Origin of the sequence: Glaciihabitans sp. dw_435, from assembly GCF_018449675.1 — a bacterium.
GTDB lineage: Bacteria > Actinomycetota > Actinomycetes > Actinomycetales > Microbacteriaceae > Glaciihabitans.
Genome location: NZ_JAAVUZ010000001.1, coordinates 57,672 through 285,728, shown reverse-complemented (window position 1 = coordinate 285,728; position 228,057 = coordinate 57,672). Strand labels below are relative to the sequence as shown.

Genomic DNA, 228,057 nt, shown 5'->3' with positions numbered 1-228,057 from the left:
CCCCCTGCGCGTAGGCGAGCTGGTAGGCGCCGAGTTGCGGATGCTCCGCGAGGTCGTCTGCACGCGTGATCGGGCTACCGGTCTTCAGGTCAACGATCGACACCGAGCCATCCGCCGACCGTTCGATACGGTCGATCGACCCGTTGACCGTGGCGCGCCCGATCTCGAGCACGAAGCGGCGCTCGGCGGCGGCGAGGGTCTTGCCCTCGCGCCGGAAGTCGTTCAGGTATTCGGCGATGCCCGCGGCGAGCGCCCGCGCCGAACGTTTCTGGCTCTCGGCGAGCCACGGAGACTCGAAGAGCAGCTCATTCCAGCGCGACTCGACGGCCGTCCAGATGGCGTCAATGCTGGGATCGGTCGCGGTCTCCATCGCCCAATGCAGGATCGTGCCAAGCCCCATGGCGTTGGACGACGTGGACCCGGCGATGGTCTCGACGAACCAGTCGAGCGGGGACTCCTCGAACCGCTTGAGTCGCGAGGGCGACACGGGAATGGTCTCGTCGTCGAGGTAGAGCGGCTCGGTGGTCGACGGGTCGAGCATGCCGTGCCACTCGGCGGGGTCGGCTCCGGGAACGCTGGCGCCGGCCAGCTGCGCCAGCGCGGAGGCGGCAGCGGAGCGGTCGGACGACGAGCGGCCCTGCTGCACCAGCTCGCGGCGCAGGCGCCCGGTGAGTCCGCGCAGCGACAGCGGCGGAAGAGAGGACGTGTCGATGATGGGGGTGTCGACCGGCGCGAGCGACAGGAACGGGCTCGGCGCTTCGTCTTCGTTGGCGACAGCGGAGAGGATGACCCGGCCGCGCGATCGGGAGACCGCGAGTGCGAACATCCGCAGCTCATCGCCCAGCACGAGCCGCCGCTCGTCGAGCGTGGCCGTGGCAACGCCGGTCACGGCGCGCACGAGATCCTGCGGCCCGAGCAGCGACCCGCGCAGGCGGAGGTTCGGCCACGCGCCATCCTGCACGCTGGCCACCACCACGACGTCGAACTCGAGGCCGACGATGCCGGACGGAGTTGTGACGAGCAGCGCGTCGTCGTTGGGCTGCGGCGCGAGGGTGTCTTCCGGCACCTCCGCGTCGAGGACGTTCTCGAGGAACACCTCCGGTGCTCCTCCGGGGTCGCGCTCGACGTAGCGCTTGGCCGCCGTGAACAGCGCGAGGATGCCGTCGAGGTTGGCATTGGCTTCGGCCGCCGATATGCCAGCGCTCAGCGCCTGGTCGAACCAGAGGGGAGCCAGTCCGCTGCGCTCCCAGGCGAGCCAGAACAGCTCCTCGATCGTGCCCGAGTTCGCGTGAGCCTCCCGCAGCGCGGCGAAGGTCGCGGCCAGGCGATCGGCGTTGCGACCGACCCGGTGGTCGATGGTGGCGAACCGGCCGGGCGAACCGAGCGCCTCGACGAGCAGCTCGTCGCTCGAGCGGTTGTTGCCGCCCGCCAGCTCCTCCGCGCGCAGGGCGAGACGGAGGCGGCGCAGCGCGAGACGGTCGAGACCCCCGAAGGGACCAACCAACAACTCCGCGGCCAAGTGCGGCGTGAGCGGAGTGCGTCCGATACCGACGTCGACGAGGGTGAGCAGGGCTCGCGCCGCCCGGTCGTCCCGAAGCGCCGTGCCTCCGACAGTGGTGCGCGCGGGCACCTCGGCGAGCGCGAGCGCCCGACGGATCGCGGCAATCTGCGCGCCGCTGCGCACGACGACCGCCATGGTGTTCCAGGCGACACCCCGCACGAGGTGCAGTTCGCGCAGCTGCCGGGCGACGGCGGACCACTGGCGGCCGGGCGACGCGGCAAGGATCTTGACGATGGGGGTTTCGGCATCGGCGGCACCCGCGACGGCGGCCCGCTGCGCTCCCGCGGCCGCCGTGCCGATGCGCTCGGTGACGGCGGAGGTCAGGGCGCGCAGTGCCGGTCCCTGCCGGTGCGAGGTGCCGAGGGTGAGGGTCTGCAACCCGTCGACACCCAGCTGCGTTGCGAGACGACCGAGCGCGTCGGGCTCGCCACCGCGGAATGCGTTTGCCGCGACATCCGGATCCCCAAACGCGACGATCGCGACGCCGCGACGCGCGAGTGCCCGCAGGATGGACAAGGTCGACTCGGTGGCCTCCTGCAGGTCGTCGATGACGACGAGCCGCAACCGCTCGACGCGCTCCCCCGGCTGGGTGGACGCGATAGCGGATGCCGCGAACCGCGCAAGCTCGGTCGAGTCGAGCTGGCTCTCACGGAAGCTGCCGAGGATCTCGAGGTATTCCTCGATGAAGTCGCCGGCAGCCGCCCACTCCGGCCGGCCGTGCGTGAGGGCGAGCACCCGCAGACGCTGCGGCGAGACGTCATATTCCGTCGCGCGCATCATGAGCTCCCGCAACTCGGTACGGAAACCGCGCAGGCGACGCACGTCGGGGCCGAGCATGTCGGGCCATTCCGGACCGCCGCCCTCCTCGGCGTGGCCCTCGAGAAGCTGGGCGATGTCGCTATCCTGCTCACCTCCAGTGACCAGTCGCGGGGGTTGGGCACCGGCGGCCCGCGCGGCCGTGCCGACGATCTCGTAGGCAAGGGAGTTGACGGTGCGGGCGAGCGGCCCGTTCGTGGCGATGCCGAGCCGCAGGGCAAGCGCGTCCCGAAGCCGGGTCGCCGACGCGCGGCTCGGGGTGAGCGCGATCACCTCGTCGGGCTGCCACCCGAGGCGCAGCACGCGGTCGGCGACGAGTTCGATCAGTGTCGTGGTCTTGCCGGTGCCCGGGGCACCCAGGATTGCCGCGGACGCGTCGGCCGGAAGGGCGAGTACCGCGGCCTGGGTAACGTCGAGCGAGAGGGGCGTCGACACCGGGTCATCCGACCCTCGTCTCTCAAACCCACGGATGCTCACGTACGCCAAAGTAACCGAGGCCGCCGACATCTCCGGGCACGCGCGGCCGGTGTTGCCCGAGCCCGCAGTTCCGCCGCAGGCGAACGACGCCGAGTGGCCCTGACGAACTGTCGTAATCTTTAGCCGTGGACATTCGAATCGGCATTGCAAACAGCCCCCGTGAAATCAACTTCGAGACCTCGCAGACCGCTGCGGACATCGAGAAGGTGATTGCGGACACGCTGGCTTCTGACAGCAAGTTCATCAAGCTCAGCGACAACAAGGGAAAGATCTACATCGTTCCCGTCGCGTCCTTCTCCTACATCGAGATCGGCTCGGAGATCTCGCGCCGCGTCGGCTTCATCGCCTAATCATGGAACTGCTGTTCTCGACCATCATCGGTGCCATCATCGGCCTCGCCGTGCGCTACATCGTCAAGGGGCACCGCTCCTACGGCGTTGTGCTGCTGCCGGCGATCGCCGCGGCGGTCACCTCGGTGGTCTGGGTCGCGCTCCTCTGGGCCGGCTGGACGTTCGACGGCGGATGGATCTGGCTCGTCAGCTTCGTCGTGGCCGCGGCCGTCTCGCTGATCGTCGCCATCCAGTTGCCGAAGCACCGCGCCGTCGCGGACGAAGCACTGATGCAGAAGATCGCCCGCGCCGCGTAAGCAGCATTCGCGTTCGACTCGGTCCCGGTACCACCCGCTCGCGGGTGTGCCGGGATCGATCGCGTTAACGCGGCACTTACGCCGTGAGGCCGAGGGCGTCCATGCGGCGGGTGTGCGAGGCGATCAGTTCGGTGAAGACCGGCTCGATGCGCGCTTCGTCCGAGTCGCGATTGTCGGATGACACGAGCGCACTGCGCGCGACAAGCATGGTGTCTCCCACCAGCCGCCGGCCCCACATGGCAAGGCGAGAGGACAGGCGCGGGTTGGCCGCGATGGCCGAGAGCAGCTCGGCGCCGAGCAGCTTTTCACCGGACGGGGACTCGTAGACCGCGGCCACGTGCTTCGCCGTCTCGGCGGGAAGCCCCGCGGACAGGCGCAGGAAGAAGTCATCCAGGAAGCCGGCGGTGACGTAGCAGCTGGCGACAGTCTCGTACCAGTCGGAACCCTGGGTCATGCGCTGGAAGCGGTCGATGGCAACCCGGTTCGGCTCCATGACCTCGGCGGGAGTCATCCCGAGTCGCACTATCTCGGCGGTGAGACCATGGTGTTTGGCGAGGGACAGCGATGCCGCCTGGCTGATTGTTGCCTTCGCCTCGGTGGTCGGGGCCGTGGCGACGGCGCGGCTGAGGTTTTCGAACAGCGTCAGCTGGAGGTAGGCGGCGCGTCCCAGAAACGAGGTCGTGTCGGGGGTTAATTCCGCCAGATCGACCTTGGTGGCCGTTCCCGAGTTGCGTTGACGCAGACGGGGAGCTTCAATGCGCGCGCCCTTGCGCCAGAACCAGTTGACCACGCAGCAAGTGTAGGCGGGATGCGCGGGCCCGCGCGCTACGGCCTGCCGATCGGCCTGTCACAGGCGAGAACTCAGGCCCACCGGCTAAACTGTGGGTCAATGCCCCCCAATCTGGCGGGGGCCCTACGCCCCAGGACAAAGCGGGCGTACCTCGAGGATCCATTCCTCTTACGCGAACAGGGCTTCAATACTCGTGAACTTCTCAGAACTCAATATCGACCAGGACATGGTCGACGCACTCGCGACCAAGGGCATTCTTGAGCCCTTCCCCATTCAGGAGCAGACCATCCCCATGGGTCTGAACGGCCAGGACATCATCGGCCAGGCCAAGACCGGTACCGGCAAGACCCTCGGCTTCGGCCTCCCCCTGCTGCAGGAGCTGGGACTCAACCCCGAGCCCGGTGTGCAGGCCCTCGTGGTCGTCCCGACCCGCGAACTGTGCGTGCAGGTTGCCGAAGACCTCACGCTCGCCGCATTCAACCGTGCGACAAAGGTCGTCGCCATCTACGGCGGCAAGGCATACGAGGGACAGGTCGCTGACCTGAAGGATGGCGCACAGGTCGTCGTCGGAACCCCCGGCCGTCTCCTCGACCTCGCCAGCCAGCGCATGCTGAGCCTGAAGAACGTCAAGGTCATGGTTCTCGATGAGGCCGACAAGATGCTCGACCTCGGATTCCTCGCGGACATCGAGAAGCTCTTCGCGCAGACCCCGCCGACCCGCCACACCATGCTCTTCTCCGCCACGATGCCCGGCCCGATCGTCGCGCTCGCGCGTCGTTTCATGAACAAGCCGATCCACATCCGCGCGACGGACCCCAACGAGGGCCTCACGCAGGCGAACATCAAGCACGTGGTCTACCGCGCGCACAGCCTGGACAAGGACGAGGTCATCTCGCGCATCCTCCAGGCCGAGGGCCGCGGCAAGACCGTCGTCTTCACCCGCACCAAGCGCGCCGCCGCCAAGCTCGTCGAGGAACTCAACGACCGCGGCTTCAACGCCGCCGCCGTGCACGGTGACCTCAACCAGGAGCAGCGCGAGCGCGCCATGGCAGCGTTCAAGGCGGGTAAGAAGGACATCCTCATTGCAACGGATGTCGCGGCCCGCGGTATCGACGTCAACGACGTCACCCACGTGATCAACCACACGATCCCGGACGACCACGACACCTACCTGCACCGCGCCGGACGTACCGGCCGCGCGGGCAAGACCGGCATCGCGGTCACGTTCGTGGACTGGGACGACATGCACAAGTGGTCGCTCATCAACAAGGCGCTCGAGATGGGCATCCCGGAGCCCATGGAGACGTACTCGTCGTCACCGCACCTCTTCACCGACCTCGACATTCCCGCCGGTTCCAAGGGACGCCTGAAGCCGACATCCATTCTCCCCAAGACCGTCGAAAACGCGGGCCGTCCGCCGCGCGATGGCTCACGTCCTCCCCGCGAACGTCGCGAGGGTGACGCCGCCAGCCGTCCGCCGCGCGAACGTCGCGAGGGTGACCGCAACCGCACGCGCACCCGTGGCGCCAGTGGCGAGGCCGGTGCGTCCGTCGAGGCCGGCACCGTTCAGGCCACAGGCACCGAGGCTCACGAGCAGAAGCTCGAGGGCGCCGGCACACACGATGGAGCGGCTCCCGCCCGTCGTCGCAGCCGTCGTCGTCGCCCGTCCGGCGGAGCGCCCACGCCTCCGCCCGCCGCGTAACACGCACTAACTAACGGGTCCCGGTTCGCCGGGGCCCGTTTGTGCGTTCGCTAGCCGTAGAAGGGTGCGGAACCGGTTCCGGCGGCGATGAGATCGGCCAGGACCGCGGGCGAGGTGGAGTTCTCCGCCAGGCGGTTGGGCTTGCCCTCGCCGTGGTAGTCACTCGATCCGGTGACACGCAGCCCGAACTTCTCGGCCAGCTCGTAGAGACGCACCTTGCCATCTTCGGTGTTGTCGCGGTGGTGGATCTCGAGGCCGAACAGCCCCGCGTCCACGAGCTCGGCGATCGTGTCTTCGTCGATGACGCGGTAGCGCCCGAATGTCGCGGGATGCGCGAGCACCGGTACTCCCCCGGCCGCGACGATCATCCGCACGCCATCGATGGGAGCCGGCGCGTAGTACTTCTCGTAGTAGCCGCTGCGCCAGTGCAGGATGCTCTCGAACGCGGCACTGCGATCGGTCACGTACCCACGCACCACCAGCGCGTCGGCGATGTGCGGGCGGCCGATGGTGCCGCCGTCCACGGACTGGGCGAGCACCTCTTCCCAGGTCAGGTCGTAATCGGCCTGGATGCGTTCGACGATCCGCTCCGCCCGGTGCAGGCGGCCATCGCGGATGCGGGCCGTCTCAGCAATGATCGTCGGATCGAGCGGGTCGAACAGGTAGGCGAGCATGTGCACACTCGCGGGGCCGTAGTTCGTGCTGAGTTCCATCCCCGGAATGACCGTAAGACCGGTACCGGATGCCTCGGCAAACGCCTCGTCCCAGCCGGCCGTCGAATCGTGGTCGGTCAGGGCAACGGCAGACAATCCGGCGGCGACGGCGGCGTCCACCAGCTCTGCGGGAGTTTCGGTGCCGTCCGACACACTGCTGTGAGTATGCAGGTCGATGGGACCGGTGTCAGACATCCTGCAATCGTATTGGTCTAGGCTCGCTGAGCCATGATCCGACGTGTACTCACAGCCGTAATTCTCGTCGTTGTGGCGGTGATCCTCCTTGTGATCGCCTGGCCACAGCTGTTCCACGCCGAATGGTTGCCCCTGATCGTGCAGGTCGTCTCGCTTCGGGCGGTCTGCGTCGCCATCGCGATCGCCCTGCTCGTGCTGCTGGCGGTGGTGGCAGCGGTGTTCCGCAGATCGCGCCGGTTCGTGTCATCCGTCGCCATTCTCATCGTTGTCTTTTGCGTCATCAGCCTCGCGGTGCTGTCGACCCGGGGATTCGGTGGCGAGACCTTCGCGGCCAAGACTCCGACCGACCTCACGGTGGTGTCGTGGAACACGCTGGGTGACGCGCCCGGAGCTGGGGCAATCGCCACGCTCGCCCTGGCCGAGAAGGCCGACATCATCACCCTCCCGGAGACCTCCCGGGCGATGGGCGTCGAGGTCGCGACCCTCATGGGTAAGGGAGGCCGCCCGATGTGGGCATACACCAACTCGTTCGACGAGATCTCTAAGTCACGATCGACGACGCTGCTGATCAGCGCGGCACTCGGCACCTACACGGTGCAGGAGGACCGCGGCAACACCTCGGTGCTCCCGACCGTCATCGCGACCCCCGACAGTGGAGCTGGGCCGACCATCATCGCCGTGCATCCCGTCGCGCCGCAGCTGGCCGAGCTGAGCCACTGGCGGTCGGACCTCACCTGGCTCGCGAGCCAGTGTGACGGGGCCAACACGATCATGGCGGGCGACTTCAACTCGACGGTCGACCACTACGGCAGGCTGACGTCGGGTGCAGGAAAGAACTTCGGGCAGTGCGCGGACGGTGCGGTTGCGATGAAGTCCGCGGCGATCGGCACCTGGCCGACGAAGCTGCCTCCGCTTCTCGGCACGCCCATCGACCATGTGATGGCGACGAAGAACTGGACATTCACCGGCATGCGAGTCGTGCAGAACCTCGACGACTCGGGAAGCGACCACCGCCCGATCGTCGCGCAGCTCTCCCTCACCGGGTAATTGCTGGCCGTCACCCACACGGGGCGTTCGCACGACGGGAGCGAAAGGACGACAATTGGTGCATGGCTGAATCCAAGGCGCCACGCGCAACCTCCAACCGCTCAACGACCCCCGGGTCGGACACGTTCAGGGACTTCATCTCGTCCGGGTGGGCGGATCGGCCGGCCGACACGCAAGTACCCCGCGAGCAGACGATCTTCGCCTCCGCGCGCCGCGCGACCCTCTCGGCCATGTACCCGGGCAAGCGCCTGATCATTCCGGCCGGCGCGGCAAAGGTGCGCTCCAACGACACCGACTACGCCTACCGTGCGCACACGGCCTTCGCCCACCTCACCGGGTGGGGCAGCGACGCCGTGGCGAACAGCGTTCTCGTCATGGAGCCCGCAGCCGACGGTCACGTCAGCACCCTCTACTTCCGCGAAGCGGCCGGACGCGACTCCGACGAGTTCTACGCGAACCCGGAGATCGGCGAGTTCTGGACGGGCCCGCGCCCGTCGCTGGCCCACGTCGCCGTCGACCTGGGCCTCGAGACGAGCAATCTCGCCGGATTCGCCGCCGTGCTCGACGCCATCGACGCCACCACCCTCGTGGTGCGCGACGCCGACCGTGAAATCACCGACACCATCGACGGACGCCGCCTGCTCGCCGCCGAGACCGGATCGCTGGATGCCACGACGGGAGCCGAGCGCGACGATGACGAGATCCTCGCCCGCGACGTATCCGAGCTTCGTCTGGTCAAGGACGGATACGAAATCGAACAGATGCGCCGTGCGGTCGCCGCCACGAAGCAGGGCTTCGACGACGTCATCACCGACCTTCCGCAGATCATCGCGCACAGCCGCGGAGAGCGCCTCGTCGAGGGCACGTTCAACCGTCGCGCCCGCGCCGAGGGCAATGCCGTCGGGTATGACACGATCGCCGCGAGTGGTCCTCACGCCTGCATCCTGCACTGGACCCGCAACGACGGCCCCGTCGTGCCGGGTGACCTGATCCTCATGGACGCCGGCATCGAGCTCGACAGCCTGTACACCGCCGACATCACGCGCACCCTGCCGATCAGCGGCACCTTCACGGACGTGCAGCGTCGCGTGTATGAGGCTGTGCTTGAGGCAGCGGATGCCGCGTTCGCGATCGTGCGCCCCGGAATCCGGTTCCGCGAGATCCACGCCGAGGCCATGCGCATCATCGCCGAGAAGACCGCCGAATGGGGATTCCTTCCGGTATCGGCCGAGGAGTCGCTGCAGCCGGACGCGCAGTACCACCGCCGCTACATGGTGCACGGGACATCCCACCACCTGGGCCTCGACGTACACGACTGTGCCCAAGCCCGCCGCGAGATGTACCTCGACCGCGTGCTCGAGCCCGGCATGGTGTTCACGATCGAGCCCGGCCTGTACTTCCAGCCCGATGACCTGACGGTTCCCGAGGAATACCGCGGGATCGGCGTGCGGATCGAGGACGACATCGTCGTGACCGAGTCGGGCGCCGAGAACCTGTCCATCACCATCCCGCGCACGGCGGACGACGTCGAGGCGTGGCTCGCCGCCAGGTAGTACCCGAGGGGTAGCCGCGGGAGACCGCGGCTACTTCTCCTCCGGCTCCGGGCGGGAGAGCAGTTCCTGCGCGCGACCCAGCTGCTCGGGCGCGATGATGATCTGGTAGTTCGAGGCAAGCACCTGGTGCGTTGACGTGAAGTCACGCCGGCGGCGGTTGATGGCGTACGTCACGATCCCGAAGAGCATTCCGAACCCGGCACCGATGAGGATCGCGGCGGCCACAAAGCCGAACTGCGGCGTCGGGGACACGATCAGCAGCAGCAACCCGATGAACAGTCCGAACCACGCTCCACTGGCCGCTCCAGCCCCGGCGGTGCGACCGTAGGTCAGCTTGCCGGTAACCCGCTCAACAGTTTTCAGATCGTTGCCGAGAATCGACAGCTGTTTGACGTCGAAGTCGGCTTTGGCCAATTTGTCAACGATCTGCTGGGCTTCGAGGTAGGTCTCGTAGGTTCCCAGGGCGTCTCCGCGCGGAATTGACGGGCGTTCCGGAGGGCGGCGCGAGAGCGGGCTCATGTTGGTCACAATTTGATTGTCCCACGCGCGACTACGCTGGTACTTGTGAGCGCTGCGAGAGTATTCGTCGCCCGTCTTGTCGGGTGCTCCGTTTTCGACCCCGCGGGCGACAAAGTGGGCAAAGCCCGCGACGTTGTCGTCGTCTACCGCAACAACGATTCGCCCCGCGTCGTCGGGCTCGTGGTCGAGGTTCCGGGCAAGCGGCGCGTGTTCCTCGGGATCGGCCGCGTCACCAGCGTCGGTTCCGGCCAGATCATCACGACCGGTGTCATCAACCTGCGCCGCTTCGAGCAGCGCGGTGGTGAGGTGCGCGTTGTCGCCGAGATGCTCGGCCGCAAGGTGTCCCTGCGCGACAGGTCCGGCGAAGCCACCATCGAAGACGTCGCGATCGAAGAGACCGAGCCCGGCGAGTGGGAAGTCAGCCAGCTCTTCTGCCGCCGCCCCAAGACCACTCCCTCGCCCTTCGGCAAGGGCCAGTCCGTGTTCGTCCGCTGGTCCGATGTCATCGAGAAGACCGTCGTCGGCGAATCGCAGTCGGCGACCCAGCTGATCGCCAGCTACTCCGACCTGCTCCCCGCCGACCTCGCCAACGCCATGCTCGACCTTCCCGGGCAGCGCATGCTCGAAGTTGCCGAAGAGCTTCCCGATGACCGCCTGGCAGACGTGCTCGAGGAAATGCCGGAGAACGACCAGGTCGACATTCTTAACCAGCTGGATGACTCGCGCGCGGCCGACGTGCTCGACCAGATGCAGCCCGATGACGCGGCCGACCTCATCGCGCAGTTCAGCGTCGAGCGGGGCGAGGCGCTCCTCGAACTGATGGAGCCCGAGGAGGCCGACGACGTTCGGTTCCTGCTCTCCTACGCGCCCGACACCGCCGGTGGGCTCATGACGACGGAACCGATCATCGTCTCCGCCGACACCACTGTCGCCGAGGGCCTCGCCCTCATCCGCCGCCACGAACTCGCGCCCGCCCTCGGCGCCGCGATCTGCGTGACGCTTCCGCCGTACGAGCCGCCCACCGGGCGCTTCCTAGGCATGGTGCACTTCCAGCGGATGCTGCGCTACCCGCCGAACGAACGTCTCGGCACCCTGATCGACCAGACGCACGAACCCGTGATGGGGCACACCAGTGCCGCAGAGGTCGCGCGCATCCTGGCCAGCTACAACCTCGTTTCGGTTCCCGTCGTGGACGAGAACCGCCGACTGGTCGGGGTGGTGACCATTGACGACGTCCTCGACTTCCTCCTGCCTGACGACTGGCGAAGTACCGATAACGAGAGCAGCAGCTCTCAACAATTCACCGATACATCGACCGCTACGATTCCCGTGAAGATAAGGAGGACAGGCAATGGCACGCGGTAACCGCCAAGAAGTTCGTCTGGATTCTCCCAAGGGCATGCGCGCCAAGCTCGTTCGGCGCGGGGACGGCGACCGGTTCGGCCGCTTCACCGAGTGGGTTGCCCGCGCCATGGGCACCCCCCGGTTCCTCCTCGGCCTCTCCCTCTTTGCCGGGGTATGGATCGCGTACACCGCGATGGCACCCGTGCCGTGGTGGCACTTCGACTCGGCCTCCAACGGATTCACGGTCCTCACCCTCATCCTCTCGCTGCAGGCGTCCTACGCCGCTCCCCTGATCCTGCTTGCGCAGAATCGACAGGATGACCGCGACCGGGTGCAGATCGAGCAGGACCGCCAGCGCGCCGAGCGCAACCTCAACGACACCGAGTACCTCGCCCGCGAGGTTGTCTCGCTGCGCCTCGCGGTCAAGGATCTCGCCAGCAAGGACTTCATCCGCGCCGAGTTGCGCTCGCTGCTCGAAGAGCTCGACCGCGACAAGAGCGAGCAGTCCGACAAGGGCTCGAAGGCTCCCAAGCGCGACAAACCCGCCCGCGCCGTGGTCGCCGAGCGCGCCCGCAACGGTGGCAATACCCTGGGTGCGACCAGTGCGGCGGCACAGCCGGTGGGTCCGGATGCCACGACCGCGTCGCCCCTCGTCGCCGAAACGGATCCCGCGGCAGGGTGAACGCCAACAGCACGCCGACACCCACGGAATCGCTCGTGCTCGGTGCCCTCTCCCGCGTCATGGACCCGGAGATCCGCAAACCCATCACCGAGCTCGACATGGTGGGCGACATCTCCGTTGTCGACGGAGCCGCTTCCGTCACGGTAAAGCTGACGATCGTGGGATGCCCCGCGGCAACCACCATCGAGCGTGACGTGTACTCCGCGACATCCGCTGTCCCGGGTGTCGAATCGACCCACGTAAACGTCACGGTCATGACCCGCGAGGAACGCGAGGCGCTGACCGCGAAGCTGCGCGGCGGGCGGGCGAAGACCCTGCAGTTCGGCCCGGACTCGCTCACCCGCATCTATGCCATCACCAGCGGCAAGGGCGGGGTCGGCAAGTCCACCGTCACCGCCAACCTCGCCGTCGCCCTCGCCGCGACGGGCCTGCGCGTCGGCGTCGTGGACGCGGACGTCTTCGGCTTCTCGATCCCCGGGCTGCTGGGACTCGCGGGCGCCAAGCCGACCCAGGTCAACGACATGATCCTGCCGCCGGTCGCGCACGACGTGAAGGTCATCTCCATTGGCATGTTTGTGGATGGCTCGACCGCCGTGTCCTGGCGCGGGCCCATGCTGCACCGCACCATCCAGCAGTTCCTCACCGACGTGTACTTCGGCGACCTCGACATTCTCCTGCTCGACCTGCCGCCCGGCACCGGCGACGTCGCCATCTCCATCGGACAGCTGCTGCCGCAGGCGGAGGTGCTGGTCGTCACCACCCCGCAGCCGGCGGCCGCGGACGTTGCCGAGCGCAGTGGCCTCGTTGCCCGGCAGACGGGGCAGAAGGTCATCGGTGTCATCGAGAACATGGCAGGTCTCGCGCAGCCCGATGGCAGCATCCTCGAGCTGTTCGGCAGCGGCGGCGGCATCGACACCGCTGCCCGCCTGTCGACGCCGGAGGAGACGGTTCCCCTGCTCGTCTCGATCCCCCTGAGCGTGCCGCTGCGCGCCGGGGGCGACACGGGCGCCCCGATTGTGCTCACTGACCCGGATGACCCGGCCGCCGCCGCGATCATCTCTGTGGCGCGCGATCTCGCAGCACGCGGACGTGGGCTCGCGGGCCGAAAGCTCGGCTTCTCGGTCACCTGACCGACGCTTCACGTTTTCCGCCTTAACGACAAAGAGACCGCCACGGTGTGGGGGTCTCAGTGAGGGCGCGGGGCGTGCTGCTGCCGCGGGGTGGGCGTACGCCCTGCGCGACTAGAAGTTGCGCGTGGGGATGCGGTGGTATCCGTCGTTGCCGACAGCGACGAGGGCTGCAACGGTGGCTGCAACGCCGGCGATGGCGAGGACGGTGAGTGCGACGATCATGGTGTTCTCCTTGTTAAGTTCATGATCATTTCACTCCTCTTTATTGGTAAGCACAATCACATCTTTCTTGGGTAACTATGTAGAGTTGCTACATGGACGTGAGGCGACTTGAACTGCTCCGCGAGCTGGCCGAACGCGGAAGTGTAACGGCGGTGGCGAAGGCCACAAACCGCACCGCATCAGCGGTTTCACAGCAGCTGAAGGTGCTCGAGCGCGAGGCGGGAATCGCGCTCACCGAACGGTCGGGCCGGGGCATCCAGCTCACCGGCGCAGGACGCGTGCTCGCCCAGACGGCCACCGACGTGGCCGTGGCACTGGAGCGTGCAGAGGCTCTCTGGGACGACTTCAAACAGGCACCCCGCGGCGAGGTCACCCTCACCACTTTCCCCACCGGCGGGCAGATGCTGCTGCCGGGGCTGCTGAGCGCGATCGCCGACGTTCCCGGCCTCACGCTCACCTGCACCGACCAGGATCCCCTGCTGCCACCGGACCTCACTCCCGACTTCGCCGACCTCACCCCCGACTTCGACATCGTGTTGGCCGACTCCCCCGGCATCCTCCCCTCGTGGCGGGAGCGTGGCCTCGCCGTGGTCCCCCTCATGCGCGAGCCCCTCGATGTGGCCCTGCCGGAGGGACATCCGCTCGGCGACAAGGCCACGCTCTCGCCGAAGGACCTCGTCGACGAACTTTGGGTCGGTGCGCCGGTCGGCTTCCCCTACGACCGCATCCTGCGGCAGATCCAGACGATTAACGGCGTTCCCGCCCGCGTCGGACAGCGCTTCCTCGACAACGGCATCGTCGAGGCCGTGGTCGCCGCCGGGCACGGTATCGCGATTCTTCCGCGCTTCACCACCCGCGACCACGAGAACGGCCTGATCACGCGCCCACTCACCGGTGTGCGCGCGGTGCGCCAGATCTCCGCGCTCATGCGGCCGGACCGCGCCGAACGTCCGTCTGTACGGCTGGTGGTCGAGGCACTCCGCGCCGAGGCCGCCCGCCTGCAGAAGGCCTACGAGGCGCTGCAGGCCTGAGCCACCAGCCAAGGCCCGCGATCACGCCCACGTCAGACGCGCACTGCCACCAGCACCAGACCGTGGCCGTGCGGACCTCCACCCGGTAGCGTGTGCCCATGACCGGCTCCCCGCTCGGCCGCAATGATGCGGCACTTCTCGTCCGTGATCTTCGCGCGTCCGGCACCACATCGGTGCCCGTGCTCGCTCCCTTCACCGGGGAGGTGCTGCACAACCTGCCCCTGAGCAGTGCGAGGGATGTGACGGATGCCACGGCCGCCGCACGCTCCGCCCAGCGGGACTGGCGTCGCTCGGGGCCCGCCGCACGCCGGGCCGTACTCCTCCGTGCCCATGACCGGCTCCTCGCCGGCCGTGAACGGGTGCTGGACGCCCTGCAGACGGAAACGGGCAAGACCCGCGGGCAAGCCTTCGAGGAGGTCTTCCAGGGCGCGTCGGTCACGAGGTACTACGCGGTGTCCGCGACATCCGTTCTCCGCACCCATTCCCGGCGCGCGGGCATCCCGCTCGTCGTGCGCACGCGGGTGGGGTTCCGCCCCAAGGGAGTGGTCGGCGTGATCACCCCGTGGAATTACCCCGTCAGTCTCGCCCTCATGGACATCGTGCCGGCGCTGGCGGCGGGCAACGCGGTGGTGCAGAAAGCCGACAACCAGGGTGCTCTGAGCATTCTGGCCGCGCGCAGGGCATTCATCGACGCGGGGTTGCCGCCCGACCTCTGGGCCGTGGTCGCGGGCGACGGTGACGAGATCGGGAACGCGGTGGTGGATGCCACGGACTACGTGTGCTTCACGGGATCCACCGCCACCGGCACCCGCGTTGCGGAGCGTGCCGCGTCCAGCCTCACCGGCGTCTCCCTCGAACTCGGCGGAAAGAACCCGCTTCTCGTGCTGGATGACGTGAACCCGGCGTCCGCCGCCGCCAACGCGGTCTACTCGTGCTTCTCCTCGATGGGGCAGCTCTGCGTATCGATCGAGCGCATCTACGTGCAGCGGGCCGTCGCCGACGCCTTCATCGGAGCGTTCGTCGAGCGGGTCGGGGCCCTGAAAGCCGGACCGGCGTTTGACTGGACGACGGATGTCGGTTCCCTCACGTCTGCCGCCCAGCTGGCGCGCGTCCAGTCCCACGTCGACGACGCGGTCGCGAAGGGCGCGCGCGTTCTCGTCGGCGGCCGGGCACGTCCGGACCTCGGCCCGTTCTTCTTCGAGCCGACGGTGCTCACCGACGTGACCGCCGACATGGAGTGCTTCGCCCACGAAACCTTCGGCCCCGTCGTGGTGATCACGGTCGTCGACACGGAACAGCAGGCGGTACTGGCGGCCAACTCCTCGGAGTTCGGGCTCAATGCCTCGGTGTTCACCGGCTCGGTCGCCCGCGGACGCCGCGTCGCCGACCGCATCGACGCCGGCAGCGTCAACATCAACGAGGGATACCGCGCCACCTTCTCGAGCGTTGACGCCCCGATGGGTGGGATGAAGAAGTCGGGACTCGGCCGGCGCAACGGGCCGGAGGGTCTGCTGCGCTTCGTGGAGTCGCGCACGGTGGCGAGTTCAACCGGGCTGCTGACCCTCCCGCGCACCGGCCCCGAGTTCGCGCGGATGAGCGGCATCATGGTCGCGCTGCTCGTAGCGCTGCGCCTCGCGCGCCGCCGCTGACGCCCCGCGTACCCGCCCACGCCACCGCGTAATCCTAGATGCGGAATACCGGCCGCAATTCGCCCACATGAGGAGAAACTGTCGCCGCGTGGCCGGAAGTTCCGAATGTGGCGAAATCGGGCAGCTAGGTTGCTTCGGAGTCCCAGGGCGCGGGCTTGCCCTCACGCTTGAACCGCTGGCTTTGCGCGTACGCGCCCTCGGGCGCCGGCACGGCAGACACGGGTTTGACGACGGGAGCGGCCGTATCCGGGTCATCCAGCAGGGCCTCGCGGATGATCCGTCGCGGGTCATACTGGCGCGGATCGAGCTTCTTCCAGTCGACCTCGTCGAAGTCCGGTCCCATCTCTTCGCGCATGCGATCCTTGGCGCCGTTGGCCAGATCGCGCAGCGAGCGGACGAGACGGGAGAGCTGCGCCGCGTACTTCGGAAGGCGTTCGGGACCGACGACAAAGACCGCGATCACCCCGATCACGAGAAGCTTGTCGAACGTCAACCCAAACACTCGCTCAGAATAGCCGTTCCTGATGAGTCCTCGCCCTAGGCTGAAGGGCCAAGAGGAGTAATACGTGTCAGACAAAGATTTGAGCTGGAAGTTCGCCGAAGAGTTCGTTATCGAGAGCCCGGAGATCGTTCAGGCGCGCCAGCACTCGCTGGAGCAGGGCGTAGAGCCCATTTCCCCCGCCGTCGGTGCGCAGATGGCCGTCGTCGCCGCCGCCATGAACGCCCAGACGATCATCGAAATCGGAACGGGACTCGGGGTCAGTGGCCTGTGGTTGCTCACCGGCGCCCGTGAGGCCACTCTCACCACCATCGACATCGAGCTGGAGTACCAGCAGACGGCGCGTAAGGCGTTCGGCGATGCCGGCATTCCCGCCAATCGCACGCGGCTGATCACCGGCCGCGCACTCGAGGTTCTCCCCCGCATGAACGAGTCGAGCTACGACATAGTTTTCGTAGACGCCGACGCACACTCCGTCATCGAGTACGTCGAGCACGGGCTGCGCCTTGCCCGTCCGGGCGGATCGGTACTGGTCGCCCACGCGCTGTGGCGCGGACGCGTTGCCGACCCCGCACAGCGGGACGACACGGTCGCTGACTTCCGCACACTGCTGCGGGAGATCGCCGGTTCCAGCGCGGTGCTGAGCTCGCTGTCCCTGGCGGGCGACGGCCTTCTTCAGCTGACCAAGATCGCGGAGTAGTCGGGTCGCCGGGCTTCGGCCCGGCCACCTGCCGCACAATGCCCGTTAACCTCGTCATGCCCGGGGGGACGGGATGAATCCCGTTCCACCGAGCACGGTGTCATCTGGCGCGAAGCTAATGCTGCGCGCCGGACGAGGAGGCAGTTATGCCTGGACGACTCCGGCGAGTGCGTCGTGAAGTTCCTTGGCCTCGGCGTCGTTGACGGAGACGACCAGACGGCCACCACCCTCAAGCGGGACGCGCACGATAATGAGGCGACCTTCCTTGACAGCCTCCATTGGGCCGTCTCCGGTCCGCGGTTTCATGGCTGCCATGAGGGGTCCCCTTTCGTTTAGGTACATATCTATTATCGTCTATTTCTCGCGTCTCAAATAACGCACTGCCGACGGTTGCATCTTTACGGCGGAGTCCAGTCGTATCCGTCGACCCACCAGGCAATGTAAATCCAGCCGATCTGGCCCGCGATGAACAACAGGACAATTCCGATTCTGTACAGAACGGACCGGGGCTGCGCGATCGCCCCGAGCAGCGGGAAGACCGGAATCAACAGCCGGAACGTGCTCGACTGCGGGAAGAACACCGCGAGCAGATACAGCACGTAGCTCGCGACCCAGAATCGCAGGTCGACACCGAGGCGACGCACGATCGGCGTGAACATGAACGCGGCAAATCCGACGACGGCGATCGCGAGCAGGGTCGGTCCCCACCAGACGGGCCACTTCGCCATTGCCATCCACCAGTTGGCGCCCTGAATCCAGGGAGTGAGCGGCAGGAGATCGCCGTATCCGATGTACGCGGATCGCCACGCGAGCTCGGTGGCGGTGTACGCCGAGGGATTGCCGGTGGCGGCGGCCGCGACCCACACCCAGGCAAACCCGGCGATGGCGCTGAACAACGCTGCGGTGACGGATGCCACGCGCTCACGCACCGGGAAGGGGTCGCGAGCCCGCACCACCCAGCGGTAGATGATGTGCAGGCCGAGCGCGAGGGCAAGGGCCAATCCGCTCGGCCTGGTGAAGCAGAGCACCGCTATGACCGGAACCATCACCCAGTACTTGCGCCGCAGCAACAGGTACAGCGCGAGCGTCAGGAAGAACACCTGCATCGACTCGGCATACCCCACCTGCAGCAACGGTGACAACGGCGCGAAGCAGAAGAGTACGACCGAGAACATCGCGGTCTCGCCGGGCAGCTTCAGCGCGAGCACGCGGTACAGCATCAGCGCGGAGCCAAGCGCGAATCCACCGGAGACGAACACCGATACCTGCGCGTAGGGCAGCCCCAGAAGGTGCTGCATCACGTTGACGAACCAGGGATACGCCGGCAGGAACGCCCAGGCGTTCTCGGCAATGTGTCCGTCGTCGGTCAGCGGAAGGGTGCTGGGGTAGCCCGTCACACTGACGATGTAGTACCAGTGTGAGTCCCACAGCGAGGCGAACGCAAAGTAGTCGGGATGCGACGATGTCCACGCGTTTTGGGCCTGCGCCGCGGCGAAGTCCAGCATGATCGTGGTCGTCACGACGCGGGAGACCGCGAAGATCACGATGACCTTCACCCACCACGGCGTCGCCCGGTAGCGGACCGCGAGCGCCGATGGGGGCCGGTCGGGAGCGCGGGATGACCCGGGCCGGGTCGCCCTGGCACGAACCGTGGCAGCCCGGGCTGAGGTGGTGGGCGTACCGGAACCGCTAGGCACCGGTCAGCCAGGCGCGCAGTCCCTGCTCGCAGGACGTGATCTGCTCCAGCGCCACCCGCTCATCGTCAGCGTGTGCCTTCAGCGGGTCGCCGGGGCCGTAGTTGACGGCGGGGGTTCCGAGCGCGGAGAACCGCGCGACATCCGTCCATCCGTACTTGGGCTTCGCCACGCCACCGACCGCTTTCAGGAATTCCTGCGCCAGTGGTGCGTCCATTCCGGGACGGGCACCCTCGGCCAGGTCGACAACGGTCATCTCGTACCCGTCGAAGAGTTCGGCGAGGTGCGCGATGGCCTCCTCGCCGGAGCGGCTCGGAGCGAAACGGTAGTTGATGTGCACCATTGCCTCGTCGGGGATGACGTTGCCAGCGACTCCACCGGAGATTCCGACGGCGTTCAGACCCTCGCGGTACACGAGACCATCGACCTCGACCTCGCGCGGCACGTAGTCGGCAAGCGTGGTGAGAATCGGCGCGAGATCGTGAATGGCGTTGTGGCCGATCCACGACCGGGCGGAGTGGGCACGAAGGCCAAACGCGCGCAGCTCGACGCGGAGGTTCCCGTTGCAGCCTCCCTCGACCTGCGAGTTGCTCGGCTCCCCCAGGATCGCGAAGTCTCCCGCCAGCAGCTCCGGCGAGTTGTCGGCAACGCGCTTGAGTCCGTTGAGGGCGGCGGACACCTCTTCGTGGTCGTACCAGATCCAGGTGATGTCGACGGTGGGATCGACGAGCTCGACGGCGAGCTTGAGCTGCACGGCGACGCCGGCCTTCATGTCGACGGTGCCCCGGCCCCAGAGGTAGTCGACGCCGTCGATCGTCTCGTAGCGGGTGGGCACGTTGTTGTTGATGGGCACGGTATCGATGTGTCCGGCGATCACCACGCGCTTGTCGCGCCCGAGGGTGGTTCGCGCGATGATCGTGTCGCCGTCGCGAATGATCTCCAGGTGGGTGGCCTTCTCGAGGCTCACCATGATGGCGTCCGCGATGACGCCCTCATCGCCCGACACCGATTCGATGTCGCAGAGCTGGCGGGTGATATCGATGGACGTTGCGCCCAGGTCGAGCACGGGCAGGGAGAGGTCGGAAACCGGCATTGCAGAATTGTATCGGGGCAACATTTCCTGTCACACACGATCTGTACTCTGGGGGCATGACTTCTCGCGCCGCCTGGGGCTACGGCCTCGCCACCATCGCCGGAGACGGCACCGTTCTCGACACCTGGTTCCCCGAGCCCAAGCTCGGTTCGATTCCCGCCGGCACGGACAAGTACATCGCTCCCGCCGAGCTCAGCGACCTCGCGGTGGACGATGCCCGCCGCAACGTGCGCGTCGACTTCGTCACTATCGAAATCGATCTGGATGGCGCGCCCGCGTCCACCTCGGACGCCTACCTGCGCCTGCACCTGCTGAGCCACCTGCTGGTCGCCCCGAACACCATCAATCTCGATGGGCTCTTCGGCCACCTTCCCATCGTCACGTGGACCAACGCCGGCCCCGTGCACCCCGACGACTTCACCCGCCTGCGCCCCTCGCTGCAGCGCGCCGGCATCGCTGCGACCGGCATCGACAAGTTCCCGCGCCTGCTCGACTACGTCAGCCCCGCACGGGTGCGGATTGCGGATGCCTCACGCGTGCGTCTCGGCGCACACCTGGCCCCCGGAACCACCGTCATGCACGAGGGTTTCGTCAACTTCAACGCGGGGACCCTCGGCACCTCGATGGTCGAGGGCCGCATCTCCCAGGGCGTTGTCGTCGGTAACGGGTCTGACATCGGTGGCGGGGCATCCATCATGGGCACCCTCTCCGGTGGCGGCACCGAGCGCGTCTCCATCGGCGAGCGCGCGCTCCTCGGGGCGAACTCCGGAATCGGCATCTCGATCGGCGACGACACCGTCGTCGAGGCCGGTCTGTACGTCACGGCAGGCACCAAGGTCGTTGTCATCGACAAGACATCGCCGACCCAGCACATCGTCAAGGCGGTCGAGCTGAGCGGCAAGCCCAACCTGCTGTTCCGCCGTAACTCGGTGTCCGGCGCCGTCGAGGTTCTCGACCGCGCGGGTAAGGGCATCGAGCTCAACGCGGCGCTGCACGCCTGACCGTAGCGCGCAATGCGCCCGGGACGATCGGTGGCAGCCGTGATCGCGGGTGCGGCGGTACTGTGCGCCCTGGGCGCCGGGGTGAGCCTCGGCGCCTCCTCCCCTGCGCCGATATCTGCGGCGGGCGCGGACGGGGATGATCCGACCCACCTGGTGTTCTCCGGGATCTCCCACGCCGGAGACGAGCACGCGATTGTGTACCACTCGGTCGGTGGGGGCGCCTACCTTCTCGGCTACCGGATGGACGTGCGGTTCTCGGCGGGCCGCGAGTCGACCCGCCTGCGCTGTGGGCTGCTCGACCCGAACGGCGTGATCGACTACGTGCAAAGCCAGAGCTTCCAGACGGTGATCCAAGGCCCCAGTCACGTGGCCTACGTCGGACGTTTCCGGCTGCCGGAGCTCACGCTCAAGCTGGCGTGCGTGACCACCCAGACGGACACGGTCACCGTCGACGTCACGGGGCTGCGCCTCACGGTGCAGGCGTTCGGAGAGCTCCGCAGCTAACAGAACGGTGCGACAGCCGCCGGGTCAGCCCTCGCTGGGCGCCGAGACCGGCCAGGGGCGCTCGGGCGAGCCCGTGTAGACCTGCTGCGGGCGTCCGATGCGCGTGGACGAGTCCGCGTTCATCTCACGCCAGTGCGCGATCCAGCCCGGCAGGCGGCCGATCGCGAACAGCACCGTGAACATGCGCGGCGGAAATCCCATCGCCTTGTAGATGACTCCCGTGTAGAAGTCGACGTTGGGGTAGAGCTTGCGGCTGATGAAGTACTCGTCCGCGAGGGCGACGGCTTCCAGTTCCTTCGCGATGTCGAGGAGGTCATCCTGCACGCCCAGCGCTTCGAGCACCTCGTCGGCGCTCTCCTTCACGAGCTTCGCGCGGGGGTCGAAGTTCTTGTACACCCGGTGGCCGAAGCCCATCAGGCGCACGCCCTCTTCCTTGTTCTTGACCCGCTCGACGAACTTCTCGACGCTCTCGCCGGAATCCTTGATCTCCTGCAGCATCTTGAGCACAGCCTCGTTGGCACCACCGTGCAGCGGACCGTACAGCGCATTGATACCCGCGGAGATCGAGGCAAAGATGTTCGCCTCCGTGGAGCCAACCAGGCGCACGGTCGACGTCGACGCGTTCTGCTCGTGGTCTTCGTGCAGGATGAGCAGTCGCTCGAGCGCCTTGCTCACGATGGGATTCACCACGTACGGCTCGGCCATGGTGCCGAAGTTGAGCTTCAAGAAGTTATCGACGAAGCTCAGCGAGTTGTCCGGGTACAGGAACGCCTGGCCGAGGCTCTTCTTGTGCGCGTATGCGGCGATGACCGGCAGCTTCGCCAGAAGCCGCACGATCGACATCTCCACCTTCTCGGCGTCGTGCACGTCGAGCTCGTCCTCGTAGTACGTCGACAGCGCCGATACCGCGCTCGAGAGCACCGACATCGGGTGGGCGTTGTGCGGGAGTGCGTCGAAGAACCGGCGCAGGTCCTCGTGGATCAGGGTGTGCCGGCGCACGCGGGCGTCAAACTCCGCCAGCTCCTCCGCTGTCGGGATCTCCCCGTAGATGAGCAGCCAGGCCGTCTCGAGGTACGTCGAATTCTCGGCGACTTCTTCGATCGAGTAGCCGCGGTAGCGCAGAATTCCTTCATCGCCGTCGATGTAGGTGATCGCGCTCTTCGTCGCTGCGGTGTTGACAAACCCGTAGTCGAGCGCCGTGAGCCCGGTCTGCTTGGTCAGGGTCGACATGTCGATCGCGTCCCGCCCATCGACCGACTGAATGATCGGGAACTCGGCGGTAACGCCGCGGAACTGGAGGATAGCCTTCTCGGCGTTAGCGTCTGCAGCGTCGTTCACGCCTACAGCCTAAACGCCGTTAACCGCTGCCGTCGCATCCGCCAACAATTAGTTCTTTTCGTTGGAGGGTGTGCCCAAGCGGGGCGGATGGCCCGAGCCGCCGCTTACGCCGCCGCCAGTCGGGCCACCGCGGCGTCGATGTTTGCGTCCGTGGTGGTGAGCGCCACGCGCACGTGCTGGTGCGATCCGTCGCCGTAGAAGGTGCCGGGGGTGACGAGGATTCCGAGGTCGGCGAGCTCGGCGGTTGCCTTCCACGCGTCGTCTCCGCGCGTGACCCAGAGGTACAGCCCCGCCTCGCTGTGATCGACGCGGAAGCCGTAGGCCTCGAGCGCCGCCTTGAGGCGATCGCGACGGGAGCGGTATACCTCCCGCTGGGCAGCAACGCTCTCGTCCTCGCCGAGGGCAGCAACCATGGCGGCCTGCACGGGAGCGGGCGGCATGAGTCCCGCGTGCTTCCGCACGGCGAGCAGTTCGGCGATGATGTCGCTGCACCCGGCGACGAAGCCCGCGCGGTAGCCGGCGAGGTTCGACTGCTTGCTCAGCGAGTAGACGGACAGCACGTGATCCCGGGAGCCGCCCAGGACGCGGGGGTCGAGGATCGACGGGGTGGGCTCGTCGCCGTCCCAGTTCAGTTCGGCGTAGCACTCGTCGTTCGCGATGACGGCGCCGAGTTCCCTCGCGCGCACCACGGCGGCGCGCAGGCCCTCGATACCGAGAACGCGTCCGTCGGGGTTACCGGGTGAGTTCAGCCAGATGAGTTTGGTGTTCGCGGGCCATTCGGCCGGGTCATCCGATGCCAGCACGGTCGCTCCGGCGATGGCAGCACCGATCGCGTACGTCGGGTAGGCAACGGTGGGCTGCACCACCAGGTCGCCCTCGCCGAGTCCGAGCATGAGCGGCAGCCAGGCGATGAGTTCCTTCGAACCGATGGACGGCAGAACGTTTGCCACCGAGAGATCGGAGACGCCGCGGCGACGGGCGTACCAGGCAACGATGGCCTCACGCAGCTCGACGCTTCCCGCGGTCAGCGGGTAGGCGTGTGCGTCGGTGGCCTCGGCGAGCGCCCGGCGAATGTGCTCCGGGGTGGGATCGACCGGGGAACCGACCGAGAGATCGATGATTCCACCGGGGAAGGACTGCGCCTTCTTCTTCAGGGGTTCGAGGGTGTCCCAGGGAAAATCGGGAAGCGTCAGAGCCATCGACGCGGGCTAGTGAGCGGCGGCCTGGGGCGGCAGCACGGAGATGACCGGGTGATCCTTGTGGATGACACCGACCTTTGCCGCTCCGCCGGGAGAACCGAGGTCGTCGAAGAACTCGACGTTCGCCTTGTAGTACTCGGCCCACTGGTCGGGAAGGTCGTCCTCGTAGTAGATCGCCTCGACCGGGCACACCGGTTCACAGGCGCCACAGTCAACACACTCGTCGGGGTGGATATAGAGCGAGCGGTCACCCTCGTAGATGCAGTCGACGGGGCATTCGTCGATGCACGCACGGTCCTTGACATCGACACACGGGAGGGCGATTACGTAGGTCACTTGTGCAGTGATCCTTTCACTTCGGTGGAGACAGCAATCTTATCGCGGGCGCGGCTGGGAACCTGCGGCCAGCCGACCACAAGCAGCGCGATGAGGGTGGGGCCGAAGCTCCAGATGAGGCCCTGAAGGGACTCGGGCACGAGAACCGATCCCCCGGTGCTGCGGATCGAGAGCACCGCGACCGCCACCATGATGCCGAGGGCCGCGGCACCGGCGAGAGTTCTCGTGCCGAACACGAGGCGCAGCCCGGTCACGAAGGCGGCGACAATCACCAGTCCCGCGATGAGGCCAACGGGTACGGCGACGGTCCCGATCGGCACTGCAAGTTGGTGGATGACCGTGAGCATGGCGCCAATACACAACCCGATGACGAACGTGAGAAGCGAAGTGATGAGCTTCACCGGAAGGCTCTGCTGGGAGAACGGCGTGGTGCCCGCGGGACGATCGGGGTGCACGCGACGGAAGCGCTCCACCGTGTCGATCGGCTGGGCGATGCCGTTGGAGAGCGCGAATTCGACGCCACCGGGAAGGATGTCCACCTGCGTGCGGTGGGCGGCAAGCGCCAGCCGCTTGCGATCGAGTTCCGCGCTGACGTCGACGCTGAGGCTGGAGGTCGCGACGGAGACGAGGTCATCCGGCTCGATGGCAAAGAAGGGGACGCCGTAGACGTCGGACGCGCGGCGGGCCGCTTCTGCCGCGCGAATGTGGTCGGGGTGTCCGTATCCACCGCGGGCGTTGTAGCTCACGACAACATCGGGGTCCAACTCGGAGATGACCGCGGCGATGTCGGCAGAGACCTCGCCGAAATCGGCGGCCGCGAGGCAGCGCGGGTCGAGGGTATCGACGGCTTCCGCGCCATCCGCCCCCCACACCATTCCGGAGTCGAGGTATCGCCGCGGTTCGCGCTCTGGCCACCGCGCGTTGTCGGAACCGAGGAAGCGGTGATCGGTGACGCCGAGGATGCCCATGGCGGCGGACAACTCGGTCTCGCGATGGGCGGCGAGCGCGTCCATGTCGTCGAGGAGGAACTGCAGGTCGGCGGGAATGACCTCGCCGCGCTCACCCCGCGTGCAGGTGAGCACCGTCACCCGCGCGCCGCGATCCACCAGGGTCGCGAGCGTGCCTCCCGTGGTGATGGATTCGTCGTCGGGGTGGGCGTGCACGAACAGCACCCGCTCTTGCTCGCTCATAAAGTCCTTCGGTGAATTAGCTATTGGACAGGATAGGCATACGCAGGTAGTGTCAGGTCGGTTAGGTAAGCCTTACCAATCCCCCACCTCTGCTCCCGAAAGCCGTTCGTGCTCGCAAACTTTCTCATCGGTCTCCGCGAAGGTCTCGAGGCGGCTCTCGTCGTCGGGATCCTCATCGCCTACGTTCGCAAGCTCGGTCGGGTGGACGTCATCGCGCGTATCTGGCTCGGCGTCGCGCTCGCCGTGCTCGTTTCGCTCGGTCTCGGCGCCATTCTCACCTTCGGTGCCTACGGGTTGTCCTTCGCCGCACAGGAGCTGATCGGTGGCTCACTCTCGATCGTCGCCGCGGGCTTCGTCACCTGGATGATCTTCTGGATGTTGCGCGCGGCGCGCGGGCTGTCCAAGGAGCTCCGCAGCGAGGTCGACTCCCACCTGAGCGGTGCCGGATGGGGTCTGGTCTTCGTGGCCTTCCTGTCCGTGGGCCGCGAGGGCATCGAGACGGCGCTGTTCATCTGGGCGGCGGTCGAGTCGACGGGTGAGACAACCTATCCCCTCATCGGTGCGGCCATCGGAATCGTCGTCGCCGTGGTGCTCGGCTACCTCATCTACCGCGGCGTGCTCTCGATCAACCTCTCCAGGTTCTTCACCTACACGGGCGTCTTCCTCATCGTGGTGGCCGGCGGCGTTCTCGCCTACGGCGTGCACGACCTGCAGGAGGCGGGCGTTCTGCCGGGGCTCTACTCGCTCGCGTTCGACGTCAGCGGGGCGATCCCCCCGGACAGCTGGTACGGAACCCTGCTCAAGGGCGTCCTGAACTTCTCTCCCGCCACGACCGTGCTCGAGGCCACCGCCTGGGTCGTCTACGTCGTCCCCGTCTTGTTCTGCTTCATCCGCGCCGTTCTTCGGAACCGCGGGACGAAGCAGCCCATCGCACCAACCCCAGCCTCCCCCACCACAGCCCCTGAAGGAGCCCGATGATCAAGCGCCCCACCCGTGTGGCACTCGCCCTAGCCACGAGTGCAGCAGCACTGCTCGCCCTGTCGGCCTGTGTGCCGAACAACCCCACCTCGTCGGACGACTCCAAGGCGTTGACCGTGGACAGCAGCAAGACCGCGTGCGATGTCTCGACATCGACGGCGCCCAGCGGCACCCTCTCGTTCTCGATCAAGAACACCGGCGACCAGGTCTCCGAGTTCTACCTGCTGGCCGACGACGGCCTCCGCATCATCGGTGAGGTCGAGAACATCGGGCCCGGCATCTCCCGCGAACTCGTCGTGCAGGCCAAGCCCGGCGACTACTTCACCGTGTGCAAGCCCGGCATGATCGGCGCGGGCATCGGAAAGACCGCCTTCACCGTCACCGACTCCGGTACCGACCTCGCCGCCACCGGCGATGACGCCACCGCCGTTGCCGCCGCCGCGACCAACTACGTCGCGTACGTCAAGGACCAGGTCGAGGGTCTCGTGACCTCCACCGACACCTTCCTCGACGCGTTCCGCTCGGGAGACGTCGAGAAGGCCAAGTCGCTGTACGCCACCACGCGTGCCGCGTACGAGCGGATCGAGCCCGTTGCCGAGTCGTTCGGTGACCTCGACCCGAAGATAGATTTCCGCGAGGCGGACGTCGAGGCCGGCACCGAATGGACCGGCTGGCACCGCATCGAGAAGGACCTCTGGCCGCCGGCAGCCGCCGACAACGGCGGAAAGACCTACGTCGCGCTGACGGACGCCGAGCGCACCAAGTACGCCGACCTCCTGAAGACCGACACCGCAAGCCTGAACGAGGCAGTACACGCGTCGGACTACACCGTCTCCATCGACGCGATCAGCAATGGCGCAACGGGCCTCCTCGACGAGGTCGCCAGTGGCAAGATCACCGGCGAGGAAGAGATCTGGTCGCACACCGACCTCTGGGACTTCCAGGCCAACCTCGAGGGCGCACGCGTTGCGTACGAGGGTGTCCGTGACATCGCCGAGCCGAAGGATGCCGCCCTCGTGAAGCAGATCGACGGCGAGTTCACGTCACTCGAGACCCTGCTCGCCCAGTACGGAAGCCTCGACAAGGGCTTCAAGTACTACAACGAGCTGAGCACCACTGAGATCAAGTCGCTCTCCGACGGCGTCAACGCCCTGAGCGAGCCGCTCAGCAAGCTCACGGCAGTTCTGGTCGGCTAAGCAACCTAGAATCTGAACAATGACAACACCTCCGGCTCCCGACGGGAGAGGACTCTCCCGCAGGGGACTGTTCTCCCTGGCGGGAGCCGGAGTCGTTGGCGCCGGTCTCGGCGTCGGCATCACTGCGGCCGTCACCCAGTCGACGGCCAGCACCATCCGCGCCACTGACAGCTTCACGTTTTACGGAAAGCACCAGGCCGGCATCGTCACGCCCGCCCAGGACCGGCTGCACTTCGCTGCGTTCGACGTCAGCGACATCACCCGGGCCGAGCTCGCCGAGCTCCTCTCCGACTGGACCTATGCCGCCAACCGCATGACCGCGGGACTGGGCGCCGGACCGTACGGCCCGACGAGTGGACCCTACGAGGCGCCACCGGATGACACGGGCGAAGCTCTCGACCTCCCACCCTCCGGTCTCACCATCACCTTTGGTTTCGGACCGACGCTCTTCGATTCCCGCTTTGGTCTCGCCTCCAAGCGGCCGGACGCGCTCATCGACCTCCCGCATTTTCCCGGGGACGCGCTGCAGCCCGCCTTGGTCGGCGGTGACCTCTGCATCCAGGCCTGCAGCGACGATCCGCAGATTGCCGTGCACGCCATCCGCAACCTCTCCCGCATCGCCTTCGGGCGCGCATCGCTGCGCTGGTCCCAGCTGGGCTTTGGCCGCACGTCGTCGACCACGCGCGCACAGGCCACCCCGCGCAACCTGTTTGGCTTCAAAGACGGCACGGCGAACATGCGCGCGGAAGACACCGCCGAGGTCAACAAGCAGATCTGGGTGAACGCGGGCGACGGTGCGGACTGGATGACCGGGGGCAGCTACCTGGTGTCGCGCAAGATCCGCATGACGATCGAGACCTGGGACCGCACGTCGCTGCACGAGCAGGAGACCGTCATCGGCCGTACCAAGGGCGAGGGCGCCCCGCTCAGCGGCGGATCCGAATTCACCGAGCCAGACTTCAGCACCCTTGGCCGTGAGGACAAACCGCTCATCGATGAGAAGGCGCACGTGCGCCTCGCCCACCCCACGAGCAACAAGGGCGCCGAGATCCTGCGCCGCGGCTACAACTTCGTCGACGGCAACGACGATCTCGGACGCCTCAACGCCGGACTGTTCTTCATCTGCTTCCAGCGCGACCCGCGTACGCAGTTTGTGCCCCTGCAGTTGAATCTCGCGAAGAACGACGCGATGAATGAGTACACCCGGCACGTGGGCTCGGGCATCTTCGCTGTGCCTCCGGGCGCGTCATCCGGTCGTCCCATCGGCGCCGGCCTGTTCGACTAGTGTGCCGCGTGCGCTGCAGCTCGCCTACTTCTTGGTGACGGTGTAGTTGGCGACGAATCCGCCGTCGTCCTGCACCACGTTCACGACGACAGAGTACGCGGGAGCATCGGAGACGAGCGTCGCCGCGTCCGGCGTGGCGGAACCCTGGAACTTGTTGCTGAAGCCGGCGGCGGTCAGTGCCGAGGCGATGTCGTTGACGGAATCCACCGTCGGCACGCGAACGCTGACGTTCCAGACCTTTGCGCCCTCTCCGCCCACCCCCGATCCGGAGACCACCGTTCCGTCGAACAGCGGCACGGCAGAGGGGAAGTCCTGGGGAACGGACGTTCCGCCGACGTCGACGGTGCCGCCCGTGACATCCCGAACAAATCCCGTGACGGGATTGTTTGCACAGCCGGCCAGCAGCGGCAGGGTGAGCACTGCGAGCCCCAGCGTGAGCGGAATGAGCGTGCGGGTGCGGAAGCGGGTCATGGGGTCTCCTGGCGGCGTGTGGCCGCCGGTCGTGCGGTGGGATGCATCCGAGCTTAACGACGAACGGCCACACGCGGACCCCGGCGCCGAAGCGCCGGGCCGGGTGTGGCCGTTCGGGTGGAGAAGGGTTACGCGTTCTGCTTCTTGAGACGCGAGACGCGGCGTGCACGGTCGGCTGCTGCCAGCTCGACCTTGCGGATACGCACGAACTCGGGCGTGACCTCGACGCACTCGTCCTCGCGGGCGAACTCGAGGCACTCTTCCAGCGTCAGCGTGCGCGACGGAGTCATACGCTCGAACGAGTCCGAGGTCGACTGGCGCATGTTGGTGAGCTGCTTTTCCTTAGTGATGTTGACGTCCATGTCGTCAGCGCGCGAGTTCTCGCCGACAACCATGCCTTCGTACACCTCCTGCGTGGGCTGCACGAAGAACGACATGCGCTCCTGGAGTGCGACCATCGCGAACGGGGTGGCAACACCGGCGCGGTCAGCGACAATGGAACCGTTGGTGCGGGTCTGGATGTCTCCGGCCCACGCCTCGTAGCCGTGGCTGACGGCGTTGGCGATACCGGCACCACGCGTGATCGTGAGGAACTCGGTGCGGAAACCGATGAGCCCACGGGACGGCACGATGAACTCCATGCGCACCCATCCGGTGCCGTGGTTGCTCATGCCCTCCATGCGACCCTTACGGGCTGCGAGGAGCTGCGTGATTCCACCGAGGTACTCGTCCGGAGCGTCAATGGTGAGGTGCTCGTAGGGCTCGTGAACCTTGCCGTTGACCTGGCGCACAACTACCTGCGGCTTGCCAACGGTGAGCTCGAAGCCCTCACGACGCATCTGCTCGACGAGGATCGCGAGAGCAAGCTCTCCACGGCCCTGGATCTCCCAGGCGTCGGGGCGTCCGATGTCGACCATCTTGATGGAGACGTTACCGACGAGCTCGCGCTCGAGGCGGTCCTTCACCATGCGGGCGGTGAGCTTGTGGCCCTTGATCTTGCCGATGATCGGCGAGGTGTTCGTTCCGATGGTCATCGAGATGGCCGGGTCGTCGACCGTGATGGTCGGCAACGGGCGAACGTCGTTCGGGTCCGCGAGGGTCTCACCGATGGTGATGTCCTCGAAACCGGCGACGGCGACGATGTCACCGGGGCCAGCGGACTCGGTCGGGAAGCGGTCGAGCGCCTTGGTGATCAGCAGCTCGGTGACCTTGGCGTTCTGAACGGATCCGTCGTGCTTGACCCAGGCGACCGTCTGGCCCTTCTTGATCGTGCCGTTGAAGACACGGAGGAGGGCGAGGCGACCGAGGAACGGGGACGCGTCGAGGTTGGTGACGTGCGCCTGCAGGGGGTGCTCGTCGTCGTACGACGGCGCCGGCACGTGCTTGAGGATGGCGTCGAACAGCGGCTCGAGGTCCTCGTTGTCGGGGAGCTCGCCGTTTTCCGGCTTGTTCCAGCTGGCGGCACCGTTACGGCCGGACGCGTACACGACGGGAACGTCGAGGATCGCGTCGAGGTCGAGGTCGGGGTGCTCGTCTGCCATGTCGGACGCGAGTCCGAGCAGGAGGTCCTGGCTCTCGGCGACGACCTCGTCGATGCGAGCATCGGGACGGTCGGTCTTGTTGACGAGGAGGATGACGGGGAGCTTGGCTTCGAGGGCCTTGCGGAGCACGAAGCGGGTCTGGGGCAGGGGGCCCTCCGACGCGTCAACGAGCAGCACGACGCCGTCGACCATGGACAGACCGCGCTCAACCTCGCCACCGAAGTCGGCGTGGCCCGGGGTGTCAATCACGTTGATCGTGATGGCGCCGCCGGCGTTGTTCTCCTCGGCGTGAATACCGTTGTAGAGCACAGCGGTGTTCTTCGCGAGGATGGTGATGCCCTTTTCGCGCTCGAGCTCGTTGGAGTCCATGGCGCGGTCTTCGAGGTGCGCGTGCGCCTCGAAGGAGTTCGTCTGGCGAAGCATCGCGTCGACGAGGGTGGTCTTTCCGTGGTCAACGTGCGCGACGATAGCCACGTTGCGCAGGTCGGTGCGAGTGGCGATAGCCATACGTGTATTCCTTGAGTGATGAGCGCGTCGTTCGTTGCTCGTCCGCGCGGTTTTCAGGCAGCGGCACGGCAGCGTTCAAACGCTATGTGAGGGGGTCTTTGGGGCTAGCAGGGATGCGCCTGCGGTGCCCTACACGACCAGTCTACCGCGTGATGTCCAAATGGGCCGATTTCCGACCCATTTGGACCACGCTGACAGGTATAACGGTTAGACCGCGAGCTGAATTCCCGCACCGGGGATGGCCGCGAGCAGCTCCTTGGTGTACTCCTGCTTCGGGTTACCGAAGACCTCGTCGGTTGCGGCAGCCTCCACGATCTTGCCCTTCTGCATGACGCAGACGTTGTCGGCGACGAGTCGCACGACGGCCAGGTCATGGGTGATGAAGAGGTACGTGAGGTCGAGCTCGGACTGCAATTCGCTCAGCAGCGCGAGAATCTGCGCCTGCACCAGAACGTCGAGAGCAGACACTGCCTCGTCGAGGATGACGATGTCGGGCTTGAGCGCGAGTGCACGCGCGATGGCCACACGCTGACGCTGACCACCGGAGAGCTCGTTCGGGTACCGGTCGGCGAGGGCCGTCGGGAGAGCAACCTGATCGAGCAGCTCGAGCACGCGGGCCCGCTGTTCCTTACGTCCGCCAACCTTGTGCGTCACCAGCGGCTCAGCAATGGTGGAGCCGATGTTGTACAGCGGGTCGAGGGAACCGAACGGATCCTGGAACACCGGCTGCATCCGGCGACGGAGTGCGAGAAGTTCGCGGCCCTTGAGCTTCGCGACATCCTCTCCATCGACCGTGATCGAGCCAGAGGTTGCCTCGTCGAGCTTGAGGATCAGTCGCGCGACGGTGGACTTGCCGGAACCCGACTCCCCCACCAGAGCGGTCGTAGTTCCCTTGGCGATGGTGAACGACACCTGGTCGACGGCCGTAAACGGCTGACGCTGGAGCTTGCCCGTGTTGATCTGGAAGACCTTGGTGAGATCCTTGACCACGATCGACGGCACCAGCGTCTTGGTCACGGGTGTGTGCTCCGCGTGCGCCTCGGCAGTGGCGATCAGGTCGACGTCACCGGCAATGGACGGCGCGACGTAGTCGAGTGTTGCCAGCGGACGGCTGGAACTCTGGATGCGGCGCGATGCGAGGCTCGGGGCCGCGGCGACAAGACGCTGGGTGTACGGGTGCTGCGGGTTCTGCAGAATCTCGACCGACGGACCGGACTCGACGATCTTTCCCTTGTACATCACGATGAGCTTCTCGGCGCGCTCGGCGGCGAGACCCAGGTCGTGAGTGATGAAGAGAACGGCGGTGCCGGCCTCGCGGGTCAGACCAGCGAGGTGATCGAGGATCGTGCGCTGCACGGTGACATCGAGGGCCGAGGTCGGCTCGTCGGCAATCAGCAGCTTCGGGGTCGACGACAGGCCGATTCCGATGAGTACGCGCTGGCGCATACCGCCCGAGAACTGGTGGGGGTACTGGCGAAGCCGGTGCTCGGCGTCGCCGAGTCCCGCCTGCTGCAGGACGGTGATGGCCTTGGCCTTCGCGTCCTTTCCCCGGGTCGCCTTGCCGTTGGCAACAAGAGTCTCCTGCACCTGGAAGCCGATGTTCAGCACCGGATTAAGGTTCGACATCGGGTCCTGCGGCACGAAGCCGATCAGGTTTCCGCGGACCTCTTCGAGCTTCTTTTCGGTGGCGGTGGCGAGGTCGATGCCGTCGAACAGGATCTGTCCGCCGGTGACCTTACCGGTGCCCGGAAGCAGACCGATGATGGCGTGCGCGGTGGTGGACTTGCCGGAACCCGACTCCCCCACGATCGCGACGGTCTCACCCGGCATGATCGTGAAGTTGACGCCGTTGACGGCGGGCACAACGCCGCGCTGGGTCGTGAATCCGACGTTGAGGTTGGAGATTTCGAGCAGCGGTGTTGCCGCGAGGCTCGAGCCGGAGATGGTTGCGCGTGCTGAGGTGTCGCTCATCGACGGGCCCTCGCCTTCGGGTCGAGGGCGTCGCGAACGACTTCGCCCATCAGAATGAACGCCAGCACCGTGATCGACAGAGCGATCGACGGGTAGATCAGGTTGCTGGGGTCGGTGCGGAGCTGGGTCTGTGCGTTGCTGATTTCGTTACCCCAGGAGATGGAGTCACTGCCAAGACCAACACCGAGGAACGACAGCGTAGATTCCGCGACGATGGCGCCGGCGAGGCCGATCGTGGTGATGACGATGACCGGGGCAACGGAGTTCGGCAGGACGTGCTTGACCAGGATCTTGAAACGCGAGACGCCGAGTGCGGTGGCGGATGTCACGTAGTCGGCGTTCTTCACCGAGAGGATCTGACCGCGGAGAATTCGCGCGACGCTCGGCCAAGCGAAGATTCCGATGGCGAGCGACAGCGTCCAGACGTTCCTGTACGCAGCGAAGAGCGACATGATGACGACCGCGGCGAGGATGTACGGGATCGAGAAGAAGATGTCACCGATGCGGGAAAGAACCGCGTCGACCCATCCGCCGTAGAAGCCAGCGACTGCACCAATGACGACACCGATGATGGTGACAAGCACCGTCACGATGAAGCCGACCGAGAGCGACGTGCCCGCGCCGTAGATGATGCGCGAGTAGATGTCACAGCCCTGGAAGGTCGAGCCCAAGAGGTGTCCAGCCCCGGGACCCGCGTTGCTGAGGTCGAGGTTGCAGTACTTCGGGTCGATCGAGGTGAACAGCGACGGGAACAAGGCGACAACGAGGATCAGGATGATCACCGCGCCTGCCACGTAGAACAGCACCCGGCCCCGAACATCGCGCCAGGCATCCAGGTAGAGGTTGCTCTTGCGCTCGGAGATGGACACCTTGTCGACAGCAACGAGAGGAGTCTCGTCGAGCGGCGCGACGAAGTGCGTCGGCGACAGTGGAGTGTTACTTGGCATAGCGAATCCTTGGGTCAAGCAGTCCGTACAGGAGGTCGATCAGGAGGTTGAACACGACGTAGATGATGACCATCACGGTGACGAACGACACGACGGTCGGACCCTCACCGCGGATGATCGCCTGGTACAGCGTGCGGCCAACACCGGGCACGTTGAAAATACCCTCGGTCACGGTCGCACCGACGATCAACGTTCCAAAGTCGGTTCCGATGTACGTGACAACGGGAATCATCGAGTTGCGCAGGATGTGGACGCGGATGACCCGGCGGCGACCCAATCCCTTGGCCGTGGCCGTGCGCACGTAGTCCTCGTTGAGGTTCTCGATCACCGAGCTGCGCGTGAGGCGAACGATGTACGCGAAGCTGATGCTCGCGAGAACGAACGCGGGAAGGATCAGGTCCTTCCACGGTGCTCCGTCGCCGACGGTGGGGTTCACCCATTTGAGCTGAATGCCGAAGATGAACTGCGAGACGAAGCCGATAACGAAGATCGGGATCGAGATCAGCAGGAGGCTGACGACAAGGGCGCTCGCGTCGAACAGCTTGCCCTTGCGCAGTCCGCTGACGAGGCCGATAAGGATACCGGCGATCGATTCGATGATGACCGCGAGGATCGTCAGTCGCAGTGTCACGGGGAAGGTGGCAGCCAGGATCTGGGAGACAGGCTGCCCGGAGAACGACGTCCCGAGGTTGCCGGTGAAGATTCCACCGAGGTAGATGAAGTACTGCACGATGAACGGCTGGTCCAGGTGGTACTGGGCTCGCAGCTGATCTGCGAGAGCGGGGCTGAGCCCGCGGTCGCCGCCGAGGGCGGCGATGGGGTCTCCCGGCAACGCGAAGACCATGAAGTAGATGAGCAGCGTTGCCCCGAAGAAGACGGGGATTAGCTGCAGGAGGCGCCGGAGGATGTACCAGACCATGGCGTCTAGTCTCCGGATTTCGCGAGCGTGCACATAACTGAGGTTGTGACCTTACTGTTACGGGGTGTCGGACAAATAGACCCGAAGACGCTGTTGTCTCCGAGCCATTCGAGCAAGAATACGCCTGTGGGGCGGGGGCTCTGAGCCACCGCCCCACAGGTCGACCGTCAGATGACGGTCAGATCAAGGATTTACGCCTTGGTCATTTCGTAGTAGATCGGAACCGAGTTCCAACCGAACTGGACGCCAGAGACGTCCTTGTTGAAGACACCCGTGACGTTGGAGTACCACAGCGGGATGGCGGGGAGGTCCTTGAACAGGAGCTCCTGTGCCTGCTGGAAGAACTCGTTCGCCTTGGAGACGTCCGTCTGTGCCTGGCCCTGCTTCAGCAGACCGTCGAACTCGGCGCTGGTGTAGTCACCATCGTTCGAGCCGGCTCCCGTGCCATAGAGCGGTCCGAGGAAGTTGTACAGAGCCGGGTAGTCGGCCTGCCATCCGGTGCGGAACGCGGTCTTGATGGTGCGGTCGGTGATGACGGTGCGGAACTGGGCGAACGTCGGGTACGGAGCACCCGAGGAGTCGATGCCAAGCGTGTTCTTGATCGAGTTGGTTACAGCGTCAACCCAGGGCTGGTGGCCACCGTCAGCGTTGTATGCGATCTGGAACTTGCCGGTCCACGGCGAGATAGCGTCGGCCTCGGCCCACTTCGCCTTGGCGTCATCGGCGTTGAACTTCAGCACGTCAGAACCCTCGAGGGACTTCGAGTAACCGTCGATGACCGGCGACGTGAAGTCGGTGGCCGGCGTACGGGTGCTCTGGAAGACAACCTTGGTGATCTGGTCGCGGTTGATTGCCTCGGAGATAGCGGCACGACGCAGCTTGCCCTCAGCGCCGGTGAAGTGCGCGGCGTTGGCCGGGATCGTGAACGACTGGAAGATCGCGGCCGGCTGGTTGACGAAGCTGTCCGGGAAGTCCGTCTGGTAGTTCGCGAGCTGTGCGCTCGGGACGGAGTCGAGAACGTCAAGCGTTCCACCCTGAGCCTCGGCGTACGCAGCGTCCTCGGTCGCGAAGAAGATGATGGTCAAGCCACCGTTCTTCGGCTTGCGGGGGCCGTCGTAGTCGGGGTTCGTGACGAGGGAGATCTTCACGTTGTGCTCCCATGAGGCAGCATCGGGAAGCATGTACGGACCGTTACCGATCGGCGCTGCGCCGAAGGCCTTCATGTCCTTGAATGCGGAGGCCGGCAGCGGCATGAATGCCGTGTAGCCGAGGCGCAGCGGGAAGTCCGCTTCCTTGTCCTTGAGCTTGACGGTGAAGGTGGTGTCGTCGACGACCTTCAGTCCCGTGAGGGGGCTGTCCTTGTCATAGCTGAAGCCCTCGATGGACTCGAAGAAGTAGCTGTTGAGCTGCTTGTTGCTGAGCAGGGCGCCGTACTGCCATGCGTCAACGAAGGAGCTGGAGGTGACGGGCTCGTCGTTGGTGAACTTCAGACCAGACTTGATCTTGATCGTGTAGTTCTGAGCGTCCGTCGTGGTGATGGAATCTGCAACGTCGTTGGCGGAAGAGCCATCGGCCTTGTAGTAGACCAGGCCAGCGAAGATGTTGTCCGTGATCTTGCCGCCACCGGTTTCGTTGGTGTTGGTCGGGATCAGCGGGTTCGCGGGCTCTGAGCCGTTTGCCGTGATGATGGCCGTGGCGTTAGCGGATGCCGTAGCCGACGGGGTGGTGCTCCCGCTGGTTGAGCAACCGGTCAGCACCAGCGCTGTCGCGATGCCGAGACCGGCGAACGCTACGCCGATTCTGTTGAGTTTCAATTTTCCTCCTGTGCAAAGGTGTGTGCAGACGGCAGCGCGAAACCTCGCGAACTGCCGCGCCGAATAACAAGAACCCTAAGCAGGGGTCATGCTCCCGGCCAAACTGTCGCACTAAACGTTACACAGCGGTAACGCAGTCGGGGGATCGTTGCGCCGGATGCAAACAAACGTTATACAAATGGTCGTATACGCAGAAATGTTGCACTCGCACCGGGCCGATGCTGGGAATCGCCACTCACAGCCCCATAACATCGAACCTGTGTACCAATTGCGGGTGTGGACAACCGACAGAGCGCTTCGCGCGTGAATTTCCCTGACGCGCGGCTGGGAGTGAGCAGAAAGCGCCTGACGACCGAGATCCTCCTGGTGCTCGGCCTCTCCTTGGGCGCCTCTGCCGCTTACTCGGTGGTGTCGATCGTCAACCGGCTGACCCAGAAAATTGCGTTGTCACAACAGACGGCGACGATCAATATCTCGCTGAGCGACCGGCCGACGTTCGATCTGATTTACCAACTCATGGCGTTGTTCTTCGACCTCGTACCAGTTGCCTTGGTTATATTCCTTTTGTGGAATTCCTCTCGTCCACACCTCGGGCGTCTGGGAATAGACGGGACAAGACCAGCACGGGATGGGCTCAGCGGGCTCGGCCTCGCCCTCGTCATCGGCATTCCGGGCATCGCCGTCTACCTCGGCGGAAAAGCCCTCGGCATCACCGTCAACGTAGTGCCGACGGCGCTCGACACGTACTGGTGGACGGTTCCCGTGCTCGTGCTGTCGGCCGTGCGCGCCGGTCTGCAGGAAGAGGTCATCGTCATCGGCTACCTGTTCGAGCGCCTGAAGGAGCTCGGCTGGGGACGGTGGCGCATCCTCGTGCTCACCTCCGTGCTGCGAGGCAGCTACCACCTCTACCAGGGCATCGGTGCGTTCATCGGCAACTTCGCCATGGGTCTGCTCTTTGGTTGGCTCTACCAGCGCAACGGCAGGCTGGTCCCGCTGATCATTGCGCACGCGGTCATCGATATCGCCATCTTCGTCGGCTACCCCTGGGCGGCAGCAACGTTCCCCGACCTCTTCGGAGTTCCCAAGTAATGACGGGCGGGCGACGCTCACCGGGGCGTTGACACTTTCTCGCGTGATGTGGGTAGATGGAATTCAGGCGTACAACGCCGTCCGCCTGCATCACGAGGAGATGCCATGCGCGACACTGCCCCGAGCACCACGCCCATCGACTTCGCCGAGGTCGAGTCATCCGAACGGTTCCAGCGACTGCGACGACGCCACAGGTCGTTCGTCTTTCCGGTCGCCGTGCTCTTCCTGCTCTGGTACTTCGCCTACGTTCTGCTGGCGGACTACGCGCACGACTTCATGTCGACACCCGTGCTCGGCAACGTCAACATCGGACTGCTGCTCGGACTCGGCCAATTCGTCTCGACGTTCGCCATCACCACCTGGTACGTGGTGTACGCCAACCGGCACCTCGATCCGCTCGCCACCGAGCTGCGGGACGAGCTGGAGACCGAGGGGGCGGACTCATGACCATCGGCGACCCCATCCTCAACATCTCCATCTTCGGCGCATTTGTGGTGATCACCCTCGTGATCGTGCTGCGCGCGAGCCGCAATAAGCAAGACCGCCGCCGACTACTACGCGGCGGGACGCTCGTTCACCGGATACCAAAACGGCACGGCGATTGCGGGTGACTACCTGTCCGCGGCATCCTTCCTGGGCATTTGTGGCGCCATTGCCGTTAACGGCTACGACGGGTTCCTCTATTCGATCGGATTCCTGGTCGCGTGGCTCGTGGCGCTGCTGCTGGTGGCGGAGCTGCTGCGCAACACCGGCAAGTTCACGATGGCTGACGTCTTGTCGTTCCGATTGAAAGAGCGCCCCGTCCGCATGGCCGCGGCCACCGCGACGCTCGCGGTCTGCTTCTTCTACCTGCTCGCGCAGATGGCGGGAGCAGGAGGCCTTGTGTCGCTGCTGCTCGGCATTAACGACTCGCTCGGGCAGTCCATCGTGATCGCGGTGGTGGGTGCCCTGATGATCATCTACGTGCTGATCGGCGGGATGAAGGGAACCACCTGGGTGCAGATCATCAAGGCGGCCCTGCTGATCGTGGGCGCCGCCGTGATGACCGGCTGGGTGCTCGCCATCTATGGGTTCAACCTGTCAGACCTGCTCGGGGCGGCAGCGGCGAACTCCGATGCTGCGGTGCTCGGCCCCGGCGTGCAGTACGGACTCACCGACATCAGCCGACTGGACTTCCTCTCGCTGGCCCTCGCCCTCGTGCTGGGAACGGCGGGGCTCCCCCACGTGCTGATGCGGTTCTACACGGTGCCCACGGCACGGGAGGCACGGAAGTCCGTCGTCTGGGCCATCTGGGCAATCGGAATCTTCTATCTCTTCACCCTCGTGCTCGGGTATGGCGCCGGTGCCCTGATCGGGAAGGACGCGATTCTCGCCGCTCCGGGAGGCGTGAACTCGGCGGCCCCGCAGCTCGCCTTCGAACTGGGCGGCCCGGTGCTGCTGGGCATCATCTCCGCCGTCGCTTTTGCCACGATCCTGGCGGTGGTCGCAGGACTCACCATCACCGCGGCAACCTCATTCGCGCATGACGTCTACGCCAACGTGATCAAGAAGGGCGAGGTCACACCGAACGGCGAGGTCCGGGTGGCACGCATCACCGTGGTGATCATCGGCATTCTGGCCATCGCCGGCGGCATTGGGGTGCAGGGGCAGAATGTGGCGTTCCTCGTCGCGCTCGCGTTCGCGATCGCGGCCAGCGCCAACCTCCCGACGATCCTCTACTCCCTGTTCTGGAAGAACTTCACCACGCGGGGAGCCCTCTGGAGCATGTACGGCGGACTCGGATCGGCTCTTGTGCTGATCGTGTTCTCGCCCGTGGTGTCGGGCGCCGAGACATCCATCATTAAAAACGTCGATTTCTCGTGGTTCCCGCTGACGAATCCCGGCATCGTATCGATCCCGCTGGGATTCCTTCTCGGCTGGCTCGCCAGTGTCGTCGGAACCCGACACGAAGACGACAGTCGCGCGGCCGAGATGGAGGTGCGCTCCCTCACCGGCATCGGGGCAGAAAAAGCGACAAAGCACTGAGCGCGCGCGAAGGCGCCGCCCGTCGCAGAAACGACGGACGGCACCCTCGTGTGGATTACTCGGCGAATGCCTCGATCGGCGGGCACGCGCACACCAGGTTGCGGTCGCCGTACGCGTTGTCGATGCGGCGCACGGGCGGCCAGTACTTGGCCCGGATGAGCGCGCTCATCGGGTAGACGGCTTCCTCGCGGGTGTAGGCGTGATCCCACTCCCCGACGATGACGGCGCGCGCGGTGTGCGGCGCACCGTGCAACGGGTTGTCATCGGCAGGCCAGCGACCCGCGGCCGTGTCATCCGCTTCCCGCTTGATCGCAATCATCGCGTCGATGAACCTGTCAATCTCGACGAGGTCCTCGCTCTCGGTGGGCTCGACCATGAGGGTGCCCGCCACGGGGAACGACATCGTCGGGGCGTGGAAGCCGTAGTCGATGAGGCGCTTGGCGACGTCGTCCACGGAGACTCCCGTGGCCGCGGTCAGCGGACGCAGGTCGAGGATGCACTCGTGGGCGACGAGTCCGTTGTCTCCTGCGTACAGCACCGGGTAGTGGTCGCGCAGTCGCGCTGCCACGTAGTTCGCCGCGAGGACGGCGGCACCGGTGGCGGCCTTGAGTCCCTCGGCACCCATCATGCGCACGTATGCCCAGCTGATAGGCAGGATGCTCGGGCTTCCGTAGGGCGCGGCGCTCACGGGGCCACCACCGTGCACGACATCGCCGGCGCGGCCTGTGTACATGTCGAATGCGGGGTGCTGTGAGGCCTGGGCCATCGGGTGTCCGGGCAGGAACGGGGCGAGGTGCGCCTTGGCAGCGACGGGGCCGACGCCAGGTCCACCGCCACCGTGCGGGATGCAGAACGTCTTGTGGAGGTTGAGGTGCGAGACGTCGCCCCCGAAGTCGCCGAAGCGTGCGTATCCGAGCAGGGCGTTGAGGTTGGCCCCGTCGACGTAGACCTGGCCGCCGGCCTCGTGCACCAGACGGCAGATCGTGGCGACCTCGTGCTCGTAGACGCCGTGCGTCGACGGGTACGTGATCATGAGTGCCGCGAGATTCTCCGCGTGCAGCTCGATCTTCGCCTTGAGGTCATCGACGTCGACGTTGCCGAGTTCATCGGTGGCGACAACGACGACCTTCATGCCGGCAAGCACGGCGCTGGCGGCGTTGGTGCCGTGCGCGCTCGACGGGATCAGGCACACCGTGCGGTGCGTGTCGCCCCGCGAGAGGTGATACCCACGAATGGCCAGGAGCCCCGCGAGCTCACCCTGGCTGCCCGCGTTGGGCTGCAGGGAAACGCTGTCGTAACCGGTGACCTCGGCCAGCCAACCCTCGAGGTTCGAGATCAGTACGAGGTACCCCTCGACGTCGGCTGCCGGTGCGAACGGATGGATGTTCGCGAACTCGGGCCAGGTGATGGATTCCATCTCGGTGGCCGCGTTCAGCTTCATCGTGCAGGACCCCAGCGGGATCATTCCGCGATCGAGCGCGTAGTCCTTGTCGGCGAGGTACTTGAGGTAGCGCATCATGCTCGTCTCCGAGCGGTGCGTGTTGAACACCGGGTGCGTGAGGTACTCGGTCTCGCGCACGAGTGCGTCAGGCAACGCCGCCATGCTCACGAAGAACTTGTCTGTGTCCAGCCCGAAGACACCCGAGAGGTCCGCGTGCAGGTTGTCGTCGAGCAGGTCGACGGTGGATGCCTCGTCGAAGCTGATTCCCACCGTGTCGGCGTCCACGCGGTACAGCGTGATGTTCTTCTCGATCGCCGCCGCGAGGATCGCGTCGGCCTTGCCCGGAACGCGCACCCGCAGGGTGTCGAAGAACTCGTCACTCTCGAGCTCGAAGCCGCCGTCCTTCAGCGCCAGGGCAAACGCCAGCGCCTTCTGGTGCACGCGGTTGGCGATTCGACGCAGCCCGATGGGGCCGTGGTAGACGGCGTACATCGACGCCATGACGGCGAGCAGCACCTGCGCGGTGCAGATGTTGGACGTCGCCTTTTCGCGGCGGATGTGCTGCTCGCGCACCTGCAGGGAGAGACGGTAGGCGGGGTGCCCATCCGCGTCCTGCGAGACGCCGACGAGTCGTCCGGGGAGTTGGCGTTCGAGTCCGGCGCGCACGGCCATGTATCCGGCGTGCGGTCCGCCGAAGCCCATGGGAACGCCAAAGCGCTGGCTGGTGCCGACGGCAACGTCCGCGCCCAGTTCGCCCGGGGACTTCACGAGGGTGAGGGCGAGGAGGTCGGCGGCGGCGACCGCGAGACCGCCCTTCTCCTTCACAGCCGCGATGACCGCGGTCGGATCCCACAGATTGCCCGAAGCACCCGGGTACTGCACGAAGACCCCGAAAGAATCGGGGAGGTCGGAGGGAGAAGTGGATGCCAGCGGAAGCTCGACGAGCTCGATCCCCACCGCAGCTGCACGGTTGACGAGCAGTGCCTTGGTCTGGGGCAGGGCATCCGCGTCGATGATGAAGGCGTGCGAGGCCGATTTGGAGGCGCGGCGCGCGAGCAGCATGCCCTCGACGACGGCGGTGCCCTCGTCGAGCATGGATGCGTTCGCTGTCGAGAGGCCGGTGAGGTCGGAGATCATCGTCTGGAAGTTGATGAGCGCCTCGAGGCGACCCTGGCTAATCTCGGGCTGGTACGGCGTGTAGGCCGTGTACCAGCTCGGGTTCTCAAGCACGTTCCGCTTGATGACGGCCGGGGTGATCGTGTCGTAGTAGCCGAGGCCAATCATCGAGCGACGCACGGTGTTGTGCCCGCCGAGCACGCGCAGCTCCGCGAGGGCCTGGCGTTCCGTGGCCGGCGCGGGGATGCGGGAATTCTTGATGGGCTCGACGGCGATCGACTCGGGCACGGCCGCCTCGACCATGTGCTCGACGGTGTCGTACCCGACCACGGCGAGCATGGCCGCCTGGGACTCGTCATCCGTACCGATGTGGCGATCGGCGAAACGCTCCTCAAGCCCGAAGGTGCCCGCCATTACTCGGCCACCAGCGCGGAGTACTCGTCGAACGTCAGCAGCGCGGGCAGCGATTCGAAGGTGACCTTGATGAGCCAGCCCTCACCGAACGGGTCGCTGTTGACCAGCTCGGGAGTGTTGACGACGGCCTGGTTGGCCTCGAGAACGGTGCCGTTGACCGGGGCGAACAGCTCGCCGACGGACTTGGTCGACTCGATCTCTCCGACGATGGCACCGGATGCCACGGTGGAGCCCACCGCGGGAAGGTCGACGAACACCACATCGCCGAGCTTGTCAGCGGCGTACTCGGTGATGCCCACGGTCGCCGTGGTGCCCTCGACGAGGACCCACTCGTGCTCGGCGGTGTACTGGAGTTCTGTCTTGTCGGCCATCAGCGTGATTCTCTCTTGTAGAAGGGAAGGGATACGACGGTCGCGGGCACGCGGGTGCCACGAACATCGATGTACAGGGTGGTTCCCACGGCTGAGACGGAAGTCTCGACGTAGGCCATGGCTACGGGGTAGCCGAGGGTGGGCGACAGCGCGCCGCTGGTGATGGTGCCGATCGGGTCATCGTCGGTGGACTGCGACGCGAAGACGGAGTAGTCGGCGCGACCGGCGCGACGACCCTCGGTGGTGAGGCCAACGAGAACGCGAGCGTCAGCGGGAGGCCCGACCTCGACCGCTTCACGGCCGACGAAGTCGCCTTCCTTCTTCAGGTTGACGACGCGGCCGAGGCCTGCCTGCACGGGGAAGGTGTCGAGGCCGAGTTCGTGTCCGTACAGCGGCATGCCCGCCTCGAGGCGCAGGGTGTCGCGGCTGGCGAGTCCGGCGGGAACAAGTCCGCTGCCGGCACCGGTCTCGATGATGGCGTCCCACAGCGCGATGGCGGCATCCGGAGCGACGTAGATCTCGAAGCCGTCCTCGCCGGTGTACCCGGTGCGCGCGACGAGCAGTTCGTGCTCACCGCGCTCCCCGAAGTTTCCGGGGGCCGACCAGTAGTACTTCATGTCGGCGAGGCCGTCGATCTGCACGGTGTCGACCTGGCTGAGAATCTCGAGTGCCTTCGGGCCCTGGATCGCGATCAGCGCGATGTCGTCACTCGCGTCAAAGACGTCGCACTCGAACGGGGAGGTGCGCTCCAGCAGCTCGGCAGCAACGGCCTCGCGGTTGGAGGCGTTGGCCACCACGACGAAGCGGTCCTCGCCGGTGCGGTAGGTGACGAGGTCATCGACGATGCCGCCGCTTCGCGAGAGGAGCAGGCTGTACTTCGCCTGCCCAACGGCGGTGGCGGAAATCTTGCCGGCAAGGGCGTAGTCGAGGGCCTGGGCTGCTTCCGGTCCGACGACGAAGATCTCACCCATGTGGGAGAGGTCGAACAGGCCGGCGGCGGTGCGGACGGCGTGGTGCTCGGCGAGGTCGGAGCCATAGCTGACCGGCATCTGCCATCCGGCGAAGTCGGTGAAGCTGGCACCGGCCTTCACGTGCACGGAGTGCAGCGGGGACAGACGTTCTTCTGTCGAGGGGTCGTTCTCTTCGGACACGGAGTTCTCCTGGCGCATGGGCTATGGATGAAACTCCCCCTCTGTCATGAGCCTGAGAGTTTCGCACGGATCGTGCTTTCACCTTCGGCGGAACGACGGCTCGCGTCATCCACTTTTCAGAGCGGCCAGTTCGATGCGGTACATGTACCTGAGAGATTGGCGGGGAGGCTTGCTCCTTCGGTGCCGGACTGGTGTCGTCCGGCTCTCCCGCATCGCGTTCGTGGCCCGATGTTCAATTGTGCGCCAAGCCTAGCAAGCGCCGTGTTTCACGCGGGTGACGGTTTCCGCGTCGGCTCGAAGCTCCCTATTAAGAGGTATGCGCCCGTGCGCGTTAGCCGAGGGTCTTCGCGAAGCACTTCGAGGCGGGCATTACCGAGGCGTACGGCTCGTAGACCGGGATCGGCTCGTAGCCCAACCCCGAATAGAGCGCCTCGGCAGCGGGCTGGAGGCCTCCGGTGTGCAGGATGAGTCGGCGAGCGCCCATGCCGCGGGCGTCTGCCTCGATCTGGGCGACGAGTCGCTTTGCCAGCCCCGCTCCGCGGTGGGCGCTGTCGACGACGACGCGCTTCATCTCCCACTCGTCGTCGAGGTGACGCAGTGCGGCGTGTCCGACCACCGCGCCGTCCGGTCCGATGACCAGCAGCGTGCTCACCATGGTGGCGGGGTCGATCTCGAGGGCGGCCAGCGTGGCGTCGTCCATCACCGGCTGTTCGGGCGTGGCGTACAGGGCAAAGAGCTCGACGTCCATTGCCTCCCGCATTTCGGCAGCACGCGGATCATCGTAGGAGACATGGTCGATGCGGTATTCGGGCATGCATCCAGTCTCGCCGAAGGTGCGCGGGCTTGCCGTCAGCAGGCGCCGAGGATGCGCACCATCGCGTCGTGCTCGGCCGCTGTAACCCAGAGGTGGTACTTCGCCTTGACGGTGACCTGGCGGGATACATACGTGCAGCGGATTGCCTTGTTCGGCGGCAGCCAGGTGGCGGTGTCGCCGTCCCCCTTGGACGAGTTGGTTGCTCCGTCCACCGCCATCAGGTTGACCGGGTCATTGGCGAGAGCGACCCGCTGGTCCTGGGTGAGCTGTTGCGCCCCGGTCTGCCAGGCGTTGGACAACGCCACCATGTGGTCGATCTGTACGAGCGTGGATGTGGTGTTGCCGCGCACAAAATGAATGGTCTTTGCGGTGTAGGGGTCGGCAAGCACACCACTGATGACCTTGCACGGTCCTGACAACTCGGCGCTCGTCAGATCGCGGGCGAGGATGTCGTTGCGGGTGTCGCACCCGTTGTGGTCGACGTCCTTCCACGCGGTGCCGAAGTCGCCGACGCGGTCGTAGCCCGTCTTCGGCGCCCGGCCCTTGACCGGGATCCCGGCCAGATCCGTCAGCGCCTGCGCCGCATCGGGGTAGGCGAGAATCGTGAGGGGTAGCGAAGGGGCGGCCGACGGGTCGGGCACCATCGTCGCATCGGGCGCCGGGGCAAACGGCGTCACCGACACGGACGGAAGAGCTTCCGGCGCTACGCGGCTCGACGCCGTACCGATGGCGGCGCCGATGCCTCCGACGATCACGACAACCAGCACCAGAATCCACGCCAGTGGTGACCGTTTCACGCAGCACGCCTTTCGCAGGGAGCGGACCGGGCACATCCAGCGCCCGACCTCCCGCCCGCGGCGAGACCTCAGCTCAGAAGACTAACGCTTCTCACAGGCGACGCCGTCGCCATCGCGGTCGGACTTCTTGTTCGCCGAGTACAGCGCGTTGTCGACCTTGAAGTTGGTTACGGGCTTTGACTTGCCGCTCACCTTGTCCTTTGCGCCCTTCTTACCGACGCCGTGCTTGTACGTCTTGTTGAGCGCGGTGCAGTTCGCGAAGAGCTTTGCGCCGGCGGTCAGGTGGGCCTTCGCCGATACGGACGCAACAGAGGTGGATGCCACGGGCGCGGCGGTCGCGGCCTGCATGGGCATCACTCCCAGCGCAACAACCGACGCGACTGTAATGATGACGATCTTCAGCTTCATTGCTACTTCCCTCGTGCGCTCGGGGTAAAGCTATCCGCGTACGACCGGTCGGCCTACTCCCCCGTTCGGGGTCTGGCCGCCCGTGACATCGGTGAGAAATCGTTCGCTCCGCCCCCGCTTTCTGCGAAGCTGGGGGTGGACGTTGGGAGGCCACGATGAGTTACCAAGTCGAATTGAGCAGCTCCGACCGGCCCCTGCTGTCCGAGACACCGGGCCCGGAGCCCCGGCTGCACGCCACCAACCTGCCGCCACTGCTCTGGTGGGCACTGTTCGCACCGGGTGACGTGGTGCAGACAGATCCGCACGGCGCCGCGCTGCCGTATCTCATGATCGACCAGGTCACCGGGCTGTGCCGGCTGCGTCGCCGCCGCGAGTGCTTCATCGCCATGATTGGCGCCGACATCGCCGAACCCTATGACGGCTTCACCGACCTGATTGAGCGCGATTTTGCGCCCTACATCACGGTGCGGTCGGTGGGACTTCGGGATGCCACGCGGCTGCGCCCCCATCTCGAGCGCACGCTCGACGACCTCGAGATGCTCGATGAACTTGGAGCGCCCGCCGCCGATGGGCCGCTGTTGCGCGTCGCCGCCCACGCCTCCGCGCGGGGTGCCTAGCCGCGATCCTCGTCCGGGTCCGAACCGGGATCGAGGTCTTCGTCGAGGTCATCCCCGTCGTCGCCGGGCCAGACCGCCTGAAACGATTCGCTCGCCGCGAGCGAGTAGTCCAAGATCGACCGCAGCAGCCCGCCCATGGTGCTCGAGCGCAAGAGATCGACCTGGTCGAGCTGGTTCAGGGGTGCGATGGCGGCGAGTTGCCACGCTGCGGCGACGGGATCGTCGGAGAGCGCGACATCCGGTGCCCATTGCAGCTCGGTGAATTCGCTTGCCATCGCCAGGCTGCGCCGCACGGCCAGTTCGGCCTGCTCGCGCAGGGGAAGCAGCACGTCGTTCCATTCGAGCTCGGGCAGTTCGCGTACGAGAGCCTGCGGGTGCGGGTCCTCGTCCTTCCACTCGGTGACTTCGATGCGCCTGTCGCCCTGGGCGACGACTCCAACGAAGCCTTCCGCGCCCTCGAGCTCGGTAATCTGGGCGACGGTGCCGAAGGGGAAGCGGTGTTCGCCGCCGCCGACCTCCTGACCGCGTTCAATGAGCACGACGCCGAATTCGGCCGGCTCCTCGGTGAGAATGCGGGAGAGCATCACGAGGTAGCGCTCCTCGAAGACGCGCAGGTGCAACGGCATATAGGGGAAGAGAACTGACCCGAGGGGAAACATCGGCATATCCGTCATCCACTTAGCGAACCATGCCCGGGCACGGGGGCCAAGCGATGCGGGCTGCGAATTCGCCGGTGGTGGCGCCGGCCGCGGGTCAGAGTTCGGTGACCCGACCGTTCTCGACGCGCAACTGGCGGTCGAGGGACACGTTCTCGAGCATCCGACGGTCGTGGGTGACCAGCAGCAGGGTGCCCTCGTAGGAGTCGAGTGCCTGCTCGAGCTGCTCGATCGCGGCGAGGTCGAGATGGTTGGTCGGTTCGTCGAGCACCAGCAGGTTGATGCCACGGGCCTGCAGCAGCGCGAGTCCCGCACGGGTGCGCTCCCCCGGCGACAGCTCGTCCACCGAGCGGTTGACGTGATCGGCCTTCAGACCGAACTTCGCCAGAAGGGTGCGCACCTCCGCGATCGGCCAGTCCGGAACGAGCTCCTCGAAACTCACCGACAGCGGCCGGTCGCCGGCGAGCAGCGAGCGCGCCTGGTCGATTTCACCGATGCGCACGCTCGTACCGAGGTTCGCGATGCCCTCGTCGGCGGCCTGCCTCCCGAGCAGGGCGCGCAACAGCGTGGACTTTCCCGCCCCGTTCGGGCCGGTAATGCCAATACGTTCACCCGCGTTGACCTGCAGCGAGACCGGCCCGAGAGTGAAGTCCCCCTGGCGGAAGACTGCCGCGCTGAGCGTCGACACGACGGTGCTCGACCGGGGCGCAGCACCAATGGTGAACTCGAGCTGCCATTCCTTGCGGGGTTCGTCGACCTCCTCGAGCCGCGCGATGCGGCTCTCCATCTGCCGCACCTTCTGGCCCTGCTTCTCGCTGGACTCCATGGAGGCCTTGCGACGGATCTTGTCGTTGTCGGGAGACTTTTTCATCGCGTTGCGCACGCCCTGGCTCGACCACTCGCGCTGCACGCGGGCGCGCCCGATGAGATCCGCCTTCTTGTCGGCGAACTCGTCGTACTCCTCGCGCTTGTGCCGCCGCGCGGTCTCGCGCTCCTCGAGATAGGAGTCGTACCCTCCGCCGAACACGCGATTGGTGCCCTGGGCCAGGTCGAGCTCCAGCACACGGGTCACGCAGCGGGCGAGAAATTCGCGATCGTGACTGACGAGGATGACTCCGCCCCGAAGACCCCGCACGAAGGACTCGAGTCGCTCGAGGCCGTCGAGGTCCAGGTCGTTCGTGGGCTCATCCAGCAGCACGATGTCGAATCGTGACAGCAGGAGAGCCGCGAGTCCCACGCGCGCCGCCTGACCACCGGACAGGGAGGTCATCAGGGCGTCTTCGGCCACGGACGATCCGAGTTCCAGGCCGAGATCGGCGAGCACGATGGGCAGCCGCTCGTCGAGGTCCGCGGCGCCGCTCGCCAGCCACCGGTCTAACGCGATCGAGTAGACATCACTGGGGTCGAGGCCGTCCGGGCGCGGGGTGGGATCGAGGTCCCCGAGCGCTGCCGCCGCGGCATCCATTTCCCTCGTCGTTTCGGCGCAGCCGGTGCGGCGCGCGATGTACTGGCCGACCGTCTCGCCGTCGAGTCGTTCGTGTTCCTGCGGGAGCCAGCCGACGAAGGCGTCCGCGGGGCTGAGGCTGATGGTGCCCGCCTGTGGTTCGGCGACGCCGGCGAGCAGACGCAGCAGGGTGGACTTGCCCGCGCCGTTCACCCCGACGACGCCGACGACGTCCCCGGGGGCAACGGTCAGATCGAGGGAATCAAAGAGGGTGCGATGGGCGTAGCCTCCGGCAAGGCCCTTGGCCACCAGTGTTGCGGTCATGGGTCAATGTTCTCACTGGTCCGCCCGGCCACCGGCACATCCCGGATACCCTGTGAGTGCGTACGCGACTCGCGCGCACGTAACGAAAGGCTGCCCGTGAACATCACCCTCCTACGGCATTTTGTCGCCGTCGCCGAGGAGTTGCACTTCGCTCGCGCGGCAGAGCAGCTCAACATCTCCCGCGCCAAGCTCAGTTCGTCGGTCGAGAAACTCGAGACGGAACTCGGCGAAGCGCTCTTCAACCGCAACGCGGAAACCACCACGCTGACCAAGGCCGGCAACGCGCTTCTGAAGGCCGCCCGCATCGAATTGGCCGAGGCGCCCGAGCCCGAGAAGCCCAAGCAGAACGCCGGCGGCAAGGCCAAGGCGTCCAAGGGCAAGGGACGCGCCCCCGCGGTCAAGGGCGCGCCGCGACCGAAAAAACAGCGCCAGGGCCGCTAGGCCTTATTGGTCGACCAGGTCCCAGACACCACAGTCGGTGGTTGTGCAGTGCGAGTCGAGTAATACCCGGGCGCGAGTTGTGAGTGCACGGCGAACACCCCGCTGGCTGCCACCGACGTGGACATGCTGAAGGGCACCGACGCGATGGGCGTGCAGGCTCCACAGCCGTGGGTGCTGAAACCCTGGTCCCACAGTGAGATGGTGACAATCCTCTGACCCGCGCCGAAGCCGCTGGCGATCCTCGAGACGGGTTCAGGGCTGCCGCATCGATCGCAGACGCAGCGCGCCTGACGACGAAGTGCCCCGGGATTCCACTCGAAATCTCGGGGTACTTCGTGAGCAACTAGTCGGAAATGCGCGTCCAGGTGCCGCAGCCGTCGGTTTCGAAGGCCGCGTCGGTCGGATTGATGGTCGCGACGACGGTGGGGTCGTAGCTGTAGCCGCCGTCCACGTAGCTTTCGTCGCTTCCAGAGAAGTCCGAATACGTCTCCCACAGGCAGCCGCCGAACGGGTTTGTCGTCGTGTAGACGCCGGGGATGACCTGCGCGTGGACGGCCAACTCGCCATCCACGGTAATGGAATCCATGACGGTGAACGGAACGTCTGCGATCGGGACCCAGCTGCCACAGCCGTCGGTTTGGAAATACACGTCTGACGCGGCGATGGTAACGATCGCCTGGCCCGGTGCAGCGCCCTGGCCGAGGTAGTCATAGTCGGTATCGCGACCGAGGCGGTACCACGAGCAGTTCACGCCAGACGACCGCGCCACATACGTGCCTGGAATGACGTCGACGCCCACGAGGTACTCGCCGTCGCGCGCCATGCCCGCGGCAGGCGGAACAATTGCCGGCACGCGCTGGGTGCCGACCGAGGTCGCCAGGACGGTCTTGTACCCGGGGCGCTTGCCCGTCACCGTCACGGTGATCTGGTGGCCCACGTCGGTTTTCGCGATCGTGTAGCTCGCACGGGTAGCACCCGCAATCGGCTTGCCGGCGCTCTTCCACTGGTAGCTCGCGATGGGGGCCGGAGTCCACGCGTCGAGGTACACCCGCAGGGTGTGGCCATACCGCACTTCGCCATACACGATGGGATGGCTCACCCTGATGAAGCTCGCGAGGGCAATGACCGTCACCGCGGAGGTGCGGGACGTGGTCTTGTACCCAGGCCTCGTGCCCGTTACGACGACGCCGACTCGGGTACCGCCGTCGGCCGCGACGAGCTTGTATGCCCTACCCGTAGCGTGGGCAATCGGCTTGCCGTTGCGCATCCACTGGTAGCGGAGCGTGGTGGGCTTGGATTTCCACGTTCCGGCCACAGCGGTGATCACCTTGCCGACCTGGCCGACACCGGTCACCTTCGGCACGGGTGCTTTCGAGAACGCCTTCGTGGAGGCGAAAACGTGCGAAACCGGCGACGCTGCCGCGGTGTGAACCACGGTCTGGGCCGACGCGGACGCCTGTGCGGGCACGACCAGGGCGGCGCTGAGCAGCAGCACCGCCGCGGTACGAAGAAGACGTCTCGAATACATCATCAGAAATTGTCGCTAGTCCGCGATGCGGGTCCAGGGACCACAACCATCGACCTCGAACAGGGCGGCATTCGCCGGCACCCGAACGGTGACGTTCGCCGATTCGGGATAGTCGTAATCGATCCAGCTGTCTTCGCTACCGGAGTAATCGGAGTACAGCGACCAGTAGCAGGTCCCGAGCGGGTTGGGTGCCGTGTACTCGCCGGGCTGCACCTGCGAGCCGACCGCGAATGCGCCACCGTCGGGGATGGTCGTCAGCGCTGTCAGCGCGACGTTGGCGATGGGAGTCCACGTGCCACAGCCATCGCTGTAGAACTCGTAGTCACTGGCCGAGATCGTTACGATGCGCTGGCCGGGTCCGAAGCCGTATCCGAGCTCGTCTTGGTTTCGGGAGTACCGCTCCCACTCGCAGTCGACCGTGCCGGACGTAGCAATGTATGTTCCGGGAACGATATCGACGTTCACCAGGCTCTCGGAGTCGGCGGGGACGGTGGTCGACGGTGCCTGAATGGCGGGAACGACCTTGGTGCCGACCGACGTGGCGACGACGGTATTGTAGCCGGCGCGCTTGCCCGTCACTGTCACCGTGATCTGGTGACCGACATCGGTCTTGGCGACGGTGTAGCTGGCTCGGGTGGCACCGGCAATCGGCTTGCCCGCGCTCTTCCACTGATAGCTCGCGATGGGAGCGGGGCTCCACGCACCGAGGTACACCTGCAGGGTGTGTCCGTAGACGGCGTCACCGGACGCGATCGGGCGGGTCGCCTTGACGAAGGTCGCGAGGGCGATGACCGACACCGCGGAGGTGCGGGAGGTGGTCTTGTAGCCGGAGCGCTTGGCCGTCACAACGACGCCGACGCGGGTGCCGCCGTCGGCCGCACCGAGCGTGTAGGTCTTGGCGGTGGCGTGCGCGATGGGCTTGCCATTGCGCGTCCACTGGTAGCGGAGGGTGGTGGGCTTGGACTTCCACGTGCCCGCGACGGCGGTGAGCGCCTTGCCGACCTGACGGACGCCGGTAACCTTGGGCACCGGTGCCTTCGAGAACGCCTTCGTCGACGCGAGAATATGTGTCACCGGCGAGGCCGCGGTGGTGTGAACCACGGTGTCAGCGGATGCCGACACCTGGGCGGGCACGATCAGTGCAGCGCTGAGAAGCAGCACCGACGCCGTACGAAGAAGATGTTTCGTATACATCATAAGAATTCCCCCAGAATCTGCGACTCAAACCGTGTTATTCGTCGACTTAGAGGAGCCTAACCGCGGCCAGATTGAGCAAACGACAAGTTCTACCCCCAGTTCGAGGCTGGTTCGCGCTCGTCAGTACGAGTCGGGAGTCTTCTCCCACGGACGGAGGTAGCGGCCACCGGTGAGGTGCACATTCGCCTTGCGCCAGGCCCATCGTTTGGCTCCACGCCGAATGAGCCAAATGCCGAGGATCAGGAAGACAAGTCCGACCGGGAGAAAGACCGCCGGTATCGCCACAGGCGTTCCGGGGAAGAACGCGGCGATGGCGACGATGGGAAGGGCCATGGCCGCGACCAGGACCAATATCGCTCCGGGGATGACGTCTTCGAGCGGCGTCTGACCGGGGCCCTCGCCGAGAGACGACAGGTGATCGGACGCTCGGCCGGGCTCACCGGTGGTGTCGACGGGCGCCGCTGGCGGAACAGGCATGTCATCGAGAAAGCCGGGCTTGCGTGGGCGATCCGGCCGCGGGAGTCGCTCTCGTGCCATTTCGTGCCCCTGTTCGTCGTGGTTACCCGGAGCTTAGCGGCCGGCCTCTAGCCGTGAACCTGAAGGGGCGTGATGTTGAAATTGTCGCGGAAGACGTTGTCGGGGTCGAACCGCACCTTGAGCTCGCGCAGTCGGGCGATCGTTGCTGGCGGGAACGCGTCGGCGAGGCGGTCGTGGTGCTGGTCCGTCTCGAAGCTCAGGTACAGCCCGTCAAAGTGCGCGTGCATGTCGGCCCAGAGCCGGTCCATCACCTGCGGGTGCGATCCGAACGCGACGACCGAGAAGTTGGCGGAACGGTTGCCGTACGCGGTCGCGTCGGCCGGGACATCCGCCACCGCACCTCCCACCGCGCGGATCTGAAAGAAGTAGACCTCCCCCGTTGCCAGCATGCGTTCCGCCGCAGCGGCGAACTCGGGAGTGATGTGGTCGAGCAGACCGGAGCGCGCGATGGGTTCGCCCTGGCCGGTGTGGTCGCCTCCCTGCGAGTTGGCCATGATGGCGGCGTAGGACTTCAGCTGCACCGTCTGGTCGAGCAGTGGCGCAAGGTTGGCGAGGGGCTGCAACCGCTCGATGATGGTCTCGGGCTGGTCGGAGTCGACGACCGCCATCACCTGGGCGACGTGCGGTTGCCCGGCGCGGGGCGGTCCCATGATGAGGAAGCTCGTGAGGTCGCGCGGCGCGGCCTCGACCTCGGCTCCCCAGCCCTCGAGGAAGCCCGCGGTGTCGCTCGCGTCGAAAGCGAGCTGCGCCCAGCCGACGTCGCCGATGTCGTCCACCTCGAACTCGAACGAGGTGACGATGCCGAAGTTTGCTCCGGCCCCGCGCACGGCCCAGAACAGATCGGTGTTCTGCTCGGCGTCGGCGTGCACGAAGGAACCATCGGCGAGCACCATCTCGACGCTGCGGAGGTGGTCGATGGTGAGGCCGTGCTCGCGCACGAGCCATCCGATTCCGCCCGCCGTCGCGAGCCCGCCGACCCCGACCCCGCCGTAGTCGCCCGAGCTCAGCGCCCAGCCGCGCTCGCCCAGCACCGCGGCGACGTCCATCCAGCGGGCGCCGGGTCCAATGCGCACGCGCCGGGCCCGCTCGTCGATGACCTCGATGGAGTTCAGTCCCGCCAGGTCAATGACGATCCCGCCATCGTTGGTGGAGCGGCCGCTGATGCCGTGACCGCCGCTGCGTACGGCGAGCGCCACGGGTTGCGACCGCGCGAACGCGAGCGCCTCGACCACCTCCTCGGCCGACCCGACGCGCAGCACGAGTCCAGGAGACCCACCGCGCATATAGGTGGAGCGCACCTTCGAGAACCCGACATCGCCGGGTTCGACGGCCGCCGCGGCCAGCGACGCGGGGATGGCGTCGTAGTCGATTCCATCGCGCCGCTTGGACAGGGCGATGGACGAGCGGATGCCCCGCTCCACCGTTCCCCGCGAGCGCCGCTCAGCCGCGACCGCCTCACGCAGGGCGGGTGCCACCTCGTCGGCGAAGCGCTGCATGGTGCCCGGATCATCCGTCGACACGATGAAGGTTCCCACACCGTCGTCCAGCGCATAAGGAAGGAGTTCCTCGACCCACTGGGCGGGCGGTCCGACGAGGAAGCCCTGCCCGGCGGCGGCGAATTGTCCCCCAATGTTGGCGAGACGGCGGATGTCGCTCGGGGCGCGGCCTGCCGCGATTGCTGCCTCATCGATGATCGCGTTGCCCGCGGCAAAGTCCCCGGGTTTCATGTAGCCGAGAGAGGGCAACCAGCCGTCGGCCTTGCGTCCGGTCAGCCGCAGCATCCGCGGCTTGTATGCCCCCACCCAGATGGGCATCTCGTGTGCGGGAGCCGGGCCACGCTTGGCGCCGGCCAACCGGTAGTAGTCACCATCGATGCGCAGCGGGGCACGGTCATCCACGCTCCAGATTCCGCGGATGACGTCGATCGCCTCGCTGAGCGCATCCACGGCCTGGCCCGCGGTCAGGCGTCGGCCGCCCATGCCCTCGATGGCGTCCCAGAAGGCGCCGGCGCCGAGGGCGAGATCGAACCGGCCGCCGGAGAGCAGATCGAGGCTCGCGGCGGCCCGGGCGGTCACGGCCGGGGGACGCAGCGGCGTGCTCAGCACATTGGGCGCGATGTGGATGGATTCCGTCTGTGCCGCCACCCAGGTCATCAGGGTCCAGGTGTCGAGGAAGGCCGGCTGGTACGGGTGGTCCTGGAAAGTGACGAGGTCGAACCCCACCTCTTCGCTCACGATTGCCAGATCGACCGCGGCCTGCGGGTTCCGGTTGGTCGGGGTGATAAACGTTCCAAAGAGCAGGGGCAAACCGTAATCGGGCATGGGTCAACTCTGCATCCTCCCGCGCGAGCACACAAACACCGCGTTAGTGACTTACTATGGGTAAGTGACCACAACGCAGCCGTCCGCGCACCCTCGCGATACCGACATCCACCGCATCAACGACGACGAGTGCCGTCGCTTCCTGTCGTCGGTCGAGCTCGTGGGCAAACGCTGGAACTCCGGCATCCTGCTCGCCATCGCTCGCGGCGCCACCCGGTTCAGCGAGATCGTCGCCGCGGTCGATGGGCTCTCCGACCGGCTGCTCGCACAGCGCCTCAAGGAACTCGAGGCATCGGGCCTGCTCACCCGCGAGGTCATCGCCTCGATCCCCGTGCAGGTTCGCTACGAACTCACCCCCCGCGGCGCGGACCTTCTGGGTTCGCTGCAGCCGCTCGTCAGTTGGGGCCAGCGCTGGACCGACCCGTCCTGAGTCCGTCGGACGCCCATCTGGTGCGCCAGGATCGGCAGTGCCACGGTGGATGCGACGAATGACGACAGGGCGGTCGACAATGACGGTAATCACCACCATTCCCGAGGACGAAGCGACGGGTGACGTAGCCCGGCTCTACGCGGACGACATAGACGATCAGGGATTCGTAGCGGCGCACTCGAAGGTGCTCGCGCTCAATATGGAGGCCTACGACGCGTGGGAGAAGCTCATCGGTGCGATCGCTCACACCATGGACAAACGTCGCTACGAACTCGTGACCCTCGCCGCCGCGCTCGGCGTTGGGTCGCGACACTGCCGCCTCGCGCACGGGCGTAAGTCGCTTCGCTTCTTCGATGAGGACCAATTGATCCGGATCGCCCACGACTATCGCTCGGCCGGATTATCGGACGCGGATGTCGCGATGATGGCGTTTGCCGAGAAGGTGAGCACCAACTCCTCGGGCATGACCAACATCGACAGCCTCGAACTGCGCGACTTTGGGTTCAGCGACACGGAGATCGTCAATATCGCGCTTGCCGCGGCGGCCCGGAATTACTTCAGCCGTGCCATCCAGGCCCTCGCCGTCGACGTCGAGGTTCCCACCGACATCAGCGAGGAACTCGCGAAGGAACTCGTGCGGGGAATCCCGGGATAGAACTCGCAGTCGGGGGTGCGACAATCAGGAATGGCAACGAAGACCCCACGCTCAGTCCCCCGCACCATCGGCCGCATCGCTCTGGGAGCAGTTCTGGTGGTGGCGGGCATCGGCCATCTCACCACGCAGCGGGAAGCCTTCCAGGCGCAGGTGCCGAACTGGATCCCCATCCTCAGCAAGGACAACGTCGTTGTGGCGTCCGGCGTGGTGGAGATCGCCCTCGGATCCGCCCTCATCGTCGTTCCCAAGAGCCGACGCACGATCGTCGGCTGGATCGTTGCCACGTTCTTCGTCGCCATCTTCCCCGGCAACATCTCGCAGTTGGTCACCCGCACGAACTCGTTCAACCTGGATACCGACGCGGCCCGGGGCATCCGTCTCCTGTTCCAGCCGCTCCTCGTTCTCTGGGCGCTCTGGTCGACGAGCGCCTGGCGCGCGTGGCGCGCTTCCCGCAAGCGCTAAGCGCCGCAGAGGGTCAGGGACGTCGCGATCGCCGTTCGGGTCGAGCCGGGCGGGTGGATGACCCGTCCCTGCGCCTGATTCGGTCGGCGACGACGTCTTCGTCCTTGCGCAGCATTCGCCCGGTCCACGCAAACCGGAAGATCACGTAGGCGAAACAGATCAGCGGCAGCACCACCACGAGCACCCAGAACACGGCAATGGGCCACTCCACCAGTTCGACGAGCTCGTAGGTCTCCTTCACCGCGATCAGGAACGCACCGGCGGCGACGATCAGCCAGCCGTTTGCCTTGTTGAGGAATTCCACCGTCTGGCGGATCTGGTCGGGCCCCATTGCCTCCATGAGGGCACGCCGATGCTCGCGGGCTGACCGCTGATGGAGGATATACGCAACGGGCGGCAGCAACCACCACCACGGGGAGACCGGGTCGGCCGCCGCAACCGTCGAGCTGACGGCCTCAATGCCGTCGCGGTCGACCTCCTGCTCGCGCAGTTCTAGGGCCGCCTGGTACAGAGGTCCGGCCAGCAGCAGCCATGCACCGAGGGCTCCGCACACCACAATGGCGATGGTCATCGGGTTCCTTCCTTCGCAGGTTCGTTCGGCTGGCGCACGATGGTTAGTCGGCAAGTCCGAGGAAGACCAGCACCATGCGTTCAAGGTCAAGCATCTGGGCAGGCGTCAGCTTTCCGACCTTCTGAGCGACATTGGCTCGCCGCACCGTGGTGATCTTGTCGACCATCACGAAGCTCGTTGCATCCAGACCCGAGACGTCGTCGGACGGGACTGTCAGACGCATGAGTGGCGCGTCGACATCACCCGAGGTCATCGGGCACACGGTGACAGAAGCCAAATCGCTGAACAGGTTATCTTGCAGGATCACTGCGGGACGCGGCTTGGACGAATAGACGCCGCCAGCCACCGTCCATATCTCTCCCCGGATCACTCATCCCATTCGACTGAGACTGCCTCGACGAAGGATTGGTCGTCATGCAAATTTTCTGCTGCAGCGATGGTGCGAGATTGCCGCCGTGCTTCCTCGGCGAATGCACTTGATCGCACGTCAGGTACCCACGTCTGCACCAGGCGGTAGCCCCGTGCCCGCATCCGCGCTCGGTGGGCTTGAACCCGATCATTCGCTGCCATGACTCCATTGTTACATGTTACGCATCGCTGCGACCAGCCTCGATCACGTCGTCCGTCGATGGTCCGCAATGACCCGCTCGATCACGCGACGGGAGCTCCCACCCGCGGGCGAGTTCGTCCCGGCGAGTCCCGCCGCCACGATCAGTGCCTTCCAGATCGCCCATCCGCGACCCCTCGCCCACATCGCGTCATCCACCGCCCGCGCCGCGGTGAAGGCGTCGCGGCTCTCGCCCGAAAACATGGTCCATGCGATCACCAGATCGCACGCCGGATCTCCGACGCCGCACGTGCCGAAGTCGATGACAGCGCTCAGGGTGCCGTCGGTGACGAGCAGGTTGCCGTCGCTCACGTCACCGTGGAACCACACCGGCGAGCCCGTCCACGTCGCATCGAGCGCCTGCTCCCACACCTCCCGGGCACCGGCCGCATCGATCGACCCGTCGAGGATCTCCAGCGCCCGCCGGGTCTGTTCGTCGTACACCCGCAGGTCGCCACCGCGATGGAAGTTGTGTGTACCCGGTCCGGGGCCGTCCGTCGAGTCGATTTTCGCCAGGGCAACCAGAAACCGTGCGAGGTCAGTCGCGAATCCGGCCAGGTCGTGGATAACAGCATTACGCGAGATCTCCCCCTCCAGCCATTGGTACACCGACCACCGCATCGGGTACTCGAAGCTGGGCTGCCCGACCGCCAGCGGCACCGGGATGGGCAGCGGCAGCTGCGGTCCGAGCACCGGCAACCACCGTTGTTCCTTCTGCACCTGTTCGCCGTACCCGAGCGCACTCGGCACTCGCACCGACATCCGCTCTCCCAAACGAAACGTGCGGTTGTCCCACCCGTCGTTCGCCACCGCCCGAATCGGCAGGTCCGCCCAATACGGAAACTGGTTCGCGACGAGCCTCCGCACGAGGCCGACGTCAACGTCGATCGAGTCCGAGCTCACGGTTACTTCTTCTTGGCGGCAGCCTTTGCAGCCTGCTTGGTTTCGCGCACCTTGGCAAGCGAATCGGCATCGATGATGTCGGCGACAGAGCGGTACGAGCCCTGTTCGCCATAGGGGGCGGATGCCTCACGCCAGCCTGATGCCGTCACTCCGCGCTGCTTTCCGAGCAGCGCGAGGAAGATCTTCGCTTTCTGCTCGCCGAAGCCGGGGAGTTTCAGCAGTCGGCGACGGATCTCGGCCCCGTCGGGATCGCCCGTGTTCCAGATACTCGTGGTGTCGCCATTCCAGTCATCCACGATTGCCTGGGCGAGAGCCTGAGCGCGTCCGGCCATCGAGCCGGGATACCGATGCGCTGCGGGCGTCTCCTGAAACGCCGCGACCATTTTCTCTGGGTCGTATCCGGCAACGGACGCCGGATCGATGCCACCGGTGCGCTGCAGGATCTTCAGCGGTCCCGCGAAGGCGCTTTCCATCGTCACCTGCTGATCGAGCAGCATGCCCAACATCAACGCGAATGGGTTGTCACTGAGCAGGGCGTCGGCTTCGGTATCGCCGGTGATGTTCAACGTCATCCCACTATTGTTCCACCGCCAGGACGGCTATTCCCTGCCGTCTTCCAGAGGGATGAGCATTGTGCGGAATGGTCCCGTGTCGACGTGAAGATGCCAGATGCGATCGGCCACATCGTCAATTCCGTTGGGTAGTTGAAGCTGGGGAATGCCACCCGGGATCACCAGCTGGCTCACGCGAATTCCTTCATCCTCAAGCGCGTCGTGCAGCATTTCGCCGTAGGCGCTCTCGGCGGGGAAGGCGACGGAGGTGCCCGCAAAACCGGCGCGAGCCTTCACGGACGTTCCGCCGTTGATGAGGATGATGCTGCCGCTTCCATCCGCCTGCATCGCGGGAAGCACAGCGCGCACCGCATGAATGAGACCAAGCGCCGAGAAACTCAAGGCTTCGCGCGCCAGCTCCGGAGTCAGCTCGAGAACCGGCTTCAGGTAATCCCTCGACGGGAGTGGGCTGTACTGCAGCACGGTGATGGTTCCCAGCTCCGACGCGGCCGTTGCAAGCGCGACTTCCAGCTCTGCGGGTATCAAGACATCCGCGGAGTAGCCGCGTGCAGTCAGCCCATCGGCGGTGAGCTCGGAGGCCAGGAGGTCGAGCTTCGACTGATTCCTCGAGATGAGGGCGATCGAGAACCCTTCGCGCCCGAACTTCCGCGCAACTGCTGCGCCCAGTCCAGGTCCAGCTCCGATGATGGCGATGACAGGCACGATGAATCCTTCGTTAGTTGTTGAAGCGGAACTCCACGACGTCGCCGTCCTGCATCACGTATTCCTTGCCCTCGATGCGGGCCTTGCCCTTGGCGCGTGCCTCGGCGATGGAACCGGTCTCGACCAGGTCATCGAATCCGATGACCTCGGCCTTGATGAATCCCTTTTCGAAGTCGGTGTGGATGACGCCGGCGGCCTGGGGCGCCTTGGCACCCTTCGGGATCGTCCAGGCGCGGGTTTCCTTGGGGCCGGCGGTGAGGTACGTCTGCAGCCCCAGGGTGTCGAAACCGATGCGGGCGAGCTGGTTGAGTCCGCTCTCGTCCTGTCCGGTGGACGCGAGCAGTTCCGCGGCGTCGGCGGCATCGAGATCGATGAGTTCCGACTCGAGCTTTGCGTCGAGGAACACGGCGTGGGCCGGAGCAACCAGTGCCGCGAGGGCGGCCTTGCGCGAGTCATCCGTCAGCACAGCCTCATCCACGTTGAAGACGTAGATGAACGGCTTGACGGTCAGCAGGCCGAGTTCGTGCAGCGGCTCGAGATCGAGGGATGACGCGGACAGCGGCTTGCCGTCGTTGAGCCAGGCGAGCGACGCCTTGACGGTGTCCATCGTTGCCTGCGTGATCTTCTTGCCGCGCAGTTCCTTCTCGTAGCGCGACTCGGCCTTCTCGAGCGTCTGGAGGTCGGCGAGGATCAGCTCGGTGTTGATGGTCTCCATGTCGCTGGCAGCGTCAACCTTGCCGTCGACGTGGATGACGTCGGGGTCTTCGAACCCGCGGACGACCTGCGCGATGGCGTCGGCCTCGCGGATGTTGGCGAGGAACTTGTTGCCAAGCCCCTCCCCCACGGACGCGCCCTTGACGATGCCGGCGATGTCGACGAACGACACGGCGGCCGGGAGGATGCGCTCGGAGCTGAAGATTTCCGCGAGCACGGCGAGGCGCTCATCGGGAAGGTTCACGATGCCGGTGTTCGGCTCGATCGTCGCGAACGGGTAGTTCGCTGCGAGCACGGACGACTTGGTCAGAGCGTTGAACAGGGTGGACTTGCCGACATTCGGGAGTCCAACGATTGCAATAGTGAGAGCCACGAGTGTCAAGGGTACCGGCTGCGCCCGTCCGCCGGGTGTGCGGCCGGTCCGCGACACCGCGGCGAGCGCCTACAGCAGGCGCAAACGGAAGCCGAACGTGCGGTACGGCATCACCCAGTCGGTGAGTCCCGCCAGCTGCGGGTGGCTGTCCAGCAGTGCCGCGACCTCGGCAAGGGTGGCGGCCTTCTGCTCGTCAGAGCTGGTCAAAAAATGGCTGCGGGATGACACGAGGTCGATGATCTTCGCGCGATCGACCGGTTCCTCCCAATCCACCTCGTGGGTCTCCGGGGTGCCAAACAGCCCGCCCGGCAGCGGGGGCAGCTGCGGCACGACGCCCTCGGCCCGCAGTTCATCTGTGCGCAGGAATTCTTCCGCGTTCGAGCTGTGGATGATCTCCGTGAGGCGCGCCACCCAGCCAACGCGCTCGTCGCGGACGTTCCAGATGAGGCCGAGCGTGCCGCCGGGCCGCAGCACCCGGGCGACCTCGGGAACGGCGCGTTCCGGATCCACCCAGTGCCAGGCCTGGGCAACGACCACCGCGTCGACGCTGTCGTCGGGCAACGGGATGTCCTCGGCCGTTCCGACAGCACTCGTGGCATCGGTGATTGCCGCGTCGAGCTTCGCGAGCATTTCGGCCGACGGATCGATGGCGACGACGTCGAAACCGCGCTCCACGAGCAGCGCTGTCAGCTTGCCGGTGCCCGCACCCAGATCGAGCACGTGCCGGGCGGTGACGGGAAGCAACCAGTCGACGCTCTGAATCGGGTACGAGGGGCGCGCGCGGTCGTACTCATCCGCCGCCGCCCCAAACGAATTGGCGTTCTCGGTCTTGCGCTCGTCGTCGGTCGTCATGATGTCAGCCTATGCACCCGGGCGAAAACGCGAATCACGGGTCATCCGCATCTGGAGCGTCGGTGCCGCGTGAGAGCATCAAGTGTGTCCATAGATTTCACCGCGATCGACTTCGAGACCGCCAATTCCTCCAGCGCCTCCGCGTGCTCCGTCGGTCTCGTCAAGGTTCGCGACGGCCGCGTCGTCGATAAGGTCGGCTGGTTCATCCGCCCGCCGCTCGAGCACGACTTCTTCAACGAGTGGAACACGCGCATCCATGGGATTGTGGAAGCGGATGTCGCGGACGCCCTCACCTGGGCCGAGCAGCTGCCCGACCTGGTGGCCTTCGCCGACGGTGACCATCTTGTCGCTCACAACGCGGCCTTCGACATGGGCGTCATCACCGGCGCGAGCGCCGCCAGCGGGGTGCCGAGTCCCTCGTTCGCCTACCTGTGCAGCCTGGCCGTCGCCCGCAACACGTATAACCTCGACTCCTACAAGCTTCCGGTCGCCGCCATGGCCGCGGGCTTCGAAGACTTTGCGCACCACGACGCCCTCGCGGATGCCGAGGCCTGCGCCGCCATCATTTCGCACGCGGCCCGGCGCCACGATGCGTCCGACCTCGCGGAGCTCGCCCTGATGACCGGCGGGGCCATCAAGTACATCGGCCCGGCCGCAGCCGATCGCCGCCCGATGGCGCTGCGCTAATCACACTCCGGCGGCCCTCCCGGGCGATGTCACCGGCCGCTGCGACACTGGTCGCATGGACCCCGTAGCAGCGCTTCTCGTCGGAATACTCGTCGGCGTCGTCATCGGCGTGCTCGTGGCGCTGCTGCTCGTTCGCCGCCGCGGTGCGAGCGGTGGGGCGGGAGCCGAGGCCGAACTCACGTCGCTGCGGCACCAGCTCGACCTTGCCGGCGTGCGGTCGGAAAACACCCTCGCATCGATGCGGGCCGAAGAAGTGGCGCTCCGCACCGAACTTCAGACGGAGCTGTCATCCGTGCACGCGACGCTGCAGGGTGCCCGCGAGCAGGCCACCGCGCAGCGCGAGCAGTTCACCGCGCAGATTCTTCAGCAGGAGCAGCGTCTCGGGGAGTTCCAACAGCGACTCCGGGACATCCAGATCGCCGAAGCCGAACGCGTGCGCAGCGACGGCCGCGTACTCGTGGCGCTCAGTCCCGTGCAGGAAAGCCTGCAGGAGATGCAGCGCAAGGTCACCGAGCTCGAGGAGCAGCGCAACCTGCAGTACGGCGCCCTCGCCCAGCAGCTGACGGCCGCCACCGAGTCCGAGGAACGCCTGCGCAGCACGGCGGAATCGCTCGCCTCCGCGCTGCGGTCGAACAGCATTCGTGGGGTGTGGGGCGAGACGCAACTGCGCAACGTCGTCGAGGCGGCCGGGCTCATCGAGCGGGTCGACTTCGATGTGCAGTCGAGCATCACCTCCGACGCGGGCGCCGGACGCCCCGACATGGTCATTCATCTTCCGGGCGGCAAGAACATTGCGGTGGACGCCAAGGTTCCCTTCACCGCCTACCTCGAGGCCAGCCAAATCGCGGCGACCGCGACGGGCGAAGAGGGTGCCCGTCGTGAGGCTCTCCTGCGTCAGCACGTCAAGGTGGTGCGTGGGCACATCGATACCCTCGCGAACAAGGCCTACTGGCAGGGATTGCAGTCCTCGCCCGAGCTGGTCATCGCGTTCATCCCGAGCGAGTCCCTCGTGTCGTCCGCCATGGAGGCCGACCCCGGCATCATGGACTACGCGTTCAGCAAGCGCGTCGCGCTCGCCTCCCCCGTGACGCTGTGGTCGGTGCTCAAGACCGTCGCGTTCTCCTGGCAACAGGACGTGCTGACGGATGACGCGAAGCAACTGTTTGACCTCAGCCGCGAGCTGTACTCGCGCCTGTCCACGATGGCCGGGCACGTCGAGAAGCTGGGTCGGTCCATCGAGTCGACGGTCAAGAGCTACAACGGCTTCGTCGGTTCCCTCGAGCGACAGGTACTCCCGTCCGCGCGCAAGCTCAACAAGCTCGATGAGTCGAAGGTGCTCGCGGTGGTGACCCCGATCGAGGAGTCTCCGCGCGAAATCACCGCCTACGAGTTGCTCAACGAGCTCGAACGCGTCGAGCTCGACGGCTTCGGAGCCCTCGACAGCAGCGGCGTCGACCGGGACTAAATCCCGCGTTCGACCATGTCCAGCAGCCGGTCGGTCGCCGAGCGGATCATCCGCTCGTCCAGCCCGCGCAGCGGCCCGTCGATGACGAGCATTCCCAGGCCGTGCACGGCGCTCCACGCAAGGAACTCCGCGTTCTGGCGTCGCTCTGCGGTCAGGGCGCCCGCGGCGAGCAGGGCATCCAGAGCCCGGCCGACCTGCTGGAACGGAGTCAATCCGGCCTCTCCGGCCTTCGCCGCATCATTCGCGTTCTGCAGGTTGTCGGGAACCGAGAACGCCGCGCGAAAGAGTCCGGGGTCCTCCCGCGCGAAGGCGATGTATCCCTCCCCGACCGCGCGAAGTTGCGCGTGCGCGTCGGCGCGAGGGTCAGGCCCCGTCGCCACAGCGTCGACCTCGACCTGGATCCGGTCGGCGACCATGCCGAGCGCGGCGTTGGAGACGGCGTGCAGCAGCGCCTGTCTGTCGGCGAAGTGACGGTAGGCGGCGTTCGGCGAGACGCCGGCACGACGGGTTGCCTCCCTCAGAACGACCGCATCGGGACCGCCCTCCCTCGCCATGTCGAGGCCCGCCTGGAGCAGCGCGCCCCGCAGGTCGCCGTGACGGTATGAGTTCCGCGGCGTCTGGATTGGATCGGAAGTCATTTCGGGGCCTCTCTGGACAGGAATGACTACTCCTGCCATTGTGGACAGTGTACACATTCTAAGGAGACAGCAATGTTCACACCCGACAACGCCTTCAGTGGTTTCTCCGTCAATGACATCGCCGTGGCGCAGAAGTTCTACATCGAAAAGCTCGGCCTGAATGTGACCGAAAACGAGATGGGCTTCCTGAACCTGCATCTCGCCAGTGGAGCAACGGTGCTCGTGTACAACAAGCCGAACCACACCCCCGCCAGCTACACGGTGCTGAACTTCCAGGTCGACGACGTCGATGCTGCGGTGAACGACCTGATCTCCCGTGGTGTGACGATGGAGATGTACGAGGGCATGCCGCAGAGCGACACCGGCGTCATGCACGGCAACGGCCCGGACATCGCGTGGTTCACCGATCCCGCGGGCAACGTGTTCTCGGTACTCGCGGGGTAATGAGTACGCCCGCGGCCTCGCGCCTGCCCCGCGCCATCCGCCCCTTCGCTCTCGGGCAGTACCGGCTTCTCACCGGAAGCCTCGCGCTGTCGCTGCTGGGCGACGGCATCTGGCTGGTCGCCGTGGTGTGGGAAGTCATCGGCCTCGGCGGCGGACCGCTGGAGTTATCGTTCGTCGCGACCGCGTCCAGCATCGGGCTGATCGGCGCCGTGCTGCTCGGCGGGGTCATCGCCGACCGCGTTCCGCAGCGCCGGATCCTGCTGACCGTCGAGGCGATCAAGACGCTGGCCATCGGCACGGCAGCGGTGCTTGCCCTTACCTTTAACCTCGACATCTGGCACCTCGCCATCGTGACGTTGCTGCTCGGAATCGCCGACGGATTCTTCTACCCCGCCTATTCGGCGCTCATCCCGACGGTGCTGCCCGCCGAGGATTTGCTCGCGGCCAACGGCATCGAGGGCGTGCTGCGCCCCGCCGTCATGCAGGCAGCGGGACCGGCAGTGGCGAGCCTCGCCATCGCGCTGGTGTCCCCCGGGCTCGCGTTTGCGGTCACGGCTGCCGCGCAGCTGGTGGCGATCGCGGTGCTGCTGCGAATGCGGGAGATACCGATCACCAGGGAAATGGATGTCTCGCGACATCCGCTCCGCTCCATGGTCGACGACCTGCGTGAGGGCTTCCGCTACATGCTGCGCACCCCGTGGCTGCTAGGCACCCTGCTGTTCGCACTGCTGCTGATCCTGGTGATCATGGGGCCGATCGAAGTGCTGTTGCCGTTCGCCGTGAAAGGCCAGACGGGTGGCGGCGCCGGTGCCTTCGCGCTCGCGCTGGGTGCGTTCGGGGTGGGCGGTGCCGTCGGCTCACTGCTGGTCGCATCCATGCGGCTGCCGCGGCGCTACCTGACGATCATGTGCATGCTGTGGGGCGCCGGATGCCTCCCCCTTGCGGTCATCGGCTACACCTCGCAGCTCTGGCTGATGGTGGTCGCCCTGTTTGTCGTGGGATTCTGCTTCTCGGCCGCGACGGTGATTTGGGGAACGCTGCTGCAGCGTCGGGTTCCGACGAGGCTGCTCGGCCGAGTGTCGAGCCTCGACTTCTTCGTGTCCCTCGCGTTCATGCCGATCTCGATGGCACTGGCGGGCCCCGTGGGCGAGCTCATCGGCATCGCGCCGGCATTTCTCGTCGCCGGGGTAGTGCCGGTCTTCCTGGCGGTGGCAGCGATCCTGCTGTCGCGCATGCCGCGGGATGAGATCGAAAACCCGCTCGACATCGCGCCGGAAACACCTTCGGCGCCGAGCGAAGGCGCGGCGCCGAAGGTGAATGAGGTCCGCCCCGGTGAGGGACGGGCCACGGGTTAGACGCGCTCGAGCAGGCTGTCCTCGTCGAGCCACTTCTCGGCGAGGTGCTCGGCAACGACGCGACGCACGGTGCCGGAGCGGCCGCGCAGCACGATGGACTCGGTGCGGATGATGGGTCCGAGGCGGCGAACGCCCTCGACGAGCCCACCGTCGGTGACGCCGGTCGCCACGAAGTACGTGTTGTCGCTCTTCACCAGGTCGTTGGCCTCGTACACGTGGTCGAACAGCAAGCCGGCGGCCTCGCCGTTGGCGCGCTGCTCATCGTTCTGCGGCATGAGCATGGTCTGGATGAACCCGCCGAGGGCCTTGATGGCACAGGCCGTCACAACTCCCTCGGGGCTTCCGCCGACACCGACACACATGTCGATACGAGTCTCGGGGCGGGCGGCGTTGATGCCACCGGCGACGTCACCGTCGAGCAGCATGCGGGTTCCCGCGCCGGCGGCGCGGATCTCCTCGACGAGCTGCACGTGGCGGGGACGGTCGAGAACGGCGATCTGCATCTCGGAGACCGGCTTGTTCTTGGCGGCGGCCAGGGCACGGATGTTCTCACCGATGGACTTGCGGATGTCGAGGACACCGATTCCCTCGGCTCCGGCGACGATCTTGTTCATGTAGAACACGGTCGAGGCATCCAGCATGGAACCGCGGTCGGAGACCGCGATCATCGACAGGGCATTCTGGCGGCCCGCGGCCGTCAGCGACGTTCCGTCGATCGGGTCGACTGCGATGTCGCAGGCGGGGCCGCGGCCGTTGCCGACGTGCTCGCCGTTGTAAAGCATCGGCGCCTTGTCTTTTTCGCCCTCGCCGATGACGACGACGCCATCGAAGTTGACGGTGCCGAGGAACTTGCGCATTGCGTCGACCGCGGCCTTGTCGGCGGCGTTCTTGTCGCCGCGCCCGATGAAGGGTACGGCGCGGATGGCCGCGGCCTCCGTGGCCCGAACGAGCTCCATGGCGAGGTTGCGGTCGGGGTGGAGGAAGAGGCTTCCGGTGTCAGTGCTCACCAATTGGGGCGTCCTTGCAGTTGAGTGGCTTAGTCGCTGTGGTGGGATTCGCTGGTGGAATCAACGATGGCTCCAGTTTACCCAGCACAGCGACCCGGCTCACTATCGCTTGATGGCGTCGAGGTGAAGCATGCGAGACAGAACCTTGTCCAGCTCGTCGTCGCGGAAGATCTTCTTCCAGTCATCCTTGACGATCGACTCACGTCCGTAGTCCATCGCGATGAGGCACGCGTCAGAGAACGGGTTGTCACCCTTGAGCGAGTTGGCGAGGGCGACCTGCGTGTGGCCGAGAAGGATGGCGCGGGCCGCGGGCTCCGGAACACCCATGGTGTTCACTGCCTCATCCAGCGACTCCTTGAGGAGCGCGCCAATCATGCAGGCGATGGTCTCAACGAGGGTCGGCTCGAGCTGGGCGAGCTGCTTGACGGTGACCCAGTGCACGTCGATGACGGGCGCGTAGATGACACGAATAACGGTCTCGGCGATGGCCTGCTTGCTGTCGTCGTCGGTCTCGATGGCCGCGATGACATCCTGCGGCGCAGCGATTCCGCCGAACGTGTCGGCGTACTCCTCGGGCGTGTGGCGCTCGAGGAAGACCGACGGGTGGCACGGGTGCGCGACGGCGAAGACGATGTCTTCGCGGGTGGCGAGCAGTCCGGCGTAGGCAGCTGCCGGGTCGAGCGTGAGCAGCACGGCGCCCGTCTTCAGCAGCGGGACGACGGCACCCGACACGGAGGCAAGCGCCAGGTCGGGAACGGCGAGGACAACGACATCGGCGTCGGCCACGGCGGTCTCGGTGGCGGTGACAACGCGGCCGGTGGCCGTGATGCGCTCGACGCCGGCCGGCGAGTTCTCGCTGTAGTAGACGGTGTGGTCGGTCTTCTGCAGGTTGTTGGACACCCGCATACCCATCTTGCCGCCGGCGCCGATGACGGCGATGGTCAGGGTCTCAGTTGACGTGCTCATTTTTCGTTACTCCTTATATAGGCGAGGTTGGTGGAATTCCAGAGGTTCTCCATACGCACGGTCTCCTCGAAGGAGTCCTGCCAGGGGAGCCAATGTTCGATGACGCGGTTGATGCCGCGAGCTTCTGGGGTGATGGTCGTCATGAGGTGGTCGTAGTCGAGGAGTCCGGTGCCGAGCTGGGCGCCCTCGAGCGTGAAACCGACCCATCCCCCGCGCCGCGTGAACGCGAAGTCCTTGACGTGCATGTTCTTCACGTATGGCGCGCAGCGGTCGATGACGTCGACGGGGTTCTCGAGGGCCGCGACCGAGTTGGCGGGGTCAAGACAGATTCCGAGGTTGCTGCTGCCGACCGCCTCGACGAGGGAGACGAGGTCGCGGGAGTGCACCTGCTCGTAGGTCTCCAGCGCGAGGGTGACACCGGCGGCCTCGTAGGCGGGCAGCGCGCGTCCGAGCAGCTGCTCCGCTTCCCCGAGGGTCGGCTTGTGCTCGGCGGTGTTGATCATGCTGCGCACGGTCGTCACTCCGAGGGCTTCGCTCAGGGCGAGATAGGTCGCGAGATGCTCGGGAAGAACACCGCGTGTGCCGAGTTCGAGCGTGATGCCGAGGTCATCCGCTTCCCTCTTGATGTCGCGCACCTGGTCGGCGGAGAACGCGGTGATCGCCTCGTAGTCGCAGATCTGAAACAGATCGGCGTCGAGGGCGCGCGTGCGGCGCAACATCTCGGGCAGCCCGATCGGATCGGGCGCCTCACTCGAGTGCTGCCAGAAGAAGGCGTAGGTGCCGAGGCCGATCATCGGTTGTCCGTTCTGCTGGAGGCGAGGACGGCGGCTTCGTCGAGCACCGCGCCGAGCGCTGCGGGATCGTGGGCGAACCGGCCGAGGAAGAGACCGTCCGCGTCGCCGCCGAGTTCGGTGAGGAGACCCGGGCCGGCGCTGCCGCCGTAGATCACGACGCTGCCATCGCGACCGGTGAGGCCGTCGACGTGCGAGCGCAGGGCTGCGCACACGGCGCGGATGTGGTCGGCCGGAGCGGGCGCCGGGGCTCCGATGGCCCAGACGGGCTCGTACGCGACGATGACCCGGCCGAAGGCCGCCCCGGCAAGGGCGGAATCGAGCTGACGGATGCATTCCGCGGAGGCGTCGGCCGGAGGCATCCGCTCTCCCTCACCAATGCAGAGCACGGGAGCCAGCCCATTGCGCAGCGCCGCCGCAGACTTCGCGGCAACGATGGCGTCGGTCTCACCGAACAGCCGGCGGCGTTCAGCGTGTCCCACCTCGACGACGGAGGCGCCGACCTCGGCCAGCACCGCCCCGCTGACTTCGCCGGTGAACGCTCCGCTGTCGTCGGTCGCCAGGTCCTGGGCGCCGACGAGCACGCCGGTGCCGGCGAAGATCCCGACGGCCGGCGCCACGGCGAGGAAGTCGGGAATCACGAACAGCTCGACGGCTCCGGATGCCACGGACGGATGTGTCCGCGCGAGTTCGGCTACCCGCGAACTCCAGTCGAGACTCTGGGCGTGGCCGAAGTACATTTTCAGGCTCACCCCCACGGTCACAGTGGAGTGCGAGCGCTCGGTCGCGGTCATTAGCAGGTGCCGGTGGTCTCGTACTCGTCGAGGACGGCAACCTTCTCGGCGCTGGCGCTGGTCTCGTCGAACCGGTACGTCAGCCACTCGCGAACGAGGCGGCGGGCGAGCTCGATTCCAATGACGCGCTGGCCCATGGTGAGCACCTGCGCGTTGTTGCTGAGGATGAGGCGCTCGACCGAGAAACTGTCGTGGGCGACCGAAGCGCGGATTCCCGCGACCTTGCCCGCCGCCATGGCGACGCCCATGCCCGTGCCGCAGAACAGCAGGGCGCGGTCGGCCTTGCCCGCGGCGATCAGCTCTCCGGCGGTCACGCCGATCTTGGGGTAGGAGGTGTGGCCGTCGCCGTCCACACCGATGTCGGTGACGAACTCGACGAGGTCGTTGGCTTCGAGGTCCTTCTTAAGGATCTCCTTGTAGTCGTAGCCAGCGTCGTCGGATCCGATGACGATGCGCAGTGTGTTCGACATTACTTTTCTCCTTCTTCCGCGGTGAGTACCGCGGCAATGGCGTGGACGATGAGTCCGAATGAGTGGGCTCCGGCATCCGGCGTACCGAGGCTCTTCTCGGCGTGCGGTCGGGCGCGGCCCATCTTGGGCAGCAGGTCGGCGGTGGCCGCGGCAGCCGTTGTGGCGGCGTCGGCGGCAGTGCTCCACGCGGCAGCGAGCGTTGCTCCGGCGGCCGCTTCGGCCGCGAGTGTCTCACTGAATGGCACAAGCGCGTCGACCATGGTCTTGTCGCCGACCTGGGCGCCAAAGGTCTTGATCCCGTCGGTGGCGGCCTGCGCTCCCGCGGCGACGGAGGCGGTGGTGGGCTTGTCGGTGTCACCGAGGGCCGATCCGACCGCGCGGAGGGCGACGCCCCACAGCGCGCCGGAGGTTCCGCCGGCCTTGTCGGCCCAGGCGTCCGCGGCGTGGGCGAGCAGGGTCTCGACGCCGGCGCCGGCCTCGAGTGCATCGCGGGCGGCGGACTGCGCGGCGTGCGATCCGCGCTGCATGCCGATGCCGTGGTCCCCGTCGCCGGCAACCGCGTCGATGCGTCCGAGCTCGTCGGCGTTGTCGTCGATCACCGCGACGAGGGCGTCGAGGGCCGCCTGCACGACGGCTGCCGACTGCTGCGAGGCTTCGCTGCCCGGAACGACGGCGGCCGTCGCCGCGACGGCGTCGTGGAATTCGCTCTCGTCGAGCTGGTCGGCCGGGTTCACCGAGCCCTTGCGGTAGGCGGCGGTGTCGGCCGGTGCGCGCCAGAACCGCTCGAGTTCGTCGTCGAGCCAGAAGAGGGTGAGGGATGCCCCGGCCATGTCGAAGCTCGTCACGAGTTCGCCGACCTCGGGGTCGATGATCTCGAGTCCCGCATCCTCGAGCAGCGCGGCGACGCGACGATAGACCACGAAGAGCTCTTCGTACTTGACGGACCCGAGACCGTTGAGGATCAGCCCGATTCTGTTGCCTGCGACGGTATCGATGCCGTCGGGAAGTTCTTTCAGCAGGGTGGAGACGAAGAGCTCCGCGAGCTCGTCGGCGGTCGGGACATCCGTCTCCCCGATTCCCGGCTCGCCGTGGATGCCGAGGCCGACGGCCATGCGTCCCTCGGGCACAGTGAACAGTGGTGCGTCGGCGCCGGGAAGGGTGCAGCCGCCGAAGGCAACACCGAACGAGCGTGTGCGCTCGTTGGCGAGGATGGCCACGCGCTCGACCTCGTCCATCGAGTAGCCGGCCTCGGCGGCGGCCGCGGCCGCTTTGAAGACGGTGAGGTCCCCGGCGATGCCACGGCGCTTGGCCTTCTCGGCGACGGACGCGCTGGAGACGTCATCCGTGACGACCACGGTGCGGGTCTCGATGCCCTCGGCGTTGAGACGCGCCTGCGCCTGGTTGAAGTTGAGGACGTCGCCGGCGTAGTTGCCGTAGCTCAGCAGGACGCCGCCGCCGTTGTTGGCGGCAGTGCCGACGCTGTGCACCTGGTCGGCGGAGGGAGAGGCGAAGAGGTTACCCATGGCCGCGCCGGAGGCGAGACCCTGACCAACGATGCCGCCGAAGGCGGGGTAGTGACCGGAACCACCGCCGATGACGACGGCGACGCTGCCCGGGGCGGAACGGGTCGAGCGAACGACTCCGCCCTGCACCCGGCGAACGTGGGCGCGGTTGGCGGCGACGAAGCCCTCGATCATTTCATCGGCGAAATCTGCGGGTTCGTTGAACAAGCGGGTCATGAGTGCAACTCCAGTGGCGCGTGATGTTGGGGTGCCGTGGTGGCCGCAGACGCTGCGGCCACCACGACGGGGTGTACGGGGTGCTACTTGAGGACGGTGGGAGCCGCGAGGTTCGAGGTTCCCAGTGCGTCGGCCGCCTTGCGCTGGCGGGCGAGGATCAGCATGAGCACCGCCGACAGGAGCATGAAGCCACCGACGATGAACATCGGAACCTGGAACTGCGGGGTGTCCCCCACCTTCGTCCAGTCGGCCACGGCGCCCGTGATGTAGGGAGCCGAGAAGCCTGCGATGTTTCCGACGGTGTTGATCAGCGCGATCCCGGCCGCCGCCGCGGCCCCGGTGAGGAACTGTGTCGGAAGCGTCCAGAAGTTCGGCAGCGCGGCGAAGATCGCGCTGGCCGTGACCGCGATGATCGCGATCGTGAGCACGGGAGATCCGGCGTACAGCGCGAACGGAATGCTCACGGCGCCAACAACGGCGGGGACGGCGATGTGCCAGGTCTTGAGACCCCGGCGCGTGGCATCCCTCGACCAGAGGTAGAGAACGATGGCGGCGGGAACGTAGGGAATCGCGGTGATGAGACCCTTTTCGAAGATGCCGTACTCGGTGCCGTAGAGCTCCTGGAAGCCCGCGATGATCGTCGGAAGGAAGAAGGCGAGCGAGTACAGGCCGTAGATGAAGCCGAAGTAGATGAACGCGAGCATCCAGACGCGACCGCTCTTGAACGCGGAGCCGATGCCGACGTGCTTGTTGGATTTCTCGGTGACGGCGCGCTCACCCTCAAGTTCGGCGGTGAGCCAGGTGCGCTCGTCGCTCGTGAGCCACTTCGCTTCGGACGGCTTGTCCTTGAGGTAGTACCAGGCGATGACTCCGACGATGATCGCGGGGACCGAGACGCACAGGAACATAAAGCGCCAGCCCTCGAGGCCAAAGAACACACCGTGCTGCTGGATGAGTGCCCCGGCGAGCGGTGCACCAATGACGGTGGTCAGCGGCTGCGCCAGGTAGAAGAGCGCGAGAATCTTGCTGCGGTGACGGGCAGGAACCCAGAGGCTCAGGAACAGGATGGCACCGGGGAAGAATCCGGCCTCGGCAACACCGAGCACAAACCGCAGCGCGGCAAGCTGTTCGAAGTTCTGCACGAAGGTGAACAGGAACGCGACGATGCCCCAGGACACCATGATGCGCGCGAGCCATCGGCGGGCGCCGAAGCGGTGCAGGGCCAGGTTGCTGGGAACCTCGAGAAGGATGTAGCCGATGAAGAAGACGCCGGAGGCGAATCCCACCTGGGCCAGCGACAGACCGAGGTCGTCGTTCATGCCGTTGGGGGCCGCAAAGCCGATGGCGGTGCGGTCGAGGTAGTTGATGAAGAACATCAGCGCTACGAAGGGCACGAGACGGATTGAGATCTTCCGGATCGTAGATTTCTCTACGACGGATTGGGTGACCCCAACTTTCGTGGTGGTGTCCACATTGACTCCTTATAGTTCAGGCCGAACCGACCTCATTGTCACGTGATCGCAAACACCACGCGGGAACAGTATTTATCACCACGGCCGGACCTGTCAACCGGTTGACCAATATGAGGAATGTCCGGGATTGCGATCCGCGGATTCGCGCGGATCGGGCCGCAAACTGCTCGGGCGCACCGAGTTGGTACGCTGATTTCAATGCCCGCCTACCCCAACGACAACGCCGCCGAGATCAGCGCGGCGCTCGGCAGCATGCCGTCCGGCTCGGCGGTTTCGGAGGTGGCCACGCGCCTCCTCACCCTGTTCACCGGCGGGTCCATCGCCCCGGGAACACGGCTTCCCCCCGAGCGCACCCTCGCCGCCTCCCTCGAGGTCGGTCGCTCGGCGGTGCGCGAGGCGCTGGCGGCGCTCGAAATCCTCGGCATCGTCGATGTGCGGCCCGGCTCCGGCACCTACCTGCGCGGCAACGCCAGCGAGATGCTCCCCCAGACACTGAGCTGGGGAATGATGATCGGCAGCCCGAAGACGATCGAACTCGTCGAGGTGCGGGGCGCGCTGGAAATCTACGCGGCCCGCCTCGCCGCCGACCGGATTACGGATGACGCGTTGGAGATCCTCCGTGACTGCGTCGAGGAAATGCGGGCCAGCCAGAACGATCTTCGGGCCTTCGTCGAGGCCGATCTCCGGTTCCACCACGAGCTCGCCAAAAGCATCAACAACACGGTGTTGCTCGACTTGTTGCAGAGCATCAGGTCGCTCCTTCGGGTATGGGTCGACCGCGCGGTGCAGGACGACGAGCAGGTTCTCGCCGCACTCCAGGAGCACACCGCGGTCTACGAAGCGATCGCCACCCGGAATTCGGATGCCGCCGCGTCGGCGATGGCAACCCATATGCATACCGCGGGCGCCCGCCTCGCCGGGTCAATAGACTCGAAGGACAAGCGCTAACACCATCGCAAGACCGGCTTCAAAGGAGAACTAATGCCCGTCGCAACCCCTGACCAGTACGCAGAGATGCTGGACAAGGCCAAGAACAATGGTTTCGCTTACCCGGCGGTCAACGTGTCGTCATCGGCGACCATCAACGCCGTGCTGCAGGGACTGACCGAGGCGGGGTCCGACGGAATTATCCAGGTCACCACGGGAGGAGCGGACTACTTCGCCGGCCACACCGTGAAGAACCGCGCATCGGGAGCGCTGGCGTTCGCTGCCTTCGCCACCGAGGTCGCCAAGAACTATCCCATCACCGTTGCGCTCCACACGGACCACTGCCCCAAGGACGCCCTCGAGGGCTTCGTGCTGCCCCTGATCGCCGCCTCGGAGGCCGAGGTCAAGGCCGGCCGCAACCCGATCTTCCAGTCCCACATGTGGGACGGCTCGGCCATCCCGCTGAACGAGAACCTCGACATCGCCAAGACACTGCTGCCCCGCATGAAGGCGATCAACGCCATCCTCGAGGTCGAGATCGGTGTCGTCGGTGGCGAGGAAGACGGCGTCTCCAACGAGCACAGCGAACACCTGTACACAACGCTCGACGACGCCATCGCCACGGTCGAGGCTCTCGGTTTTGGTGAGCAGGGCCGGTACATCGCCGCCCTCACCTTCGGCAACGTGCACGGCGTGTACAAGCCCGGCGGCGTCAAGCTTCGTCCCGAGCTGCTGGGTGAAATCCAGGCGGGTCTCGCCGCGAAGTACGGCACTGACGCGCTGCCCCTCGACCTCGTGTTCCACGGTGGATCGGGCTCCTCCGATGAGGAGATCGCCACCGCCGTCGCCAACGGTGTGGTCAAGATGAACATCGATACCGACACCCAGTACGCGTTCAGTCGCTCGGTCGCCGACACGGTGCTGCGCAATTACGACGGATTCCTCAAGGTGGACGGCGAGGTCGGCAGCAAGAAGGTCTACGACCCGCGCTCCTGGGGCAAGCTCGCCGAGACGGCCATGGCTGCCCGCGTCGTCGAGGCCACGCGCCAGCTCGGCTCGTACGGCCACTCGGCCAGTTAGACGTTCAGACCGAACAACGACGGCCCGGGATGTGGATGTCCCGGGCCGCCGCTATTTCGCCTACGGACGCTTCTCGGGCGCCGGTAGCTGGAACTTTAGGGACAGGCTCCTGCCGTCGTCCCACGACAGGTTGTCCACCACGCTGCCGACGGTGAGGTAGTACGGGGCGATGAGCATGAGGCGCCGACCCTCGGGAAGGTCGACATCAAGACTGAGGGCAACGGCGGTCGAGCCATCCGCTCGCTCCCGCAGTTCGATCAGCGGCGAATCCCGGTCCATGACGGGGGTGTCGAGGACGGCGAGCAACAGTCCCCGCAGGGACGCGCGCTGGGCCTCGTCCATGCGGTGGGCGGCACGCCCCGGATCGGTCACAATGATGCCCGATTCCATCGCGAGGTCGTCGAGCCAGCTGCGGTTCGCGGCAGCGACGAGGTCGGTCCGTAACTGGCGTGCCAGCTGGCCGGCCAGGGCGCGGTCTTCCGGCGTGATCACGCCCGCGGTGGCGACGGATTCAATGAAGGGGATGACGCGGGCCCGCACCCGGGCGATGTTCTCGCTGCGAATCAGGTCATCGGCGCGGTCGGCCGCGTCCTGGTCGGGGTGGCCGGACCGGGTCTCGAGCAGGCGCAGGGTGCGGTCGACCACGGTGTAGGAGAAGACCGTCGACGCGATTGCGGCGACGAGCACGGGGCCCACCGCAATCACCAGGCGCCCGCCCCATGGCCACGCGGACGGCGCGGGGATGTACACGATGTTGGCCACGATCACGATGAACGTGGCAGACGCGATGGAGTACCCAATCATGCGCCGTGCCGACGAGTACGGCGCGAGGCTACCAAGGGTGACCGCGATGCCGATCTCTGCCCACCACTGCTCGACCGGGACGGAGCTTCCGACTGTCCCGAAGGCCGACACGATCACGCCGGCCGCGGAGATCCCCAGCACGATGGCCGCCTGCGGTGGCGTGATCGGAGGGCGGTGGGGCTGCACAAAGTGCGCCGCGGCAAGCCCGGCGACGAGGAAGAACGGCATGGCAGCGAACTGGAGCGCGACACTGGTCCACTGGTTCCAGTAGAGGGCCGTCGTCACCAGCGCCAGCACGACGCTGGCGACCGCGACGGTGACGGGCAGCCGGGGTCCGGTGAACCAGCTCAGGGGGTCTACCTGCTGCGGCGAGAGATCCAGGGACCTAGAAACGGCGATCACCCGCTTCGGTCGGCGCGGCGCCGAGACTCACCGGCAGGGAAATGACGACAGACGTGCCGCTGCCCGGGGATGACCACACGCGCACCGCACCGCCCTGCGATTCGACCCGCAGCCGCACCGATGACCGGAGACCCAGCCTGTCCTCCCCCACCGAACCCGGATCGAACCCGCGCCCGGAGTCGACCACCATGATCGTGACCAGCTCGTCGTCCCGGTCGAGGATCAGCTCCGCCGAGGCGGACCCCGAGTGCTTCACCACGTTCTCGAGGCAGGCCCGCACCGCGCCCAGCGCCGCGGTGGCCGCGTCCGGCGACAGGGCAAGCACGCTCTCCGGGTTGCCCGTGACCTCGACACCGAGTCCGCGCCACTGGAAGTCGCTGGCGATCGCCATGAGTTGATTGCGGAACATGGCGTCGTCGGACTCCTGCGATCCCGATTGTGCGGGCGGAGCCATCCACTGTCCATTGGATAGCCACGCGACGTCGTCGCGCATGCGGTCCCGGGTGTGGTCGCTCAGCTCTTCGGGGCCGTGGATGACGAGGGCGAGGTCGTTGAGGAGGGTGTCGTGGATGGCGGCGGCCGCGCGCTGCTCGACCGTGCGGGCGGCCTCGTACCTCAGGTTGTCGGCCTGCACCCTGTCGAACTCGGGTACCCGCTCGGCGTGGACCTGCTGGATGCGGTAAATCACGAGGAAGGTCGCGCAGTAGATGACGATCGCGATGGCGGGGCCGAGGCCGGTGGTGATGGGCAGCCCCAGCTGCAGGTCGACGAGCACCGTGACAGCCTCGCCCAGGACGAATCCGATGACGCCCCACTTCACGACATTGAGGGGGCGGGATGTCGCGGACCCGACGAGCACCAGCGCGAAGGCCGGCCGGTTCAGGAGGAAGTTGGCCGTGCCCTGAAATTCCGGGTGGTTGGACAGCAGCAGAAACTGGAACGCCCAGACGCTCAGGGTGCCGACGATGAGGTAGGTCGCGAGACTCTCGCGGGACGGCCATCTCATCAACACGAGCAGCGCCGCGATCATCGACAACAGGATTCCCGCGGCGAGCGCGGCGTCGGCGTAATAGCCCCGGCCGACGAGGTAGTCGACCACTCCGGGGATGGTGACGGCGAGGACGGCAAGTGCTACGGCCCACACCCCGCGGATGGCGGCAGACACCGTGACGGCCGCCGCAACGTCCCTCGGCAGTACCGGCAAACGAACGGGTCCCCTCTGCACAAGCTCAGGTAACCACACCGGGAGTCTCCGCGCACTATACGCGGGCGGTTGGCCGCGCGCCGGGAGGTTACTTGCCGCTGAAGGTGGCCATGTAGGCCGGGTCACCCGTGAGGGCGACGAACATCAGGATGATGGTGACGATGACCGTCAGCGCCGCCCCGATGAGCGGAACGTAGAACGCGATGCGGTTGCGTCGCAGCAGGAGGATGGACACGAGCGCGGTCACCACGAACACCACGATCTGTGTCGCGTTGAGCGCGATTCCGATGGTGCGTGCCAGGTCGACCGACGTATAGGCGCCGAGCTTGGTTCCGCTCATGTTCATCTGGTTCATGAGCGTGTAGGCATAGTTCAGCGTCGTGGTCAGGTCGGCGTACTGGGCGTAGGTGGAGATCACCGAGTAGGCGCCGAACGTGAGCAGCGCAACCGTCAGGCCCAGGTCCCAGCCGCGGCGGGGTCGCGTTCCGGCCACGGCAAGCGAGGCGGGAGCGGTGCGGGCAAGGGAAGCGGATGACTCGGGCTGACGCTTCACGCCCGCCGGGGCATCCGTCACCTCGGGCACCGGCACGGCATCCAGCCCCATCGCCTTTGCCTGCTCGAGCGGGGTGGCGTACTCGCCGTACTGCGGGGCGGGGCGCGGGTCAGTCACTATTTCTGCCAATCCAGTCGACGCACGCGGCCACCGAGACCACGTTCGTCCGGGTTACCGTCGGCGTCCTTGCGAAGTTCCTTCGGGAGGGAGAACATCAGGTCTTCTTCTGCCGTGACGATCTGCCGAACGTCAGCGTAGCCCGCATCCGCGAGGTCATCGAGCACCTCCTGTACGAGCACCTCGGGCACGGACGCGCCGGAGGTCACGCCGACGGTGGAGATGCCGTCGAGCCATTCCTGCTGGATCTCGCTGGCGTAGTCCACGCGATATGCGGCCTTCGCACCGTTCTCGAGGGCGACGTCGACCAGGCGCACGGTATTGGAGCTGTTCGCCGATCCGACGACGATGACCAGTTCGGCCTGTTCTGACACCTTCTTGATGGCGACCTGGCGGTTCGTGGTTGCGTAGCAAATGTCGTCGCTTGGCGGATCCTGCAGCAGGGGGAAACGCTCGCGCAGCAGACGGACGGTTTCCATCGTCTCGTCCACGCTGAGGGTCGTCTGCGAGAGCCACACCACGTGGTCGGGGTTCTTCACCACGACGTTGGGGACGTCGGCCGGGCTGTTCACGAGAATCGTGCGTTCGGGCGCCTGGCCCATCGTGCCCTCGACCTCTTCGTGACCGGCATGGCCGATGAGAAGAATCTCGTAGTCGGCGCGGGCGAACCGCACCGCCTCTCGGTGCACCTTGGTCACCAGCGGGCAGGTGGCATCGATGGCGTCGAGGTTGCGGTCGGCGGCACCCTGCACAACGGCGGGCGAGACGCCGTGGGCGCTGAAGACGATGTGGGAGCCCTCGGGCACCTCGGCCACGTCGTCAACGAAGATGGCGCCCTTTTTCTCGAGCGTCGACACCACGTGGATGTTGTGCACGATCTGCTTGCGCACGTAGACGGGAGAGCCAAAACGGTCGAGTGCTTTTTCGACGGCGATGACCGCGCGGTCCACTCCTGCACAGTATCCCCGGGGCGCGGCAAGCAGCACCCTCTTGGGAGAAGCGACGGGGTTGTCCCGTAGCCTGTTACGTAGCGCGGGAATCCGCGGCATTTCGAGGCTGACGGCGGAGCCGTTAGTGATATTGCTCACGCAGTGATTGTACGTGAGCGACGTCGGCAGAAGCTGGGGAGGCACTCATGACCATAATCGACGCCCCCTCGACAGTGGATGCCCCGTGGCCGGTCGGCCTCTTGTCCTCCAAGATCAAGGGCTGGATCGACCGTCTCGGCGCCGTCTGGGTCGAGGGCGAGATCACCCAGTGGGGTGTCTCCGGCGGCAATGTGTACGGCAAGCTCAAGGACCTCGAGATCGACGCGACGGTGTCATTCACCATCTGGTCGTCGGTCAAGGCGAAGATTCCCGCTGACCTGAAGCAGGGTGACCGGGTGATCGCCCTGATCAAACCCAACTACTGGGTCAAGGGCGGATCGCTGACCATGCAGGTCTTCGAGATGCGCCACGTGGGTCTCGGCGATCTGCTCGAGAGGCTCGAACGCCTGCGCCAGAGCCTGCGCGCCGAAGGCCTGTTCGACCAGGACCGCAAGCGTCCCCTGCCGTTCCTTCCCGATTGCATCGGTCTCATCACCGGGCGCGACAGCGACGCCGAGAAGGACGTCCTGCGGAACGCACAGCTGCGCTGGCCAGCGGTGGAGTTCCGGATCGTCTACGCCGCCGTGCAGGGCGACCGCGCGGCCGCCGAGGTGACGGCGGCCCTGCGCACGCTCGACGCCGACCCCGAGGTCGACGTCATCATCGTTGCCCGTGGTGGCGGCGATTTCCAGAACCTTCTCGTCTTCAGCGACGAAACCCTCGTCCGTGCCGCGGCCGCGTGCACCACACCGATCATCAGCGCCATCGGGCACGAGGCGGATCGCCCGCTGCTCGACGACGTTGCCGACCTGCGGGCGTCCACCCCCACCGACGCGGCCAAGCGAGTGGTGCCGGACGTCGCCGAAGAACTCGCCGGGGTGCGCCAGGCACGGTCCCGCATCGGCACCCGCGTGACCAACCTCATCCGCATCGAGATCGACCGGCTGGAGCAGCTGCGCACGCGTCCCGTGCTCGCCAGCACGTCGTGGATCGTCGATTCCCGCGCCGAGGAACTCACCCGGTACGTGGCGCGCGGCTCGGAACTGCTGCACCGCGTCATCGAGCGATCGGAGACCCGGATCGCCGAGTTGACCGGGCACCTGCGTGCGCTCTCCCCCCAGCGCACGCTCGACCGTGGGTATGCGATCGCCCAGCTGCCCGACGGTTCCGCGCTGCGGGACGCGGTGGATGCCCCGTCGGGAACTCCTCTCCTCCTCACCGTCGCCCGGGGCAAGCTCTCCGCAACCGCGGCAGATCCGGCAGCCGACCCGAGCCGTGAAAGATAGAGTTAACCCGTGGCAACAGCAACCCCGAACGACGTCAGCTCCCTGAGCTACGAACAGGCCCGCGATGAACTTGTGCGCGTGGTCAACGAGCTCGAGCAGGGCTCGTCCACCCTCGAAGAGTCCCTCGCCCTCTGGGAGCGCGGGGAGTCGCTCGCCCGCCGGTGCGAGGAATGGTTGCTGGGCGCCAAGGCCCGTCTCGACGCGGCACGTGCCGCGGCTGTCGAGTAATGGTGACCGAGCCGACCAGCCGGCCCAAGCCCGAGCCGGTCCGCGCTGATCTCGGTCGCCCCGAGACGCCCGCCGAGAAGGCCGCCCGCAAGGCGGAGAACTCGGCCAACTACCGCAATTCCAAGACGCCGAACAATCTTGTCGTTGCCCTCGTGGCATCGCTCGCCGTTGTGCTGTTCCTCGTGCTCGTTGTGGTGCGCCCCACCCCCTCGACCGCTCCCGCCATCGACTATGCGGCCGTAGCTGCCGAGGCGCAGCCCGGAGTGACGACCACCCTCGTCGTCCCGACCCTTCCCCCGGGCTGGAGCGCCAACAACGCCGAACTCACGCCCGATTCCAACGGTGGCTTCAACTGGACTATCGGTTTCCTGACCCCCAAGGACCAGTTCATCGCGCTGGAACAGGGCATCGATGTGTCGCCCGGCTGGCTCGGTTCCGTTCTGGGGAGCGGCGACGCCACCGGCACCACCACCATCGAGGGCATCAACTGGCAGGTGTACGACCGTCGAGGCTCCAAGGACCCGGGCAACTACGCCTACTCGCTTGCCACCACGATCGGCGGCAGCACCTACGTTCTCCACGGCACCGCCGTTGACGGAGAGTTCGCCATTCTTGCGTCCGCCATTGCGGGCGAAGTACAGGAGTAACGCGCATGCCCCATTCCCGCACTCCCGCACGCGCCTGGAACGAGATGGTGCGCGGCAATGAGCGCTTCGTCGCCGGTGAGCCGCAGCATCCCCGCCAGGACGTCGAGCGCCGCGAGGAGCTCGAGTTTGCGCAGGAACCGCACGCCGCCCTCTTCGGGTGTAGCGACTCGCGCCTGGCCGCCGAGATCATCTTCGACAAGGGCATCGGCGACCTCTTCGTGGTGCGTAATGCCGGCCAGGTGATCTCCGACAGCGTCGTGGGATCGCTTGAGTACGCCGTTGGTGTGCTGCATGTTCCGCTCATCGTTGTGCTCGGCCACGACAGCTGTGGCGCCGTCCGCGCCGCGATCGATTCCCAGGGGGCAGACGCACCGCTTCTGCCGCCACACATCAACACCCTGATCCAGAAGATTGTGCCGGCCGTCCGCCGCGTCGGAGGCAGCCCTGCCGGTGATCTGGACGTCGAGATGATCGATTCCCAGGCCGTGGGGCGGGAGCATCTGCGCGACACAATCGCGGAGCTGCTGAACGAATCGGAACTCATCAGCGACGCCGTCGCCGACGGTACGCTGGGAATCGTCGGAGCGAATTATCACCTCCGCGAGGGCCGCGCCGTTGCGGACATCACCCTCGGTTCGCTCGACACCCCGGACCGCCCCAACAGTTAAGGAAAGCACAGCGCCGTGACCACTTCTCAGGACTTCCGCATCGAACACGACACGATGGGCGAGGTCCGGGTTCCGGCAGCTGCCCTCTACGGTGCGCAGACCCAGCGTGCCGTCGAAAACTTCCCGATCTCGGGCGCCGGGCTGGAGCCCGCGCAGATCATCGCCCTCGCCCGCATCAAGCGGGCCGCAGCCCTGGTCAACGGCTCGCTCGGCGTGCTCACCCCCGAGGTCTCCGGCGCGATCGTGTCCGCAGCAGAACTACTCATCGGTGGCCAGCACCACGGGGAGTTCCCCGTCGATACCTACCAAACGGGCAGCGGCACCTCGAGCAACATGAACATGAACGAGGTGCTGGCGACACTGGCATCCGGAATCCTCGGATCCCCCGTTCACCCGAACGACCACGTCAACGCGTCACAGTCGTCCAACGATGTCTTTCCCACGTCCGTGCACGTCGCCGTCACCGGGGCCCTGCTCGAGGATCTCGTTCCGGCCCTCGACCACCTCGCCGTCTCCCTCGAGGCAAAGGCCGAGCTGTGGAAGGACGTGGTCAAGTCCGGCCGCACCCACCTCATGGACGCGACGCCGGTCACGCTGGGTCAGGAGTTCGCCGGGTACGCCCGCCAGATCCGCCTCGGCATCGAGCGGGTGAACGGCACCATCGGTCGCGTCGCGGAGGTTCCGCTCGGCGGCACCGCCGTCGGCACCGGCATCAATACCCCCGCCGGTTTCCCACAGCGGGTCATCGCCGAGCTCGCCTCCGACTCGGGCCTGCCGATCGTCGAGGCCCAGGACCACTTCGAGGCGCAGGGCGCTCGCGATGGCCTCGTCGAGGCGTCCGGCGCGCTGCGCGTGCTCGCGGTGTCCCTCACCAAGATCTGCAACGACCTGCGCTGGATGGGATCGGGTCCCAACACCGGGCTGGGTGAGATCAACATCCCCGATCTTCAGCCCGGGTCATCCATCATGCCTGGCAAGGTCAACCCGGTCATCCCCGAGGCGGTCCTCATGGTCAGTGCCCGCGTGATCGGCAACGACGCGACCATCGCGTGGGCCGGCGCCAGCGGAAGTTTCGAGCTGAACGTTGCCATTCCCGTGATGGGCACGGCGCTGCTGGAGTCGATCCGCCTGCTGAGCAACTCCACCCGTCTGCTCGCGGACAAGGCCGTCGACGGCCTCACCGCCAACGTCGAGCGGGCGCGGGCACTGGCGGAGTCGTCGCCGTCCATCGTGACGCCGCTGAACCGGGTGATCGGCTACGAGGCGGCGGCGAAGGTTGCCAAGCACGCCGTGGCGGCGAAGCTCACGGTGCGCGAGGCAGTCATCGACCTGGGTTTTGTGGAGCGCGGCGAGGTCACCGAGGAGCAGCTCGACACGCTGCTCAACGTGCTCTCGATGACGCACCCGGGCTAGCCCCGCCGGTCACGCGGTCAGCACAGAGAGCGCGACGGCGAGCCAGAAGCCGAGCAAGAGATACGGACCGAAGGCGATGCGGCTGTTGCGCGCACCGCGCGCCAGCAGTATCCCGCTGACGATGCCGCCCGCCAGGAAGGCGATCACGGGAGACAGCACGGCGACGGTGGGCGTCCAGGAGGCGAGGCCGAGGGCTGCTGCCAGCTTCACGTCACCGGCGCCCATACCGCCGCGCCAGGACAGGGCGAGCAGGAATCCGGAGTAGCAGGCCGCTGCGACGAGGGGAACCAGCGGCGGGGAGCCGCTGTCCACCCAGGTTGCCGCGATCGTGAGCGCGCCGATCGCGATGCCCGGCACCACCAGGCGGTTGGGGAGCCGGTGCTCGCGCAGATCCGTCCGCACGAGCGCCGGAGTGATCGCGGCGAGATAGAGCAGGGCCAGCACCGCGGGGTGGGGTGCCGCCGCGAGGTATCCCAGCACCGCGAGGGCGGCGGCCAGAGGGAGCTGCCACACAAGCCGCACCGGTGGACGCCGGGTGAGCTGTGCCACGCGCGACATGCCGGCAGGGTACTGCGCAGCCCGGGTCATCCACCCGTCTTATGCACACCCCCGATTCGGCCGCCCCACGACGACGGGTGCCCCGCGCTGTCCCGGTGGGGATCAGCGGCGGGACACCCGTCGACGGCGAGGTCTAGGCCAGCTCGTTGGACTCCAGCATCTCGGTGACCAGGGCCGCGATCGCACTGCGCTCGGAGCGGGTCAGGGTGATGTGGGCGAACAGCGGGTGATCCTTCAGCGTCTCGATCACGGAGGCGACTCCATCGTGGCGACCCACACGCAGGTTGTCGCGCTGGGCCACGTCGTGGGTGAGTACGACCCGGGAGTTCTGCCCAATGCGGCTGAGCACCGTGAGCAGCACGTTGCGTTCGAGGGACTGCGCCTCGTCCACGATGACGAACGCGTCGTGGAGCGAGCGACCACGAATGTGGGTGAGCGGCAGCACCTCGAGCAGACCTCGCTCGATGACCTCGTCGAGGACGTTCTGCGACACGACGGAGCCGAGCGTGTCGAAGACCGCCTGTGCCCACGGGTTCATCTTCTCGGACGCGTCACCCGGCAGGAAGCCCAGCTCCTGGCCGCCGACCGCGTACAACGGGCGGAAGACCATGATCTTTTTGTGCTGCTGCTTCTCGAGCACCGCTTCCAATCCCGCGCACAGCGCGAGCGCCGACTTTCCGGTGCCGGCTCGCCCACCCAGTGAGACGATCCCGATTTCGGGGTCGAGCAGCAGGTCGATCGCGAGACGCTGCTCCGCGCTGCGACCGTGCAGCCCGAAGATGTCGCGGTCGCCGCGCACGAGGCGCATCTGACCGCGGGACGTCACACGCCCGAGCGCCGAGCCCCTGTCCGAGTGCAGGATGAGGCCCGTGTTCACCGGCAGGTCCTGGATGAGGCGGGTCGACAGCTTCTCGTCGTCGTAGAGCTGGTTCATCTGCTCCGCGGAGAGGCGGATGTCGGTCTGACCGGTCCATCCCGAATCAACGGCAAGCTCCGCCCGGTACTCCTCGGCGGCCAGGCCAATGGAGGCAGCCTTCACGCGCAGCGGCAGGTCTTTGGAGACCACCGTCACTTCGAGGCCATCGTTGGCCAGGTTGAGCGCTACGGCGAGGATGCGGGAATCGTTGTCGTTGAGCTGCAGCCCGGAGGGGAGCACCGACATGTTGGAGTGGTTGAGCTCAACGCGGAGCGACCCACCCTCGTCGCCGATGGAGATGGGAAAGTCCAGGCGCTCGTGTTTGATGCGAAGTTCGTCGAGGTTCCGGAGTGCCTGGCGCGCGAAGTACCCGATTTCCGGGTCGTGACGCTTCGACTCAAGCTCGGTGATGATGATCACCGGCAGTACGACTGCGTGTTCCGCGAATCGGAAGATCGCCTTCGGGTCGGACAGAAGGACGGACGTGTCGAGCACGTACGTGCGCTCGGCCTGCCTCCCCTTCGAATCCGCCGACTCTGTCGGGCTGATCTTCTCTTGCGGGTTAGCGAGCTGGGGCACGTGCACTCCATCCCCGGGTGCGATGTGTACCCGGATACAGTCTGCAAAGACGGCCAAGAGCGTTGCGGATGAACTTACGTGGCCATCCCGACCAGGTGCCTTACCTGATGTGTCTGACGCTAGGCGCACCCACCGACAGCCGCACAATCGACACGCCCGTGATCGTGTTACGGCAAGGTTAAACCTAGGTGGACGTTAGCCGTGCGCCAGTAGCGTTACGGTCAGACCTGAATGGCGGACGCGTAGCTGACGAAGCTCGCCCTCAGCATGTCGAACGTCTCCTCATCGGTGGAGACGTGCGGGCTTAGGCGCACGGTTCCCCCGCGCGACGAGGTCGTGACCCCGTGGTTGTAGAGCGAGGCGGTCAGCACGGTGAGCTGGTCGGGAGCCGGTTCCAGCACCACGATTCCCGCTCTCTCCGCTTCCGACCTCGGCGACACCACGGCGAGGGCGTACTCGTCCGCGAGGTCGATGACCCTGGACACCTTCTCGGCGATGACCGCGTTGATGGCGGAGACACCCACCTCGGTGATGTCTTCCAGGGCCACGGCGAACCGCGCCTGGGCGATCGGGTCGGGGTTACTGATCTGGAAGGCGCGGGCTCCGCGGGCCGGCGGGAGTACCTCGTCGAGGGACTCCCCCTCGGCCTCGGTGCCGGGAAAACCGGAGAAGACGGGCGTCAGCTGGTCGCGGGCCCGGTCGCTCAGCGCGAGAAAACCCGTGCCCCATCCCGAGCGCACCCACTTCTGGCCGCCGGAGACGATCACGTCGGCTACCTCGTAGGGTGCATCGACGACGCCGAAGCCCTGGATCGCGTCGACGATGAGCAGGCGGTCGCCGATGACCTGGCGAATGCCGTCCAGGTCGACGAGGTAGCCCGTGCGGAAGTCGACGAGGCTGACAGCGACGGCCTGCGTGGACGGGGTGAGCTGGTCGCGGATGTTGCCAGGCGTGAGGTGTCCGTGGTCGGTTTCCAACCACAGCGGCGCGAGAACCCCGAGCGCTTCCTGCGCGCGGACGGCGGCAACGGTCAGTGCCGGAAACTCGCCCGGGGACAGGGCAACGCCGCCCGTGATGCCAAACATCGCGTGCATGATCCCGGTGGACGTGTTGGGCTGGAACACGACCTGGTCGGCGTGGAAACCGATGGTCCGGGCGACGGCCTCACGGACCCGCTCATCCTGCGAGCGCAGTCCGTCGATAGTGCCGAAGCGGGCCTTCCCGAGGAGTTCTACCTGGGCGAGCTGCTCCTCCACGACGGAGCGGGCGATCGGCCCGACGCGGGCGAAATCCAGGTACCCCGGGTCATCCGAAAATCCGTTGATGTGCGTCTCGATGCTTCTCACGAGCCGAACCGCCGCTCCCGCCGGGCGAAGTCGCGGATGGCGCGGAGGAAGTCGACCTCGCGGAGGTCAGGGTAGAGCGCGTCGACGAAGTAAAACTCGCTGTGGGCGCTCTGCCACAGCATGAAGTCGCTCATCCGCTGCTCGCCCGAGGTTCGGATGACCAGGTCGGGATCGGGCTGGCCGCCCGTGTAGAGGTGCTCCGCGATGAGGTCGGGAGTGAGGAGCTCGGCGAGTTCCTCGACGTCCCCACCGACGTGACTGCGCAGGATGCTGCGCATCGCGTCGGCGATCTCGCGACGACCGCCGTATCCCACGGCGAGGTTGATGTGCAGGCCGGTGTTGTTCGCCGTGCGGGCTTCCGCATCGGCGAGCGCGTCCACGAGCGGCTGGGGCAGCCCCTCGGTGCGACCCACGTGCTGTACGCGCCAGCTGCCCTGGTGGGAGAGGTCTTCGGCAAGCCCGCCAATGATCTCCTGCAGCTCGGCGAGCTCTTCCGAGGGACGACTCGTGACGTTGTCGGCGGACAGCAGGTACAGGGTGACGACGGAGATGCCGAGGTCGTCACACCAGGTGAGAAATTCGTGGATCTTGAGCGCACCCGCGCGGTGGCCGTGCGCGGCCGACTCGAGGGCGCGTTGCTTGGCCCAGCGCCGGTTGCCGTCCACGATCATGGCGACGTGTCGCGGAAGCTCCTGCGTCCCGAGCCAGCGGCGAAGTCTGCGCTGATAGAGGTTGTAGAGGAGGCCTCGCCCCAGCGGTACTTCCCTCTGTTTCACATAGCTACGCTAGCCCAATTGGCTGGCAACCCCGTCGATTTGGGGCTGCCGTATGCTGGCGCCATGACAACGAGCCGGTCACAGTCGCCCGCCTCCGACGACGCCGGCCCCGATCTTCCCAACGTTCCCCTGTTGGATGACGCGGTCGCCTTCTCGGCCCTCGACGCGAAACCAACCTGGCGTGGCTGGATCCACGCGGGCACCTTCCCCCTCGCCATCGTGTTGGGCGTCATCCTCATCGTTTTCGCCGAGGGTGTAGCGGCCAAGACGAGTTCGGCCATCTTCGTGGCATCCTCTCTGCTGCTGTTTGGCGTCTCGGCGCTGTACCACCGCTTCACCTGGAGCGACCGCGCGCGACTTCTGCTCAAGCGCCTCGACCACGCCAACATCTTTCTGCTGATCGCCGGTTCCTACACGCCGATCACCGTGCTGTGCCTGCCCCCGGCAAAGGCGACGCTGCTGCTCTGGCTGATCTGGGGTGGCGCGGGGCTCGGCATCCTCTTCCGCGTCTTCTGGATTCACGCGCCGCGCTGGCTCTACGTGCCGCTGTACCTGTCGCTCGGCTGGGGAGCGCTCGCGTTCATCGTCGACTTCTTCTCCGCGAACGCCGTGATGATGACGCTGATCCTGGTCGGCGGGCTCTTCTACTCGATCGGAGCCGTGATCTACGGGATGAAGCGGCCGAACCCGTTCCCCGGAAAATTCGGGTTCCACGAAATCTTCCACACGCTGACCCTGCTGGCGTTCCTGTGCCACTGGGTCGGGATCTTCATCGTCGCGACGAATCCCCCGGTGCTCTAGCGAGCGCTGCGGTTCGATTTAGCGGTCGGATGCCTCGGGGTCGGCGTCTGCGGCCTCCGCTGCGCGCTCCGCCTCGAGCCGCTCGCGGATCTCACCGCGGTAGCGCGTACGGCGCACCCGGCGGGTCATGTCGAGCAGCAGCAGGACCGTGAGGGCGGCCACGAAGAAGATCGCGAGGAAGCCGAGGATTCCGGGGCTGATGAGGTCGGGGTCGCCCGTGTACGCCGGAATCAGGCTCGGCGACGGGGTAGGAGTGGACCCGACCGCGACAACCGCGGCATCGATCACACTGGACAGGACGCTCACGCGGTCTCCTCGTTCGGGATTCCCGCGAAGAGATCGCTCTCGGGGAGGGTTGTCTCGACGGTGGAGTCGATCAGTTGGAAGTCCTCGTAGGGCCACGCCTCGCGCTGCAGGTCGTTCGGCCAGAAGAAGAAGCTGCTGTCGGGCGAGACCTGGCTGGCGTGCGCCTTGAGCGCCGCGTCGCGCACGTCGAAGAACTCGCCCACGGGCACGTGGGTGGTGCTGAGGTCCTCGCGAACACCCATCCGCTCACGCATCTCGTCCATCTCGGCGATGAGCGGGCTGTCGGGCAGGCGTTCCTTCATCAGGTCGTAGACCCTGCCCATCTTCGTCGAGTTGAAGATGCGGTCGTAGTACAGCTTGTCGATCTTCCAGGGCGCGCCGGTGTGCGGGTAGCGGGTGGCATCCGCCGCGGCATCCCGGGCATACACGGCAATTTCGTGGGCACGGATGTGATCCGCGTGCGGGTATCCCCCGTTCTCGTCGTACGCGATAAGAACCTGCGGACGGAATTCGCGGATGACCCGCACGAGCGGCTCCGCGGACGTCTCGATCGGAATCGTGGCAAACGACGCGGCGGGAAGCGGTTCGCCCTCGTCGGGCATCCCGGAGTCTTGGTAGCCGAGCCACCGGTGGTCGATCCCCATGATCGCCTGCGCGCGCTGCATCTCCCTGCGGCGAAGTCCCGCGAGATCGCGCTCGGCGAGGGAACGCTCCTCGAGCTTCTCGTTGAGAATGCTGCCGCGCTCACCACCCGTTGCGCTGACGATGAGCACCTCGGCGCCGATGCTCCGGTAATACGCGTACGTAGCCGCGCCCTTACTCGATTCGTCGTCGGGATGGGCGTGGACCGCAAGCAGACGCAGTGTCACCAAACTCCTAGGGATAGCCAATAACCTGTGTACAGACTAACCGCAGGAGTTTTCAGTGACGGCCATCAACGAGGAAGAGACACTTCCTCCCACCCGCACGGTCGTTGTTGACCCCGCGATCGAGCAACGCTACGGCCGCACCCCGGGGCATCGCCGGCGCATCCGCACCATCTATATCGTCGCCGCGATCGCCGCGGTTGCCATTGTCGGCGCGTGGGTTTTCTGGGTGGGGCTCGGCTCCGCCTCCGAACTCGAAACCGATGACCGTGGCTACGTGGTGCAGAGCAACAGCGAGGTCACCGTTTCCTGGCAATTGACCGTCGACCCCGGTACGACCGCCGCTTGCGCGGTTCAGGCGCAGAACGAGGGATTCGGCATCGTGGGCTGGAAAGTCGTGCAGCTACCCGCCTCCGACGAGCGGTCACGCGTCTTTACTCAGACTCTCAGGACTTCGGAACGGGCCGTAACCGGCTTGATCTACCGCTGCTGGACGACTTAAGCTGGGGCATTCACCACCGGGACCGGCCAGCACTGGCCGGTCTCCTTCTATGAGATACCTACGCTGAGGAGAATCATGTCTGACACCAGCGTTACCTGGTTGACCCAGGATGCCTTTGACCGGCTGTCCGCCGAGCTCGAGCAATTGAGCGGCGCAGGCCGAATTGAGATTGCCAAAAAGATCGAGATCGCCCGCGAAGAGGGCGACCTCAAGGAGAACGGTGGCTACCATGCCGCCAAAGAAGAGCAGGGCAAGATCGAGGCGCGGATTCGCGTTCTCACCCAGCTGCTGCGTCACGCGACGGTTGGCGACGCTCCCGAGAGCCACGGTGTCGTGGAACCAGGCACCGTAGTCACAGCAAACATTCAGGGCGACGAGTCGGTGTTCCTCATCGGCAACCGCGAGATGGTCGACGGTACCGATATCGACGTCTACAGCGCGGGAAGCCCGCTCGGAACGGCCATCATCGGCCTGAAGGTCGGCGAGTCCAAGAGCTACACCGCACCCAACGGCAAGACGATCACTGTCGACATTGTCAAGGTAGAGACCTACCACCCGTAAGAATTGGAAGTGGCGGATGACCCGGCCCCGGGTCATCCGCCACTTTTGCGTTTAATCGTGTCCGTCGTCTAAAAGTCGACGCGCGGCTCGAAGCCCGCCTCACGCAGGTTGTGGATCACGAGTTCCGCATGCTCGGGGCCGCGGGTCTCGATGTGCAGCTCGAGCTCGACCTGGCTGATCTGCAGGCCGGTGCCGTGGCGCGTGTGCAGCACCTCGACGACGTTGGCGTTGGACTCGGCGACAATCTCGGCCGTGCGCGCCAGCTGTCCCGGGCGGTCGGGCAGCGGGATGCGCAGCTTGAGGTAGCGCTCAGAGGCGGCGAGGCCGTAGCCAATAATGCGCTCCATGACGAGCGGGTCGATGTTGCCCCCGCTGAGGATGGCCACCGTCGTACCGGAATTGGTCACCTTACCCGCGAGGATGGCCGCTACGGACACGGCGCCGGCGGGTTCGACCACGAGCTTGGCCCGCTCCAGAAGCACGAGCAGGGCGCGGGCGATGTCGTCTTCCTCGACCGTGACGATCTCGTCGACGGCCTCGCGGATGATTTCGAAGTTCAGGATGCCCGGCTTCGCGACGGCGATTCCGTCGGCGATGGTCGGGCTCATCGTGATCTCGGTCGGCTCGCCCATGGTCAGCGACAGCGGGTACGGGGCCGCATTGGCAGCCTGCACCCCGATCACGCGAATGGTGCGGCCGAGGGTCGCGGCCATCTGCTTGGCGGCGCTGGCAACACCGGAGATGAGACCACCTCCGCCGATGGGGACGACGATGGTGTCGACGAGCGGAAGCTGTTCGAGAATTTCGAGGCCCAGTGTTCCCTGGCCTGCGATGATGTCGTGGTGGTCATACGGCGGGATGAAGACGGCACCGGTCTCGCGCGCGAACTCGGCGGCGGCCAGCAACGGCTCGGAGAAGATGTGTCCGCGCAGCACGACGTCGGCGCCGTAGTTGCGCGTCGCCTGCAGCTTGGGCAGCGCGACACCGATGGGCATGAAGATCGTGGCCTTGATACCGAGTTCGCGGGCAGCGAGGGCGACACCCTGCGCGTGGTTGCCGGCGGACGCGGCGACGACGCCACGGGCCTTTTCCTCGTCAGTGAGCTGCGTCATGCGGTTGTAGGCGCCGCGAATCTTGTACGACCCCGTGCGCTGTAGGTTCTCGCACTTGAGGAAGACGTCAGTGCCCAGCACCTCGCTGAGGTACCGGGAGCTTTCGAGCGGTGTTATTTCCGTGACGCGGCTGACGACGGCGCGGGCGGACTGGAAATCGGCGAGGTCGGGTCCCGCCAGGGTCTTCTCATTCATGTCAGCTGACGACATCCTTAGCGATCGGGCGAGGGGTGGTGCGCCAGGTTCCCTTGGCGACGAAGTTGACCATCACGTTGATGACGGCGACGACCGGCACGGCAAACAGTGCGCCGGGGATACCGGCGATGAAGGAGCCGGCCGCGACGGCAAAGACGACGGCGAGCGGATGCACCTTCACGGCGGATCCCATCACCAGTGGCTGGAGGATGTGACCCTCGAGCTGCTGAACCAGCAGGACGACGCCGAGAACGAGCACGGCAGGGAACGGGCCGAGGAAGACGAGGGCAACGAACACGGCGACGGCACCGGTCGCGACGGCGCCCACGACGGGAATGAACGATCCGAGGAAGACCGCAATGGCGATCGGGATCACGAGCGGGAATCCGCCATAGAAGAGGCCGATGATCCACGCGCCGAGACCGATGCCCACCGCGTCGATAAACGCGACGAAGACCTGCACCTTGACGAATGTGGTGAGCGTGACCCATCCGGCGTGACCGGAGCCGTCGATGGCGGGGCGCGCCTTGCGCGGGAACAGACGGACGATCCAGTTCCAGATGCCCTTGCCGTCGATCAGCAGGAAGATCGTGGAGAAGAGCACCAGGAGTGCCCCGGTGAGGAAGTGCCCGGCGGTGGTGCCCACCGACAGCGCGCCGGTGATGACCGCCTGGCTGTCGGTCTGGATCGCCGCGAACGCCTGGTCGAGGTAGTCGTTGAACTGCGAATCAGAGATCTGCAGCGGCCCGTTGGCCAAAAAGTCCTTGAAATTCTCGTAGGCGGCCATCGCCTGTGTCTGCAGGTCGGGGAAGCCACTGCGAATCTGGGTGATGACGAGAACGAGCAGCCCGGAGACGATGGCAATCGCACCGACCAGCGTCACCGCGACGGCCAGGGCCTTGGGCCAGCGATGGCGTGTGAGGAACTGCACGATCGGCACGAGGAGCGCGGAGATTAGCACCGCGATCATGAACGGGATGACGATCTCTTTGAGCTGAATGATGATCAGCCCAAAGACCACGGCAACGCCAACGACGGCGAGGATCCGCCAGGACCAGGCCCCGGCGACGGCGACCCCGGGCGGCACCGCCGATTCGATCGCGATTGCGTTGTCAGACCGCTCGGGCCTCTTTGTTCTGCCTAGGTTCACCGTCACAGTCTAGAACCACGATCCGACGCGAAAGCTGCACGAAAACTCGGATCCGGGCGGGGTCTGACGCCGTCGGAACGCGACTACTCGCGGGGGCCGGCGGAGACGGGACGGCCGGCGAAACGCACGTGAACGCGCTCACCGGGCTGCGGGCTCGTACCGACCTCGTGCTGCACCGAGACCAGCGTCTGGTCCTCCAACAGCACCTGCGTACGCCGAAGACTGCCGAGGAAACTCGACGCGACGACCACCGCGGGAATTCCCTCCGACGACAGCACGACATCCTCGGGTCGTACGAACGCCGTGACGGGCCCGTCGGGCTGCGGCTGCCCCAGCAGCTCGACTGTGACGCCGTGCAGCACGACCTTGCCTCCCACAATGTCGGCGGGCATCTTGTTGCTGAGTCCCACGAAGTTGGCCGCGAACGGCGTCGCCGGTGTGGTGTACAACTCTTCGGGTGAGCCGATCTGTTCGATCCTGCCCTCGCGCATCACTGCGACGCGGTCGGCGACCGCGAGGGCCTCCTCCTGGTCGTGGGTGACGAAGAGCGTCGTGATGCCCAGCTCCGTCTGAATGCGACGGATCTCGTCGCGCAGCTGCACCCGGACCTTCGCGTCGAGGGCACTCAGCGGCTCGTCGAGCAGCAGCACCCGGGGGCGGGTGACGAGCGCGCGGGCGAGGGCCACCCGCTGCTGCTGTCCGCCGGAGAGCTGGTGGGCGTAGCGCTCACCGAGGTGCCCGAGGCCGACCATGTCCAGCGCTTCCGCCGCGCGGCTGCGGCGCTGTGCGGACGGGATGCCGCGCATGCGCAGTCCAAACTCGACGTTCTCGAGCGAGGTCATGTGCGGGAAGAGCGAGTACGACTGGAAGACCATGCCGATGTCGCGCTTGTTGACGGGCACGTTCACGACATCGACACCATCGATGAGGATGCTGCCACCGTCAACCTGCTCAAGGCCGGAGAGCGCGCGCAGCGCCGTTGTCTTGCCACAGCCCGACGGGCCGAGAAGAGCGATGAACTCGCCGGGAGCGATGGAAAGGTCGATGCCGCTGAGCGCCCGGTGGCCCGAGTAGTCCTTGACGACGCCGATGAGGTCGACTGTCGCGCCCTCATTCGGAGAAGCGGTGCCGCGCGGGGACGAGGATGAGGTGAGGGTCATGATGCACTCCGATTGCGGCGGCTGGAACTCAGACGCCCGATGAGAAGAAGCAGAACGAAGACGAGCGCGAGCGCCAGCAGGGCGAAGATCGTCGCCACGTAGGGGTCCGACTGCGAGATCTGCAGCAGCGCGACCTGGAGGTTGCTGCGGTTGAGCAGCGACGCGATCGTGAACTCCCCCAGCACCACCGCGACGGCGATGAAGGACGCCGCGAGGATGCCGCGGCGCAAGTTGGGAAGCAGGACGCGCCACATCACGTTCAGCCAGCTGGCCCCGAGCGAGCGAGCCGCCTCGCTGAGGGTCACCACGTCGACGGAATCGAGGTTGGCCTGGATGGCGCGGTACGCGTAGGGAAGCACCGTGATGCCGTAGGCGAAGGCGAGCGTCCAGATGGAGCCGCCAAGCACCTGTACGACGATCGCATAGACCGGAGCGAGCCCGACGACGAGCACCACGGCCGGCACGGTGATGGGGATGATGCAGATGAACTCCAGTACCCGGCGCAGACGCGGGAACTGCAGGTGCACCAGGATCATCGTCGGCAACACCAGCACCAGGATGATGGCGACCGTGACGATCGCGAGCACCACCGAATTGCTGATCGACGTGAACAGGCTGCGGTAGGTCACCGCAGCCTCGGGGGCGAACAGTCCGGTCCAGTGATCGAGCGTAAGCCCGCCGTGGATGCCTGCCCGCAGGGTGAACTGGATCATGGCGATGATCGGGATGGCGAACACCAGGCCGACGATGCCCAGAATGATCCAGCGGACGACCTTGCTGGGCTCCGAACCCAGGCGTGTCTCGTTGCTGGTCATCGTTGCCACCTCGCGGTTCGGGACTGCAGGACTGAATATCCCCACATCACGATCACCATGACGACGATCATGCCGAGCGCGAGCGCTCCGGCCATATTCTCGCGCCCAAGGACCGTCTCGCTGACGAGCGCTCCACGGATCTGTAGGGGAACGATCTGCGCGCCCTGGCTGATGAGGGCAGCGGCCGTGGCGTAGGAGGAGAAGGCGTTCGCGAACAGCAACAGCAGGCTGCCGAAGAACGAGGGCGCCAGCACGGGCGCGGCAATGCGCGTCCAGTACGTCCATCGCGTGCCGCCGAGGGTCGCGTTGGCCTCTGCCCACTGCTTCTTGAGTCCCTCCAGGGCTGGCATGAAGGTGATGACCATCAGCGGAACCTGGAAGTAGATGTAGGGAAGCAGGAGCCCGGGCACCTGATACAACCAAACGCCGTTCGCAAAGATATCGATGTGCAGCGTGTCTTTCAGCCACACGGTCACCAACCCTTGAATACCGATGGTGGCGATGAACGCGAAGGCGAGCATGACACCGCCGAACTGGGCGAGAACGCTGCTGGCCGAGTCGACGATGGTGCGCAGGGCGCCTTCGGCCCGTGTGCCCAGCATCGCGTAGCAGACCAGCGCGCCCACGATGGCGCCCACAACGGCCGTGACCGCGGAGACCCAGAAGGAACTGGCGAAGGTGCCGAGGATGTTCGGGGCGAAAATGCCCGCCACGTTGGCCCAGGTGAAGGAGCCGTCGGCGGTGAAGAAGCCGGTGACTACCGCAAGCGCCGTCGGGATGCCGAGGAACAGCACAACGTACAGGGCGAACGGGGTGAGGCCGAGCAGCTTGCCCATGCCCTTGGGGAGGCGCCTTCCAGGTCCCGCCAGCGGACGTCGTCGAGGCTCATCGGCCTCGACGACGTCACTGACCAGGGCCGGCGCGTTTGCGACAGTCACTGGTTTCGGATGCTGCTAGCCGATGGCCGCAGCCCACTTGCTCGCGAGGAGGGTCGAGGCGGCGGTTGCCTGCTCGGTGGTCGGCGTGACGAGGTCACCGTCGAGGTTGCCGATGACGTCGAGAGCCGTCTTGTCGGTCGTTCCCGCGGTGTTCATCGCTGCCAGCGTGACGGGGTATGCGCCGCCCTTGATGAAGAGGTTCTGTGCCTCGGGGCTGAAGATGAACTCCTGCCACAGGCGCGCGGCGGCCGGGTGAGGCGCGTCCTTGCTGATTGCCTGGTTGTAGTAGCTGGTGTACGCAGCCCCGGGAAGGGTGGTCACCTTCCAGCCATCGACCTTGGCCGAAACGGCGAGGTTGTTGTAGCTCCAGTCGAAGACGACCTTGGTCTCGCCCGACGCGATGGTGGCCTCGGTGGCGTCGACGGGAATGAAGTTGCCCGCCTTGTTCAGCTTGTTGAAGAACGAGATGCCGGGGGTGAAGTCGTCCAGGGTTCCTCCGGACTGCACCGTCGCGAGACCAACGGCAGCGAATGCTGCACCGGCCTGCGTCGGGTCACCGTTGAGTGCAACGGCGCCCTTGTAGTCGGAGCCCAGAAGGTCGTCGAGGCTGGTCGGCGCCGGAACGGACTTGGAGTCGTATCCGATCGACATGCTGCCGGTGTAGTCGTTGACGTAGAGTCCGGTGGACTCCTTGTTGTCGGCGGGCACGTCGGCCCAGTTCGCGACCTGGTAGGGAGCGAAGTACTTGGTGCTGGCGAGTGTGACAGCGGTTCCGAGGTCGAAGACGTCGGGGGCGGTGTCCTGGCCCTTGAGGTTGTCGGCAGCCTTGATCTCTTCGGCGCTCGAGATGTCGGGGCTCGCGGAGTTGACCGTGATGCTGTACTTCTTCTCGAACAGCGCCTTGATCTCGCCGTAGTTAGCCCAGTTATCGGGCAGTGCGATGACGTTCAGCTGGCCCTCTGCCTTGGCGGCGGTGACGAGGCCGTCAACGCCTCCAAACGCGGAAGCGCTGGTCGCGGTCTTGGCGTCGACGTCACCCGACGAACCGGAAGTGGTGGATGTGCCCGAGCAGGCACTCAGCGTGATTGCAGCTGCCGCGAAGACGGCAACACCAACGAGATAACGCTTTTTGAACAAAGGGGATTCCTCCAGCTGGACAACCGGCCGACCGCGCTGTGAGCGGACAGAGGAAACCGGGTGACCTGTGGTGCACGCTACGGAGGCCGCCTGTCGCACCAGCGACACCTAGGTGAACAACACGCCAACGGGACCTTTCCCGCACGTGACGGCCCCGCAAGCACGACCTGTCTGCCACGCTGCGGATGTCACAGGCCGTCGCTAGAGTCGGCTCAATGGTTACCTCGGTCTCCCCCGCTCAAGCCCGTCGAATCGCCCTCGCCGCACAGGGCTTCGGACGGCCACGCGTAGCGACCCCGGGTACGCGTCAGCTCAGCGCGGTGATAGACCGATTGGGAATCCTGCAGCTCGACTCGGTCAACGTGTTCGAGCGCAGCCACTACCTGCCCGTGTTCGCCCGCGTCGGCGCCTACGACAAGACCCTCCTCGACCGGCTGACGTTCGGCCCGAAGTCGACGTACACGGAGTACTGGGCCCACGTGGCATCCATCATCCCCAAGGCCGACTGGCCCCTGTGGCGCTGGTACATGAACGAGTGGAAGGCCAAGCAGGAGGCCGATCCGAAGAGCTGGGTGCACGCCAACGGCAGCATGCTCGACTGGCTGCGAGCCGAACTTGCCACCACCGGGCCGCTGCCGGCGAGCAAGATCGAGACCGACGCCGGCAAGCGGCGGGGCAGGGGCGGCTGGTGGGAGTGGTCCGACGTGAAGCGCGGGCTGGAGTACCTGTTCTTCTGGGGCGAGGTCGTGCCCGCCGGTCGCACCAATTTCGAGCGCACCTATGGGCTGGCCGAGCAGGTGCTCCCCGCAGAGATTCTCAACGCTGAGGTGAGCAAGGCCGATGCGGTGCGCGAGTTGCTCCTCCGAGCCTCGCGATCGCACGGCATTGGCACCGCGGGTGACCTCGCCGATTACTACCGCCTGGGGCTCACCACGGCCCGTCCCGTGCTCGAGGAGCTCGCCGATGCGGGCGAACTGCAGCGCGTCACCGTTGCCGGCTGGGAGAAGAGCGGCCGGCCCATCCCCACCTTCCTCAGCTCGACGGCAAAGGTGCCGCGCGCCATGGACGCGGCGGCGCTGTTGTCGCCCTTTGACCCGGTGGTGTGGGAGCGGGACCGCGCCCTGCGCATGTTCGACTTTCACTATCGGATCGAGATCTACACTCCGGCTCCCAAGCGCATCTACGGTTACTACACGCTGCCGGTACTCATCGGCGACCGCATCGTGGGGCGCGTCGACCTCAAGAGCGACCGGCAGAATCGCGTGCTGCGGGTGCAGTCGTCGTGGAGTGAGCCCGGCGCGCCGACCGATGTCGAACAGCGCATCGTCCCGCTGCTGGAGAGCGCACGGTCGTGGCAGGGACTCGAGGCCATCGAGGTGATGGACCGCGGCGACCTCGCCGCCCGCATCGCCGGCGCCCTCGGGCTGCCGCTGCTCGACCCGGCGGCGCGTGCCGCCGACACGGAAGCCCCGGCACCCGACAACGTCACCGTGCTGGATCGATCCGCCCGGGTCATCCCCCTCGAGGGCTTCGCCTAAGCGGCGCAATCGGGTCGATCGATCGGAGTTAGAAGCTGCGGCCGATCTTGGTGAGGCGGGCAACGCGCTCGGCGATGGGCGGGTGCGTGCTGAACAACCGGTCGATGACGCCCGGCTTGTTGGGGTCGGCGATCCACATGTGGGCCATCGACGAGTTCTGCCGGCGCACGGGCCTGCCGTAGGCCGCGAGCTTTTCGAGGGCGCTCGCGAGGGCGTCGGGATGACGCGTGGTCATCGCTCCCGTCGCGTCGGCGAGGTACTCGCGCTGACGCGACACCGCCGCCTGCACCACGGCGGCGAGAATCGGCGCAACGATGATCGACACCAGGCTCAGCACGATGAGGATCGGGTTGCTGCCGCCACCATTGTTGTTGTTGTTGCGGTTGCCTCCGCTGAAGAAGCTCAGTCGCAGCAGGATGTCCGCGATGAAGCCCACCGCGACGACCAGGCCGAAGACGATCGTCGATACGCGGATGTCGTAGTTCTGTACGTGGCCGAGTTCGTGGGCCATGACGCCCTCGAGTTCCGCGTCATCCATGATGTCGAGCAGGCCCGTGGTGGCAGCCACGACGGCGTGCTTGGGATCCCGGCCTGTCGCGAACGCGTTCGGCGCGGGGTCGTTGATGACGTAGACCTTCGGCATGGGCATGCCCGTGGTGATCGACAGGTTTTCGACCACGCGGTAGAGACGGGGGTTGTCGGCTTTCTGGATTTCGCGCGCACCGCTGATGGCCAGGGCCTGGCTGCTCGCGGCGAAGTACTGGATCAGCGTGTACAGACCGGCTCCGATGATGGTGCCGATGAAGATGCCCCACTGCCCGCCGCCGTAGAGGAGATCGGCGCCGTATCCCAGTGCAGCGATGATCACGATGAAGATCGCGATGATGAAGACTGTGTTCCGCTTGTTGGCGGCTATCGCTCTATACATCTAGCAGCGCTCGGGTAGGCAGCGGTTAGAACTGGACGCGGGGCGGTTCCGCGATCGCGGCGGAGTCCGCAACCTCGAAGAACTCGCGCTCCGTGAAACCGAGGCCGCGCACGAACAGGGTGTTCGGGAAGGTCTTGATCTTGGTGTTGAGCTCGCGCACCCCACCGTTGTAGAAGCGGCGCGATGCCTGGATCTTGTCTTCGGTGTCGACGAGCTCGCCCTGGAGCTGGAGGAAGTTCTGGCTGGCCTGCAGCTGCGGGTATGCCTCGGCGACCGCGAAGACGCTCTTCAGCGCGTTCTGCATGTGGCCCTCGGCGATGGATGCATCGTGCGGTCCCTGTGCGCTCAGAGTCTCCGCGCGCGCCTTCGTGACTGCCTCGAACACACCCTTTTCGTGGGCCGCATATCCCTTGACGGCCTCGATGATGTTGGGCAGCAGATCGGCACGGCGCTTGAGCTGCACGGTGATGTCACTCCACGCCTCGTCGACACGGACGTTGAGGGTCACGAGGGAGTTGTACGTCGACCAGAGGTAGATTCCGGCGATGACGACAAGCAGGACGATGACGCCGACGACAATAAGCAGTTCCATGGGTAAAACTATAGGCGAGTGAGCCGATGCTCTCACCTGCGGTGCAGCCAGCTCACGGTGAACTCGCGGGCGGCGGCAACAATTGCTAGTTGCCCGCGGTGCGTTCCATGCCCATTCGTCGCAGAACAAACGTCTCCAGCAACTGCGCCAGGCCGTACAGCACCAGCGTGACCGCCGTGATCGTGACGACGGACGCCCAGACCTCGAAGTTCTTGGACTGCGCGACAGCCGCGACGATGGCACCGCCGAGTCCCTTGCCCGTGGCGAGCCACTCGGCCAGCAGAGCTCCGGTGATCGCTCCCGGGATCGAGATCTTCACCGCGGCGAAGAACGACCCGAGTGAGCTGGGCAGTGCGACCTTCCGCAGCGACGTGAACGCGGAGCCACCGTAGACGGTGATGACGTCCGTGATCTGCGGGGACGCGGACCGCAGACCGAACGCGATGTTGACGAGCGCAGGGAACAGCACGACGATCCCGCCCATGACGACGGCGACCGACGGGCCGCGTCCCACGATGAGGACGATAATCGGTGTGATGGCGACCAGCGGAACCGAGCGCAGCAGCATCGCGATCGGCATGAGGGCGCTTTCGATGCCCTTCGACAGGGTGAACAGCACCGCAAGGATCAGCGCGACGACGATTCCGGCGACGAAGCCGTAGAACGAGTCGGCAAGCGTGACCAGCAGGTTGTCGCCGATCGTCTGCCGGTTTTCCGCGGCAGCGGGCAGCGTGAAGAGCCAGTTGAAGACGTCCAGCGGGCCTTTTGCCACGAAGGGCGAGATGCCGAGCACTGTCAGCAGTCCCTGCCAGACGAGCACCACGATGACGAGCGTGATGATCGCCGTGAGAGCGGTGCGTCCGACGGATCCGGCAAAGCCGCGTGCCATCGAGCGGTTCGGGGAGGATGCCTTTGTTGCGAGGGTCATGATCAGATGCTCCGTCCGCTGGTCCACGGGGTGGCGAAGCGAGAGATGAGGCCGAACAGCGCGTAGCCGAGGCCCGCGATGATTCCGGAGACGATGGCGATGCCCCAGACGCGGTCGATCTGTGCGGCGGAGCCGGCGACGAGGATGGCCAGGCCGAGGCCACGCTCCACCCCACCGATGTATTCACCGATGATGGCGCCAAGTAGGGCCGCGGGGGCAGCGATCTTGAGGGCGTTGAGCACGGCGGGGACGGCGGCGATGATGCGCACCTTCCGCAGCTGCATGAGCTTGCCGCCGCCGTACACGGAGATGACGTCGAGGCTCGCGGCATCCGCTGCCTTCAAACCGACAAGGGTGCCGATGACGGTGGTGAAGAAGACCGAGAGAGCGGCAAGGAAGACCGCGGTGCCCGACGAGGCGCCCGCCTCGGGCGCCCCGATGACGATGTAGAGGATCGGGCCGATGGCCACGATCGGGATGCAGTAGCTGATCACCGCGATCTGCACGGCGACCTTCTCGATGCGCGGGAACAGCAGCACAAGCACACACAGGATGAGGGCGAGGCCGTTGCCCCAGAGGAATCCGGTTCCCGCCTCGGCCAGGGTGACCGAGATGTGGCGCATGTAGTAGGACGGGCCGTCAGCGATGAGCTGCTGGACAACGCCGAACGGGGTGGGAATGGCGCCGGTGTCACCGCCGCCGACGTGGGCGAAAACGGTGATGGCGAGAATCCACCAGATGAGGATGACAACGGCGACCCCGATGATGCCGGTGGCCCAGCCGGGAAGACTTCTGGTGCGCATCAGCCGGCGAGAGGCTGGGACACGGCGGGAGGGGTCAGGACCTCGGCGGGATACCCGGCAGCGGGCTCGGTGCTCTCGTCGCTGCCGAAGAGCAGCTCGGAGGCACGGTCGTGCAGTGCGTGGAATTCGGGGGTGCGCATCATGTCGGGGTGACGCGGGCGAGGGAGGTCGACCTCGATCACCTCTTTGATGCGTCCGGGGCGCGGGCTCATGACCGCAACCTGGTCGGACAGGAAGATCGCCTCGGAGATGCCGTGCGTGACCATGAGGGTCGTGGCCGGCTTTTCCGTCCAGATGCGGAGCAGTTCGACGTTGAGGCGCTGGCGTGTCATGTCATCGAGCGCGCCGAAGGGCTCGTCGAGGAGGAGCACCGAGGGCTTGAGCACGAGCGAGCGGGCGATGGAGACGCGCTGGCGCATTCCACCGGAGAGCTGGGCGGGCTTGGCCTTTTCGAACGCCTCGAGGCCCACCAGATGGATGAGCTCGGACACGTAGTCCTGGTCGACGGGAATGCCGGCGACCTCGAAGGGAAGCTGGATGTTGGAGCGGACGCTGCGCCAGGGCAGCAGGGCGGAATCCTGGAAGGCGATCCCGAGCTGGTGGTCCTTCTTCAGTTCCTTGGGGCTCTTGCCGTCCACGCGGGTGGTTCCGCTCGTCGGGTCTTCGAGGCCGGCGAGAATGCGCAGGATCGTTGACTTGCCACAACCGGACGGACCGAGAAGGGACAGGAAGCTGCCCTTGTCCGTGTGAAGTGTCGCGTTATCGAGGGCGACAACTTCCTTGCGTCCGACACTGAAGACCTTGTTGAGCCCAGTGATGTGGAGGCCGGTACCCGACGTGTTGACGGGGGTGGCTGCATCAGTAGTTGTCACGTGTATTTCCTCGGGTTGAGCGGGTGGGGCACTCGCATTGCGCGAGTGCCCCAGTGAAGCAGATGTTACTTGGCGTAGTCGACGAGCTCCGGGTGCTCCTTGTAGACCTCGGTCAGCAGGCTCATGTCGAACAGCTGGTCGGCCGTGAGGTCGATTCCGGCGGCCGCGAGAGTCGTGATGCTCTGGTCCTGGAGGGTCTTGGAGATCGTGAAGAGACCGTTCTTGACGGTGTCCGGGCTGACGACGAGGTCGTTGGCCTGAACTTCAGCCTGCTTGGTCTCCTTCTCGAGGGTCAGGCCCAGGTCCTTGCCGTACGTGTCGACCGTGTACTTGGCGGCGGCGTCGGGGTCCTTGAGTGCTGCGGTCCAGCCCTTGATCTCGGCGATCAGCAGGCCCTTGAGTTCGTCGCGCTTGTTCTTGATCGCGTCGTCGGTTGCGGTGAAGGTCTCGGCTACGAACGGCAGTCCGTTGTCGGCCAGCGGCAGCGTGACGGGGTCGAGGCCCTTGATCTCGGCGTCGAGGGTCTCGTTGGTCAGGTAGGAGAACCAGCCGTCGACCTCACCGTTGAAGAGCGGGGTCGGGTCGTACTCGACGGGCACCATCTTGACGTCGGTGTCCTTGAGGTTGTTGATCTTGAGGAAGGCCTCCCACAGGTTCAGGTTGGATGCCTGGACTCCGATGGTCTTGCCCTTCATCTCGTCGACCGTGGAGATGTTGCCGTGCGCCTTCAGCGACAGGATGGTGAAGGGGTTCTTCTGGTACGTGGTTCCGATGATCTTGATCGGCGCGCCCTCGCTGGCGATGACGGTACCGGTCGAGATGGCGTTACCCATTCCCATAAGGGCCTTGTTCGAGATGACGACGGGCTCAACGGCCGACGGTCCGGGGGTCAGGCTCACCTTGGTGAAGCCGGCGTCCGTGTAGTAGCCCTTGGAGTCGGCCATGAACTCGCCCATGAACTCTGCGTTCTTGATCCAGGAAAGCTGGATGGTCGCTTCACCGAGCGACTTGGTGCCGCTGTCGCTGCTGGAGCTGGTGTCGCTCGAGCTGGAGCATCCGGTCAGTGCCAGTCCGATCACAGCAGCTGCCGCGACCCCCTGTGCAACGCGGAGCTTCGCCTTGCGGCTGAAGATTGAACCTCGGGTGTTCATCATGAGGAAGTGCCTCTCTGTGGCGCGCGGGAAACCGTGCGATCCGATCTGCTGTGTGCCGTAACTGTAAGCGTTGATTGTGACGTGGTGAGATCGCTTATATTTCCAACATGTTTCGTCGGCGTGGCGGCGGGCGCGAAACACTGCGGAAATCCGCGGTTGATAGCGTCACACAGTTGACTTGAGAGGATGCCCCATGGATTCGACCATCACGCCGGAGTTCCTGACCGCGCTGCCCAAAGCCGAGCTGCACGTGCACCTGGAGGGAACCCTCGAGCCCGAGCTCAAACTCGCTCTCGCCACCCGGAACGGCGTGGACATCGGTCAGTCGACCGTCGCCGAGGTGAAGGCGACCTACGCGTTCGATTCGCTCGCCTCCTTCCTCGCGATCTACTACCCCGCCATGAACGTGCTCGTGGAGGAGCAGGACTTCTACGACCTCGCCACCGCGTACTTCGTCCGCGCCGCCGCCGATGGGGTGCGCCGCGTGGAGGCATTCTTCGATCCGCAGGCCCACACCTCGCGCGGCGTGCCACTGGAGAACGTGATTCTCGGGTACTCCCGGGCTGCCGCCGACGCGGCATCCATCGGCATATCGGCCGACCTGATTCTCTGCTTCCTGCGCGACATGTCCGCCGAGAGCGCCCTGGAGACCATCACGGCGGCGCTGCCGTTCAAGGAACACTTCATTGGTGTCGGCCTCGACTCCGACGAGCGTGACAACCCGCCGTCGAAGTTCGCCCGCGTCTTCGCGATCGCCCGTGCCGAGGGACTCAAGCTCACGATGCACTGCGACATCGACCAGGTGGGAAGCATCGACAACATCCGCGAGGTGCTCGACGTCATCGGCGTCGACCGCATCGACCACGGCACCAACATCGTCGAGAACCCGGCGCTCGTCGAGCTGCTGCTCGAGCGGGGCATCGGGCTCACCTGCTGCCCGGTGTCCAACAGCTTTGTGACGGATGACATGAAGGCGGCCGAGATGGTCGACCTGCTGCACCGCGGGGTCAAGGTCACGCTCAACTCGGACGACCCTGCCTACTTCGGCGCGTACGCGGCCGGGAATTACATCGCGCTCGCCGAGAAGGCCGGCCTTGGCCTCGACGACGTCGTCACCCTCGCCAAGAACTCCTTCGAGGCGTCGTGGCTGTCCGAGCCGGAGAAGCAGTCGTACCTGCGCGAGATCGACGAGTACGTGGCGGCAAGCCGGGCCTGACCCTCACGCCCCGATCACGCGGTCGAGGTACTCGTTCGCGAACACGCGGTGCGGGTCCAGCCGGTCCCGCACGGCGACGAACTCGTCGAAGCGCGGGTAGGCCTCGCGCAGGGACTCCGCGTCCCGCGCGTGCATCTTGCCCCAGTGCGGCCTGCCACCGTGTGCCCGCATGATGGCCTCGACCGCGGTGAAGTACTCCCCCGGGTCCTCGCGGTAGTAGCGGTGCACCGCGATGTACCCGGTGGCGCGGCCGGACGCCGTCGAGAGCACCAGGTTATCGGCGGCGGCGGCGCGTACCTCCACCGGGAATGAGATGTTCCAGCGGCGGCGCTCGATCAGTGCGTCGAGTTCCCGCAACGCCTGTGGCACCTCCTCCACCGGGACGGCGTATTCCATCTCCCGGAACCGCACCCGGCGCTCGACCGCGAACACGCGGTAGGAGTGGTCGACGTGCTGCCGGTGTCCTGTCATCCGTGCGGATATCCGGTTGATCGTGGGCACCAACGCCGGGAGCCGCCGGCCGAGGCTCACGGTTCCGGCGAACAGGGAGTTCGCCATGAGGTCGTCGTCGAACCACGTGCGAACGCGCCCCAGAGGCTCGCGGCCGTGCGACAGAGGAAGCCGGGTGTTGGTCTTGGTGAGGGCCACCCGGGTGTGCGGAAACCAGTAGAACTCGAAGTGATCGGCGGATGCCACGCGCTCCCCGAACCCGTCAAGCACGGTGCCGAGTGCCTCCTGGCGTTCCACTCCCCGCAGCAGGAAGGCGGGCACGCAGTCGACCTCGACCTCGACGACGATTCCGAGCGCGCCCAGCCCGACCGCCGCCACCGCGAGCAGGGCGGGGTCGTCCTCCCTCGTCAGCGACAGGACGGTGCCGTCGGCGGTGACAAGGGTGAGTCCACTCACCCGGGTCGCCAGTCCCCCGAACCCTCCGCCGGTACCGTGGGTGCCCGTCGCGATGGCGCCGCTGATGGTCTGCCTGTCGATGTCGCCCATGTTCTGCAGGGCGAGGCCGTGCGGCGCGAGTAGGGCGGGCAGCTGCCACAGAAATGTGCCGGCCCCGAGCGTTGCGCGCGTGCCGCGCACGCGCAGCAGGCCCGACATCGCGGTCAGGTCCACGCGCACGCCGTCGGTCATGCCGATGCCGCTGAAGCTGTGGCCCGCGCCGAGCGGTTTGACCCGCAGCCCCCGCTCCCGGGCGGACACCACCACCTGTTGCACCTCACGCACGCTCGCCGGCGCCGCGGCGAATGCCGGTTCCGCGGACTCACACCGCCCCCAGTTCGAGAAGGCAAGACCGGGTTCGAGAGTCGCGCTCACAGGAACACCGGTCCCTCACCGCGATACGTCGGCAACGTGTCGACGATCTTGCCACGGTCGACCACCGAGAAGTAGTTGAGGTGTTCGCTCAGCTCCCCGGCCTTGGTGTGCCGCAGCCACACGCGATCGCCGAGGGCGAGTCCCCGCGCGCCGCGACCGCGCAGGGGTGTCTGCACCTCGCCCGCACCCTCGCGCGGGAACGTGCGCAGGTGTTTCGGCCAGGCAACACTCGGCGCGCGATCGAGTCCGGGCGGACCGGACGCGATCCACCCGCCGCCCATCAGCGTCGCCAGCCCCGGCCGGGGTTTGCGCACGACGGACAGGGCAAAACTCGCCGCCGGCGCAGGGGTGAACGCCGTGTAATGATCGAAGAGGTGGGGGCCGAAGAGACCGCTGCCGGCCGCAACCTCGGTGACCGAGGCATCCGCTACCGTGCTCTCGATGGAGCCGGTGCCGCCGCCATTGACGAATTCGAGGTCCGCGACCTCGCGCACGAGGCCAACGGCCTGGCTGCGACGGTCCGCGAGTTCGGCGATCGAGGAACGTTGGATATAGCGGATGACCGCGCCGCGGGCGGCCTTGCCGGGCGGACGGTTGGTGACCCCGGCGACCTGCGCCTCGTATCCCATCATGCCGACCAGCGTGAAGCCCTCGCGTTTCACGATGGCGCGGGCGAGCCGCTGGGCGGCGACCGGCGTGTAGACCGGCGACCGCCAGACGCCGACGTGCCCGAACACGCCGCCCTCCCACGAGCAGTCGAGTTCGATGCAGACGCGCAACGGGGTGCGGCGGGAGGGCGGGATGACCGAATCGATGAAGTCGAGGTGTTCGACCGAGTCGACCATGAGAGTCACCTGGGAGGCGAGCCGCTCGTCCACGGCGAGTTCGCGGAGTGCCGCCCGATGGGTGGTGGGGTAGCCGACAACGATGTCGTCCATGGTCTCCGCCAGCCAGAGCGCCTCGGGCAGCGTGTACGCGAGAACGCCCGCGTAGCCGGGAAGCGCGAGGACCGCCTCGAGAACACCGCGCACGCGCACCGACTTGCTGGCAACACGGATGGGAGTGCCGGCGGCGCGATCGAGGAGGGAGAACGCGTTGGCGGCGAGCGCCGGGAGTGACAGCACTCCGAAGGGTGGATCGAGCTGGCTCGTCGCTGCGGCCAGGTCGGGCCAGAAGGTATCCGGATCATTCCACGGCGCCATTGCCGGGCGGATCAGTTTCATGGGCTATCGCACGCTCCTAATGGGTATCACGGCGATTCCGCCGAGCAACGCGGCGCAGGCCGCGAGGATGAACAGGCCCTGGAAGCCGGCGAAGTACGCGACCACGAGGGCTCCGAGCAACGGGGCGATGGCCTGAGGGAAGGCCATGGCGATGTTCATGATGCCGAGGTCCTTGCCGCGGGTGTGCTCGTCGGGCAGCACCTGGGTGGCGAGTGCCTGGTCCACGGCCATGTAGCACCCGTAGCCGAGTCCGAGCAGCCCGGCCGCCACGAACAGCATGGGGTAGCTCGGCAGCAGCGCGAGCAACAGCGCGGCGAGCGCCTGGATGTAGGAGGCGAGGTAGACGAACGGGCGGCGCTTGCCCACGCGGTCGCTCAGCTTGCCGAAGATCAGCGCCGCGGCGATGAACACCACCAGGTAGACGACGGTGACGGTGAGCAGGTCGTCTTCCGCGGTGGCCTCGCGGCGCAGCCCAAACATCAGGAAGTACAGCAGCAGCGTCGTGCCGAGGGCGTTGCTGAGGTTCACGAGCACCCGGCTGAGCAGGGTCCAGCCGAAGTCGGGGTGCTGGCGCGGGCTGATCCAGAAACCCTGCAAGAGCGCCTGCACGGTCAGTGCTGACCCCCGCTGCTCGCGCGCGAGCACCTCGTCGGGCACCCAGAGCAGGAAGGGCAACACCAGCACCACCAGCAGCACAGCCACCAGCGTGTACCCGCGGAATTGCCCGGTAAACAGCGGCAGCATCACCAGCACGAGCCCCACGACGGTTCCGATGGCCTGCGGCGCGGACACCCAGCCCGACACCGTGCCGCGCTGCCGCACCGGCACCTGGTCCGAAATCATCGCCGTGATCGCCGCCGACACCACACAGAAGCCGACCAGCGACAGCGACCAGAAGACGCCGGTGCCGACCATGGTGTTCTGCAGCCCGAGCAGGAACAGCGAGATCGCAAACAGCAGCGTGCCGCCCAGAATCCACGGCCGGCGGCGGCCGTACCGCGACACCGTCCGGTCCGACAGCGCGCCGGTGAGCGGGTACGCGATCAGCGTGCAGACGCCCGCGATGCCCGAGATCACCCCGAACGCCATCACGCTGTCGATCCAGTAGCTCGACGTCAGCTGGGACGCCACCTGCTCGGGCAACAGCAGCTGGATCGGCGTGAGCTGCGCCATCCAGATGCCGAACCAGGCCGTGGCGAACAGCGTGATCCAGAGGCCCGAGACGGGCCGGGTGGGCATGGCAAAGGGAGCGGTGGATGTCACGGGGCGGGTCTCGGCGGTCATCGATGCATTTCCTTGGCGTCGTTGGATCGCGGGCGGGTCAGGGCGGAGGGGCTGGGGACAACAGAGTCTCCGGCGGGGAGTGGCTCGCTGTAGGCCGCGATCGCATCGGCCGCGAAGTCGAGCACACGGTTGGCGGCTGCGTCATCGTGATCGGCGAGCCAGGCGAGCGTCACCCCATCGGTGATGGTGACGATCATGCGCGCGATGTCGTCAACGGGGCGGGTCCACCGCACACCCCCGTGCTCGGCACCGGTGGTGAGCAGCGCTGCCACCGCCGAGTGATAACTCGCGTACTGCTGCCGCGGAAGGTCCTCGAGCTCCGGCGTCCGCAGCGAGTAGTGCAGCAGCTCGAACATCACCTGTTCGTGCCGCGGGGCAGACGTCAGCAGGTCGAAATAGGTCTGCAGCGCTTCCCGCAGGGCGGTGCGGATGTCCCGGCCGGTGCCGATCGATCGCAACGCGGCATCCGCCTCTGCCCCCACCACAAACGCGATCAACTCGCGCATCATTTCATCGCGGGACCGGAAGACATAGTGAAAGCTCGCGAGCGACATGTTCGCTTCGGCGACGATGGCGCGCGTGGTGGCGGCCTGGATGCCGTCCCTGCTGATGACCCGCACGGCAGCTTCGATGAGTGCGCTGCGGCGCTCTGCCGAGGAAATCCGTGGCATCCGGGCACTTTCTCTCGAAGTTGGACAACTGTCCCAGACGAAAGTCCCACAGCACAAGGGCCGGTTTTCAGCGACCGAACCAGGTGGTGACACCGGGCGAGTACAGCACCGAGTCGGGCGCCCGGGCGGCCAGTCCCGCAAATCCCGCTCGCGCCAGAAGAGTGTCGTTCAGCGACAGCAGCTCGGCCTCGAACAGTGGCCACGGCCCGTGGTGGTTGCGTAGGTAGATGGTGCGGCCGCGCACCGAGGCAAACAGCGCCCAGCGCGCGGTGAGGAAGTCCGCAAGGGGGTCATCCCGAACCTCGACGGTCGACGGGCGCGCGATGATGCGCGAGCGCGCACCGGGCACGCCGTGGCGCTGGCTGCCGTAGCGGAACTCGCCCTTCGCGCGGGCAAGCGTCGTGCGTGACCACATGTACGGGAGCGAGAAGACGGCGCGCGCTGCGAGCACTGCAGCGAGACGGGATGCCTCGAGCGAAACGAATACCACTCCGCGGCGGCCCTGCTCGTCGACGGCGTAGAGACGAACGTTGACCTCGACGAAGTTGCCGAAGTAGGGAACGGGCGGGCTGCCGAACACGGTTGCCCGGTCGAGCACAAATGGGATGAGCCCCACCCAGGTCGACCCGTCGAAGGTGTCCGGCCTGAGCCCCGTCGGGAGCAGGGGCGCAACCTGCTCGGCGCTCACCCGCCAGTGCAGGAACACCAGGTGCGACCATCGCTGGCTCGCCACCGAGCGGCCGTCGAGGGGCGGAGCCACCGCCGTGATTGGTTCCGTGCCGCTGCCTGCCACCGTGCCCGCCTTCGTTGCCTCACGATATCGCGGGGTACCGCCGGCGGGCTGGGTGGTTGCCGTCAGCGGGCGTGCCCGGCGCTCAGTTGACGGCGGCCGCCCGTGCCTCGGCGGCTCGCGCCGCGAGGGCGCCGAACTCCTCGACGCCGAAGGCGGTGCCCGCCAGGCCCCAGCCGCCCTCGGCCGCCTCGGTCAGGATCACCCAGGTGCGCGCGGTGAGGGTGGGGTCACCGGCAATCGCGGCGACGATGTCGGTGGCCTCCCGCGTGATCTGGCGCTGTCCCTCGCGATTCAGCGACCCGGGAGGCGTGATGATCTGCACGCGCACGGATCGGGCCGAGGGCTGCGCTGCCGTCGTGACGAGGGGAAGGCGGTGGATGAACGCTGCCGTGTTGTCCAGGTGGAACGGCCCGGGTGCCAGTACACCCTCGGCGCGAAGCACCGCGTGCGTGAGCTGAGTACCTAGTTCGGCGTCCGCGTCTGCGGGAAAAAGGTCGGCGGGCGCGTAGACATCGATAATGGGCATGGGAGTGGCTCCTTCAGAAAGTATGATGACTTGCATAGAACGTAATCTATGACGGTCGTCATAGTCAATCGGTGGGAGATGTCCATGGTGAGCGAAGTTCGCACCCGTATGGTCGACGGCGCGGCGATCCTGCTCGCGAAGAACGGGCTGCAGAACACCTCGTTCTCCGAGGTGCTCGACTACACCGGGGCGCCCCGCGGGTCGGTGTACCACCACTTCCCGCAGGGCAAGGATCAGCTGATCGGAGAGGCGATCGATGCCACCGGTGCCCGGGTCATCGCCGCGCTGACCGCGAAGGACGGCGAGGGGGCCCGCGAGATCACCGTCTTCTTCCTCGACCTGTGGCGCAGCGTCCTCACGCGGTCGAACCTGAGGGCGGGATGCGCCGTGCTCGCCGTCACCGTTGCCACCGACTCCCCCGACCTGATGTCACACACCGCCACCGTGTTTCGCACGTGGCGGCGGAGCCTGGCCGGGTTGCTCGAGCGGGGCGGACTCGCGGCCGCCGAGGCATCCGGTTATTCCGCCCTCTTAATCGCATCTTCGGAGGGTGCCGTCGTACTCAGCAGGGCAGAGCAGAGCCTCGAACCCTTCGACCTGGTCAGCGGGCAGCTGCTCGACCAACTCGACCGGATGCTTGAGGCCGCACCTCCCGCGTAGTTCAATACTGACTATGGCGAAGTTGCTGTCCTCCGGAATCGTGTCCCTCGACGGATACACGGCCGACCGGGACGGCATGTTCGACTGGAGCGCCCCCGACGAAGAGGTACATCGCTTCGTCAACGACCTCGAGCGCCGCACGGGCACAGCCCTCTACGGCCGCCGCGTGTACGAGGTCATGTCGGTGTGGGAGAACGACGACATTCTCGAGGGCGAACCCGCCGTCATGCGCGATTACGCCACCATCTGGCGGGCCACCGACAAGATTGTGTACTCATCCACCCTGCAGTCCGTCAGTACCGGCCGCACGCGCATCGAGCGTGAGTTCGATCCGGCAGCGATCGCGCGGCTGAAGCAGACGGAAGAGCGGGACATCTCCATCGGCGGACCCCACCTTGCCGCGCAGGCGATTCGCGCCGGCCTCGTGGACGAGTTTCACCTCTTCGTCACCCCCGTGCTCGTCGGCGGTGGTACGCCCTTCTTTCCACCGGACATCCGCATCAATCTGACTCTGATCGGCGAAAACAGGTTCGTCGGCGGCGTCGTTCACCTGCATTACCGTGCACTCCCGTAGAGAGGCATCATCATGGGCAGCCCCGTAGTTCACTTCGAAATTATTGGAACGGATGCCCCGGGGCTACGTCAGTACTACACGGAGCTCTTCGACTGGCAGTTTGACGTCGGCGGTCCCGTGGCGCCGGAAGTCTCGGAGGCTGGCAACTACGGCTTCGTCAATCCGCTCGGGTCGGACGAAGGGCAGACGATTCCCGGAGGGGTGGGAGGCGGAACGGGGTTCGCCCATCACATCGTCTTCTACGTCGGTGTTCCCAACGTGGAAGCGGCGCTGCGCCGGGCCGAGTCCCTGGGCGGCACGCGGGTGATGGGTCCGTCGCGCGCCCCGGAACGGGATCTCGTGGTTGCCCACTTCACCGACCCCGAGGGCAATCTGATCGGACTGGCCGGCCCGGCATAATGGAGTGAACACCCCACTCGGGGATAAGCGACGGCGCGTATCCGTTTTTCGGCGCCGGGGTATGCTCAACTTCGAGTTAATTCTGGGGGATACGTGGCTTCGAGCGGGAAAAATGGGGACACCCCACCCGCCAAACGAACCACGCCCCGTCCGCCGACGGCCACGAACCGCACCCCGCCGCCCGCGACCGTGCGGGTCCCGCGCGCGGCGACCGGTGCGACTCCACCCGCGGGGCCACCCGTAGCACCGCCTGCGGCACCGCCGGTGGCGGGACCACCCGCCGCAACATCTCCGGCATCGCCGGTCACGGGACCGCCCGCCGTCACGCCATCCCCGGCCGCCGCGACGCGAGCACCCGCCCCGACACCCGCCGAACACCGTCCCGAGCAGTCCTGGCCCGCGCCCGTCGGCCAGCAGCCCGTCGTGGCCGCCCCACCGCCGCGCATCTCCTCGCCCGGCACCGCGACCAGCCGCACTCCCCCACCCATCTCGACGGCGCCGCGAGTTGTCGCCGCAGCGGTGATTGAACCTGTTGTGGAGCCCGAGCCCACGGTGACAGTCGCACCGAGCAAGCCGTCGTCGTTCCGGCCCGACATCCAGGGCCTTCGCGCTCTCGCCGTGGTCGCGGTCATCCTCAATCACGTTCTCCGGTGGCCCTCCGGAGGATTCGTCGGCGTCGACGTCTTCTTCGTGATCTCGGGATTCCTCATCACCGGCCAGATCTTCCGGGAGAAGGAAAAGACGGGTGAGTTTTCCCTCTCCGCGTTTTACGCCCGGCGCGTCCGGCGCATCGTGCCATCGGCCGCCGCGGTCCTGCTGGTCACCGTCGTCGTCGGCTACTTCCTCTTCAACTCGACGCGAGCGCTTGCCACAATGTGGGACGCGGTCCTCGCCTTCGTGTTCGCCGCCAACTGGCGGTTCGCCGCGCTCGGAACCGACTACTTCCACGCCGTCGATCCCGCGTCACCCCTCCAGCACTACTGGTCACTGTCCGTCGAGGAGCAGTTCTACCTTGTCTGGCCCTGGCTGCTGCTTCTGATCTTCGCCATCGCCGCCAACGAAGCGCGCAAAGCCCGCGTCGGCAGGATCATCGTCGCTGTCGTCATGGCGGTCATCATCGCGGCATCCTTCGGGTACTCCCTCTGGCAGACCGCACGGGACCCGCAGTTCGCGTACTTCTCGACCTTCTCGCACGTGTGGGAGTTGGGACTCGGGGTGCTCCTCGCCGCGGCATCCCCTCTCCTCGTATCGATTCCGACCGGGGTGCGCGCACTCATGGGCTGGGTCGGCCTGCTGGGCGTCGGGGCATCGCTGTTCATCCTCAACGACGCGATCGCGTTCCCGAGCCCGGGTGCCGCCATGCCCGTGGTGGCGGCCGCGCTGGTAATCGCGGCGGGCATCGGTGGGCCGCAGCGCTACCTGTTCCCGCTCGTGAACCCTGTCAGCGTCTATCTGGGCAACATCTCGTACTCGCTGTACCTCTGGCACTTCCCGGTGCTGGTCTTCCTGCTGCTGCTGATGCCCGAGCAGTCGGTGTCCAGCACGCTCATCATTCTTGGAGCGATCCTGGCGCTCTCGGTGGTGTCGTACTACCTGGTCGAGCAGCCGTTCCACCGCTCGCCGTGGCTGCGGGCGTTTGGGGAACCGGGCGAGCGTACGGCCGCGTGGACCGCCTGGCGCGAGCGTTTCGGCACCCAGTTCATCGTGTCCACCGTCGGCATCATCGCCATCGCCACCATTGCCGTATTCGGCGTGGGAACCGCCCTGCAGGGAAGTCGCCCGGCGCTGGCGCCCGAGGCCGCGGCGACACAGCCGGCCCAGAACCCCGAGGCCCAGCTGCAGGCAGATTTGAGCGCCGCTGTGTCCGCCACGTCCTGGCCGGGAAATCTGTCGCCGTCCCTGGACAGCGTCATGTCCACCACCTCGAACAACAACCCGGCCCGCGACTGCTTCAACACCGGCAACACCCCCGACTTTGGGCGCTGCACTTGGGGCAACTCGAACGCACCGCACCACATGTATGTGGTCGGAGATTCCGAAGCACTTTCGTACGCCCCGGCGTTCAAGGCCATCGCGGAGGCGAGCGGCGGCCAGTGGAAGATCACCACCATTGGACTCTATGGATGTCGCTTCACCGACGTTCTCGTACAGAACGACGGCAACGGCGTCATGGACTCATGTCCTCAACGCAAGCAGGACATCGCCAACAAGATTGCGGGTGACCATCCCCAACTCGTGGTGATCGCCAACGCCTACGCCCTGGGCCAGACGCCGGACGGCACGCCGATCTCCGCCGCCGCAATGGTGCAGTCGACCGTGACCGAGGCGGCCAAGTACAACTCGGCGGGCAAGATCCTGTACCTCTCCCCGCCACCGCTCGGAGCCGAGCTCGGCCAGTGCTACAACAAAGTTTCCAGTCCCCAGAACTGCAACACCGCGGTCGACGCTGCATGGAACGAGTTCGCTCGGGACACCATCGCCGCCAAGGGACCTGGCGATACCTTCATCAACTCGCTGCCGTACAGCTGCTTCAGTGGCGTCTGCCCCGCGTTCGCCGGCACCCTCCCCACGAAGTACGACAGCGTTCATATGACGGTGAATTACTCGGAGCACATCGCTCCGGCCCTCCGGTACGACCTGGTGGCGCTCGGCCTGATGTAGCCGGAGCTACGCCTTCACCGCGTGCGCGAGTCCGTTCTTGATCGTGTCCATCGTGTCGTTGAAGGCATCGGTCATGTCGATCCCCAGCCGGTCGGCGATCACGAAGATCCACCACATCGATTCGGCGAGCTTGTGCTCGAGTTCTGCACGGGGATCACCCTCGATGCCCCACGTGCCTTCGTTCGCCAGCAACAGCCGGCCGATGTAGCCGACATCGTTCGTGAAGCCGATCATGATCTCGTGGTCGGTCCACACCTTGCCGTTGATTCTGTTCTCAAGAACTTCGTACAGGGCGCGAACTTCGAGGGCACGGTCTCGTGCATCCTCCAGAGCGGCGTGCTTGGGGCTGGGCATGGAGCGTCTCCTCAGGGACGATCACGGCGATAGTGCCGGATGCCCCGTCATCAACTCTAGGCACGGCCCCGCCACACTACGGCTTCGTAACCTCTGTCGCGGACCCAATGCGTCGCGTGAGGGCAATGCCGGACGGCGATCCTGCGGTGATTGTCTTCAGGGCCCGGATCATGTCCATGACGCTCGGGTCCGGGAGCGCGCCCGCCATCAGCTCATACAGCTGGGCTTCAATTGCGCGCACGCGCACCTCCATCTCGCGCCCGGATTCGGTGAGGCTGAGTTCGATCTGTCGACGATCGCCACTCCCTGGATTGCGACGCACAAGCCCGGAGATGACAAGGCGGTCAACCAACCGGCTGGGATTGGTGCCACTCTCGCACACCAGCATTTCGCCGAGGCCGGTCAGCGTCAAAGATTCGTTCTCGCCCAAAATTCGCAGCGCTTCCGACTGGGCGGGGGTCAGCCCCAGAGGAGCAAGCTCCTGCTGCAGCACACGGTTGCCTTCCCGCTGCGCCGCAAGGATCAAGTAGCGAAGTTGCTCGAGGTGGTTCATCGGACTTGCGAACGTGCGGTGTTCAGCGCGGCCGCCGACGCGGGGTCGTGGGCGGGCAACACCACGAGGTTCGGATGCCTGCGTGCGTACTCGTTCACCAACCGGGTGGAGTCGATCACCCGCGATCGATTTCCGAGGCCGGGCACATGTTCGTCCGCCAGAAGCTCGACGTCGTAGGTCAGATCGCCCACACACAGCAGCTCAGGCATTCCCTGCTGCCGGATCAACAGCGAGAGCGAACCCGGCGTGTGGCCAGGAGTGGGGAGCAGCAGCAGGCTGCCGTCGCCGAAGATGTCGTGTGCGTACGTGAATGGCGCGAGCGCCGGGTCATCCACTTCAACGGGCGTCACCTCCTCCCAGCGCAGCCCCGGTAGGTCGATGTGAGCGCGCATGACGCCATTCAGCAGGGCACCCGGAGCCCCCACGCTTGCCCGTTCGGCAGCACTCACGATTATCCGAGCGTGCCCGAGTTCCGGCAGGCCTCCGATGTGATCCTGGTGGAGGTGCGACACGATCGCGGTGTGCACGTCAGCGATGTCGTACCCGATGGCAGCGAGCGACGCCGTGAGCGTGTCATCCGCGCCGATATCGAAACGGGCCAGGCGCCGGTACAGCCATCCGACGGGCCCACGCGGAAAGTAATCGTCGCTGGTTACCGACGCGCGGTCCTGTCCCGTATCGAACAGCACGAGCCCCGTACTGTGCTCGATGACGTAGACGTTGATCGGGCGCGGCGCAGTCCACCGGCGGGACGTCATCAGCCACCACAACAGTGGCGATCCATCATCGCGAACGTGCTGAGGCCTGATTTGCACGGAGCCCGTGCTGACAACAGAAACTCTGCGGATGGGTTCCATGGCGCGGTTCCTCTGCTCGGATTGTATGTTGTGTCATCTTATGACACGACATACATCTGGTCTACAGGGTACGCCACAGTCAGGCAGCGAGATGCCGCTCAGTCCTCCGGCTTGATCAGGCAGAACGGATGACCCGCGGGGTCGAGATACACGCGGAACGTCGGTGTTTCCGATCCCGCCTTCGTCGCACCGAGCGCGAGCACGGCCGCTTCGGCTTCATCGAAGTCATCGACCTTCACGTCCAGGTGCATCTGCTGCGGGACATCCTGAGTCGGCCACTGCGGCGGACGATAGTTGTCGACGCCCTGGAACGCGATGATCGGGCGACCTCCGCCGACGGGAAGCAGTTCGGCCCAGTCCTCATCGAACGCCACGATTTCGGCTCCGATGAGCTCCGAGTAAAACCGCGCCAGCGCGCGAGGGTCGGGGCAGTCAATGACGAGTACATCCAGCGTGCCGATCATCGCACCACCCTAGGGGTGGGGCCGTGACATCCGCCAGCCCTCCGTCGGCACTTAGCCGTCGAACCTTTCGCGGCTCTGTTCGATCTCGACCTGGTGATCGTGGGTCCACTGGATGAATGCACGCAGCGGCTCGCTGAACGTGTTGCCGAGGGCGGTGAGCTCGTACTCGACGCGCGGCGGCGACTCCGGGTAACTGGTGCGACTCACCAGACCGTCGCGCTCGAGGGAGCGCAGGGTGCGGGTGAGCATGCGGTGGGAGACGCCGTCGACGGCAGCCATGAGCCGCGTGAAGCGAATGGGGCCGCCTGAGAGGGCACGGATGACCCGCATCGACCACCGATCGCTCGTCATGGTGAAGACGTCCTCGACCAGCTCTCTGGTCGAGGGGAGCTCGCAGATGTCGCCGTGGTCAAACCCGTCGTTGGCGGCTGCGGATGTTTCCAACGTGATGAGCGTCATACCGGATGACTTCCCTTCGTGTTCCTCACGCACACCAAAGTGCGTAAACGTGAGCGGGACTAAATTTCGCTCCCGATCGCTTCTTACTCCTGTCAACACGCATTACGCACGAATAGTTCCTAAAGGGAGAATCTTCATGACCAAGATCGCAATCATCATCGGAAGCACCCGCCCGGGCCGTAACGGCGAGGCAGTTGCGAAGTGGGTGCAGGAGATCGCCTCCCGCCGAAGCGACGCCGAGTTCGAGCTCGTAGACCTGCTGGACTACCCGCTCCCCCACTTCGACGAGCCTGGATCTCCCGCCCGCGACGCCTACCAGATGGACCACACCAAGGCGTGGTCGGCGAAGATCGCCGAGTTCGACGGCTACGTGTTCGTCACCCCCGAGTACAACCACTCGACCTCCGGCGTGCTCAAGAACGCCCTCGACTACCTCTACAACGAGTGGAACAACAAGGCCGCCGCATTCGTCAGCTACGGCGGCGTCGGTGGCGCCCGCGCCGTCGAGCACCTCCGGCTCGTGGCATCCGAACTCCAAATGGCGACGGTTCGTGGCCAGGTCGCCATTTCCCTGATGACCGAGTTCGAGAACTACACCACCTTTGCACCGCACGACTACCTGCTGCCCCTCGTCGACACCATGCTCGACCAGCTCGTGTCGTGGGCCAAGGTCATGGAGCCACTTCACGCCTCCGAGGAGGTCGCGGACGACGAGCCCGATGAGGACGCCGCATAACGACGCAACGATTCGCCGTGATGAGGGTCCGGTGGCCGAGCCGCCGGACCCTCGTCTCTATTTCGAGTCGCTGGAAACAGAACCACCCAGCGATGCCGCCATGGCCTCGTAGGTGGGGGCCAACTCGTTCCAGCGGTCGACCCACGCACCCGGCTCACGCCCGGCGATGTGTGTCTGGAGGTCTTCGACGTGGGCCTGCCATCCGGCGCCGTGAGCGAATATCTCGGACAGGGGCAGGCCGGACTCCTCGATCACAAGGTCGGTACCACCATCGGACTCCGAGAGTCGCGCTTCGAATACCGTCTCGTCATCCTGCCCGGGCCGCATCGTAATCACTAGTCGGTGAGGCGCATCGCACACGTCCACACGCGCCGGGCCCTCCCAATGGCTGGTCAGCCGTGCCGTGAATGTGCCGCCGACCGACAGGTCGCCATCGACCTCGCCGATCCACCGGGCGACACGGTCCGGCTCAGTCATCGCCGACCAGAGATCATCAATCGAGGTGGTGAACCGGTCGCGCATCTGTACGACGCCCTTGTCGAGCGACGCGTCGTCGAGCGCCCGCAGGCTGCCAATAATGCGAGGCGTGGTGCGAGTGGTGTTGGCCATGATCTAACTCCTTGTCTGTTGTTGTCCTCGTGTCACTTCTGTGTGCAGGGCGTCCAACCGCTGCGACCACAGCGCACGGTAGTTGTCGAGCCAGTCGTCCAGCTCGGCAAGCGGCTCAGGGCGAATCGAATAGACACGACGCTGCGCCTCCTGCCGTACGTCGACGAGTCCCGCTTCCCGCAGCACCCGCAGGTGCCGGGAGACCCCCGGTCGCGCGATTGTCAGTAGCTCGGCAAGCTCACCGGCCGACGCCGGGCCCTGCCGCAACTGCTCCAACATCGTTCGACGGCTGGAGTCCGAGATCGCCTGAAGTAACTCATCCATAGCGTTAATGTACCCACGCGGTTACGTAACATGCAAGGTACGAAGGAAGACGCAGCCTACGGCGGCCGCTCGCACACGATCGATGGCATGCCGAAGCCCAATCGAAAGGTCATCCTTGGGGCCCACGACATACACACGCGGATGGATGGTTCTGCTCTGCTGACCTGTCATGATGACGTTTATGAGCGATCCACAACTTGCGCCCGCGCGAACCCGAGTCCGATCGTGGCGGCGCGCGCTTCTCGTGTTCGCGCCCGTCGCAATAGTGCTGGCTGCAGTGCTTGTGGTCCAGGGATTCCTGGACGCGGTCGCACCGTATCCCGACTGCTTCCCCGAGTGCATCGATGCGATGACTTCGGGCGTATCTCTCGCGGACCTCGCCGGGATAGCCGCACCGACCCTCGTAGTTCTCGCCGTGCTTGCTCTCGTCCTCCGCTGGCGCCTCCCCAAATTTGCCAGCATCGATCGTGCCCAGCGCCCATTGTCGATTGCGATCTTTGCGATCATCTCGGTGCTGATCGGCGCAGCGGCCTACGTCCTTCTGTTTATCGTCTATGAGGTCCCGCTTACGCTCACCTATTGCCAGGCACACGGATGTTGACCGAGACGGCGGACACCGCGACCCCATCAGTCTTCGGACGCGCGCTGATTCGTCCGCTGCCCACCCTGCTCTACATTGCGGTGACTCTGCTGCTCACCACCGGCGGCCTCGTCCTCGGCCTGTACGGACACGGCGGCTTGTCCCTTATCCCCTTCTGGATCGGAATCGCCCTCACCGGCCCACTCGGCGTAGTCGCCACTATTTTTGCCGGTGTACCTCTTCTCAGGATCGTCGCTGACGCCAGCACAGCGGAACCTCTTGCTTCGCCGGACATCCTGGACGGTTATATCCTTGGCGGCCTCATCATCCTCTTCGTCACGACAGCGCTTGTGGTGGTTCTCAATGCGCTCCTCGTTCGGCGCTGGGTCTATGCCACACGAGCATCTATCGACCAGGGAGATCCCCACCCAGTTCGGCGTGCCATCGACCGATTCGTCGGCAGCTGGTTGTTTATTTACTCCGGCGCCGGGTTTGTGCTGCTGTGCCTCGTCGCCGCGTACGGATCGATCGTCGGGACGGTCTCTGACTATGCTTCCCCGGAAACCGCAAGCACGCTGCACACGGTTATACAGATCAGCTTCCTGATCGCGTTGGCGTCGGCCGCTGCAGGACTGGTGCTCTGGATAGTGTTCACCAAAATACGACGACCGATCCTTATCCCCGCAGCGGTCGATTTCGTCATCATCGCTGTCGCGTTCGTCGCTGTCGTGGTCGCGGTACGGTCATAGCCCGATGGCTGACGCCACGAATGATGATCGGACGGGAGTCACTGCGCCGATCGTCATGACACTGGCGTGGGCACTAGTGCCCATTCCAATCGCAGGGTGGTTTGTTGCGCCAGCCGCAGACGCGGCAATCAGTGGTTGGGGCTTTTACGAGACCTACGCGAAGGCATTCGCATTTCTTCTGCTTGTTTCTGCGCTCATCAACGCCGTACTGGTCACACGTATTGCGATTGATCGCCCGGTGACGTTTGTTGCGCGCGGTTATCCGCTGTGGCAGTCATTGACGGTGGGAGCCGCCCTTTTGTGGCTGGTGTCGCTGATTCTCGCCGGAGTCGTGCCCACACCCGGCACGCAATTGGCGCTGGGAATCGCAGTGGTCCTCACCTCTGTGGGCGCGACAATTTTCGCGACGACGACGGACCCTCGGGCGCGGGCACGGCGATCCGAGCGACTCGATGCGCGCCGCCGCCGAGGTCGATTGCGATATCGATTCTGGTGCCCCGACAGGGACTCGAACCCTGACTTGGACGATTTTAAGTCGTCTGCCTCTGCCAATTGGGCTATCGGGGCGGAAAGACAATCAGCCTAGCGCGGGGATACCGCGCTAGGCCGATTGTTGTGGTGCGGAGTTACTTTGTCGACGGATTTGCGTAGATCGGAGCGTCGGGCGCTCCAGCAGGCGTCGGGATCTTCGGCTCTTCGACCGCTGCAGCAGCGGGCTTCGGCCGCGATGCGAACTCCTGGAAGTACGCGCGCGGGTCCTGGCTGGCCGGGATACCAACGATGTCGCGACGAAGCACGGCGTTGAAGGCCCAGTTGCCGAAGACGCGGATCTTGCGCTCCCACATGGGGATCGCGAGTCCGTGGTAACCGCGGTGCATGCCCCAGGCGATGAAGCCGGTGAATGCGAGGTTGCCGCGCTGGAAGACACCAACACCGATACCGAGGCCTGCGACAGCGCCCTCGTTCTCGTGGATGTAGTCCTTCGGAAGCTCGCCGCGGAGGACCGCGACGATGTTCTTCGCGAGCTGCTTGCCCTGGCGAACGGCGTGCTGTGCGTTCGGCACGCAGAAGCCACCGACACCCTTACCGGTCAGGTCGGGGACCGCGCTGACGTCGCCAGCACCCCATGCGTCGGCGACGATTCCGTCGTCGTTGATGACGCGAAGGTCGGGCTGAACGCGCAGGCGTCCGCGCTCTTCGGTCGGAAGGTCGGTGTTGCGCAGGACCGGGTTGGCCATGACGCCGGCGGTCCAAACGATGAGGTCGGTCTCGAACGACTCACCCGTGGACAACTCGATCTTGCCGCCGACGGCGGAGGTCAGCTGCGTCTCGAGGTGGACGATGGCCTCGCGCTGAGCGAGGTTCTTGAGCACCCAGTGGCTGGTCTTGAGCGACACCTCGGGCATGATGCGTCCCATTGCCTCGATGAGGTGGAAGTGGGTGTCATCGATCGTGAGGTTCGGGTAGTACCGCAGCAGGTCGCTAGCGAGGCTGCGCAGTTCGGCGAAGATCTCGATACCGGCGAAGCCACCGCCGACGACGACGACGGTCAGCAGACGGTCGCGCTCGGGGCCGGCGGGAAGGTTGGACGCCTTCTCGAAGTTGGAGAGGACCTTGTCGCGGATCGCGATTGCCTCTTCGATGCTCTTGAGGCCGATGGCCTCGTCGGCAACACCGGGGATCGGGAAGGTGCGCGAAACGCTGCCGGCGGTGACCACGATCATGTCGTAGGTCTCTTCCCATGCCTCGCCGACGGCGGGGGTGATGGTCGCGGTCTTGGTCGCGTGGTTGATGGAAGTGACTTTGGCCGTGACGACCTTGGTGGACTTCAGGTGACGTCGCAGTGCGACGACCGCGTGACGCGGTTCGATAGACCCAGCGGCGACCTCGGGGAGGAAGGGCTGGTATGTCATGTACGGCAGGGGGTCAACAACAGTGACCTCAGCCTCGCCGCGGCGTAGCCACTTTTCGAGTTTGAGGGCCGTGTAGAAACCGGCGTAGCCGCCGCCAACAATGAGGATTTTAGGCACGAGTGAGAGTCTCCTAGCGGTGGAATTCCCCTCTAATCTACTCCCTTCGGCTCAGGTACCTAAAATGCCGAGTGGCGACAACTATGAGCAACACCAACAGCACCGCAAATATCAGCAGCACGAGAACCGGCAGACCGACGGTTCGCAGCTCGATCGCAGACGGGTAGAGGGTGCCGAGCGGGTTCTGTGGGCCGGCCGCCTCGACGACGGGTGCGGACGTGGATGTCGCGGACGGCGTCGGCGTCACCGGCGGCAGGGTCGGTGTCGCGGTACCCGCGGCGCGGCGGTTAATGCGGATCCAGTCGGTGAGACTTCCCATGGGATTTGCCGTCACCGACGCGACCGTGTTGTTCACAGCCGCGGCCGCGTTGACCAGGCCGAACCCATAAATGGGATCCGCGCCCGCAGCACCGGCCGGTGTGGCCGTCTTGATGATGCGGTTGATCACGTTGGCGGCGCTCAGACCCGGGTGCGCGGCGATCACGAGGGCGGCAACTCCGGCGACGATCGGGGTCGAGCCGCTCGTTCCGTTCCAGATGACGACACCGCCGCCGGGCACCGCACCGAGAAGCTGCTCGCTGGGGGCCGATACGCCGATCGTGATGCCCTGCGCCGAGGCATCCAGACTCGCAGCGCCGTTGCGGTCAACGCCGGCAACTGTCAGCACACCGGGCATGGTGGCGGGGGCGCCGACCGAGGTCGTGCCACTCCCCCGGTTGCCGGCCGCCGCGACGACAACGACGTTGTGATCCATGGCGTACAGGAACGCCTTGTCCCAGCTCTCGGGCCAGCTGAGCGTGTTGCGGGTCAGCGACATGTTGATGACGTCCGCGCCGTGGTCGACAGCCCAGATGACGGCGTCGGCGACCTGATCGTCGGAGTCGGTCGTGCCCTGGCCGAAGCCGATCGAGATCGACAGCAGCGATGCCTGCGGGGCCACACCGATGATGCCGTCGCTCGCCCCGGTTCCGCGACCGGCGGCCAGGGAGGCGACCATGGTTCCGTGATCACTGTCGGAGCCCACCGGCGTCTGCCCGTTGCTCGAGCCGTCGCCGGAGAAGTCGGCGCCGCCGACAACTGCGCCGGTCAGGTCGCTGTGGCTGCCATCGACGCCCGTGTCGATGATCGCGATCGTGACGCCCTTGCCCTCGGTGGTGGCCCAGGCCTTGGTGATTCCGTACTGCGTGAGCCAGTACTCGCCGTCACGGATGTAGTCGGCGCTGGCGGGTGCGGCACCCAGGAAAGTGGATGCCACGACCGCGGCCACGACGACAAACGCCGCCGCCGCGCGGTTCCTCATCGAGTCTCGCCGGAGCCGACGGTAACGATGTCTGCCGAGTAGTCCACGCACTCGCAGACGGTGGGACTCCACGCGGCAAGGGCAAGCGCCCGGTCGCCGATGGGATTCACGCCGGGGCCCGCAGCCAGGGTGTGACCGACGAGGGCGTGCAGGCACTTCACGCGCGAGGGCATTCCGCCGGCCGAGATGCCGTCCAGCTCCGCGACGAACTCGATGCCGTTGCGGTCGGCGAGATAAGCGTTGTGCGCCGCCAGGTACTGCTCGGCGACATCCCCCTCGAGGAGGGCGGAGAGCTCGGTCATCACGCCGTTGGCCTCGAGCGTGGAGACCGCTGCAGTGGCCGCGGGGTGCGACAGGTAGTACAGGGTTGGGAAGGGCGTGCCATCCTGCAGCCGCGGGCTGGTCGAGACGACAGTGGGTGCGCCGCAGACACAGCGCGCCGCGATACCGATCACGTTGCGCGCGGGCCGGCCCAGCTGGGCGGACACCGTGGCGATGTCGAGCTCGGATGGCGGGTCGAAGGGCGGGGTGGTCACTGGGAGTCTCCAATCACTGGGGAAACCAGCTTGCTTGCGGTGGCATCGGACAGCCCCGCGGTGACGACAGAGGTGAGCATGGACTTCATCCAGTCGACCTGCGTCTTCTGAATACTGTCACTGATCGGCGCTTTGTCCGGCGTGGCAGTGGTCTTGCCATTGAGAACCAGGTAACTGTACTCACCTGGGAAAACGTAGAGCAGGCGGTCGCGGGCCTGCGCCTCGATGTAGGCGGGGTCGTCCCAGCGAGCGACTTCACTCGTGAGGTCATCGACCGCGGCCTGCTGATTTTTCACCGCGGCGCTGAGCTTGGCAATCTCCTGCTGCTGCTCGACGAGCAGCTTCAGTGAGGGGGCAAGCACCACGACGCCGAGTACCACGATGACCAGCATGGACAGCGTGAAACCCGACAGCCGGATGTTGCGAAGCCAGCGCTCCGGTGCGCTCTCCATTGTGGGGAGAGCGACCGGCACGCGCTGAGTCTTCTTCTTCCGCGGAGCCATGTTCTCGATGGTAAGCGGTTAGCCCTTGAAACGCGGGAAGGCGCTGCGGCCGGCGTAGACCGCGGCGTCGGCGAGTTCTTCCTCGATGCGAAGGAGCTGGTTGTACTTGGCGACGCGCTCGGAACGGGCGGGTGCACCGGTCTTGATCTGGCCCGAGTTCGTGGCGACGGCGAGGTCGGCGATCGTGGTGTCCTCGGTCTCACCGGAGCGGTGCGACAGCACGGCGGTGTAACCGCTGCGCTGGGCGAGGGACACGGCGTCGAGCGTCTCGGTGAGGGTACCGATCTGGTTGACCTTGACCAGGATCGAGTTGCCGGCGCCGGCCTCGATGCCCTTGGCCAGACGCGTCGGGTTGGTGACGAACAGGTCGTCTCCGACGATCTGCGTCTTCTGGCCCAGCTCGGACGTCAGGTGAGCCCAGCCCTCCCAGTCATCCTCGTCCAGCGGGTCCTCGATGGTGACCAGCGGGTAGGAGGCGACGAGCTCGGTGTAATAGGCGCTCAGGTCAACGGCGGAGAGCTGCTTGCCCTCGAAGGTGTAGCTGCCTTCGGAGTAGAACTCGGAGGACGCGACGTCGAGGCCGAGGGCGATGTCCTTGCCGGGGGTGAAGCCGGCCAGGGTGATGGCCTCCATGAGCAGGTCGAGCGCGGCGCGGTTGCTCGACAGGTTCGGAGCGAATCCGCCCTCGTCGCCGAGGCCGGTGCTCAGGCCCTTGCCGTGCAGCAGACCCTTGAGCGCGTGGTAGGTCTCGACGCCCCAGCGGAGTCCTTCGCTGAAGGTTTCGGCGCCGAGCGGGAGGATCATGAATTCCTGGATGTCGACGTTGCTGTCGGCGTGCGATCCACCGTTGATGACGTTGAGCATCGGAACCGGAAGGACGTGGGCGTTCGGGCCACCGAGGTAGCGGAACAGCGGGAGGTCGGCCGAGTCGGCAGCGGCCTTCGCGACCGCGAGCGAGACGCCGAGGATGGCGTTGGCGCCGAGGTTCTTCTTGTTCTCAGTGCCGTCGGCGGCGATCAGGGCCGCGTCGACGAGGCGCTGGTCGCTGGCTTCGAAGCCCTCGATGGCGGGGCCGAGCTCGTCGAAGACGGCGTCAACGGCCTTGAGTACACCCTTGCCGAGGTAGCGTGACTTGTCGCCGTCACGCAGTTCGTAAGCTTCGAATGCACCGGTGGATGCTCCGGACGGAACGGCTGCACGTGAGAGCGTGCCGTCTTCGAGGAGGACCTCGACCTCGACGGTCGGGTTACCCCGGGAGTCAAGAATTTCGCGCGCGATTACTGCCTCGATCAAAGCCACGGGGTGAGCTCCTTCAGAACTGTGAATTGGTGGGATGTCCCACCGAAAGCCTAGTCGGCGATGGAGCCCGCCACGCCAGGGCCCCTCGCCGACGAGGCATCCTTACAGAATTCCGTCGTTGAACTTACGCAGGAGCCGCGCGAAATTGTCGACATCGGAGTCATCCCACGTCGACAGGACCTCGCGATAGGCGGAGCGGAAGCTGGCCTGGAACGAGGCGAGCGCGGTGCGCGCCTTCTCGCTGGAGGCCAGGAGTGTTGCGCGCCCGTCGGCGGGATCGGGATGCGTCTCGAGCAGTCCGATCTCGCGCAGCGAGGTGAGCTGGCGGCTGACGGCACTCTTGTCCATGCCGAGGGCGGTGGCGATGTCGGCCGCACGAATCGGTTCGCGGGACATGACGTAGCGCAGGATCGTGTACCCGGCGGGCTGCAGCTCGGGATCGAGCCGCTCGGAGTAATCCTTCAGACGCATTTTCGTGTTGCGGAACAACACGGAGATGCCCTCCTCGATCTGCATCGAGGAGGCATCCCGTGTGGTGTCCGCCGGGCGGGGATCTTCGGGCACGGCGATCACGATGCCGTGGGGCTAGGCGCGGTGCGCCGGGACCGACGCGTCCTCGGCAGCGCCGCGCTGCTTCTCTTCCGTGGTCTCCGTGCGGAGGGCCTCGACGGGAGCGCCTCCGACCTCGGCGATGCCGAGATCTGCGAGGTTCTCCGACTGCTTCTCGGCCATCTGCTGGATTCCCGTCTTGGTGCCAAGTTCGGCGTTCGGAAGGAAGATGATGCACAGCAGGGTGATGATGGCCAGCGGGGTGGCGATCAGGAAGATCTCACCGACGCCCTGGCCGTAGGCCGTCTCAACGAGCTTGCGCACGCCGGAGGACAACTGGTTGACCTGCGGGATGGTGCCGCTGGCGAGCGTCTTGAGTTCGCTCGGCGTGGCACCCGAGGTCGCGATGCCGCCGGCGACGATCGTCGACACCTTGGAGGCGAGGACGGCGCCCAGGACCGAGACACCCAGCGTGCCACCGAGGCTGCGGAAGAACGCGACTGACGAGCTCGCGGTTCCGATCTGGCGTACGTCGACCGAGTTCTGCACGACGAGCACGAGGTTCTGCATGACCATACCGAGGCCGAGGCCCATGATGCCCATGAAGATTCCGATGTGCCAGATTTCGGTGTCGAACCGGATCGTCGACATTCCCGCGAGTCCGACGGTCAGAAGGCTGGCGCCGAGCACCATGAAGCCCTTCCACTTGCCGGTGCGGCTGATGAGCGTGCCGATGAAAGTGGAGGCGACGAGCGATCCGACGACCTGCGGCAGGCTGAGCAGTCCCGCCTGCGTGGGAGTTGCCCCACGGCTGAGCTGCCAGTACTGGCTGAGGAAGACGGCCGATCCGAAGAGTGCGACACCCACGGTGAGGCTGCCGATGACCACCAGCGTGAAGCTGCCGTTCTTGAAGAGCGTCATCGGAATGATGGGCTCCTTGACCTTCAGCTCGACAACCACGGCTGCGGCGAGAAGTACCACGCCACCGATGGCCATGAGGTAGGACGTGACGGAGCCCCACTCGAACTGGTTGCCGGCGAGCGAGACCCAGATGAGCAGCAGCGAGACACCCGCGGAGATGAGGAGTGCACCGGCATAGTCGATGGAGACCTTCTTGCGCGGACGCAAAGGCAGCTTCAGCGTGCGCTGAATGAGGATGATGGCGGCGACGGCGAACGGAACGGCGACGTAGAAGTTGAAGCGCCATCCGATGGAGTCGGTGATGACACCACCGAGCAGCGGGCCACCGGCGGTTCCCACCGCGATGACGGCGCCGAGGATACCGACGTAGCGTCCGCGGTCACGCGGGCTGATGATGTCCGAGAACAGCACCTGCACGAGGGAGATCAGCCCGCCGGCGCCGAGGCCCTGCAGCACACGGAAGACGATGAGCGTGTCCGTGTTCTGCGCGAGACCCGCGAGAGCGGAACCCAGCACGAAGACCACCAGGGAGATCTGCACGAGCAGCTTGCGGTTGAAGAGGTCAGACAGCTTGCCCCAGATGGGCGTGCTGACGGTCGTGGCCAGGAGAGTGGATGTCACGACCCAGGTGTAGGCAGTCTGATCACCCTTGAGGTCGCCGATGATGCGCGGAAGCGACGTCGAAACGACGGTCGACGCCAGAACAGCGACGAAGAGGCCAAGCAGCAGGCCGGAAATCGATTCCAGCACCTGCCGGTGTGACATTGGTGCCGCACTCGCGGCAGTGGTGGCGGTTGGTGCGTGTGACACGTGCGTTATCCCCATTCATGACGAAGGGCCCTCAGCGCTCAGCGGTGAGGACCCTACGATCAGTTGATCTATGTCAACTATATAAGTTAGTTATACAAAGTCAACTATCTGGGGCGGGATTGACATCACGCTCCCAGCGAACAGCGCACGGGACCGCGACACGGGTTACGCCGTGAGTGACCGCATCTCGAGATCGTCCACCGAGGTGACAGCGCCGGTCACCACGGCGTAGCGTGTGAAGCCCTCGGCCAGCAGTCCGTCGAGCTGTACCTTGGTGTTCTTGGCGCGGCGGGCGAGGCGCACCCGTGTGCCTCGCGCGATGAGGGCGGTCTTGAGGGCGGCGAGCGCCTCGGGCGCGACGCCGGCGTCATACAGCAGCGCAGCGGCATCCGCTTCCGCATCCTCCTCCAGTTCGACCAGGTCGACGAGGCGCTCGAAGCCGAGCGAAAAGCCGGTGGCCGGCACCTCGCTGCCGAGGAAGCGTCCGATCATGCCGTCGTAGCGGCCACCCCCGCCGAGGGAGTAGCCGAGCGACGGGTGGGCGACCTCGAAGATCGGGCCCGTGTAGTAGCCCATGCCACGCACGAGGAAGGGGTCGAACGTGATGAGGGAGTCCGCGTCATCCGCCCCCTCGGCACGGCGCGCGGCGTCGACGGCTGCACCGATGGAAGCAAGCTCCGCGATCACGACCGGGTCGACTCCGGCGGGGAGGGCCGCGGCGATGGATTCGGCGCCGAACGGCAGCGGGGCATCCGGGGCCGGGCGGGCAAAGTAGCCCTCGAGGGCATCGATCGCGGCGGGGGTGGTTCCGCGCTCACGCAGCTCGGCGACGACGCCGGACTCCCCCACCTTGTCGAGCTTGTCGATCGTGATGAGCACCTGCTCGTATTCGGCGGGAGCGAAGCCGAAGACCTCGAGCATGCCGATCAGCAGGCGGCGGTCGTTCACGCGGATGGTGCAGCCGACGAGTCCGAGTGAGTCGAGGGTCGCCGCGGTGGCGACGAGCAGCTCGACCTCCGCGAGGGGGCCTGCCTCACCGATGATGTCGATGTCGCACTGCACGAACTGGCGGTAGCGCCCCTTCTGCGGGCGCTCCGCTCGCCAGACCGGCGCGATCTGGATGGCGCGGAAAACCGTGGGCAGTTCCGCGCGGTGCGAGGCATAGAACCGGGCGAGCGGCACCGTGAGGTCGAAGCGCAGGCCGAGGTCGGCGAGGTCGAGGGCGTCCTTCGCGCCGGCGAAGTCCTCGGGGGTGAGGCCGCGCTTGAGCACGCCGAAGGCGAGCTTCTCGTTGTCACCGCCGAGGCCGGCGTGCAGGCGGGAGCTGTCCTCCATCACGGGAGTCTCGATCTCGTCAAAGCCGTGGGAGCGGTAGGTGCGGCGGATGACTCCGAGCACACGCTCGCGTCGGGACTTGTCAGAGGGAAGGAAGTCGCGCATTCCGCGCGGAGGGTTGACGGGAGAAGCCATGCGCCAATTCTCGCGCACCCGCGGCACTCCCTCCGCCGCATCATCCGCCGTCCGTACACCTCCCGTTCAACGAATCATCCGCAAGAGTGACTCGCTGCGACGCACTTTGTTACTAACCTGCTGACATGAACACTTCTCAGACACTGGTCGGGGGCATCGTCGTCGACGGTGTCGCGCGGTCGTTCGGTGACGTGCACGCCGTGCGGAATGCCAGCCTGAACGCCGCTCCCGGCACCGTTACGGCTCTCATCGGGCCGAACGGCTCCGGCAAGACGACGCTCATGCTGATGCTCGCCTCCCTGCTGCGGCCGGATGCCGGGACCATCCGCATCGCCGGCTTTGACCCGATCACCGAGACGGCCCAGGTGCGAGCGCAGCTCGGCTGGATGCCCGACGTCCTGGGGTCGTGGTCGGCCCTGACCGTGCGCACAACGCTCGAGCTGACCGGCCGGATGTACCGCATGGACAAGCAGGCTGCGGCGGCACGGGCATCCGCTCTCATCACGCTCATCGGGTTGGAGCCGCTGGCCGACCGGCCAACGCGCGTTCTCTCGCGGGGACAGAAGCAGAAGCTCAGCATGGCGCGGGCCCTCGTGCACGACCCGGCGGTGTTGCTGCTGGACGAACCGGCGTCCGGACTCGACCCTGTTGCGCGCATCGAGCTGCGCCAGCTCGTGCGGAGGGTCGCTGCCGAGGGCAAGACGGTGCTGATTTCGAGCCACGTGCTGGCCGAACTCGACGAGATGGCCGACACGGCCGTGTACCTGAACAACGGCGTGACGGCATCCGCGGAGAGCATCGCCCTGACGAAGACCACGATGCGATCGTGGCGGATCAAGTCGCCCAACGGTCCCGCGCTCGCCGAAGCGCTGGTCGCCGCGGGCATTCCCGCCGCGAACATCACCGCGGACCGGAATGAGTTGCTTGTTCCGGTGGAGGGCGAGGATGCTGCGTCCTCCCTGCTGGCCCGGCTCGTGGCATCCGGAGTCCCCATCAGCACGTTCGCGCCGGCCGTCGGCGAGCTAGAACACACCTTCCTCGACCTCAGTAAGGCGGATACCCCGTGAGCCAGTTCTTCTCCGGCGTCGGCGTGATCTTCGCACTCGAAATGCGCCAGCGTGTGCGGGGTCTCGCCTGGTACATCCTGCTGGGCGTGTTCGTTGTGCTCATCGCGATCGTTACCGTGCTGCTCAGCCTCACCCTGAGCGCCGTCTCGGACGTCGACGGCAACCAGAACGCGGGCGCCCAGATCTTCTCGACGATCATCTACTTCGTGCTGCTGCTCGGCACACTGGTCGCTCCGGCGCTGAGCGGAAACTCGATCAATGGGGATCGGGATGCCGGGACCCTCGCGACCACGCAGATCACCCTCGTCTCCACGTGGCAGATCATCATCGGCAAGTTCCTGGCGGCGTGGACGATCGCGCTCGCGTTCCTGGCGGCCTCGGTGCCGTTCCTGCTCTACGCGACGCTCGCCGGTGGGCTGGCCTTCGACACCATCGTCGTGTCGATTCTCGTGCTCGCCTTCGAGCTCGGAGTGGTCGCCGCCATCGGTGTCGGGCTGTCGGGAATCATCAACCGCGGGCTGTTTTCGATCGTGCTGACCTACCTCGTGGTGGCAGCGCTGTCGGTCGGCACGCTCATCACCTTCGGGCTCGGCGCGCTCGCCTCCCAGGTCGAGGTCACCCACACCGACAGCTACATGATCTACGACGACGCGGGCAACTCGACAGGAAAGTGCGAGGAGCCGTCCGTCTACACCGAGAACCAGCCGCAGTTCGACAGGTTCTGGGGCGTGCTCGTTGCGAACCCCTACGTGTTGCTCGCCGATGCGGTGCCGACGCACTACGACCGGAACGGCAACCCGACCGACCTGTTCGGCTCGATTAAGTACGGCGAGCGCATGTCACAGCTGCCGGTCAACACCCACCCCGTGACCAATGAGTGCGTGGCAACGCCCTCCCCGCTGACCTCCGGGCAGGACCCCGCACCGCGCGCACTGATCGACTCGACGACCCCCGGCTGGTTCGTGGGCATCCTCATTCACCTGGTGCTGGCGGCCGCCGCGCTCGTTGGCGCGTGGGCTCGGCTGCGCACGCCGGCCGGTCGCCTCACCAAGGGCAGCCGGATCGCCTGACCGAAAGCTGCCGCCGGACTGCCCCGCCCGCCGATAAGCCCATCGGCGGGAGTAACCGCGCAGTTCGGCGGTTCGTTCGTTTGTTCGCTCGTTCGCTCGTTCTCCTACGGGCGGTTGAGGATGCCGGCGTCAGCCGAGTCCCCGGAGAGCAGGTCGCGCTCGGTGTCGCGAATCTCCGACTGCAGGTCGCGGAGGGTGCTGCGCAGCGCCCGTTCGGCATCGAGACCGGTGGAGCGAGCGGATGACACGATCGCGAGCAACAGCGCCCCGAGCTCGTCTTCGCTTCCGAGGGGGATCGCGCCCGGGGCATCCGCGTCAATCATCCCGAGCTTTTCGGCCTTGCCCAGCACCTTTCCGGCGAGGGCGAGCGACGGCATGCCCTGCGGAATCCCGTCGAGCACACTCGTGCGGCCTGGCTTCTCGATGGCCTTGAGCGCATCCCACCGGGCAGTGACCTCGGCGGCGGTGTCCGCGGTCGTGTCGCCGAACACGTGCGGGTGGCGTCCGACCATTTTGGCCGTCATGTTGGCGGCGACGTCCTCGATGGTGAACTCCTCACCGGGGGTGTGCGCGGCAATGTCGGAGTGGAAGATCACCTGGTAGAGCACGTCGCCGAGCTCCTCGATCATCTCCTCGCGGCTGCCGCCCTCGATCGCCTCGACCAGTTCGTAGGTCTCCTCGACGAGGTACTGCACGAGCGACTCGTGCGTCTGCTCGATATCCCAGGCGCATCCGCCGGGCGCGCGCAGGCGGGCGAGGACGGCGATCAGTTCTTCGAGCTTGGGATACTGCGTCTCGGTCATGCTGTCAGCCTACGGGCGAGTCGCCAGCACCGTCCGTCGCGGCATCGCGAGTGCTGCCGCAACCGTGGCGACCGCGACGATGAGCACGGCGAAGAACACGCTCGCGGACGCGGCTTCGATCGTGGTCGGGTCTGTCGTGTCCCCGCCGTGCGAGGCGAAGATCGCGTTGGCGACGGCGCCGAAGATCGCGACTCCTACCGAGCTTCCGATCGAGCGGGCGAACAGGTTGGTGCCGGTGACCACGCCGCGCTCGTTCCACTCCACGCTGGACTGCGCCCCGATGAGACTCGGGGTGGCGACCAAGCCCATGCCGAGGCCCATGATGAAGCAGCTGATGGCGACAACGGCGAGCGACGGTGTGTGCGCGAAGCTGGCGAGAATGATCGCCCCGATGACCACCGCCGCCATTCCGATGAGCACCGTGGTGCGGAAGCCGAACCGCAGGTACAGCCGCCCTGACTGCGACGCGGAGATCGGCCAGCCGATCGTCAACACGGCGAGCGCGAGCCCCGCGACGATCGGGGACACCTGCAGCGCACCCTCGAGATAGGTCGGCACGTACGACGTGAGGCCCAGGAGCATGGCGCCGACACCCAGCGAGATCAGCGAGGTGGTGAGCAGCAACCGGCGCGAGAACACCCACAGCGGAAGGATCGGCTCGGCAGCACGCCGTTCGGCGAACACGAACGCGACGAGCAACAGCCCACCGATCACGAAGGCACCGATGCTCTGCGGCGCGTTCCATGCCCACGAGTGTCCGCCCTCGAGCACGGCGAGGATGAGCAGGCACAGCGCAAGCGTGAGCAGCACCGCCCCGAGATAGTCGACCTTGTGGCGGGTCTTCTCGATCTTCTCGTGGAAGGACCGCAGGAGCATCCAGCCCGCCAGAATGCACAACGGTACGTTGACGAAGAAGATCCAGCGCCACGTCGTGAACTCGGAGAACACGCCACCGAGGGTGGGGCCCACCACCGAGGAGATTGCCCACACGCTGGCGAGGTAGCCCTGTGTCTTGGCGCGCTCGGCCACGGTGTAGATGTCGCCTGCGATGGTGATGGCCATGGGCTGCACCGCCCCAGCCCCCAGTCCCTGCACCACGCGGAATGCGATCAGTGCGGGCATGCTCCAGGCGAACCCGCACAGAACTGAGCCCAGCAGGAAGAGACCGATTCCGATGAGGATGATCGGCTTGCGTCCGATGGTGTCCGACAGCTTCGCGTAGACCGGTACGGATACCGCCTGCGCGAGGAGGTAGATCGAGAACAACCAGGGAAAGAGGGCGAAGTCTCCGAGGTCCTTCACGATGGACGGCACCGCCGTCGCCAGAATCGTCGAATCGATGGCGACCAGACCGGTCGAGAGCATCAACGAAATCAGAATCGGGCCACGTTCGGATCGGAAGCCGACATCCAAAGTACTCAGGGCACACCTCTTCGCTATCCGGGCAATTCGCCTCATCCATTCAATCAGGGGATGAGGTCGGGAATTCCCCGCGCGCGACCCGGGTATGCTCGCGGCCCGCCGCGGCGGGCCGCGAGACCGGGCGGGAGCGTCACTCCTCAAAGGCCCACTCCGGGGGCATGCCGTTGGACACCACCGTGTTCAACAGCCGGGCCATGCCGTAGCCCGGATCGATGCCGAGGGCGAGGTCCAGGTAGGCCCCCGCCCGGGATCCCCGACCAATCGCCCAATTGAGCCATGCCAGCATCACCAGGGGTGCCGGCCGGTGTTGGTCCTCTGCCACGCCGACCAGCTTCACCAGCAAGGCGATTGCCGCGTGGATCCTGTTCTGATCGGGACCCGGGCCGCCCCCAAGCATCATCGCGCCGATGTCTGCATCGATGCGCGAGGGGCCCTTCTTGTCCAGCACGACCTGACGAAAGATGCGGTCACCCATGTCGAGGTTGGACGCCCACTGCAGCATCGCGAAGTCCCGCACCGGCGGCGATTGCAGGATCCACAAGAGCGGAAGCTCGAACCTGTCGTATTGCCGATCGTCCCATTGGAGGGCTTGTTCGACGAACAGGGGCATGTCGGAGAGGCATTCCAGCTCGTCTGCCGCCCAGACCGGGAGATTCCTGCTTGCCTGATAATCCTGCTCGTCATAAAACTCCTGCATCGCTCGGGTCGTCATCTGTTTGACGAACGCGGGCGCTTCCCGGATCGGGGCATCCCTCCCGTCCCCGTTTTCTGCACGGTCGCCCTCGGGCACCTCGTCGGCCACTGTCGATGAGGCGATGTCGGCCAGCGATCTTCCGCCCGTCGGCAGATGAGGATCCAGATACGACCCGTAGCCGTCCGCTGCGGAGCAGAGCGCGTCCCGGATGCCGAACCCGGCGTTTCTGACCTGCCGCAGGAGCGCGCGCACCACCGGCGAATATGGCACGGCAGTGCGGTGCCCGAAGCCCTTGTCCGTGTACACCGCGATCGCCACGTCCTGTCCGCGGGGAAACCTCGACAACGTGCCCACCATGAGCGGTCCGATTACCCGCGCGAGTTCGGGAGTCGGGGTGGGAGGCAGGTCGTACCGCATCATGGCGGAGTTGCGTTTGCCGTCGAACAACACCACGACGAGGCTGTTTCTCGGGGTGAATCCCAGCAGATGCGGCACCATTGCGAGAAAATCCGCGGCCGTGGCCGCCTTCATTACGTGCGTCATGTAGCCCAGTTTTTTCCGCCGTCACAGCCGCGGGGAGCCCGCCGCGGGATCGGTGGAAAACCCGCGGGGCCGTGCGCCTGTGGATAACGCGAAGGTGCGACAGGGACAATGGCACGGTGCAGCTCGCGCTCGTTTCCCTCCTCCTGGTCATCATCGCCATGCTCGTCATGCGCGCCGTCACGCGCGAGCGCAAGGAGTACGGGCAGTTCAAGCGGCTGACCTCGACGGTGGCCCGCCAGAAGATTTACCGCAAATGGTTGCGGGAATCCTTCTTTATGTTCGGCGGCCTCTCGGCCGTCGTTCTGCTGGCGTCCTGGCAATTCGTGCCAAAGGCACTGGCGAGCGCCCGCGAATCACCGCCGGTCGCGTGGGCCGTCGGACTCGTCACCACCGACCTCGGCGCGGGTATCACCCTGGGCGTCGGCGTCGCGCTGGCCATCGGTCTCGTGCTGCCCATCCTCCTGCTCCGCGGCCACGAGGAGGAGATCCCGACGGTCGGCGATGTGGGAGCCCTGCTGCCCCGCACGCGCGGCGAACTGAAATACGGCGCGGGTCTCGCCATTAACGCCGGCCTGGTGGAAGAGCTGTTGTTCCGCCTCGCGCTGCCAGCCTTGATTTTCGGGATCCTCGGCAACGGCATCGTGGCGTTTGTTGGGGCGACCGTGCTGTTCGGGCTACTGCACATCTATCAGGGATGGGTCGGGGTCGTGTCATCCACCGTCCTCGGTCTCGTATTTTGCGCCATCTACCTGCTCAGCGGATCGATCATTCTGGCGATCGCTATCCACGCGCTGTTCGACCTGCGATCGCTCGTGCTGATTCCCCTGGTGGTCACGCGGGTGTACCGGATTCGCGACTAGCAAACGACACGGCGCCCTGTGCGCACACCCAGCCCGCGTCGGGGGTACCTGTCAAGCTGGTCGGATGACCGAGACCCGCGAATCCGCCGTTGCCGTCCTGCGAACCCTCGTCGGGCGGGACGATGCGGATTTCCACGACGGCCAGTTCGAAGCGATTGAGACCCTCGTCGACGATCGTCGGCGGGCACTGGTGGTACAACGCACCGGGTGGGGAAAGTCTGCCGTGTATTTCGTCGCCACCCTGTTGCTGCGGCAGCGCGGCGCGGGCCCCACGATTCTCGTCTCGCCGCTGCTCGCCCTGATGCGCGACCAGATCGCTGCCGCTGCTCGGGCCGGTGTGCGCGCGGTCGCCATCAACTCGACCAACGCCCACGAGTGGGGCGACGTGCAGCGCCAGCTCGCCGCCGACGAGGTGGACGTCTTGCTGGTCTCCCCCGAGCGCCTGAACAACCCGGCATTCCGCGAGAACCAGTTGCCCGCGCTGCTGGGTCGCATTGGCATGCTCGTGGTCGACGAGGCCCACTGCATCTCCGACTGGGGCCACGACTTCCGACCGGACTACCGGCGCCTGCGCGATCTGATCGGTCAGATGCCCGAGGGCGTCCCGGTTCTCGCCACGACCGCAACGGCGAACAGTCGGGTGGTGCAGGACGTCGCCGAGCAGCTCAACGGCGGCGCCATTTCCGGCGCGGCCACCGACGTCGTCACGATCCGTGGACCGCTCGCTCGCGCATCGCTGCGCCTCGGGGTGCTGCGACTCCCCGATGCCCGCACGCGCCTCGGCTGGCTGCTCAGCCACCTCGACGAACTGCCGGGCAGTGGCATCATCTACACCCTCACCGTGTCCGCCGCTGAAGACACCGCCCGGTTGCTCCGACAGGCAGGCCACAATGTTCGCGCCTACACCGGCCAAACCGATACGACCGAACGCGAAGAGTCGGAGAACCTGCTCAAGGCCAACGGTGTGAAGGCGCTCATCGCCACGAGCGCGCTGGGAATGGGCTTCGACAAGCCCGACCTCGGCTTCGTTCTCCACCTCGGCGCTCCGTCATCACCCGTCGCCTACTACCAGCAGGTCGGTCGTGCCGGGCGCGCCACCGACAACGCCGATGTGCTGCTCCTGCCCGGCAGTGAAGACGAAGCAATCTGGCAGTACTTCGCCACGTCGTCGATGCCCAGCGAGACGCGGGCGAACGCGGTGCTCGATGCTCTGAACGCCACCGAGGGTCCGCTATCGACTCCCGCGCTGGAGTCCCGCGTCGACATCCGGCGGACCCCGCTCGAGCTCTTGCTCAAGGTGCTCGATGTCGATGGCGTTGTGCAGCGCGTGCAGGGTGGGTGGGTGTCGACCGGTCAGCCATGGAACTACGACCGCGAACGGTACGAGCGCATCGCGGCCGAACGCGTCGCCGAACAGCAGCACATGATCGACTACGAGAAGACCTCCGGCTGCCGCATGGAGTTTCTGCAGCGCACCCTCGACGACGAATCGGCCACGCCCTGCGGACGCTGCGACAACTGTGCGGGCGTCTGGTACCCGGTCGATGTTCGGGATGACGCGACCGCGACGGCGAGCTCGTCGCTGGATCGCGTGGGTGTCGCGCTCGAGCCGCGGGCGCAGTGGCCCACCGGCGCCGACCGTCTCGGCGTGCAGGCCAAGGGAAAGATTCCGCTCGATGACCGCATGACCGAGGGCCGTGCGCTCGCGCGACTCACCGACCTCGGCTGGGGCAACACCCTCCGCGACATCTTTGCTCCGTCCGCGACCGACGCCGCCGCGAGCCCCGCGCTGCTCAACGCCTGCGTGCGGGTACTGGCGGAATGGAAGTGGGAGGAACGGCCCGTCGCCGTCATCGCGATGCCGTCCAGGAGGCATCCGCTTCTCGTCGACTCCATCGCGCGGGGCCTCTCCACCGCGGGGCGCCTGCCGTACCTCGGAGCCCTTGACCTCTCCGGGGCGGGACCCGTCGGCGAGCCCGGCGGAAACAGCGCCTACCGACTCGCGAGCGTCTGGGACGGCTTTGCGGTCGGACCGCAGCTGAGCGAAGACCTGCGGTCCCTGTCGGGTCCGGTGCTGCTCGTTGATGACCTCGCCGACAGCCGCTGGACGATCACCGTCGCCGCCCGCCTGCTGCGCCGCGCGGGAGCCTCCTCTGTACTGCCGTTTGCGCTGGCCCTGCGGGCCTAGCAGCAGCAGCTCGTGCCGTACGCGCCGGCCGTGATCGGGGCAAATACTTCGCGACTCCGGGCGGTCGACCGGCGGATCCAGATCGCGTCGATCAGATCGAGTTCACCGAGGCATCGCCGTGCCCTCAGCCCCACGTTGCGCAGCACCCAGTCCCGATATTCGTACTCGTCCATGGTGCTGTGCGACGCGCGACGCTCACACTTGTCCTCGTCGGCGAGGAGCTGCATCTCCACGTGTTCATAGGCGCGCTGGAGGGCCGCCGCGGCCGCGCCGGTTGCCGTGTTGTGCACGAGAATCTCGCGGGCACCGCTGACGGACAGCGGGAACGACCGGAGAGTGGCGAGAATATCGCGGGCGTTCTCGCCGCCAAGGAGGTATTTCTCCGCAGTGCTCCGATGCGGCTTCATCATCGTTGTCATGCAGCGAGCCTAGAAATCGCCGCAGCGCCGTGGGACCGGATGCACCGATCTGTGGAATCTGCGCGACCGCCGCTACCTGTGGAGAAAGCACTCCCGGGCGTCAGGCGAAGCGGATGCCCGCGCGCAGCCGGGTGCGGATGTCGAAGACCTCTGCCCCGCCCCGGAACGGCAGGGTGCCGAGTCCCGTCCGCATGAGGTGCGGCAGCCGCGACCGCCACACCAGGAGCGTCGGAGTTCCCCGTATGCTGCCGAGCACCTCGAGCGACTCCGCACTCGAGCCATCCGGTATCACGATCACGAGGGCGGTGAATGCGACGCTGCACGCCTTGGCCACGAACCGCGCCTGCACCGATAGCCGGTGCACCGGGCGTTCCTCCTCCGCGAGCACGGCTCCGATGAGCTCGCCCTTGCGCGTGCGCACAGTTCCGCCCCAGTCGCGCGACGCGAGCGCGAAGAGGCCACTGGCGCCGAGAACGATGTGGTCGAGGGTCTCGTCGGGAAGCCCGGGCGCTGCGGTCGTCGTGGCGATGCCGTGCCAGATTGTGTAACCGATTCCGAGGGAGTCCAGCGCCTGTGCGGATGCCTCGACCGCGATCGCTGTCGCGAGCACCGCGCGGATCTGCGCCGGCGCCGACCGCACCAGCTGGGGGTCGTACGGCTTGGCGATGGACGTGCCCCTCCACTCCCGCAGCAGTTGCAGGTAGCGCTCGCGGTACCAGCCACCCGCGTCGCCGTAGATCGTCGAGGAGGGCCGCGTTCCCCGGGCGTTGTAGCCCTCCGAGGGTGCCCAGTCGGTCTGCTGCTGCTCCTGACCGGAAGCCGAGGATCGGGATGACCCTGCACCGCGGTCATACGCGGCGCGATCGCCCGGCGTGCCGATCTTTTCCCACGCCCATTGCACGGCGTGGAAGTCGACGGCGACCCCGCCGGTGTCGGGGTGGGTCTCCCGGAGCATGCGCCGGTAGGCGCGGCGGAGCTCATCCGTCTCCACGGTGGGTGAGACCCCGAGCACCTCGTAGGGACTCGCGGAAATCGGGCTCGAAGACATCAGCTCACTTTCCGTGGGGCGGCGACGGTACCAAGATGGAGGTGCGCCTCAGCGCGCAGGACATCCTGCACGCTCACCACATATGAGGATACCGATGTGCCGAATCAGGGCATTCACGGAATATCTTCAGGTACAGATGAGTTCAATTAGATGTCCCCGTGAGGGGCAGGCCTTCCTTATCGACGACGTGCCCACCGGGGGTGACCGGCACCCACCAGGTGACGGACCAACAGTCGAATAGAAGGAAAATCTCCCATGGCCCAGTACGACGTCGCCAACCGATCCGCAATTGTGACGGGTGCCGCCTCCGGCATCGGTAAGGCAATCGCCCTCGAACTCGCCGCCAGCGGAGCATCCGTTGTGGTCGCCGACCTGAAGCTGGAAGCCGCGCAGCTCGTGGTCGACCAGATCGTCGCAGCTGGCGGAACCGCCACGGCCTTCGCCGGTGACGTATCCGACCCCGAGGTCTCCGTTGCCCTCGTCGAGGCCGCCAACAAGCTTGCTCCCCTGAAGATCGCGGTCAACAACGCTGGCATCGGCGGAGAAGCCAAGACCATCGGCGACTACTCGCTCGACAGCTGGCGCAAGGTCATCGAGATCAACCTCAACGCCGTCTTCTACGGCCTCCAGGCCCAGCTTCCCGCCATGGCCGCCAACGGCGGCGGATCCATCATCAACATGGCGTCGGTTCTCGGCAGCGTCGGCATCCCCATGTCATCGGCGTACGTCACCGCCAAGCACGGCCTGGTCGGTCTCACCAAGAACGCAGCACTCGAGTACGGCGCCCAGAACGTCCGCACGAACGCGGTCGGCCCCGGCTTCATCCACACGCCCCTGGTCGACGCCAACCTCAGCGACGAGGCGCAGTCGGCACTCGCCGCCAAGCACGCCCTCGGCCGTCTCGGCCAGCCCGAGGAAGTTGCGGCGCTCGTCGCGTTCCTCGCCAGCGATGGAGCGTCGTTCATCAGCGGCAGCTACCACCTGGTTGACGGCGGCTACGCGGCTCAGTAATTCCTGCGGCGGGCGGTCGTGGATGATGCAGCTCCATGGCCGCCCGCCCGTGCGCGCCGCAGGCTGCGGTAGACGCTCAGGCTCGCCATCAACAGCACCGCAGAACTCACCAGCACCGCAAGCCACACCACGAGCGTCACCAGGGACACCGATCCGGGCTGCTGATCCGCCGCGGTTAATCGCGCAGCGAAGTAGCCCACGAGTCCGATGGCGCCCAGCACTCCGACAGCCGCGACGACCATTGCCGCGCGAATCTGCCGTGATGCCCTGCCCGGACCACTCATGTGCCTACGGTCGCACCGCAGCCGCTCCCGCGCGAGGGGCTTGCGGCACCGGGGACGCGACGCCACACTACCGCGACGCCGACGGGCTTACGCGCTGGGCGCGACCACCACGGGCTCCGGGAAGATTGCCCCGAGCAACTTCGTTGCCCACTCGATCAGCTCGGCATCGCCCATCTCCGCCGGCATGGTGACGTTGACCACGCGGGGAGCCGCGAAGTACTTCGATCCCGGGTACATCCGCTGCAACCGCACCTGAATCGAGTCCGGCAGATCTGCCGGCGCGATCCGCAACTTGCCGCCCATGGCGACGAGCTCGCTGAGCCCTGCCTTCTGTGCAGCACGCCGCAGCCGCGATACCGCGATCAGCGTCGTGACCTGCTCGGGCGGTTCCCCGTAGCGATCGGTGAGCTCTTCCAGAACCGAGGTCAGTTGATCGTCGGATGCCGCGGGCGCACTGGCCGTCGACAGCTTCTGATACGCCTCCAGACGCAGACGCTCGCTCTCCACATAGTCTTCGGGGATGTGCGCGTCGACCGGCAGCTCCAGGCGCAGTTCGGTCTGACCCTCGGCGACGTCTCCGCGGAAGGTGGACACCGCTTCACCGATCATCCGCAGGTAAAGGTCAAATCCAACGCCCGCGATGTGACCCGACTGCTCGCCGCCCAGCAGGTTACCCGCACCACGAATCTCGAGGTCCTTCAGCGCGATCTGCATGCCCGACCCGAGGTCGTTGTTGGCAGCGATGGTGCCGAGCCTGTCGTGGGCGGTCTCGCTCAGCGGCTTGAGCTCGTCGTACAGGAAGTACGCGTACGCCCGCTCGCGCCCACGCCCCACGCGGCCACGCAGCTGGTGGAGCTGCGACAGTCCGTACTTGTCGGCACGGTCGATGATGAGCGTGTTCGCGTTCGCGACATCCAATCCGGTCTCGATGATGGTCGTCGAGACGAGCACATCGAACTTGCGCTCCCAGAAGTCGACCATTACCTGTTCGAGCACGTGCTCCGGCAGCTGTCCGTGGGCGACGGCGATGCGTGCCTCGGGCACCAGCTCGGCGAGCTGTGTCGCGATCCGGTTGATCGACGAGACGCGGTTGTGCACGTAGAAGACCTGGCCCTCGCGCAGCAGCTCACGCCGGATGGCGGCGCTCACCTGCTTGTCGGAGTACGGCCCCACGAACGACAGGATCGGGTGACGGTCCTCCGGCGGCGTCGCCAGCGTCGACATCTCGCGAATACCGGTGACCGCCATCTCGAGCGTGCGCGGAATCGGCGTCGCCGACATCGCCAGGATGTCCACGTTGGTCTTCAGCTTCTTCAGCGCGTCCTTGTGCTCGACGCCGAAACGCTGCTCCTCGTCGATGATGACGAGTCCAAGATCCTTGAATTTGATGGATGACCCGAGCAGGCGGTGAGTTCCGATGACGACGTCAACGGTTCCCTGCTCCAGCCCGTCCATCGTCTCCTTCGATTCCTTCTCCGTCTGGAACCGGCTGAGGGCACGCAGGTGCACGGGGAATCCGGCAAACCGTTCGGTGAACGTCTCCATGTGCTGGCGGACGAGAAGCGTCGTCGGAACGATCATGGCGACCTGCTTGCCGTCCTGCACGGCCTTGAAGGCTGCGCGGATGGCGATCTCGGTCTTGCCGTAACCGACGTCACCGCTAATGAGGCGGTCCATCGGGATGGGCCGCTCCATGTCGGCCTTGACCTCGTCGATGGTGGTCAGCTGGTCGGGGGTCTCCGCGAAGGGGAAGGCCTCCTCCAGCTCACGCTGCCACGGGGTATCCGGGGAGAACGCGAAACCTCGGGACGCCATGCGTGCGGAGTAGAGCTTGACGAGCTCGACGGCGATGTCACGGACGGCCTTGCGGGCCTTGTTCTTGGCGCCGGCCCAGTCGGAGCCGCCCATCTTGCTCAGCCCCGGGGCCTCTCCCCCGACGTACCGGGTGAGCAGGTCGAGCTGGTCGGTCGGGACGTAGAGCTTGTCACCGGGCATGCCGCGCTTGTTGGGGGCGTACTCGATGAGCAGGAACTCGCGCTGGGTCTTGACGGCATTGCGGCCACCGCTGGAGACCTCGCGCTGCGTCAGCTCGAGGAACTTGCCGATGCCGTGGGTCTGGTGCACCACGAAGTCGCCGGTCTTCAGCTGCAGCGGGTCGACGACGTTCTTGCGCCGCACCGCGAGCTTCTTGACCTGGCGGCTGTCGTAGCCGGCCGTGCGGCCGTAGAACTCGCCCTCACTGAGCAGCGCCAGCTTGATCTCGGGCAGTTCGAAGCCGGCCTCGACCGACGCCTTCAGCAGGTAGACGATGCCCGGCTCGGGATCGAGCGGGAAGGTGTCGACGATGCGTGCGGCAACCTCGATCTCACCAAGGACGTCGGCGGCGCGTTCCACGAGACCCGCGCCCTGGGCGACAACGGCGACGCTCCACCCGTCCTGTGTGAGGTCGCGCACGTGCTCGAGTGCCCCGGTGGCCTGCCCCGAGAAGCTGGGCACGGCGATCGCGCCCACCCGGAGGTAATTGTCATCGCTGACGATGGACTCGAGCGTCTGCCGGGCGGCGGTCGCGTCATCCACCGGCGCAATTCCGGCGTTGAACTGGCTGAGGGTCCACCAGGCGCGCGTGCCGGCCGCCTCGCGCAGCCCCCCGAGGGTGAGGAAGTCACCCGAGTCCAGGTCGATGGGAGCCTCGGCGCCGGCAACGGCGGCGTTCCACGCGGCGCTGAGGAACTCGCGGTTGGTCTCCACGAGGCTGACGGCGCGGGTCGCGACCTTCTCCGGCGCGAGGATGGCGATCGCCGCGTTCGCGGGCAGGTAGTGGGTGAGCGGAACGAGATTGTGCACGAGCGCGGGAGCGAGCGACTCCATGCCGTCGACGGGGATGCCCTCGGCGATCTTGGCGAGCATCGTGGACAGGCTGGGGAACTCGTGCTGCATCTCGCGCGCACGCTGGCGCACGGGTTCGCTCAACAGCATCTCGCGGCTGGCGGGCAGTTCCGCCTCGGCGACGACCTCGGGCAGGCTGCGCTGGTCGGCGACGGAGAAGTAGCGCAGCTGCTCCACCTCGTCCCCGAAGAACTCGGCGCGCACCGGGTGCTCGTCGATGGGCGAGAAGACGTCGAGGATGCCACCGCGCACGGCGAACTCTCCGCGACGGGTCACCATGTCGACGCGCGTGTACGCGAGATCGACGAGCTGGCGCCCAATGGCGCTCAGGTCGTAGCCGCGGCCACCGGCGGTGAGCACGAGCGGCTCGAGGCTCGTGAGGTTGTCCGCCAGCGGCTGCAGCGCGGCCCTCACGCTGGCGACGAGAATGAGATGACCGGATGGCTCTGCCTCCCAGGCCTTCACGCGACGCAGGGCGTCGATGCGGCGGCCGACGGTCTCGGCGCTGGGGCTCAACCGTTCGTGCGGGAGCGTCTCCCAGGCGGGGAAGTCGATCACCGTTGCGGTCGGGAGGACGGCGGACAGCGCCCCGCGCAGCGCCTCGGATTCCCGCCCGGTAGCGGTCACCGCGAGCAATGCCTGCGGTCCGCCGCGACGCTCGAGGAGAGCTGCCATCAGAGGGGCGCGGAGGCCATCGACGAGAGAGAAGTCGGCGCTACGGCCGGAGTTTTCGAGGGCGAGCCCGAAGCTGTGGGCGCGCGAAACCCCCTGAATTAAACCTTCGAGTATCACTTGCCAAAGTCTAGGCGGCTACTCCGACATCCGCCCGCGTGTTCGCTGAGGGGAGACCGGCGGGAAGGCACGGGTATCCGGGGGTCCAGCCCAGATCGTTGCGCGCCTTGTCGGTCGACATCCGCAACGACGTCGACACGATGATCTGCGAGCCGAACGGTGCGAGCGACCGCAGGAATCCGTTGGGCAGCTCGAGCGGCGGACGGAATCCGTCGAAGAGTGCCTGCGCCGTCTGCAGGTCGCGCCAGGAGGCGTCGCTGTCGTCGGCGATGTTGTACGACTGTCCGCGCCAGTGGCTCTCCACGGCGAGCACGGCGGCAGCGGCGGCGTCATCGGCGTGAACGATCGGCAAGCTGCCCACCCAGCGCCGCGGAATCGGCGGGATGCTGGTGGCTCCGGGTGCGTAGATGAGGCCGTACCGCAGGGTGATGCCGCCGAAGGCGCGCACCTGCTGTTCATGGCGGATGACTCCGAGCAGAACTTCATCGTTGGCAGTACCGTCGGGTTCTCCGAAGGGTGCGGACTCGGTGACCTTCTCGTCGCCGTGATCGCTGAAGCCATAGCCGTAGAACGGCGATGCCGCGACGAACTTCTTGGCGCCGAGTCGGCGGGCGGCAGCGATGAGGGTGCTGGTGCCTTCCGCGCGCTGGCGGTTGAGGGTGCGCATGCCCGCATAACCGGACGGGAAGGAGACGGCTGCCCCGATCTCATCGATGACGGCATCGGCGGTGAGACCGTCGAGGGCCTCAAGGAATGCGCGGCGGTCCGAGACATCCGCCACAATCTCCTGCGCACCGGTGCCCGCGAGTGATCCGGCGCGACGCGTGATGCCGAGCACCTCGTGTCCGGCGTCGCGAAGACGTCGCACCACATGGGTACCGACAGTGCCGGTTGACCCGGCCAGAAGAACACGCATTCTCCTACGTTAGGTGACGGAGCGTGCAGAAAACCTGTAAATGCCGGTATTACTTCTCTGTGGTACTGGTGTGCCACCGCAGTTGCGCCGCGCTGAGTCCCTCACGCGCGATCTGTTCGATCGCGTCGGCGGCGTCGGAGAGCAGGTTGGGCAGAACCTTGCGCTCCTCGCCCGAGAAGTCCTTGAGCACATAGTCGGCGGCGGGCTGTCGTCCGGGCGGACGGCCAACGCCGACGCGCACGCGGGTGAAGTCGCCGGTGCCGAGCGCGGCGATGATGTCGCGCACGCCGTTGTGACCGCCGTGACCGCCACCGAACTTGAGACGGAGGCTGTCGAAGGGGATGTCGAGCTCGTCGTGCACCACGATCAGATGCGAGGGGTCGATCTTGTAGTAGTTCATGAGGCCGGCGACCGGGCCACCGGAGACGTTCATGAACGTCGACGGCTTGGCCAGAATCAGCCGCGGACCCTCGATGCCAGTGCGTCCCTCGGCGATCGATGAGTTGGTGCGGTGGGACTTGAACGACGACGACACACGGTCGGCGAGTTCCGCGAGCACCATCTGGCCCACGTTGTGACGATTCCCGGCGTAGCCGGGCCCGGGGTTACCGAGCCCGACTACGAGCCACTGGTTAGAGTCCACCGGCGGTTTCGAACGGAAAAAGCTAATTACTCTGCAGCGGGAGCGGCGTCAGCGGCGGGAGCTGCCTCGGAGTCCTCACCGAGGTCGGCCTCACCCGGGGTGACGACGTTGACGATGAGGAGGTCCTCTTCGCTGATGAGCGTCGAACCGGACGGCAGCTCGATGTCCTTGGCGAAGATCTGCGTGCCATCGGCGGCGCCTTCGATGTTGACAACGAGAAACTCGGGGATGTGAGTCGCCTCGGCCTCGATGGAGACCGTGTTGTTCTCCTGGTTGGCGACGGTACCGACGACCGGCTCGCCCTCGATGCGCACGGAGATGTCAACCGTGACCTTCTCGCCCTTGCGGACAACGATGAGGTCGAGGTGCTCGATGATCGCGCGTACCGGGTCCTTCTGCACATCCTTGACGAGCGCGAGCTGGGTCTTGCCAGCGATGTCGAGCTCGAGGATCTGGTTGGACTTACGGATGATGAGGGCAACCTCGTGACCCGGGAGGGTCACGTGCTGCGGGGTGGTGCCGTGGCCGTAGATGACGGCGGGGATCTTGCCGGCGGCGCGAATCTTGCGAGCCGCTCCCTTGCCGAAGGACGTGCGCAGCTCAGCCGCGAGGTTGTTGTTGTCAGCCATGATTTTCTCCAATTGCCGGACCGGCAGGCCCGTTTCGTATGTGTTCTGTAAAGAACGTCTCAACTCGAACGCATGTCAGCGTGAGGAAGACCGAAGCCTGCTCCACCGCGTCGATCACGGAACCGCTGGACTGTGACGTCCGGTGTGCGATTCCCTCGCCGAAGTTCTGGCGGCCCAAATACGCGCAAAACGCTTTCAGGCCAGTGTGTGAGTCTAGCGCACTGGCGCTAGTAGAACTCCACGGTGTTGACCCGATTGATCAGGGGTCGCCCCTCGATCAGCCGGGTGGCGTTCTCGGCAACGATTTCGGAGATCAGGCGGTCCTCCCCCGGGTGCAGCGCACTCGTGTGCGGACTGATCAGCACGTTCGGCAACGTCCACAGCGGGCTGTCACCCGCCAGCGGCTCGACCGCCACCACATCCAGCGCGGCAAATCCGACCCGTCCGTCCCCCAGCGCCTCGATCAGCGCGTCCTCGTCGACGGTGTTGCCGCGGCCGACATTGACGACGATGATGCCCGGCTTCACGCGCGCCAGAACGTCACGACTGAGCATTTTTTCCGTAGCGGATGTCCCGGGCAACGCCAGCACGATGGCATCGGCCGACCCCGCGACATCCGCCAGCTCCTCGACTCCCACGATCCGCTCGACCCCCGGGGCGTCCACCTGCCGGCGGTGCACGCCGATGACGCGAGCGCCCAACAGCGAGAACTTGCGCGCGACGGCCCGCCCGATGCCGCCGAGACCGACGACCACGACAGTCTGATCGGCCATGATGCCCATGTTCCAGCGCGGGATCCACTCGCCGCGGGCCTTGGCCGCCTCGAGCCGGGGCAGGTCCTTGAGGCCCGCGAGCAGTCCGAAGAGGGCGAACTCGGCGAGGGGCTCGGCGTGCACACCACCGGACTGGGTGAAGGCAATGCGCTCGAGGGCGTCTGCGGGGAGGTGAGCAGCCTTGACCTGGGCGCCGCCGCCGGCGGCGGTCGTGTGCACCCAGCGCAGCCCGGGATTGCTGGCGACCACGTCGGCGAGGGCGAACGACGACTCCGCCGGCAGGCCATAGAGGGCATCGGCGGAGTTCATCAGCTCGTGCAGGCGGGCGTCCTGTGCGGGGGTGCGGGTGAACGACGGATCGCCGTGGTGGTCGCCGCCGTACATCTGGGTCGGCAGCAGGCTGTGGTCCCGCACCACCTCGACGCGGGGCTCACGCTGTTCGATGAATCGGCACAATTCCTCGCTCAGCGGGCTCGCGATTACCAAGCGAAGTTGTGTGTTCATCGATCGTTACCCCTGTTTCGTCGTAGCCCTGTGACCTTATCGCGCACAGCGTAAACAGTTCGGTCGACCGGTTTTGGGCGTGTGCTTCTTGGTAGTTTTAGGAGTACTCCAGCGGCTTCGGCGCTCCCGACATCCAGCCGTCTGCCCTTTTTGCGGCCGTTGGTTCGGTAGCTCAATCAGTAAGCGTCAGGAGACGGATTCATGGCGGATTCACCGCAGGCACAAGCAAACATCGGCGTCGTCGGGATGGCGGTGATGGGCTCGAACCTGGCCCGTAACCTCGCCAGCCGCGAGGGCAACACCGTCGCGATCTTCAACCGTTCGTACGAGAAGACGCAGACCGTCCTCGACGAACACCCCGAGGCCGAGTTCGTTCCGGCTCACACCTACGAAGAGTTCGCTGCCTCGCTGAGCAAGCCGCGTGCCGCAATCATCATGGTCCAGGCGGGCAAGGGCACCGACGCCGTCATCGACGAGCTCGTCAAGGTCTTCGAACCGGGCGACATCATCGTCGACGGTGGCAACGCGCTGTTCACCGACACCATCCGCCGCGAGAAGGCTGTGCGCGAGACAGGCATCAACTTCGTCGGCGCCGGCATCTCCGGTGGCGAAGAGGGCGCGCTGCTCGGCCCCTCGATCATGCCCGGCGGTTCCGCCGAGGCGTGGGAGACCCTCGGTCCGATCCTCAAGTCCATCGCCGCGGTCGTTGACGGCGAGCCCTGCGTCACCCACGTCGGCACCGATGGCGCCGGCCACTTCGTCAAGATGATCCACAACGGCATCGAGTACGCCGACATGCAGCTCATCGGTGAGGCCTACGACCTCATCCGTCGCGGCACCGGCAAGACGCCGGCAGAGATCGCCGACATCTTCACCGAGTGGAACAAGGGCGAGCTCGAGAGCTACCTCATCGAGATCACCGCAGAGGTGCTGCGCCAGGTCGACGCGAAGACCGGCAAGCCCCTCGTCGACGTCATCGTCGACCAGGCCGGATCCAAGGGAACCGGCGTCTGGACCGTGCAGACCTCGCTCGACCTCGGCATCCCCGTGTCGGGCATCGCGGAGGCGGTATTCGCCCGCTCCGTGTCATCCAAGCCCGCCCAGCGCGCGGCCGCTGCCAACCTCCCCGGCCCGACGGCCAACCCCGTCGAGGACGTCGACGGCTTCATCGAGGGTGTGCGCCTCGCGCTCTACGCCTCGAAGGTCATCGCTTACTCGCAGGGCTTCGACGCGATCGTCGCGGGCGCGGAGCAGTACAACTGGGACATCAAGAAGGGCGAGATCGCCAAGATCTGGCGCGGTGGCTGCATCATCCGCGCACGCTTCCTGAACCGCATCACCGAGGCGTACGCCGAGGACCCGGGACTCGTTTCCCTCGTCACCGCGCCGTTCTTCACCGATGTTGTCGCCAAGGCGCAGGACTCGTGGCGCAACGTTGTCGCCGACGCCGCCCACGCGGGAATCCCGGCACCGGTGTTTGCCTCCTCGCTCGCGTACTACGACAGCCTGCGCGCCGACCGCCTGCCGGCCGCGCTCACGCAGGGCCAGCGCGACTTCTTCGGAGCGCACACCTACAAGCGCATCGACGCCGAGGGCACCTTCCACACGCTGTGGAGCGGCGACCGCACCGAGATCGAGTCGGCAGGTAGCTCGCACTAGTACGAGGCACCACTCGCGCCACCCGGGCTTCGCGCCCGGACCCGGCGGAAGATCACGACAAGCGGCGGAAGTTACGACTCCCGCCGCTTGCTGCGTTCTCTCGCCAAAGCCTGCGTTAACTCCCGCCACCCGGGGACGACTCCCGCCACCCGGGAGGACGCCCGCCGCCCGGGAACAACTCCCGCCGCTTGCACGGGCGCCCGCGGCCGGCTGAGATCTGGGACGTCGCACAGAGATCACCCACCGCTGCGACGGGGGTCCGTGCGACACTGGACTGGCCATGAGTGTTTACGACGAAGAGCCCGAACTCGCCGGGTACGAACCGCACGGGGAACGCCCGCTGCGCAGTCGACGGCAGCTCGTTGTTCTCCGGGTGATCGTGATCGTCGGACTCGTCGGGCTGGTTCTGCCCGGCATCGTCACCACGGTCAGCGTGTCCAGCTCGACGGCCCAGGCCAGCTGCGCGATCTGGGTGCGATACTCCGCTCCCGATGCGCCGGGGTCACAGGCCCGCTTCGAAATCTTTGGTGCCGGAGGTGTCGGCTGGGAGTGCTACACGGTTGGCGCGTTCGGGGGCGACCGCCACGTGGCATCCATTGGGCTGATTCCCGGCACGCCGAAAATCCCGACCGGCGGCCAGGATACCTAGACCTCCCGAGCGCGGGGCGGATGACCCTGCGCCGCGGCAGAGCGCCGTGCGAGAGACCTCGCGCCGAAGTGCAGCCCGGTGTCAGTGCCGCGCCGAGGTACGACGCGGGAATGCCGCAGTGGTTACGCGGCTCCGTCGAACATCGAGGTGACGGAACCGTCGTCGAAGACCTCGTATATCGCGCGGGCGATGAGCGGCGCGATCGGGAGCACGACGAGCGACGGGAAGCGCTTCTCCTCGGGGATCGGCAGGGTATCGGTGACGACGACGGAGTCGATGAAGTCGCTCTGCAGCAGCTCGGTGGCGGGGTCGGAGAACACCGCGTGGGTCGCCGCGACGATGACCTTGGTGGCGCCGGCATCCTTGAGCGCCTGCGCGGCCTTCACGATGGTGCGACCGGTGTCGATGAGGTCATCGACGATGAGGCACACTCGGCCATTGACCTGGCCGACGATCTCGTGAACGGAGACCTGGTTGGGCACGAGCGGGTCGCGCCTCTTGTGGATGATCGCCAGCGGGGCATCCAACTTGTCGCTCCAGATGTCGGCGACGCGAACGCGGCCCATATCCGGGGAGACGACGGTGAGGGTGGAGTTGTCGAGCTGCTGGAAGTGCTCGAGCAGAACGGGCATCGCAAAGAGGTGATCGACGGGGCCGTCGAAGAAGCCCTGGATCTGCGCGGCGTGGAGGTCGACGCTCATGATGCGGTCGGCGCCGGCGGCCTTATAGAGGTCCGCGACCAGGCGGGCGCTGATCGGCTCGCGGCCGCGACCCTTCTTGTCCTGGCGGGCGTACGGGTAGAACGGGGCAACGACGGTGATGCGCTTCACGGAGGCGCGCTTGAGGGCGTCCACCATGATCAGCTGCTCCATGAGCCACTCGTTGATCGGGTAGGTGTGGGACTGAATCACAAACACGTCGGCGCCACGCACGCTCTCGTCGTAGCGCGCGTAGATCTCTCCGTTGGCGAAGGTGCGGGCGTCCGTGTGCACCACGTCCGTCTCGAGGTGCGCGGCGATGTCGATGGCGAGCTGCGGATGAGCGCGACCCGACACGATCACGAGTCGTTTTTGTCCGGTGACTTTGATCTCGGACACGTGTCCCGCTTCCTGCCGGTGAACCGACGCTGTTGCTTCAGTCTGTGATGTCCGACGAACTTGCTAGTCGGTTTCCCCGGCGGATTCCGCCGCGGCTTTCGCCGCCGCCGTTCCCGCGCGGTTGGTTTCAACCCAGCCGGTCATGTTGCGCTGCGGAGCCACGTTGATGGCCAGTGCACCCGCTGGAACGTCCTTACGGACTACGGTTCCGGCACCTGTGTAGGCTCCGTCACCAATTCTAACGGGGGCGACGAACACGTTGTGCGACCCGCTACGAACATGAGAACCGATCACTGTTGCCGACTTGTTCACGCCGTCGTAGTTGGCGGTGATCGTGCCCGCTCCCACATTGGACTCGACGCCCACGGTGGTGTCGCCGATGTAGCTGAGGTGCGGCACCTTGCTGCCATTACCGATGCGCGAGTTCTTCGTCTCGACGAACGTGCCGATTTTTCCGTTGTCGCCGAGGTAGGTTCCCGCCCGCAAATAAGCGAAGGGACCGACGGATGCGCCTGCGCCGATGACTGCGAGCGTGGCATCCGTTCTCCGCACCGTCGCACCCTCACCGATCTCGCAGGTGTCCAGGCTGGTGTCGGGGCCGATCTTGGCGCCCCGCTGAATGATCGTGGGGCCGGTGATCGAGGTACCGGGAAGGATTTCGACGTCCTCACCGATGGTTGCCTGCAGGTCGATCCAGGTGGTGTCGGGGTCAAGAACCGTCACGCCGGCCAGCTGCCATCCGCGCACGATCATTGAGTTGAGGCGCCTCGCGGACTCGGCAAGCTGCACGCGGTCGTTGACCCCGTTGACGATCCAGCTCTCGCTGACCGGCACGGCCCGCACGGTGGCGCCCGAGGTGCGGAGGAGTTCGACGACGTCGGTGAGGTACTTCTCGCCCGACGCGTTGTTGGTGTTGATGTAGCCGAGCTGTGCGCGGAGCTCGGCGATGCCGAAGACATAGGTGCCCGAGTTGATCTCGGTGATCGCCAGCTCGGAATCGGCGGCATCCTTCTGCTCGACGATGCGGTCGAGGTCCCCGGCGCCGGTGCGCACGATGCGGCCGTAGCCGGTGGCGTCGTCGACGTGTGCGGAGAGGATCGTGGCCGCGGCCTCGCGTTCGCGGTGGGCGGCGATCAGGCTCTGGATGGTGGCCGCATTGAGCAGTGGCACGTCACCGCTGACCACGACAACGTCGCCGGTGAATCCGGCGGGAAGCGCCGCAAGGGCAACCTCGACGGCCCGGCCGGTGCCCGGGATCTCGTCCTGGTCGACGATGATCGCCTCGGGAAGCAGCTCGGTGATGGAGGCGGCGACCCGGTCGCGGTCGTGACGAACGACGGCGACCACGAAGGCGGGAGCGAGCTCACCGGCGGTGGCGAGCACGTGACCGATGAGCGGCACACCGGCGAGCATGTGCAGAACCTTCGGCGTTGCGGACTTCATGCGGGTGCCTTGTCCTGCGGCGAGAACAATGACAGCGAGATCGGGATCGGTCATAGTCTCATTGTTGCTTATGGCGACGGTGCCCGATCAACGAGCAGGGCGATCTGCCGGGCAATGCGTTTCTCGCGTGTGGCGGGCGTCGCCGCGGTGATCACGGGGTGCAGCACCGAATACCGCTCGCTGCTGCTCAGCTCCGCGAAGGCGGCCAGCGCGGCAGGGCTTTCCGCCAGCGCGGCGGCGAGATCCTCCGGGATCTCCACGGTGGCCTGTCCCGCGTACGCCCTGTCCCAGCGGCCATCATCCTTCGCCCGGGCAATCTCCGCGTGGCCGCGGGCCCGCATGCGCTCCTGCGCGATCAGGGCCGCGACGAGATCGAGGTTGCGCAGTGACCAGAGCGAGCGCTGCCGGCGCGGGGTGAAGCGCTGCAGGAACGTGGTCTCGTCATATCCCTTGCGCTGCCCGTCGATCCATCCGCTGCACAGGGCCTCGTCCAGCGCCTCGGCGTAGGTGGCCGACGTGGGCTCGGTGACGCCCTTCTTGGCCAGCCGCAGCCACACACCGTCGCTCGAATCCTCGTTCGCGTCGAGCCATCGCCGCCACGCCGCGACGTCGGCGAGCACCAGGTGCTCGGGCGGCGGGGGCGGCCCGACAGCCCCGGGCCCGACGGCGGAATCGCTCATGAAGCCAGCGTAGGCGCGCCCCACGACAGTGACATACTGCAGAATCGGTGAACCGACCACGATGGGAGACCGATGACTTCGGACGACACCGCGCCCACCGCGCCCCGCTTCCTGTTCCTGCACGGGTGGGAGAACTTCCGCCCCGAGGGCCACTGGCAGCACATCGCGGTGACCGAGCTGCGCTCGCGCGGCTACCTCGTCGAGTATCCCCAGCTGCCGGACGCGAACACCCCGACGGTGGCGGCGTGGACGGACGCGGTGGATGCCGCGCTCACGCGACTCGCGACCCCGGATTCGCCGTCCGCCGGCGATCCGTACGGCGCACGCGTCACCGCGCCCGCGCCGATCGTGGTGGTCGCTCACAGTCTGGGATCAGCGCTGTGGCTGGCGGTGCGGCCCGGCACCACACCGGTGTCCCGCGCACTGCTGGTCGCAGCCCCGGCGCCCGAGGTGCTGCTGTCATTCCCCGAGGTGGCCGAGTTCGGCGCGCTTCTCGCCGAGCGGGTCGCGGCGGTCGCGGGCTCCCGTGCGGGTGCCGGCGCTGGTGATGCCGCCGGCGCCGACTCTGGCGTCGACCCCGCCGCATCACCGGCGCCGTGGGCCGCCGACAACGTGATCCTCGTCGGAAGTGACAACGACCGGTTCAGTCCGGCCGGTCAGCGGGCGCATTTCGGCGATGCCTTCGGGCTGGAGACCGTCGTCATTCCGGGCGGCGGACACCTCGACGTGACCGCGGGCTACGGCGCGTGGCCGTCGATCGTGGAGTGGTGCGTCGACCCCGGGTCATCCATCACCGCCCGGAAGCCCTGAACCCACCACCGGGGTGGCTCCGCCTCCAGGATTCGAACCTAGTCCTAACAGCTCCAAAGGCTGTCGTGCTGCCGTTACACCAAGGCGGAACGCGCCATGACGCGCGCATCAAGTCTGCCAGATGACGGGCGGAACGCTTCATCCGCTCTCTATCTCAGGCTCACGCGCCGTTTCGGCCCACGGAGGCACCGGGATAATAGGCACATGCCAGCTAACGACGAAGTCGACCGCATCGTCGACGCGTGGACGCGCGAGCGCCCCGATCTCGACTTCACGCCCCTCCAGGTGCTCAGTCGTGTCGGCAGGCTCGCGCGGCACCTCGAGCGTGCGCGGAAGACGGCGTTCGGGGCGTCCGACCTCGAGCTGTGGGAGTTCGACGTGCTCTCAGCGCTGCGTCGCGCGGGGTCGCCGTACGAGGAGAGCCCCAAGGCGCTGCTGCAGCAGACCCTCGTCAGTAGTGGAACGATGACCAACCGCATCAACCGGCTCGTGGAGCGCAGGCTCGTCGAGCGCCGCACTGACCCCAACGATGGGCGCGGGGTGCTGGTGCGGATGACCGAGCGGGGACGGGAACGAGTGGATGCCGCGATCAGCCAGCTTCTTCGTGCGGAGTCCGAGCTTCTCGATGGCCTGTCCACCGCCGACCAGGAGCGGCTCAGCGGCCTGCTGCGAAAGCTGAGTCTCGACTTCGACTGACGCGCGCCCGCAATTTTGGGTGGCGGGAGAAACTGGCGGTTGGCGGGAGTCGTAACTCCCGCCGCGCGCTTTTTTCTCCCGCCAAAACCTGCGTTTTCTCCCGCCACACGGAAAAAGATCTCGCGGGCGGACGTGCGGGGGTTAGCCGAGCAGCTCGGTGAGCTCCAGCCAGCGGAACTCGACCTCGGCGACGTTCTCCTGCAGCTCCTGCAGTTCACCGGAGACCTTGGCAAGTCCCTCGTAGTCGCCCTGATCGTGCGTCGACATCACCAGGTGCAGCTCGGCGATGCGCGCGTTCAGCTTCTCGACCTTGCGGCCGGCGGCGGACAGCTCCTTCTCCGCGGCACGCAGCTCCGCGCCCTTGGGGCGGTTGCTGTTGTGAACGGGTTTGGGCTTCGAGGGAACGTTCGCCGCGACATCCAGTGCCTTGATCTGGTCCGCACGCAGTTCGAGGTACTGCTCGACTCCGCGGGGCAGGTGGCGGAACGCGCCGTCCATGACGGCGTACTGCTGGTCGGTGACGCGCTCGAGCAGGTACCTGTCGTGCGAGACGACGAGGAGCGTGCCGGGGTACGAGTCGAGGAGGTCCTCGATCGCGGCGAGCATGTCGGTGTCCAGGTCGTTGGTGGGCTCATCGAGGATCAGCACGTTCGGCTCATCGAGGATGATCAGCAGCAGCTGGAGTCGACGCTTCTGGCCACCGGAGAGTTCGCGCACGCGGGTAGAGAGCTGGGCGGAGGCGAAGCCGACGCGCTCGAGCAGCTGCGTGGGGGTCATCTCCTTGCCGCCGGCGACGTAGGTGCTCTTCTGGCGTCCGAGGACCTCGCTGACACGGTCATCCCAGATGTCCTCGAGCTCTGCCAGCTGCTGGGTGAGCGTGGCGACCTTGATCGTCTTGCCGCGCTTGACCCGGCCGGTGGTCGGAAGCAGGGTGCCCGAGACGAGGCTGAGCAGCGTGCTCTTGCCCGCACCGTTGACGCCGAGCACGCCCGTGCGCTCACCGGGGGCGATGCGCCAGGTGACGTTCTTGAGAACTTCCTTGATCGCACCGGTCGTCTTGTCGGGGTACGAGACCGAGATGTCCTCGAGGTCCACGACGTCCTTGCCGAGGCGCTGCATGGCCATCGACGCGAGCGTGACCTTGTCGCGGGGCGGCGGCTCGTTCGCGATGAGTTCGTTGGCCGCGTCGATGCGGAACTTCGGCTTGGTGCTGCGGGCGGGTGCTCCGCGGCCGAGCCAGGCGAGTTCCTTGCGCATCAGGTTCTGGCGCTTGGATTCGGATGCCGCGGCAGAGCGGTCGCGTTCGACCCGCTGCAGGATGTACGCGGCGTATCCACCCTCGAAGGGCTCGATGATCTGGTCGTGGACTTCCCACGTGTCGGTGCACACCTCGTCGAGGAACCACCGGTCGTGAGTGACGACCATGAGTCCTCCGGAGTTGGTGGACCAGCGGCGCTTGAGGTGCTCGGCGAGCCAGGAGATACCTTCGACGTCGAGGTGGTTAGTGGGCTCATCGAGGAAGATGATGTCCCAGTCACCGACGAGCAGCGCGGCGAGGCCGACGCGGCGACGCTGGCCACCGGAGAGCTCGCCCATGCGGGCATCCCACGGGATGCCGCCGACGAGTCCCGAGATGACGTCGCGCACGCGGGCGTCGCCCGCCCACTCGTACTCTTCGCGGTCGCCGACGATCGCCTGGGAGACCACGAGGTCATCGTCCAGTTCGTCCGCCTGGTCGAGCATGCCGAGGGTGACGCCGCCCCGGCGGGTGACGCGGCCATTGTCGGGCTGGATGCGGTCGGCCAGCAGACGCAGCAGCGTCGACTTTCCGTCACCGTTGCGGCCGACGACGCCAATGCGCTGGCCCTCGTCGATGCCGATGGTCACGTCGTCGAAAATAACGCGTGTTGGATACTCAAGGTGCAGGGATTCCGCCCCGAGGAGATGTGCCATAAGGAGCCCAAGTCTACCGGGCGGCCCCGGGAGACCGCCGCGAGCGCCCCCGGACGCACGGATCGCCCTCCCGCGCTCCGCGCCGGGCACCGGGATACCCTGTCTGCATGGTCGATCTGCCGTATTCGCGCGAGGTCGACGTCGTACTGCTGCTCGCGTCATCCACTCACCGTTATGAAGGCCGCCCCGCCGACGGCCCGCTGCCTCCGCGGGACACCGAGCCCGAATCGCGCGACCACATCGAGTTCCGGGCGGGACTCGGCGTTGTCGGCGACCGCTACTTTGCTAAGCCGGCGCATGTGCACGCGTCGGTGACGGTGATGGCCGCCGAACAGCTCGATCGCGTTGCCGACGAGTTGGGGACGGGGCGGATGCTCGATGCCACGGCAACCCGGCGCAACATCCTGCTGCGCGGGGTCGATGTTGACGGCCTTCGCGGGGCAACGTTCAGTCTCGACACGGGCGCCGGTCCCGTGGTGTTTCTCGCGAACCGCCCGGCGAACCCCTGCGCATGGATGAACGTCATGCTGGCCGAGGGTGCGCACAAGGCGCTGCGCAACCGCGGTGGGATGCGGCTCGAACCCCTCACCGACGGCTCGCTGAAACTCGGCCCCGCGGTGATGCAGGCCAGCGTTCCACTGGGACCGGCGTGAGCCGGGCACACCCACATCCCAACGCTGGAAGACTGTGCAGATGAGCGAGCTGAAACTCCTGATCACCGGCGGCGCCGGATTCATCGGCGGAACCATCGTCAGCGCGGCCCTCGACCGCGGCTGGAGCGTGCGGGTGCTCGACTCGCTTCGCCCCGACGTGCACGGTGGCGAGCCGACGATCGACCCGCGGGTCGACTTCATTCGCGGCGACGTGCGTGACCCCGACGCGGTCGCCGCCGCTCTCGACGGCATCGAGGTCGTCTGCCACCAGGCGGCCAAGGTCGGGCTGGGTGTCGATTTTGCGGATGCCCCGGACTACGTGTCTTCGAACGATCTGGGCACCGCCGTGCTGCTGGCCGGCATGTCCGCCGCGGGCACAGCCCGGCTTGTCGTCGCCAGCTCGATGGTCGTATACGGCGAGGGCGCCTACCGCGGGGCATCCGGCCCCACCCGTCCCGCACCGCGCGTGGTCGCCGATCTCGACGCCGGCCGCTTCGACCCGCTCGACGAGCAGGGCAACCCGCTGGTGTCCGAACTCATCGACGAGGACGCGCCGCTCGATCCCCGCAACGTGTACGCGATCACCAAGCTGAGCCAGGAGTACCTGTCCACCAACTGGGCGCGCAACACGGGCGGCACCGCCGCGGCCCTGCGGTACCACAACGTGTACGGGCCGGGCATGCCGCAGAACACCCCCTACGCCGGGGTCGCGTCGTTGTTCCGCTCGTCGCTCGAGCGCGGTGAGGCACCCCGGGTGTTTGAGGACGGCGGGCAGCGTCGCGATTTCGTGCACGTACGGGACGTGGCATCCGCCAACATCGCGGCCATCGAGTGGACCGCGCGCGCCGACGCCGGTGCCTTCCGCGCGTTCAACGTCGGCAGCGGTGACATCCACACGATCGGCGAACTGGCGGAGCAGCTGAGCCTGCACACGGGCGGCCTGGATCCCATCACCACGGGCGAGTACCGGCTGGGCGACGTGCGGCACATCACCGCGTCATCCGCCCGCCTGAAAACCGAGCTCGGGTGGAGCCCGTCGATGTCGTTCGAAGACGGCATGCGCGAGTTTGCGACCGCTCCCCTGCGCGCGGCGGTGCGCTAAGTGACGCCGCCCCCCGCACTCGTCGACGTCGTGCTGCCCTGCCTGAACGAGGAGTCGGCCCTGCCCTGGGTGCTCTCCCGCATGCCGGAGGGATACCGCGCCATCGTCGTCGACAACGGCTCGACCGATCGCTCGGCAGAGGTCGCCCGGGAACACGGCGCCACCGTCATCACCGAACTGCGGCGCGGATTCGGTTCCGCCGCGCATGCCGGCTTGCTCGCGGCGACGGCTCCCCTCGTCGCGTTCTGCGACGCGGATGCCTCGATGGACCCGCGAGACCTGCACCTCGTCGTGGATCCCGTCGCGGCCGGCGAGGTCGACCTCGTGCTGGGTCGCCGGCGCCCCACCACCCGTGGGGCGTGGCCGCTGCACGCCCGCATCGCCAACCGTGCGCTCGCCGCGCTCATGCGGGGTGCGACCGGGCTGCCGCTGCACGACCTTGGGCCCATGCGTGCGACCCACCGCGAGGCGATGCTCGCCCTCGACCTGCAGGATCGCCGCAGTGGGTACCCGCTCGAGCTCGTGTTGCGCGGGCACGCCGCGGGCTGGAGCATCCGCGAGGTCGACACCCCGTACGCCCCGCGCATCGGGCGCTCGAAGGTGACGGGCACCCTGCGCGGAACCGTCACCGCGGTCAAGGACATGTCACGCCTGCTCGCCGAGGAGCGTCGCGCGAAGTAGCGCCGCCGGGAACACCGACCTTGCTCCGGTACGCTGGCCACAAATCTAGGGAGAAGTTATGTCTGAGTACGTTTTCGGCGGCGCGAGCGATATCGACCGTGCCATTGGACTCCTCGTTGCGCTGGACAACGCGCAGCGCAACGCCCTCGCGGTGCTCGAGTTCGACCAGGCCATCGAAGAACTGCAGCAGCAGTACGAGAAGAGCCTCGCCGACCCGAGCTACGTTCCCGACAAGGACTTCGTCGAGCGCCTGAGCGGCTACCTCGCGATGGCCGACGATCATGAGAACCCCGAGCTCGTCTAGCCTCACCCGCACGCCGCCCGCACGCCGGGCATCACCAACGCCGTCCCTCCTGGGGCGGCGTTTGTGCGTGGCGGTGCCATCCGTTTGAGGCAGGGCTCCGAATAGCTCTACGTGATCCAAGACACAGCAGCACGACCCATCCACTGCTCCACACGGCTCCTCATCATCCCGGCGCCCGGCTCAGATGTGCACCGTCTCGGCACGCGTATCGCGACAGGACAGGGAGCACACTCATGACGACACTGGTGATCATCGCCAAGGAAACCATTGCGGGCAAGGTCAAGACCCGCCTGCACCCGCCGCTGAGCCTGGAGCAAGCAGCGGAGGTCGCCGCGGCGTCGCTGGCGGACACGTTCGACGCGGTGGCAGCGGTTCCCGCCACGCGCCGCATTCTCTTCTTCGATGGATTCCGTCTTCCGCCCGGGGCGCGCGGCTACGAGGTAGTCCACCAGCCGTCCGGCACGCTCGATGAGCGTCTCGGTGCGATCTTCGACACCTGCGACGGGCCCACAGTTCTCATCGGAATGGACACCCCGCAGGTGTCATCCGCTCACCTGGCGCCCGCCTTCCAGCGCTGGCCCGACGACATTGACGCCTGGTTCGGACCGGCGACCGACGGCGGTTTCTGGGCCCTCGGCATGGCCGAGCCGCGCGGCGACCTGATCCGCGGCGTCGAGATGTCGAAGGCGTCCACCGGACGCGACCAGCTCGCGCGCCTCACCGGTGCCGGCCTGCGCGTCGGGATGCTGCCCTGGCTGACCGACATGGACACGATCGGCGACGCAGAAGATATCGCCGCCGAGCAGCCGTTCGGTCGCGTGGCATCCACCCTCGCCAGCTTCTCGGCGATCTCCGCACCCCGGCTCAGCGCATGAGCATCGCGCTCGCGACCCGCACCTTCGGGTCGGGCGGTGCGGAGCCGTACGCCGAGGCGCTGGTCACCAGCGAGCCGGTTTACCTTGTCCTGACGGAGAACAACCCGCAGGCGCCGGTCAGCCGGTCGACGCTCGACGTCTCCCGCTGGACAGCCGAGGCCGACGACATCGATCGCCGCCTGCTGCTCGCGGTCACCGGGCCCGTGCTCGATGTCGGCTGCGGCCCGGGACGCATGGTGCGTGCAGCCATGGATCTCGGCATGGACGCGCTCGGCATCGACGTCTCCCCCGCCGCGATTCGGATAGCGGATGACGCGGGGCTGCGGGTTCTCGAAACCTCGATCTTCTCCGCGCTGCCGTCCGAGGGACACTGGCAGACCGTACTTCTCGTCGACGGCAACGTCGGCATCGGCGGAAACATCGCTGCACTGCTCGCGCGCTGCGTGGAGGTTCTCGCCCCGATGGGCGAGATCGTCGTCGAGGTGAACCCGGACCGCAACCACTTCCGCACCGGAAACGGCACCCTCGTGGGGTCGTCAGGTTCGGAGAGCGAGTCATTCCCCTGGTCGGAGGTCGGCCTCGACCACCTCGTGCGCCTCGCCGCCGCCCGCGGCCTCGCTCTGCGCCAGTCCTGGCAGCTCGGCGGACGCAGCTTCTGCCGCCTCGCCAAGATCCGCCCGTAGCTCGTCGCGCCCGCTTCGGGTGCGCATGCCCCGGCCCACATGCCCCGGTGCGCATGCCCCGGTGCGCCTAGGCCGAGCGCATGCACGGGTGCGCATGGTTACTCGTCGCTCTCGCCTGACCCCGTTGCTTGTCGGCAGCGGGGTTTTCGCATACCCGGCGGGGAAACCCTGGCGCAGGGTCATCCGCCCCGCGCATTTTCGGATCCGCGCGTTTGCACAACCGCGCATGAGTGGACCGCGGCAGCCCGACGCGGTCCACGGTGCCTCGAGCAGGCATGATCCCTGCCCGATCTGGCTCGATCCGGCCCTGATCTGGCCCGAACTGGCCCGAACTGGCCCGAACTGGCCCGAACTGGCCCGATTTTAGACCCGGCGGGAAAAGCTGGCGACCGGCGGGAGTTACGACTCCCGCCGGTCGCTAGCTTCTCCCTCCAAAACCTGCGCGGTCTCCCGCCGAACGGGATCGGGCGGGCGTGAAGAGGGCCGCTCGAGCGAGCGAGTCACTTAGCGGCCAGCGGGGCTACTTCGCGGCGCGCCTATGTCCCGGCGGCGGGGGCTACTTCGCGGCGGCGCGGCGCTTCGCAGTGACCCGCAGGTACACGGCGATGACGACAGCCGTCACGACCACGAGTACCCCGTAGAACTCGAGCAGGTGCACCCCGTAGTCGAGGGGAAGCAGGGTGGAGTTGGCCGTGCCGATGCCCTTCTTAAGGGCGGCGGGCACGACGATGGCTGTCGTGATGGCGGCGATGATGGCGGCGCCCTGCACGATGAGGAGCACGCCGAACGGCACGCGTTTGCTCGAGCGGCGCAGCAGCAAGCTGATGCCGAAGATGATGGGAGCGAGAATCCCGTCATGCAGGATCAGCGCCCCGACGAACCAGACGGCTATGCCGAGGTAATTCTTGGCCGGGACGTCGCCCAGCAGCGTGATGCCGCCGATGCCCATGAGCAGCAGGCCACCGACGATCAGAGCGATGCGCCAGCGCTGCTGGGTGGTGCCGCGTCCGGTGCCCTGTGGGAGGTGGACGGGCGCCGCGTGCACGCTCGACGGGTGCACGCTCGACGGGCGGGCGGCGTTGGCGTGGGACTCGGAACTCATGCGAGTACCTCCAGCGACGAGAGCCACTTGGTTTGCAGCACGCCGGGGCGTCCTGGAGAGATGATGCGGGCGGGGTACCCGTGGTCGAGGTCCAGCGTTTCGCCGTTCACCTCGAGCGCGACAAGGGTCAGCTCGTCCCGTACGAATTCGGGTCCGACCCGGGTGACGGCGTAGCTGGAGTTCTTCTCGAGGCTTGTCGCCTTGACCGTGGCGTCGGCGGATGCCCCGACGGCGTCGACGAGATCGCGCAAGCGCGGCCCCTTCCACGAGGCCATCTGGCTCCAGCCCTCGACGCACGCGATCGGCAGGTCGACGCGGTACTGCGGCAGCGCGGCCAGCTGCGCGAGCGTGAACGCCTTGGTGGCGGTGCCATTCGACACCGTGAGGGCCCAGTCACCGGCGGTCGCGGTCTCTTCGACCTTCGCGGCCTTCGCGGTGCGGTTGACCGGGAGGGCGTTCGGCCCGGTGAACTTCTTGCGGGCGCCGAACACGTTGGAGAAGTCGAGCACGCGGAACGACTGTCCCGCGGTCGTGATGACGAGCACCGCCCCGGCGAGCGAGATCGTCGTCAGGAACGCGCGACGGCTGGAGCGGGGTGGCGCGGCCGGAGTGTGGTCGATCCATCCGAAGACACGACCGGTGATACCGCGGGTCGGGGCGACGGTGTCGTCGCCGTGACCGCCGCCCGTGGCATCCCGAGCCTCATCCTCGTCCCGGCGAACCGGGGTCGCGGCCGCGACGGTGACCGCGATGGGCCTCACGTTGCCGTCGGCGTCGTAGCTGTTCTTCTTGCGCCAGAACTGGTTGATGATTGGCAGCTTGATGGCGATGTGGATCGCGAGGGATCCGATGATGACGAACGACAGCGCGTAGTGCGTCTGGCGGAACGGGAAGGGGAACAGCGCGTACCACTGGTACGTGTTCAGCAGGCCGATCGTGATCTCGACGAGCGAGGCCGCGACGAAGATCGTGATCGACGCGCGCTCCAGAAAGTGCGGGAACGAGCGGATCGGCGGGGTCTCGAGCAGGTTCGGGAAGACGGTGTAGAGCTTCGCGAAGATCAGGGGGAAGCAGAGTATGCCCGTGGTGATGTGGATGCCCTGGCTCAGCTGGTAGAGCCCGATCGGGCGGGTCGGAAAGACCATCCACGGCAGCGGGTCCTGCAGGAAGTGGCTGTACAGGCCGGTGCCGAAGCACACGATGAACGCGATTCCGAGGAGACGTCCGATCACGACCGCCATACGAGCGTTGCGGGATGGCGCGGCTAACGCACCCCGCGCGCTGTTCATGAGGCGTTGAATCTGCCAGATGATCATTGACCCCTGCTTTTCGATAACACCGCGGCCGAACGACCGCTGTGTCTTACACCTAGGTGTTCGGAACCGACCGCCGATCCGACAGGATGAGTTCTGTGCGAATCCTCCTGACGACCCTCTGCGTGGCCGCGAGCGCCGTGGTCACCGCGTTGTCGGTGTCGATCCTGCCCTTCTACGACTCGAAGAACGGCGTCGGCCAGCCACTCATGTGGATCACCGCCGGCCTATGGGTGGTGTTTACGCTCGCCATCATCGCGCTGCGTAAGGTTCCGGCGCGTGCGGCGATCGTTCTGGTGCTGGCGGGATCTGTCGCCATCGGTGGGGCGGCGATGTTTGGTCCTCCCAACACGAGCACCGACTCGGCCCGCTACGCGTGGGACGGCATCGTGCAGAACGCCGGCATCTCCCCCTATGAGTACGTGCCGGCAGATCCGGCGCTCAGCGACCTGCGGCCGGAGTGGCTCTTCCCCACCCCCGTGCTCGCGGATTCCGGAGAGAACGGGCTCACCTGCGAGGGCTCCCGCGTCATGAAGACGAAGGAGGTCGGCACGGGCGAGGTGCTGTGCACCACGATCAACCGCGCGACGGTGCCCACCATCTACCCGCCGACGGCCGAGCTCTTCTTCGCGGCGGTGCGCTTTTTCACCGGTCCCGCTCCCACCTACTGGCCCATGCAGTTGGTGGGGCTGCTGATGAGCCTCGGCGTCACCGTGCTGCTGCTGCGCACGCTCCTGAAGCGCGGGCTCGATCCCCGTTGGGCCGCCCTCTGGGGGTGGAGCCCGCTCGCCGCGACCGAGGCGGTCACAAATTCACACGTGGACATGCTGGGAGCACTCCTGCTGCTCGTGGCCACGCTGGCCGTGGCATCCGGTCGCCGTTGGCTCGGCGGCATCGCGCTCGGTGCCAGCATCGGCACCAAACTCATCCCCGTGGTGGGAACGCCGGCCCTGCTCGGGCGTAAACCGTGGGTCATCATCGGTGCGGCGATCGCGACCTTCGCCCTCCTCTACGTCCCGTACGTGCTCGGGTCGGGCTTCGGTGTGCTCGGCTACCTGCCCGGGTACCTCACCGAGGAGGGCTATAACAGCGGGACGCGGTTCATCCTGGTGTCCCTCCTGGTGAAAGGGCCTGCGGCGGCCATCATCGTCGCGGCGATCATCGCGGTGACTGCGGTGATCGTGTGGAGGCGTTCGACTCCGGATGACCCGTGGCTCGGCCAGACCGTCATGATCGGGGTCACCCTGCTGGCCGTCACCCCCATCTATCCCTGGTACGCGCTGATGCTCGTGCCGATGATTGCGATGACCGGACGGTGGGAGTGGATGGCGCTTCCGTTTGCCCTCACACAGCGGTTAATGGTGACCGCGATCATCCCCGCACGCATCACGATTGCCCTCGCGATTGTGTTGATCGTGGTTATTTCTGTGCGGCGGGCGGGTCCGGGAGCGCTGTCGATGGGTCTCATTTGGCTGAGACATCCACTCTCCCGACCCTCAAAAGTGCTGGTCAGAACGGTACCGATCATCCCGGGAGCCCCGCTGAAGTAATCCTGTGAGAGCGCTGAGAAATGTAACGGAATGGTCACGGACCGAACCAATTCCAATCCGCTGGGGCGAGGGGACCGAACTCTCATCAACACCAGCAGTCAACTTCTCACAAAGGAAAAATCATGCGCAACTTCTCCAAGGTCGCCGTCGGCTTCGCCACTGCAGCAATCCTCATCGGTGGACTCGCCGCTTGCTCGACCGACACGTCTTCCACCTCCTCGTCATCGTCGACGGCCACCGACTCCGCTACTCCGGTGCCCCTCGCAACGATCGCAACGCTCGATGGCGTTGACACCCAGGTCACGCTCGACCAGGGCTTCGTTGATGCTCTCGCCAGCCTCAAGCTGACCGCCGGCGTCGTGGGAACCGCAACGCTGACCGATGGTGCACTGCACTTCCCGATCACCGGTGGAAACGTCAAGTACTTCGACCCCAAGGCTTCCTACCGCCCGTTCGTTCAGGGTGAGATCGACCACGATGGTTCGGGTATCTCGCTGACCGCCGGCTCCACCGTTGTTGAGCTGACCAACTTCGTTATCGACCCGGGCACCTCGCGCCTCACCGGTACCGTCACCGCCAACGGCACCAAGGTCGCCGACGACGTCTACATCTTCAACCTCGATGGCTCGACGCTGAAGCCCCTCTCCACCGACGCTGATGGCAACGCCGTCCTCGAGGGAACCCGCGTTCTCGTCAGCCCCGACGCCGCCGCTCTGCTGAACAAGACGTTCAACACCGACGCCGTCACCGACACGCTCCTCGTTGGTATCGCCAAGATCACCGCCAAGGCTGCAGCGTAACTCTCACCTTCTTAGGGCTCCGGCCTTAAAGGTCGAGTAGTCCACTGGATGGACAAAGGCCCGTGTCGCGAAAGCGATACGGGCCTTTTCGCGTTGGCGGAGCAGCATGGCTTCTCCGGCTTACTCTCTCCTCCTCTCCTCCACAGGGGTGGGTTGTTTCCCGCATTCCACTGATCGATGGAACACCCGTTCTGGGCTGTTCTGTCGGCGTTGAATTGTTGTATGACGTTCAACCAGGAACCCCCGAACCGCGACGGTCGTGCCGGCCGCGGCCCGGTGGATCCTGCCCACCAGGCCCGACTGGCACAGATCGACAAGCGCCTCGGACGCCTGGCGGACAAACTCACCGAAGGCGAACGTCTCATCCGTCGCACAATAGCGGCCCCGTGTGACACCGCCGATGAGATCCGCCGCCTCTACCTTGAGCGCAACACCCTGCTGCCGGTCACCACCAGCCAGGGCTGGACCCCGGAAATACGCGCCCACCGTGAAGCATCCACCGAAGTGGCCCTCGCGTTGACCATCCCGGAACCCACCGCCCGCAACCTTGTCGCCCACGCCCAAGCTCTGGTCCACGACCTCCCCACCACCCACACCGCCCTGGCCCGGGGCGACATCAGTTTCCGGCACGCGGAAATCATCACCCGCGAAGCCGCCACCCTCCCGGTGCAGGCCCGCCCCATATTCGAAGCCGCCGCGATCCCCGAAGCGATGACCAAAACGGCCGCCCGGTTCAAGAAACGTGCCCGAATCCTGCGGGAACGCGTTCACCCCATCCCGTTGCAGGAGCGCCACGACACGGCAATGGAAGACCGCACCGTGTATTGGGACCCGGAACCTGATGGCATGGCCACCCTGACTTACACCGACAACGCCGCCACCGTGCTGGCGATCTATAACCGCATCGATGGCACCGCCCGCGCACTCCAAGGACCCACCGAGTCCCGCACTCTTCCGCAGCTGCGCGCCGATGCCCTCGGCGATCTGGGACTGAACGGCACGCCCAGCGAGGACTACAACACAGGCGTCACACCCACCGTGTTGATCGCGGTACCGGTGCTGACGGCGATGGGTACCGGAACGGAGCCGGCCATGATGGATGGGTACGGCCCCATCGACCCGGAGACCGCGCGCAGGCTCGCCGCGACCGCGCCCAGCTTCCACCGCATCCTCACCCACCCGGACACCGGAGCGATCCTCTCCCTCGGGCGCAGCACCTACACAGTGCCGAAAGACCTGCGCCGCTGGCTGCAACTACGGGACGGCACCTGCCGGGCCGTGACGGGGTGCCCCACCACGACCGACAAGTGCGATATGGACCACACCACCGACTGGCAGTACGGCGGCGACACCGACGCCGAGAACCTCGCATTTCTGTGCCAGTCACACCACAACTTCAAACAATTCACCGCCTTCACCTATCGGCACCTTGGTGGCGGCACCCTCGAATGGACTTCCCCCAGCGGCCGCACCTACATCACCGAACCCGACAGCTTCATCGGACCCATGCCCTTCACCTGGCCCGACACCCCCACCCCACCCGCGGACGACACCGCGACTCCACCACACCACAACGACCCGCAACCACCCGACAACGATGAGCAACCATCGGACGCCGACCCTGCGCTGCCCGACACCGATCTGGAACCATCCACCGGGGACCCGGAACAACCCGAGGGCGACATACCCCAGGACCCCCACCCACCCGAGAGGTTCGAGATTCCGGAAACGGGGTACCCACCTGACGGGTACGAGATCGCGGAGGCCGAAATCCCGCCCGACTGGTACACGCTCCCGGGCGACCAGGCAGCCAGCGAAGATCTACTCGCTGAAGCCCCACCCGATTCCGATGGCGACCTCGACTAGCCCACTGCCCGAACGCCTCGTGACGCGCTTAGGACCCACCGATTCGCTGACGGGGTCATCATCGGTCTCCGGTCACGCCACGACCGCGCGGCTAGTCGACCCGAACGTCGATGCTGTGCCAGCCCTCGGCGCCATCGGGCACGACATTGACGGGGATTCCGCTCTGTGTCTTGCCCGAGGCATCCGTCGCCCGCACTTCGATGACGTGAGCGCCCTTCTTCGCGGGCCATTCGTAGACCCATTGGCGCCAGGTGTCTTTGGAAATCGCGTCGGCGAGACGTGCGTCGACCCACGAGCCCTTGTCCACGCGCACCTGCACCTTGGTGATGCCGGTGTGCTGCGACCACGCGACGCCGGCCACGGCGACCGTGCCGGCATCGACGCTCGCGCCATTCGTGGGCACATCAATGCGGGACGAGGTCTTGATCGGACCGTGATCGGACCAGCCGTTATCGGTCCAGTAAGAGGTGGCGTCGGCGAACCGTGTGACCTCGAGTTCCACGACCCACTTGGTCGCCGAGACGTACCCGTAGAGACCGGACACGACCATGCGCACCGGATAGCCATGCTCGATCGGCAGCGGCTCGCCGTTCATGCCGACGGCGAGGATGCTGTTGCGCGCGGTGTCCTGCAGCACTTCGAGGGGCGTGCTCGCGGTAAACCCGTCGATACTGTGCGAGAGCACCATGTCGGCGCCCGCCGTCGGTACGGCACGGGCCAGCAACTCACGGATCGGGTACCCGAGCCACAGCGCGTTGCCGATCAGGTTGCCGCCCACCTCATTGGATACGCACGTGAGCGTCACGTAGTCCTCCTGCAGCGGCAGCGCGAGCAGGTCGGCGAAGCTGATTTCGATCTCGTTCTCGACCATGCCGGTGATCTTGAGTGTCCACGTCGCCGCATCGATCGCCGGCACCTGAATCGCCGTGTCGATGCGATAGAAGTCGACGTTGGCCGACACGAGGGGCGAGATCCCGGGAACGTCGAGCGATTCCCCGGTTGCGAGCGGGACGGCGGATGTCGCGGGCGCGGGCAACTTGATGGCAGCCCTCGCCGCGTTGACCGCGTTGGTGCCGGCGTTCATCGTGCGGGAGACGACCCCCACGACGAGGGCAACCGCGGCCGTGCTTCCGACAAACGTGATGAACGAGCGACGGGTGGAGCGGGTGAAGTCGGCGTCGCGACGGGTGGAACCGTTCGCGAACGCGACCCAGTTGTGCAGCCGGATGATCGACAGTCGCAGCACGAGCACGCCGCCGACCACCCCGATCACGGTGGGCGCCGGCCAGATGCTGGTCGCTTGCGCACGGGTCATCACGGCGATGGCGGCGATGATTCCCACGGCGACGAGGATGACGATGCCCCACGGCGGGCGGCGATACTCCAGAACCCCGACGAGGAGGGCAAGCGCGAGCACCACGATGCCGAGCACCGTGATGAGGAAGATCTTGTCGTTCGTGCCAAAGATGCCGATGGCCAGCTCTTTCACCCACTGCGGGGTGATGTCAATGATCCACGAGCCGACGGCGAGCAGCGGGCTGCTGGCCGGGGCCAGGAAGAGTGCGGCGAGCTCGGCGAGAGCGAGCGTCGAGATCGCGGAGACGACACCGATCAGCGCGGAAAGGAGCGTGGTGCGACGGGGAGTCATGAACGCCGGCCTTTCGGGTATTCGGTGCTACCCCCGATTATTCACGCACTAACTATGCGCGCGCCGTGAACTGGCCCTGTTACGCGGACAACTCGCAGGCGGGCTGCGCTCAGGGCGATCTGCAATTCGAGAGCACCGTCGAGGTCCGCAGCGAGAAATGCGACCGTGGGACCGGACCCCGAGACGATACCCGCGAGGGCACCGTTCTCTTCGCCGAGCTCGAGCACCGAGGTCAGGGTCGGCTGCAGGTGGAGGGCCGGAGCTTGCAGATCGTTGTGCAGTGTCTCCGCGAGCATGTGCGGGTCGCCCGCGCGCAGGGCCTGGAGCACGTTCGTGTCGACCGTCGGCTGCGTCTGTGCGGGGAAGATGTCCTGGGCGTGACGCTCGCGGTGCTGATCGAGTTCGTTGTAGACCCCGGGGGTGCTGAGGCCAAAGTCCGCAAGCACGAGCACCCACTGGAACTGGCCCTTCGCGAGCGCGGGGCTCAGCTGGTCGCCCCGACCGGTACCGATCGCGGTCCCCCCGGTGAGGGCGAACGGCACATCGGCGCCGAGCTCGGCCGCAAGGGCGAGCATCGCGTCGCGGGGAAGCTCAGTTCCCCAGAGCGCGTCACAGGCGATGAGGGCGGCCGCGGCATCCGCTGATCCGCCTCCCATGCCGCCGGTGACCGGGACGTGCTTGTCGATCTCGAGCCGCACACCGCCGGTATAGCGCGTCTTGGCGGCCAGCAGACGGGCGGCCTTCAGCGCGATGTTGGTGCCATCGGTGGGCACGCGGGAAAGTTCGACGGTTCCGGTGATGCTCACGGAGAAGTCATCGGCGGGGAAGGCGCGCACGTCTTCGTAGAGGGAGACGGCCTGGTACGCGATGGCGACATCGTGATACCCGTCGTCTTGCAGAGCACCAACCTTGAGGAAGACGTTGATCTTGCCGGGCGCTCGCACGTGCACCATGTTCGGAGCGGCCGCGGAGGTCATACATCCAACCTAGTCGAGCGCGGAGGGAAGCTTTGCCAGCAGCTGTGCCAGTGCCGCCCGCGCGTCGGGCAGGCGGGTCGAGTCGGGAATGCGGGAGTGGGTGAGGGTGACGGACGTCTTGCCGTTCTTCGGCGGGTGTGCGGTGGTGACGATGGTTTCGCCGTTGTCCAGTTTCCAGCGGGCGCGGGGATAGCTGGAGTCACGTCCGACCGATGCGGGCGGGTTTCCTAGGTCGGCGGTCACGAGCGCGATCGCGACGTCGAGCGCGTGCTGCTGATCGGTCGGGATGCTGCGCGACGAGCTGACCTCGAAAGTCCCGTCGGGCTGCTGCCCGGGGGCACGCATGCCGCGGGCCTGCTCGTATCGCACGGTCACGGCCTGGCACCACCACCCGCTGATGGGAGTGCTGGTGGGTGTAGCGGTGGGCGCGGGGGCCGCCGGGGTGGTCGGGGCGGTCGCGGTCGCCGGGGTGGCCGGGGTGGTCGCCGTGTCGCCGTAGGTGTCGAACAGCCAGCGCGCGATGGCGGTGTGCTTCCACGTGGTCGCGTTGGCCGCATCCAGGATCGCAAACCACTCGGCGGGCGTCCTGCCCGTTGCCGCCGTCATGGCATCGTCGCCGATGCCGGACGAGTTGCCCGCAACGCTCATGTCGCCTCGGCTCAGTGGATGGCGTTCGCCACGTCGGTGGATGACCCGGGTGCGGCTGCCGGCGTCGGTGCAAGCGTGTCCGTCCGCGCGTGCAGAGCGCGATAGGCACGGTCACGACCGGGAGTGGCGAGCAGCGACGCGGATAGCGCGGTGAGTGCCGGGGTGTCGACGGCCGGAGCGATCGATGCGGCAGCGCCGGCTGGCTCGGCCACGGTGTCGGCTCCCGGGTAGATCCGCGCAATCGCCGCGCGCAGCTCCTCGACGGATGCCGCGTTCGGATCAGCAACCACGCCGAAGCCCACCCGCTCGATCGCGGCCGCACCGGCGAACTGATCGGTGGAGAACGGCAGCACGAGCAGCGGAACGCCGAAGTTCATCGACTCGGTGACGCTGTTGTTTCCGCCGTGGGTGACGGCGGCGGCAGCGCGCTGAAGCAGCGTGACCTGCGGCAGGAACTCCCGCACGAGCCACTCGCCCGGCAGGTCGCCCAGCTCGTCCCGGTCGGCGGAGCCGGTCGCGATGGCGACGCGGGCGTCGAGACCCTTCAGAGCCTCGAGCACGCGGGCGAGAACGTCTCCGCGCACGGAGAGGAAACTGCCGAAGCTCACGTAGACGAACGGCTTGTCGCTGGACTCGAGCCACGCGATGACCTGCTCATCGGCGGGCTCCTCGCGCACGGCCGACCCGAGAAACTCGTGTGGCGGAAGCAGCGCGGTGCGCTCGGCGGAGTGCAATTCCTCCGGGTAGTTGAGCAGCAGCAGGTCGCCGTGCTCGGCGAACGCGTTGGCGCTCGGCGCGACGTCGGGGTTCAACTGCGCGAGCGCGGTGTTCCACTCCAGCGTGAAGGACTCGCTGACGCGGTTGCAGAGTTCCAGCAGGTCGGCCAGCTCTTCGGCAGAAACATTGCCCGCCTCGGGGGAGAACCCGACGGGCCACTCGGGCGGGAAACCGTAGACCTCACCGGCTGCGGGAAGCGGAAGGGCGGACGGATGTCCCAACACCACGTCTGCGTACGCCGTTCCCTGCGCGAGCAGGGCAAGACGCGCGCTGAACGCGAGATGATCGACGATCACGTGGTCGGGGCGGAGGTCATCCACCACCTTCTGAACCGCGCGGGCGGTGTTTACCGGGTCCCACATGAGGTCGGACAACCGGGCTGTCGCTTGGAATGAGAGGGTGGCGACGGCTCCGACACGCGAGGCGTCGAAGAAACCCCGCAGCGCGTCATCCTCTCCCTTGGGCTGGTCCTCTGCCCGAATCACTCCGGGGTTGGAGCCGCGACCCAGCTGCAGGTTGACGCGCTCGAACCCGAACGACTCGACGATCGATGCGGTGGCGGGGCCGGTGGCCACAACGACGCGCTCGCCCGCGTCACGCCAGGCCGTTCCGAGCGTGGCGAGGGGCAGCAGGTGGGAGGCGTAGTCGGGCGAGATGATGAGGAGGGTCATCGGGTGACCGACGATCCGTGGCCGAAGCCGCTGGACGCAGGGTGCGTGTTGAGGTCGTGAGAGTCGAGGTCGTGAGAGTCGAGGTCGTGCGAGTCGAGGTCGTGCGAGTCGAGCAGGTCGCCGTCGAGACCGTGCTCGTCGAGGTGCACGGTGCGGTAGACCTCGGAGAGTGCAGACGCCATCGCCTGGATGGTGAAGCTGCGCTGCACAGTATCGCGGGAAGCGCTCGCGCGCTCGTCGTCGGTCTCCGCGGCGGCGGCGGTCAGTGCCGCGTCCATGGCGGTGCCGAGCAACGTCACGTCAGAGGTACGGGTGAGGTAGCCGGTGAGACCGTTCTGGACGTAGGTGGCGGGTCCACCGCCGGCGGGCGCGACGACCAGAAGTCCGGCGGCCATCGCCTCGAGCAGGGCGATGCCGAACTCCTCCTTCAGGCTTCCGCAGACGTAGACGCCGTTGGCCGCCGCGAGGCCGGGCACACCGAAGCGCGCGGCGGCGACCCAGCGGGCCACCGTGTCGTTGGGACGGTGGCCGGGAAGCAGCAGGCCCGCCTGGGCACGCTCGCTCTCGGGCACCACGAGGTTCATGAGGTCGAGCTGCTCGCGCTCGTCGTCGGACGGGTGTGCGAGGTCCCCGCCGATGAGCAGCAGGTTCGCGCGATCGCGGAGATCGGTGGTCTTCCACGCCTCGACGATGGTCGCCATTCCCTTGACGCGGTGGAAGCGCCCGACGCTGATGAGAAGCGGCAGGTGCCTGCGGTTCTCCGGCAGCTGGCCGAGAAGCTCCCGCAATTCGGCGAGGGGCGGCGTCGCCTCTCCCCCGAGCGCGTGCTCGACCGCCTCGCGGGACGCACGATCCACGACCTCGAGGTCGATTCCCTCGGGCACCACCGAGTGGCGCTCCGGGTGGGCGGAGATGTCGATACCGACGAGCTCGTTCATGTCTTCGGCCAGACGCGGGCGCGGGAACAACACGGTGTGGGCCGAGTTCGCCGCAAGCCGCTGCACGAGGCGCGCGCGGAACCAGAAGTGCTCACGCTCGTCGACGTCGCCGAAATTCTCGCGCGTCAGCGCGCCGGTGATGTCGAGCGTGTTGATGACTGCATGCGGGTCGGGCGCAACAGTGAACACCACGGGAATGTCCAGGTCACGAGCCACATCCGCTGCCGCGAGGCTTCCCACGTCCGCCATGCGCAGGTGCATGATGTCGACGGTGCCGGCTGCGCGAAGGATGCGACGGATGCCTCGCTCGGCGGCAACCCGGAGCGGCCAGGCACTGGCCGAGGCCACGGGCTCGCTGAGCAGCGGCACCGATGCGTAGGCGTGACCGCGCACCGTGGACCCGGCCTGCGACAGGCTTTCGAGCGACTCGGCGGCACTGCCACGGGACAGCGTGATCACGCGCTGGATGTCCGGGGTGGCGGCTGCGGTGTCGGAGCCAGCGCCGGCTCCGGCACCGGCTCCGGCAGTGAGGGCGTCTCCGAGCCGGACGAGGAGGGTGGCGATTCCGCCGTTGTCGCCGCTTCCGGCGCGGGTCAGCTGGGGGTCGATGTCGGCGTGCAGAAACATCTGGGCGACCGTGAGTCCGGTCTGCCAGGGGGCTCGCGCGACGACGTTCGCGGTGAGGTCCACGAGCGCGAGGCGCGCGACCTCGGCGATGTATCCCTCGCCCGCGGCGAGCGTGGAGATGAGTTCGACGGTTTCGGGACGGCCGGCGCGGTCGCCGAGCGCGGCGATGGCCGCGACCCGCACCTGCTCGGGCTCCAACTGGTTGCGCACGATGCGGACGAGGGCGACGGTCGCGACGCGGTCGTGCACGAGTCCGAGGGTCTCGACCAGGCGGTAGCGCGCGGCCGGCTCGGTGACCCCGAGAAGGGCTCCTTCGAGGGCGAGGGCAACGTGGCCGGGAGCGGGGGTTCCCCACTGCTGAAGGGTGCGCTGGGCGAGCATTCCGCTGAAGCCGCCGTCGATGACGAGGCCGACCATGCGGGCGATGGTGTCAAAGCGGGGCAGACGGGAGGAGAACGCCCACGCCGAGTGCTCGCGCAGGTATGCACGGTCGCTGGAGAGAAGAGCGGCGAGCGCGTCATCCGCTTCGCTATCCAAAACCTGCGCGAGGGCATGCACCGCGGCGATACTGACGACCTGGTCGGTATCCCGCAGGGCTGCGGAAAGGACGCGCACCGTGCGCTGTCCCCCATTGCGACTTGCCACAAACGCGAGATCGTCGGCGGCACGCATGGCGGCGACGATGGATGTCGTCGAGCGGAGTGCGTCGAGGGAGGTCTGGATGCCCATGGTTGGTTCCGTTCTGCGGGGCGCTGGTGGCGCAACAGGGATGGTGCCCCGCGATGACGGGACGACCAGTGTGGTTCGGAGCGTTCCGGGTAAACGCTCGGTGAGGCCGGGGTGGATTCTTGCAGTGCGGGGTAAACGCGAGGTGTCGAAACGGGGTCAGGCATCTCGTGATGCGGGGGCTGGGCAATCGAGAAGCCGGGGGAATTCCATCCGCGAGTGCAGCATGAATACGACCTCCGCCGAGCTTCATCGCATCGCAGATAAAGTATTCCATCGCGAGTCAAAAAAGCGGGCGTGTTCCCCGAGGGGTTGACTATGGCCCCGCGGCACCGATCGGGGGGCGGGGCGCGGTGAGCGGCGCGGTGTGGGGCGGGGTGTGCGGCGGGGTGTGCGGCGGGGTGTGCGGCGGGGTGTGCGGCAGCGGTGTGCGGCGCGGTGTGCGGCAGCGGTGTGCGGCGCGGTGTGCGGCGCGGTGTGCGGCGCGGTGTGCGGCCGCGGGTACTAGGCCGTGCGGGCGATCGCGAGGAAGTCGAGCACGGTGAGCTCTTCGCCGCGGGCGGTCGGCTTGAGCCCGGCCGCCTCGATGCGGGCGGAGGCATTGGCCGAATCACCGAGCACCACGGATAGCGCCTGACGCAACATCTTGCGACGCTGCTGGAACGCGGCATCGATGAGCTCGAAGGTGGCGACGCGTTCCGCCTCGGTGCCCGGCAGCTCGCGTCGTTCGAACGCGACGAGAACGGAGTCGACGTTGGGCACCGGCCAGAAGACCTGGCGGCTGACCTGGCCGGCCGTGCGCCAGACCCCGTACCAGGCGGCCTTGGCGCTCGGCACACCGTAGATCTTGGAGCCGGGCACGGCCGCGATGCGGTAGCCGACCTCCGCCTGCACCATGACGAGGATGCTCTGCAGAGCCGGGAACGTTTCGAGGAAGTGCAGCAGCACCGGTACGGAGACGTTGTACGGAAGGTTCGCGACCAGCACGGTGGGGGTACCCGGGAGCTCCTCGATCGTCATCGCGTCGGCGGTGATGACGGTGAGCTGGGATTCGGGCTGCAGCTGCCCGACCGTGAGCGGCAGCTGCGCGGCGAGGCGCTTGTCGATTTCGACGGCGACAACCTCGGCCCCGGTTTCGAGCAGTCCGAGGGTCAGCGAGCCGAGGCCCGGCCCCACCTCGACGACGGTCGTGCCGGCCGATACACCGGCGACGCGCACGATGCGGCGGACGGTGTTGGCGTCGATCACAAAGTTCTGGCCGAGCTTCTTGGTCGGCTGAATGCCGAGCAGCTCGGCCAGATCGCGGATTTCGGCCGGTCCCAGCAGCGTGCTGGTTCCGCTGGCAGTGGCAGCGCCGGGCGCCACCATGTCGTCACTCATCGATCTCCGAATGGACTTGACGGTTCGGTGACGGGCTCCGCGTTCCAGAGTCCGTACACCTCCTCCGTGTTGGACGTAATGAGGGCCGCCAGCATGGACACATCGGTGCCCAGGTAGGTGGCCATCGCCCGCAGCGTGTGCGGGATGAGGTAGGCAGAGTTGGGCCGGCCGCGGAACGGCACGGGCGTCAGGAACGGGGCATCCGTTTCCACCAAAACAAGGCGGCGCGGCACAAGCTCGAGCGCATCGCGCAGGTTCTGGGCGTTCTTGAACGTCACGGTTCCGGCGAAAGAGAGATACCAGCCGTTGTCGGCACAGATCTGGGCGAGCTCCGCGTCGCCGCTGAAGCAGTGGAAGACCGTCCGCTCGGGGGCGCCCACCCGCAGCAGGGTCTCGACGACCTCCGCGTGCGCGTCGCGGTCGTGGATCTGCAGCGCGAGGCCGTTCTGCTTGGCGATCTCGATGTGCGCCTCGAACGAGCGGTACTGGGCGTCGCGACCGGCGCCCTCCTCCGTGCGGAAGAAGTCGAGTCCGGTCTCGCCGATGGCCCGCACCCGCGGACGCTGGGCGAGCTCGTTGATTTCGGCGAGCGCGTCGTCGAGGGTGCCCTCGGCGGCGTAGCGCGGCGCCTCGTTCGGGTGCAGCGCGACGGCGGCGAGCACGCGGGGTTCACGGGCCGCGATCTCGGCCGACCAGCGGGAGGTCTCGAGGTCGTTGCCCACCTGCACAACGCCGCGCACTCCCACACTGGAGGCGCGATCGAGTTGCTCGCGATAGTCGAGCGGGTTGTTGCCGTCGCTGATCTCGAGGTGCGTGTGATTGTCGTAGATCCCGACCTTGAGCGCCTCGGGAAGCGGCGGGTACTCGAGGTTGCGCGGCTGGCTGTCGGCCGACGTGTCACGCGAACGAACGTACGGAGCGGGTTCGGTCATGCTTTCAGAGTAGCGATCAACCCAGGGAATCGTGCTTCAGGACGAGTACGCGGCGGGCCGCGGCATCCACCAGCGCATCAAAATCCGGATCGGTGCGTGCCTTGTCGACCACCGCGTCGATCATTCCCGGCGCCACGGTGGGGATGCGCGAGACCAGCACGATGTCCACGCCTGCCTGGATCGAGCGGATGGCCCGGTCCCCCGGCGACACCGACAGCACCTGAGTAGCTCCCGACAGGTCGTCCGTCATCACCACTCCGTCGAAGCCGAGCGACCCGCGCAGCAGGTCGGTGACGACAGCCCGCGAGAAGACGGCCGGCTGGGTCGCATCGATCTTGCTGTAGATCGCCGAGGACACCATGATGCTCGGCGCCCCGTCCGCGATCTCGGTGCGGTAGATGCCGACGCTGGCGCTGTCCGCGGTGGTCGTGGTGTCGGTCACGTTCGCGGTCGTGTCGGTGTTCTTGGTCACCGTGCCGAGCCCGGGGAAGTGTTTGACGACGGTCTGCACGCCCGCCGATTCCATGCCGCCGCGGAAGGCATCGGCGTGCCCGGTGATCGTCGCAGCGGTGAATCCGTACTCGCGGTCGAAGGCACCGATGGGCGCGTTGGCCGCCGCGTTCTTCGCGTTCGGGATCAGGTCGACCACGGGCGCAAGGTTCATGGTGACGCCGGCGCTTCGCAGCTGCGCTCCCCAGGTCGCGGCGTTGGCCTCCAGTGCCGCGGTGCTGCCGGCTCCCTGCTCGAGCCCGCTGGGCATCGTCGAGAACCCCGGCCCGTGCAGCACCTGCACCTGCCCGCCCTCCTGGTCGGTGGACACCAGCATCGGGATACCGCCGGTCGTCCCCGTGCGTACGAGATTCGTGAACTGGCGCACCACCGTCGCGGTCGCGGTGGTGCCCGCGGACGAGCGTCCCGACAAGAAGATGTTGCCCACGTGCCGGTCCCGCACCGTCGCGATGGTCGCGCCCTCGGCGGCGGTCGCGGTCGTTCCGACCATGAACAGCTGGCCGACGCGCTGCTCCAGCGTCAGGCCCGCGAGCGGGTCGGCGCCGGAAGTGGGGGTCGATGAGGGCGCGCTCGTCGGGGATGAGCTGGGCGTCGAGCTCGCGGTCGCGCTGGCCGTCGGAGCGCCGGTCGGCGTGTCCGAGACGGTCGGGGAAGCGGATGTCCCCGAGCCGGCCGATCCCGACGACGACGGGGTGCCCGAACCCACGCACCCGGTGAGGGTTACCCCGGCCGCCAGGAGGAACACCGTGCCGGCCACCGCACGACGGGAGTACTTCGTCACACCGTTGCTCATTGCATCGATGCTACGTCGCCGAACCTGCGTGCCGCGTGATCGGTGCACCGGTTCACCGCTCGCGTCAGGCCGGAACGTCGTCCTGCTCGATGCGCGGGAACAGCGCCTCGAGCTTGGAGATCGCACTGCCCGCGGGGAGCTGGCCCCACGTGCCGGCATCCGTGATGACCTGCGCGGTCAGTCCGCCGAGAACCGGCTCGGCGCCGAGAGCGGCCCACAGCTTGGCGGTCGCGCCGGGGATGACCGGGGACAGCAGCACGGCGAGCGCACGCAGTCCCTCGGTGGCGGTGTACAGCACCGTTCCGAGGCGCGCGCGCGTTTCGTCCGCCTTCGCGAGAACCCACGGCTCCTGGATCGTGATGTACCCGTTCAGCTCTTCGACAATGGTCCAGATGGCGGCAAGGGACTCGTGGATGGCAAGACGCTGGATCGCGGCATCGGCGTCGGACGTGGCATCCGCTACGACCTTCTGCACTGCCAGGTCGGCCTCGCTGTACTCGGCGGGTGCGGGCAGCACGCCGTCGTAGTACCGGGTGACCATCGCGGTCACACGGGAGGCCAGGTTGCCGAAGCCGTTGGCGAGCTCCGCCTGGTAGCGGGCGCTGAGGTCTTCCCAGCTGAACGAGCCATCCTGGCCGAAGCTGATGGCGCGCATGAAGTAGTAGCGGAATGCGTCGGCACCGAACGTGTCGGTGATCTGCTGCGGTGCGATGCCCGTGAGCTTGGACTTGGACATCTTCTCGCCGCCGACGAGCAGCCAGCCGTGGCCGAACACCTGCTTCGGGGGCTGCAGTCCGGCGGCCATGAGCATGGCGGGCCAGATGACCGCGTGGAAGCGGGCGATGTCCTTGCCGACGAGCTGCGTGGCGGGCCAGCGGCGGTTGAAGTTCTCGTCGTCGGTGCCGTACCCGATGGCGGAGATGTAGTTGAGGAGTGCGTCGAACCACACGTAGACGACGTGGGTCGGGTCCCAGGGAATCTGGATGCCCCAGTCGAAGCTTGACCGTGAGATCGAGAGGTCACTCAGGCCGCCCTTGACGAACGAGATGATCTCGTTGCGCACGCTCTCGGGCTGCACGAAGGTGGGGTTTTCCTCGTAGAGGTCGAGCAGGCGTTGCTGGAAGTCACTCATCCGGAAGAAGTAATTCTTCTCCTTGAGTACCTCGATCGGGCGGGAGTGAATCTTGCAGACCAGCTGGCCGGCGTAGTCACCCGTCTCGGTCTCCATGAGGTCGTCGAGCTGCTTGTATTCCTCGCAGCCGACGCAGTAGTAGCCCTCGTACTCGCCCGAGTAGATGTAGCCGTCGTCGTACAGCTTCTGCAGGAAGATCTTGACGGCGGTCTCGTGGCGCTCGTCCGTCGTGCGGATGAAGTCGTCATTGGCGATCGTGATTGTCTCGAGCAGCGGAAGCCACGACTCGTTGACGAGCCGGTCCGCCCAGGCCTTGGGCGTGGTGTCGTTCGCGACGGCGGTGCGCAGAATCTTCTGGCCGTGCTCGTCGGTACCGGTGAGCAGCCACGTGTCGTCGCCGCTCTGGCGGTGCCAGCGGGTAACGAGGTCGGCGGCAACTTCCGTGTACGCATGACCAATGTGCGGCACATCGTTCACATAGAAGATGGGCGTCGCGAGATAGAAGGATTCACCGGCGGACATTCGACCATCCTAAAGGTCGGCGCGCGCGGACGTCGGCGAGTGTTACGCCCATAGGCTGAGTGGATGACCCGTGTCCGTTCTCTCCTCGCCGCGAGCGCCGTCGCCCTGCTCCTCGCCGGGTGTGCTCCCACCAGTACGCCGACGCTCACCATGGGTGGCAGCGGCATCTCGGCGTGCCTGCCCGGCACCAGTGACGACGGGTTCGCAGAAGTGCCCCTGAAGAACACCGGACCCGACCCGATCGTGCTGTCGGGCACATCGATCAACTCCGTGATGGGCGCCCATCTCGCGTCGACCTGGATCGTCGCTCCGTCGGACGACGAGGACACCATCAGCGGTCTGTACGCCGGCACCTACCCACCGACCGACTCACCCGAGTGGAGCGAGCGCGTGCCCGCGGCGGGAGCCACCATTCCCCCGGGAGACACCGTCTTGCTCGCCATGCGCATCACCCGCGGTGCTGGTGTTACCGGCGCCTCCGCCCAGGGCGGCTCCGTCTCGTACACGGGATCCCGCGGCGAATCGCTGCTCGCCCAGTCCACCTTCTACTTCGGGTTCGACACCCCGGTGGCCCCGGCGGTCTGCGGCGCCACCCCGTAAGGCACCACCTGCTCCCTACGAGCACCGAAGGAGCAGAAATGGCTGAAGTTACGCGCTGACAACAACCATTTCTGCTCCTTCGATGCGTGCAGAGGCGGTTTCGGTACCGGAGGGGCCCGTCAGCCCTTGCGGCGGGTGAGCGCGCCCTCGTAGAGATCGCGACGGCTGAGGCCCGTCGCCTCGGCGACCTCCTCGGCCGCCTCCTTGAGGCGGAATCCCTCGGTCACGAGGCTCAGCACCTGCTCGATACCGGACTCGAGGTTCGCGACCGGCGCCGGCGCTCCCTCGACGACGATGCAGATCTCGCCGCGGGCGCCCTCGGCGAAGTACTCGGCGAGCTCGGCGGCGGTTCCCCGCTTCACTTCCTCGTGCAGCTTGGTGAGCTCGCGGCAGACGACGACGCGGCGGTCGGCGCCGAGCGCGGTGGCGAGGTCCGCGAGGGATGCCGCCAGGCGGTTGGGTGACTCGAAGAAGACCATGGTGCGCTGCTCACGCACGAGGGCGGTGAAGTACGGCACCCGGCTCTTGCGCGGCAGGAAACCCTCGAACGTGAAGCGGTCGGTGGGCAATCCCGACACCGCGAGGGCCGTCAGTACGGCGCTCGGACCGGGCAGCGCCGTCACGGTGACTCCGGCGGCGGCGGCGGCGGCCACGAGCGGGAAGCCAGGATCGCTGATCGCCGGCATCCCGGCATCCGACAGCACAAGCACATCGGAATCGCGGGCAAGCTCGGCGATTTCCGCGGCCTTCTCGGTCTCGTTGTGCTCGTGCAGCGCGATGAGGCGGGGACGGTTCTCGATGCCCAGCGCGCGCATGAGATGGATGGTCGTGCGGGTGTCCTCCGACGCGATGGTTTCGGCGTTGGTCAGGGCTTCAATCAGCCGACGCGAGGCGTCGCCGAGGTTTCCGATCGGCGTCGCCGCGAGGATAATCACGCCCCATTCTCCCACCCGCACCCACGTGCCCGTAGGCGGGGCCGCCGCCCGCTGCGCCCGACGGTTTTTTGCCCGGTTACCATTGCGGTGTGAAGAGCCGTGACGATGCCACTTTCGAGACGCTGACCCGCGGCGAAGAATCCCCCGCCGAGAGCGCCCGACGCGCGGCGGAGGCAACCCCGCCGAAGTACGCGGTGCTCGACCGCCTGTGGCTGCGGTTCGCGACCACTCCTACCCGCGCGAGCATCATCACCTGGGCGGGTCCGATTCTCGTCGTACTCCTCGCCGCCGGCACTCGCCTCTGGAATCTCGCGAGCCCGCACTCCCTCGTCTTCGACGAGACGTTCTACGTGAAAGACGCCTACACGCTGTCGCAGCTCGGGTACGAGGCACAGTGGCCCGAGAACCCGAACCCCGCGTTCGAGGCGGGCGACGTCAACACCTACCTCACCGGCGGATCCTTCGTCGTGCACCCGCAGCTCGGCAAGTGGCTGATCTCCCTCGGCTTCCTCTTCTTCGGCGGCGCCGAGAACCCGCTCTCCTGGCGCATCTCGACGGCCGTCATCGGCATCCTGACCGTCATCCTCCTCATGGTCATCGCCAAGGGCATCTTCAAGTCGACCCTCATCGCGACCATCGCGGGCCTGCTCATCGCGATCGACGGCAACGCGATCGTCATGAGCCGGGTCGCCCTGCTCGACAACTTCGTCGGCTTCTTCGCCCTGCTCGGCTTTGGCGCCGTTCTCATGGATCGCGGCCAGTCACACAAACGACTGATGATGTGGATGACCCGGCGGCAGAAAGACGGACGTGGCATCGACTGGGGACCGGCGTTGTGGTTCCGCCCCTGGCTCTTCGCGGCGGGCATCGCCTTCGGGCTGACCGCCGCCGTCAAGTGGAACGGGTTCTTCTTCCTCGCCATCCTCGCGGTCTACACGGTCGTGGTGGACGGCGTCGCCCGCAAGCACGCGGGAATACCGTTCTGGTTCTCCGGCACCCTCCTCAAGCAGGCACCGGCCAGCTTCCTCCTCACCGTGCCGATCGCGATCGTCACCTACCTGGTCACGTGGACGAGCTGGTTCGTCACCAAGGGTGGGTACAACCGCAGTTGGGCGGTCCCCGAGGCCAACCACTGGACGGGGCTGCTCGCCTGGGTGCCCAACTCCCTGCAAAGCTTCTGGCACATGCAGGTGGACGTGTGGAACTACAACATCAACGAGCATTCGGGTCATCCGTATGCTGCCAATCCCCTCACCTGGCTGTTCATGGTGCGGCCCACGAGCATGTACTTCCAGGGGGCGAACCTCGGCGAAAACGGCTGCACCGTCAACTACTGCGGTTCGGCGATCGCCGGGATTGCAAACCCGCTCATCTGGTACGCGGCCACGGCTGCCGCGCTGTATCTCGTCTACCGGCTCATCCGCTTCCGCGAATGGCGCGTCGGCCTGATCCTCGCGGGCCTGGGCGCCGGCTACCTTCCGTGGCTCATGTACACGAACCGCACGGTGTACCAGTTCTACACAATCGCCTTCGAGCCGTACATGATCCTCGTGATCGCCTACGTGATCTGGATGTTGCTCGGCACCAAGGGCGAACCGGCGGAGAAACGCAACCGGGGCGGGATCTGGGTGGCCATCTACCTTCTGCTCGCCGTTGCCGTGAGCATCTTCTACTGGCCGATGTGGACGGGCATCCAAATCGACTGGGTGTACATGAGTGCCCACTACTGGTTCCCCAGCTGGAAATAGCCCGCGGGTAACCGCGACGCAGCGCGGCGCCGGGCGAACACCCCAGCGTGTTACCCCGCATTGCGCCACCCCTTACCGATGTCGTGGGTGCTCGCTAGCGTGAGGATATGTCTCCTGCCCTGTCGTCCCCCGTCGTGTCCACCCAGTGGCTCGCCGACTACCTCGGGTCCGACGAACTGGTCGTTGTCGACGCCTCGGTCTCGCGCTACATCCAGCCGAATGGGCTCGGGGCGTACCTGAGCGGTCACGAGCAGTACATCCTCACCGGCCACATCCCCGGGGCCGTCTTCGCCGACGTCATCGACGACTTTTCGGATCCGGATGCCCCGTTCCCCTTCACCCACCCGACCGCCGAACGCTTCGCGGCCGCGGCAGGTGCCCTCGGCATCACCAACTCCACGACCGTCGTGGTCTACGACTCCGCCGTCGGCCAGTGGGCGGCCCGCCTCTGGTGGCTGTTCCGCGCCTTCGGATACGACCGGGTCGCGGTGCTCGACGGCGGCCTGACGAAGTGGAAGCAGGAGGAACGCGAGACCGAGATCGGTCACGTCGAACCGGTGACGGCACGCTTCGAGGCATCCGAACGTCCCGAACTCTGGGTCGACAAGGCCTATGTCGAGGCGGTCGTCGCCGGCGACATCGAGGCGGCGCTCGTGTGTGCTGCGCCCCAGGATGAGTTCACCGGCGCCGTCGTCACGCGCGTGCGCGGCGGCCACATTCCGGGCAGCATTTCGGCGCCGGCGGCCTCGCTGGTCGAAGACGACAGCCACGCGCTGCTGTCCGACGCCGCCCTGCGCAGCGTGCTGGCACCGGCACTCGGCGCTCCCCGCATCGTCGTGTACTGCGGCGGCGGCATCGCGGCGACCGCGGCGGCCCTCGCGCTCACCCTGCTCGGCGAAACATCGGTGGCGGTCTACGACGGCTCGCTCAACGAGTGGGCAGCGGATGACTCGGCCGAACTGGTCACGTCCGCCTGAGGTACCGCGGCCCGCGCTCGGCGACCTCGAAGGTTTGCGGAGCTAGCATGACGGCATGAAAACCGCATCGGACTCGCGTCTCCGCACGCTGGGGACGATCGCGGTCGTCGCGATTCCGCCGCTGATGCTCGCCGTCGTGGGCATCAGCCATCCCATGATCCTGACGGCGCAGTCGGCCGAATACTGGCGCAACCTGCACATCGCGATCCTGCCGGTCTTCCCCCTGCTGGGGTTCGCGCCGTGGCTCATCGTGCGCGGGTATGTCGCGTGGGTCAGCTGGCTGACGGGCGCACTCGGGTTCCTCTATGCCGCGTTCTACACCGCGCTGGACGTGCTGGCCGGCATCGGTGCAGGCGGCCTGAAGCTCGACGACATGGGCATGGCGACGGGGACGGTCTTCGGCCTGGGAGATGACATCGGACGCGTCGGCAGCATCGCGTTCATCGCCGCCGTCACCGTCGCCGCGATCGTCGCGGTGCTGCGCAGCGGTGGCCTGGCCATTCCCGGGGGCGTGATGGTGTTGCTCGGCAGCGTGCTGTTCTACGACGACCACATCTTCTTCCCCGAGGGCGTGCTCGGGCAGTTCCTGCTCGCGGTGGGCTGGACCACGATCGTGCTCGCGTCCCGCGCACCCCGCGAGGTGCCGATCCGGCTCACGCCAGCAGAGCCGCCAACGATTCGGCATCGGTGACCGGCAGCTGGCAGACGAAGTCCTCACAGAGGTACGCGGTGGCGAGGCCGTCCCGGGTGGAGCGACCCTCGTAGAGCTCGAACCCCGCGTCGGCGAGCGAGGCCGCCTGCTCCGGGTTCACGACGCTCACGACTGACCCGCTGCGGTCCCACCGCCGGGCCAGCGCGGTGACGTCGGCCGAGGCATCCGCCCCGCTGCCGGTCACCACCACCAGCTGGCGCGCACCCGCGTCGAGCGCCGACATGACGCCGAGCGCCGCACCAAACGAGATCGGGCGCTGCACGGCCAGCGGAGCAAGCAGTTCCATCGCCCGGGTCGCCGCGGCGAGGTATTTCCCCTCCCCCGAGAGCCGGTGCAGGGCCAGCGCGGCGGCGGAGATCGCGCTCAGCCCGCTGGGATACGCGCCCTCGCTCGGGTCCACCGCCAACGCAAGACCGTGGCCGGTGAGCACGGGGTCCGCGCCTCCCGGCACCCCAAACGGCGACTGGCTGTCGGGGGCAGCGGCCGACAGCGACGCGTCGACGATGTCCCGGGCGCGGGTCGCGTAGTCGGCCTCGCCGGTGGCGAGCGCCACCGCGACGAGGCCAGCGGCGAGCATTCCGTAATCTTCGAGGGTGGGACGGGCGGATGACTCGAGCTGCCCGATGCGCGCACGGGGAAGCGTTCCCGTGGCCGCGAATCCCGCACTGAGGTACTCGGCGGTCTCGCGGGCCGCATCGATCCAGTGCTGCCGCCCGAGCCTGCTGCCGGAGGTCGCGAGGGCCTCGATGGCCAGCCCGTTCCAGCCGGTCAGCACCTTCTCGTCCAGGGCGGGCGGGACCTGGCCCGCGCGCGCCTCGGCATCCAGCGCGTAGTAGCCGCCCTCGACCCGGGCACCGTCGACCGTGCTCTCGCTGTCCTGCGCGGAGGCGAACCCGCCCGAGGGCAGCCGCATCACCGTCAGCAAAAACGACGCGATGCCGTCGGCGATGTCTACGCGATCGATACGGGCGTAGGCGCTGAGCAGCAGCGCGTTGTCGTAGAGCATGCGTTCGTAGTGCGGCTCCGTCCAGTCGCGGCGGACCGCATACCGGAAGAATCCTCCCTCGACCGGGTCGCGCAGCTCGGAGTCGGCCATCGCGGTGAGCATGCGCCGCGCGAGGGCGCCGGCCCGGGCATCCCCCACCGTCTCCCTGTCGAGCAGCATCCCGATGACCGTCGCCACCGGAAACTTGGGGGCGCCGCCGAACCCGGCGAACTCGCCGTCCTCGTAGGTGGTCAGCTCGCTGACGATGGCCGCGAAGTCATCGGCCCGCGGCAGGGGCCCGGGCTTCTGGCTGCCCTGTGCTGCCAGCGCTGTGGCGATCTGCGCGGCGTTGCTGTCGACCTCCGTGCGGCGCTGCGTCCAGGCATCCAGAACCGCGTCCAGCACCTGACGAAACGACGGCCGTCCCTGCACGGGAACGGGCGGGAAGTAGGTGCCGGCGAAGAACGTCTTACCCTCGGGCGTCGCGAAGATCGTCAGCGGCCAGCCGAGCTGTTCGGTGAACGCGCCGGCGGACGCGAGGTAGCTCGAGTCGACGTCGGGGTATTCCTCGCGGTCAACTTTTACCGCGACGAAGTTCTCGTTGAGGTACCCGGCGAGCACGGGGTCGCTGAAGGTCTCGCGCGCCATCACGTGGCACCAGTGGCAGGTGGAGTACCCGATCGAGATGAGCACCGGCGCCTGACGGCGAACCGCCTCGGCGAACGGGTCGGGCCCCCACTGCTGCCAGTCGACGGGGTTGTCGGCGTGGGAACGCAGGTAGGGGCTGACCGCGGTCGCGAGGCGGTTCGGCACTACTTGACTTCGTCCGGGTGTCCGCCGACGCGCTTGCCCGAGTCGAGGGCGTCGATGGACGCCATCTGGTCGGCGGTCAGTTCGAAGTCGAAAATGTCGAAGTTCTGCGCGATGCGCTCGCGGCTGTTCGACTTCGGGAAGACGATGGTGCCGGTCTGGATGTGCCAGCGCAGCACGACCTGGGCGGGCGACTTGCCGTGCGCGGAGGCGATCTCGGTGATCTGCGGCAGCTCGAGCAGCGGGTACTTGCCCTGGCCGAGCGGTCCCCATGCCTCGATGTGGATGCCGTTGGCGGCACCGAAGTTCAGGATGTCGCGCTGCTGGAATGCCGGGTGCAGCTCGATCTGGTTGACGGCCGGCACGGTGTCGCTCCCGGCGATGATGCGCTCGAGGTGCGGCAGCTGGAAGTTGGAGACGCCAATGGAGCGCGCCTTGCCGTCGGCCTTGATCTGCTCGAGGGCGAGCCAGCTCTCGAGGTACTTGTCCTGGGCGGGCGACGGCCAGTGGATCAGGTACAGGTCGACGGCGTCGAGGCCGAGCTTGCCGAGGCTCACGTCGATCGCGTCGTACGCGGACTGCGTGCCCTGCGCCTTGTTCCAGAGCTTGGTGGTGATGAAGAGTTCATTCCGCGGAATGCCGGACGCCGCGATCGCCTTGCCCACGCCCTCCTCGTTGCCGTAAATGGCGGCGGTGTCGATGTGGCGGTAGCCGATCTCGAGGGCGTCGCTGACTATGCGCTCGGTGTCGGCGGGATCGACGAGGAACACACCGAATCCGAGCTGGGGAATGGTGGCACCGTCGTTGAGGGTAATCGTGGAAACAGTCATGGTCGTAAGCCTACGAGGAGCGGATGACCGGCCGCCGGGGGTTGCCAGAGGCGGGCAGTCAGGTCGCTGCGAGGCTGGACGGCCACGATCGATACGTGTTGCACTTAAAGTGACGCACCTCTCACGCACCCATCACTGACAAGGGAGTCACCGTGAAAACACTGCACTTCAGCATCGACATCGCCGCCCCGGTGAACATCGTCTGGAGCACCATGCTCGACGACGAGACGTACCGCGTGTGGACCGGAGCGTTCCACGAGGGCTCGCGTTTCGACGGCGACTGGAACGTGGGCAGCACCATCCGCTTTGTCGGCCCCAACGACGACGGCACCGAGAGCGGCCTCATCGCCACGGTGGTCGAGAACCGCCCGCACGAGTTCGTCTCGCTCGAATACGCCGGGCAGGTGGATCGCGGTGCCGACGACCTCATGAGCGACTTCGCCCGCTCGATCGCCGGAACCCACGAAAACTACTCCTTCAGCGAGTCCGGCGGCACCACCACGCTGACGGTCGATCTCGAGACCGACGAGGACTACGCCGGGATGTTTGAGGACATGTGGCCCAAGGCCCTCGACAAGCTCAAGGACGTGGCCGAGAGCTGACCGGACCGCGCCGCCCACACCTCGCGCGCCTCGGCCAGGATCGCGCGGGCGACCCTGTCGTTCTCGCGGAAACTCACCGCGTTGGTGCGCGGCCGCGCGAACGCACCGACGAACGGCGCGCTCGTGAACGGGCCGATCGCGAAGAGCCGCGGGTGGGCCGCGTCGTCCGGGCCCAGAATGCGGGCGTCGGACGTGCGCACCCGCAGCCGGCCGGTGCTTCCGGCGAAGTCGCCGTCGTCGAGGTATTCCTCACTGCCGACACCGCTCTCCACGAGGGAGCGCAGGGCGGGGTTGTCGCTGTCCCGGATGCTGAGCTGCGGCAGTCGCGCGTCGACGAGTGCGCGCGCGGTGACCTGGCCGGGAACGCTCGGGGATCCCGCGACGAAGCTGCCGCCCGGAACATCCGCCCGCACCCACGCGTCCGCACCCAGGAACTCCACGATCCCTGCCCGCGACAGCGCGAGCAACTCGTCGAGGCGGCTCGCCGGCGGGCCGCTCGCGACGTAGCTGAAGTAGCCGAGCCACTCGGCGCCGAGCTCCTCCACGCGCGAGCGCGCCGACCACTTGGGCGAGTCGACGACCCCGCCGAGGTCGAAGAGGGAGAACAACAGCGAATAGAAGAGGGCGAGCGTCGCGCTGTGCGCCGGGTCGCTGCGCAGCCGCAGGTCGAGCGCGATGTGGTCGCGCAGATGATCCTGCAGCAGCGCGGGGCTCTCGAAGGTGAGGCCGGCGAGCGGGCGGTCGAACGCGGTGAGATCCAACCGGTCGATCGGGTCGGGCACCGTCTGCTCGACGAGGCGGCGCAACTCCGGGGCATCCCACCGCAGCGGTTCGAAGCGGTCGGCGAAGCTCTGCCAGTCGCCGGACACGCGGTCGGGATGACCCGTGAAGAGCTCCCAGTAATACCCCCAGAGCATCTCCTTCGCGATGAGCGGCCACACGTGCTCCCGAAACTCGAGGCGGTCGGTGGTGCGCTCCAGCTCGGCGACGATCTCCGCGGTGAAGAACCGGGCGGTGGCCCGCGGCGCTGCGAGACGCGAGCTGATCTTCGAGCGGTACGGCACCCCGCGGCGGGAGCCCAGATGGATGTGCGGTTCGCGACCGGATGCCTCGTAGCGCAGCACCCCGTCGTCGCCGGGCACAAACCGCCCGCCGCGGCCCTCGGTGAGCAGAACCACGAGGTCGACGGCGGCGAGGCCCATCCCCCGCACGATGAGGTTCTCGCCCGGGCGGATCGCGGCGGTGTCGGCGTCCGCGGTGAAGGAGGGAGGGAGGTAGTAGAGGCCGTTGCCCGCGGCGAACTCGGCGAGCTCCCGGTGCTCGGGCCGGGGCTCGACGCCGGTGTGGCCGAGCGCGTAGAGCACGATGTCAACGGTGAGCGTCTCGCCGCCGGACAGGACGACGCGCTGCTCGCCGGCGTCGCCCGGCACGACCCGCTCCACCGCGGCCGCGTGCTCAAGCACCGCCACCGAGTCGGGCAGTGCATCGACCGCGCGACGGTAAAACCAGTCGAGGTACAGGCTCTGCAGCCGGCGGGTGGGAAAGGACGACCCGGTCAGCGCGGTCAGCTCGTCGCGCAGGGTGTCGTCCGACAGGTCGATCCCGGTGATCTCCCCCGAGCGCACCCGGTCCGCCCACTCGATGAGCGACGGTCCCGTGCTCACAGGCCCGTCGATCGTGGAGGACTCGTCGGTGAACATCGTGACGTCCTCGGCCATCGAGTTCAACCGCAGCAACGCGGACTGCTCGTAGCGCCAGATGCGCCCGGCCCCGGGTGGGTGCGGGTCGATGAGGTGCACCAGCACCGGGACATCCGCCCCCAATTCCGCCACGTTCGCGGCGAGACGCTCGAGGAATCCGGCGCCGCGCGGACCCACACCGACGACGGCGATGCGCACAGGGGTGTCTCGGGTCATGCCCACAGACTCACCCGGGGCGACCGGTGCTGCGCCGAAGATGACGCAATGTGACCGAGATTACGAAGTGTGAACCCGGCCCTAGGAGGCGTTCGCGGGCGGTCATAGCGTCGAAGGCGCAGCACGGGAACGAGAGGTTCCCGCACCCCACCGACAGGAGCACCTCATGGGCATCGAATTCCTTGGCATCGCCGGACTCAACGACGGCGGCGAGACCCAGGCGCGATCGGGCGCCAGCTTTGACAAGGACTACACGCTGCGCTTCGCCCGCGCCCACGAGGACAACGGCTGGGACCGCATCCTGTTCGCGTATCACTCGGGAGCGCCCGACCCGGCGACGGCCGCCGCCTTCATCGCGAGCAAGCTCGACCACATCAAGATCCTGCTGGCGCACCGCCCGAACCTCTCGTACCCGACTTACGCCGCCAAGGTGTTCGCCACGCTCGATCAGATCAGCGACGGACGCCTCAACGTGCACTTCATCACCGGCGGATCGACCGCCGACCAGGCCGCCGAGGGCGACCACCTCACGAAGGACGAGCGCTACGAGCGCACGGGCGAGTACATCCAGATCGTCAAGAAGGTCTGGACGTCGAAGGAACCCTTCGACCACGCGGGCAAGTACTACCAGTTCGAGAACTTCGTCTCGGACATCTGGTCGCACCAGAGCCCCCGCCCGCAGGTGTCGTTTGGGGGGTCATCCGCTGCCGCCTACGCCATTGGTGCGGCGGAAGCCGACATCTACGCCATCTGGGGAGAACCGCTGGTGAGCACCGCCGAGCAGATTCAGACGATTACGGATGCCTCCGCGGCCGCGGGCCGCGCCACCCGACCCCGGATCCAGGTGGCCTTCCGTCCGATCCTTGGCGCGACCGAGGAGTTGGCGTGGCAGAAGGCGCACGACATTCTCGGCAAGATCGAGCAGCGCACCGCGGCGGCGGCGCCGAACAACTTCGTGGGCGATCTCAAGCACCCGGAGAACGCGGGATCGCAGCGGTTGCTGTCGATCGCCGAGCAGGGCGACCGCTACGACCGCGCGCTGTGGACGAAGCCCGCCGCGGCCAGCGGTGGTCGCGGCAACTCGAACGCGCTCGTGGGCACCCCGGAGACGGTGGCGGCGGCCCTGCTGGACTACGTCGACCTCGGCGTCGACATCCTCTCGGCGCGCGGCTACGACTTCGTCAATGACACAATCGATTTCGGCCGTTATGTCATTCCGATCGTTCGTGAAGAAGTCGCCAAGCGCGACGCCGCCCGGGCAAAAGTCGAGGCGGAGGCGGCCGACGAAAAGGAGAAGTCGCGTCACCATGCCGCAGCCTGACACCACCACCCGACCCCTCGCCCCCGGCGACAGCTTCCTGCACACGACGCCGGGCGACGCGCTCGCCCGTCCGGTGCTGGAAGACCTCGAGCGCGAGTACGACTCCCGCTACGGCAACCTCTTCGGTGAGCCGGCGTCCGTCGAGATCAACCGCTACCCCAACGAGGCGTTCACCGCGCCGCGCGGCACGTTCCTCCTCCTGCTGCGCGACAACGTCGCCATCGCCGGCGGCGCCTTCATGACCATCGACGACACCACCGTCGAGTTCAAGCGCATGTGGACGCACGCCGACTTCCGCGGCCAGGGGCTCGCGAAGCTCGTGCTCGCCGAGCTCGAGGCAGAGGCGGCCCGCCGCGGATACTCGAAGGTGGTGCTGAGCACCGGTCCGCGCCAGCCCGAGGCCGTGCGCCTGTACCTCGCCACCGGCTACACCCCGCTCTTCGAGGTCGGGGGCGACCCGGAAAAGATCGTCATCCACTACTTCGAGAAGTTCCTCCCGGGAGGCCAGCGGTGACAACGGACGAGCGGCGGGTATCGACCCCGACCATCGAGATCGTCGAGTGGGATGACCCGCGCGCGGTGTCACTCCGCGCGGCCATGGACGCCGAGATCGGGCCGCGGTACGCCGGCAGAAAGTCAGCGGCAACGGCCGAGGAGAACGCCATCATCGATGCCGCCTTCGCGCTCGACCCGCGGGATATCGTCGCGACGTTCATAGCACTGGACGGGGATGTCCCCGTCGCCCACGCTGCCCTCCGCCGCCTCGGCACCGAGTGGGAGCTCAAGCGACTCGTCACCCTCGCCGGATACCGCGGCCGCGGAATCAGCCGGGCGCTCATCGCGTCGGTCGAGCTGGAGGTCGTGCGTCGTGGCGGCAGCCGGGTCATCCTGCAAACCGGCGACAGGCAGCCGGAAGCCGTGGGCCTCTACGAGGCGCTCGGTTACGTGCGCATCCCGACGTTCGAGCCGTACACGGTGTTCTCCGGCTCGATCTGCTTCGCGCACGCCGTCTGACCGGAAGGAGTTTGCCGCGACGCCGGTGAGTCTCCGCTCTTCCGGTAAGTCGGCCCTCGCTGTATGGTCGGCGCATGCTGACAGTTGCCGCGACGGAGGGACGTCCGACCCACTGCGGACCCGGCGCATGACCGCGGCAACGAGCGGCGCCATCGGCGTGCTCGGCCCCGTGCGCAAGCGGCTCCTGCAGCGCCGCATCCGGATCATCGTCGCGGTCACCATCTCGTACAACGTCATCGAGGCGGTCATCGCGCTGTCCGCGGGGACCGCGGCGTCATCGGCCGCACTGATTGGCTTCGGCCTGGATTCCATCGTGGAGGTGCTCTCCGCCGCCGCGGTCGCGTGGCAGTTCGCGGCCCCGGACCCGGAAAAGCGGGAGAAGGTGGCGCTGCGGGTCATCGCCCTGTCGTTCTTCGGCCTCGCCGCGTACGTCGTCGTCGTCGCGGGGCTGTCGCTGACGGGGCTGCGCGAAGCCGAGCACAGCACCGTCGGCATCGTTCTCGCCGCCGTCAGCCTGGCGATCATGCCGATCCTCAGCTGGCTGGAGCGCCGCACCGGCACGGAGCTGGGGTCCGCCTCCGCCATCGCCGACTCGAAGCAGACGCTGATCTGCAGCTACCTCTCGGCCGCGCTCCTGGTCGGCCTGCTCGCCAACTCCCTGCTGGGGTGGGCGTGGGCCGACTCGGTGGCGGCCCTCGTCATCGCCGGATTCGCCATCAAGGAGGGCCTCGAGGCCTGGCGTGGGGATGCCTGCGCCGTGCCGGTCTCCGCACTCACGGGTGAGCGCTCCGTCGAGGCGTGCGACTGCTGCTGACAGCCGCCCCGCGCGAACCTCGCGTTGCAGGGTTTCGCCGCGCCCGCTCGAATATGACGCCTCGTTAAGGAAATGACGACGCGGTTACGCCGCCCCTCGCCCGGATCAGACATCCGATCGAGCCTTGTCAAGTGCCTCCCGGCACTCACACACGGCCGACACGGAGATCCGAAGGAGCGACATGGCGCACGCACGGCGGGAACGAGCAACATCGGCGAACAGCTACGGACGGTACGTCGCGGGACGGGTAGCGCAGGCGGTTCTTGTGGTGTTCGCCGCCTACACGGCGAGTTACCTCATTCTGTGGAGCCTTCCCGGCGACATCATCGCGAACATCACCGGCGGCGACGCCACGGACCTCACGGCGGCACAGATCGCGCAGATCCGACACCAGTGGGGACTCGACCTACCTCTCATCACGCGGTACTTCGACTCGCTGGGTCACGCCTTCACCGGAGACTTCGGTCGATCGTTCACGAGCTCCCGACCGGTGACGGCGCTCATCGCCGAGGCCCTTCCCGCGACGCTGCAGATCGCCACCCTCGGATTCCTTTTCGCCGTGGTTGCCGGGTCGACGGTCGCGATTCTCGCCACCCGGGCACGGTCGCGGTGGCTGTCGAACCTTCTGCTCGGGCTGCCGCCGCTGGCGGTGGCGATCCCGGCGTTCTGGCTCGGACTTCTGCTCATCCAGGTGTTCTCCTTCACCTTCCACCTGTTTCCCGCCACGGGAAACTTTGGACCACAGAGCCTTGTGCTTCCAGCGATCACCCTCGGCATTCCCACCAGCGCGATGATCGCGCAGTTGCTCGCGCAGGGGTTGGCGAAGGCGCTCGATGAGCCGTATTCCGACACCGCCCGGGCAAAGGGAGCAAGCCCGTCCCGGGTGCAGTTCCGGCACGCCCTGCGCAACGCCGCGATCCCCGCACTGACGGTCTCGGGTCTTGTGGTCGGGACACTCCTGTCGGGTTCGGTGGTAACAGAGACGGTGTTCAGCCGAATCGGGCTGGGCCGGCTGACCGCCGAGGCGGTGTCCGCCCAGGATCTGCCCGTCGTGCAGGGAGTGGTCGTCTTCGCCGCCGTCACCTTTGTCGTGGTCAACCTGCTGGTCGACCTCATCTATCCGGCCCTGGATCCGCGCATCATCACCGTCGCGCCCCAGCGCCGTCTCGTTCTGAAGGGAGCCTGAGTCATGTCCGAATTTGCACTCGTTCGCCCCGCGGAGGCCCGTGCGGTCGACGCGACAGTGGCGGATGACTCCGCCGAGCAGTCCACCAGTCGCACACGCTTTGTCGTGGGCTATCTGCGCAGTCGTCCCGGGCTGATCGTCTCCGTCGTGTGGCTGGTGTTGCTGATTGCGGCGTCCGTGGTGCCGACGCTGTTCACCGCGACGGACCCGCTCGCCACCGTCGGAACCGTGCGCACCGCGCCATCCGCTCAGCACATCTTTGGCACCGACCAGATCGGACGCGACCTGTTCACCCGTGTGGTCTACGGCGCCCAGCTCTCGATCCGCGCGGCAGCGGTCGCCATCGGCGTCGGGCTCGTGGTGGGGGCTCTCATCGGGCTGATCGCGGGGTACGTCGGCGGCTGGGTCGATCTCGTGCTCATGCGCATCATCGATGTGTTGCTCTCGATTCCCGGCCTGCTGCTCGCGCTGGCATTCGTCGTCGCTCTCGGATTCGGCACCATCAATGTCGCCATCGCGGTGGGGCTCACGTCGATCGCCACCAACGCCCGGGTGTTGCGCTCGGAGGTGCTGAAGGTCAAGCACAGCGTGTTTGTGGAGGCCGCACACGCGGGAGGGGCGACCCCGGTGCGCATCCTGTTCCGCCACGTGCTGCCCAACTCGGTCATCCCTCTGTTGTCGCTCCTCGCCCTCGATTTTTCTGGCGCGATCCTCGCCATCTCGTCGCTGAGCTTTCTGGGCTACGGCGCACAACCACCCATCCCCGAATGGGGCTCCCTCATCTCGGGCGGACGCGACTTTCTGGCCAGCGCCTGGTGGCTCACCACCGCACCCGGACTCGTGATCGTGGTCACCGTTCTCGCGGGAAACCGGGTCGCTCGCGCGTTCACCGGGGAAGGAACGATCCGATGACACAGCCCACTCCCCTGCTGAGCGTGCGCGATGTGCGCATCGACTACGCGAGTTCACGCACCACCGTGCACGCGGTGCGTGGCGTTGGATTCGACATCTACCCGGGTGAGACGGTCGCCGTTGTGGGTGAGTCGGGATCCGGAAAGTCGACGACGGCCGCGGCCCTCGTGCGGTTGCTTCCGCGAGCCGCGACCGTGACGGCGGGCAGCATCACCTTCGACGGCACGGATATTCTCGCCGCGCGCGAGGCATCCGTTCGCCGCCTTCTTGGACGCCGCATCGGGTACATCCCGCAGGACCCCACCGTCTACCTCAACCCGGTGATGAGGATCGGCGATCAGGTCGCCGAGGTGCTGGTGATTCACAAGCTGGCCGATCGCAAGACCGCGCTCATTTCGGCGATCGAGGCCCTCGCGAACGCCGGCATCGATCACCCCGAGGTGCGGGCACGCCAGTATCCTCACGAACTCTCGGGCGGACAGAAGCAGCGCGTTCTCATCGCGATTGCCCTCGCCGCCCGCCCGGCGCTGGTGGTGGCGGACGAACCGACCAGTGCACTGGATGTCACGGTGCAACGACACATCCTCGACCACATCGGCACCCTCACCCGGGAGCTGGGCGCCGCCGTGCTCCTCATTACCCACGATCTGGGGGTCGCCGCCGACCGGGCGGACCGCATCCTCGTGCTGTCGCAGGGCGAGGTGGTCGAGCACGGTACCCCCGACGAAATACTGGGCAACCCGCAGCACCCGTATACCCGGTCGCTGATTGCGGCCGCCCCCAGTCTGCACACGGCAGGGGGAACTTTTCTCACCCGTGCCCGCCAGGATGTATCGGCGGACGCCCTGTCGCCGACACCGCTGCTGGAGGCGCGCGATCTGGCCAAAACCTTCGGGCGCACGGACGACGCGCCCCGCGCCGTGGACGGCGTCAGCCTCAGCATCGCGCGGGGTCGCACCCTGTCGCTGGTCGGGGAGTCCGGTTCGGGCAAAACGACAACCGCCCGGATCATCCTGCGCCTGGTTGATCCCACCTCCGGAACCGTCGTGTTCGACGGCGAGGACATCACCCAGCTCCGCGGCGAGCGTCTGCGCCAGCTGCGCCGCCGCATCCAGGTGGTCTATCAGAACCCGTTTGCGTCGCTCGACCCCCGGTTGTCGGTCGGCGACATCATCGCGGAGCCGCTGCGGTCGCTGAAGCTCGCCGGTCGTGGCGAGCGCCGAGCCCGCGCCGCGGAGTTGGTCGACCTCGTCGCCCTCCCGGCATCGGCTCTCGCCCGCAAGCCCCGGGAGCTGTCCGGAGGGCAGCGGCAACGCGTCGCCATCGCCCGGGCGCTGTCCGTGTCACCGGAACTCGTTGTGCTCGACGAACCGGTCTCGGCACTCGACGTGCGGGTGCAATCCCAAATTCTCTCGCTACTCGCCGGCCTTCAGGCCGAACTCGGCGTCGCCTATCTCTTCATCAGCCACGACCTCGCGGTCGTGCGCCAGGTGTCCGACGAGGTGGGCGTGCTGTATCACGGCCGACTTGTCGAGAGCGGCTCGACCGACGCGATCTTTGACACCCCCCAGCACGAGTACACGAGAGAACTGCTGGCCGCCATCCCGCGCGGCCCGCGAGAACCCGCCATCACCAGAGGAGAACAACACTCATGACCCACTCACGAATTCGCCACTGGCGCCGCCGCACCGTGGCGATCGCCATCGTTGCCGCATCCGCCACTCTCGCGCTCAGCGCCTGCGCGTCACCCGGACCCGACGCGTCGTCCGCGTCGGACAGCACAACACCGGTGAAGGGCGGCGCTCTCGTCTTCGACATCGCCAACGACCCGATCAACCTCAATCCGCGCGCCACCGGCAGCGGCAATGACACCCTCTACGTGCTGCGCCAGCTCGTTGACTCCCTGACCTCGCAGGATCCCACGACGGGCAAGGTCATCCCCTGGCTCGCACAGAGCTGGACCGCGAACGCCGACGCCACAGCCTTCACGTTCGTGCTGCGGAGCGGAGTCACCTTCTCCGACGGCACTCCCCTCACCGCCGATGTGGTGAAGGCCAATTTCGACGACATCGTCGCCAACGGGGCACAGGCCGCCGGCGCCATCACCGCGCTGCCCGGGTATGTCGGAACGACGGTGAAGGATGACACGACCTTCACGGTCACCTTCAGCAGCCCCAACGGAGCATTCCCGCAGGCGCTGTCATCCCCCTCCCTCGGCATCACCGCCCTCAGCACGCTGAAGGTTCCCTTCGACGACCGCGCAACGGGCGAGGCCATCATCGGCAGCGGACCGTTCACGCTGAAGAGCTACACCAAGAACACGTCGGTCGAGCTCAGCAAGCGCGCTGGATACGCGTGGGCACCGAGCACCTACTCGAACACGGGCGAGGCCTACCTCGACAGCGTCACATTTTCTGTCGTGCCCGAGGCGGGCGTACGCACCGGAAGTCTGACCTCGGGTCAGGTCGACGTGATCGGCGGCGTTCTGCCGCAGGACATCGAGACGCTGCGCTCCAGCAAGCTGCCCCTCATCATCCGGGCGAACCCCGGCCTCAGCTTCGGCCTGAGCCCGTTCGCCTCGCACGCCAAACTCAGCGATGTGAATGTGCGCCTGGCCCTGCTCACGGCGATCGACCGCACGACCGTGCGCGACGCAACGCTCACCCCCGACTTCAAGGTCGCCACGAGCGTTCTTGCCGCGAATACCCCCGGCTACATCGATCTCAGCAAGCAGATCGCCTACGACCCGAAAAAATCGGAACAGCTACTGGATGACGCGGGCTGGAAGGTCGGCTCGGACGGCATCCGGGAGAAAGACGGCGAGAAGCTCAGCCTGACGATCGGCTACATCTCGAACTTCGCAGCCAACCAGTCGGTGCTGGAAATCATTCAGCAGGAACTCAAGACGATCGGCGTCGACGTCAGCCTCGTCAGCGGCACGGTGCCGCAGTATCTCGCGGACTCGGCCGCCGGCAAGTTCGACCTGGTCTACGGCAACCTCTCCCGCGCCGACGGAGACGTGCTCCGTACGCAGTTCTCGGCGGCGATCCCCACGAACACCCGGGGCAACACCGATGACGAGCTGAACTCCCTGCTGGTCGATCAGCTCGCTGTTGCCGACCAGTCGCAGCGCAACACCCTGGCGCAACAGGCATCCGCTCGCATCATCGACCTCGGCTACAACATTCCCGTCGTCGAGCTGACCACGGTCATCGGAACAACCGCCTCCGTACACGGGGTGGTGCTCGGCGCCGACTCACGTCTCGGCTCGCTCGTCGACGCCTACAAGAGCGGGAAGTAGCCGATCATGGTCAAGTTCATTGGTCTGGATCTCATCGCCAACACACCCGACGTCCACGGTCACACCAGCACCACGACGGAGCGACTGACGCAGGTCGTCGACTCGGCTGTGCTGTTCGAGGAACTCGGATTCGACGGGTTCGCGGTCGGTGAACGGCACCACGCGCCGTTTCTCTCCAGCTCGCCGCCCGTGATCCTCAGCCACATTGCCGCCGTCACCTCGAAGATCCGCCTGTTCACCGGCGTCACCCTGCTCTCCGTGCTCGACCCGGTGCGGGTCGCGGAGGACTACGGCACGGTCGATCACCTCTCCGGTGGAAGGCTCGAGCTGATCATCGGCAAGGGCAACGGCCCCGAGCAGACCGAGCTCTTCGGGGTCGGACGACTTGAGGCGTGGGACACCATTCGTGAAAACTACGCGCTGCTGCGCCAGCTGTGGAGCGACCACAAGGTGACCTGGTCGCCCACCCCCGGTCTCACCAACGTCCGCAGTTCGCCGCTCGTCGATGCCCAGGCGTTTCCGCGGCCACTGCAGGAGAAGATCCGCATCTGGCACGGGTCGGCGACCTCCGAGGGCTCGGTCGAACTGGCGGCCGAGTTCGGCGACCCGATCTTCTCGGCGAATGCGATGAACCCGATCACCAAGTACGCGGAGCTCATTCGGCACTACCGCGCGAAGTGGGCTGAGCACGGACGCAATCCCGTGGACGCCCTCGTGGGCGCCGGCCACATCGGCCTGTATGTGACGCGGAACTCGCAGGAGGCGAGGGAGGCGTACCGTCCGATTTACGAGCAATTCGTGGCATCCGTCGCCCAGGCAGACCACTCGTTGCCCGGCACCCGCACCGACTACGACAGCTACGAGGACTTTCTGGAGCGGGGATCGGCGCTGGTGGGGAGCCCGCAGGAGGTCATCGACAAGGTGGGCCGGTATCACGAGCAGTTCGGCTACTCGCTGATTTCGGTGGGTGGGCAGCCGAACGGGTTCACCCACACGCAGTTCGTTGACAGCCTCGAGCTCTTCCAGTCGGATGTCGCGCCGGCGCTGCGCCAGACCATCGCCGACCCGCCGTGGCCGGAGCCGGTCGTCGCTCCCGTGCGGCGTGGGTCGCTCGCCCGCGTCTGACCGGAGGTAACCGCGCGGTAGGCGCGCTCGGGGTAGCAACGCAGAAGGGGCCGTGTCCATCGTGGACACGGCCCCTTCGTCGTTCAACACGCACGTGAGTGCGAGCGTGGATCCAGACGTCGGATCTAGACGTCAATCACCACCGCGGGAAGCGTGGGCTCACGACGCCCGACGCTCAGCCCACGACGTGGTGACGGGCAGCTCGCCGAGCCCGAGAGTCTCGCGCAGGGTGGCACCCGCATATTCGGTGCGCAGCACACCACGCTCCTGCAGGATCGGCACAACCTGGTCGACGAACTCGTCGATTCCGTGTGGCACGACGTTGCCCGACAGCACGTAGCCGTCTGCGGCGCGCGACTGCACAGCCTCGTCCAGCTGCTGGGCAATCTGGGATGCCGTGCCGATGAACTCGTGACGGGTTGTGGCGGCCACCACCAGCTGCCGGATCGAGAGATTCTCAGCCTCCGCGCGGGCGAACCACTCGCGCGCGGTAGCGAGGCGGTCGTCGTGGCGGCGGGCGATGCCCTGGATCACGTCATCGCCATCTGTGGTCGGCACCGCCGGCAGCGGTCCGTCCGGGTCATATCCCGACAGATCGGTGCCCCACACCTGCTGGAGCAGCGCGATCGCGGTCTGCGGGGTTACCTGGGCGAAGCTGATCTCCCGGGCTCGCTCGCGGGCCTCCGCCTCGGTGTCGCCGAGCACAACGCTCGCGCCCGGGATCACCTTGATGCTCTCGGGGTCCCGCCCGATCGCGACCGCGCGGGCCGAGATGTCGCGCTTAAAGGCGCGACCGGCCTCGGGCTCGCTGTGGCGGCTGAACACGACATCGACGGTGCGCACGGCAAAGTCCCGTCCATCGGCGGAGTCGCCGGCCTGAATCAGCACCGGATGCCCCTGCGGGCTGCGCGGCACCGTGAACTGTCCGTGGGTGTCGAAATATTTTCCGGAGTAGCGGTAGTCACCGACATCCGCCCGACTGACAAAGTCAGCACCCGCGCTGTGCAGCGCATTCTCCGGCCAGCTGTCCCACAGCACGCGCGACAGGTCGACGAACTCGCCCGCCCGGTCGTACCGCTCGTCGTACGGCAGGTAGCCACCGCGGCGGAAGTTCTCGCCCGTGAACGCGTCCGCGGAGACCACGATGTTCCAGCCGGCCCGCCCGTTCGAGAGGTGGTCGAGCGAGGCGAGCTTGCGGGCGAGGTCATACGGCTCGTTGAACACCGCGCTTGCCGTGGCGACAAGCCCGATGTGCTTGGTTACTCCTGCCACGGCAGCGAGCACTGTCAGGTTGTCGGGACGCCCCGCGACATCCAACTCGTGTAGCTGGCCGTTGCGCTCGCGCACCCGCAGCCCCTCGGCGAGGAAGAAGTAGTCGAAGAAGCCGCGCTCAGCCGTCTTCGCAACGTGTTCAAAGGTGTCGAAATCGATCTGGCTTCCGGCCGTGGGATCTCCCCACACCGTGTAGTGGTTGACTCCGGGCACCCCGGCCGCGAGGTGCACCTGACGCTTCGCTGGCGTGCCGGTCTTCTCAGTCATCTCAGTTCTCCGTGTTCTGTGCTGTGCTGGCGGAGCGCGGCGCGGTGGCGGTCGCGTACCGGTTGGCGGGGCGGTCAAGCCCGAGGTGTCCTCGCAAGGTGTCGCCTTCATACTCGTGACGGAATATGCCCCGTCTCTGAAGTTCCGGAACCAGCTGGTCGGCAATCGCGGGCAGGTCCAGGTGAGCGGATGCCGGGCGCAGGCGATATCCCTCGATACCGGCGTCACGCCACTCCTCAAGCAGATCTGCCAGCTCAGAAGCCGACGCGGCAACGATGAACGCGTCACTCACGTACGCGGCTCCGTCGAGCTCGTTCCAGCGTTCCAGCCGGGTGGACGCCGCTGCGCTCGTGGCGTCGATCAGCACAACGAGGTCGGCGAAGATCCGCAGCGGCGGGAGGGTACGTCCGACCTCGATCTCCAGCTCGCGCACCTCGGCCACGATGCGGGCGGCATCCTCCGTCGAGGTCGGGGTGACGAACAGCACGTCCGCCCCGCGGGCGGCGAGGCGGTACGGAACCGTCGCGTGCCCGAGTGCCGTGACCACCACCTGTCCCTGCGGAGGTCGCGGGGTGATGGATGGACCGGCGATGCTGAAGGAGCTCGACTCGAAGTTCACGTGGTGTACCCGGTCGCGGTCGAAGAAACGTCCCGTCGGGACATCCCGAATCACCGCGTCGTCATCCCAGCTGTCCCACAACCGGCGAACAACCTCGATCACGTCGACCGCCTCGTCGAACTGACGCGCGATCTGCGCCTGCCCCTCCGGCGTGCGGTACCAGTCGAGGGTCAGCTCGAAGGTCTCACGGCGTCCGAAGTTCTCGGACTCGCGGGCACCGCCGGCACGCACACGCCAGCCGGCGCGACCGCGGCTGGCGAAGTCGACGGTGGCGAGCGCCGACGCGAGGTGGAACGGCTCCGTCTGCAGGGTGTCGGTCGACGGCACGAGTCCGATGCGGGTGGTCTCGGGGGCGATGCGGGCGGCCAGTTCGACGGCGTCGAGACGGCCGGTTACGTGGTCGGTGCGGTCGTCGTGGGTGAATGCCGCGCCGGTCTGGAGGGCGAACGAGTCCTCGATGGTGACGAAGTCGAGCAGCCCGCGTTCGGCGGTGGCTACCTGCTCGATCCAGTAGTCGGCGCCGAAGAGGGCCGCCGGGCGAACCCGCGCGTCCTTCCACGCCCACGGGTGCCAGCCGGCGCCGTCGAGGGCGACCGAGAGGTGGAGGTGCTCACTCATGACGCCGCCCCTCCGCGCTCGGTCGGAATCTTCTCGCCCGCGGTGATGGCGACCGCCAGGCGGTTCTCCGCTGGCGGCAACGGGCACGTCGCGAAGTCGGTGTAGGCGCAGGGGAGGTTCGTCGACCGGTTGAAGTCAACAACGACCCGTCCGTCGGCGTCCGGGGCGTCAATGTTCAGCGCGCGGTTCGCGGCATACGTCGTGATGCCGCTGGTCGCATCGGTGAAGAGCACGAGGAGGCTTCCCGGGGCGTGACCGTTGAACGCCGTGAGCGACATGCTCTGGCCGTCGATTTCGACCTGCACGACGCCCGGCGCCTCGTACACGTGCAACAGGCCCTCCACCGCGGCTCCCACCGTCACCTCCCGCGGCTGATCGAAGGGCACGAACCGCCCCTCCACCTTCCAGCCCGGGTCGGGCGCATAGGTGGGTGTGCCCACATACTCCGTGCGAAGGACATGTTCGGGATGCCTCGGGCGCAGAATGTCATGTCCGCCTCGCCGGGCGACCTCGAGGGCGGCGTCACCGGAGCTGGCGAGGCGACTGCCGCGCTCGGCGATTACGCCGAACTCGTAGCGACCGGTCACTTCGGCGTCCTGGACAACGAGCGACTCGCCCGCCTCGAGTTCGACCACCGGGCCGGCTTCTCCCGTCGACCAGAGTCCCGGGGCGTCGTCGAACCGTGTGGGGTCCTTCGTCAGCCAGTGCAGCCCAGTGATCGCGAGGAAGCCGTGTTTGTCGGCGCGCTGCTCCTCGTGTCGGGCGTGCCACCGCAGCCACTCGGCGGCAAAGTCAGCCGTGCCGGTAGGGGCGGGTGACGCGGAAATGCGCTGCGCCTGCGTGAGGGTGTCCGTGTGAGTCGTCATGGCCTGACGCTAGTTCGCAGGAGTGCCTCACCGGACGAAATATGACATTCGCCGCAATCAACGAAACATGACGTAATGTTGTCGCGGCCGACGCGCTGGAGTACTAAGAAATCGGCAGTTTCCACCGCGCGCAGGAGGCGGCGAAGGCGATCCCCAGCAGCACAGCGCAGGCGAGCAACCCGAGCCGCAGCCCCTCGACTGAGGCCGCGTGCGCGCCCCCACCGCCCGACAGCACCAGCCCCGTGACAAGCGCGACACAGAACGTGGCACTCAGGCGCTGGCTGAGCTGCAGGAACGAGGCGGCGACACCGTGGAACGGGGCAGCCGAGAAGCCAAGCGTGACAGCGCGCAGGGGCGGCTCGAGCAGCCCGGATGCGATTCCCACCACCACCTCGAACGTGGTGAACGCAGCGAGCAACGCCCCGCCCTCCACGGTGTCGCTCACGCTCACCAGAGTGATTACCGCGGCGACCTGCACGGCGAGTGCCACGGTGATCAGCACCGGGCCGACGCGCGCGAACACCCGCGAGCTGAACGAGGAGGCGACGACGCGCGCCGCGGCGCCCGGGATCAGCACGAGCGCGGCGCCCAGTGCCGACAGACCAACTCCCTGCAGCAGAAAAATGGTCAACACGGTCCCCTGGCCGAGGGCACTTCCAAACCAGGTCAACGCGATCACGTTGCCGCGAATGAATCCCCGCGACCGCATGAGCGCCGGAACGAACAGCGGCACCCGTCCGCGGCGCGAGTACCGACGCTCCCAGAACACGAGCGCCACGATCAGTGCGACGCTGGCGACCACGATGGTCGCGATTCCCGTTGACCCCATGCCGGGATCAATCACCGGCATGGTCACGATGAGCACGAGCGCGGCAACACCGGCAACGCCCGGCAGGTCCAGGTCGACCCGGCGCGGCTGGCGGGCGACCGCGGGGATAAACCTGATGGCCAGAACGAGAGTCGCCGCAATGAACGGAACGTTGAGCAACAGGATGGCACGCCAGGCCACGTCAGCGGGCAGAATGCCCAGCAACGCTCCCGTGGCAAGAGGACCAACCACCGCGGCGGCGGCACCAGCAACGGTGTACGCGGCGAGCGCCCTCACCCGCCGCGCTCCCGCGAACCTGTCCTGGATGATTCCGAGCACCTGGGCGCTGACCAGCCCCGCGCCGATCCCCTGAGCCGCCCGCGCGCCCACCGCGACCCAGATGGTGGGAGCGAAGCCGGAGAACAACGCCCCGGCGAGAAAGAGCACAAGGCCCACGAGAAACAGCGGACGCCGACCGTACGCATCCCCGAGCCGGCCGCCCGGAACCAGCCCGACCCCGAAGGTCAGCGAGTAGGCGGCGAGAAACCACTGGATACCGCTCGTCGGTGCCGCGAGGGAGTCTGCGAGCGAGGGCACGGCGTAGGTGACGACCGAGGAGTCGAGCAGGGTGGCGAACCCGGCACCCACGCAGCACACGAGCGCGAGCGTGTCGTGACGCGACGCGTCGGTGCGGGCACGCGCTGACTGGGTCACGTCGAATCTCCGTCTCTGGGTGTTCTGGCTATGACGCTACCTGGCCGTCGGATACTCCTCGCGCAGCACCCTCCCCAGCAACCGCGCGATCTGGCGGGGACCCGACCGTGGCGCAACAGCCTCCACGTCCGCGTTGTAGTTCGTGTTGGTGTTGACGTCATACGTCACCACGCGGCCATCCACGGTCTCGATGAACTCGATGCCGGCGACCTCGATACCGTGCGCCCGGGTGAACGCGCGGTACTGCTCGACGACGGGATGCTCGAATCCCTCCCGCAGGGCAAACAGTTTCTGCCCGGCGCCGGGCTTGATGGTGGCACCCGGTGGCGTGATGAGCGCGCCGGTCGTGGCATCCACTTCACACGCGTCCGCGGGGCACAACTGGTATCCGCCGCGGGCCGTGTCCGCCGTGATGGCGTACACCAGCTCACCGTCGACGATTTCAACGCGGGTGATGCGAGGCTGGGCCGGGGCCAGGTATTCCTGCACGAGGGTGATTCCGTCCTGCGGCTCCTCGAAGTCGTCCGAGTTCACCCAGGCGTCGAGCTCAGCGACACTGTCGAAGCGATGAACGCTGAGGCCCTTGCCGCCCTGGTTGTGCTTGGTGATGAAGGGCGTCGGAAAGGTGCGGGCTGCCTCCACGATGTGCTGGCTGCCGATGACGGCACGGGTGCGCGGCACGTCGATGCCGAATGCTTTGAGCGCCGTGAGCTGGTCGACCTTGCTGACCTCGAGCTCAAGTACCCGCCGTCCGTTGACCGTGCGGCGGCCGTGAGCCTCCAGCCAGTTGAGCACGGAGCGGGTGTATTCCTTGGTCAGGCCGTGCCCGCGGGTGTGTGACGACGCGCTGATGCGCGACCAGAAGATGCCGTCGGGTGGAACCTCGTCGAGGTCGAGCACGCCGTCGACGAGCAGCCACTCGACGACCGGCACTCCCTCGGCTTCGAATGCCGCGCGGAACGGGCCGAACCACTCGGGGTTCTCGTGGAGTGCGTACACGACTGGTGTCGTCATGAGAAGTACCTTTCAACATCGATAACTCCGCCGGCCTCGACAAAGTCGCGGTCGACGGCGGCCCGCAGGTGCGGGTCGGCGAGATAGTCAAGAGCGGTGAGGGCGAGCCCGTATGCCCCGTCGAGCGCGGCGCGGTCTCCCGCGGGCGACCGGGCGTACTCGGCGAACTCTGCGGTGTGCAGCGCCACGTCCGGTGGGCTCACCGCGATCGTGGGATGAATGCCCGGCACCCGCACGCTCACGTTGCCAAAGTCGGTGGATGCCGCCAGTTCGCTGGGCACCACGGCCCGGGTCAGCACTTGGCGCCCACGCTCGGCCTGTCGCACAGCCCAGCGCTCACCCAACGGACCGTTGAACCGGGTGGGCAGCGTGTACGGCTGTGGATCCCACTCGAGAGTGAACCCGGTGCCCGTCGCGAGCGCCGCCCCGGCCGCGATGTCTTCCAGACGCAGGCTCAGTTCGGCAAGCGTGGCGGCATCCGGGGAGCGCAGGTAGTACTCGATGGTTGCGGACTGCGGAACGATGCTGGGCCTGTCTCCGCCGGCGGTGATGATGCCGTGCACCCGGTCGCCGGGTGGCAGGTGCTGGCGCAGAAACCCGACTGCCTGGTAGTTGAGCGCGACGGCGTCGAGCGCGTTGCGTCCCATGAACGGGGCAGCGGACGCGTGCGCGGCCACACCCGTGTGCGTCACTCGCAGAATACGCCGGCCGATGAACGGATGATCGAGCGCGTCGTAGCCGAAGGGATGCACCATGATCGCGGCATCCACTGCGTCGAACGCACCGCCGCGCGCGAGCAGTTCCTTGCCGCTGTTGCCCTCCTCGGCGGGCGTGCCCAGCAGCACCACGCGCCCGGGAAGCCGGTCGGCGATGCTCGCCAGCGCGAGAAAGGCGCCGACCGCGCTCGCCGCAATGATGTTGTGGCCGCAGCCGTGACCGATGCCGGGCAGCGCGTCGTACTCCGCGAGAATTGCGATGGTCGGCCCGGCGGGGTCACCGATCTGGGCCATGAAGGCAGTCTCAAGACCAAATACACCAACGGACGAGTGGATGCCCCGGGCCGCGAGCGTCCCGACGATGCTCTGCACACTCTCCACCTCATGAAACGCCTCCTCGGCGAGGGCGAATATCCGTTGCGAGAGCGCTACGGTCTCGCCGGCGATGTCGTCAACGGCCGCGCGCACCGCCGTGGCGAGATCGGCGGGAGCGCCGCCGTACGGCGATGTGACCGGCACGGCGGCGCGGGCGGCCTTTTCGGTGCGAAGAGTCTGCGCCTCCAGGTAGGTGGTGCTCGGCGTCGTGGGAAGCGACGACGGGACGCGCGGTGTGCCTGCTGCAGCCATGGTGCCTTCCTGTCGTGGAGGTTCGGGGATCAGATCCGGTCATGAATTCGGCCGCTGCACGTCCCGAGGAGGGGAGGCGCAGCGGCCGAAGGCGTTCACGTGTCGCGATGCAGAGCAGTCACCACGGCACGAGTTACTGGTTGGTGATCGGCAGTCCGGGAGGGTTGATCTCGGACTTGGCAACAGCCTCATTGGTGAGGTTGTAGGCCTCGAGCCACGTGGCGTACTGGCCGTTGTCGATCAGGTAGTTGATCGCGGCAGCCAGGGGTTCGGCGAGACCGCTGTCCTTCTTGGTGGTGGCGGCGATCAGGCCCTGCAGCGACTCGCCGGCCCCGGAGAACGTGCCGGCGGCGCGGGTCGGGTTTGCCGACTTGGCGTCCTGCAGCGCGTGGTAAGCGATTCCCGGGTTCGGGCCAAACGAGGCGTCGATCTTTCCGGAGTTCAGTGCGAGGTACGTCGAGTTGGCGTCCGGGTAGTACTTGATCTCGAGCTTCTTGCCCTCGGCCTTGAGCTTGGTCTGCCATTCGAGCAGCAGCTTCTCCTGGTTGGTTCCGGCGCTCACGGCGACGGTCTGGTCAGCGAGGTTCTCGTAGTCGCTGTCGAAGTTCCACGCGCTGTCCTTCAGCACCTCGAAACCGAGGTTGTCCTGGCGGTACGAAGCGAAGTCGTACTTCTCCTTGCGCTGCTCGGTGTCGGTGATGTTCGAGAATCCGGCGTTCGTGGCACCGGTGTCGATCCCGACGAACAGGTTGTCCCACGTGGCGTTCTTGATCACGGGTTCGAGGCCGAAGACCGCGGCGACGAGACGACCGAGGTCGGGCTCCGCTCCGGTCAGTGTCTTCTGGTCGTCGCCGGTGAACGCCAGCGGCGGGAAGCCTGCAGGCAGCGCGCCAACGCCGATAACGAACTTGCCGCTCTTAATGACGGACTCGGGCAGCTGCTTGCGAATCGAGTCGACCTGATCGACCTTGATGACGGTCTTGGTGCCTGCGTCCGCGGCGAAGTCTGCGACGGTGACCGATCCCTTGGTTGATTCGGCCTCCGCTCCGGATGAGCAGGCGGCGACGGCCGTGACCAACGACGCGGCGAGTATGAGGGTTCCGGCTGTACGCAACAGTCGGGCTGTGTTCGAGGGCACGTTTCTCCTTAGGTGCTGTGGTTCGTGGTGGGGACGGTCTTCACAGCACTTTGCTGAGGAAGTCTTGGGTGCGGCGCTCGCGCGGACGGTCGAGTACGTCCTCGGGACGGCCCTGCTCGACGATCCGCCCCTCATCGAGAAACACGATCCAGTCGGCACACTCGCGGGCGAAGCCGATTTCATGGGTGACGACGATGAGTGTTGTGCCGCCTCCGGTGAGCGTGCGGATGACTCCGAGGACCTCGCCCACCAGTTCCGGATCGAGCGCCGACGTGGGCTCGTCGAAGAGGATCAGCTCCGGATCGAAGGCCAGAGCGCGGGCGATGGCCACCCGCTGCTGCTGTCCGCCCGAGAGCTGCCGCGGATACGCGGACTGCTTGTCCGCAAGCCCCACCCGCTCCAGCAGTGTGCGAGCCAGCTCGCGGGCGGCCTTCGGCTTGATGCCGAGCGAAATGGGCGCCTCGACGATGTTCTCGAGGATGGTGAGGTGCGGGAACAGGTTGAAGTTCTGAAAGACGAATCCGATTTTCGAGCGCTGGCGCAGGATCTGCTTCTCGTGCAGCTCCTTGAAGCGATCTCCGACGACGCGCACGCCGACCAGTTCGTCGCCGACGACCACGTATCCCTCATCGAGCTTTTCGAGATGGTTGATCGCGCGCAGCAGGGTGGACTTGCCGGAGCCCGACGGACCGAGGATCACTGTCACCGTGCCCTTCTTCACCGTGAGGTCGACGCCCTTGAGTACCTGGCGGTCACCGAACGACTTGGTCGCGTTGTGAATCTCGACGGCCGTGGTCGGGTCACCGGCGGCGGCGGTTGCCGCGGCTGTGTCGACGGCGGTCGAGGTCTGGGCGGGAGCTGACGTGGTCATAGGGAGTCTCCTCGGAGTGAGTTCGCTGCGGCACGAACGCGCTGGAACGGGGTGAGCGGCAGCGCGGTGCGGGTCGTGCCTCGCGCGTAGAAGCGCTCGACGTAGTACTGGATGATCGAGATCGCGCTGGTGAGGATCAGGTACCAGATGGTCGCCACCACCAGCAGCGGGATGATGTCCGTCGGATACGTGCTGCCGAGGTTCTGCACCACACCAAACAGGTCGAGCAACGACACGTAGAACAGCAGCGAGCTCGCCTTGAGCAGACCGACGATCTGGTTGACGTAGGCCGGCACGATCGACCGCAACGCCTGCGGCAGAACGATCCGGGTGAACTGCCGCCGGCGCGGGATGCCGAGCGACTTCGCCGCCTCGTGCTGTCCCTGGTCGACGGCGAGCAGACCCGACCGCACCACCTCGGCCGAGTACGCAATCTCGCTGAGGCTCAGCCCGATGACCCCGAGGGTCAGGTCGCTCAGCAGGGTGAACGTTTGCACCTCGAACTGAGGACCGAAGGGGATGCCGATGCCGATCGTGGGATACAGGCTGCCCAGGTTGTAGAGAAAGATGAGCACGAGGATGAGCGGCACCGAGCGGAACACCCAGATGTAGAGCCAACTCGCACCGCTGAGGATGGGGTTGCCCGACAGCCGGCCAAGAGCGACCACGATTCCGCCGAGAAAGCTGACGACCGCGCTGATACCCGTGGCCAGCAGGGTTAGCTGCAGCCCGGCGAGAATGGCGGGGCTGAAGAACCACTTGCCGACCTTCGCCCACTCCCACGCCGGGTTGGTGAAGAGCGTCTGCCCGAAGTTCAGCAGTACGACGAGCACGAGTGCGGTGATGACCCAGCGCACCGGGTGACGCAGGGGAATCACGCGACGCTCGGCGAGCGCTCTGAGGTTCACACCCTCCGGTACGGCGTTAGCCGACACGGTGGGGCGTCCGTCGGCATCGGCGGTGGCGTTGTTCTGGTCAGTCCGCGGCGGGGTTGTCGTCGTCAACGTTCGCTCCTCTCGTGCAAGTAGTCGTTGTGGGTGAATGGGGCGGGTGCTGCATACAGCCGCGTCGCAATATCAGCGGTGTGTATGTAGCGACGGTAGAACGGCGTCATTGCGCGGTCACGCGTGCCCCTTCACGGAGCGTCACACGCGTCATGAAGCGCAACATCGTTGACGTGGCGACGCGGATCGGGAGACTATTCGCCCCCGAAACCACGAATGCCCCGCACCGGGAGGGTGCGGGGCATTGCGGGGGACGTGAGGTGGGGCGGCAGGGAACGCAGGGCCCGCGGCGAAACCGAGGGGCGGATGCCCCGGGCCGGTGGGTCAGCGCCGGGAACGCAGCCCGAACAGGGCGGGCGCCGGCGCAGAGTCATCCACCAGGTCCGCCAAAATCCGGCCGACGGTGGGAGTGAACTTGAAACCGTGGCCCGAGAACCCGGCGCCGACCACGACGGGACCGACCCGGTCGAGCACGAAGTTCGAGTCCGCGGTCGTCGTGTAGGTGCAGCTGATCGGCACGAAGTCGTCCGGATCTGTGCCCGGCAGCCACTCGCGGGCGTAGCGCTGCAGCGCCGCGAGCTGGGCAGGCTCCGGCAGCCACGTGCGGGCGTCCGGATCGGTGAGGGGGCCGCTGCCGTGCCACCCGGCTTTCACGCCCTCGCCCGGGGTGAACATGCCGTAGATGCCCGTGTACCACCAGTCGTAGTCGGCGGACGTCGGGTCGGGCGCGTGATTGAACCCGGGCCACACGATGTCGGGGTCGCGCACCGCGAAGTGGGCGGGCTGCTCCTGCGTGACGACGAGCGACGGCAGTTCGAGCACGTCGCCGAGAAGCTTCTGCGTCCACGCGCCCACGGTGACGACGGCGCGGCGGGCGACGATGGTCTCCTCGCCGGTGGGCGTCTCGATCAGCACGCTCACCCGGTCGTCGCCGAGCACGCGCACCGAGAGAACGCGGGCACCGTGCCGCACCTGCGCGCCATGCGTGACCGCGGACGCCTGCAGCGCGGCGACTGCGGCATCCGCGTTGAGCCGGCCGGCCTCGGGCGTGTAGAGCACGGTCGTGTCGAAGCGGATGCCGGGCCACCGACGCTCCGCCTCGGCCACCGACAGCGCCTCCGACGGAATGCCCGCGGCACTCAGGGCCTCATGAATCAGCGGGAAGTCGGGGTTGTTACCGTGATTGGCGATCCCGGTGAGCTCGAGCACGGGAAGCCCGGTCTCACCCTCGAGCCCGCGCCACAGCGGCAACGCCTCGCGCAGCATCGCCACGTAGGTCGGGTCAGCGTAGGAAACGTTGAAGTTGCGGGATGCCCCGTGCGAGGCCCCGTTCTTGTGCCCGGGTTCGAACCGCTCGAGCAGCAGAACGTCAACTCCCTTCAGGGCGAGCGCGCGGGCAGTTGCCGACCCCATGGCGCCGCCACCGATGACGACGGTGTCGACGTCGAGGCGGGACAGCTCACTCAACGCCGGCAGCCCGCAGCGCGTCGAACCCACCGTCGACGTGGTCGACGTGGCTGAAACCCTGCTCGTCGAGGAAGTTCACGAACGGCCCGGAGCCGTCGATGCTGCCGCAGAACACGACGATGTCGCGGTCGGGAGCGGTGCGGGCGGCGAACGCGGCGACCTCGTCCTTCGCGACGATGGTCGCGCCGGTGATCGTTCCGGCGGACTCGCGCCCGGCCTCGCTGCGGACATCCACGAGCAGCGCGCCACCCTCGATGCGTGCGCGGGCCTGGTCGGCGGAAATGGGGGTGAGGTCAGCCACGGGTTCGTCCTTCGAATGTCGGTAGAGCGGATGAAAATGGTGCGGATGTCACGGGTGGCACCGGGGTCGTCACCGACCGGCTCGGAACCGCCGGCAACCCCAGGTGATCGCGCAACGTTGCGCCCTCGTACCCGTGCGGAAAGAGACCACGGCGCGTGAGTTCGGGAACCACCAGTGAGGCAAACGTATCGAATTGTTCGCCCACGAAGGCCGAGAGAATGGTGAATCCGTCGACGGCGCGGCCGCGGAACCACAGCTCGATGTGGTCGGCGACATCGGTGACGGATCCGACGAGCACCGGCGCCGGAACCGCGTGGGCCACGAGCAGGTGCCGGTACGTGACCGGGCGTTCCCCGCCAATGGTGCGGCCCGAGCGTTCGCGCACCACCTGCAGAAGCGCCTTGCCGAGGCTGCTGAATCGTCCGGCGCTGCGGGCGGGCACCTCCAGGTCGAGCGGCACGCCCGCCAGTTGCACGCCGAGCACGCTCGACAGTCGTTTGATGGTGCGGTTCGTCGGGAGGGGCGCCACCGCGGCCGCGCCATCCGACTCTTCGACGACGACCAGATCCACCAGGCGGTCGTAGATCTCCCACGCCCCGGCGCGGGTGGGCGCGACGATGGGCAGCAGCGGGCTGATGATGACGAACTCCTCCGGTTCGCGGCCGGCGAGTGCGACCTCGTTCTTGGTGGAGCGGTAGGACTCGACTGCCTCGTCGAACGTGCCGGGCGAGACGAACGAGATGTCCGCTTCCCGGGTGGCGAGGTCGCGGGCGTTGGGTGCGGTGCCGGCGACGGCGATGGGCGGATGACCCTGCGGGGGTCGCACCACGTTCAGCGGTCCCCGGGCCGCGTGCACCTGGCCGACGTAATCGAGGATGTGGAGGCCCGCGGCGTCGATGAGCCGGCCGGTCGCGGCATCCGCTATGAACGCGTCGTCGTCCCAGCTGTCCCAGAGGCCGCGGAGAATCTCGACGAATTCACCCGCGGAGCGGAAGCGGTCGGCGTCGCTGTGTACGGTGGCCCACCCGAAGTTTGCTGCGGAGCGGATCTCGGCGCTGCTGGCGACCGACAGGCCCGCGCGCCCAGCGCTGAGGATGTCGAGGGAGGCGGACGAGCGGGCGACGGTGTACGGCTCGGAGTGCGCGGAGTTGGCGGTGGCGATGAGGCCGATCCGCTCGGTCACGGCGGCGAGATAGTTCACCGCGGCGAACGGCTCGATGCGGGCGAGGAGGTAGGGGTCGGTCAGCTCGAACTCGGCATCGGTGGCGAGCCAGTCACCGAAGTAAAGGAACTGCAGTCCCGCGGCCTCGGCCGTGTGAGCGATCGCCCGGAGCGCTGCCGGGTCATTCAGCGGATCCCTGTGCGCACCCGGGTACCGCCAGCCCGATGGCCACGCGCCGAGCGTGCGGACGGTCGCACCGAGAATCACGTGTCCGTCGCGGGCGGGTTCGGAGGAGGGAGTGACGGGTGTCGGCATGCTTCGACGGTAGGCAGCTGCCGGCCGGAGGGCGACCGTCGCGGTCACACTCCGTAAGAGGCTGACCCATTTCGCAATGTTGCCCCGCGGATGGGTGTGGCGCGCTAGATTCCGGTGGGCACCGGCCCACCGGGCACCTGGAAGTTGAAGACTCCGGCGTCGAACGCGTTGTAGTCCTCGTAGTCGAGAAGTTCGTAGAGGCGGGCGCGGGTCTGCATTTCCGGCACGACCGGCTGCAGCGTCCCGCCGGACTTCAGCTCGTCGAGGCCGCGCTCGGCGGCTCCCATTGCCAGCCGCAGAAGGCTGACCGGGTAGATGATGATGTTGATACCGACGTCGGCGAGTTGCTGTTTCGTGAACAGCTCGCTCTTGCCGAACTCGGTCATGTTCGCGAGGATCGGCACATCGATGGCGGCCCGCACCGCGGCGAACTCCTCGAGCGTGGCCATGGCCTCGGGGAAGATGGCGTCCGCTCCGGCATCCACGAGCTGCTTCGCCCGGTCGATCGCGGACTGCACGCCCTCGAGGGCGCGAATGTCGGTGCGCGCCATGATCAGCAGGTTGGGGTCGCGGCGGGCCTGCACTGCAGCGCGGATCCGCTTGATCGCGGTATCGGCGTCCACCACGGCCTTGCCGTCGAGGTGGCCGCAACGCTTCGGATTGACCTGGTCCTCGATGTGCAGGCCGGCGACACCCGCGTCTTCGAGAGTCTGCACGGTGCGGGCAACGTTCATGGGTTCGCCGAAACCGGTGTCCGCATCCACGAGTGACGGCAGGTGGGTCATCCGCGCAATCTGAGACGACCGCTGGGCGACCTCGCTGAGCGTCGTCAGGCCGATGTCGGGGAGACCGAGGTCGGCGCTGATGACCGCGCCGGAGATGTAGACGCCGTCGAAACCCTTGTCCTCGATGAGCTTGGCCGAGAGCGGGTTGAACGCCCCGGGAAACTGGAGAACCTCGCCGCTGGCGAGCCGCGCGCGGAACGTCTCGCGCTTGGCGGCGGGGGTGGTGTCTGCGTACAACATCGGTGTCGTCCTCTCGGTGGTGCGGGGTGCTGCGTCTGTGTCGCGGTGCGGCGGGCTCCCCCGCAACGTTAGTGCTCCGTAACATCAACCGGTTTGCGTGCATCCGCGAGCGGAGATTCCGACTGGCAGGAGATATCGCTGGCAGCTACGCCAGCCGGTTGGCGCGAATCGCCGCCCACACCAGCGGAATCACGAGGGTGGCCACCGCGATCGCCGGGCCCGCGTCCCGAAGGGCGGGATCCAGCCAGCACGCCAGCACGACAATCACGGACACGGCTACCCCGACACCCGTCGGCACCACCGCGACGCGATGCCCCTCGCGCCACGAGTCGTCCGACGCGAGAACGGCCGGAATCCGCAGCCCCACGACGTGATTACGCCGGATGACCCCGTTCGAACAGAGAATCACGACCACGAACACGATAACGGCGGCGACCGCCATGATGATGACTACACCCACGCCAATCACGCTATCCGTGAGAGATCCCCAATACCAGTGGGGATCGCACTCGCCGCGACGTGGCGGGTCGTGCGCATGCGTCGATGAGCGGATGCCCCGGCGCAGCGCCCCACCGACGGTGACGGGCTCCCGAGCCTTAAGATAGAACGCTCATGACTTCCCCCGAAAATGGCCAGCCCCACGAGGGCGCGCCCACACCGAACCGGCGTCGCCGTCGACCCCGCCGCAGTTCGGCCCCCTCCGGCACCGGTGCCCCGGTGACTGCGGAACCCCGCGACAGCGCTCCTGAGAACTCGACAGCCACCGCGGAGACCACGCCTGACGCACCTCAGCCCGGTTCTCCACTTCCCGAGGGCGCACAGCAGCGCGGGTCATCCCGCAATTCCGACCACCGCCGCCCGCGCGAGGGCGACGCGACGCAGCCTCGCAACTCCGACCGCCGTCCGCCGCGCGCCACCGCCGCCGCACCCGAGACTCCCCCGCTGCCGATCGTCATCACCTACCCCGAGGACCTGCCCGTCAGCCAGCGGCGTCAGGACATCGCCGACATCATCTCCGCGAACCAGGTCGTCATCATCGCCGGCGAGACCGGCTCGGGCAAGACGACGCAGCTGCCGAAGATCCTGCTCGAGCTCGGTCGCACCAGCATCGGACACACGCAGCCCCGCCGCATCGCCGCGCACACCATCGCCGAGCGCATCGCCGAGGAACTCGGAACCGAACTCGGCGACCTCGTCGGCTACCAGGTGCGGTTCACCGATCGCGTCGGCAAGAACACGCGCATCAAGCTGATGACCGACGGAATCCTCCTCAACGAGATCCACCGCGACCGCCTGCTGCGCAAGTACGACGCCATCATCATCGACGAGGCGCACGAGCGCAGCCTCACGATCGACTTCCTCCTCGGATACCTCAAGAACCTCCTACCGCAGCGCCCCGACCTCAAGGTCATCGTGACGTCGGCGACGATCGACCCCGAGAGCTTCTCCCGCCACTTCGAGGGCGCCCCGATCATTGAGGTCACCGGCCGCACGTACCCGGTAGAGGTGCGTTACCGTCCGCTCGTCGCAGATGCGGTGGAGACGGATGACCCGGACGACGACACCTCGGCCGGTGGGGGCAACTCCGCCGCCGATAAGGACTACCTCGAGGGAATTAACGCAGCCATGGATGAACTCGGGCGCGAGTCATCCGGTGACGTCCTCGTCTTTTTGAGCGGCGAGACCGAGATCCGCGACGCGGAGGACTCGATCCGTGGCCGCAACCTGCCGCACACCGAGGTGCTGCCCCTCTACGGGCGCCTGTCGGCCGCTGACCAGCACAAGGTGTTCCAGCCGTCGACCGCCGCGGGCACCCGCCGGCGAATCGTGCTCGCGACCAACGTCGCGGAGACCTCGCTGACGGTGCCGGGCATCAAGTACGTCATCGATGCCGGAACGGCGCGCATCAGCCGTTACAGCGTGCGGTCCAAGATCCAGCGACTGCCGATCGAGGCTATCTCGCAGGCGTCGGCGAACCAGCGCTCGGGTCGGTCGGGCCGCACCAGTGCGGGCATTGCGATCAGGCTGTACTCGGAAGAGGACTTCCTGAAGCGCCCCGAGTTCACCGAGCCGGAGATCCTGCGTACGAACCTCGCGGCCGTCATCCTGCAGATGATCTCGCTGGGGCTCGGGGACATCGCGAAGTTCCCGTTCCTGCAGCCGCCGGACTCCCGCGGAATCAAGGACGGCCTCGACCTGCTCCGCGAGCTTGGTGCCGTGTCGGCGACGGGCGAACCGGAGATCACGCGCATCGGCAAGCAGCTCACGCAGCTTCCCATCGACCCGCGGCTTGCCCGCATGGTCGTGGAGTCCAAGCAGCAGGGAACCACGCGCGAGGTGCTCGCAATCGTGGCAGCGCTGAGCATTCAGGATCCCCGGGAGCGGCCGCTCGAGCGTCGCGCGCAGGCGGACGAGAAGCACGCCCGCTTCAACGATGTGACCAGCGACTTCCTCACGCTGCTCAACCTCTGGAACTACCTGGAGGAGAAGCAGGCGGAACTGTCCAGCAGCGCGTTCCGGCGCCTGTGCAAGTCGGAGTACCTGAACTACCTGCGCATCCGGGAGTGGCAGGACGTCTACCGTCAGCTGTCCCGCCAGGCGACTCCCCTCGGGCTTCACATCGGTGACGCGAGCGTGAACCCCGACGGCATCCACCGCTCGCTGCTCGCCGGACTGCTCAGCCAGATCGGCATCCGCGACGCCGTCAAGCGCGACTACGTTGGGGCCCGCCAGGTGCGGTTCGTGTTGTTCCCCGGGTCGGCCCTCGCCAAGAAGGCCCCCGCTGCCGTCATGAGCGCCGAGCTTGTCGAGACGAGCAGGCTCTTTGCCCGCATGAACGCCGCGATCGATCCGGCATGGGCCGAGCCGATCGCCGGCGATCTGCTCAAGCGCAGCTACAGCGAACCCCACTGGGAAAAGAAGCAGGGCGCGGCCGTCGCCTGGGAACGCGTCACGCTCTACGGCGTGCCAATCATCCTGAAGCGCCGTGCCCAGTTCGTGCGGATCGACCCCGCATACGCACGTGAGCTGTTCATCCGTCACGCGCTCGTCGAGGGCGAATGGCCCACCGATCCGAAGAACGACCACAACTACGACTTCGATCGCGCAAACCGAGCGCTCCGCGCCGAGCTCGCAGAGCTCGAGGAGCGCACTCGTCGCCGCGACATCCTCTACGACGACGAAGCGGTCTTCGAGTTTTACCAGCGTCGCATTCCCGAAGACGTATATTCGGTTCGGTCCTTTGAGGGCTGGTGGCGCAAGACGCGTCGGGACACCCCGGATCTCCTCACCATGACGGCCGAGGTACTCGCGGAAGACACCACCGTAGACGAGGATGAGTTCCCCACCTCGTGGCAGCAGGGCGACCAGCGCCTCTCCCTCTCGTACCGGTTTGAGCCGGGCGCCGAGGACGATGGCGTTACCGTCCACATCCCCCTTGCGGTGCTCGCGCGCCTGTCACCCGCCGGTTTCGACTGGCAGGTTCCGGGAATGCGTGACGACCTCGTTGTTGCTCTCATCAAGAGCCTGCCCAAGGCGATCCGGCGTAACGTGGTGCCCGCAAACGACTGGGCACGCAAGCTGCTCGAGGACCTCCCCTCCACAGAGCCTGAAGAGCTCGAGCAGATGCGCCTGACGGAATATCTCGCGCAGCAGATCCAACGCAAGACGTACACGCCGGTCACCCTCGACGATTTCGAGGACGACCGCGTCCCGCCACACCTGCGAATGACCTTCGCCGTGATCAACGACCAGGGCAAAGAGGTAGCGCGCAGCAAGGACCTCGAGTCCCTCAAGCTGAAGCTCAAGACCCGCGTACGGGAATCCCTCGCCGTTGCGTCGACCCCGCACGCGCTCGAGCGTGACGGCCTGACGACGTGGGACTTCGATGAGCTGCCGAAACTGATCGATACGAGGAGGGGCGGTACTGTCATCCGCGCCTATCCCGCTCTTGTCGACAAGGGCACGAGCGTCTCCATCTCGCTGATGTCGACGCCCGCCGATCAGGCGCGCGTCACCGCGGGCGGAATTCGCCGGCTGCTGCTGCTCGGGATCCCGTCCCCGCTCGGCTACGTGCGGGAGCACCTGTCGCAGACCGAGAAGCTCGCGCTGGCGACGAGTCCGTACCAGAACGTGCAGGCGCTGTTCGACGACTGCCTGGTCGCGACCGTGGACGCTCAGCTGCGCGAACACTCGTCCGGCGGACTGATTTGGACGCGCGACGAATTCACCGCTGTGCGGCAGGCCATTTCGGCCGGGCTGGTTGACTCGCTTTACGCGACCGTGACCTCCGTGACATCCGCTCTCATTGCCGCTCGCGACGCGGAGCGCGCGCTCAAGTCCGCGACGAGCATGACAGTGCTTCCGGCCCTGACCGACGCTCGTGAGCAGCTGGCCGGGCTGATCTTCCCCGGATTTATCTCCCGCACCGGCACCGTGCAGCTGCGTCACCTGACGCGATACCTGCGCGGGATCGCCGCGCGCATGGAGAAGCTGCCCACCGACGTCGCGCGCGACCGCGTGTGGATGGTCGAGGTGCAGAAATCCACAGCCCGGTACGTGGCGGCGGGCGGCAAGATTCCTTTGGCAGCGGATGCCTCGGAGCCGATCGTTCGCGTTCGCTGGATGCTCGAGGAGCTGCGGGTCAGCCTCTTCGCGCAGCATCTCGGGACCGCGGAGAGTGTCTCGGCGCAGCGCATCCAGAAGGCGCTGGCGCCGTAACTAGACCGCTTTTCGCGTCGGGAGCCCGGCGTAGGGTGGGGCCATGTCCAACGCCGTCATTGTTGATGCGATTCGTACGCCGTCGGGGCGGGGCAAGCCGGGTGGCCTGCTCTCCTTGTTTCATCCCGTCGACCTCCTGGCCACCGTGCTGCGGGAGTTGGTCGTGCGCAACGACCTCGACCCTGGCCTGATCGACGACGTGATCGGTGGGTGCCTGTCGCAGGTCGGCGAGCAATCGGTGAACATCACGCGGAACGCGGTGCTCGCTGCGGGCTTTCCGGATTCGGTCCCCGGCACCACCGTTGACCGGCAGTGCGGGTCGAGCCAGCAGGCCGTGGCTTTTGCCGCGCAGGGCGTGATCGCGGGCGCGTATGACGTCGTGATCGCCTGCGGCGTCGAGCTGATGAGCAAGAACCCGATCAATTCGGCGACGCTGGGACGCGACCCGTGGGGACCGATGGTCGCCGCGCGCTACCCCGGCGGACTGGTCGGTCAGGGCATCTCGGCGGAGCTTATTGCCGCACGGTGGAAGCTCTCGCGCGACGACCTCGACGAGTACGCCGCGCGGTCGCACCGGCTCGCGACGGCCGCTGATTTCTCGCGCGAAGTGCTGCCGATCGTCGGGTCGGCCGGTGGGTCCGGTATCGACGTGGACGAGACCATTCGCCCGGGAACCACCGTCCAGCGGCTGGGTGAGCTTCCCCCGGCATTCTTCGACGAAGGCCTCGGGACACGCTTCCCCGAGATCGACTGGCGGATTACCGCGGGCAATTCGTCACCGCTGACGGACGGGGCATCCGCTGTCCTGATTATGAGCGAGGAGAAGGCCGCGCTGCTCGGACTCACGCCGCGCGCCCGGCTGCGGCACTTCGCCGTTGTCGGATCGGACCCGGTGGAGATGCTGACGGGCGTGATTCCAGTCACGGAGCGGATTCTGCAGCGGTCGGGTTTCGGTATTGATGACATCGACACGTTCGAGGTGAATGAGGCGTTCGCGTCGGTGCCGCTGGCTTGGCAGGCGGAGATGGGTGCGGATCCGTCGCGCGTGAATCCTCGTGGCGGTGCGATCGCGCTGGGGCATGCCCTGGGATCCAGCGGCACGCGGCTGCTCACCACCATGCTCGGAACGCTGGAGCAGACGGGTGGCCAGTTCGGGCTGCAGGCGATGTGTGAGGGCGGCGGGATGGCGAACGCGACCCTGGTGGAGCGCCTGTAAGGAGACACTGCTTCTCACGGCTCCCTCCTCTCCGCACGCCCTCTTTCTTCCGCACGTCCTCCTTCTTCCGTGCGCCCTCTTTCTTTCGCGCCTCCTCTTTCTTTCGCACGTCCTCTCCTCCCCAGGCACCAAGTTTCTCCACAACTCCACCGATCAACCGAACATCCGTTTGAGCAGTCTCGTTCGGCGTTGAATTGATGCATGGCTTTCGACAAGGACCCCCACGACCCCACCGGCACCGCCGGCGGGTCCGGCGATCCTGCCGACGACGCCCGCGCGAAGCGTGCGGCCAGACTCGCCCGATTGACCCGGATCGATCAGGAGCTGGGTGCAGCGATGGACGAGATCGCCGAAGGGGAAGTCCTGATCCGACGCACGCTCGCCCGCCGCTGTGAGATCGCGGAGCGGACCCTCCGCCTGTACGAAGAACGCAACAACATCATCTCGGCCAACACCACAGGTTGGACTCCCGAGATCACGGCGAAGCGCGAAACAGCGATGGAAATCGGAGTAACGCTGCGGATTCCGGAGCCCACCGCGTCAGACCTGGTGAACCGGGCCGAAACTCTCGTCCACGAACTCCCCGCGACCCGCGCGGCGCTGACGGCCGGAAAGATCAGTTTCCGACACATGGAAGCGATCACCACCGAATCCTGGAGCATGCCGCCGGAAGGCCGCCCCGCGTTCGACGCGGCGGTGGTCCCCGCGGCGGTCGACACCACGGTCAGCCAGTTCAAGAAGCGGATGAAAGTGATCCGCGAACGACTCCACCCGATCTCCCTCGCCACCCGTCACGAGATCGCGGTGAAGGAGCGCAGCGTGTGGGTCGACAATGGCCCCGACGGAATGGCCACCCTCACCTACATCGACTCCGCGGAAAAGATCATCCCCATTTTCAACCGGATCGACAAGACCGCCCGGGCGCTCCAGGGCACCAACGAGGAGCGGACTCTGCCTCAGCTCCGCGCCGATGCCCTCGGCGACCTCGGACTCAACGGCACCCCGAGCAAGGAATACGACAAGGGCGTCGTACCGACGGTGTTGATCGCGGTGCCGGCCCTGACCGCGATGAACGAGGGTCAGGAGCCGGGAATGATGGAAGGGTACGGCCCCATCGACCCCGACACCGCCAGAAGACTCTCGGCACGAGCCCCCTCGTTCTTCCGAATCCTCACCGAACCGGAGAGCGGAGCGATCCTGAACGTGGGCCGTACCGCCTACAAAGTTCCCGCTGACCTCAAGCGATTCGTGCACCTCCGCGACGGTACCTGCCGAGGCGGGTCCGGATGCCCCGCCCCAGCCGACCAGTGCGATATCGATCACACCATCGACTGGCAGTACGGAGGCGAGACCTCCGCCGGCAACCTCGCCTGCCTCTGCAAGTCCCACCACAACTTCAAGGCGAGGTCGTCCTGGACCGTGAAGCAGATCGGCGGAGGCAGGCTGGATTGGACGTCACCGAGTGGCCGAACACACATCACCGAACCGAACAGCTTCATCGGCCCGATGCCCTTCGAAATGCCCGCCATCCTTTCGGCCAACGAGGAACCCACCCCTCCACGGCAATCGGCACCAAGCGACCCATCGGCCGTCCCCGCGTCAGCGGGTGAGGAACCAGGCCAGGACCCGACGCCCGAGATCATCGATCGACACCGGAGCCGCGAAAACGACACCTCCACCGGGTTCCACCCCGACAGGCGCGACCCGGCAAACGACGGCGACCCTCCCCGGCACCCGCCCGACCCGCCCGGCCGACCGGACACGCCAGACCCGCCCGACCCGCCCGACCCGCCCGACTGGCCCGACTGGCCCGACTGGCCCGACCGACGCTGATCCCGCGCTGGGCACGCACTGAGCACCCGCTGGCCGCCTTCCGCTCCACCTCACCGGGATGACGAAGTGTGACTCACGACAGTTTGACCGGGACCACCGGTGACCGTAGCGTCGCATCGTGACCACAGACCACACGATTCCAGTCGCCGGTGCCACCGACGCCACTGCTACAGCCGGCACTTCTGATGCCGTCACCGTGCTCTGGACCAGCGCCGACGATCCCCGCGCAGCACCGCTCGTCGCGGAGCTGTCCCGCGAGTACGACGAGCGCTACGGACTCAACGACGGCATCCCCTCCTCCGTCGAGCTGTCGCGCTACCCGGCCGAACTGTTCGCCGAGAGCCACGGTGGCGCATTCTTACTGCTGGTGCGGAACGGTGAGACGATCGCCGGCGGCGCCTTCAAGAAAGTGGATGCCACGACCGCCGAAATCAAGCGAGTCTGGGCATCATCGGCCCACCGCCGACAGGGTCTCGCCCGACGCGTCATGGCAGAACTCGAGTCCGAGGCACTGCGCCGCGGATACTCCGTCGCAGCACTCACGACCGGCGCCCGCCAGCCCGAGGCGGTGCAGCTGTACCTCGCGCTCGGATACAGCCCGCTGTTCGACCTCGACGGCGACCTCGAAGAGATCAGCTATCTGCACTTCGAGAAACGGCTCACGGGCGAGACGGCAGGAATGAGCTAGGCCGAGGGAAAACTAGCTAGCCGAAGGAAAGAGGATCCGCTCGACCGCATCCACCAGTTCCTGTGCGGAGAGTGTTCCAGCACCCGCGCCACCACCAGCATCCGCACCAGCACCAGTACCCGCGCCAGCACCCGCACCACCCGCCCGCGCCACCAGCGGCGCGAGCAGATCCACGAGCGGCTGCAACGCAGCACTGGCGACGAACGGGTCATCCGCCAGCATCACCAACTCGACCGCAGCGATCGCCTCGACCGCCAGCACCGTCCGGGTCAGCGCAGCCGAACGCTCCAGCAGTTGCAGCGCGAGCGCTGCGTTGGACGAGTGGTCCTCCACGTCCTCGGACAGGCTCGTCCCGGCGAGCGAGACCGGATTCGCCAGGTGCCGGATCTCCGCCACCATGGCCGCCGCCGAATACCAGATGAGCCCGGGAACGGTCGCCCGGGCAGAACGCCGCAGGTCCGCCGCAAGCCCCGACAGCCGTGCTAACCGGCGCTCACTGGTCACAGCCACGTGCCCGAGCGCAATGCGGAGCGTCTCGAAGCCGAGCGCGAGCCCGACGACCTGGAAGTTGCCGCCCGAGATCATCCGTCCGCTCTCGACATCGACGAGCGGGTTCTCGGTGCGCGAGTTCAGCTCGAGCGTGACGAGCGACGCCGTCTGCTCGATCGCATCCCGCGCCGCCCCGTGAACCTGGGGCGCCGAACGGAACGAGATGGGGTCCTGCGTCGAGGCCGTGCGCCCCTCACCGAGCAACGCACGCACCCGGGCTGCCGACGCGGCCTGACCCGGCGCACGGTGCGCGGCCTGCACCTCCTCGCTGAACGGCGACGGATTTCCCCCGGTGCTGTGCCCGGCGAGCGCGGTCAGTGACAGCGACAGAACGTCGTCGGCAGAGCGCAGGATGACCCGGAGATCAGCAATCACGAGAGCACCGACTCCCACGCTGTAGGCGTTACTGCTCATCACGGCAAGACCCTCGTGCGCCTGCAACGTCACCGGGGACAACCCCGCCGCGGCGAGCGCATCCGCACCGGACACCGTCTCCCCGTTCAGCAGCGCCTGACCGGTTCCGGTGGCGACGGCCGCGATCGCGGCGAGAGCGGTCAGATCGGCGGCACCCACAGACCCGGTGCGCGGGACCAGCGGCACCACGTCGCGGTTGAGCAACTGCAGGTACTGCGCGGCGAGGGCGGGAGTGACCCCGGCGCCACCCCGCGTGAAACCAACGAGCCGCGCGAACATGACGGCCCGCGCCTGTTCCCGCGAGAGAGGAACGCCGAGTCCCCCACTGCTGTTGCGGATGGTGCGTCGCTGGAACTCCTCGATGCGGTCGTTACTGACCACGATGTCGCGGCCTGCCCCGAGTTCGGTGTTCAACCCGTAGACCGGTTTGCCCTCGGCCAGCACCGCGTCGACCACCGCGCGCGACGCGGCAAGATCCAGCTCGACGACGCGGGCGAAGGACACCCGTTGTTCCGAGCGAGCGACAGCCGTGACATCCGCTATTTCGACAAAGGCACGACTCAAAACGCTCATGGTTAGAAGTATGAGGGGTCGGGGACGGGGTCAGTGGTGGGGTCAGCGGGCGCACGGGTCAGCACGCTGCGCGGTGCCGGCGCACTCGCGCTCGCGCTCGTCAGCACGCTGCGTGATGCCGGCGACGGTCGCCCGCTGCCCAGCATGCCGCTAGAAGTCCGTCAGGTTCGCGCGCAGTCCGCCATCGCCGAGCTCCGTGCGCAGCAGACCGCGGCGACGCAGCGCCGGCACCAGCGGATCGAGCGTGCGGTGCACGTTCGCCGGGTGCACCTGTCCGGTGAACAGGAACCCGTCTCCGCCGACCGCCTCGCTCAGCTCACCGAGGTGATCGGCGATCTCGTCCGGGGTGCCGATGATCGCCAGCCCGTCCTTGTTGGCCCGCGCCTGCAGGATCTCCCGCAGCGTCGACCCGGCCGGCGCCGACTTCACAAAGTTGTCGAGCGTGCCCTGATTGCTGTTGGTGGTCAACTCCGGTAGCGGCGCATCCAGTTCAAACTTCTTGAAGTCGACCCCCGAGAGGTACGACACTCCCTGCAGCGCCTCGTCGATGGCGGCCTGGGTGAGCTGCGAACGATGAGCGCGAGTGGATGCCGCCTCCTCGGCGTTCGCCGTCACGATCGGGTTCACCACGAACAGCACCTTGAGGTCGTCCGGATTGCGGCCATTGCGGACGGCGACGGCGCGCACCTCCTCGCGATGCGCACGCATCCGCTCGGGGGTGCTG

Annotated in this window: 216 protein-coding genes, 2 tRNA genes, 2 pseudogenes and 1 riboswitch (2 of these 221 running past the window's edge); of the genes and pseudogenes, 83 read left to right on the top strand and 137 right to left on the bottom strand. The window is 66.7% G+C overall.

The annotated features are described in order from the left end of the window. A protein-coding gene (locus HB677_RS01335; RefSeq protein ID WP_213813848.1) for an ATP-dependent DNA helicase crosses the window boundary here: on the bottom strand, window positions 1-2,812 show its 5' portion. The gene continues 275 nt to the left of window position 1, outside the view; only the first 2,812 of its 3,087 coding nucleotides appear in the window; its start codon is at window positions 2,810-2,812; its stop codon lies beyond the left edge, outside the window. A gap of 167 nt (window positions 2,813-2,979) precedes the next feature. Between HB677_RS01335 and HB677_RS01330 the strand changes: the two genes are divergently transcribed. Next, window positions 2,980-3,204, top strand: a complete 225-nt coding sequence (locus HB677_RS01330) for a DUF3107 domain-containing protein (RefSeq protein WP_213813847.1) — start codon at window positions 2,980-2,982, stop codon at window positions 3,202-3,204. A 2-nt stretch (window positions 3,205-3,206) separates the two neighbouring features. Then, entirely contained in the window at window positions 3,207-3,500 is a 294-nt protein-coding gene (locus HB677_RS01325) for a hypothetical protein (RefSeq protein WP_213813846.1), read from the top strand. A gap of 76 nt (window positions 3,501-3,576) precedes the next feature. Here the strand turns inward: HB677_RS01325 and HB677_RS01320 are convergent, their stop codons facing one another. Next, a complete protein-coding gene (locus HB677_RS01320; protein ID WP_213813845.1) occupies window positions 3,577-4,290 on the bottom strand; it encodes a ferritin-like fold-containing protein in 714 nt (237 codons plus the stop codon). 193 nt (window positions 4,291-4,483) lie between these two features. Between HB677_RS01320 and HB677_RS01315 the strand changes: the two genes are divergently transcribed. Further along, entirely contained in the window at window positions 4,484-5,992 is a 1,509-nt protein-coding gene (locus HB677_RS01315; RefSeq protein WP_213813844.1) for a DEAD/DEAH box helicase, read from the top strand. Window positions 5,993-6,042: 50 nt separating this feature from the next. On the opposite strand, the gene HB677_RS01310 is transcribed toward HB677_RS01315, so the two are convergent. After that, window positions 6,043-6,900, bottom strand: coding sequence for a PHP domain-containing protein (locus HB677_RS01310; RefSeq protein ID WP_213813843.1), 858 nt, complete (start codon window positions 6,898-6,900; stop codon window positions 6,043-6,045). A gap of 33 nt (window positions 6,901-6,933) precedes the next feature. Between HB677_RS01310 and HB677_RS01305 the strand changes: the two genes are divergently transcribed. Together HB677_RS01305 and HB677_RS01300 are read left to right on the top strand one after the other, a co-directional pair. Beyond that, entirely contained in the window at window positions 6,934-7,947 is a 1,014-nt protein-coding gene (locus HB677_RS01305) for an endonuclease/exonuclease/phosphatase family protein (RefSeq protein WP_213813842.1), read from the top strand. A gap of 62 nt (window positions 7,948-8,009) precedes the next feature. Beyond that, window positions 8,010-9,500, top strand: coding sequence for an aminopeptidase P family protein (locus tag HB677_RS01300; protein WP_213813841.1), 1,491 nt, complete (start codon window positions 8,010-8,012; stop codon window positions 9,498-9,500). Window positions 9,501-9,530: 30 nt separating this feature from the next. Here HB677_RS01300 and HB677_RS01295 read toward each other — a convergent pair whose 3' ends face one another. Further along, window positions 9,531-10,019, bottom strand: a complete 489-nt coding sequence (locus tag HB677_RS01295; protein ID WP_213814136.1) for a general stress protein — start codon at window positions 10,017-10,019, stop codon at window positions 9,531-9,533. 45 nt (window positions 10,020-10,064) lie between these two features. Between HB677_RS01295 and HB677_RS01290 the strand changes: the two genes are divergently transcribed. From HB677_RS01290 to HB677_RS01270, 5 genes and pseudogenes are all read left to right on the top strand, one after another. After that, complete coding sequence (locus HB677_RS01290; RefSeq protein WP_213813840.1) at window positions 10,065-11,384, top strand: magnesium transporter MgtE N-terminal domain-containing protein; 1,320 nt, start codon at window positions 10,065-10,067, stop codon at window positions 11,382-11,384. Next, a pseudogene (locus HB677_RS01285) lies at window positions 11,371-11,889 on the top strand (DUF1003 domain-containing protein); the annotation flags it as partial. The gene HB677_RS01290 and the pseudogene HB677_RS01285, both read left to right, overlap by 14 nt. Before the next feature lie 215 nt (window positions 11,890-12,104). After that, entirely contained in the window at window positions 12,105-13,175 is a 1,071-nt protein-coding gene (locus tag HB677_RS01280) for a P-loop NTPase (RefSeq protein WP_213814135.1), read from the top strand. Window positions 13,176-13,489: 314 nt separating this feature from the next. Continuing rightward, window positions 13,490-14,428 carry a LysR family transcriptional regulator gene (locus HB677_RS01275; protein WP_213813838.1) on the top strand — a complete coding sequence of 313 codons (939 nt, stop codon included), beginning with the start codon at window positions 13,490-13,492 and terminating at the stop codon, window positions 14,426-14,428. Window positions 14,429-14,526: 98 nt separating this feature from the next. After that, window positions 14,527-16,077 carry a succinic semialdehyde dehydrogenase gene (locus HB677_RS01270; protein ID WP_213813837.1) on the top strand — a complete coding sequence of 517 codons (1,551 nt, stop codon included), beginning with the start codon at window positions 14,527-14,529 and terminating at the stop codon, window positions 16,075-16,077. A gap of 124 nt (window positions 16,078-16,201) precedes the next feature. Here the strand turns inward: HB677_RS01270 and HB677_RS01265 are convergent, their stop codons facing one another. Next, window positions 16,202-16,579, bottom strand: coding sequence for a sec-independent translocase (locus HB677_RS01265; RefSeq protein ID WP_213813836.1), 378 nt, complete (start codon window positions 16,577-16,579; stop codon window positions 16,202-16,204). 64 nt (window positions 16,580-16,643) lie between these two features. Here HB677_RS01265 and HB677_RS01260 point away from each other — a divergent pair, with 64 nt between their 5' ends. Continuing rightward, window positions 16,644-17,276, top strand: a complete 633-nt coding sequence (locus HB677_RS01260) for a class I SAM-dependent methyltransferase (RefSeq protein ID WP_213813835.1) — start codon at window positions 16,644-16,646, stop codon at window positions 17,274-17,276. Window positions 17,277-17,420: 144 nt separating this feature from the next. On the opposite strand, the gene HB677_RS01255 is transcribed toward HB677_RS01260, so the two are convergent. From HB677_RS01255 to dapE, 3 genes are all read right to left on the bottom strand, one after another. Further along, window positions 17,421-17,591, bottom strand: a complete 171-nt coding sequence (locus tag HB677_RS01255) for a DUF3117 domain-containing protein (RefSeq protein WP_100363868.1) — start codon at window positions 17,589-17,591, stop codon at window positions 17,421-17,423. An 83-nt stretch (window positions 17,592-17,674) separates the two neighbouring features. Next, on the bottom strand, window positions 17,675-18,973 hold the full coding sequence (locus HB677_RS01250; RefSeq protein ID WP_213813834.1) for a mannosyltransferase family protein: 1,299 nt from the start codon (window positions 18,971-18,973) through the stop codon (window positions 17,675-17,677). Then, complete coding sequence (dapE, locus tag HB677_RS01245; protein ID WP_213813833.1) at window positions 18,966-20,063, bottom strand: succinyl-diaminopimelate desuccinylase; 1,098 nt, start codon at window positions 20,061-20,063, stop codon at window positions 18,966-18,968. The genes HB677_RS01250 and dapE overlap by 8 nt, the downstream gene beginning before the upstream one ends. 56 nt (window positions 20,064-20,119) lie before the next feature. Here dapE and dapD point away from each other — a divergent pair, with 56 nt between their 5' ends. Beyond that, window positions 20,120-21,064, top strand: coding sequence for a 2,3,4,5-tetrahydropyridine-2,6-dicarboxylate N-succinyltransferase (gene dapD / locus HB677_RS01240; protein WP_213813832.1), 945 nt, complete (start codon window positions 20,120-20,122; stop codon window positions 21,062-21,064). Between the two features lie 12 nt (window positions 21,065-21,076). After that, on the top strand, window positions 21,077-21,568 hold the full coding sequence (locus HB677_RS01235; protein ID WP_213813831.1) for a hypothetical protein: 492 nt from the start codon (window positions 21,077-21,079) through the stop codon (window positions 21,566-21,568). A gap of 24 nt (window positions 21,569-21,592) precedes the next feature. Here HB677_RS01235 and HB677_RS01230 read toward each other — a convergent pair whose 3' ends face one another. The 4 genes from HB677_RS01230 to HB677_RS01215 form a co-directional block, all read right to left on the bottom strand. Then, window positions 21,593-22,906, bottom strand: coding sequence for a citrate synthase (locus tag HB677_RS01230; RefSeq protein WP_213813830.1), 1,314 nt, complete (start codon window positions 22,904-22,906; stop codon window positions 21,593-21,595). Window positions 22,907-23,010: 104 nt separating this feature from the next. After that, window positions 23,011-24,105, bottom strand: a complete 1,095-nt coding sequence (gene dapC, locus HB677_RS01225; protein ID WP_213813829.1) for a succinyldiaminopimelate transaminase — start codon at window positions 24,103-24,105, stop codon at window positions 23,011-23,013. Between the two features lie 9 nt (window positions 24,106-24,114). Then, on the bottom strand, window positions 24,115-24,441 hold the full coding sequence (fdxA, locus tag HB677_RS01220) for a ferredoxin (protein WP_213813828.1): 327 nt from the start codon (window positions 24,439-24,441) through the stop codon (window positions 24,115-24,117). Further along, window positions 24,438-25,631 (bottom strand): PIG-L family deacetylase, encoded by a 1,194-nt coding sequence (locus HB677_RS01215; RefSeq protein WP_213813827.1) that lies wholly within the window; start codon window positions 25,629-25,631, stop codon window positions 24,438-24,440. The genes fdxA and HB677_RS01215 overlap by 4 nt, the downstream gene beginning before the upstream one ends. Before the next feature lie 108 nt (window positions 25,632-25,739). On the opposite strand from HB677_RS01215, the gene efeU reads away from it, so the two are divergent. The 3 genes from efeU to efeB are packed head-to-tail and all read left to right on the top strand — an operon-like array spanning window position 25,740 to window position 29,090. Next, window positions 25,740-26,609, top strand: coding sequence for an iron uptake transporter permease EfeU (gene efeU, locus HB677_RS01210; protein ID WP_213813826.1), 870 nt, complete (start codon window positions 25,740-25,742; stop codon window positions 26,607-26,609). Next, window positions 26,606-27,805, top strand: coding sequence for an iron uptake system protein EfeO (gene efeO, locus HB677_RS01205; protein ID WP_213813825.1), 1,200 nt, complete (start codon window positions 26,606-26,608; stop codon window positions 27,803-27,805). Before efeU ends, efeO begins: the two co-directional genes overlap by 4 nt. Before the next feature lie 19 nt (window positions 27,806-27,824). Beyond that, entirely contained in the window at window positions 27,825-29,090 is a 1,266-nt protein-coding gene (efeB, locus tag HB677_RS01200) for an iron uptake transporter deferrochelatase/peroxidase subunit (RefSeq protein WP_213813824.1), read from the top strand. A 24-nt stretch (window positions 29,091-29,114) separates the two neighbouring features. On the opposite strand, the gene HB677_RS01195 is transcribed toward efeB, so the two are convergent. The 6 genes from HB677_RS01195 to HB677_RS01170 all read right to left on the bottom strand — a co-directional run bounded on the left by HB677_RS01195 (window position 29,115) and on the right by HB677_RS01170 (window position 37,260). Then, on the bottom strand, window positions 29,115-29,561 hold the full coding sequence (locus HB677_RS01195) for a hypothetical protein (protein WP_213813823.1): 447 nt from the start codon (window positions 29,559-29,561) through the stop codon (window positions 29,115-29,117). Between the two features lie 128 nt (window positions 29,562-29,689). After that, window positions 29,690-31,609, bottom strand: coding sequence for a translational GTPase TypA (typA, locus tag HB677_RS01190; protein WP_213813822.1), 1,920 nt, complete (start codon window positions 31,607-31,609; stop codon window positions 29,690-29,692). A gap of 207 nt (window positions 31,610-31,816) precedes the next feature. Further along, complete coding sequence (locus HB677_RS01185; protein WP_213813821.1) at window positions 31,817-33,580, bottom strand: ABC transporter ATP-binding protein; 1,764 nt, start codon at window positions 33,578-33,580, stop codon at window positions 31,817-31,819. Beyond that, a complete protein-coding gene (locus tag HB677_RS01180) occupies window positions 33,577-34,527 on the bottom strand; it encodes an ABC transporter permease (protein WP_213813820.1) in 951 nt (316 codons plus the stop codon). The genes HB677_RS01185 and HB677_RS01180 overlap by 4 nt, the downstream gene beginning before the upstream one ends. Then, window positions 34,517-35,446, bottom strand: a complete 930-nt coding sequence (locus HB677_RS01175) for an ABC transporter permease (protein ID WP_213813819.1) — start codon at window positions 35,444-35,446, stop codon at window positions 34,517-34,519. Before HB677_RS01175 ends, HB677_RS01180 begins: the two co-directional genes overlap by 11 nt. A gap of 191 nt (window positions 35,447-35,637) precedes the next feature. Further along, window positions 35,638-37,260: an ABC transporter substrate-binding protein gene (locus tag HB677_RS01170; protein ID WP_213813818.1), complete on the bottom strand. Its 1,623-nt coding sequence runs from the start codon at window positions 37,258-37,260 to the stop codon at window positions 35,638-35,640. Window positions 37,261-37,590: 330 nt separating this feature from the next. Here HB677_RS01170 and HB677_RS01165 point away from each other — a divergent pair, with 330 nt between their 5' ends. From HB677_RS01165 to HB677_RS01155, 3 genes and pseudogenes are all read left to right on the top strand, one after another. Continuing rightward, window positions 37,591-38,349, top strand: a complete 759-nt coding sequence (locus tag HB677_RS01165) for a CPBP family intramembrane glutamic endopeptidase (protein WP_213813817.1) — start codon at window positions 37,591-37,593, stop codon at window positions 38,347-38,349. A 105-nt stretch (window positions 38,350-38,454) separates the two neighbouring features. Next, window positions 38,455-38,796, top strand: coding sequence for a DUF485 domain-containing protein (locus HB677_RS01160; RefSeq protein ID WP_213813816.1), 342 nt, complete (start codon window positions 38,455-38,457; stop codon window positions 38,794-38,796). Continuing rightward, window positions 38,793-40,374 (top strand): annotated as a pseudogene (locus tag HB677_RS01155) (cation acetate symporter). The gene HB677_RS01160 and the pseudogene HB677_RS01155 overlap by 4 nt, the downstream one beginning before the upstream one ends. 55 nt (window positions 40,375-40,429) lie before the next feature. Here the strand turns inward: HB677_RS01155 and gcvP are convergent. From gcvP to HB677_RS01125, 6 genes are all read right to left on the bottom strand, one after another. Beyond that, window positions 40,430-43,345, bottom strand: a complete 2,916-nt coding sequence (gene gcvP, locus HB677_RS01150) for an aminomethyl-transferring glycine dehydrogenase (RefSeq protein ID WP_213813815.1) — start codon at window positions 43,343-43,345, stop codon at window positions 40,430-40,432. Continuing rightward, window positions 43,345-43,716: a glycine cleavage system protein GcvH gene (gene gcvH / locus HB677_RS01145; RefSeq protein ID WP_213813814.1), complete on the bottom strand. Its 372-nt coding sequence runs from the start codon at window positions 43,714-43,716 to the stop codon at window positions 43,345-43,347. Before gcvH ends, gcvP begins: the two co-directional genes overlap by 1 nt. Then, window positions 43,716-44,867, bottom strand: a complete 1,152-nt coding sequence (gene gcvT / locus HB677_RS01140; protein ID WP_307852428.1) for a glycine cleavage system aminomethyltransferase GcvT — start codon at window positions 44,865-44,867, stop codon at window positions 43,716-43,718. The genes gcvH and gcvT overlap by 1 nt, the downstream gene beginning before the upstream one ends. A gap of 126 nt (window positions 44,868-44,993) precedes the next feature. Beyond that, a riboswitch (glycine riboswitch) is annotated at window positions 44,994-45,087 on the bottom strand. A gap of 111 nt (window positions 45,088-45,198) precedes the next feature. Further along, window positions 45,199-45,681 (bottom strand): GNAT family N-acetyltransferase, encoded by a 483-nt coding sequence (locus tag HB677_RS01135; protein WP_213813812.1) that lies wholly within the window; start codon window positions 45,679-45,681, stop codon window positions 45,199-45,201. A gap of 35 nt (window positions 45,682-45,716) precedes the next feature. Beyond that, window positions 45,717-46,478, bottom strand: a complete 762-nt coding sequence (locus HB677_RS01130; protein ID WP_307852427.1) for an HNH endonuclease family protein — start codon at window positions 46,476-46,478, stop codon at window positions 45,717-45,719. Between the two features lie 81 nt (window positions 46,479-46,559). Next, window positions 46,560-46,886 carry an excalibur calcium-binding domain-containing protein gene (locus HB677_RS01125; RefSeq protein ID WP_213813810.1) on the bottom strand — a complete coding sequence of 109 codons (327 nt, stop codon included), beginning with the start codon at window positions 46,884-46,886 and terminating at the stop codon, window positions 46,560-46,562. A 155-nt stretch (window positions 46,887-47,041) separates the two neighbouring features. Between HB677_RS01125 and HB677_RS01120 the strand changes: the two genes are divergently transcribed. Beyond that, a complete protein-coding gene (locus HB677_RS01120) occupies window positions 47,042-47,503 on the top strand; it encodes a hypothetical protein (RefSeq protein WP_213813809.1) in 462 nt (153 codons plus the stop codon). Here HB677_RS01120 and HB677_RS01115 read toward each other — a convergent pair. Then, window positions 47,500-48,177: an LON peptidase substrate-binding domain-containing protein gene (locus HB677_RS01115; RefSeq protein ID WP_213813808.1), complete on the bottom strand. Its 678-nt coding sequence runs from the start codon at window positions 48,175-48,177 to the stop codon at window positions 47,500-47,502. The genes HB677_RS01120 and HB677_RS01115 overlap by 4 nt on opposite strands. Window positions 48,178-48,256: 79 nt before the next feature. Continuing rightward, a complete protein-coding gene (locus tag HB677_RS01110; protein WP_213813807.1) occupies window positions 48,257-49,927 on the bottom strand; it encodes an ABC-F family ATP-binding cassette domain-containing protein in 1,671 nt (556 codons plus the stop codon). 96 nt (window positions 49,928-50,023) lie between these two features. Between HB677_RS01110 and HB677_RS01105 the strand changes: the two genes are divergently transcribed. Continuing rightward, window positions 50,024-50,368 carry a LysR family transcriptional regulator gene (locus HB677_RS01105; RefSeq protein ID WP_213813806.1) on the top strand — a complete coding sequence of 115 codons (345 nt, stop codon included), beginning with the start codon at window positions 50,024-50,026 and terminating at the stop codon, window positions 50,366-50,368. Between the two features lie 343 nt (window positions 50,369-50,711). Here the strand turns inward: HB677_RS01105 and HB677_RS01100 are convergent, their stop codons facing one another. The 4 genes from HB677_RS01100 to HB677_RS01085 all read right to left on the bottom strand — a co-directional run bounded on the left by HB677_RS01100 (window position 50,712) and on the right by HB677_RS01085 (window position 55,951). After that, window positions 50,712-51,899: a hypothetical protein gene (locus HB677_RS01100; protein ID WP_213813805.1), complete on the bottom strand. Its 1,188-nt coding sequence runs from the start codon at window positions 51,897-51,899 to the stop codon at window positions 50,712-50,714. 12 nt (window positions 51,900-51,911) lie between these two features. Continuing rightward, window positions 51,912-53,093, bottom strand: coding sequence for a hypothetical protein (locus HB677_RS01095; protein WP_213813804.1), 1,182 nt, complete (start codon window positions 53,091-53,093; stop codon window positions 51,912-51,914). Window positions 53,094-53,213: 120 nt separating this feature from the next. Further along, on the bottom strand, window positions 53,214-53,570 hold the full coding sequence (locus tag HB677_RS01090) for a hypothetical protein (protein WP_213813803.1): 357 nt from the start codon (window positions 53,568-53,570) through the stop codon (window positions 53,214-53,216). 107 nt (window positions 53,571-53,677) lie between these two features. Then, the gene (locus HB677_RS01085; protein ID WP_213813802.1) at window positions 53,678-55,951 is read right to left on the bottom strand and encodes an LLM class flavin-dependent oxidoreductase; all 2,274 of its coding nucleotides are present in this window, start codon (window positions 55,949-55,951) and stop codon (window positions 53,678-53,680) included. Window positions 55,952-56,015: 64 nt separating this feature from the next. On the opposite strand from HB677_RS01085, the gene HB677_RS01080 reads away from it, so the two are divergent. From HB677_RS01080 to HB677_RS01070, 3 genes are all read left to right on the top strand, one after another. Continuing rightward, on the top strand, window positions 56,016-56,381 hold the full coding sequence (locus HB677_RS01080) for a helix-turn-helix domain-containing protein (protein WP_307852425.1): 366 nt from the start codon (window positions 56,016-56,018) through the stop codon (window positions 56,379-56,381). A 79-nt stretch (window positions 56,382-56,460) separates the two neighbouring features. Beyond that, complete coding sequence (locus tag HB677_RS01075; RefSeq protein WP_213813801.1) at window positions 56,461-57,036, top strand: carboxymuconolactone decarboxylase family protein; 576 nt, start codon at window positions 56,461-56,463, stop codon at window positions 57,034-57,036. 30 nt (window positions 57,037-57,066) lie between these two features. Then, window positions 57,067-57,498 (top strand): hypothetical protein, encoded by a 432-nt coding sequence (locus tag HB677_RS01070; RefSeq protein ID WP_213813800.1) that lies wholly within the window; start codon window positions 57,067-57,069, stop codon window positions 57,496-57,498. 13 nt (window positions 57,499-57,511) lie between these two features. Here HB677_RS01070 and HB677_RS01065 read toward each other — a convergent pair whose 3' ends face one another. From HB677_RS01065 to HB677_RS01030, 8 genes are all read right to left on the bottom strand, one after another. Next, window positions 57,512-58,069, bottom strand: a complete 558-nt coding sequence (locus HB677_RS01065) for a hypothetical protein (protein ID WP_213813799.1) — start codon at window positions 58,067-58,069, stop codon at window positions 57,512-57,514. A 43-nt stretch (window positions 58,070-58,112) separates the two neighbouring features. Next, window positions 58,113-58,439, bottom strand: a complete 327-nt coding sequence (locus tag HB677_RS01060) for a type II toxin-antitoxin system PemK/MazF family toxin (protein WP_213813798.1) — start codon at window positions 58,437-58,439, stop codon at window positions 58,113-58,115. Next, on the bottom strand, window positions 58,436-58,639 hold the full coding sequence (locus HB677_RS01055) for an antitoxin MazE family protein (protein ID WP_213813797.1): 204 nt from the start codon (window positions 58,637-58,639) through the stop codon (window positions 58,436-58,438). Before HB677_RS01055 ends, HB677_RS01060 begins: the two co-directional genes overlap by 4 nt. Window positions 58,640-58,682: 43 nt before the next feature. Then, window positions 58,683-59,579, bottom strand: a complete 897-nt coding sequence (locus HB677_RS01050) for an aminoglycoside phosphotransferase family protein (protein ID WP_213813796.1) — start codon at window positions 59,577-59,579, stop codon at window positions 58,683-58,685. 2 nt (window positions 59,580-59,581) lie between these two features. Continuing rightward, window positions 59,582-60,151: an HhH-GPD-type base excision DNA repair protein gene (locus HB677_RS01045; protein WP_213813795.1), complete on the bottom strand. Its 570-nt coding sequence runs from the start codon at window positions 60,149-60,151 to the stop codon at window positions 59,582-59,584. Window positions 60,152-60,178: 27 nt separating this feature from the next. Further along, a complete protein-coding gene (locus HB677_RS01040) occupies window positions 60,179-60,853 on the bottom strand; it encodes an SDR family NAD(P)-dependent oxidoreductase (protein ID WP_213813794.1) in 675 nt (224 codons plus the stop codon). Window positions 60,854-60,866: 13 nt separating this feature from the next. After that, on the bottom strand, window positions 60,867-61,940 hold the full coding sequence (ychF, locus tag HB677_RS01035; protein ID WP_213813793.1) for a redox-regulated ATPase YchF: 1,074 nt from the start codon (window positions 61,938-61,940) through the stop codon (window positions 60,867-60,869). A gap of 69 nt (window positions 61,941-62,009) precedes the next feature. Further along, on the bottom strand, window positions 62,010-62,792 hold the full coding sequence (locus tag HB677_RS01030) for a class I SAM-dependent methyltransferase (RefSeq protein ID WP_213813792.1): 783 nt from the start codon (window positions 62,790-62,792) through the stop codon (window positions 62,010-62,012). Between the two features lie 84 nt (window positions 62,793-62,876). Between HB677_RS01030 and HB677_RS01025 the strand changes: the two genes are divergently transcribed. Both HB677_RS01025 and rmuC read left to right on the top strand, forming a co-directional pair. Beyond that, window positions 62,877-63,479 (top strand): exonuclease domain-containing protein, encoded by a 603-nt coding sequence (locus HB677_RS01025; protein WP_213813791.1) that lies wholly within the window; start codon window positions 62,877-62,879, stop codon window positions 63,477-63,479. Between the two features lie 55 nt (window positions 63,480-63,534). Next, entirely contained in the window at window positions 63,535-64,944 is a 1,410-nt protein-coding gene (rmuC, locus tag HB677_RS01020; RefSeq protein WP_213813790.1) for a DNA recombination protein RmuC, read from the top strand. Here rmuC and HB677_RS01015 read toward each other — a convergent pair. Beyond that, window positions 64,941-65,582, bottom strand: coding sequence for a TetR/AcrR family transcriptional regulator (locus tag HB677_RS01015; RefSeq protein ID WP_213813789.1), 642 nt, complete (start codon window positions 65,580-65,582; stop codon window positions 64,941-64,943). The genes rmuC and HB677_RS01015 overlap by 4 nt on opposite strands. Before the next feature lie 72 nt (window positions 65,583-65,654). Here HB677_RS01015 and HB677_RS01010 point away from each other — a divergent pair, with 72 nt between their 5' ends. Further along, the gene (locus HB677_RS01010) at window positions 65,655-66,026 is read left to right on the top strand and encodes a VOC family protein (RefSeq protein WP_213813788.1); all 372 of its coding nucleotides are present in this window, start codon (window positions 65,655-65,657) and stop codon (window positions 66,024-66,026) included. Next, window positions 66,026-67,381, top strand: coding sequence for an MFS transporter (locus HB677_RS01005; protein ID WP_213813787.1), 1,356 nt, complete (start codon window positions 66,026-66,028; stop codon window positions 67,379-67,381). Before HB677_RS01010 ends, HB677_RS01005 begins: the two co-directional genes overlap by 1 nt. Here HB677_RS01005 and glpX read toward each other — a convergent pair. From glpX to HB677_RS00970, 7 genes are all read right to left on the bottom strand, one after another. Then, complete coding sequence (glpX, locus tag HB677_RS01000; RefSeq protein ID WP_213814133.1) at window positions 67,378-68,337, bottom strand: class II fructose-bisphosphatase; 960 nt, start codon at window positions 68,335-68,337, stop codon at window positions 67,378-67,380. The two genes, HB677_RS01005 and glpX, sit on opposite strands and share 4 nt — an antisense overlap. Window positions 68,338-68,490: 153 nt before the next feature. Further along, window positions 68,491-69,354, bottom strand: a complete 864-nt coding sequence (locus HB677_RS00995; RefSeq protein ID WP_213813786.1) for a phosphogluconate dehydrogenase C-terminal domain-containing protein — start codon at window positions 69,352-69,354, stop codon at window positions 68,491-68,493. Further along, complete coding sequence (locus HB677_RS00990; RefSeq protein ID WP_213813785.1) at window positions 69,351-70,148, bottom strand: sugar phosphate isomerase/epimerase; 798 nt, start codon at window positions 70,146-70,148, stop codon at window positions 69,351-69,353. The genes HB677_RS00995 and HB677_RS00990 overlap by 4 nt, the downstream gene beginning before the upstream one ends. Then, a complete protein-coding gene (locus tag HB677_RS00985; RefSeq protein WP_213813784.1) occupies window positions 70,145-70,939 on the bottom strand; it encodes a triose-phosphate isomerase family protein in 795 nt (264 codons plus the stop codon). Before HB677_RS00985 ends, HB677_RS00990 begins: the two co-directional genes overlap by 4 nt. After that, window positions 70,939-71,409: a ribose-5-phosphate isomerase gene (locus HB677_RS00980; RefSeq protein WP_213813783.1), complete on the bottom strand. Its 471-nt coding sequence runs from the start codon at window positions 71,407-71,409 to the stop codon at window positions 70,939-70,941. The genes HB677_RS00985 and HB677_RS00980 overlap by 1 nt, the downstream gene beginning before the upstream one ends. Next, a complete protein-coding gene (locus tag HB677_RS00975; RefSeq protein ID WP_213813782.1) occupies window positions 71,409-73,148 on the bottom strand; it encodes a dihydroxyacetone kinase family protein in 1,740 nt (579 codons plus the stop codon). The genes HB677_RS00980 and HB677_RS00975 overlap by 1 nt, the downstream gene beginning before the upstream one ends. Window positions 73,149-73,231: 83 nt before the next feature. Continuing rightward, entirely contained in the window at window positions 73,232-74,524 is a 1,293-nt protein-coding gene (locus HB677_RS00970) for an MFS transporter (RefSeq protein ID WP_213814132.1), read from the bottom strand. 294 nt (window positions 74,525-74,818) lie between these two features. Here HB677_RS00970 and HB677_RS00965 point away from each other — a divergent pair, with 294 nt between their 5' ends. Together HB677_RS00965 and fbaA are read left to right on the top strand one after the other, a co-directional pair. Next, window positions 74,819-75,568 (top strand): FadR/GntR family transcriptional regulator, encoded by a 750-nt coding sequence (locus tag HB677_RS00965; RefSeq protein WP_213813781.1) that lies wholly within the window; start codon window positions 74,819-74,821, stop codon window positions 75,566-75,568. A 33-nt stretch (window positions 75,569-75,601) separates the two neighbouring features. After that, entirely contained in the window at window positions 75,602-76,627 is a 1,026-nt protein-coding gene (gene fbaA, locus HB677_RS00960) for a class II fructose-bisphosphate aldolase (RefSeq protein WP_213813780.1), read from the top strand. A 60-nt stretch (window positions 76,628-76,687) separates the two neighbouring features. Here the strand turns inward: fbaA and HB677_RS00955 are convergent, their stop codons facing one another. The 4 genes from HB677_RS00955 to HB677_RS00940 all read right to left on the bottom strand — a co-directional run bounded on the left by HB677_RS00955 (window position 76,688) and on the right by HB677_RS00940 (window position 80,756). Next, on the bottom strand, window positions 76,688-77,833 hold the full coding sequence (locus tag HB677_RS00955) for a hypothetical protein (RefSeq protein WP_213813779.1): 1,146 nt from the start codon (window positions 77,831-77,833) through the stop codon (window positions 76,688-76,690). Next, window positions 77,817-79,058: a sensor histidine kinase gene (locus HB677_RS00950; RefSeq protein ID WP_213813778.1), complete on the bottom strand. Its 1,242-nt coding sequence runs from the start codon at window positions 79,056-79,058 to the stop codon at window positions 77,817-77,819. The genes HB677_RS00955 and HB677_RS00950 overlap by 17 nt, the downstream gene beginning before the upstream one ends. Before the next feature lie 67 nt (window positions 79,059-79,125). Beyond that, complete coding sequence (locus HB677_RS00945; protein ID WP_213813777.1) at window positions 79,126-79,707, bottom strand: DUF6264 family protein; 582 nt, start codon at window positions 79,705-79,707, stop codon at window positions 79,126-79,128. Further along, a complete protein-coding gene (locus tag HB677_RS00940; protein ID WP_213814131.1) occupies window positions 79,707-80,756 on the bottom strand; it encodes a 4-hydroxy-3-methylbut-2-enyl diphosphate reductase in 1,050 nt (349 codons plus the stop codon). Before HB677_RS00940 ends, HB677_RS00945 begins: the two co-directional genes overlap by 1 nt. An 86-nt stretch (window positions 80,757-80,842) precedes the next feature. On the opposite strand from HB677_RS00940, the gene xseA reads away from it, so the two are divergent. Genes xseA through HB677_RS00915 form a run of 5 tightly spaced genes read left to right on the top strand, consistent with a single transcriptional unit; the run spans window position 80,843 to window position 85,037 of the window. Beyond that, window positions 80,843-82,081 (top strand): exodeoxyribonuclease VII large subunit, encoded by a 1,239-nt coding sequence (gene xseA / locus HB677_RS00935; RefSeq protein ID WP_213813776.1) that lies wholly within the window; start codon window positions 80,843-80,845, stop codon window positions 82,079-82,081. Between the two features lie 9 nt (window positions 82,082-82,090). Then, window positions 82,091-82,309 (top strand): exodeoxyribonuclease VII small subunit, encoded by a 219-nt coding sequence (locus HB677_RS00930; protein WP_213813775.1) that lies wholly within the window; start codon window positions 82,091-82,093, stop codon window positions 82,307-82,309. Beyond that, a complete protein-coding gene (locus tag HB677_RS00925; RefSeq protein ID WP_213813774.1) occupies window positions 82,309-82,956 on the top strand; it encodes a DUF4245 domain-containing protein in 648 nt (215 codons plus the stop codon). Before HB677_RS00930 ends, HB677_RS00925 begins: the two co-directional genes overlap by 1 nt. A 5-nt stretch (window positions 82,957-82,961) precedes the next feature. Further along, complete coding sequence (locus HB677_RS00920; protein WP_213813773.1) at window positions 82,962-83,624, top strand: carbonic anhydrase; 663 nt, start codon at window positions 82,962-82,964, stop codon at window positions 83,622-83,624. A 54-nt stretch (window positions 83,625-83,678) separates the two neighbouring features. Next, window positions 83,679-85,037 (top strand): class II fumarate hydratase, encoded by a 1,359-nt coding sequence (locus HB677_RS00915; protein ID WP_218624414.1) that lies wholly within the window; start codon window positions 83,679-83,681, stop codon window positions 85,035-85,037. 9 nt (window positions 85,038-85,046) lie between these two features. Here HB677_RS00915 and HB677_RS00910 read toward each other — a convergent pair whose 3' ends face one another. The 4 genes from HB677_RS00910 to HB677_RS00895 form a co-directional block, all read right to left on the bottom strand. Next, window positions 85,047-85,595, bottom strand: a complete 549-nt coding sequence (locus HB677_RS00910) for an A24 family peptidase (RefSeq protein ID WP_213813771.1) — start codon at window positions 85,593-85,595, stop codon at window positions 85,047-85,049. A gap of 133 nt (window positions 85,596-85,728) precedes the next feature. Then, on the bottom strand, window positions 85,729-87,060 hold the full coding sequence (locus HB677_RS00905; RefSeq protein ID WP_307852453.1) for a PhoH family protein: 1,332 nt from the start codon (window positions 87,058-87,060) through the stop codon (window positions 85,729-85,731). Window positions 87,061-87,311: 251 nt separating this feature from the next. Continuing rightward, on the bottom strand, window positions 87,312-88,436 hold the full coding sequence (locus HB677_RS00900; RefSeq protein WP_213813769.1) for an aminotransferase class V-fold PLP-dependent enzyme: 1,125 nt from the start codon (window positions 88,434-88,436) through the stop codon (window positions 87,312-87,314). Further along, the gene (locus tag HB677_RS00895) at window positions 88,433-89,212 is read right to left on the bottom strand and encodes an isoprenyl transferase (RefSeq protein WP_213813768.1); all 780 of its coding nucleotides are present in this window, start codon (window positions 89,210-89,212) and stop codon (window positions 88,433-88,435) included. Before HB677_RS00895 ends, HB677_RS00900 begins: the two co-directional genes overlap by 4 nt. A gap of 63 nt (window positions 89,213-89,275) precedes the next feature. Here HB677_RS00895 and HB677_RS00890 point away from each other — a divergent pair, with 63 nt between their 5' ends. Next, window positions 89,276-90,013: a hemolysin III family protein gene (locus HB677_RS00890; RefSeq protein ID WP_213813767.1), complete on the top strand. Its 738-nt coding sequence runs from the start codon at window positions 89,276-89,278 to the stop codon at window positions 90,011-90,013. An 18-nt stretch (window positions 90,014-90,031) separates the two neighbouring features. Here HB677_RS00890 and HB677_RS00885 read toward each other — a convergent pair whose 3' ends face one another. Beyond that, window positions 90,032-90,319: a hypothetical protein gene (locus HB677_RS00885; RefSeq protein WP_213813766.1), complete on the bottom strand. Its 288-nt coding sequence runs from the start codon at window positions 90,317-90,319 to the stop codon at window positions 90,032-90,034. Next, entirely contained in the window at window positions 90,316-91,188 is an 873-nt protein-coding gene (mca, locus tag HB677_RS00880; RefSeq protein WP_213813765.1) for a mycothiol conjugate amidase Mca, read from the bottom strand. Before mca ends, HB677_RS00885 begins: the two co-directional genes overlap by 4 nt. 55 nt (window positions 91,189-91,243) lie before the next feature. Here mca and HB677_RS00875 point away from each other — a divergent pair, with 55 nt between their 5' ends. Then, window positions 91,244-91,687, top strand: a complete 444-nt coding sequence (locus HB677_RS00875) for a DUF4307 domain-containing protein (RefSeq protein ID WP_307852421.1) — start codon at window positions 91,244-91,246, stop codon at window positions 91,685-91,687. A 75-nt stretch (window positions 91,688-91,762) separates the two neighbouring features. After that, complete coding sequence (gene greA / locus HB677_RS00870) at window positions 91,763-92,248, top strand: transcription elongation factor GreA (RefSeq protein WP_218624388.1); 486 nt, start codon at window positions 91,763-91,765, stop codon at window positions 92,246-92,248. A 68-nt stretch (window positions 92,249-92,316) separates the two neighbouring features. Here greA and ilvA read toward each other — a convergent pair whose 3' ends face one another. The 6 genes from ilvA to HB677_RS00840 all read right to left on the bottom strand — a co-directional run bounded on the left by ilvA (window position 92,317) and on the right by HB677_RS00840 (window position 98,755). After that, window positions 92,317-93,555 carry a threonine ammonia-lyase gene (ilvA, locus tag HB677_RS00865; RefSeq protein WP_255546009.1) on the bottom strand — a complete coding sequence of 413 codons (1,239 nt, stop codon included), beginning with the start codon at window positions 93,553-93,555 and terminating at the stop codon, window positions 92,317-92,319. Between the two features lies 1 nt (window position 93,556). After that, window positions 93,557-94,705, bottom strand: coding sequence for an AI-2E family transporter (locus HB677_RS00860; RefSeq protein WP_307852420.1), 1,149 nt, complete (start codon window positions 94,703-94,705; stop codon window positions 93,557-93,559). 83 nt (window positions 94,706-94,788) lie between these two features. Beyond that, window positions 94,789-95,865, bottom strand: a complete 1,077-nt coding sequence (locus HB677_RS00855; protein WP_213813763.1) for an ABC transporter ATP-binding protein — start codon at window positions 95,863-95,865, stop codon at window positions 94,789-94,791. After that, entirely contained in the window at window positions 95,862-96,680 is an 819-nt protein-coding gene (locus tag HB677_RS00850; protein ID WP_213813762.1) for an ABC transporter permease, read from the bottom strand. Before HB677_RS00850 ends, HB677_RS00855 begins: the two co-directional genes overlap by 4 nt. Next, complete coding sequence (locus tag HB677_RS00845; protein WP_213814127.1) at window positions 96,677-97,516, bottom strand: ABC transporter permease subunit; 840 nt, start codon at window positions 97,514-97,516, stop codon at window positions 96,677-96,679. The genes HB677_RS00850 and HB677_RS00845 overlap by 4 nt, the downstream gene beginning before the upstream one ends. A gap of 117 nt (window positions 97,517-97,633) precedes the next feature. Continuing rightward, a complete protein-coding gene (locus tag HB677_RS00840) occupies window positions 97,634-98,755 on the bottom strand; it encodes an ABC transporter substrate-binding protein (RefSeq protein ID WP_213813761.1) in 1,122 nt (373 codons plus the stop codon). Between the two features lie 215 nt (window positions 98,756-98,970). Between HB677_RS00840 and HB677_RS00835 the strand changes: the two genes are divergently transcribed. Further along, window positions 98,971-100,293, top strand: coding sequence for a winged helix-turn-helix domain-containing protein (locus HB677_RS00835; protein WP_213813760.1), 1,323 nt, complete (start codon window positions 98,971-98,973; stop codon window positions 100,291-100,293). 28 nt (window positions 100,294-100,321) lie between these two features. Here the strand turns inward: HB677_RS00835 and HB677_RS00830 are convergent, their stop codons facing one another. The 6 genes from HB677_RS00830 to HB677_RS00805 all read right to left on the bottom strand — a co-directional run bounded on the left by HB677_RS00830 (window position 100,322) and on the right by HB677_RS00805 (window position 105,570). Beyond that, window positions 100,322-101,221 carry a M48 family metallopeptidase gene (locus HB677_RS00830; RefSeq protein ID WP_213813759.1) on the bottom strand — a complete coding sequence of 300 codons (900 nt, stop codon included), beginning with the start codon at window positions 101,219-101,221 and terminating at the stop codon, window positions 100,322-100,324. Between the two features lie 25 nt (window positions 101,222-101,246). Continuing rightward, entirely contained in the window at window positions 101,247-101,813 is a 567-nt protein-coding gene (locus HB677_RS00825) for a LemA family protein (protein ID WP_213813758.1), read from the bottom strand. An 85-nt stretch (window positions 101,814-101,898) separates the two neighbouring features. Next, window positions 101,899-102,741 (bottom strand): ABC transporter permease, encoded by an 843-nt coding sequence (locus tag HB677_RS00820; protein ID WP_255546008.1) that lies wholly within the window; start codon window positions 102,739-102,741, stop codon window positions 101,899-101,901. A gap of 2 nt (window positions 102,742-102,743) precedes the next feature. Then, window positions 102,744-103,544 (bottom strand): ABC transporter permease, encoded by an 801-nt coding sequence (locus HB677_RS00815; RefSeq protein ID WP_213813757.1) that lies wholly within the window; start codon window positions 103,542-103,544, stop codon window positions 102,744-102,746. Next, on the bottom strand, window positions 103,544-104,416 hold the full coding sequence (locus HB677_RS00810) for an ABC transporter ATP-binding protein (protein ID WP_213813756.1): 873 nt from the start codon (window positions 104,414-104,416) through the stop codon (window positions 103,544-103,546). Before HB677_RS00810 ends, HB677_RS00815 begins: the two co-directional genes overlap by 1 nt. 65 nt (window positions 104,417-104,481) lie before the next feature. Further along, window positions 104,482-105,570, bottom strand: a complete 1,089-nt coding sequence (locus tag HB677_RS00805) for an ABC transporter substrate-binding protein (RefSeq protein ID WP_255546007.1) — start codon at window positions 105,568-105,570, stop codon at window positions 104,482-104,484. Between the two features lie 193 nt (window positions 105,571-105,763). On the opposite strand from HB677_RS00805, the gene add reads away from it, so the two are divergent. Further along, window positions 105,764-106,786, top strand: coding sequence for an adenosine deaminase (gene add / locus HB677_RS00800; protein ID WP_213813755.1), 1,023 nt, complete (start codon window positions 105,764-105,766; stop codon window positions 106,784-106,786). A gap of 3 nt (window positions 106,787-106,789) precedes the next feature. Here the strand turns inward: add and HB677_RS00795 are convergent, their stop codons facing one another. The 6 genes from HB677_RS00795 to HB677_RS00770 form a co-directional block, all read right to left on the bottom strand. Further along, window positions 106,790-108,106 carry a D-arabinono-1,4-lactone oxidase gene (locus tag HB677_RS00795; protein WP_213813754.1) on the bottom strand — a complete coding sequence of 439 codons (1,317 nt, stop codon included), beginning with the start codon at window positions 108,104-108,106 and terminating at the stop codon, window positions 106,790-106,792. Then, a complete protein-coding gene (locus HB677_RS00790) occupies window positions 108,103-109,329 on the bottom strand; it encodes an amino acid deaminase/aldolase (protein ID WP_213813753.1) in 1,227 nt (408 codons plus the stop codon). The genes HB677_RS00795 and HB677_RS00790 overlap by 4 nt, the downstream gene beginning before the upstream one ends. 3 nt (window positions 109,330-109,332) lie before the next feature. Continuing rightward, window positions 109,333-110,613 (bottom strand): MFS transporter, encoded by a 1,281-nt coding sequence (locus HB677_RS00785; RefSeq protein ID WP_213813752.1) that lies wholly within the window; start codon window positions 110,611-110,613, stop codon window positions 109,333-109,335. After that, window positions 110,610-111,284, bottom strand: coding sequence for a TetR/AcrR family transcriptional regulator (locus HB677_RS00780; protein WP_213813751.1), 675 nt, complete (start codon window positions 111,282-111,284; stop codon window positions 110,610-110,612). The genes HB677_RS00785 and HB677_RS00780 overlap by 4 nt, the downstream gene beginning before the upstream one ends. Window positions 111,285-111,351: 67 nt before the next feature. After that, window positions 111,352-112,077, bottom strand: coding sequence for a YqjF family protein (locus HB677_RS00775; protein ID WP_213813750.1), 726 nt, complete (start codon window positions 112,075-112,077; stop codon window positions 111,352-111,354). Between the two features lie 82 nt (window positions 112,078-112,159). Beyond that, window positions 112,160-112,603: a tautomerase family protein gene (locus HB677_RS00770; protein ID WP_213813749.1), complete on the bottom strand. Its 444-nt coding sequence runs from the start codon at window positions 112,601-112,603 to the stop codon at window positions 112,160-112,162. A gap of 48 nt (window positions 112,604-112,651) precedes the next feature. Here HB677_RS00770 and HB677_RS00765 point away from each other — a divergent pair, with 48 nt between their 5' ends. The 4 genes from HB677_RS00765 to HB677_RS18710 all read left to right on the top strand — a co-directional run bounded on the left by HB677_RS00765 (window position 112,652) and on the right by HB677_RS18710 (window position 116,897). Next, on the top strand, window positions 112,652-113,263 hold the full coding sequence (locus HB677_RS00765; RefSeq protein WP_213813748.1) for a TetR/AcrR family transcriptional regulator: 612 nt from the start codon (window positions 112,652-112,654) through the stop codon (window positions 113,261-113,263). A 13-nt stretch (window positions 113,264-113,276) separates the two neighbouring features. Beyond that, window positions 113,277-113,837, top strand: a complete 561-nt coding sequence (locus tag HB677_RS00760; protein ID WP_213813747.1) for a dihydrofolate reductase family protein — start codon at window positions 113,277-113,279, stop codon at window positions 113,835-113,837. Window positions 113,838-113,849: 12 nt separating this feature from the next. Then, window positions 113,850-114,236: a VOC family protein gene (locus tag HB677_RS00755; protein ID WP_213813746.1), complete on the top strand. Its 387-nt coding sequence runs from the start codon at window positions 113,850-113,852 to the stop codon at window positions 114,234-114,236. A gap of 264 nt (window positions 114,237-114,500) precedes the next feature. Next, window positions 114,501-116,897, top strand: a complete 2,397-nt coding sequence (locus tag HB677_RS18710; protein ID WP_307852416.1) for an acyltransferase family protein — start codon at window positions 114,501-114,503, stop codon at window positions 116,895-116,897. 6 nt (window positions 116,898-116,903) lie between these two features. Here HB677_RS18710 and HB677_RS00745 read toward each other — a convergent pair whose 3' ends face one another. The 5 genes from HB677_RS00745 to HB677_RS00725 all read right to left on the bottom strand — a co-directional run bounded on the left by HB677_RS00745 (window position 116,904) and on the right by HB677_RS00725 (window position 119,584). Continuing rightward, on the bottom strand, window positions 116,904-117,251 hold the full coding sequence (locus HB677_RS00745) for a hypothetical protein (RefSeq protein ID WP_213813745.1): 348 nt from the start codon (window positions 117,249-117,251) through the stop codon (window positions 116,904-116,906). A 76-nt stretch (window positions 117,252-117,327) separates the two neighbouring features. Continuing rightward, window positions 117,328-117,804: a MarR family winged helix-turn-helix transcriptional regulator gene (locus HB677_RS00740; RefSeq protein ID WP_213813744.1), complete on the bottom strand. Its 477-nt coding sequence runs from the start codon at window positions 117,802-117,804 to the stop codon at window positions 117,328-117,330. Further along, the gene (locus HB677_RS00735) at window positions 117,801-118,562 is read right to left on the bottom strand and encodes an MBL fold metallo-hydrolase (RefSeq protein ID WP_213813743.1); all 762 of its coding nucleotides are present in this window, start codon (window positions 118,560-118,562) and stop codon (window positions 117,801-117,803) included. The genes HB677_RS00740 and HB677_RS00735 overlap by 4 nt, the downstream gene beginning before the upstream one ends. Before the next feature lie 197 nt (window positions 118,563-118,759). After that, entirely contained in the window at window positions 118,760-119,125 is a 366-nt protein-coding gene (locus HB677_RS00730) for a VOC family protein (RefSeq protein WP_213813742.1), read from the bottom strand. A gap of 51 nt (window positions 119,126-119,176) precedes the next feature. Continuing rightward, the gene (locus HB677_RS00725) at window positions 119,177-119,584 is read right to left on the bottom strand and encodes a helix-turn-helix domain-containing protein (RefSeq protein WP_213813741.1); all 408 of its coding nucleotides are present in this window, start codon (window positions 119,582-119,584) and stop codon (window positions 119,177-119,179) included. 136 nt (window positions 119,585-119,720) lie between these two features. Here HB677_RS00725 and HB677_RS00720 point away from each other — a divergent pair, with 136 nt between their 5' ends. Then, window positions 119,721-120,320, top strand: coding sequence for an NADPH-dependent FMN reductase (locus HB677_RS00720; RefSeq protein ID WP_213813740.1), 600 nt, complete (start codon window positions 119,721-119,723; stop codon window positions 120,318-120,320). Between the two features lie 57 nt (window positions 120,321-120,377). Here the strand turns inward: HB677_RS00720 and HB677_RS00715 are convergent, their stop codons facing one another. Then, complete coding sequence (locus HB677_RS00715) at window positions 120,378-120,929, bottom strand: SRPBCC domain-containing protein (RefSeq protein ID WP_213813739.1); 552 nt, start codon at window positions 120,927-120,929, stop codon at window positions 120,378-120,380. Between the two features lie 3 nt (window positions 120,930-120,932). Continuing rightward, on the bottom strand, window positions 120,933-121,253 hold the full coding sequence (locus HB677_RS00710; RefSeq protein ID WP_213813738.1) for a helix-turn-helix transcriptional regulator: 321 nt from the start codon (window positions 121,251-121,253) through the stop codon (window positions 120,933-120,935). 181 nt (window positions 121,254-121,434) lie between these two features. Between HB677_RS00710 and HB677_RS00705 the strand changes: the two genes are divergently transcribed. Together HB677_RS00705 and HB677_RS00700 are read left to right on the top strand one after the other, a co-directional pair. Continuing rightward, window positions 121,435-121,854: a hypothetical protein gene (locus HB677_RS00705; RefSeq protein WP_213813737.1), complete on the top strand. Its 420-nt coding sequence runs from the start codon at window positions 121,435-121,437 to the stop codon at window positions 121,852-121,854. Further along, on the top strand, window positions 121,848-122,582 hold the full coding sequence (locus HB677_RS00700) for a hypothetical protein (RefSeq protein ID WP_213813736.1): 735 nt from the start codon (window positions 121,848-121,850) through the stop codon (window positions 122,580-122,582). The genes HB677_RS00705 and HB677_RS00700 overlap by 7 nt, the downstream gene beginning before the upstream one ends. Window positions 122,583-123,072: 490 nt before the next feature. Here HB677_RS00700 and HB677_RS00695 read toward each other — a convergent pair. From HB677_RS00695 to hisS, 9 genes are all read right to left on the bottom strand, one after another. Then, window positions 123,073-123,149 (bottom strand) — tRNA-Leu (locus HB677_RS00695). A 59-nt stretch (window positions 123,150-123,208) separates the two neighbouring features. Beyond that, window positions 123,209-124,612 carry an NAD(P)/FAD-dependent oxidoreductase gene (locus HB677_RS00690; protein ID WP_213813735.1) on the bottom strand — a complete coding sequence of 468 codons (1,404 nt, stop codon included), beginning with the start codon at window positions 124,610-124,612 and terminating at the stop codon, window positions 123,209-123,211. Between the two features lie 37 nt (window positions 124,613-124,649). Beyond that, window positions 124,650-125,912: a S8 family serine peptidase gene (locus tag HB677_RS00685; RefSeq protein ID WP_213813734.1), complete on the bottom strand. Its 1,263-nt coding sequence runs from the start codon at window positions 125,910-125,912 to the stop codon at window positions 124,650-124,652. Next, complete coding sequence (locus HB677_RS00680) at window positions 125,909-126,448, bottom strand: DUF501 domain-containing protein (protein WP_213813733.1); 540 nt, start codon at window positions 126,446-126,448, stop codon at window positions 125,909-125,911. The genes HB677_RS00685 and HB677_RS00680 overlap by 4 nt, the downstream gene beginning before the upstream one ends. Beyond that, the gene (locus tag HB677_RS00675; protein WP_213813732.1) at window positions 126,445-126,951 is read right to left on the bottom strand and encodes a septum formation initiator family protein; all 507 of its coding nucleotides are present in this window, start codon (window positions 126,949-126,951) and stop codon (window positions 126,445-126,447) included. Before HB677_RS00675 ends, HB677_RS00680 begins: the two co-directional genes overlap by 4 nt. Window positions 126,952-126,969: 18 nt before the next feature. Beyond that, complete coding sequence (gene eno / locus HB677_RS00670) at window positions 126,970-128,250, bottom strand: phosphopyruvate hydratase (protein ID WP_213813731.1); 1,281 nt, start codon at window positions 128,248-128,250, stop codon at window positions 126,970-126,972. Between the two features lie 102 nt (window positions 128,251-128,352). Next, window positions 128,353-128,814, bottom strand: coding sequence for a MarR family winged helix-turn-helix transcriptional regulator (locus HB677_RS00665; RefSeq protein ID WP_213813730.1), 462 nt, complete (start codon window positions 128,812-128,814; stop codon window positions 128,353-128,355). Between the two features lie 21 nt (window positions 128,815-128,835). Next, window positions 128,836-130,485, bottom strand: coding sequence for an MDR family MFS transporter (locus HB677_RS00660; RefSeq protein ID WP_213814124.1), 1,650 nt, complete (start codon window positions 130,483-130,485; stop codon window positions 128,836-128,838). 210 nt (window positions 130,486-130,695) lie between these two features. Beyond that, window positions 130,696-132,000, bottom strand: coding sequence for a histidine--tRNA ligase (gene hisS, locus HB677_RS00655; protein ID WP_213813729.1), 1,305 nt, complete (start codon window positions 131,998-132,000; stop codon window positions 130,696-130,698). Between the two features lie 125 nt (window positions 132,001-132,125). On the opposite strand from hisS, the gene HB677_RS00650 reads away from it, so the two are divergent. Continuing rightward, window positions 132,126-133,067, top strand: a complete 942-nt coding sequence (locus tag HB677_RS00650; RefSeq protein ID WP_213813728.1) for an ABC transporter ATP-binding protein — start codon at window positions 132,126-132,128, stop codon at window positions 133,065-133,067. Further along, window positions 133,064-134,137 (top strand): ABC transporter permease subunit, encoded by a 1,074-nt coding sequence (locus HB677_RS00645; RefSeq protein WP_307852413.1) that lies wholly within the window; start codon window positions 133,064-133,066, stop codon window positions 134,135-134,137. Before HB677_RS00650 ends, HB677_RS00645 begins: the two co-directional genes overlap by 4 nt. Before the next feature lie 104 nt (window positions 134,138-134,241). On the opposite strand, the gene HB677_RS00640 is transcribed toward HB677_RS00645, so the two are convergent. The 3 genes from HB677_RS00640 to HB677_RS00630 form a co-directional block, all read right to left on the bottom strand. Beyond that, entirely contained in the window at window positions 134,242-134,940 is a 699-nt protein-coding gene (locus HB677_RS00640) for a MazG family protein (protein ID WP_213813727.1), read from the bottom strand. A 9-nt stretch (window positions 134,941-134,949) separates the two neighbouring features. Then, window positions 134,950-136,305 carry an MDR family MFS transporter gene (locus HB677_RS00635; protein ID WP_255546005.1) on the bottom strand — a complete coding sequence of 452 codons (1,356 nt, stop codon included), beginning with the start codon at window positions 136,303-136,305 and terminating at the stop codon, window positions 134,950-134,952. A gap of 187 nt (window positions 136,306-136,492) precedes the next feature. Next, complete coding sequence (locus tag HB677_RS00630) at window positions 136,493-137,599, bottom strand: DUF4192 domain-containing protein (RefSeq protein WP_213813725.1); 1,107 nt, start codon at window positions 137,597-137,599, stop codon at window positions 136,493-136,495. Between the two features lie 116 nt (window positions 137,600-137,715). On the opposite strand from HB677_RS00630, the gene HB677_RS00625 reads away from it, so the two are divergent. Together HB677_RS00625 and HB677_RS00620 are read left to right on the top strand one after the other, a co-directional pair. Further along, a complete protein-coding gene (locus HB677_RS00625; RefSeq protein ID WP_213813724.1) occupies window positions 137,716-138,459 on the top strand; it encodes a CPBP family intramembrane glutamic endopeptidase in 744 nt (247 codons plus the stop codon). Window positions 138,460-138,523: 64 nt separating this feature from the next. Further along, window positions 138,524-140,647 carry a RecQ family ATP-dependent DNA helicase gene (locus HB677_RS00620; RefSeq protein ID WP_213813723.1) on the top strand — a complete coding sequence of 708 codons (2,124 nt, stop codon included), beginning with the start codon at window positions 138,524-138,526 and terminating at the stop codon, window positions 140,645-140,647. Here the strand turns inward: HB677_RS00620 and HB677_RS00615 are convergent. Both HB677_RS00615 and HB677_RS00610 read right to left on the bottom strand, forming a co-directional pair. Continuing rightward, a complete protein-coding gene (locus tag HB677_RS00615; protein ID WP_213813722.1) occupies window positions 140,644-141,066 on the bottom strand; it encodes a hypothetical protein in 423 nt (140 codons plus the stop codon). The genes HB677_RS00620 and HB677_RS00615 overlap by 4 nt on opposite strands. Before the next feature lie 100 nt (window positions 141,067-141,166). Beyond that, window positions 141,167-142,114, bottom strand: a complete 948-nt coding sequence (locus HB677_RS00610; protein ID WP_213813721.1) for a J domain-containing protein — start codon at window positions 142,112-142,114, stop codon at window positions 141,167-141,169. Window positions 142,115-142,369: 255 nt separating this feature from the next. Between HB677_RS00610 and HB677_RS00605 the strand changes: the two genes are divergently transcribed. Continuing rightward, on the top strand, window positions 142,370-143,125 hold the full coding sequence (locus tag HB677_RS00605; RefSeq protein WP_213813720.1) for an SDR family NAD(P)-dependent oxidoreductase: 756 nt from the start codon (window positions 142,370-142,372) through the stop codon (window positions 143,123-143,125). On the opposite strand, the gene HB677_RS00600 is transcribed toward HB677_RS00605, so the two are convergent. From HB677_RS00600 to HB677_RS00575, 6 genes are all read right to left on the bottom strand, one after another. Further along, window positions 143,119-143,409 carry a hypothetical protein gene (locus HB677_RS00600; protein ID WP_213813719.1) on the bottom strand — a complete coding sequence of 97 codons (291 nt, stop codon included), beginning with the start codon at window positions 143,407-143,409 and terminating at the stop codon, window positions 143,119-143,121. The genes HB677_RS00605 and HB677_RS00600 overlap by 7 nt on opposite strands. An 87-nt stretch (window positions 143,410-143,496) precedes the next feature. After that, window positions 143,497-147,087 (bottom strand): transcription-repair coupling factor, encoded by a 3,591-nt coding sequence (gene mfd, locus HB677_RS00595; protein ID WP_213813718.1) that lies wholly within the window; start codon window positions 147,085-147,087, stop codon window positions 143,497-143,499. A 10-nt stretch (window positions 147,088-147,097) separates the two neighbouring features. After that, entirely contained in the window at window positions 147,098-148,003 is a 906-nt protein-coding gene (locus HB677_RS00590; RefSeq protein WP_213813717.1) for an NAD(P)-dependent oxidoreductase, read from the bottom strand. Between the two features lie 49 nt (window positions 148,004-148,052). After that, the gene (gene pth, locus HB677_RS00585; protein ID WP_213813716.1) at window positions 148,053-148,646 is read right to left on the bottom strand and encodes an aminoacyl-tRNA hydrolase; all 594 of its coding nucleotides are present in this window, start codon (window positions 148,644-148,646) and stop codon (window positions 148,053-148,055) included. A gap of 26 nt (window positions 148,647-148,672) precedes the next feature. Next, the gene (locus HB677_RS00580; protein ID WP_213813715.1) at window positions 148,673-149,275 is read right to left on the bottom strand and encodes a 50S ribosomal protein L25/general stress protein Ctc; all 603 of its coding nucleotides are present in this window, start codon (window positions 149,273-149,275) and stop codon (window positions 148,673-148,675) included. A gap of 227 nt (window positions 149,276-149,502) precedes the next feature. Then, complete coding sequence (locus tag HB677_RS00575) at window positions 149,503-150,552, bottom strand: D-2-hydroxyacid dehydrogenase (protein WP_213813714.1); 1,050 nt, start codon at window positions 150,550-150,552, stop codon at window positions 149,503-149,505. Between the two features lie 201 nt (window positions 150,553-150,753). Between HB677_RS00575 and gndA the strand changes: the two genes are divergently transcribed. Further along, window positions 150,754-152,211, top strand: a complete 1,458-nt coding sequence (gene gndA, locus HB677_RS00570) for an NADP-dependent phosphogluconate dehydrogenase (protein WP_213813713.1) — start codon at window positions 150,754-150,756, stop codon at window positions 152,209-152,211. A gap of 280 nt (window positions 152,212-152,491) precedes the next feature. Next, complete coding sequence (locus HB677_RS00565) at window positions 152,492-152,860, top strand: hypothetical protein (protein WP_213813712.1); 369 nt, start codon at window positions 152,492-152,494, stop codon at window positions 152,858-152,860. A gap of 122 nt (window positions 152,861-152,982) precedes the next feature. Here HB677_RS00565 and HB677_RS00560 read toward each other — a convergent pair whose 3' ends face one another. From HB677_RS00560 to HB677_RS00550, 3 genes are all read right to left on the bottom strand, one after another. Next, window positions 152,983-153,957, bottom strand: coding sequence for a ribose-phosphate diphosphokinase (locus HB677_RS00560; protein WP_213813711.1), 975 nt, complete (start codon window positions 153,955-153,957; stop codon window positions 152,983-152,985). Between the two features lie 63 nt (window positions 153,958-154,020). Further along, window positions 154,021-155,454, bottom strand: coding sequence for a bifunctional UDP-N-acetylglucosamine diphosphorylase/glucosamine-1-phosphate N-acetyltransferase GlmU (gene glmU / locus HB677_RS00555; protein ID WP_213813710.1), 1,434 nt, complete (start codon window positions 155,452-155,454; stop codon window positions 154,021-154,023). Between the two features lie 14 nt (window positions 155,455-155,468). Beyond that, the gene (locus HB677_RS00550; protein ID WP_213813709.1) at window positions 155,469-156,080 is read right to left on the bottom strand and encodes a YdeI family protein; all 612 of its coding nucleotides are present in this window, start codon (window positions 156,078-156,080) and stop codon (window positions 155,469-155,471) included. Window positions 156,081-156,152: 72 nt separating this feature from the next. Between HB677_RS00550 and HB677_RS00545 the strand changes: the two genes are divergently transcribed. After that, window positions 156,153-156,890, top strand: a complete 738-nt coding sequence (locus HB677_RS00545; protein ID WP_213813708.1) for an alpha/beta hydrolase — start codon at window positions 156,153-156,155, stop codon at window positions 156,888-156,890. A gap of 14 nt (window positions 156,891-156,904) precedes the next feature. On the opposite strand, the gene HB677_RS00540 is transcribed toward HB677_RS00545, so the two are convergent. Further along, window positions 156,905-156,979: transfer RNA gene (locus tag HB677_RS00540), tRNA-Gln, on the bottom strand. A gap of 115 nt (window positions 156,980-157,094) precedes the next feature. Here HB677_RS00540 and HB677_RS00535 point away from each other — a divergent pair. Then, window positions 157,095-157,586 (top strand): MarR family winged helix-turn-helix transcriptional regulator, encoded by a 492-nt coding sequence (locus HB677_RS00535; protein WP_213813707.1) that lies wholly within the window; start codon window positions 157,095-157,097, stop codon window positions 157,584-157,586. Between the two features lie 141 nt (window positions 157,587-157,727). On the opposite strand, the gene HB677_RS00530 is transcribed toward HB677_RS00535, so the two are convergent. Continuing rightward, window positions 157,728-159,539: an ABC-F family ATP-binding cassette domain-containing protein gene (locus HB677_RS00530; RefSeq protein WP_213813706.1), complete on the bottom strand. Its 1,812-nt coding sequence runs from the start codon at window positions 159,537-159,539 to the stop codon at window positions 157,728-157,730. Window positions 159,540-159,646: 107 nt separating this feature from the next. Here HB677_RS00530 and HB677_RS00525 point away from each other — a divergent pair, with 107 nt between their 5' ends. The 6 genes from HB677_RS00525 (at window position 159,647) to HB677_RS00500 (ending at window position 163,837) form a co-directional block, all read left to right on the top strand. Continuing rightward, the gene (locus HB677_RS00525; protein WP_213813705.1) at window positions 159,647-160,192 is read left to right on the top strand and encodes an MOSC domain-containing protein; all 546 of its coding nucleotides are present in this window, start codon (window positions 159,647-159,649) and stop codon (window positions 160,190-160,192) included. 40 nt (window positions 160,193-160,232) lie between these two features. After that, window positions 160,233-161,294, top strand: a complete 1,062-nt coding sequence (locus HB677_RS00520) for an NAD(P)-dependent oxidoreductase (RefSeq protein WP_213813704.1) — start codon at window positions 160,233-160,235, stop codon at window positions 161,292-161,294. Continuing rightward, on the top strand, window positions 161,295-161,975 hold the full coding sequence (locus HB677_RS00515) for a glycosyltransferase family 2 protein (RefSeq protein WP_213813703.1): 681 nt from the start codon (window positions 161,295-161,297) through the stop codon (window positions 161,973-161,975). Between the two features lie 58 nt (window positions 161,976-162,033). Beyond that, window positions 162,034-162,279, top strand: coding sequence for a hypothetical protein (locus HB677_RS00510; RefSeq protein WP_213813702.1), 246 nt, complete (start codon window positions 162,034-162,036; stop codon window positions 162,277-162,279). Window positions 162,280-162,512: 233 nt separating this feature from the next. Further along, window positions 162,513-163,154 carry a DUF2064 domain-containing protein gene (locus tag HB677_RS00505; protein ID WP_213813701.1) on the top strand — a complete coding sequence of 214 codons (642 nt, stop codon included), beginning with the start codon at window positions 162,513-162,515 and terminating at the stop codon, window positions 163,152-163,154. Continuing rightward, window positions 163,151-163,837, top strand: coding sequence for a bifunctional 2-polyprenyl-6-hydroxyphenol methylase/3-demethylubiquinol 3-O-methyltransferase UbiG (locus HB677_RS00500; RefSeq protein ID WP_213813700.1), 687 nt, complete (start codon window positions 163,151-163,153; stop codon window positions 163,835-163,837). Before HB677_RS00505 ends, HB677_RS00500 begins: the two co-directional genes overlap by 4 nt. Window positions 163,838-164,393: 556 nt before the next feature. Here the strand turns inward: HB677_RS00500 and HB677_RS00495 are convergent. Together HB677_RS00495 and HB677_RS00490 are read right to left on the bottom strand one after the other, a co-directional pair. After that, a complete protein-coding gene (locus tag HB677_RS00495; protein ID WP_213813699.1) occupies window positions 164,394-164,939 on the bottom strand; it encodes a hypothetical protein in 546 nt (181 codons plus the stop codon). After that, on the bottom strand, window positions 164,936-166,255 hold the full coding sequence (locus HB677_RS00490; RefSeq protein ID WP_218624387.1) for a molybdopterin-dependent oxidoreductase: 1,320 nt from the start codon (window positions 166,253-166,255) through the stop codon (window positions 164,936-164,938). The genes HB677_RS00495 and HB677_RS00490 overlap by 4 nt, the downstream gene beginning before the upstream one ends. Before the next feature lie 95 nt (window positions 166,256-166,350). Between HB677_RS00490 and HB677_RS00485 the strand changes: the two genes are divergently transcribed. The 3 genes from HB677_RS00485 (at window position 166,351) to HB677_RS00475 (ending at window position 170,468) form a co-directional block, all read left to right on the top strand. Further along, window positions 166,351-167,802 (top strand): glycosyltransferase family 87 protein, encoded by a 1,452-nt coding sequence (locus HB677_RS00485; RefSeq protein ID WP_307852412.1) that lies wholly within the window; start codon window positions 166,351-166,353, stop codon window positions 167,800-167,802. Window positions 167,803-167,924: 122 nt separating this feature from the next. Further along, the gene (locus HB677_RS00480; RefSeq protein ID WP_213813697.1) at window positions 167,925-168,602 is read left to right on the top strand and encodes a hypothetical protein; all 678 of its coding nucleotides are present in this window, start codon (window positions 167,925-167,927) and stop codon (window positions 168,600-168,602) included. A 222-nt stretch (window positions 168,603-168,824) separates the two neighbouring features. After that, window positions 168,825-170,468: an HNH endonuclease signature motif containing protein gene (locus HB677_RS00475; RefSeq protein WP_213813696.1), complete on the top strand. Its 1,644-nt coding sequence runs from the start codon at window positions 168,825-168,827 to the stop codon at window positions 170,466-170,468. A 91-nt stretch (window positions 170,469-170,559) separates the two neighbouring features. On the opposite strand, the gene HB677_RS00470 is transcribed toward HB677_RS00475, so the two are convergent. The 9 genes from HB677_RS00470 to metG all read right to left on the bottom strand — a co-directional run bounded on the left by HB677_RS00470 (window position 170,560) and on the right by metG (window position 182,749). Further along, complete coding sequence (locus HB677_RS00470) at window positions 170,560-172,116, bottom strand: molybdopterin-dependent oxidoreductase (protein ID WP_213813695.1); 1,557 nt, start codon at window positions 172,114-172,116, stop codon at window positions 170,560-170,562. 41 nt (window positions 172,117-172,157) lie between these two features. Beyond that, window positions 172,158-173,093, bottom strand: coding sequence for a 4-(cytidine 5'-diphospho)-2-C-methyl-D-erythritol kinase (locus HB677_RS00465; protein ID WP_213813694.1), 936 nt, complete (start codon window positions 173,091-173,093; stop codon window positions 172,158-172,160). Window positions 173,094-173,102: 9 nt separating this feature from the next. Beyond that, window positions 173,103-173,741 carry a DUF4287 domain-containing protein gene (locus HB677_RS00460; protein ID WP_213813693.1) on the bottom strand — a complete coding sequence of 213 codons (639 nt, stop codon included), beginning with the start codon at window positions 173,739-173,741 and terminating at the stop codon, window positions 173,103-173,105. 11 nt (window positions 173,742-173,752) lie between these two features. Continuing rightward, the gene (locus tag HB677_RS00455; protein ID WP_213813692.1) at window positions 173,753-175,189 is read right to left on the bottom strand and encodes a glycosyltransferase; all 1,437 of its coding nucleotides are present in this window, start codon (window positions 175,187-175,189) and stop codon (window positions 173,753-173,755) included. Next, window positions 175,186-177,483, bottom strand: a complete 2,298-nt coding sequence (locus HB677_RS00450; protein ID WP_213813691.1) for a glycosyltransferase — start codon at window positions 177,481-177,483, stop codon at window positions 175,186-175,188. The genes HB677_RS00455 and HB677_RS00450 overlap by 4 nt, the downstream gene beginning before the upstream one ends. A gap of 501 nt (window positions 177,484-177,984) precedes the next feature. After that, the gene (gene rsmA, locus HB677_RS00445) at window positions 177,985-178,860 is read right to left on the bottom strand and encodes a 16S rRNA (adenine(1518)-N(6)/adenine(1519)-N(6))-dimethyltransferase RsmA (protein ID WP_213813690.1); all 876 of its coding nucleotides are present in this window, start codon (window positions 178,858-178,860) and stop codon (window positions 177,985-177,987) included. Next, complete coding sequence (locus tag HB677_RS00440) at window positions 178,857-179,792, bottom strand: TatD family hydrolase (RefSeq protein WP_213813689.1); 936 nt, start codon at window positions 179,790-179,792, stop codon at window positions 178,857-178,859. Before HB677_RS00440 ends, rsmA begins: the two co-directional genes overlap by 4 nt. A gap of 16 nt (window positions 179,793-179,808) precedes the next feature. Then, entirely contained in the window at window positions 179,809-181,095 is a 1,287-nt protein-coding gene (locus HB677_RS00435) for a glycoside hydrolase family 3 N-terminal domain-containing protein (protein WP_213813688.1), read from the bottom strand. A gap of 64 nt (window positions 181,096-181,159) precedes the next feature. Further along, window positions 181,160-182,749, bottom strand: a complete 1,590-nt coding sequence (gene metG, locus HB677_RS00430; protein WP_213813687.1) for a methionine--tRNA ligase — start codon at window positions 182,747-182,749, stop codon at window positions 181,160-181,162. A gap of 63 nt (window positions 182,750-182,812) precedes the next feature. Between metG and HB677_RS00425 the strand changes: the two genes are divergently transcribed. After that, a complete protein-coding gene (locus tag HB677_RS00425) occupies window positions 182,813-183,349 on the top strand; it encodes a hypothetical protein (protein ID WP_213813686.1) in 537 nt (178 codons plus the stop codon). 119 nt (window positions 183,350-183,468) lie between these two features. Here HB677_RS00425 and rsmI read toward each other — a convergent pair whose 3' ends face one another. Continuing rightward, a complete protein-coding gene (gene rsmI, locus HB677_RS00420) occupies window positions 183,469-184,284 on the bottom strand; it encodes a 16S rRNA (cytidine(1402)-2'-O)-methyltransferase (protein ID WP_213813685.1) in 816 nt (271 codons plus the stop codon). Between the two features lie 89 nt (window positions 184,285-184,373). On the opposite strand from rsmI, the gene HB677_RS00415 reads away from it, so the two are divergent. The 3 genes from HB677_RS00415 (at window position 184,374) to HB677_RS00405 (ending at window position 187,700) form a co-directional block, all read left to right on the top strand. Beyond that, window positions 184,374-186,032, top strand: a complete 1,659-nt coding sequence (locus tag HB677_RS00415; RefSeq protein WP_213813684.1) for a dolichyl-phosphate-mannose--protein mannosyltransferase — start codon at window positions 184,374-184,376, stop codon at window positions 186,030-186,032. Between the two features lie 107 nt (window positions 186,033-186,139). Next, window positions 186,140-187,009 (top strand): sulfurtransferase, encoded by an 870-nt coding sequence (locus HB677_RS00410; RefSeq protein WP_213813683.1) that lies wholly within the window; start codon window positions 186,140-186,142, stop codon window positions 187,007-187,009. A gap of 55 nt (window positions 187,010-187,064) precedes the next feature. After that, window positions 187,065-187,700, top strand: a complete 636-nt coding sequence (locus HB677_RS00405; RefSeq protein WP_213813682.1) for a hypothetical protein — start codon at window positions 187,065-187,067, stop codon at window positions 187,698-187,700. On the opposite strand, the gene HB677_RS00400 is transcribed toward HB677_RS00405, so the two are convergent. Next, window positions 187,663-189,519: a thioredoxin domain-containing protein gene (locus HB677_RS00400; RefSeq protein ID WP_213813681.1), complete on the bottom strand. Its 1,857-nt coding sequence runs from the start codon at window positions 189,517-189,519 to the stop codon at window positions 187,663-187,665. The genes HB677_RS00405 and HB677_RS00400 overlap by 38 nt on opposite strands. Next, entirely contained in the window at window positions 189,519-190,346 is an 828-nt protein-coding gene (locus HB677_RS00395) for an aldo/keto reductase (RefSeq protein WP_213813680.1), read from the bottom strand. The genes HB677_RS00400 and HB677_RS00395 overlap by 1 nt, the downstream gene beginning before the upstream one ends. 152 nt (window positions 190,347-190,498) lie before the next feature. Between HB677_RS00395 and HB677_RS00390 the strand changes: the two genes are divergently transcribed. Beyond that, window positions 190,499-190,948 carry an SRPBCC domain-containing protein gene (locus HB677_RS00390; protein ID WP_213813679.1) on the top strand — a complete coding sequence of 150 codons (450 nt, stop codon included), beginning with the start codon at window positions 190,499-190,501 and terminating at the stop codon, window positions 190,946-190,948. On the opposite strand, the gene HB677_RS00385 is transcribed toward HB677_RS00390, so the two are convergent. Next, a complete protein-coding gene (locus HB677_RS00385) occupies window positions 190,879-192,864 on the bottom strand; it encodes an FAD/NAD(P)-binding domain-containing protein (protein ID WP_213813678.1) in 1,986 nt (661 codons plus the stop codon). The two genes, HB677_RS00390 and HB677_RS00385, sit on opposite strands and share 70 nt — an antisense overlap. A 166-nt stretch (window positions 192,865-193,030) precedes the next feature. On the opposite strand from HB677_RS00385, the gene HB677_RS00380 reads away from it, so the two are divergent. The 9 genes from HB677_RS00380 (at window position 193,031) to HB677_RS00340 (ending at window position 202,537) form a co-directional block, all read left to right on the top strand. Next, entirely contained in the window at window positions 193,031-194,185 is a 1,155-nt protein-coding gene (locus HB677_RS00380; RefSeq protein WP_213813677.1) for an LLM class flavin-dependent oxidoreductase, read from the top strand. After that, window positions 194,172-194,699 (top strand): GNAT family N-acetyltransferase, encoded by a 528-nt coding sequence (locus HB677_RS00375; protein WP_213813676.1) that lies wholly within the window; start codon window positions 194,172-194,174, stop codon window positions 194,697-194,699. Before HB677_RS00380 ends, HB677_RS00375 begins: the two co-directional genes overlap by 14 nt. Then, window positions 194,696-195,199 carry a GNAT family N-acetyltransferase gene (locus HB677_RS00370; protein ID WP_307852411.1) on the top strand — a complete coding sequence of 168 codons (504 nt, stop codon included), beginning with the start codon at window positions 194,696-194,698 and terminating at the stop codon, window positions 195,197-195,199. Before HB677_RS00375 ends, HB677_RS00370 begins: the two co-directional genes overlap by 4 nt. A gap of 127 nt (window positions 195,200-195,326) precedes the next feature. Beyond that, on the top strand, window positions 195,327-196,013 hold the full coding sequence (locus HB677_RS00365; RefSeq protein WP_213813675.1) for a cation transporter: 687 nt from the start codon (window positions 195,327-195,329) through the stop codon (window positions 196,011-196,013). 181 nt (window positions 196,014-196,194) lie between these two features. Beyond that, on the top strand, window positions 196,195-197,199 hold the full coding sequence (locus HB677_RS00360; RefSeq protein WP_213813674.1) for an ABC transporter permease: 1,005 nt from the start codon (window positions 196,195-196,197) through the stop codon (window positions 197,197-197,199). Between the two features lie 3 nt (window positions 197,200-197,202). Next, on the top strand, window positions 197,203-198,111 hold the full coding sequence (locus HB677_RS00355; protein WP_213813673.1) for an ABC transporter permease: 909 nt from the start codon (window positions 197,203-197,205) through the stop codon (window positions 198,109-198,111). Beyond that, entirely contained in the window at window positions 198,108-199,766 is a 1,659-nt protein-coding gene (locus tag HB677_RS00350) for an ABC transporter ATP-binding protein (protein WP_213813672.1), read from the top strand. Before HB677_RS00355 ends, HB677_RS00350 begins: the two co-directional genes overlap by 4 nt. After that, a complete protein-coding gene (locus tag HB677_RS00345; protein ID WP_213813671.1) occupies window positions 199,763-201,412 on the top strand; it encodes an ABC transporter substrate-binding protein in 1,650 nt (549 codons plus the stop codon). Before HB677_RS00350 ends, HB677_RS00345 begins: the two co-directional genes overlap by 4 nt. Window positions 201,413-201,418: 6 nt before the next feature. Next, complete coding sequence (locus tag HB677_RS00340; protein ID WP_213813670.1) at window positions 201,419-202,537, top strand: LLM class flavin-dependent oxidoreductase; 1,119 nt, start codon at window positions 201,419-201,421, stop codon at window positions 202,535-202,537. 159 nt (window positions 202,538-202,696) lie between these two features. Here HB677_RS00340 and HB677_RS00335 read toward each other — a convergent pair whose 3' ends face one another. The 14 genes from HB677_RS00335 to HB677_RS00270 all read right to left on the bottom strand — a co-directional run bounded on the left by HB677_RS00335 (window position 202,697) and on the right by HB677_RS00270 (window position 217,801). Beyond that, window positions 202,697-204,076 (bottom strand): NtaA/DmoA family FMN-dependent monooxygenase, encoded by a 1,380-nt coding sequence (locus HB677_RS00335; RefSeq protein WP_213813669.1) that lies wholly within the window; start codon window positions 204,074-204,076, stop codon window positions 202,697-202,699. 1 nt (window position 204,077) lies between these two features. Further along, window positions 204,078-205,313 (bottom strand): LLM class flavin-dependent oxidoreductase, encoded by a 1,236-nt coding sequence (locus HB677_RS00330; protein WP_213813668.1) that lies wholly within the window; start codon window positions 205,311-205,313, stop codon window positions 204,078-204,080. Further along, window positions 205,310-206,179 (bottom strand): DUF1684 domain-containing protein, encoded by an 870-nt coding sequence (locus HB677_RS00325; RefSeq protein ID WP_213813667.1) that lies wholly within the window; start codon window positions 206,177-206,179, stop codon window positions 205,310-205,312. The genes HB677_RS00330 and HB677_RS00325 overlap by 4 nt, the downstream gene beginning before the upstream one ends. A 103-nt stretch (window positions 206,180-206,282) precedes the next feature. After that, window positions 206,283-207,701 (bottom strand): MFS transporter, encoded by a 1,419-nt coding sequence (locus HB677_RS00320; RefSeq protein ID WP_213813666.1) that lies wholly within the window; start codon window positions 207,699-207,701, stop codon window positions 206,283-206,285. Between the two features lie 36 nt (window positions 207,702-207,737). Continuing rightward, entirely contained in the window at window positions 207,738-208,715 is a 978-nt protein-coding gene (locus HB677_RS00315) for a RimK family alpha-L-glutamate ligase (protein WP_213813665.1), read from the bottom strand. Beyond that, complete coding sequence (locus HB677_RS00310; protein ID WP_213813664.1) at window positions 208,712-210,058, bottom strand: amidohydrolase; 1,347 nt, start codon at window positions 210,056-210,058, stop codon at window positions 208,712-208,714. Before HB677_RS00310 ends, HB677_RS00315 begins: the two co-directional genes overlap by 4 nt. Before the next feature lie 133 nt (window positions 210,059-210,191). Continuing rightward, window positions 210,192-211,196: a transporter substrate-binding domain-containing protein gene (locus tag HB677_RS00305; RefSeq protein ID WP_307852410.1), complete on the bottom strand. Its 1,005-nt coding sequence runs from the start codon at window positions 211,194-211,196 to the stop codon at window positions 210,192-210,194. Between the two features lie 40 nt (window positions 211,197-211,236). Beyond that, complete coding sequence (locus HB677_RS00300) at window positions 211,237-212,067, bottom strand: amino acid ABC transporter ATP-binding protein (protein WP_213813662.1); 831 nt, start codon at window positions 212,065-212,067, stop codon at window positions 211,237-211,239. After that, window positions 212,064-213,071: an amino acid ABC transporter permease gene (locus HB677_RS00295; RefSeq protein ID WP_213813661.1), complete on the bottom strand. Its 1,008-nt coding sequence runs from the start codon at window positions 213,069-213,071 to the stop codon at window positions 212,064-212,066. Before HB677_RS00295 ends, HB677_RS00300 begins: the two co-directional genes overlap by 4 nt. A 324-nt stretch (window positions 213,072-213,395) precedes the next feature. After that, window positions 213,396-214,538 (bottom strand): FAD-dependent oxidoreductase, encoded by a 1,143-nt coding sequence (locus tag HB677_RS00290; RefSeq protein ID WP_307852408.1) that lies wholly within the window; start codon window positions 214,536-214,538, stop codon window positions 213,396-213,398. Next, complete coding sequence (locus HB677_RS00285; RefSeq protein ID WP_213813660.1) at window positions 214,531-214,839, bottom strand: rhodanese-like domain-containing protein; 309 nt, start codon at window positions 214,837-214,839, stop codon at window positions 214,531-214,533. Before HB677_RS00285 ends, HB677_RS00290 begins: the two co-directional genes overlap by 8 nt. Further along, window positions 214,832-216,316, bottom strand: a complete 1,485-nt coding sequence (locus HB677_RS00280; RefSeq protein ID WP_213813659.1) for an NtaA/DmoA family FMN-dependent monooxygenase — start codon at window positions 216,314-216,316, stop codon at window positions 214,832-214,834. Before HB677_RS00280 ends, HB677_RS00285 begins: the two co-directional genes overlap by 8 nt. A 104-nt stretch (window positions 216,317-216,420) precedes the next feature. After that, a complete protein-coding gene (gene prpB / locus HB677_RS00275) occupies window positions 216,421-217,341 on the bottom strand; it encodes a methylisocitrate lyase (protein WP_213813658.1) in 921 nt (306 codons plus the stop codon). A gap of 145 nt (window positions 217,342-217,486) precedes the next feature. Then, complete coding sequence (locus tag HB677_RS00270; protein WP_213813657.1) at window positions 217,487-217,801, bottom strand: SdpI family protein; 315 nt, start codon at window positions 217,799-217,801, stop codon at window positions 217,487-217,489. Window positions 217,802-217,953: 152 nt separating this feature from the next. Here HB677_RS00270 and hrpA point away from each other — a divergent pair, with 152 nt between their 5' ends. The 4 genes from hrpA to HB677_RS00250 all read left to right on the top strand — a co-directional run bounded on the left by hrpA (window position 217,954) and on the right by HB677_RS00250 (window position 225,797). Next, complete coding sequence (hrpA, locus tag HB677_RS00265; protein ID WP_213813656.1) at window positions 217,954-222,060, top strand: ATP-dependent RNA helicase HrpA; 4,107 nt, start codon at window positions 217,954-217,956, stop codon at window positions 222,058-222,060. Window positions 222,061-222,103: 43 nt separating this feature from the next. After that, the gene (locus HB677_RS00260; RefSeq protein ID WP_213813655.1) at window positions 222,104-223,276 is read left to right on the top strand and encodes a thiolase family protein; all 1,173 of its coding nucleotides are present in this window, start codon (window positions 222,104-222,106) and stop codon (window positions 223,274-223,276) included. A gap of 201 nt (window positions 223,277-223,477) precedes the next feature. Then, window positions 223,478-225,109, top strand: a complete 1,632-nt coding sequence (locus tag HB677_RS00255) for an HNH endonuclease signature motif containing protein (RefSeq protein ID WP_213813654.1) — start codon at window positions 223,478-223,480, stop codon at window positions 225,107-225,109. A 118-nt stretch (window positions 225,110-225,227) separates the two neighbouring features. Continuing rightward, window positions 225,228-225,797 carry a GNAT family N-acetyltransferase gene (locus HB677_RS00250; protein ID WP_307852406.1) on the top strand — a complete coding sequence of 190 codons (570 nt, stop codon included), beginning with the start codon at window positions 225,228-225,230 and terminating at the stop codon, window positions 225,795-225,797. A 12-nt stretch (window positions 225,798-225,809) separates the two neighbouring features. Here the strand turns inward: HB677_RS00250 and HB677_RS00245 are convergent, their stop codons facing one another. Next, window positions 225,810-227,333, bottom strand: coding sequence for an aromatic amino acid ammonia-lyase (locus HB677_RS00245; protein WP_213813653.1), 1,524 nt, complete (start codon window positions 227,331-227,333; stop codon window positions 225,810-225,812). Window positions 227,334-227,483: 150 nt separating this feature from the next. Beyond that, window positions 227,484-228,057, bottom strand: the 3' end of a protein-coding gene (locus HB677_RS00240) for an NtaA/DmoA family FMN-dependent monooxygenase (protein ID WP_213813652.1). It continues 728 nt past the right edge of the window; 574 of the gene's 1,302 nt are visible here — the last part of the coding sequence; its start codon lies beyond the right edge, outside the window; it ends in the stop codon at window positions 227,484-227,486.

What these genes read in the sequence shown, in the direction of transcription:
- glpX (WP_213814133.1), bottom strand. Translation starts at nt 68,337, where the DNA reads ATGGAGCTCGTTCGGGCCACGGAGGCCGCGGCCATCCGCGCCGTACCC.
- HB677_RS00330 (WP_213813668.1), bottom strand. Translation starts at nt 205,313, where the DNA reads ATGAGTGAGCACCTCCACCTCTCGGTCGCCCTCGACGGCGCCGGCTGG.
- HB677_RS00385 (WP_213813678.1), bottom strand. Translation starts at nt 192,864, where the DNA reads ATGACCCGAGACACCCCTGTGCGCATCGCCGTCGTCGGTGTGGGTCCG.
- HB677_RS00475 (WP_213813696.1), top strand. Translation starts at nt 168,825, where the DNA reads ATGACGTTCAACCAGGAACCCCCGAACCGCGACGGTCGTGCCGGCCGC.
- HB677_RS00255 (WP_213813654.1), top strand. Translation starts at nt 223,478, where the DNA reads ATGGCTTTCGACAAGGACCCCCACGACCCCACCGGCACCGCCGGCGGG.
- HB677_RS00615 (WP_213813722.1), bottom strand. Translation starts at nt 141,066, where the DNA reads ATGACAACGATGATGAAGCCGCATCGGAGCACTGCGGAGAAATACCTC.
- HB677_RS00280 (WP_213813659.1), bottom strand. Translation starts at nt 216,316, where the DNA reads ATGCCGACACCCGTCACTCCCTCCTCCGAACCCGCCCGCGACGGACAC.
- HB677_RS00300 (WP_213813662.1), bottom strand. Translation starts at nt 212,067, where the DNA reads ATGACCACGTCAGCTCCCGCCCAGACCTCGACCGCCGTCGACACAGCC.
- HB677_RS01235 (WP_213813831.1), top strand. Translation starts at nt 21,077, where the DNA reads ATGCGCCCGGGACGATCGGTGGCAGCCGTGATCGCGGGTGCGGCGGTA.
- HB677_RS01085 (WP_213813802.1), bottom strand. Translation starts at nt 55,951, where the DNA reads ATGCCCGATTACGGTTTGCCCCTGCTCTTTGGAACGTTTATCACCCCG.
- HB677_RS00310 (WP_213813664.1), bottom strand. Translation starts at nt 210,058, where the DNA reads ATGGCTGCAGCAGGCACACCGCGCGTCCCGTCGTCGCTTCCCACGACG.
- HB677_RS00435 (WP_213813688.1), bottom strand. Translation starts at nt 181,095, where the DNA reads ATGAGCAACGGTGTGACGAAGTACTCCCGTCGTGCGGTGGCCGGCACG.
- HB677_RS00600 (WP_213813719.1), bottom strand. Translation starts at nt 143,409, where the DNA reads ATGAGTGGTCCGGGCAGGGCATCACGGCAGATTCGCGCGGCAATGGTC.
- HB677_RS01010 (WP_213813788.1), top strand. Translation starts at nt 65,655, where the DNA reads ATGTTCACACCCGACAACGCCTTCAGTGGTTTCTCCGTCAATGACATC.
- HB677_RS01135 (WP_213813812.1), bottom strand. Translation starts at nt 45,681, where the DNA reads ATGCCCGAATACCGCATCGACCATGTCTCCTACGATGATCCGCGTGCT.
- HB677_RS01090 (WP_213813803.1), bottom strand. Translation starts at nt 53,570, where the DNA reads ATGCCTGTTCCGCCAGCGGCGCCCGTCGACACCACCGGTGAGCCCGGC.
- dapD (WP_213813832.1), top strand. Translation starts at nt 20,120, where the DNA reads ATGACTTCTCGCGCCGCCTGGGGCTACGGCCTCGCCACCATCGCCGGA.
- HB677_RS01110 (WP_213813807.1), bottom strand. Translation starts at nt 49,927, where the DNA reads ATGACCGCAACACTGGTGGCCAAGGGCCTTGCCGGAGGCTACGCCCAT.
- HB677_RS00990 (WP_213813785.1), bottom strand. Translation starts at nt 70,148, where the DNA reads ATGATCGGCCTCGGCACCTACGCCTTCTTCTGGCAGCACTCGAGTGAG.
- HB677_RS00470 (WP_213813695.1), bottom strand. Translation starts at nt 172,116, where the DNA reads ATGACTCCCCGTCGCACCACGCTCCTTTCCGCGCTGATCGGTGTCGTC.
- HB677_RS00965 (WP_213813781.1), top strand. Translation starts at nt 74,819, where the DNA reads ATGCCCGCCTACCCCAACGACAACGCCGCCGAGATCAGCGCGGCGCTC.
- HB677_RS01100 (WP_213813805.1), bottom strand. Translation starts at nt 51,899, where the DNA reads ATGATGTATTCGAGACGTCTTCTTCGTACCGCGGCGGTGCTGCTGCTC.
- HB677_RS00980 (WP_213813783.1), bottom strand. Translation starts at nt 71,409, where the DNA reads ATGTCGAACACACTGCGCATCGTCATCGGATCCGACGACGCTGGCTAC.
- HB677_RS01115 (WP_213813808.1), bottom strand. Translation starts at nt 48,177, where the DNA reads ATGACGGATATGCCGATGTTTCCCCTCGGGTCAGTTCTCTTCCCCTAT.
- HB677_RS00325 (WP_213813667.1), bottom strand. Translation starts at nt 206,179, where the DNA reads ATGACGACTCACACGGACACCCTCACGCAGGCGCAGCGCATTTCCGCG.
- HB677_RS01075 (WP_213813801.1), top strand. Translation starts at nt 56,461, where the DNA reads ATGACGGTAATCACCACCATTCCCGAGGACGAAGCGACGGGTGACGTA.
- HB677_RS00825 (WP_213813758.1), bottom strand. Translation starts at nt 101,813, where the DNA reads ATGGAACTGCTTATTGTCGTCGGCGTCATCGTCCTGCTTGTCGTCATC.
- HB677_RS00460 (WP_213813693.1), bottom strand. Translation starts at nt 173,741, where the DNA reads ATGAGCGTTGCGGGCAACTCGTCCGGCATCGGCGACGATGCCATGACG.
- greA (WP_218624388.1), top strand. Translation starts at nt 91,763, where the DNA reads ATGTCTGACACCAGCGTTACCTGGTTGACCCAGGATGCCTTTGACCGG.
- HB677_RS01310 (WP_213813843.1), bottom strand. Translation starts at nt 6,900, where the DNA reads ATGTCTGACACCGGTCCCATCGACCTGCATACTCACAGCAGTGTGTCG.
- HB677_RS00740 (WP_213813744.1), bottom strand. Translation starts at nt 117,804, where the DNA reads ATGAACCACCTCGAGCAACTTCGCTACTTGATCCTTGCGGCGCAGCGG.
- gndA (WP_213813713.1), top strand. Translation starts at nt 150,754, where the DNA reads ATGGCGGATTCACCGCAGGCACAAGCAAACATCGGCGTCGTCGGGATG.
- HB677_RS01215 (WP_213813827.1), bottom strand. Translation starts at nt 25,631, where the DNA reads ATGAGCGAGCAAGAGCGGGTGCTGTTCGTGCACGCCCACCCCGACGAC.
- HB677_RS00410 (WP_213813683.1), top strand. Translation starts at nt 186,140, where the DNA reads ATGTCTCCTGCCCTGTCGTCCCCCGTCGTGTCCACCCAGTGGCTCGCC.
- rmuC (WP_213813790.1), top strand. Translation starts at nt 63,535, where the DNA reads ATGGACCCCGTAGCAGCGCTTCTCGTCGGAATACTCGTCGGCGTCGTC.
- HB677_RS01305 (WP_213813842.1), top strand. Translation starts at nt 6,934, where the DNA reads ATGATCCGACGTGTACTCACAGCCGTAATTCTCGTCGTTGTGGCGGTG.
- HB677_RS00920 (WP_213813773.1), top strand. Translation starts at nt 82,962, where the DNA reads ATGCCCCATTCCCGCACTCCCGCACGCGCCTGGAACGAGATGGTGCGC.
- HB677_RS00380 (WP_213813677.1), top strand. Translation starts at nt 193,031, where the DNA reads ATGGGCATCGAATTCCTTGGCATCGCCGGACTCAACGACGGCGGCGAG.
- HB677_RS00820 (WP_255546008.1), bottom strand. Translation starts at nt 102,741, where the DNA reads ATGACCCTCGCAACAAAGGCATCCTCCCCGAACCGCTCGATGGCACGC.
- HB677_RS00335 (WP_213813669.1), bottom strand. Translation starts at nt 204,076, where the DNA reads ATGACTGAGAAGACCGGCACGCCAGCGAAGCGTCAGGTGCACCTCGCG.
- HB677_RS00770 (WP_213813749.1), bottom strand. Translation starts at nt 112,603, where the DNA reads ATGCCCATTATCGATGTCTACGCGCCCGCCGACCTTTTTCCCGCAGAC.
- HB677_RS00590 (WP_213813717.1), bottom strand. Translation starts at nt 148,003, where the DNA reads ATGCGTGTTCTTCTGGCCGGGTCAACCGGCACTGTCGGTACCCATGTG.
- gcvH (WP_213813814.1), bottom strand. Translation starts at nt 43,716, where the DNA reads ATGGCCGACAAGACAGAACTCCAGTACACCGCCGAGCACGAGTGGGTC.
- HB677_RS00440 (WP_213813689.1), bottom strand. Translation starts at nt 179,792, where the DNA reads ATGACCGAACCCGCTCCGTACGTTCGTTCGCGTGACACGTCGGCCGAC.
- HB677_RS01180 (WP_213813820.1), bottom strand. Translation starts at nt 34,527, where the DNA reads ATGCCAAGTAACACTCCACTGTCGCCGACGCACTTCGTCGCGCCGCTC.
- HB677_RS00845 (WP_213814127.1), bottom strand. Translation starts at nt 97,516, where the DNA reads ATGGGCAAGCTGCTCGGCCTCACCCCGTTCGCCCTGTACGTTGTGCTG.
- HB677_RS01175 (WP_213813819.1), bottom strand. Translation starts at nt 35,446, where the DNA reads ATGGTCTGGTACATCCTCCGGCGCCTCCTGCAGCTAATCCCCGTCTTC.
- HB677_RS00605 (WP_213813720.1), top strand. Translation starts at nt 142,370, where the DNA reads ATGGCCCAGTACGACGTCGCCAACCGATCCGCAATTGTGACGGGTGCC.
- HB677_RS00710 (WP_213813738.1), bottom strand. Translation starts at nt 121,253, where the DNA reads ATGGATGAGTTACTTCAGGCGATCTCGGACTCCAGCCGTCGAACGATG.
- HB677_RS00760 (WP_213813747.1), top strand. Translation starts at nt 113,277, where the DNA reads ATGGCGAAGTTGCTGTCCTCCGGAATCGTGTCCCTCGACGGATACACG.
- HB677_RS00620 (WP_213813723.1), top strand. Translation starts at nt 138,524, where the DNA reads ATGACCGAGACCCGCGAATCCGCCGTTGCCGTCCTGCGAACCCTCGTC.
- ilvA (WP_255546009.1), bottom strand. Translation starts at nt 93,555, where the DNA reads ATGAATGAGAAGACCCTGGCGGGACCCGACCTCGCCGATTTCCAGTCC.
- HB677_RS00375 (WP_213813676.1), top strand. Translation starts at nt 194,172, where the DNA reads ATGCCGCAGCCTGACACCACCACCCGACCCCTCGCCCCCGGCGACAGC.
- add (WP_213813755.1), top strand. Translation starts at nt 105,764, where the DNA reads ATGGATTCGACCATCACGCCGGAGTTCCTGACCGCGCTGCCCAAAGCC.
- HB677_RS00575 (WP_213813714.1), bottom strand. Translation starts at nt 150,552, where the DNA reads ATGAACACACAACTTCGCTTGGTAATCGCGAGCCCGCTGAGCGAGGAA.
- HB677_RS01270 (WP_213813837.1), top strand. Translation starts at nt 14,527, where the DNA reads ATGACCGGCTCCCCGCTCGGCCGCAATGATGCGGCACTTCTCGTCCGT.
- HB677_RS00890 (WP_213813767.1), top strand. Translation starts at nt 89,276, where the DNA reads ATGACAACGAGCCGGTCACAGTCGCCCGCCTCCGACGACGCCGGCCCC.
- HB677_RS00850 (WP_213813762.1), bottom strand. Translation starts at nt 96,680, where the DNA reads ATGACCAGCAACGAGACACGCCTGGGTTCGGAGCCCAGCAAGGTCGTC.
- hrpA (WP_213813656.1), top strand. Translation starts at nt 217,954, where the DNA reads ATGACTTCCCCCGAAAATGGCCAGCCCCACGAGGGCGCGCCCACACCG.
- HB677_RS01275 (WP_213813838.1), top strand. Translation starts at nt 13,490, where the DNA reads ATGGACGTGAGGCGACTTGAACTGCTCCGCGAGCTGGCCGAACGCGGA.
- dapE (WP_213813833.1), bottom strand. Translation starts at nt 20,063, where the DNA reads ATGCCGGTTTCCGACCTCTCCCTGCCCGTGCTCGACCTGGGCGCAACG.
- HB677_RS00755 (WP_213813746.1), top strand. Translation starts at nt 113,850, where the DNA reads ATGGGCAGCCCCGTAGTTCACTTCGAAATTATTGGAACGGATGCCCCG.
- xseA (WP_213813776.1), top strand. Translation starts at nt 80,843, where the DNA reads ATGACCATAATCGACGCCCCCTCGACAGTGGATGCCCCGTGGCCGGTC.
- HB677_RS00565 (WP_213813712.1), top strand. Translation starts at nt 152,492, where the DNA reads ATGAGTGTTTACGACGAAGAGCCCGAACTCGCCGGGTACGAACCGCAC.
- HB677_RS01005 (WP_213813787.1), top strand. Translation starts at nt 66,026, where the DNA reads ATGAGTACGCCCGCGGCCTCGCGCCTGCCCCGCGCCATCCGCCCCTTC.
- HB677_RS00465 (WP_213813694.1), bottom strand. Translation starts at nt 173,093, where the DNA reads ATGACCTCCGCGGCCGCTCCGAACATGGTGCACGTGCGAGCGCCCGGC.
- HB677_RS01030 (WP_213813792.1), bottom strand. Translation starts at nt 62,792, where the DNA reads ATGACGACCGACGACGAGCGCAAGACCGAGAACGCCAATTCGTTTGGG.
- HB677_RS01160 (WP_213813816.1), top strand. Translation starts at nt 38,455, where the DNA reads ATGCGCGACACTGCCCCGAGCACCACGCCCATCGACTTCGCCGAGGTC.
- HB677_RS00995 (WP_213813786.1), bottom strand. Translation starts at nt 69,354, where the DNA reads ATGAGCACGTCAACTGAGACCCTGACCATCGCCGTCATCGGCGCCGGC.
- HB677_RS00405 (WP_213813682.1), top strand. Translation starts at nt 187,065, where the DNA reads ATGAAAACCGCATCGGACTCGCGTCTCCGCACGCTGGGGACGATCGCG.
- HB677_RS00985 (WP_213813784.1), bottom strand. Translation starts at nt 70,939, where the DNA reads ATGACCGCGACCGAGCGCTCGCACTCCACTGTGACCGTGGGGGTGAGC.
- HB677_RS01280 (WP_213814135.1), top strand. Translation starts at nt 12,105, where the DNA reads ATGGACCCGGAGATCCGCAAACCCATCACCGAGCTCGACATGGTGGGC.
- HB677_RS00490 (WP_218624387.1), bottom strand. Translation starts at nt 166,255, where the DNA reads ATGATCATCTGGCAGATTCAACGCCTCATGAACAGCGCGCGGGGTGCG.
- HB677_RS00910 (WP_213813771.1), bottom strand. Translation starts at nt 85,595, where the DNA reads ATGTCGCGCGTGGCACAGCTCACCCGGCGTCCACCGGTGCGGCTTGTG.
- HB677_RS00635 (WP_255546005.1), bottom strand. Translation starts at nt 136,305, where the DNA reads ATGCTCTCGACCGGTCTGGTCGCCATCGATTCGACGATTCTGGCGACG.
- HB677_RS00580 (WP_213813715.1), bottom strand. Translation starts at nt 149,275, where the DNA reads ATGGCTGACAACAACAACCTCGCGGCTGAGCTGCGCACGTCCTTCGGC.
- HB677_RS00550 (WP_213813709.1), bottom strand. Translation starts at nt 156,080, where the DNA reads ATGAGCGATTCCGCCGTCGGGCCCGGGGCTGTCGGGCCGCCCCCGCCG.
- HB677_RS00355 (WP_213813673.1), top strand. Translation starts at nt 197,203, where the DNA reads ATGTCCGAATTTGCACTCGTTCGCCCCGCGGAGGCCCGTGCGGTCGAC.
- metG (WP_213813687.1), bottom strand. Translation starts at nt 182,749, where the DNA reads ATGTCCGCCGGTGAATCCTTCTATCTCGCGACGCCCATCTTCTATGTG.
- HB677_RS01095 (WP_213813804.1), bottom strand. Translation starts at nt 53,093, where the DNA reads ATGATGTATACGAAACATCTTCTTCGTACGGCGTCGGTGCTGCTTCTC.
- HB677_RS00245 (WP_213813653.1), bottom strand. Translation starts at nt 227,333, where the DNA reads ATGAGCGTTTTGAGTCGTGCCTTTGTCGAAATAGCGGATGTCACGGCT.
- HB677_RS00975 (WP_213813782.1), bottom strand. Translation starts at nt 73,148, where the DNA reads ATGACCCGCTTGTTCAACGAACCCGCAGATTTCGCCGATGAAATGATC.
- HB677_RS00915 (WP_218624414.1), top strand. Translation starts at nt 83,679, where the DNA reads ATGGGCGAGGTCCGGGTTCCGGCAGCTGCCCTCTACGGTGCGCAGACC.
- HB677_RS00735 (WP_213813743.1), bottom strand. Translation starts at nt 118,562, where the DNA reads ATGACGTCCCGCCGGTGGACTGCGCCGCGCCCGATCAACGTCTACGTC.
- HB677_RS01325 (WP_213813846.1), top strand. Translation starts at nt 3,207, where the DNA reads ATGGAACTGCTGTTCTCGACCATCATCGGTGCCATCATCGGCCTCGCC.
- HB677_RS00970 (WP_213814132.1), bottom strand. Translation starts at nt 74,524, where the DNA reads ATGTTCTTCATCAACTACCTCGACCGCACCGCCATCGGCTTTGCGGCC.
- HB677_RS01255 (WP_100363868.1), bottom strand. Translation starts at nt 17,591, where the DNA reads ATGGCAGCCATGAAACCGCGGACCGGAGACGGCCCAATGGAGGCTGTC.
- prpB (WP_213813658.1), bottom strand. Translation starts at nt 217,341, where the DNA reads ATGTTGTACGCAGACACCACCCCCGCCGCCAAGCGCGAGACGTTCCGC.
- HB677_RS00785 (WP_213813752.1), bottom strand. Translation starts at nt 110,613, where the DNA reads ATGACCGCCGAGACCCGCCCCGTGACATCCACCGCTCCCTTTGCCATG.
- HB677_RS00530 (WP_213813706.1), bottom strand. Translation starts at nt 159,539, where the DNA reads ATGGCACATCTCCTCGGGGCGGAATCCCTGCACCTTGAGTATCCAACA.
- HB677_RS00510 (WP_213813702.1), top strand. Translation starts at nt 162,034, where the DNA reads ATGTCTGAGTACGTTTTCGGCGGCGCGAGCGATATCGACCGTGCCATT.
- HB677_RS00790 (WP_213813753.1), bottom strand. Translation starts at nt 109,329, where the DNA reads ATGAAACTGATCCGCCCGGCAATGGCGCCGTGGAATGATCCGGATACC.
- HB677_RS00805 (WP_255546007.1), bottom strand. Translation starts at nt 105,570, where the DNA reads ATGATGAACACCCGAGGTTCAATCTTCAGCCGCAAGGCGAAGCTCCGC.
- HB677_RS00345 (WP_213813671.1), top strand. Translation starts at nt 199,763, where the DNA reads ATGACCCACTCACGAATTCGCCACTGGCGCCGCCGCACCGTGGCGATC.
- HB677_RS00675 (WP_213813732.1), bottom strand. Translation starts at nt 126,951, where the DNA reads ATGGCTCCGCGGAAGAAGAAGACTCAGCGCGTGCCGGTCGCTCTCCCC.
- HB677_RS01055 (WP_213813797.1), bottom strand. Translation starts at nt 58,639, where the DNA reads ATGGCAGCGAATGATCGGGTTCAAGCCCACCGAGCGCGGATGCGGGCA.
- HB677_RS00835 (WP_213813760.1), top strand. Translation starts at nt 98,971, where the DNA reads ATGGTTACCTCGGTCTCCCCCGCTCAAGCCCGTCGAATCGCCCTCGCC.
- HB677_RS00685 (WP_213813734.1), bottom strand. Translation starts at nt 125,912, where the DNA reads ATGAGGAACCGCGCGGCGGCGGCGTTTGTCGTCGTGGCCGCGGTCGTG.
- fbaA (WP_213813780.1), top strand. Translation starts at nt 75,602, where the DNA reads ATGCCCGTCGCAACCCCTGACCAGTACGCAGAGATGCTGGACAAGGCC.
- HB677_RS00765 (WP_213813748.1), top strand. Translation starts at nt 112,652, where the DNA reads ATGACGGTCGTCATAGTCAATCGGTGGGAGATGTCCATGGTGAGCGAA.
- HB677_RS00855 (WP_213813763.1), bottom strand. Translation starts at nt 95,865, where the DNA reads ATGACCCTCACCTCATCCTCGTCCCCGCGCGGCACCGCTTCTCCGAAT.
- HB677_RS00925 (WP_213813774.1), top strand. Translation starts at nt 82,309, where the DNA reads ATGGTGACCGAGCCGACCAGCCGGCCCAAGCCCGAGCCGGTCCGCGCT.
- HB677_RS00610 (WP_213813721.1), bottom strand. Translation starts at nt 142,114, where the DNA reads ATGTCTTCGAGCCCGATTTCCGCGAGTCCCTACGAGGTGCTCGGGGTC.
- HB677_RS00450 (WP_213813691.1), bottom strand. Translation starts at nt 177,483, where the DNA reads ATGGGCATCCAGACCTCCCTCGACGCACTCCGCTCGACGACATCCATC.
- HB677_RS00640 (WP_213813727.1), bottom strand. Translation starts at nt 134,940, where the DNA reads ATGACCGAGACGCAGTATCCCAAGCTCGAAGAACTGATCGCCGTCCTC.
- HB677_RS00425 (WP_213813686.1), top strand. Translation starts at nt 182,813, where the DNA reads ATGACCCGTGTCCGTTCTCTCCTCGCCGCGAGCGCCGTCGCCCTGCTC.
- HB677_RS00260 (WP_213813655.1), top strand. Translation starts at nt 222,104, where the DNA reads ATGTCCAACGCCGTCATTGTTGATGCGATTCGTACGCCGTCGGGGCGG.
- HB677_RS01045 (WP_213813795.1), bottom strand. Translation starts at nt 60,151, where the DNA reads ATGACGTTGAACATCACCGGCGATACCGAAGCCGACGCCCTGCTCAGT.
- rsmA (WP_213813690.1), bottom strand. Translation starts at nt 178,860, where the DNA reads ATGAGTGACGACATGGTGGCGCCCGGCGCTGCCACTGCCAGCGGAACC.
- efeO (WP_213813825.1), top strand. Translation starts at nt 26,606, where the DNA reads ATGATCAAGCGCCCCACCCGTGTGGCACTCGCCCTAGCCACGAGTGCA.
- HB677_RS00700 (WP_213813736.1), top strand. Translation starts at nt 121,848, where the DNA reads ATGTTGACCGAGACGGCGGACACCGCGACCCCATCAGTCTTCGGACGC.
- HB677_RS00315 (WP_213813665.1), bottom strand. Translation starts at nt 208,715, where the DNA reads ATGACGACACCAGTCGTGTACGCACTCCACGAGAACCCCGAGTGGTTC.
- HB677_RS00365 (WP_213813675.1), top strand. Translation starts at nt 195,327, where the DNA reads ATGACCGCGGCAACGAGCGGCGCCATCGGCGTGCTCGGCCCCGTGCGC.
- HB677_RS00500 (WP_213813700.1), top strand. Translation starts at nt 163,151, where the DNA reads ATGAGCATCGCGCTCGCGACCCGCACCTTCGGGTCGGGCGGTGCGGAG.
- HB677_RS01295 (WP_213814136.1), bottom strand. Translation starts at nt 10,019, where the DNA reads ATGAGCCCGCTCTCGCGCCGCCCTCCGGAACGCCCGTCAATTCCGCGC.
- HB677_RS00350 (WP_213813672.1), top strand. Translation starts at nt 198,108, where the DNA reads ATGACACAGCCCACTCCCCTGCTGAGCGTGCGCGATGTGCGCATCGAC.
- efeB (WP_213813824.1), top strand. Translation starts at nt 27,825, where the DNA reads ATGACAACACCTCCGGCTCCCGACGGGAGAGGACTCTCCCGCAGGGGA.
- HB677_RS00480 (WP_213813697.1), top strand. Translation starts at nt 167,925, where the DNA reads ATGCGCAACTTCTCCAAGGTCGCCGTCGGCTTCGCCACTGCAGCAATC.
- HB677_RS00455 (WP_213813692.1), bottom strand. Translation starts at nt 175,189, where the DNA reads ATGACCCTCCTCATCATCTCGCCCGACTACGCCTCCCACCTGCTGCCC.
- HB677_RS00715 (WP_213813739.1), bottom strand. Translation starts at nt 120,929, where the DNA reads ATGGCCAACACCACTCGCACCACGCCTCGCATTATTGGCAGCCTGCGG.
- HB677_RS00660 (WP_213814124.1), bottom strand. Translation starts at nt 130,485, where the DNA reads ATGTCACACCGGCAGGTGCTGGAATCGATTTCCGGCCTGCTGCTTGGC.
- HB677_RS00730 (WP_213813742.1), bottom strand. Translation starts at nt 119,125, where the DNA reads ATGATCGGCACGCTGGATGTACTCGTCATTGACTGCCCCGACCCTCGC.
- HB677_RS00495 (WP_213813699.1), bottom strand. Translation starts at nt 164,939, where the DNA reads ATGAGTTCCGAGTCCCACGCCAACGCCGCCCGCCCGTCGAGCGTGCAC.
- HB677_RS00745 (WP_213813745.1), bottom strand. Translation starts at nt 117,251, where the DNA reads ATGCCCAGCCCCAAGCACGCCGCTCTGGAGGATGCACGAGACCGTGCC.
- HB677_RS00535 (WP_213813707.1), top strand. Translation starts at nt 157,095, where the DNA reads ATGCCAGCTAACGACGAAGTCGACCGCATCGTCGACGCGTGGACGCGC.
- HB677_RS00650 (WP_213813728.1), top strand. Translation starts at nt 132,126, where the DNA reads ATGAACACTTCTCAGACACTGGTCGGGGGCATCGTCGTCGACGGTGTC.
- HB677_RS01015 (WP_213813789.1), bottom strand. Translation starts at nt 65,582, where the DNA reads ATGACTTCCGATCCAATCCAGACGCCGCGGAACTCATACCGTCACGGC.
- HB677_RS01065 (WP_213813799.1), bottom strand. Translation starts at nt 58,069, where the DNA reads ATGACCATCGCCATTGTGGTGTGCGGAGCCCTCGGTGCATGGCTGCTG.
- HB677_RS00940 (WP_213814131.1), bottom strand. Translation starts at nt 80,756, where the DNA reads ATGCCGCGGATTCCCGCGCTACGTAACAGGCTACGGGACAACCCCGTC.
- HB677_RS00395 (WP_213813680.1), bottom strand. Translation starts at nt 190,346, where the DNA reads ATGACTGTTTCCACGATTACCCTCAACGACGGTGCCACCATTCCCCAG.
- HB677_RS00725 (WP_213813741.1), bottom strand. Translation starts at nt 119,584, where the DNA reads ATGACGCTCATCACGTTGGAAACATCCGCAGCCGCCAACGACGGGTTT.
- gcvP (WP_213813815.1), bottom strand. Translation starts at nt 43,345, where the DNA reads ATGGCGGGCACCTTCGGGCTTGAGGAGCGTTTCGCCGATCGCCACATC.
- HB677_RS01070 (WP_213813800.1), top strand. Translation starts at nt 57,067, where the DNA reads ATGGCAACGAAGACCCCACGCTCAGTCCCCCGCACCATCGGCCGCATC.
- HB677_RS01300 (WP_213813841.1), top strand. Translation starts at nt 8,010, where the DNA reads ATGGCTGAATCCAAGGCGCCACGCGCAACCTCCAACCGCTCAACGACC.
- dapC (WP_213813829.1), bottom strand. Translation starts at nt 24,105, where the DNA reads ATGGCTCTGACGCTTCCCGATTTTCCCTGGGACACCCTCGAACCCCTG.
- HB677_RS00830 (WP_213813759.1), bottom strand. Translation starts at nt 101,221, where the DNA reads ATGTATAGAGCGATAGCCGCCAACAAGCGGAACACAGTCTTCATCATC.
- HB677_RS00705 (WP_213813737.1), top strand. Translation starts at nt 121,435, where the DNA reads ATGAGCGATCCACAACTTGCGCCCGCGCGAACCCGAGTCCGATCGTGG.
- HB677_RS00780 (WP_213813751.1), bottom strand. Translation starts at nt 111,284, where the DNA reads ATGCCACGGATTTCCTCGGCAGAGCGCCGCAGCGCACTCATCGAAGCT.
- HB677_RS00525 (WP_213813705.1), top strand. Translation starts at nt 159,647, where the DNA reads ATGGTCGATCTGCCGTATTCGCGCGAGGTCGACGTCGTACTGCTGCTC.
- typA (WP_213813822.1), bottom strand. Translation starts at nt 31,609, where the DNA reads ATGGCTATCGCCACTCGCACCGACCTGCGCAACGTGGCTATCGTCGCG.
- HB677_RS00505 (WP_213813701.1), top strand. Translation starts at nt 162,513, where the DNA reads ATGACGACACTGGTGATCATCGCCAAGGAAACCATTGCGGGCAAGGTC.
- HB677_RS00520 (WP_213813704.1), top strand. Translation starts at nt 160,233, where the DNA reads ATGAGCGAGCTGAAACTCCTGATCACCGGCGGCGCCGGATTCATCGGC.
- HB677_RS01125 (WP_213813810.1), bottom strand. Translation starts at nt 46,886, where the DNA reads ATGAAGCTGAAGATCGTCATCATTACAGTCGCGTCGGTTGTTGCGCTG.
- HB677_RS00630 (WP_213813725.1), bottom strand. Translation starts at nt 137,599, where the DNA reads ATGACGCACGTAATGAAGGCGGCCACGGCCGCGGATTTTCTCGCAATG.
- hisS (WP_213813729.1), bottom strand. Translation starts at nt 132,000, where the DNA reads ATGGCTTCTCCCGTCAACCCTCCGCGCGGAATGCGCGACTTCCTTCCC.
- glmU (WP_213813710.1), bottom strand. Translation starts at nt 155,454, where the DNA reads ATGACCGATCCCGATCTCGCTGTCATTGTTCTCGCCGCAGGACAAGGC.
- HB677_RS01195 (WP_213813823.1), bottom strand. Translation starts at nt 29,561, where the DNA reads ATGACCCGCTTCCGCACCCGCACGCTCATTCCGCTCACGCTGGGGCTC.
- HB677_RS00720 (WP_213813740.1), top strand. Translation starts at nt 119,721, where the DNA reads ATGACCAAGATCGCAATCATCATCGGAAGCACCCGCCCGGGCCGTAAC.
- HB677_RS00815 (WP_213813757.1), bottom strand. Translation starts at nt 103,544, where the DNA reads ATGCGCACCAGAAGTCTTCCCGGCTGGGCCACCGGCATCATCGGGGTC.
- HB677_RS01120 (WP_213813809.1), top strand. Translation starts at nt 47,042, where the DNA reads ATGAGTTACCAAGTCGAATTGAGCAGCTCCGACCGGCCCCTGCTGTCC.
- HB677_RS01185 (WP_213813821.1), bottom strand. Translation starts at nt 33,580, where the DNA reads ATGAGCGACACCTCAGCACGCGCAACCATCTCCGGCTCGAGCCTCGCG.
- HB677_RS00545 (WP_213813708.1), top strand. Translation starts at nt 156,153, where the DNA reads ATGACTTCGGACGACACCGCGCCCACCGCGCCCCGCTTCCTGTTCCTG.
- HB677_RS00340 (WP_213813670.1), top strand. Translation starts at nt 201,419, where the DNA reads ATGGTCAAGTTCATTGGTCTGGATCTCATCGCCAACACACCCGACGTC.
- HB677_RS00360 (WP_213813674.1), top strand. Translation starts at nt 196,195, where the DNA reads ATGGCGCACGCACGGCGGGAACGAGCAACATCGGCGAACAGCTACGGA.